182 protein-coding genes, 4 tRNA genes, 2 other RNA genes and 2 pseudogenes are annotated in these 200,377 nt (G+C 67.2%); 105 read left to right on the top strand and 85 right to left on the bottom strand.

Going from position 1 to position 200,377, the window contains the following annotated elements:
- Window positions 1-238 precede the first annotated feature (238 nt).
- Together AC3WT6_RS12955 and AC3WT6_RS12960 are read right to left on the bottom strand one after the other, a co-directional pair.
- Window positions 239-2,746 carry a DUF1302 domain-containing protein gene (locus AC3WT6_RS12955; protein WP_492654023.1) on the bottom strand — a complete coding sequence of 836 codons (2,508 nt, stop codon included), beginning with the start codon at window positions 2,744-2,746 and terminating at the stop codon, window positions 239-241.
- Between the two features lie 131 nt (window positions 2,747-2,877).
- The gene (locus AC3WT6_RS12960; protein ID WP_492654024.1) at window positions 2,878-3,318 is read right to left on the bottom strand and encodes a DUF6918 family protein; all 441 of its coding nucleotides are present in this window, start codon (window positions 3,316-3,318) and stop codon (window positions 2,878-2,880) included.
- Window positions 3,319-3,328: 10 nt separating this feature from the next.
- Between AC3WT6_RS12960 and AC3WT6_RS12965 the strand changes: the two genes are divergently transcribed.
- The 5 genes from AC3WT6_RS12965 (at window position 3,329) to AC3WT6_RS12985 (ending at window position 8,460) form a co-directional block, all read left to right on the top strand.
- The gene (locus AC3WT6_RS12965; RefSeq protein ID WP_492654025.1) at window positions 3,329-4,726 is read left to right on the top strand and encodes an ABC1 kinase family protein; all 1,398 of its coding nucleotides are present in this window, start codon (window positions 3,329-3,331) and stop codon (window positions 4,724-4,726) included.
- Between the two features lie 325 nt (window positions 4,727-5,051).
- Entirely contained in the window at window positions 5,052-6,200 is a 1,149-nt protein-coding gene (locus AC3WT6_RS12970) for a DUF1329 domain-containing protein (RefSeq protein ID WP_492654026.1), read from the top strand.
- A gap of 87 nt (window positions 6,201-6,287) precedes the next feature.
- On the top strand, window positions 6,288-6,782 hold the full coding sequence (locus AC3WT6_RS12975; RefSeq protein ID WP_492654027.1) for a DUF2505 domain-containing protein: 495 nt from the start codon (window positions 6,288-6,290) through the stop codon (window positions 6,780-6,782).
- A 34-nt stretch (window positions 6,783-6,816) separates the two neighbouring features.
- Window positions 6,817-7,074: a DUF2970 domain-containing protein gene (locus tag AC3WT6_RS12980; protein ID WP_492654028.1), complete on the top strand. Its 258-nt coding sequence runs from the start codon at window positions 6,817-6,819 to the stop codon at window positions 7,072-7,074.
- Window positions 7,075-7,212: 138 nt separating this feature from the next.
- On the top strand, window positions 7,213-8,460 hold the full coding sequence (locus AC3WT6_RS12985; protein WP_492654029.1) for a DUF445 domain-containing protein: 1,248 nt from the start codon (window positions 7,213-7,215) through the stop codon (window positions 8,458-8,460).
- A gap of 236 nt (window positions 8,461-8,696) precedes the next feature.
- Here the strand turns inward: AC3WT6_RS12985 and mutS are convergent, their stop codons facing one another.
- Window positions 8,697-11,261: a DNA mismatch repair protein MutS gene (mutS, locus tag AC3WT6_RS12990; protein WP_492654030.1), complete on the bottom strand. Its 2,565-nt coding sequence runs from the start codon at window positions 11,259-11,261 to the stop codon at window positions 8,697-8,699.
- A 115-nt stretch (window positions 11,262-11,376) separates the two neighbouring features.
- On the opposite strand from mutS, the gene AC3WT6_RS12995 reads away from it, so the two are divergent.
- The 24 genes from AC3WT6_RS12995 to pnp all read left to right on the top strand — a co-directional run bounded on the left by AC3WT6_RS12995 (window position 11,377) and on the right by pnp (window position 37,223).
- Window positions 11,377-12,708 (top strand): class II 3-deoxy-7-phosphoheptulonate synthase, encoded by a 1,332-nt coding sequence (locus AC3WT6_RS12995; RefSeq protein ID WP_492654031.1) that lies wholly within the window; start codon window positions 11,377-11,379, stop codon window positions 12,706-12,708.
- A gap of 10 nt (window positions 12,709-12,718) precedes the next feature.
- Window positions 12,719-13,522, top strand: coding sequence for a 4-hydroxy-tetrahydrodipicolinate reductase (dapB, locus tag AC3WT6_RS13000; RefSeq protein ID WP_492654032.1), 804 nt, complete (start codon window positions 12,719-12,721; stop codon window positions 13,520-13,522).
- 37 nt (window positions 13,523-13,559) lie between these two features.
- Window positions 13,560-14,873 carry an amidohydrolase gene (locus tag AC3WT6_RS13005; protein ID WP_492654033.1) on the top strand — a complete coding sequence of 438 codons (1,314 nt, stop codon included), beginning with the start codon at window positions 13,560-13,562 and terminating at the stop codon, window positions 14,871-14,873.
- A 30-nt stretch (window positions 14,874-14,903) separates the two neighbouring features.
- Window positions 14,904-15,314: a DUF1801 domain-containing protein gene (locus AC3WT6_RS13010; RefSeq protein WP_492654034.1), complete on the top strand. Its 411-nt coding sequence runs from the start codon at window positions 14,904-14,906 to the stop codon at window positions 15,312-15,314.
- A complete protein-coding gene (locus tag AC3WT6_RS13015; protein ID WP_492654035.1) occupies window positions 15,311-16,387 on the top strand; it encodes a PA0069 family radical SAM protein in 1,077 nt (358 codons plus the stop codon). The genes AC3WT6_RS13010 and AC3WT6_RS13015 overlap by 4 nt, the downstream gene beginning before the upstream one ends.
- A gap of 129 nt (window positions 16,388-16,516) precedes the next feature.
- The gene (carA, locus tag AC3WT6_RS13020) at window positions 16,517-17,656 is read left to right on the top strand and encodes a glutamine-hydrolyzing carbamoyl-phosphate synthase small subunit (protein WP_492654036.1); all 1,140 of its coding nucleotides are present in this window, start codon (window positions 16,517-16,519) and stop codon (window positions 17,654-17,656) included.
- Window positions 17,657-17,658: 2 nt separating this feature from the next.
- Window positions 17,659-18,312 (top strand): leucine efflux protein LeuE, encoded by a 654-nt coding sequence (leuE, locus tag AC3WT6_RS13025; RefSeq protein WP_492654037.1) that lies wholly within the window; start codon window positions 17,659-17,661, stop codon window positions 18,310-18,312.
- Window positions 18,313-18,328: 16 nt separating this feature from the next.
- Window positions 18,329-21,538: a carbamoyl-phosphate synthase large subunit gene (gene carB, locus AC3WT6_RS13030; RefSeq protein WP_492654038.1), complete on the top strand. Its 3,210-nt coding sequence runs from the start codon at window positions 18,329-18,331 to the stop codon at window positions 21,536-21,538.
- An 88-nt stretch (window positions 21,539-21,626) separates the two neighbouring features.
- Window positions 21,627-22,103 (top strand): transcription elongation factor GreA, encoded by a 477-nt coding sequence (gene greA / locus AC3WT6_RS13035; protein WP_492654039.1) that lies wholly within the window; start codon window positions 21,627-21,629, stop codon window positions 22,101-22,103.
- On the top strand, window positions 22,103-22,732 hold the full coding sequence (gene rlmE / locus AC3WT6_RS13040; RefSeq protein WP_492654040.1) for a 23S rRNA (uridine(2552)-2'-O)-methyltransferase RlmE: 630 nt from the start codon (window positions 22,103-22,105) through the stop codon (window positions 22,730-22,732). Before greA ends, rlmE begins: the two co-directional genes overlap by 1 nt.
- A 48-nt stretch (window positions 22,733-22,780) precedes the next feature.
- Entirely contained in the window at window positions 22,781-24,694 is a 1,914-nt protein-coding gene (gene ftsH, locus AC3WT6_RS13045) for an ATP-dependent zinc metalloprotease FtsH (protein ID WP_492654041.1), read from the top strand.
- Window positions 24,695-24,817: 123 nt separating this feature from the next.
- On the top strand, window positions 24,818-25,609 hold the full coding sequence (gene folP, locus AC3WT6_RS13050; protein ID WP_492654199.1) for a dihydropteroate synthase: 792 nt from the start codon (window positions 24,818-24,820) through the stop codon (window positions 25,607-25,609).
- Entirely contained in the window at window positions 25,610-26,947 is a 1,338-nt protein-coding gene (gene glmM, locus AC3WT6_RS13055) for a phosphoglucosamine mutase (protein WP_492654042.1), read from the top strand.
- Between the two features lie 65 nt (window positions 26,948-27,012).
- Window positions 27,013-27,780 (top strand): triose-phosphate isomerase, encoded by a 768-nt coding sequence (tpiA, locus tag AC3WT6_RS13060; RefSeq protein ID WP_492654043.1) that lies wholly within the window; start codon window positions 27,013-27,015, stop codon window positions 27,778-27,780.
- A gap of 20 nt (window positions 27,781-27,800) precedes the next feature.
- A complete protein-coding gene (gene secG, locus AC3WT6_RS13065) occupies window positions 27,801-28,181 on the top strand; it encodes a preprotein translocase subunit SecG (RefSeq protein ID WP_492654044.1) in 381 nt (126 codons plus the stop codon).
- Window positions 28,182-28,238: 57 nt separating this feature from the next.
- Window positions 28,239-28,323: transfer RNA gene (locus AC3WT6_RS13070), tRNA-Leu, on the top strand.
- Between the two features lie 78 nt (window positions 28,324-28,401).
- Window positions 28,402-28,478, top strand: a tRNA-Met gene (locus AC3WT6_RS13075).
- A gap of 63 nt (window positions 28,479-28,541) precedes the next feature.
- Window positions 28,542-29,054 (top strand): ribosome maturation factor RimP, encoded by a 513-nt coding sequence (rimP, locus tag AC3WT6_RS13080; protein WP_492654045.1) that lies wholly within the window; start codon window positions 28,542-28,544, stop codon window positions 29,052-29,054.
- Complete coding sequence (gene nusA, locus AC3WT6_RS13085) at window positions 29,047-30,537, top strand: transcription termination factor NusA (RefSeq protein ID WP_492654046.1); 1,491 nt, start codon at window positions 29,047-29,049, stop codon at window positions 30,535-30,537. The genes rimP and nusA overlap by 8 nt, the downstream gene beginning before the upstream one ends.
- A 31-nt stretch (window positions 30,538-30,568) precedes the next feature.
- Entirely contained in the window at window positions 30,569-33,286 is a 2,718-nt protein-coding gene (gene infB / locus AC3WT6_RS13090; protein WP_492654047.1) for a translation initiation factor IF-2, read from the top strand.
- Window positions 33,287-33,307: 21 nt separating this feature from the next.
- On the top strand, window positions 33,308-33,721 hold the full coding sequence (gene rbfA / locus AC3WT6_RS13095) for a 30S ribosome-binding factor RbfA (protein ID WP_492654048.1): 414 nt from the start codon (window positions 33,308-33,310) through the stop codon (window positions 33,719-33,721).
- Complete coding sequence (gene truB / locus AC3WT6_RS13100) at window positions 33,718-34,638, top strand: tRNA pseudouridine(55) synthase TruB (protein ID WP_492654049.1); 921 nt, start codon at window positions 33,718-33,720, stop codon at window positions 34,636-34,638. Before rbfA ends, truB begins: the two co-directional genes overlap by 4 nt.
- Window positions 34,639-34,748: 110 nt before the next feature.
- A complete protein-coding gene (rpsO, locus tag AC3WT6_RS13105; RefSeq protein ID WP_492654050.1) occupies window positions 34,749-35,018 on the top strand; it encodes a 30S ribosomal protein S15 in 270 nt (89 codons plus the stop codon).
- A 99-nt stretch (window positions 35,019-35,117) separates the two neighbouring features.
- Window positions 35,118-37,223: a polyribonucleotide nucleotidyltransferase gene (gene pnp, locus AC3WT6_RS13110; protein WP_492654051.1), complete on the top strand. Its 2,106-nt coding sequence runs from the start codon at window positions 35,118-35,120 to the stop codon at window positions 37,221-37,223.
- A gap of 511 nt (window positions 37,224-37,734) precedes the next feature.
- On the opposite strand, the gene phaR is transcribed toward pnp, so the two are convergent.
- A complete protein-coding gene (phaR, locus tag AC3WT6_RS13115; protein ID WP_492654052.1) occupies window positions 37,735-38,238 on the bottom strand; it encodes a polyhydroxyalkanoate synthesis repressor PhaR in 504 nt (167 codons plus the stop codon).
- A 74-nt stretch (window positions 38,239-38,312) separates the two neighbouring features.
- Complete coding sequence (gene gluQRS / locus AC3WT6_RS13120; RefSeq protein WP_492654053.1) at window positions 38,313-39,230, bottom strand: tRNA glutamyl-Q(34) synthetase GluQRS; 918 nt, start codon at window positions 39,228-39,230, stop codon at window positions 38,313-38,315.
- Window positions 39,231-39,334: 104 nt separating this feature from the next.
- Here gluQRS and AC3WT6_RS13125 point away from each other — a divergent pair, with 104 nt between their 5' ends.
- The 7 genes from AC3WT6_RS13125 (at window position 39,335) to AC3WT6_RS13155 (ending at window position 48,700) form a co-directional block, all read left to right on the top strand.
- Window positions 39,335-40,120 (top strand): HAD-IA family hydrolase, encoded by a 786-nt coding sequence (locus AC3WT6_RS13125; RefSeq protein WP_492654054.1) that lies wholly within the window; start codon window positions 39,335-39,337, stop codon window positions 40,118-40,120.
- 57 nt (window positions 40,121-40,177) lie between these two features.
- On the top strand, window positions 40,178-41,767 hold the full coding sequence (locus tag AC3WT6_RS13130) for an FAD-binding oxidoreductase (RefSeq protein ID WP_492654055.1): 1,590 nt from the start codon (window positions 40,178-40,180) through the stop codon (window positions 41,765-41,767).
- Window positions 41,768-41,792: 25 nt separating this feature from the next.
- Window positions 41,793-43,238 (top strand): glycerol-3-phosphate dehydrogenase/oxidase, encoded by a 1,446-nt coding sequence (locus AC3WT6_RS13135; RefSeq protein ID WP_492654056.1) that lies wholly within the window; start codon window positions 41,793-41,795, stop codon window positions 43,236-43,238.
- A 20-nt stretch (window positions 43,239-43,258) separates the two neighbouring features.
- Window positions 43,259-44,821, top strand: coding sequence for an FGGY-family carbohydrate kinase (locus AC3WT6_RS13140; RefSeq protein ID WP_492654057.1), 1,563 nt, complete (start codon window positions 43,259-43,261; stop codon window positions 44,819-44,821).
- A 16-nt stretch (window positions 44,822-44,837) separates the two neighbouring features.
- Complete coding sequence (locus AC3WT6_RS13145) at window positions 44,838-45,233, top strand: hypothetical protein (protein ID WP_492654058.1); 396 nt, start codon at window positions 44,838-44,840, stop codon at window positions 45,231-45,233.
- Window positions 45,234-45,282: 49 nt separating this feature from the next.
- Window positions 45,283-46,536: a serine hydrolase domain-containing protein gene (locus tag AC3WT6_RS13150; protein WP_492654059.1), complete on the top strand. Its 1,254-nt coding sequence runs from the start codon at window positions 45,283-45,285 to the stop codon at window positions 46,534-46,536.
- 97 nt (window positions 46,537-46,633) lie between these two features.
- On the top strand, window positions 46,634-48,700 hold the full coding sequence (locus tag AC3WT6_RS13155; protein ID WP_492654200.1) for a S9 family peptidase: 2,067 nt from the start codon (window positions 46,634-46,636) through the stop codon (window positions 48,698-48,700).
- Window positions 48,701-48,762: 62 nt separating this feature from the next.
- Here the strand turns inward: AC3WT6_RS13155 and AC3WT6_RS13160 are convergent.
- The 9 genes from AC3WT6_RS13160 to AC3WT6_RS13200 form a co-directional block, all read right to left on the bottom strand.
- Window positions 48,763-48,839, bottom strand: a tRNA-Met gene (locus tag AC3WT6_RS13160).
- A gap of 60 nt (window positions 48,840-48,899) precedes the next feature.
- Window positions 48,900-49,997, bottom strand: a complete 1,098-nt coding sequence (gene ychF / locus AC3WT6_RS13165) for a redox-regulated ATPase YchF (protein ID WP_492654060.1) — start codon at window positions 49,995-49,997, stop codon at window positions 48,900-48,902.
- 64 nt (window positions 49,998-50,061) lie between these two features.
- Window positions 50,062-50,643 carry an aminoacyl-tRNA hydrolase gene (pth, locus tag AC3WT6_RS13170; protein ID WP_492654061.1) on the bottom strand — a complete coding sequence of 194 codons (582 nt, stop codon included), beginning with the start codon at window positions 50,641-50,643 and terminating at the stop codon, window positions 50,062-50,064.
- A 130-nt stretch (window positions 50,644-50,773) separates the two neighbouring features.
- Complete coding sequence (locus AC3WT6_RS13175) at window positions 50,774-51,466, bottom strand: 50S ribosomal protein L25/general stress protein Ctc (protein WP_492654062.1); 693 nt, start codon at window positions 51,464-51,466, stop codon at window positions 50,774-50,776.
- A 108-nt stretch (window positions 51,467-51,574) separates the two neighbouring features.
- A complete protein-coding gene (locus AC3WT6_RS13180; RefSeq protein ID WP_492654063.1) occupies window positions 51,575-52,525 on the bottom strand; it encodes a ribose-phosphate diphosphokinase in 951 nt (316 codons plus the stop codon).
- Window positions 52,526-52,619: 94 nt separating this feature from the next.
- Window positions 52,620-52,694, bottom strand: a tRNA-Gln gene (locus AC3WT6_RS13185).
- A 3-nt stretch (window positions 52,695-52,697) separates the two neighbouring features.
- Window positions 52,698-53,543 (bottom strand): 4-(cytidine 5'-diphospho)-2-C-methyl-D-erythritol kinase, encoded by an 846-nt coding sequence (ispE, locus tag AC3WT6_RS13190; protein ID WP_492654064.1) that lies wholly within the window; start codon window positions 53,541-53,543, stop codon window positions 52,698-52,700.
- The gene (gene lolB / locus AC3WT6_RS13195) at window positions 53,540-54,172 is read right to left on the bottom strand and encodes a lipoprotein insertase outer membrane protein LolB (RefSeq protein WP_492654065.1); all 633 of its coding nucleotides are present in this window, start codon (window positions 54,170-54,172) and stop codon (window positions 53,540-53,542) included. Before lolB ends, ispE begins: the two co-directional genes overlap by 4 nt.
- Before the next feature lies 1 nt (window position 54,173).
- Window positions 54,174-55,892: a tetratricopeptide repeat protein gene (locus AC3WT6_RS13200; protein ID WP_492654066.1), complete on the bottom strand. Its 1,719-nt coding sequence runs from the start codon at window positions 55,890-55,892 to the stop codon at window positions 54,174-54,176.
- Between the two features lie 129 nt (window positions 55,893-56,021).
- Here AC3WT6_RS13200 and hemA point away from each other — a divergent pair, with 129 nt between their 5' ends.
- From hemA to AC3WT6_RS13240, 8 genes are all read left to right on the top strand, one after another.
- Window positions 56,022-57,287 (top strand): glutamyl-tRNA reductase, encoded by a 1,266-nt coding sequence (hemA, locus tag AC3WT6_RS13205; protein ID WP_492654067.1) that lies wholly within the window; start codon window positions 56,022-56,024, stop codon window positions 57,285-57,287.
- Between the two features lie 107 nt (window positions 57,288-57,394).
- Complete coding sequence (gene prfA, locus AC3WT6_RS13210; RefSeq protein WP_492654068.1) at window positions 57,395-58,489, top strand: peptide chain release factor 1; 1,095 nt, start codon at window positions 57,395-57,397, stop codon at window positions 58,487-58,489.
- Window positions 58,489-58,890, top strand: a complete 402-nt coding sequence (locus tag AC3WT6_RS13215; RefSeq protein ID WP_492654069.1) for a hypothetical protein — start codon at window positions 58,489-58,491, stop codon at window positions 58,888-58,890. The genes prfA and AC3WT6_RS13215 overlap by 1 nt, the downstream gene beginning before the upstream one ends.
- Window positions 58,887-59,762 carry a peptide chain release factor N(5)-glutamine methyltransferase gene (prmC, locus tag AC3WT6_RS13220; protein ID WP_492654070.1) on the top strand — a complete coding sequence of 292 codons (876 nt, stop codon included), beginning with the start codon at window positions 58,887-58,889 and terminating at the stop codon, window positions 59,760-59,762. Before AC3WT6_RS13215 ends, prmC begins: the two co-directional genes overlap by 4 nt.
- Window positions 59,759-60,505, top strand: a complete 747-nt coding sequence (locus AC3WT6_RS13225; RefSeq protein WP_492654071.1) for a HesA/MoeB/ThiF family protein — start codon at window positions 59,759-59,761, stop codon at window positions 60,503-60,505. The genes prmC and AC3WT6_RS13225 overlap by 4 nt, the downstream gene beginning before the upstream one ends.
- A 6-nt stretch (window positions 60,506-60,511) precedes the next feature.
- Window positions 60,512-60,835, top strand: coding sequence for a hypothetical protein (locus AC3WT6_RS13230; protein ID WP_492654072.1), 324 nt, complete (start codon window positions 60,512-60,514; stop codon window positions 60,833-60,835).
- Between the two features lie 8 nt (window positions 60,836-60,843).
- Window positions 60,844-61,035, top strand: a complete 192-nt coding sequence (locus AC3WT6_RS13235; protein WP_492654073.1) for a hypothetical protein — start codon at window positions 60,844-60,846, stop codon at window positions 61,033-61,035.
- A gap of 29 nt (window positions 61,036-61,064) precedes the next feature.
- A complete protein-coding gene (locus AC3WT6_RS13240) occupies window positions 61,065-61,307 on the top strand; it encodes a hypothetical protein (RefSeq protein WP_492654074.1) in 243 nt (80 codons plus the stop codon).
- Window positions 61,308-61,320: 13 nt separating this feature from the next.
- Here the strand turns inward: AC3WT6_RS13240 and AC3WT6_RS13245 are convergent, their stop codons facing one another.
- Window positions 61,321-62,691: an MBL fold metallo-hydrolase gene (locus AC3WT6_RS13245; RefSeq protein ID WP_492654075.1), complete on the bottom strand. Its 1,371-nt coding sequence runs from the start codon at window positions 62,689-62,691 to the stop codon at window positions 61,321-61,323.
- A 68-nt stretch (window positions 62,692-62,759) separates the two neighbouring features.
- Here AC3WT6_RS13245 and AC3WT6_RS13250 point away from each other — a divergent pair, with 68 nt between their 5' ends.
- The 4 genes from AC3WT6_RS13250 to AC3WT6_RS13265 all read left to right on the top strand — a co-directional run bounded on the left by AC3WT6_RS13250 (window position 62,760) and on the right by AC3WT6_RS13265 (window position 66,975).
- Window positions 62,760-63,920, top strand: a complete 1,161-nt coding sequence (locus AC3WT6_RS13250) for a mechanosensitive ion channel family protein (protein WP_492654076.1) — start codon at window positions 62,760-62,762, stop codon at window positions 63,918-63,920.
- A 93-nt stretch (window positions 63,921-64,013) separates the two neighbouring features.
- Window positions 64,014-64,415, top strand: a complete 402-nt coding sequence (locus tag AC3WT6_RS13255) for a CBS domain-containing protein (protein WP_492654077.1) — start codon at window positions 64,014-64,016, stop codon at window positions 64,413-64,415.
- A gap of 143 nt (window positions 64,416-64,558) precedes the next feature.
- Window positions 64,559-66,064, top strand: a complete 1,506-nt coding sequence (locus AC3WT6_RS13260) for a DEAD/DEAH box helicase (protein WP_492654078.1) — start codon at window positions 64,559-64,561, stop codon at window positions 66,062-66,064.
- A 113-nt stretch (window positions 66,065-66,177) separates the two neighbouring features.
- Window positions 66,178-66,975: an endonuclease/exonuclease/phosphatase family protein gene (locus AC3WT6_RS13265; RefSeq protein ID WP_492654079.1), complete on the top strand. Its 798-nt coding sequence runs from the start codon at window positions 66,178-66,180 to the stop codon at window positions 66,973-66,975.
- A 35-nt stretch (window positions 66,976-67,010) separates the two neighbouring features.
- Here the strand turns inward: AC3WT6_RS13265 and AC3WT6_RS13270 are convergent, their stop codons facing one another.
- From AC3WT6_RS13270 to AC3WT6_RS13280, 3 genes are all read right to left on the bottom strand, one after another.
- Window positions 67,011-67,334: a hypothetical protein gene (locus tag AC3WT6_RS13270; RefSeq protein WP_492654080.1), complete on the bottom strand. Its 324-nt coding sequence runs from the start codon at window positions 67,332-67,334 to the stop codon at window positions 67,011-67,013.
- Window positions 67,335-67,413: 79 nt separating this feature from the next.
- Window positions 67,414-68,115 (bottom strand): YoaK family protein, encoded by a 702-nt coding sequence (locus tag AC3WT6_RS13275; protein ID WP_492654081.1) that lies wholly within the window; start codon window positions 68,113-68,115, stop codon window positions 67,414-67,416.
- A gap of 28 nt (window positions 68,116-68,143) precedes the next feature.
- On the bottom strand, window positions 68,144-68,536 hold the full coding sequence (locus AC3WT6_RS13280) for an RNA-binding S4 domain-containing protein (RefSeq protein ID WP_492654082.1): 393 nt from the start codon (window positions 68,534-68,536) through the stop codon (window positions 68,144-68,146).
- Between the two features lie 173 nt (window positions 68,537-68,709).
- Between AC3WT6_RS13280 and AC3WT6_RS13285 the strand changes: the two genes are divergently transcribed.
- Window positions 68,710-70,023 (top strand): adenylate/guanylate cyclase domain-containing protein, encoded by a 1,314-nt coding sequence (locus tag AC3WT6_RS13285; RefSeq protein WP_492654083.1) that lies wholly within the window; start codon window positions 68,710-68,712, stop codon window positions 70,021-70,023.
- Window positions 70,020-70,430 (top strand): group II truncated hemoglobin, encoded by a 411-nt coding sequence (locus tag AC3WT6_RS13290; RefSeq protein ID WP_492654084.1) that lies wholly within the window; start codon window positions 70,020-70,022, stop codon window positions 70,428-70,430. Before AC3WT6_RS13285 ends, AC3WT6_RS13290 begins: the two co-directional genes overlap by 4 nt.
- Before the next feature lie 76 nt (window positions 70,431-70,506).
- On the opposite strand, the gene dacB is transcribed toward AC3WT6_RS13290, so the two are convergent.
- From dacB to AC3WT6_RS13325, 7 genes and pseudogenes are all read right to left on the bottom strand, one after another.
- Window positions 70,507-71,949 carry a D-alanyl-D-alanine carboxypeptidase/D-alanyl-D-alanine endopeptidase gene (gene dacB / locus AC3WT6_RS13295; RefSeq protein ID WP_492654085.1) on the bottom strand — a complete coding sequence of 481 codons (1,443 nt, stop codon included), beginning with the start codon at window positions 71,947-71,949 and terminating at the stop codon, window positions 70,507-70,509.
- A gap of 106 nt (window positions 71,950-72,055) precedes the next feature.
- Window positions 72,056-72,589: an aminotransferase class I/II-fold pyridoxal phosphate-dependent enzyme gene (locus AC3WT6_RS13300; protein ID WP_492654086.1), complete on the bottom strand. Its 534-nt coding sequence runs from the start codon at window positions 72,587-72,589 to the stop codon at window positions 72,056-72,058.
- 85 nt (window positions 72,590-72,674) lie between these two features.
- Window positions 72,675-73,226, bottom strand: a pseudogene (locus AC3WT6_RS13305) (aminotransferase class I/II-fold pyridoxal phosphate-dependent enzyme); the annotation flags it as partial.
- A 96-nt stretch (window positions 73,227-73,322) separates the two neighbouring features.
- Window positions 73,323-73,859, bottom strand: coding sequence for a flavin reductase family protein (locus AC3WT6_RS13310; RefSeq protein ID WP_492654087.1), 537 nt, complete (start codon window positions 73,857-73,859; stop codon window positions 73,323-73,325).
- 58 nt (window positions 73,860-73,917) lie between these two features.
- Window positions 73,918-74,325: a GFA family protein gene (locus AC3WT6_RS13315; RefSeq protein WP_492654088.1), complete on the bottom strand. Its 408-nt coding sequence runs from the start codon at window positions 74,323-74,325 to the stop codon at window positions 73,918-73,920.
- Window positions 74,326-74,353: 28 nt separating this feature from the next.
- The gene (locus AC3WT6_RS13320) at window positions 74,354-75,292 is read right to left on the bottom strand and encodes a peptidylprolyl isomerase (RefSeq protein ID WP_492654089.1); all 939 of its coding nucleotides are present in this window, start codon (window positions 75,290-75,292) and stop codon (window positions 74,354-74,356) included.
- A gap of 7 nt (window positions 75,293-75,299) precedes the next feature.
- Window positions 75,300-76,118 carry a transglutaminase-like domain-containing protein gene (locus tag AC3WT6_RS13325; RefSeq protein WP_492654090.1) on the bottom strand — a complete coding sequence of 273 codons (819 nt, stop codon included), beginning with the start codon at window positions 76,116-76,118 and terminating at the stop codon, window positions 75,300-75,302.
- Between the two features lie 244 nt (window positions 76,119-76,362).
- Between AC3WT6_RS13325 and serA the strand changes: the two genes are divergently transcribed.
- Complete coding sequence (gene serA / locus AC3WT6_RS13330; protein WP_492654091.1) at window positions 76,363-77,598, top strand: phosphoglycerate dehydrogenase; 1,236 nt, start codon at window positions 76,363-76,365, stop codon at window positions 77,596-77,598.
- Between the two features lie 9 nt (window positions 77,599-77,607).
- On the opposite strand, the gene AC3WT6_RS13335 is transcribed toward serA, so the two are convergent.
- On the bottom strand, window positions 77,608-79,068 hold the full coding sequence (locus AC3WT6_RS13335) for an outer membrane protein assembly factor BamB family protein (protein WP_492654092.1): 1,461 nt from the start codon (window positions 79,066-79,068) through the stop codon (window positions 77,608-77,610).
- Between the two features lie 428 nt (window positions 79,069-79,496).
- Here AC3WT6_RS13335 and AC3WT6_RS13340 point away from each other — a divergent pair, with 428 nt between their 5' ends.
- The 4 genes and pseudogenes from AC3WT6_RS13340 to mtgA all read left to right on the top strand — a co-directional run.
- Window positions 79,497-81,716: a M3 family metallopeptidase gene (locus AC3WT6_RS13340; RefSeq protein WP_492654093.1), complete on the top strand. Its 2,220-nt coding sequence runs from the start codon at window positions 79,497-79,499 to the stop codon at window positions 81,714-81,716.
- 251 nt (window positions 81,717-81,967) lie between these two features.
- A complete protein-coding gene (locus tag AC3WT6_RS13345; protein ID WP_492654094.1) occupies window positions 81,968-82,804 on the top strand; it encodes an SDR family NAD(P)-dependent oxidoreductase in 837 nt (278 codons plus the stop codon).
- A 50-nt stretch (window positions 82,805-82,854) separates the two neighbouring features.
- On the top strand, window positions 82,855-83,760 hold the full coding sequence (gene rssA, locus AC3WT6_RS13350; protein WP_492654201.1) for a patatin-like phospholipase RssA: 906 nt from the start codon (window positions 82,855-82,857) through the stop codon (window positions 83,758-83,760).
- A 101-nt stretch (window positions 83,761-83,861) separates the two neighbouring features.
- Window positions 83,862-84,503 (top strand): annotated as a pseudogene (gene mtgA, locus AC3WT6_RS13355) (monofunctional biosynthetic peptidoglycan transglycosylase); the annotation flags it as partial.
- A 197-nt stretch (window positions 84,504-84,700) separates the two neighbouring features.
- Here mtgA and AC3WT6_RS13360 read toward each other — a convergent pair.
- A complete protein-coding gene (locus tag AC3WT6_RS13360; protein ID WP_492654095.1) occupies window positions 84,701-85,279 on the bottom strand; it encodes a YybH family protein in 579 nt (192 codons plus the stop codon).
- Between the two features lie 19 nt (window positions 85,280-85,298).
- On the bottom strand, window positions 85,299-86,357 hold the full coding sequence (locus AC3WT6_RS13365) for an SDR family oxidoreductase (protein ID WP_492654096.1): 1,059 nt from the start codon (window positions 86,355-86,357) through the stop codon (window positions 85,299-85,301).
- A 205-nt stretch (window positions 86,358-86,562) separates the two neighbouring features.
- On the opposite strand from AC3WT6_RS13365, the gene AC3WT6_RS13370 reads away from it, so the two are divergent.
- The gene (locus tag AC3WT6_RS13370; protein WP_492654097.1) at window positions 86,563-88,497 is read left to right on the top strand and encodes a S8 family serine peptidase; all 1,935 of its coding nucleotides are present in this window, start codon (window positions 86,563-86,565) and stop codon (window positions 88,495-88,497) included.
- Here the strand turns inward: AC3WT6_RS13370 and AC3WT6_RS13375 are convergent.
- The 6 genes from AC3WT6_RS13375 to AC3WT6_RS13400 all read right to left on the bottom strand — a co-directional run bounded on the left by AC3WT6_RS13375 (window position 88,494) and on the right by AC3WT6_RS13400 (window position 96,005).
- On the bottom strand, window positions 88,494-88,988 hold the full coding sequence (locus tag AC3WT6_RS13375; RefSeq protein ID WP_492654098.1) for a tRNA-specific adenosine deaminase: 495 nt from the start codon (window positions 88,986-88,988) through the stop codon (window positions 88,494-88,496). The two genes, AC3WT6_RS13370 and AC3WT6_RS13375, sit on opposite strands and share 4 nt — an antisense overlap.
- Before the next feature lie 218 nt (window positions 88,989-89,206).
- Entirely contained in the window at window positions 89,207-90,904 is a 1,698-nt protein-coding gene (locus AC3WT6_RS13380) for a hypothetical protein (protein ID WP_492654099.1), read from the bottom strand.
- A gap of 79 nt (window positions 90,905-90,983) precedes the next feature.
- Complete coding sequence (locus AC3WT6_RS13385; RefSeq protein ID WP_492654100.1) at window positions 90,984-91,358, bottom strand: cupin domain-containing protein; 375 nt, start codon at window positions 91,356-91,358, stop codon at window positions 90,984-90,986.
- A complete protein-coding gene (locus tag AC3WT6_RS13390; protein ID WP_492654101.1) occupies window positions 91,355-92,053 on the bottom strand; it encodes a peptidoglycan DD-metalloendopeptidase family protein in 699 nt (232 codons plus the stop codon). Before AC3WT6_RS13390 ends, AC3WT6_RS13385 begins: the two co-directional genes overlap by 4 nt.
- Before the next feature lie 46 nt (window positions 92,054-92,099).
- Window positions 92,100-93,929: an alkaline phosphatase D family protein gene (locus AC3WT6_RS13395; RefSeq protein WP_492654102.1), complete on the bottom strand. Its 1,830-nt coding sequence runs from the start codon at window positions 93,927-93,929 to the stop codon at window positions 92,100-92,102.
- A gap of 108 nt (window positions 93,930-94,037) precedes the next feature.
- On the bottom strand, window positions 94,038-96,005 hold the full coding sequence (locus AC3WT6_RS13400) for a sensor histidine kinase (protein WP_492654103.1): 1,968 nt from the start codon (window positions 96,003-96,005) through the stop codon (window positions 94,038-94,040).
- A gap of 234 nt (window positions 96,006-96,239) precedes the next feature.
- Here AC3WT6_RS13400 and AC3WT6_RS13405 point away from each other — a divergent pair, with 234 nt between their 5' ends.
- Window positions 96,240-96,560: a hypothetical protein gene (locus tag AC3WT6_RS13405; RefSeq protein ID WP_492654104.1), complete on the top strand. Its 321-nt coding sequence runs from the start codon at window positions 96,240-96,242 to the stop codon at window positions 96,558-96,560.
- Between the two features lie 12 nt (window positions 96,561-96,572).
- Here the strand turns inward: AC3WT6_RS13405 and AC3WT6_RS13410 are convergent, their stop codons facing one another.
- The 10 genes from AC3WT6_RS13410 to smpB all read right to left on the bottom strand — a co-directional run bounded on the left by AC3WT6_RS13410 (window position 96,573) and on the right by smpB (window position 108,133).
- Window positions 96,573-98,684 (bottom strand): TadG family pilus assembly protein, encoded by a 2,112-nt coding sequence (locus tag AC3WT6_RS13410; protein ID WP_492654105.1) that lies wholly within the window; start codon window positions 98,682-98,684, stop codon window positions 96,573-96,575.
- A gap of 239 nt (window positions 98,685-98,923) precedes the next feature.
- Window positions 98,924-100,819, bottom strand: coding sequence for a protein-disulfide reductase DsbD (gene dsbD, locus AC3WT6_RS13415; RefSeq protein ID WP_492654106.1), 1,896 nt, complete (start codon window positions 100,817-100,819; stop codon window positions 98,924-98,926).
- A gap of 5 nt (window positions 100,820-100,824) precedes the next feature.
- Window positions 100,825-101,745, bottom strand: a complete 921-nt coding sequence (locus AC3WT6_RS13420; protein ID WP_492654107.1) for an FAD:protein FMN transferase — start codon at window positions 101,743-101,745, stop codon at window positions 100,825-100,827.
- A 25-nt stretch (window positions 101,746-101,770) separates the two neighbouring features.
- On the bottom strand, window positions 101,771-102,925 hold the full coding sequence (locus tag AC3WT6_RS13425) for a DUF3570 domain-containing protein (protein ID WP_492654108.1): 1,155 nt from the start codon (window positions 102,923-102,925) through the stop codon (window positions 101,771-101,773).
- A complete protein-coding gene (locus AC3WT6_RS13430; protein ID WP_492654109.1) occupies window positions 102,912-103,133 on the bottom strand; it encodes a DUF4266 domain-containing protein in 222 nt (73 codons plus the stop codon). Before AC3WT6_RS13430 ends, AC3WT6_RS13425 begins: the two co-directional genes overlap by 14 nt.
- Window positions 103,130-103,666 carry a TlpA family protein disulfide reductase gene (locus AC3WT6_RS13435; protein ID WP_492654110.1) on the bottom strand — a complete coding sequence of 179 codons (537 nt, stop codon included), beginning with the start codon at window positions 103,664-103,666 and terminating at the stop codon, window positions 103,130-103,132. Before AC3WT6_RS13435 ends, AC3WT6_RS13430 begins: the two co-directional genes overlap by 4 nt.
- Window positions 103,667-103,699: 33 nt before the next feature.
- A complete protein-coding gene (locus AC3WT6_RS13440) occupies window positions 103,700-106,435 on the bottom strand; it encodes a choice-of-anchor D domain-containing protein (RefSeq protein WP_492654111.1) in 2,736 nt (911 codons plus the stop codon).
- Between the two features lie 201 nt (window positions 106,436-106,636).
- The gene (mrtJ, locus tag AC3WT6_RS13445; protein ID WP_492654112.1) at window positions 106,637-106,996 is read right to left on the bottom strand and encodes a JDVT-CTERM system glutamic-type intramembrane protease MrtJ; all 360 of its coding nucleotides are present in this window, start codon (window positions 106,994-106,996) and stop codon (window positions 106,637-106,639) included.
- Window positions 106,997-107,100: 104 nt separating this feature from the next.
- Window positions 107,101-107,457: a transfer-messenger RNA gene (ssrA, locus tag AC3WT6_RS13450) on the bottom strand.
- A 193-nt stretch (window positions 107,458-107,650) separates the two neighbouring features.
- Window positions 107,651-108,133 (bottom strand): SsrA-binding protein SmpB, encoded by a 483-nt coding sequence (gene smpB / locus AC3WT6_RS13455; RefSeq protein ID WP_492654113.1) that lies wholly within the window; start codon window positions 108,131-108,133, stop codon window positions 107,651-107,653.
- A gap of 46 nt (window positions 108,134-108,179) precedes the next feature.
- Between smpB and AC3WT6_RS13460 the strand changes: the two genes are divergently transcribed.
- Together AC3WT6_RS13460 and AC3WT6_RS13465 are read left to right on the top strand one after the other, a co-directional pair.
- A complete protein-coding gene (locus tag AC3WT6_RS13460; protein WP_492654114.1) occupies window positions 108,180-108,629 on the top strand; it encodes a type II toxin-antitoxin system RatA family toxin in 450 nt (149 codons plus the stop codon).
- Window positions 108,616-108,927 (top strand): RnfH family protein, encoded by a 312-nt coding sequence (locus AC3WT6_RS13465; RefSeq protein ID WP_492654115.1) that lies wholly within the window; start codon window positions 108,616-108,618, stop codon window positions 108,925-108,927. The genes AC3WT6_RS13460 and AC3WT6_RS13465 overlap by 14 nt, the downstream gene beginning before the upstream one ends.
- A gap of 7 nt (window positions 108,928-108,934) precedes the next feature.
- Here the strand turns inward: AC3WT6_RS13465 and AC3WT6_RS13470 are convergent, their stop codons facing one another.
- On the bottom strand, window positions 108,935-109,381 hold the full coding sequence (locus AC3WT6_RS13470) for an outer membrane protein assembly factor BamE (RefSeq protein ID WP_492654116.1): 447 nt from the start codon (window positions 109,379-109,381) through the stop codon (window positions 108,935-108,937).
- Between the two features lie 76 nt (window positions 109,382-109,457).
- Here AC3WT6_RS13470 and fur point away from each other — a divergent pair, with 76 nt between their 5' ends.
- A complete protein-coding gene (fur, locus tag AC3WT6_RS13475; protein ID WP_492654117.1) occupies window positions 109,458-109,880 on the top strand; it encodes a ferric iron uptake transcriptional regulator in 423 nt (140 codons plus the stop codon).
- Between the two features lie 103 nt (window positions 109,881-109,983).
- Here fur and recN read toward each other — a convergent pair whose 3' ends face one another.
- Entirely contained in the window at window positions 109,984-111,666 is a 1,683-nt protein-coding gene (gene recN, locus AC3WT6_RS13480) for a DNA repair protein RecN (protein ID WP_492654118.1), read from the bottom strand.
- A 44-nt stretch (window positions 111,667-111,710) separates the two neighbouring features.
- Window positions 111,711-112,622, bottom strand: a complete 912-nt coding sequence (locus AC3WT6_RS13485) for an NAD(+) kinase (RefSeq protein WP_492654119.1) — start codon at window positions 112,620-112,622, stop codon at window positions 111,711-111,713.
- An 84-nt stretch (window positions 112,623-112,706) separates the two neighbouring features.
- On the opposite strand from AC3WT6_RS13485, the gene hrcA reads away from it, so the two are divergent.
- The 6 genes from hrcA to AC3WT6_RS13515 all read left to right on the top strand — a co-directional run bounded on the left by hrcA (window position 112,707) and on the right by AC3WT6_RS13515 (window position 118,356).
- A complete protein-coding gene (hrcA, locus tag AC3WT6_RS13490; RefSeq protein ID WP_492654120.1) occupies window positions 112,707-113,750 on the top strand; it encodes a heat-inducible transcriptional repressor HrcA in 1,044 nt (347 codons plus the stop codon).
- A gap of 61 nt (window positions 113,751-113,811) precedes the next feature.
- Window positions 113,812-114,360, top strand: coding sequence for a nucleotide exchange factor GrpE (gene grpE / locus AC3WT6_RS13495; protein WP_492654121.1), 549 nt, complete (start codon window positions 113,812-113,814; stop codon window positions 114,358-114,360).
- Window positions 114,361-114,445: 85 nt separating this feature from the next.
- Entirely contained in the window at window positions 114,446-116,368 is a 1,923-nt protein-coding gene (dnaK, locus tag AC3WT6_RS13500; RefSeq protein WP_492654122.1) for a molecular chaperone DnaK, read from the top strand.
- A gap of 109 nt (window positions 116,369-116,477) precedes the next feature.
- Complete coding sequence (locus AC3WT6_RS13505; RefSeq protein WP_492654123.1) at window positions 116,478-116,843, top strand: four helix bundle protein; 366 nt, start codon at window positions 116,478-116,480, stop codon at window positions 116,841-116,843.
- A 103-nt stretch (window positions 116,844-116,946) separates the two neighbouring features.
- Entirely contained in the window at window positions 116,947-118,077 is a 1,131-nt protein-coding gene (gene dnaJ / locus AC3WT6_RS13510; RefSeq protein ID WP_492654124.1) for a molecular chaperone DnaJ, read from the top strand.
- A 6-nt stretch (window positions 118,078-118,083) separates the two neighbouring features.
- Window positions 118,084-118,356: a DUF167 domain-containing protein gene (locus AC3WT6_RS13515; protein ID WP_492654125.1), complete on the top strand. Its 273-nt coding sequence runs from the start codon at window positions 118,084-118,086 to the stop codon at window positions 118,354-118,356.
- A 7-nt stretch (window positions 118,357-118,363) separates the two neighbouring features.
- On the opposite strand, the gene AC3WT6_RS13520 is transcribed toward AC3WT6_RS13515, so the two are convergent.
- The 4 genes from AC3WT6_RS13520 to AC3WT6_RS13535 all read right to left on the bottom strand — a co-directional run bounded on the left by AC3WT6_RS13520 (window position 118,364) and on the right by AC3WT6_RS13535 (window position 123,934).
- Window positions 118,364-120,847 carry a neutral/alkaline non-lysosomal ceramidase N-terminal domain-containing protein gene (locus AC3WT6_RS13520; protein ID WP_492654126.1) on the bottom strand — a complete coding sequence of 828 codons (2,484 nt, stop codon included), beginning with the start codon at window positions 120,845-120,847 and terminating at the stop codon, window positions 118,364-118,366.
- 92 nt (window positions 120,848-120,939) lie between these two features.
- Window positions 120,940-121,632 carry a histidine phosphatase family protein gene (locus tag AC3WT6_RS13525; RefSeq protein ID WP_492654127.1) on the bottom strand — a complete coding sequence of 231 codons (693 nt, stop codon included), beginning with the start codon at window positions 121,630-121,632 and terminating at the stop codon, window positions 120,940-120,942.
- Window positions 121,632-122,705, bottom strand: coding sequence for a phosphotransferase family protein (locus AC3WT6_RS13530; protein ID WP_492654128.1), 1,074 nt, complete (start codon window positions 122,703-122,705; stop codon window positions 121,632-121,634). Before AC3WT6_RS13530 ends, AC3WT6_RS13525 begins: the two co-directional genes overlap by 1 nt.
- Window positions 122,702-123,934, bottom strand: coding sequence for an acyl-CoA dehydrogenase family protein (locus AC3WT6_RS13535; RefSeq protein WP_492654129.1), 1,233 nt, complete (start codon window positions 123,932-123,934; stop codon window positions 122,702-122,704). Before AC3WT6_RS13535 ends, AC3WT6_RS13530 begins: the two co-directional genes overlap by 4 nt.
- Before the next feature lie 87 nt (window positions 123,935-124,021).
- Here AC3WT6_RS13535 and AC3WT6_RS13540 point away from each other — a divergent pair, with 87 nt between their 5' ends.
- The 10 genes from AC3WT6_RS13540 to AC3WT6_RS13585 all read left to right on the top strand — a co-directional run bounded on the left by AC3WT6_RS13540 (window position 124,022) and on the right by AC3WT6_RS13585 (window position 134,845).
- Window positions 124,022-124,924 carry a LysR family transcriptional regulator gene (locus AC3WT6_RS13540; RefSeq protein ID WP_492654130.1) on the top strand — a complete coding sequence of 301 codons (903 nt, stop codon included), beginning with the start codon at window positions 124,022-124,024 and terminating at the stop codon, window positions 124,922-124,924.
- A 43-nt stretch (window positions 124,925-124,967) separates the two neighbouring features.
- Window positions 124,968-125,561 (top strand): TetR/AcrR family transcriptional regulator, encoded by a 594-nt coding sequence (locus AC3WT6_RS13545; protein WP_492654131.1) that lies wholly within the window; start codon window positions 124,968-124,970, stop codon window positions 125,559-125,561.
- 90 nt (window positions 125,562-125,651) lie between these two features.
- Complete coding sequence (locus tag AC3WT6_RS13550; protein WP_492654132.1) at window positions 125,652-126,761, top strand: efflux RND transporter periplasmic adaptor subunit; 1,110 nt, start codon at window positions 125,652-125,654, stop codon at window positions 126,759-126,761.
- Between the two features lie 13 nt (window positions 126,762-126,774).
- Complete coding sequence (locus AC3WT6_RS13555; RefSeq protein ID WP_492654133.1) at window positions 126,775-129,849, top strand: efflux RND transporter permease subunit; 3,075 nt, start codon at window positions 126,775-126,777, stop codon at window positions 129,847-129,849.
- 165 nt (window positions 129,850-130,014) lie between these two features.
- Window positions 130,015-131,031, top strand: a complete 1,017-nt coding sequence (locus tag AC3WT6_RS13560; RefSeq protein ID WP_492654134.1) for a class I fructose-bisphosphate aldolase — start codon at window positions 130,015-130,017, stop codon at window positions 131,029-131,031.
- Between the two features lie 93 nt (window positions 131,032-131,124).
- A complete protein-coding gene (locus tag AC3WT6_RS13565; protein ID WP_492654135.1) occupies window positions 131,125-131,505 on the top strand; it encodes a DUF6713 family protein in 381 nt (126 codons plus the stop codon).
- Window positions 131,506-131,553: 48 nt separating this feature from the next.
- Window positions 131,554-132,498 (top strand): NADP-dependent oxidoreductase, encoded by a 945-nt coding sequence (locus AC3WT6_RS13570; protein ID WP_492654136.1) that lies wholly within the window; start codon window positions 131,554-131,556, stop codon window positions 132,496-132,498.
- Window positions 132,499-132,505: 7 nt separating this feature from the next.
- Window positions 132,506-133,297 carry an SDR family oxidoreductase gene (locus tag AC3WT6_RS13575; RefSeq protein WP_492654137.1) on the top strand — a complete coding sequence of 264 codons (792 nt, stop codon included), beginning with the start codon at window positions 132,506-132,508 and terminating at the stop codon, window positions 133,295-133,297.
- Window positions 133,297-134,214 (top strand): 5'-nucleotidase, encoded by a 918-nt coding sequence (locus AC3WT6_RS13580; protein WP_492654138.1) that lies wholly within the window; start codon window positions 133,297-133,299, stop codon window positions 134,212-134,214. The genes AC3WT6_RS13575 and AC3WT6_RS13580 overlap by 1 nt, the downstream gene beginning before the upstream one ends.
- A 277-nt stretch (window positions 134,215-134,491) precedes the next feature.
- Window positions 134,492-134,845 (top strand): YciI family protein, encoded by a 354-nt coding sequence (locus AC3WT6_RS13585; RefSeq protein ID WP_492654139.1) that lies wholly within the window; start codon window positions 134,492-134,494, stop codon window positions 134,843-134,845.
- A gap of 39 nt (window positions 134,846-134,884) precedes the next feature.
- Here the strand turns inward: AC3WT6_RS13585 and AC3WT6_RS13590 are convergent, their stop codons facing one another.
- Together AC3WT6_RS13590 and AC3WT6_RS13595 are read right to left on the bottom strand one after the other, a co-directional pair.
- Complete coding sequence (locus AC3WT6_RS13590) at window positions 134,885-135,883, bottom strand: YheT family hydrolase (protein WP_492654140.1); 999 nt, start codon at window positions 135,881-135,883, stop codon at window positions 134,885-134,887.
- A 58-nt stretch (window positions 135,884-135,941) separates the two neighbouring features.
- Window positions 135,942-136,781 (bottom strand): metal-dependent hydrolase, encoded by an 840-nt coding sequence (locus tag AC3WT6_RS13595; protein WP_492654141.1) that lies wholly within the window; start codon window positions 136,779-136,781, stop codon window positions 135,942-135,944.
- A gap of 357 nt (window positions 136,782-137,138) precedes the next feature.
- On the opposite strand from AC3WT6_RS13595, the gene AC3WT6_RS13600 reads away from it, so the two are divergent.
- On the top strand, window positions 137,139-137,816 hold the full coding sequence (locus tag AC3WT6_RS13600) for a hypothetical protein (RefSeq protein WP_492654142.1): 678 nt from the start codon (window positions 137,139-137,141) through the stop codon (window positions 137,814-137,816).
- Window positions 137,817-137,892: 76 nt separating this feature from the next.
- On the opposite strand, the gene dapE is transcribed toward AC3WT6_RS13600, so the two are convergent.
- The 6 genes from dapE to map form a co-directional block, all read right to left on the bottom strand.
- Window positions 137,893-139,026, bottom strand: a complete 1,134-nt coding sequence (gene dapE, locus AC3WT6_RS13605) for a succinyl-diaminopimelate desuccinylase (protein WP_492654143.1) — start codon at window positions 139,024-139,026, stop codon at window positions 137,893-137,895.
- Window positions 139,027-139,050: 24 nt separating this feature from the next.
- On the bottom strand, window positions 139,051-140,040 hold the full coding sequence (locus AC3WT6_RS13610) for a hypothetical protein (protein ID WP_492654144.1): 990 nt from the start codon (window positions 140,038-140,040) through the stop codon (window positions 139,051-139,053).
- Window positions 140,041-140,069: 29 nt separating this feature from the next.
- Complete coding sequence (locus AC3WT6_RS13615) at window positions 140,070-140,654, bottom strand: GNAT family N-acetyltransferase (protein ID WP_492654145.1); 585 nt, start codon at window positions 140,652-140,654, stop codon at window positions 140,070-140,072.
- A gap of 2 nt (window positions 140,655-140,656) precedes the next feature.
- Entirely contained in the window at window positions 140,657-141,478 is an 822-nt protein-coding gene (dapD, locus tag AC3WT6_RS13620; protein ID WP_492654146.1) for a 2,3,4,5-tetrahydropyridine-2,6-dicarboxylate N-succinyltransferase, read from the bottom strand.
- A 79-nt stretch (window positions 141,479-141,557) separates the two neighbouring features.
- Window positions 141,558-144,260: a [protein-PII] uridylyltransferase gene (gene glnD / locus AC3WT6_RS13625; RefSeq protein WP_492654147.1), complete on the bottom strand. Its 2,703-nt coding sequence runs from the start codon at window positions 144,258-144,260 to the stop codon at window positions 141,558-141,560.
- 40 nt (window positions 144,261-144,300) lie between these two features.
- Window positions 144,301-145,086: a type I methionyl aminopeptidase gene (gene map / locus AC3WT6_RS13630; RefSeq protein WP_492654148.1), complete on the bottom strand. Its 786-nt coding sequence runs from the start codon at window positions 145,084-145,086 to the stop codon at window positions 144,301-144,303.
- A 204-nt stretch (window positions 145,087-145,290) separates the two neighbouring features.
- Between map and rpsB the strand changes: the two genes are divergently transcribed.
- The 10 genes from rpsB to AC3WT6_RS13680 all read left to right on the top strand — a co-directional run bounded on the left by rpsB (window position 145,291) and on the right by AC3WT6_RS13680 (window position 155,687).
- Window positions 145,291-146,121 carry a 30S ribosomal protein S2 gene (gene rpsB, locus AC3WT6_RS13635; protein ID WP_492654149.1) on the top strand — a complete coding sequence of 277 codons (831 nt, stop codon included), beginning with the start codon at window positions 145,291-145,293 and terminating at the stop codon, window positions 146,119-146,121.
- Window positions 146,122-146,126: 5 nt separating this feature from the next.
- Entirely contained in the window at window positions 146,127-147,065 is a 939-nt protein-coding gene (tsf, locus tag AC3WT6_RS13640) for a translation elongation factor Ts (RefSeq protein ID WP_492654150.1), read from the top strand.
- Between the two features lie 240 nt (window positions 147,066-147,305).
- Complete coding sequence (pyrH, locus tag AC3WT6_RS13645; RefSeq protein WP_492654151.1) at window positions 147,306-148,028, top strand: UMP kinase; 723 nt, start codon at window positions 147,306-147,308, stop codon at window positions 148,026-148,028.
- A gap of 63 nt (window positions 148,029-148,091) precedes the next feature.
- Window positions 148,092-148,649 carry a ribosome recycling factor gene (gene frr, locus AC3WT6_RS13650; RefSeq protein WP_492654152.1) on the top strand — a complete coding sequence of 186 codons (558 nt, stop codon included), beginning with the start codon at window positions 148,092-148,094 and terminating at the stop codon, window positions 148,647-148,649.
- Between the two features lie 12 nt (window positions 148,650-148,661).
- Window positions 148,662-149,381, top strand: a complete 720-nt coding sequence (gene uppS / locus AC3WT6_RS13655) for a polyprenyl diphosphate synthase (protein ID WP_492654153.1) — start codon at window positions 148,662-148,664, stop codon at window positions 149,379-149,381.
- An 11-nt stretch (window positions 149,382-149,392) separates the two neighbouring features.
- Window positions 149,393-150,217 (top strand): phosphatidate cytidylyltransferase, encoded by an 825-nt coding sequence (locus tag AC3WT6_RS13660; protein WP_492654154.1) that lies wholly within the window; start codon window positions 149,393-149,395, stop codon window positions 150,215-150,217.
- Entirely contained in the window at window positions 150,214-151,413 is a 1,200-nt protein-coding gene (gene dxr / locus AC3WT6_RS13665; protein ID WP_492654155.1) for a 1-deoxy-D-xylulose-5-phosphate reductoisomerase, read from the top strand. Before AC3WT6_RS13660 ends, dxr begins: the two co-directional genes overlap by 4 nt.
- A gap of 12 nt (window positions 151,414-151,425) precedes the next feature.
- The gene (gene rseP, locus AC3WT6_RS13670) at window positions 151,426-152,790 is read left to right on the top strand and encodes an RIP metalloprotease RseP (RefSeq protein ID WP_492654156.1); all 1,365 of its coding nucleotides are present in this window, start codon (window positions 151,426-151,428) and stop codon (window positions 152,788-152,790) included.
- 120 nt (window positions 152,791-152,910) lie between these two features.
- Window positions 152,911-155,121, top strand: coding sequence for an outer membrane protein assembly factor BamA (gene bamA, locus AC3WT6_RS13675; RefSeq protein ID WP_492654157.1), 2,211 nt, complete (start codon window positions 152,911-152,913; stop codon window positions 155,119-155,121).
- Window positions 155,122-155,183: 62 nt separating this feature from the next.
- Window positions 155,184-155,687 carry an OmpH/Skp family outer membrane protein gene (locus tag AC3WT6_RS13680; protein ID WP_492654158.1) on the top strand — a complete coding sequence of 168 codons (504 nt, stop codon included), beginning with the start codon at window positions 155,184-155,186 and terminating at the stop codon, window positions 155,685-155,687.
- Window positions 155,688-155,760: 73 nt separating this feature from the next.
- Here AC3WT6_RS13680 and AC3WT6_RS13685 read toward each other — a convergent pair whose 3' ends face one another.
- Window positions 155,761-156,276, bottom strand: a complete 516-nt coding sequence (locus tag AC3WT6_RS13685; RefSeq protein ID WP_492654159.1) for a DUF2937 family protein — start codon at window positions 156,274-156,276, stop codon at window positions 155,761-155,763.
- Window positions 156,277-156,383: 107 nt separating this feature from the next.
- On the opposite strand from AC3WT6_RS13685, the gene AC3WT6_RS13690 reads away from it, so the two are divergent.
- On the top strand, window positions 156,384-156,932 hold the full coding sequence (locus tag AC3WT6_RS13690; protein ID WP_492654160.1) for a gamma carbonic anhydrase family protein: 549 nt from the start codon (window positions 156,384-156,386) through the stop codon (window positions 156,930-156,932).
- Between the two features lie 22 nt (window positions 156,933-156,954).
- Here AC3WT6_RS13690 and AC3WT6_RS13695 read toward each other — a convergent pair whose 3' ends face one another.
- Window positions 156,955-157,452 (bottom strand): SixA phosphatase family protein, encoded by a 498-nt coding sequence (locus AC3WT6_RS13695; protein ID WP_492654161.1) that lies wholly within the window; start codon window positions 157,450-157,452, stop codon window positions 156,955-156,957.
- 113 nt (window positions 157,453-157,565) lie between these two features.
- Between AC3WT6_RS13695 and AC3WT6_RS13700 the strand changes: the two genes are divergently transcribed.
- Window positions 157,566-160,643 carry an ATP-binding protein gene (locus tag AC3WT6_RS13700; RefSeq protein ID WP_492654162.1) on the top strand — a complete coding sequence of 1,026 codons (3,078 nt, stop codon included), beginning with the start codon at window positions 157,566-157,568 and terminating at the stop codon, window positions 160,641-160,643.
- Between the two features lie 15 nt (window positions 160,644-160,658).
- On the opposite strand, the gene AC3WT6_RS13705 is transcribed toward AC3WT6_RS13700, so the two are convergent.
- The 6 genes from AC3WT6_RS13705 to dusA form a co-directional block, all read right to left on the bottom strand.
- Entirely contained in the window at window positions 160,659-161,288 is a 630-nt protein-coding gene (locus tag AC3WT6_RS13705; protein ID WP_492654163.1) for a class I SAM-dependent methyltransferase, read from the bottom strand.
- Between the two features lie 94 nt (window positions 161,289-161,382).
- Window positions 161,383-161,694 carry an SCP2 sterol-binding domain-containing protein gene (locus AC3WT6_RS13710; protein ID WP_492654164.1) on the bottom strand — a complete coding sequence of 104 codons (312 nt, stop codon included), beginning with the start codon at window positions 161,692-161,694 and terminating at the stop codon, window positions 161,383-161,385.
- A gap of 103 nt (window positions 161,695-161,797) precedes the next feature.
- The gene (locus tag AC3WT6_RS13715; protein WP_492654165.1) at window positions 161,798-162,094 is read right to left on the bottom strand and encodes a hypothetical protein; all 297 of its coding nucleotides are present in this window, start codon (window positions 162,092-162,094) and stop codon (window positions 161,798-161,800) included.
- On the bottom strand, window positions 162,091-162,831 hold the full coding sequence (locus AC3WT6_RS13720; protein ID WP_492654166.1) for a UDP-2,3-diacylglucosamine diphosphatase: 741 nt from the start codon (window positions 162,829-162,831) through the stop codon (window positions 162,091-162,093). The genes AC3WT6_RS13715 and AC3WT6_RS13720 overlap by 4 nt, the downstream gene beginning before the upstream one ends.
- Complete coding sequence (locus AC3WT6_RS13725; RefSeq protein ID WP_492654167.1) at window positions 162,821-163,390, bottom strand: peptidylprolyl isomerase; 570 nt, start codon at window positions 163,388-163,390, stop codon at window positions 162,821-162,823. The genes AC3WT6_RS13720 and AC3WT6_RS13725 overlap by 11 nt, the downstream gene beginning before the upstream one ends.
- A gap of 57 nt (window positions 163,391-163,447) precedes the next feature.
- Complete coding sequence (dusA, locus tag AC3WT6_RS13730) at window positions 163,448-164,449, bottom strand: tRNA dihydrouridine(20/20a) synthase DusA (protein WP_492654168.1); 1,002 nt, start codon at window positions 164,447-164,449, stop codon at window positions 163,448-163,450.
- A 118-nt stretch (window positions 164,450-164,567) separates the two neighbouring features.
- Between dusA and AC3WT6_RS13735 the strand changes: the two genes are divergently transcribed.
- Entirely contained in the window at window positions 164,568-165,149 is a 582-nt protein-coding gene (locus AC3WT6_RS13735) for a YceI family protein (RefSeq protein WP_492654169.1), read from the top strand.
- A gap of 111 nt (window positions 165,150-165,260) precedes the next feature.
- Here the strand turns inward: AC3WT6_RS13735 and dksA are convergent, their stop codons facing one another.
- On the bottom strand, window positions 165,261-165,623 hold the full coding sequence (gene dksA / locus AC3WT6_RS13740; RefSeq protein WP_233574949.1) for an RNA polymerase-binding protein DksA: 363 nt from the start codon (window positions 165,621-165,623) through the stop codon (window positions 165,261-165,263).
- 119 nt (window positions 165,624-165,742) lie between these two features.
- Window positions 165,743-166,189, bottom strand: coding sequence for a histone H1-like repetitive region-containing protein (locus tag AC3WT6_RS13745; protein ID WP_492654170.1), 447 nt, complete (start codon window positions 166,187-166,189; stop codon window positions 165,743-165,745).
- A gap of 112 nt (window positions 166,190-166,301) precedes the next feature.
- On the opposite strand from AC3WT6_RS13745, the gene epmA reads away from it, so the two are divergent.
- Window positions 166,302-167,276 (top strand): EF-P lysine aminoacylase EpmA, encoded by a 975-nt coding sequence (gene epmA / locus AC3WT6_RS13750; RefSeq protein ID WP_492654171.1) that lies wholly within the window; start codon window positions 166,302-166,304, stop codon window positions 167,274-167,276.
- Between the two features lie 24 nt (window positions 167,277-167,300).
- On the opposite strand, the gene AC3WT6_RS13755 is transcribed toward epmA, so the two are convergent.
- Window positions 167,301-168,932, bottom strand: coding sequence for an alpha-D-glucose phosphate-specific phosphoglucomutase (locus AC3WT6_RS13755; RefSeq protein WP_492654172.1), 1,632 nt, complete (start codon window positions 168,930-168,932; stop codon window positions 167,301-167,303).
- A 65-nt stretch (window positions 168,933-168,997) separates the two neighbouring features.
- Between AC3WT6_RS13755 and AC3WT6_RS13760 the strand changes: the two genes are divergently transcribed.
- Entirely contained in the window at window positions 168,998-169,483 is a 486-nt protein-coding gene (locus AC3WT6_RS13760) for a DUF1249 domain-containing protein (protein ID WP_492654173.1), read from the top strand.
- 32 nt (window positions 169,484-169,515) lie between these two features.
- Here AC3WT6_RS13760 and AC3WT6_RS13765 read toward each other — a convergent pair whose 3' ends face one another.
- Complete coding sequence (locus AC3WT6_RS13765) at window positions 169,516-171,690, bottom strand: DUF1302 domain-containing protein (RefSeq protein WP_492654174.1); 2,175 nt, start codon at window positions 171,688-171,690, stop codon at window positions 169,516-169,518.
- Window positions 171,691-171,869: 179 nt separating this feature from the next.
- Between AC3WT6_RS13765 and AC3WT6_RS13770 the strand changes: the two genes are divergently transcribed.
- Together AC3WT6_RS13770 and AC3WT6_RS13775 are read left to right on the top strand one after the other, a co-directional pair.
- On the top strand, window positions 171,870-172,886 hold the full coding sequence (locus tag AC3WT6_RS13770; RefSeq protein WP_492654175.1) for an AraC family transcriptional regulator: 1,017 nt from the start codon (window positions 171,870-171,872) through the stop codon (window positions 172,884-172,886).
- 94 nt (window positions 172,887-172,980) lie between these two features.
- Complete coding sequence (locus AC3WT6_RS13775; RefSeq protein WP_492654176.1) at window positions 172,981-174,402, top strand: DUF1329 domain-containing protein; 1,422 nt, start codon at window positions 172,981-172,983, stop codon at window positions 174,400-174,402.
- Window positions 174,403-174,459: 57 nt separating this feature from the next.
- On the opposite strand, the gene AC3WT6_RS13780 is transcribed toward AC3WT6_RS13775, so the two are convergent.
- From AC3WT6_RS13780 to AC3WT6_RS13805, 6 genes are all read right to left on the bottom strand, one after another.
- The gene (locus AC3WT6_RS13780) at window positions 174,460-175,680 is read right to left on the bottom strand and encodes an acyl-CoA dehydrogenase family protein (RefSeq protein WP_492654177.1); all 1,221 of its coding nucleotides are present in this window, start codon (window positions 175,678-175,680) and stop codon (window positions 174,460-174,462) included.
- Between the two features lie 9 nt (window positions 175,681-175,689).
- The gene (locus tag AC3WT6_RS13785; RefSeq protein ID WP_492654202.1) at window positions 175,690-176,988 is read right to left on the bottom strand and encodes an acyl-CoA dehydrogenase family protein; all 1,299 of its coding nucleotides are present in this window, start codon (window positions 176,986-176,988) and stop codon (window positions 175,690-175,692) included.
- 62 nt (window positions 176,989-177,050) lie between these two features.
- The gene (locus AC3WT6_RS13790) at window positions 177,051-177,560 is read right to left on the bottom strand and encodes an SRPBCC family protein (RefSeq protein ID WP_492654178.1); all 510 of its coding nucleotides are present in this window, start codon (window positions 177,558-177,560) and stop codon (window positions 177,051-177,053) included.
- A gap of 107 nt (window positions 177,561-177,667) precedes the next feature.
- Window positions 177,668-179,470 (bottom strand): long-chain-acyl-CoA synthetase, encoded by a 1,803-nt coding sequence (locus tag AC3WT6_RS13795; RefSeq protein ID WP_492654179.1) that lies wholly within the window; start codon window positions 179,468-179,470, stop codon window positions 177,668-177,670.
- Window positions 179,467-179,817 (bottom strand): hypothetical protein, encoded by a 351-nt coding sequence (locus tag AC3WT6_RS13800; RefSeq protein ID WP_492654180.1) that lies wholly within the window; start codon window positions 179,815-179,817, stop codon window positions 179,467-179,469. The genes AC3WT6_RS13795 and AC3WT6_RS13800 overlap by 4 nt, the downstream gene beginning before the upstream one ends.
- 122 nt (window positions 179,818-179,939) lie before the next feature.
- Window positions 179,940-180,770 (bottom strand): metal-dependent hydrolase, encoded by an 831-nt coding sequence (locus tag AC3WT6_RS13805; protein WP_492654203.1) that lies wholly within the window; start codon window positions 180,768-180,770, stop codon window positions 179,940-179,942.
- A 197-nt stretch (window positions 180,771-180,967) separates the two neighbouring features.
- On the opposite strand from AC3WT6_RS13805, the gene AC3WT6_RS13810 reads away from it, so the two are divergent.
- Window positions 180,968-181,792, top strand: a complete 825-nt coding sequence (locus tag AC3WT6_RS13810; RefSeq protein ID WP_492654181.1) for an alpha/beta fold hydrolase — start codon at window positions 180,968-180,970, stop codon at window positions 181,790-181,792.
- A gap of 19 nt (window positions 181,793-181,811) precedes the next feature.
- On the top strand, window positions 181,812-182,624 hold the full coding sequence (locus tag AC3WT6_RS13815; RefSeq protein WP_492654182.1) for a MerR family transcriptional regulator: 813 nt from the start codon (window positions 181,812-181,814) through the stop codon (window positions 182,622-182,624).
- Between the two features lie 26 nt (window positions 182,625-182,650).
- Here the strand turns inward: AC3WT6_RS13815 and AC3WT6_RS13820 are convergent, their stop codons facing one another.
- Window positions 182,651-183,496 (bottom strand): SDR family NAD(P)-dependent oxidoreductase, encoded by an 846-nt coding sequence (locus AC3WT6_RS13820; RefSeq protein ID WP_492654183.1) that lies wholly within the window; start codon window positions 183,494-183,496, stop codon window positions 182,651-182,653.
- A gap of 30 nt (window positions 183,497-183,526) precedes the next feature.
- Complete coding sequence (locus AC3WT6_RS13825) at window positions 183,527-185,026, bottom strand: flavin-containing monooxygenase (RefSeq protein WP_492654184.1); 1,500 nt, start codon at window positions 185,024-185,026, stop codon at window positions 183,527-183,529.
- 174 nt (window positions 185,027-185,200) lie between these two features.
- Between AC3WT6_RS13825 and ffs the strand changes: the two genes are divergently transcribed.
- Window positions 185,201-185,297, top strand: an RNA gene (gene ffs / locus AC3WT6_RS13830) — signal recognition particle sRNA small type.
- A gap of 209 nt (window positions 185,298-185,506) precedes the next feature.
- On the opposite strand, the gene AC3WT6_RS13835 is transcribed toward ffs, so the two are convergent.
- From AC3WT6_RS13835 to AC3WT6_RS13845, 3 genes are read right to left on the bottom strand one after another with little or no spacing between them, the layout of a single operon-like run.
- Window positions 185,507-187,048 carry an ArnT family glycosyltransferase gene (locus AC3WT6_RS13835; protein WP_492654185.1) on the bottom strand — a complete coding sequence of 514 codons (1,542 nt, stop codon included), beginning with the start codon at window positions 187,046-187,048 and terminating at the stop codon, window positions 185,507-185,509.
- A gap of 7 nt (window positions 187,049-187,055) precedes the next feature.
- On the bottom strand, window positions 187,056-188,084 hold the full coding sequence (locus AC3WT6_RS13840; RefSeq protein WP_492654186.1) for a glycosyltransferase family 2 protein: 1,029 nt from the start codon (window positions 188,082-188,084) through the stop codon (window positions 187,056-187,058).
- Window positions 188,085-188,112: 28 nt separating this feature from the next.
- Complete coding sequence (locus tag AC3WT6_RS13845; RefSeq protein WP_492654187.1) at window positions 188,113-189,033, bottom strand: lysylphosphatidylglycerol synthase domain-containing protein; 921 nt, start codon at window positions 189,031-189,033, stop codon at window positions 188,113-188,115.
- Between the two features lie 63 nt (window positions 189,034-189,096).
- On the opposite strand from AC3WT6_RS13845, the gene dnaX reads away from it, so the two are divergent.
- The 3 genes from dnaX to recR all read left to right on the top strand — a co-directional run bounded on the left by dnaX (window position 189,097) and on the right by recR (window position 191,893).
- Window positions 189,097-190,797, top strand: a complete 1,701-nt coding sequence (gene dnaX, locus AC3WT6_RS13850; RefSeq protein ID WP_492654188.1) for a DNA polymerase III subunit gamma/tau — start codon at window positions 189,097-189,099, stop codon at window positions 190,795-190,797.
- Between the two features lie 52 nt (window positions 190,798-190,849).
- Window positions 190,850-191,170: a YbaB/EbfC family nucleoid-associated protein gene (locus AC3WT6_RS13855; protein WP_492654189.1), complete on the top strand. Its 321-nt coding sequence runs from the start codon at window positions 190,850-190,852 to the stop codon at window positions 191,168-191,170.
- Window positions 191,171-191,293: 123 nt separating this feature from the next.
- Window positions 191,294-191,893 carry a recombination mediator RecR gene (recR, locus tag AC3WT6_RS13860; protein ID WP_492654190.1) on the top strand — a complete coding sequence of 200 codons (600 nt, stop codon included), beginning with the start codon at window positions 191,294-191,296 and terminating at the stop codon, window positions 191,891-191,893.
- Window positions 191,894-191,910: 17 nt separating this feature from the next.
- Here recR and AC3WT6_RS13865 read toward each other — a convergent pair whose 3' ends face one another.
- Both AC3WT6_RS13865 and purB read right to left on the bottom strand, forming a co-directional pair.
- Complete coding sequence (locus AC3WT6_RS13865) at window positions 191,911-192,390, bottom strand: DUF7931 domain-containing protein (protein WP_492654191.1); 480 nt, start codon at window positions 192,388-192,390, stop codon at window positions 191,911-191,913.
- Window positions 192,387-193,754 carry an adenylosuccinate lyase gene (gene purB / locus AC3WT6_RS13870; protein ID WP_492654192.1) on the bottom strand — a complete coding sequence of 456 codons (1,368 nt, stop codon included), beginning with the start codon at window positions 193,752-193,754 and terminating at the stop codon, window positions 192,387-192,389. Before purB ends, AC3WT6_RS13865 begins: the two co-directional genes overlap by 4 nt.
- An 80-nt stretch (window positions 193,755-193,834) precedes the next feature.
- Here purB and AC3WT6_RS13875 point away from each other — a divergent pair, with 80 nt between their 5' ends.
- The 4 genes from AC3WT6_RS13875 (at window position 193,835) to AC3WT6_RS13890 (ending at window position 198,972) form a co-directional block, all read left to right on the top strand.
- On the top strand, window positions 193,835-195,238 hold the full coding sequence (locus tag AC3WT6_RS13875; RefSeq protein WP_492654193.1) for a class II fumarate hydratase: 1,404 nt from the start codon (window positions 193,835-193,837) through the stop codon (window positions 195,236-195,238).
- A 106-nt stretch (window positions 195,239-195,344) separates the two neighbouring features.
- A complete protein-coding gene (locus AC3WT6_RS13880) occupies window positions 195,345-196,670 on the top strand; it encodes a sigma 54-interacting transcriptional regulator (RefSeq protein ID WP_492654194.1) in 1,326 nt (441 codons plus the stop codon).
- 235 nt (window positions 196,671-196,905) lie between these two features.
- Complete coding sequence (locus tag AC3WT6_RS13885; RefSeq protein WP_492654195.1) at window positions 196,906-198,438, top strand: fumarate hydratase; 1,533 nt, start codon at window positions 196,906-196,908, stop codon at window positions 198,436-198,438.
- 33 nt (window positions 198,439-198,471) lie between these two features.
- On the top strand, window positions 198,472-198,972 hold the full coding sequence (locus tag AC3WT6_RS13890; RefSeq protein ID WP_492654196.1) for a disulfide bond formation protein B: 501 nt from the start codon (window positions 198,472-198,474) through the stop codon (window positions 198,970-198,972).
- Between the two features lie 3 nt (window positions 198,973-198,975).
- Here AC3WT6_RS13890 and AC3WT6_RS13895 read toward each other — a convergent pair whose 3' ends face one another.
- Window positions 198,976-199,392, bottom strand: a complete 417-nt coding sequence (locus AC3WT6_RS13895; RefSeq protein ID WP_492654197.1) for a hypothetical protein — start codon at window positions 199,390-199,392, stop codon at window positions 198,976-198,978.
- 139 nt (window positions 199,393-199,531) lie between these two features.
- On the opposite strand from AC3WT6_RS13895, the gene rraA reads away from it, so the two are divergent.
- Window positions 199,532-200,017 carry a ribonuclease E activity regulator RraA gene (gene rraA / locus AC3WT6_RS13900; protein ID WP_492654198.1) on the top strand — a complete coding sequence of 162 codons (486 nt, stop codon included), beginning with the start codon at window positions 199,532-199,534 and terminating at the stop codon, window positions 200,015-200,017.
- Window positions 200,018-200,377: the final 360 nt, after the last annotated feature.

Consider the following 200,377-nt stretch of genomic DNA (forward strand, 5'->3'; position numbering starts at 1 on the left):
TCTTTTGCTTACTTTTCTTTGCACAAGCAAAGAAAAGTGAGTCGCCAAGAGGCGAAAAAAAGCTATCAAGCCCTGCACAGCCAGCAGAGCGCGAATGCGCGAACCGCACGCACGCAGACCAAGGCGAAAGCACAGCACTCCGCCATGGCCTTCCCTCTAAACCTGGCCAGCCACCGCACCAACAAAAAGCCCCAAGCCCGGACTTTCGGACTTGGGGCTGGCGACTCACAGGGCGTGCTTAGAACAGATAGCGCGCGTAGATCTGCAGATTGTCGCGGTCGTGGATCAGGTTGCTGGCGCCGCCGCCCCAATACCAGTTGTAGCCGGCGGTGAACGAGAAGTCCGACTTGTAGCGGACCTCGAAGTTGGCGGTCACGCTCTTGCGACCCTGGATGAAGTTCTCGCCCGGCCCCGGTGCGGTGCCGTTGACGTCATGGGCGAAGACGATGAAAGGCTGCAGTGAGATGCCGGGCAGGATGCTCTCGTACTTGATGATGTTGACGAAGCGATAGCCCCAGGAAAAGGGATCGGCAAAGGCTTCGAGGTCGGCCTGGTGCGGATTGAAGCGGCCACCGTCGGCACCGACTACGCAGTTGGGGTTGGTGACGCAGGCCTGGCGCGAGCCGTCGGCGCCAGAGCCATCGGCACCGGCACTGGCGTGGTAGTACACGCCCGGCGCGTCGATCTGCAGCACATCCAGCGAGGGCATGTTGGGTACGTGGGTCGCTCCGATCTCGACCAGCGAGATGATCTGGTCGGCGCCGAAGGGGTTTTCGGTGGCACCGAAGATGCGGGTGATGCCCAGGTTGTACTGCAGCACGTCGAAGCGTTCGTAGCCCTGGATATAGGCGCCCGGCGTGGCTTCACCCAAGGTGTTGCCGCGGTAGGCCCAGAGAAAGCTGGGGAAGGAGCGTGCCGAATTGGGCGCGCTGCCCAGCAGCAGGTTGACGGTGTCGCAATTGCCGTTGGCCACGCAATTGGGGTCGACGTCGCCGCGGCCGTAATCGGTGCGCGTGCCGTCCTCGGCCCAGCCGCGTCCGGCGCTGGAGCCGGCGCAAGTGATGGTGGAGCCATCCGCGGCCTTGCCACCGCAGCGGGTCAGGAAGGGCTGGGCGGCGGCGAAGGCGACGTCGATCACCGACACCTGCAAGGGCAGGTTGGGGCGGTAGGCTACTTCGCCCTGGAAGGAGTAGTCACCGGCGGTGGTGTTGAAGGAGGCGCCGAACAACTGGATGTTCTTCGGGTATTCGAGGAAGAACGGGCCGGAGTCGAGCTTGACCAGATCGTCCGGGTCGCTGGCATCGCCGCCGGTGAGCAAGCTGGTCAGCACGCCCAAGGCGGCGGGGTCGAGTCCCAGGCCCAGGTCGTTGTTCAGCAGAATCTCGGGATTGCGCAGGATGGTATCGACTGCGTCCAGACGGAACTGGCTGAGCGCCGAGGGCTCGATCAACACCGGCAGGTTGGGGCAGGTCTGGAAGATCTGTGCCGAGTTGGTGGCGTCGATGCCCAGGGCATTGCCCTCACGGCGCGCGCAACTAGCCTGGCCGGCGTTGAAGCTCACATAGGGCAGGCGCGAGTGGTAGTTCATGAAATACAGACCGATCTCGGTGCCGCCGTTGAGATCCTCGAAATAGGTCTTGAGCGCGACGCCGAACTGGCCGGCGGAGCCGGGTTCGCGATCCGGCAGGCGGCTGATGTTGGCGGTAGTGCCGGTCACCAGCGACAGCGGGTTGTCGAGGTAGTAGCCGACCTTGTCCTTGTCGTCCACCGAGCCACCGAAGGACAGGTTGACGTAGTCCATGACATTGTCGGTGCCGATGTCGTTGCTGGACATATAACTGCCCGGCGCCGGAATCTCCACCGGCTTCCATTCCAGCTGGTAGAAGGCTTCCAGGGTGCCGTTCTCATAGGGCTCGAAGCTGGCAAAGGCCATGTTCACCGGGGTGAACACCTCTTCCACCATGAAGCCGAAGCGGTTGAGGTTGTTGGCGTTGACCGGCTGCGCCTGGTTCAGCGAGTTGATCACCAGCAGGGTGGATTCACCCCAGTTGACGTTCTGGCGACCGATCTTGAAGCCGAATTCCTTTTCGGTCCAAGGGATCGGCAGCTTGCCGAAGAAGTTGAAGTCCAGGAGCTGCACGTCGGCGACCATCTGCCGGCGCAGGGTGGAGTCGGTGCGTTCCAGTTCGGTGGTTTCGCCCGGGCCGTAGACGCGGGTGAAGTAGCGGTTGGCGACGGGATCGCCGGTGATGCCGACCCGGCCGGCATTGTCGACAGTGATCAGGCTCGGGTAGTAGTCCTTCTTCTGGTCATTGAGCACGTCGTAGAAGGAGATGGCACGGGCGAAGAAGCCGAAATCACCCTTGCTCAGGGTGACGTCCTGGGTCAGGCGGATGCCGCCCTGGGTCATGTCGTACTGGTCGTAGTTGAGGTTGCCGTTGTCGGTGCGCATGGTCGCCGCACCCGGGGAGCGCGCGAGCTGTTCGGAGGGATAGATCTGGTCTTTGAACAGGCCCTGGCAGGACTGGTAGACACCGCGACAGACGCTCTGGTTGAGGTTGGTCTTGCCGACCAGATCCTGCGAGCGGGTCTCCATGCGCCATTGGGCGCCGACGGTGACCGTGTTGTTGAGCGTGCCCTCGATGCCGAGGGACTCGAAATTGAGATTGATCGCCTGTGCCGAGCCTGCGCTCAGGGTGAGAGCCAGGGCGGCCAGCAGGGAACTGGGGCGGCAGTGGGTACGCATGAATCCTCCGAAAGTATTTTTTTGACCGCCGGACACATGCCGCCCGGCGAATTTGCATTGTTTATAACGGCCCGTCAGAACGCTGTCATCCTGCTTTTGTATTCAGGTCGAAAGCCTGCGGCCACAGCACCCTAAAGGTAGGCGCTGACCAGCTTGCCGATGCGCGGCAGCAGCGCGCGGACCTCTTCCACGGCGCCGCCGCGAAACTTCTGGTAGACCGATTTGGCGGCGGCGTTCTGCGCCGCCGCGACCTTGGCATCGGCGACCCCCAGCAGCAGTTCGACGGCGGCCTCGGCGCGGCGGTCGAGGAAGATCGCGAAGTCGCCGCTGCCGGAACGACGGAACTCCTGGTAGAGCGGCTCCAGCGCCTGGACCATGTCCGGCAGCATGCGGCTGCTGGCGCGCACCAGGATGTCGGGCTTGGCCGCCTTGAGCAGGGCCAGGCCGGTCTTCAGGCCCATGCCCTTGAGCCCGCCGCGCTGCTGCACATGCGCCTCGACCAGGCGGGCGGCGTCGGCGATCAATTCGTCGCGGTGATGGGCGGCCAATAGAATGTCGGCAAGAGAACTCATGAGATCAGGGATGTCGGAAGACGAATTCGATGCCGCGAAGCCTACCATCGCGCGCCTGAAAACCCGACCGCTGGAGCGCAATCTGGCGCTTGCCAAGCTGGGCATGGGGGCGGGCGCGAAGATCGCCCTGCACTCGCTTTCCAACATCTTCCGCGGCGAGATCTCCCGCACCGAGGCCGATCGGCGCTTCTACGCCCAGCAGGCGCAGGTGCTGGCCGATGAACTCGGCCAGCTCAAGGGCAGCGTGATGAAGGCGGGGCAGATGCTCTCGCTCTATGCCCAGTACTTCCTGCCGGAGGAAGCGGTGCAGGTGCTCGCCACCTTGCAGGATTCCTCCATGCCGGTGGCCTGGAATGTGGTGGCGCCGCAACTGGAACAGGCTCTGGGCGCGAAAGTCCTTCGCGAGCTGGAGATCGACCACACGCCGATCGCCGCCGCCTCGCTGGGCCAGGCGCATCGGGCACGCCGGCGCAGCGATGGTCTGGAACTGGTGGTGAAGATCCAGTACCCCGGTGTTGCCTCGGCCATCGACAGCGACATCAAGACGCTCTCAAGGCTGATCATCGCCAGCCGGCTGACCCCGAAGAACTTCGATCTGGCGCCGATCTTCGCGGAGGTGCGCGAGATGCTGCTGCGCGAGTGCGATTACGTGCAGGAGCGAGCCTGGACCGAGGAGTTCGCCCGCCGCCTGGCCGGCGATTCCCGCTACGCGGTGCCGCGGGTGCTGCCCGAGTACAGCGCCGCCACCGTGCTCACCACCACCTACGAGTCCGGCTGCTCGGTGCAGGATGCCCAGGTGCGGGAGCTGCCGCAGGCGCGGCGCGATGCCCTGGGCCTCGCCTTTGCCGAGCTGTTTCTGCGCGAGTTCTTCGAGTGGCGGCTGGTGCAGACCGATCCGCACTTCGGCAACTACCGGGTGCGGCTGGATGCCGATGGCCATGACCGACTGGTGCTGCTGGATTTCGGCGCCACCCGGGTCTACGAGCCGGAATTCGTCCGCGATTACGCGCTGATCCTGCGTGGCGCCCTGCTGCGCGACGCGCCGACGGTCGGCGCCGGCGCTACGGCCATCGGCCTGGCCGATGCGAATTTTCCGCCTGCCGCGCTCCAGGCCTTCACCGAAATGTGCGCCGGCATTGTCGAACCGTTTGATCCCGAGCACGCTCCCAAGGAGCTGCTCAATGCCCGTGGCGCCTATCGGTTCGGGGCTTCCAACCTGCCGATGCGGGTCAGCCAGATGGCGGCCAGGAACGCCTTGTCGCTGAGTTTCAGGGTGCCGCCGCGCGAGATCGTGTTCCTGCATCGCCGCTTGGCCGGCGTATTCATCGCCCTGGCGACCCTGGGTGCCGAACTCGATCTACGCAAGCCCCTGGCCAGGGCGCTTTCCGCTATCGCAATGCAGCAATAATTGAGCTTATCCCCGAGCAGGCAGTCAGCTTGGCGCACACGCGGATTATTCGTTAGCATCCAACGCCTCGCAGGGTTCGTAACCTTGCGAACACTGCCACCTCCCGAGGAGAAAACCGGACATGAAAAATTTGTCCTTAGCGTTCAGCGCGATCGCGCTGAGCCTTGCGGCCCAACAGGCCGTTGCAAAAGTCGGTGCTGACGAGGCTGCAAAGCTCGGCACCACACTCACGCCTGTCGGCGCTGAAAAAGCTGGCAACAAGGATGGCAGCGTTCCGGATTGGAAGCCGGCACCCCAGAGCGGTTCGCTCAAGGGCGAGTTCCCGATGGACTCGGCGATCGCGGCCGAAAAGCCGAAGTTCACCATCACCAAGGCCAACATCGACCAGTACAAGGACAAGTTGACCGAAGGCCACAAGTACCTTCTGAAGACTTACGACACCTACAAGATGAACGTCTTCCCGACGCATCGGAACGTGTCCTGGCCGCAGCCGATCTACGACGCCACCAAGGTCAATGCCACCAACTGCGAGTTGATCGGCACCGACGTGCTGGATGGTTGCAAGCTGGGCTTCCCCTTCCCGGTCCCGAAGAACGGTGCCGAGCCGGTCTGGAACCACAAGCTGAAGTGGCGTGGCGAGGCGGTGACCCGCTTCAACAACCAGATGATCGTGCAGCCCAACGGTGACTTCCAGCTCACCAAGGTGATCGAGAACGTGCAGTTCTCCTACGCCTCGATCAAGAACCCGATCCCGATGACCAAGACCGAGGGCGAGTACCTCAAGTACTTGTCGCAGACGGTGGCGCCGCCGCGTCTGGCCGGCACCTTCATCCTGGTGCACGACAAGGCGGGCCTGGGCAACGACGGCCGCGCCGCCTGGCTCTATTCGCCCGGCATCAAGCGCATCCGCCGCGCGCCGACGGTCTGCTGCGACAACCCCTACGAGGGCACCGACGGTCACGAGTTCTATGACCAGGTCGACGTCTTCAACGGCGTGCTCGAGCGCTACAACTGGAAGCTGGTCGGCAAGAAAGAGGTGTACATCCCGTACAACAGCTACAAGCTGGCCGGCCCGATGACCAAGTACAAGGATCTCGCCAAGCCCAAGCACCTCAACGCCGACCTGCCGCGCTACGAGCTGCACCGCGTCTGGGTGGTGGAAGCCACCATCAAGCCGGGCACCAGCCACACCTTCGCCAAGCGCGTGATGTACATCGACGAAGATAGCTGGAACATCGTCGCCGCCGACAACTACGATGCCCGCGGCAACCTGTACCAGTTCCAGGAAGGCCACTTCGTGTTCGGCTCGAACATCCAGGCTGGCTCGACGGTTCCGGAAATCATCTACCACTTCACCTCCGGCCGTTACTTCATCACCGCGGCGTTCAACGAAGACAAGCCCTTCGACCTGACCGCCGACTTCAGCAAGGACTACTTCTCGGCTGCCTCGGTGCAGAAGATGTCCACGAAGTAAGGTTTAGAGCGGTACTCGAAGGCCGCCGCGCATCTGCTCGGCGGCCTTTTTCTTAAGTCAGTAATAAGACTCATAAGGGGAGAAACCATGAGCACCAAGATCGATCTCGAACACAAGTTCAGCAAGGGTGTGGCCAGTGTCTGGAAGATGTATTCCGACCGCGCCTTCTTCGAGCGCAAGTACCGGGACGCCGGCTACAACAACATCCAGGTGCTGGACTACCAGCACTCGGCGAAGGGCTTTTCCATCACCGTGCACTACGAGGCCGGCTCCGACGCGCCCTTGCCGGACTTCGCCAAGAAGTTCATCGGTGAGCGCATCAGCGTTACCCAGACCGATAGCTGGGATGCCGCCAGCAAGACCGGCAAGATCACCACCGAGATCAAGGGCGCGCCGGTGAAGGTCACCGCCGAGATGAAGCTGGAAGGCGACGCCAAGAGCGCGGTCAATCGCATGAAGTGGACGCTGTCCTGCGGCATCCCCCTGGTTGGTGGCAAACTGGAGGCCTTGCTAGGCGAGGACGTCAAGGTCAAATCGGCGCGCGACCAGATCGTGTCGTCCAAGATCCTCGCCGACTACTGAGTCGTTTCCATCTGCGGCAACCTTCTAAAGAGCCATGAATCAGCCCGAGTCCGAACATACCCCGCCCCCAGACAGCGCCGAAAAGAAGGACAGCGGCCTGGCTTCCGCGGCCGCCAGTGCGGCGGCGGCGATGTTCGGCGTGCAGAGCTCCAAGGCGCATCAGCGCGATTTCCAGAAGGCGAGCCCCGGCAAGCTGATCTTCATGGGGGCGGTGATGGTCTGCGTGTTCGTTACCTGCGTGCTGTTTGCGGTGCGCTGCTCGTTGGAGCAGGCGGGCATGACGGGCAACTAGCGAGCTTGCCGCTGCCAGGGCGCCAGTCGCCCGGCTCTTGCGCAAAACCACCAAGCCCGCCGCAAGCGGGCTTTTTTGTGCTCACCGGTCTGCTAGCCTTCCCGACACAAGAATCCTAATCGAGGGGAGAAAGACTGCATGTTGCAGAGCCTGCACGCTGCCTTGCTGACCGCACAGGCCAACTTTCTGGCGCAGTGGTGGCTGTATCTGTCGATGCCGCTGATCGCCGCGGTGATCGGCTATGTCACCAAAATCGTCGCGGTGCGGATGATGTTCCAGCCGCTGGAATTCGTCGGCATCAAGCCCTACCTCGGCTGGCAGGGCGTGATTCCGCGCAAGGCGGAGAAGATGGCCAGCATCGCGGTGGACGTCATCAGCACTCGGCTGATCACCGTCGAGGAAATCTTCTCGCGCCTGGACCCCAAGCAGATCGCCGCCGAAATCGAAAAGCCCATGCTCGGCGCGGTGGAGCAGATCACCCGCGAGGTGCTCTCGCAATACCAGCCGGGACTCTGGGAGCTGCTGCCCAACTTCGCCCGCGAGCGCCTGATCAAGCGGGTGCAGTCCGAAGCGCCGCAGGTGGTCGGTCAGGTGATGGCCGAGCTGCGCAGCAACATCGGCCAGATGTTTGACCTAAAGCACATGGTCATCACCGCGCTGCTGCGCGACAAGCAGCTGCTCAACCGGGTGTTCTCCGAGGTGGGCCGCAAGGAGTTCCGCTTCTTCGGTCACTCCGGCCTGGTGTTCGGCTTCATCATCGGTCTGATCCAGATGGTGGTCTGGCTGTTCTACCAGTCGCCCTGGATCCTGCCGGCATTCGGCCTGTTCATCGGTTTCGCCTCTGACTGGCTGGCCTTGCAGATGCTGTTTCACCCCAAGCAGCCGAAGAAGATTCTCGGGCTGACCTACCAGGGTCTGTTCCTGCGCCGCCAGAAGGAGGTCTCGCGCGATTACGCGCGCCTGGTTTCCGACCAGATCATCACCCCGGCCAACATCTGGGAGGCGGTGCTGGAAGGGCCGGCGTCCGACCGTCTGTTCGCGCTGGTGCAGAAGCACGTCGAAAGGACCGTGGATGAGCAGGCCGGTTTCGCCCGGCCGCTGGTGGCCTTCGCCATCGGCTCGCGCCAGTACCAGCAGATGAAGCAGACCGTCACCGAAAAGCTGGTGAAGACCCTGCCCAAGACCCTGCGCCATGTCGATGGCTACGCCGAGGGCGCGATGGACATCCGCAACACCTTGCAGGAGCGCATGCAGAAGCTCAGCCCCGAGGAGTTCGAGGGCATGCTGCGGCCGGCGTTCAAGGAGGACGAGTGGTCGCTGATCGTGGTCGGCGCCGTGCTCGGCTTCATCGTCGGCGAGCTGCAGACGTTCATGATGCTGCACTGAGCCGGTGAGGGCGGCGGCCGCTGGCCGCCTGTGAGGACGCTGCCCGCTGCGCGGGCTCGCTGTGAGGTCGGGCCGCTGCGCGGCCCTGTGAGGGATGAGCGTCAGCAAGTGCTGCAGGACCAGCGACGCCCACACTCCGTTTCGGCTTTTCCCTCACAGCGATGCGCAGCATCGCGCCCTTACAGCGGGGAGCGCAGCGAACCCGCGCCCTCACAGGCGGCCAGCGGCCGCCGCCCTCACCGCAACTTCTTCAGCTTGTAGAGCGCTTCCAGAGCCTGCTTGGGCGAAAGCTCGTCCGGGTCCAGGGCGTCGAGTGCGGCCAGCGCCTTTGACGGCAGTTCCGCGAACAGCGAGAGCTGCGGCGCCTTGCGGTCGGGTTTCGGCGCCTTCTCCGGCTGCTGCTCCAGCTCGGCGAGGATGCGCCGCGCCTGCTCGATCACCGGCTTGGGTACACCGGCCAGCGCTGCCACATGCAGGCCATAGCTGCGGTTGGCGGGGCCTTCCCGCACGCTGTGCAGGAAGGCGAGCGTCTCGCCGCCGGCATCGGAATACTCTGCAACTTCCAGATGCACATTCGCTACGCCCGGCTTCTCGCTGGCCAGCGCGGTGATCTCGAAGTAGTGGGTGGCGAACAGGGTGTAGGCGCGCACCGCCACGGCGAGGTGTTCGGCGCTGGCGCGCGCCAGCGACAGGCCGTCGTAGGTGGAGGTGCCACGGCCGACCTCGTCCATCAGCACCAGCGACTGCTCGGTGGCGTTGTGCAGGATGTTGGCGGTCTCGCTCATCTCGACCATGAAGGTCGACTGCCCGGCGGCGAGGTCGTCGCCGGCGCCGATGCGGGTGTAGATGCGGTCGATGGGGCCGATGCGCGCCGAGGCGGCCGGCACGAAGCTGCCGGTGTGCGCGAGCAGCACGATCAGCGCCGCCTGACGCATGTAGGTGCTCTTGCCGCCCATGTTGGGGCCGGTGATGACCAGCAGGCGGCGCCCCTCGTCCAGGCGCAGATCATTCGGCGTGAACGGCTCGCTCAGGGTCGATTCCACTACCGGATGCCGGCCCTGGACGATCTCGATGCCGCCGCTCTCGACCAGCTCCGGCCGCACCAGCCGCAACTGCATGGCGCGCTCCGCGAAGGCGGCCAGCACGTCGAGTTCGGCGAGCGCCGCGGCGGTCGCCTGCAGTGCTGGCAGATGGCCGGCCAGCTCCTCCAGCAGGGCTTCGTAGAGCGCCTTTTCGCGGGCCAGCGCGCGGTCGCGGGCCGAGAGCACGGTGTCTTCGAAGCGCTTCAGCTCTTCGGTGATGTAGCGCTCGTAGTTGGTGAGCGTCTGCCGACGCGTGTAGTCGGCGGGAATCTTCGCGGCGTGGCTCTTGCCGACCTCGATGTAGTAGCCGTGCACTCGGTTGTAGGCGACCTTCAGGCTGTCGATACCGCTGCGCTCGCGCTCGCGGCGTTCGAGGTCGAGCAGATAGCCGTCGGCGTTCTCCGACAGGCCGCGCAGCTCGTCGAGTGTGGCGTCGTGACCGGTGCGGAATACGCCGCCGTCGCGTGCCAGGAGCGGCAGCGACTCGGCCAGCGCGCCAGCCAGGCGCTCGGTGAGTGCCTCGTGCTGGCCCAGCCGCTCCAGCAGCTCGGCGAGGCGCGCAGTGGCGGCACTGGCGAGCGCGCCGCGCACCGCCGGCAGGCTGGCGAGGGTGTCGCGCAGACCGGCGAGGTCACGCGGCCGCGCGCTACGCAGCGCGATGCGGCCGGTGATGCGCTCCAGATCGGCTATGTCGCGCAGCGCCAGGCGCAGCGGCTCGTGCAGCGGCTGGGCGCGTGGCGGGATGGCGGTGGAGGCGGCGAGCAGCTCCTGCACCGCGTCCTGGCGCGCGGACAGCAGCTTGCGGTCGCGCAGCGGCCGCAGCAGCCAGGCGCGCAGCAGGCGGCTGCCCATGTGGCTGACCGCACTGTCCATCACGCTGGCGAGGGTGGGCGAGGGTTCGCCGGCCAGGGTGCGGTCGATCTCCAGATTGCGGCGACTGGCGGCATCGAGGATCAGCGCCTCGTCGGGAATCTCCACGGTCAGGCCGGCGACGTGGGCGAGCTGGGCGCGGGCGGTCTCCGCGACATAGGCGAGCAGCGCGCCGGCGGCGCCCAGCGCCGGTTGCAGCTCCTCGGCGCCGAAGCCGCGCAGGTCTCGGGTGCCGAACTGCTCGATCAGCTTGCGGCGGGCAGCGACGGCGTCGAAGTGCCAGGGCGGGCGTCGGCGGGCCGGGCTGCCGGACAGGACCTTGGCGAGCGTGGAGGCGAGATCGTCGGGGATCAGCAGCTCGCTGGGCCTGAGCCGCGCCAGCTCGCCGCTGAAGTCGCTGATCTTGGTCGTCTCCAGCACCCGGAAGCTGCCGGAGCTGAGTTCCAGCCAGGCCAGGCCGTAGCGGCCGTCCTGTACGCAGACGGCGGCCAGACGGTTGCTGCTGCGCGGATCGAGCAGGGCCTCGTCGGTGGCGGTGCCGGGAGTGACGATGCGTGCCACCTCGCGGCGCACCGGCCCCTTGTCGACGCCCACCTCGCCGACCTGTTCGACGATGGCCGCCGACTCGCCGGCCTTGATCAGCCGGGCCAGGTAGTTGTCGAGCTGGTGATAGGGCACGCCGGCCATCACCACCGGCTGGCCGGCCGACTCGCCGCGCTGGGTGAGGGTGATGTTGAGCAGCCGCGCTGCCTTGCGGGCGTCGTCGTAGAACAGCTCGTAGAAGTCGCCCATCCGGAACAGCACCAGGGTCGCCGGGAAGTCGGCCTTGATGCGCAGGTACTGTTGCATCAAAGGGGTGTGCGCGGCGGCCGGAGTCACGGTCATCAGTCGGGTAGGCGGGCGGGTGGGGTCTATACTTCGCCCCCATTATCGCAGCCCCCACCGCCTTGATCGTGCGTCACCGATGACCTGGACCCCCGAAAGCTGGCAGACCAAGACGGTCGCCCAACACCCGACCTATCCAGACCCCGCCGCGCTGCAAGCGGTGCTGGCGCAGCTCAAGCGGCTGCCGCCGTTGGTGACTTCCTGGGAGGTCAACAAGCTCAAGGCCGAGTTCGCCGCCGCCCAGCGTGGCGAGCGCTTCGTGCTGCAGGGCGGCGACTGCGCCGAGAGCTTCGCCGACTGCCGCGCCGAGCTGATCACCAACCGGCTCAAGGTGCTGCTGCAGATGAGCCTGGTGCTCACCCACGGCCTGAAGACCCGCGTCACCCGCGTCGGCCGCTTTGCCGGCCAGTACGCCAAGCCGCGCTCGGCCGACGTCGAGACCAAGGACGGAGTGACGCTGCCCAGCTATCGCGGCGATCTGGTCAATGCCCGGGAGTTCACGCTGGCGGCGCGCACGCCCGATCCGCAGCGTCTGCTCGAAGGCCATGCCCGCTCGGCCATGACCATCAACTTCGTGCGCGGCTTGATCGACGGCGGCTTCGCCGACCTGCACCACCCGGAATACTGGGATCTGGACTGGGTGCAGCACGCGCCGCACGCCGCCGAATACCAGGCGCAGGTCGATGCCATCGGTGACTCGCTGCGCTTCATGGAAACCCTGGCCGGCGCGCCGCTCAGCGACTTCCAGCGTGTGGATTTCTTCACCAGCCACGAGGCCCTGCTGCTCTGGGCTGAGCAGGCGCAGACCCGCCAGGTGCCGCGCCAGCCGGGCTGGTACAACCTGTCTACCCACTTCCCCTGGATCGGCCTGCGTACCGCCGCCCTGGACGGTGCCCACGTCGAGTACTGCCGCGGCATCGCCAATCCCATCGGCGTGAAGGTCGGCCCGAGCATGGGCGCCGACTGGGTGCTGGCCTTGTGCGAGGCGCTCAATCCGCAGCGCGAGGCCGGCAAGCTGGTGCTGATCCACCGCATGGGTGTCGGCAAGATCGAGCAGTACCTGCCCGGTCTGGTGGATGCGGTGAAGCGCTCCGGGCATCCGGTGCTCTGGCTCTGCGACCCCATGCACGGCAACACCCAGAGCACCAGCAACGGCCTCAAGACCCGCGCCTTCGACGACATCGCCGGCGAGCTGACCAGCGCCTTCGCGATCCATCGCGCCGCCGGCTCGCGGCTGGGAGGCGTGCATCTGGAACTGACCGGCGAGGACGTCACCGAATGCGTCGGCGGCGCCCGCAATCTCACCGAAACCGATCTGGAGCGCGCCTATCGCTCGCAGGTCGATCCCCGACTCAACTACGAACAGGCGCTGGAGCTGGCGATGAAGATCGTCGGCGTCCAGAGCCATTGAGGCGTTCGCGATGACACTACGTATCGGTATTCACGGCGCCACTGGCCGCATGGGCCATGCGCTGATCCAGGCGGTCGCCGCCGCCGAAGGCACGCGTCTGGCCGCCGCCATCGCGCCCGAGGGCACGCCCGGCTACGGCCTGGACGCCGGCTCCATGGTCGGTCTGCCGCCGGCCGGCCTGGCGGTGCATCACGACTTAGCGTCTGCCGTTGCCGGCCTGGACGTGCTGATCGACTTCACCCGGCCGGAAGGCACGCTCGCCGCCCTGGCGCTGTGTCAGCAGCAGGGCAAGGCCCTGGTGATCGGCACCACCGGCTTCAGCCCGGAGCAGAAGGCGGCGATTGCCGCGGCCGCGACGCAGATCCCCATCGTGCTGGCGGCCAACTTCAGCATCGGCGTCAACGTCGTGCTGAAACTGCTGGAGCAGGCCGGCAAGCTGCTGAACGAGGGCTATGACGTCGAGATCGTCGAGGCCCATCACCGCCACAAGGTCGATGCGCCCAGTGGCACCGCCCTGCGCATGGGCGAGGCGGTGGCCGCCGGCCTCGGCCGCGATCTCAAGACCTGCGCGGTCTACGAGCGCTATGGCCACACTGGCGCCCGTGAGGCGCAGACCATCGGATTTTCCACCGTGCGCGGCGGCGACGTGGTCGGCGACCACAGCGTGCTGTTTCTCGGCGACGGCGAGCGGGTCGAGATCGCCCACAAGGCCACCAGCCGCATGAACTTCGCGCGTGGCGCGGTGCGCGCGGCGCAGTGGCTGGCCAGGGCCAGGCCGGGCTTGTACGACATGCCGGACGTGCTGGGCCTGTAGTCCGCTAAGCTGGCGCATCCCTGACGGAGCGCCCGACATGAAGTCACTGGTCATTCTTGTTGCCCTCGCCACTTTTCCGGCTCTGGCGGGGGCGGCCGCGCCACCCGACCTGCATGCGGAGATCGACCGCCTGAGCGCGCAGATCGAGCCGCAGCTGATCAAGAACCGCCGCCACCTGCACCAGCATCCGGAGCTGTCGAACCGCGAGTTCGAGACCGCGAAGTTCGTCGCCGCCAAGCTCAAGGCACTCGGCCTGGAAGTGCAGACCGGTGTCGCCCACACCGGCGTGGTCGCGGTGCTCAAGGGCGGCAAGCCGGGGCCGGTGGTGGCGCTGCGCGCCGACATGGACGCGCTGCCAGTGGCCGAGGAGGTCGATCTGCCCTTTGCCTCCAAGGTCCGCGGCAGCTATGACGGCAAGGAGGTCGGCGTGATGCACGCCTGCGGTCATGACGCCCATACCTCGATTCTGCTTGGCACCGCCGAGGTGCTCTCGCAACTCAGGCCGCAGCTGGCCGGCACGGTGAAATTCATCTTCCAGCCCGCCGAAGAAAGCCCGCCGGCTGGCGAGGAGGGCGGCGCCCAGCTGATGCTGAAGGAGGGCGTTTTCGAGAAGAGCCCCAAGCCGGAAGTGGTCTTCGGCCTGCATGTGTTCGCGCAGTGGGACGTTGGCGAAGTGCTGGTGAAGGAGGGCGGGGCGATGGCCAGTGCCGACAGCCTCGACATCCTGGTCAAGGGCAAGCAGACCCACGGTGCCGCCCCCTGGCAGGGCGTCGACCCCATCGTTACCGCCAGCCAGATCGTGATGGGTCTGCAGACCGTGGCCTCGCGGCAGATGAATGTCGGCAAGGAGCCGGTGATCGTCACCATCGGCAAGATCGACGGCGGCGTGCGCAACAACATCATTCCCGACCAGGTGATGATGAAGGGCACGCTGCGCGCGCTCGACGACGGCATGCGCGCCGAGCTGCACCAAAGGGTGAGGCGCACCGCCGAGAAGATTGCCGAGGCGGCCGGCGCCAGCGCCGAAGTCACCATCGGTGCCGAGTCGGCCTACCCGGTGACGGTCAACGACCCGACGCTGGTGGCGCGCATGCGTCCTACCTTAAGCCGCGTCGCCGGCGGGCCGGTGAAGACGCCGGACGCGATGCTCGGCGCCGAGGATTTTTCCTACTTCGCGCAGCAGGTGCCGGGTCTGTACGTGTTCCTGGGCGCGCGGCCCAAGGGCGAGGCACCGGAAAAATTCGCCGCCAATCATTCGCCGCGCTTTCATCTCGACGAGGGCGTGCTGCCGATCGGTGTGCGCACCCTGGCCAATCTGGTGGTGGACTATGCCGGCAGCACTCAGCCCTGAGCGCGGTGCGCCGCGAGCAGGAGCCTGGCAATGATCCTGCCCAAGGCCAGTGCTGGCGGCGTCAGCGTCGATGCCTTGCTGCGTTCGGTGGCCGACAGCCGCCGCCGGCAGGACTGCTATTTCCTGGTCAAGCTGATGCAGAACGTGGTCGGCGAGCCGGCGCGGGTCTGGGGCGATTCGGTGCTGGGTTTCGGCAGCCGCCGTGGGCGTTCCGCCACCGGCCAGGAGGGCGATGGCTTTCGCCTGGGATTCGAGCCGCGCAAGAACGAAATCACGCTCTACCTGGGCGGCAGCCTTGAGGGCCTGGAGATGATCGTGGCGCGTCTGGGCAAGTGTCGGCCGGGCAGGGGTTGTCTGCATCTGAAAGACCTCGACGGCATCAACCCGACGGTGCTGCAGCAGTTGCTGGTGGAAGCCAACGCCAGGGCGCGCGCGGGATGAGCCGGGCGGCGACCGGCCCGCACAAGGGGCGTGGTGCGGTTTCCAACGCCGATAGTCGTTTCAGCGCGCAGTCGCACGCGGTATTCCATGACGAATGGGATATCGAGGAGGAAGCGCCGCCGCCGCTGGAAACCCAGCTGATACCCGAGCGCAGCAAGACCATCCTCACCCGCAACGATTCGCCGGACATCCCCTTCGAATACTCGATCAACCCCTACAAGGGCTGCGAGCACGGCTGCATCTATTGCTACGCGCGTCCGACTCACGCCTATCTGAGCCTTTCGCCCGGCCTCGATTTCGAAACCAAGCTGTTCTACAAGCCGGAGGCGGCGAAGCTGCTGAAACAGGAGCTGGCGGCGCCCGGCTACCGGCCCTCGGCAATCAATCTCGGTAGCAGCACCGACCCCTACCAGCCCTGCGAGCGCGAGCTGAAACTGACCCGGGGCGTGCTGGAGGTGCTGCTCGAAGCGCGTCATCCGGTGGCACTCGTCACCAAGGGGGTGCTGGTGCTGCGCGATCTGGATCTCTTGGCCGAGATGGCCAGGCTCGATCTGGTGGCGGTCTACATCAGCCTGACCACCCTGGACCCGGCCCTGAAGCGCATTCTGGAGCCGCGCGCCGCCAGCCCCGGCGCACGCCTACGGGCGATCCGCGAGCTGCGCGCGGCCGGGGTGCCGGTGGGCATCAATGCCTCGCCGATGATCCCGCGCATCAACGACCACGAGTTGGAGCAGATACTAGAAGCCGCCAGCGAGGCCGGGGCGCAGCGCGCCAGCACCATCCTGGTGCGCCTGCCGCGCGAGGTTTCGCCGCTGTTTCAGGAATGGCTGGCCACGCACTTCCCCGACCGTGCCGCGCATGTGATGAGTCTGATCCGCGATACCCGCGGCGGTGCCGACTACCAGTCGGAGTGGGGCAGTCGCTTCCGCGGCAGCGGGCCGGTGGCGGAGTTGCTGCGTCGGCGCTTCGAGCTGGCCTGCCGGCGGCTGGGGCTGGCTACCGGCGAGCGGCTGAGCCTGAGCAGTGAGCGGTTCCGGCCGCCCTCGCTGGGTGGTCAGTTGGGGCTGTTCTAGCTTTCCGGGAGCGGGTTTTCATGGACGAAATGCCCCTAAACCGCTAAACTATCGCCTTAATCCTGAAGAAGGGGGCCAAAAGCCCCCTTTTTCATGGCCGCACCCCGAAGTTGCCGAGCTACTGCGACCATGAACAAAGCTGCTACCGCCCTGTTGGCCCTTGCTGATGGGTCTGTTTTTAAAGGAATTTCCATTGGCGCCATCGGCGTCACGACGGGTGAGGTGGTGTTCAACACCGCCATGACCGGGTATCAGGAAATTCTCACGGATACCTCCTACACCGATCAGATTGTCACGCTGACCTATCCCCACATCGGCAATGTCGGTGTGAATGCCGAGGACGACGAGTCCGGCAGGGTGCGGCTGGCCGGTCTGGTGCTGCGCGAGGTGCCGCGTGCGCCCTCCAACTTCCGCTCGACCCAGGACTTTCGCGCCTATCTCGCCGAGCAGGGGACGGTGGCCATCGCCGGCATCGACACCCGCCGGCTGACCCGCATCCTGCGCGCTAAGGGCGCCCAGAACGGCGCCATCGTCGCCGGCCCGGAGGTGACCGAGGCGCAGGCGCTGGCCGCCGCCCGCGGCTTCAAGGGTCTCAAAGGCGCCGACCTCGCCAAGGTCGTTTCGGTGAAGGAGTCCTACTCCTGGACCAAGGGCTCCTGGACGCTGGAGACCAATCGCGAGACCGAGCTCAAGGCCGCGCGCTTCCACGTTGTGGTCTATGACTTCGGCGTCAAGCGCAACATCCTGCGCATGCTGGTGGACCGTGGCTGCACGCTCACCGTGGTGCCGGCACAGACGCCGGCCGCCGAGGTGTTCAAGCTCAAGCCGGACGGCGTGCTGCTCAGCAACGGTCCCGGCGATCCGGAGCCCTGCACCTACGCCATCGCCGCCGCCCGCGAGTTCATCGCCGCCAAGCTGCCGACCTTCGGCATCTGCCTGGGTCACCAGATACTCGGCCTCGCCGCCGGTGCCAAGACACTCAAGATGAAGTTCGGCCATCACGGCGCCAACCATCCGGTGCAGGATCTCGCCACCGGCCAGGTGATGATCACCAGCCAGAACCACGGCTTCGCGGTGGACGAGGCGACGCTGCCGGCCAATGTGAAGGTCACCCACCGCTCGCTGTTCGACGGCTCCAACCAGGGCATCGCCTTGAGCGACGCGCCGGCCTTCAGCTTCCAGGGTCACCCGGAAGCCAGCCCGGGGCCGCACGATGTCGGCGTGCTGTTCGACCGCTTCGTCGGCCTGATGACGGCTCCGCGGGGCTGAGCATGTTTGGTATCACCGACCTCACCGCCTACCTGATCGGGACGGTGATCATCGTTCTGCTGCCCGGCCCGAACTCGCTGTTCGTGCTCAGCGTGGCGGCGCGCCAGGGCGTGCGCGACGGCTATCGCGCAACGGCCGGGGTGATGGTCGGCGACTCACTGCTGATGCTGCTCTCGGTGCTGGGAGTCGCCACCCTGACCCAGAACTACCCGCAGGTGTTCCTGGCGCTGAAGCTGGTGGGCGCCGCCTACCTGGCCTGGCTCGGACTGGGCCTGCTGCGCTCGGGCTGGGCGGGCTGGAAGGCAGCCGCGGCCGTCCGGGCCGAAAACCTGGTCGAGATGCCGCCACCGCGGGTGGAGAACCCCTTCGGCCGCACGGTGCTGATCTGCCTGACCAATCCCAAGGCGATCCTGTTCTTCATGTCCTTCTTCATCCAGTTCGTGGACCCCGCCTATCCGCATCCCTGGCTGAGTTTCACCCTGCTGGGGCTGATCTTGCAGACGATCAGCTTTCTGTACCTCACCGCCCTGATCTTCGCCGGCAGCCGCCTGGCGGAGAGTGTCCGCTCCCGTCGCCGCCTGGCGGCGGGCGGGACCGGTCTGGCCGGTGTCCTGTTCATGGCGTTCAGCGCCAAGCTGGCGACCGCCAGCCTTTGATGAGAGTGAGCTTCCCATGCCGAAACGCACCGACCTAAAAAGCATCCTGATCATCGGCGCCGGCCCGATCATCATCGGCCAGGCCTGCGAGTTCGACTACTCGGGTGCCCAGGCCTGCAAGGCGCTGCGCTCCGAGGGTTACCGGGTGATCCTGGTCAACTCCAATCCGGCGACGATCATGACCGACCCGGAGATGGCCGACGCCACCTATATCGAGCCGGTCCGCTGGGAGACCGTGGCCCGCATCATCGAGAAGGAGCGCCCGGACGCGGTGCTGCCGACCATGGGCGGCCAGACCGCGCTCAACTGCGCGCTGGATCTGGTCAAGCACGGCGTGCTCGACAAGTACGGCGTGCAGTTGATCGGCGCCAACGCCCACGCCATCGACCTCGCCGAAGACCGCCTGAAGTTCCGCGACGCGATGACCGAGATCGGTCTGGGCTCGGCCAAGTCCGGCGTCGCCCACTCGATGGACGAGGCGCGCGAGTTGCAGAAGTATGTCGGCTTCCCGGCCATCATCCGCCCCAGCTTCACGCTCGGCGGCTCGGGCGGCGGCATCGCCTACAACATCGAGGAGTTCGAGGAGATCGTCTCCCGCGGTCTCGACCTCTCGCCGACCACCGAGGTGCTGATCGAAGAGAGCCTGCTCGGCTGGAAGGAATTCGAGATGGAGGTCGTTCGCGACAAGAACGACAACTGCATCATCGTCTGCTCGATCGAGAACTTCGATCCGATGGGCGTGCATACCGGCGACTCGATCACCGTGGCACCCGCGCAGACGCTCACCGACAAGGAATACCAGATCATGCGCAACGCCTCGCTGGCGGTGCTGCGCAAGGTCGGTGTTGAGACCGGCGGCTCGAACGTGCAGTTCGCGGTCAATCCCAAGGACGGCCGCCTCATCGTCATCGAGATGAACCCGCGCGTGTCGCGCTCGTCGGCGCTGGCCTCCAAGGCCACCGGCTTCCCGATTGCCAAGGTCGCCGCCAAGCTGGCGGTGGGCTACACGCTCGACGAGTTGAAGAACGAGATCACCGGCGGCGTCACCCCGGCCAGCTTCGAGCCCTCGATCGACTACGTGGTGGTGAAGATTCCGCGCTTCACGTTCGAGAAGTTCCCGGCCGCCGACTCGCGCCTGACCACGCAGATGAAGAGCGTCGGCGAGGTGATGGCCATGGGCCGCAACTTCCAGGAGGCGCTGCACAAGGCCATGCGCGGCCTGGAGACCGGCAGCGACGGCTTCGATCCGCAGGTGCCGGACCACTCGGCGGAGTCGATCTCGCGCATCCGCGAGGAGCTGGCGACGCCGCGCGGCAAGCGCCTCTGGTACGTCGGCGACGCTTTCCGTGCCGGCCTGAGTCTGGACGAGATCTTCCGAGCCTCGAAGATCGATCCCTGGTTCCTGGAGCAGATTGAAGAACTGATCTTCACCGAGAAGGCGATCACCGGCACCCGTATCGACGAGCTGGATGCCGACACCCTGCGTGCCTGGAAGCGCTTGGGCTTCTCGGACCGCCGTATCGCCAAGCTGATCGGGGTGATGGAGCTGGAAGTGCGCGCCCGCCGCCACGCCCTGGGCGTGCGCCCGGTCTACAAGCGGGTGGACACCTGTGCCGCAGAATTCCCCTCCGACACCGCCTACCTCTACTCCAGCTACGACGAGGAGTGCGAGGCGCAACCGACCGGCCGCGACAAGATCATGGTGCTGGGTGGTGGCCCGAACCGGATCGGGCAGGGCATCGAGTTCGACTACTGCTGCGTCCATGCCAGCCTCGCCCTGCGCGAGGACGGCTACGAGACCATCATGGTCAACTGCAATCCCGAGACGGTGTCCACCGACTACGACACCAGCGACCGCCTGTACTTCGAGCCGCTGACCTTCGAGGACGTGATGGAGATCATCGACCTCGAAAAGCCCAAGGGCGTGATCGTGCAGTTCGGTGGCCAGACGCCGCTGAAGCTGGCGCGCGCGCTGGAGGCGGCGGGCGCGCCGATCATCGGCACCACGCCGGATTCCATCGACCTCGCCGAAGACCGCGAGCGCTTCCAGAAGCTGGTTGACGAACTGGGCCTGCTGCAGCCGCCCAATGGCGTCGCCACCTCGCTGGAAACCGCGCTGGCGGCGGCCAAGAAGGTCGGCTATCCCTCGGTGGTCCGCCCCAGCTACGTGCTCGGCGGCCGGGCGATGGAAATCGTCCACGACGACGCCGATCTCACCCGCTACATCCGCGAGGCGGTACAGGTCAGCAACGACTCACCGGTGCTGATCGACCGCTTCCTCGACGACGCCATCGAGGTCGATGTCGACGCCCTGGCCGACGGCAGCGGCGCGGTGGTGATCGGCGGCATCATGGAGCACATCGAGCAGGCCGGCGTGCACAGCGGTGACTCCGCCTGCTCGCTGCCGGCGTACTCGCTGCCGGCCGTGGTGCAGGACGAGATTCGCGTGCAGACCGTGAAGCTGGCGCGCGCGCTGAAGGTCAATGGCCTGATGAACGTGCAGTTCGCGGTGCAGGCCAGCCGCGTCTTCCTGCTGGAAGTGAACCCGCGTGCCTCGCGTACCTCGCCCTTCGTGAGCAAGGCCACCGGCCGGCCGCTGGCGAAGATCGCGGCGCGCTGCATGGCCGGGCAGTCGCTGGCTTCGCAGAAGGTGCTGCAAGAACTGGTGCCGAAGCACTACTCGGTGAAGGAGTCGGTGTTCCCGTTCAACAAGTTCCCGGGTGTCGATCCGCTGCTGGGGCCGGAGATGAAGTCCACCGGCGAGGTGATGGGGGTCGGCGACAGCTTTGGTGAGGCGTTCAACAAGGCCCTGCTGGCGGCCGGCATGGTGGTGCCCGAAACCGGCACCGCTTTCATCAGCGTCCGCGAGCAGGACAAGCCGCGGGCGCTGGATCTGGCGCGCACCCTGGTCGCCAAGGGCTTCAAGGTGGTGGCCACCTCCGGCACGGCGCGCTTCATCGCCGCGGCTGGCGTACCCTGCGAGTCGATCAACAAGGTCAAGGAAGGCCGCCCGCACTGCGTCGATGCGATCAAGAATGGCGAGATTCACTTCGTCTGCAACACCACCGAAGGCAAGCAGTCGATCGAGGAGAGCCGCTCGATCCGTGCCGCCGCGATGCAGCACAAGCTCTGCTACTTCACCACCCTGGCTGGCGCGCTGGCGGCGGCCCTGGCCATGGACCATCTCGACAAGGTGCAGGTCAATCGCCTGCAGGACCTGCACTAATACACTGCCGCCGGCTTGCGATTCATGGCCTCTCCGGGCCTGAATCGCCGGCTGGCAACTGGCAAACGATCACTGGAAACCGCTGCACATGATCAAAACCCCCATGACCCTGCGTGGTGCCGACAAGCTTCGTGAGGAGCTGCGTCAGCGCAAGTCCGAACTGCGCCCGAAGATCATCGCCTCGGTGGAAGAGGCCCGCGCCCACGGCGACCTCAAGGAAAACGCCGAGTACGCCGCCGCGCGCGAGCAGCACGGCTTCAACGAAGGCCGGATCACCGAGATCGAGGCCAAGCTCTCCAATGCCCAGGTCATCGACCCGACCAAGCTGCCGAAGAATGGCAAAGTGGTATTCGGGGTCACGGTGGAGCTGGTCGACAGCGACAGCGGCGAAGAGCTGCGCTACCAGATTGTTGGCGAGGACGAGGCCGACATCAAGCAGAACCTGATCTCCATCAATTCGCCCATCGCCCGCGCCCTGATCGGCAAGCTGGAAGGCGACGCGGTGGGCGTGGCGACCCCGCGCGGCACCCGCGAGCTGGAAATCGTTGCGGTGCACTACGTCTAGTGAGCCAGAAACGCCGCCCCTCCTCCGCCCGCTGGCTGGCCGAGCACAACGCCGACCACTACGTGCAGGAGGCGCGGCGCCTGGGCTACCGCTCGCGGGCGGTGTTCAAGCTGCAGGAAATCCACGAGAAAGACCGGCTGATCAAGCCAGGCATGGCCCTGGTCGACCTGGGCGCGGCGCCGGGCGGCTGGAGCCAGATGGCGCGCCCCATGGTTGGCGCCAAGGGGCGGGTGATCGCCACCGACATCCTCGAGATCGAGCCGATCCCCGGAGTGGATTTTCTCTGCGGCGACTTCCGGGAGGAGGAGGTCCTGAAGGGCGTCGAGGCCCTGGTCGGCGAACAGGCGCTGGACCTTGTGTTGTCGGACATGGCCCCCAATATCTCCGGCATTGATGCCGCCGACCAGGCCGCCAGTCTGCATTTGTGCGAGCTGGCCCTGGAGTTTGCCAAGCAGCATCTCAAGCCCCAGGGGGCCTTCGTGGTGAAGGTGTTCCAGGGCGAGGGGTTTGACGCTTATCTCAAAGCGGTTCGGGAGGTCTTCGGCTCGGTGTCCATTCGTAAGCCCAAAGCCAGCCGTCCGCGCTCCAGCGAGGTTTATCTGGTGGCGAAGAACTTTCGCCGGGTGTAAGGTCAAATTTGCGAATTTTCTGTAGTAGTCGGAAGTGAAGGTGAATCCTTGAACGATCTAGCCAAAAACCTGCTGCTCTGGGTGGTCATCCTGGTGGTGCTGATGACCGTATTCCAGAGTTTTTCGGGGCGCCGCGGGGCCGAGCAGCCTCTGGCCTACTCCGACTTCCTGGAGCAGGTGAAGAAGGGCGATGTCGAGTCGGTGGTGATTGAAGACCAGCAGATCCGTGGCCAGCTCAAGGGCGGCCAGCGGTTCTCGGCCTACAGCCCGGAAACCGACAACCGCTCGATGATCGGTACCCTCTTGGACAACAACGTCCGCTTCGACGGCCAGCCGCCGAAGGAAACGCCGATCCTGCTACAACTGCTGTACAGCTCCTTCCCGATCCTGCTGCTGATCGCGGTCTGGGTGTACTTCATGCGCCAGATGCAGGGCGGTGGTGCCGGTCGCGGCGCCATGAGCTTCGGCAAGTCCAAGGCGCGCATGCTCAATGCCGACCAGGTGAAGGTGACCTTCGCCGATGTCGCCGGTGTCGAGGAAGCCAAGCAGGAAGTGGCCGAGCTGGTCGAGTTCCTGAAAGACCCGGGCAAGTTCCAGAAGCTGGGCGGCAAGATCCCGCGCGGCGTGCTGATGTCAGGCTCGCCGGGTACCGGCAAGACGCTGCTCGCCAAGGCCATCGCCGGTGAGGCGGGGGTGCCGTTCTTCTCGATCTCCGGTTCCGACTTCGTCGAAATGTTCGTCGGCGTTGGCGCCAGTCGCGTGCGCGACATGTTCGAGCAGGCCAAGAAGCACGCGCCCTGCATCATCTTCATCGACGAAATCGACGCTGTCGGCCGCCACCGTGGCGCCGGCCTGGGCGGCGGTCACGACGAGCGCGAACAGACCCTCAACCAGTTGCTGGTGGAAATGGACGGTTTCGAGGGCAGCGAGGGCGTGATCGTCATCGCCGCCACCAACCGTCCCGACGTGCTCGACCCGGCGCTGCTGCGTCCGGGCCGCTTTGACCGCCAGGTGGTGGTGCCGCTGCCCGACGTGCGTGGCCGCGAGCAGATCATCAAGGTGCACATGCGCGCGGTGCCGCTGGCCGACAACGTCAAGGCCGAGATCATTGCTCGTGCTACGCCCGGTTTCTCCGGCGCCGATCTGGCCAATCTGGTTAACGAGGCGGCATTGTTCGCCGCCCGCGCCAACAAGCGCCTGGTCGATCACCAGGACTTCGAGAAGGCCAAGGACAAGATCATGATGGGCGCCGAGCGCCGCAGCATGCTGATGTCCGAGGACGAGAAGAAACTGACCGCCTATCACGAGGCCGGCCATGCCATCGTCGGCCTGACCGTGCCCGACCACGATCCGGTCTACAAGGTCACCATCATCCCGCGTGGCCGCGCGCTGGGTGTGACCATGTTCCTGCCGGAAGGCGACCGCTACAGCTATTCGAAGTCGCGGCTGAATTCGCAGATCAGCTCGCTGTTCGGCGGCCGCCTGGCCGAAGAGCTGATCTTCGGGCCGGATGCGGTGACCACCGGCGCTTCCAATGACATCGAGCGCGCCACCGAGATCGCCCGCAACATGGTGACCAAGTGGGGCTTGTCGGATCGCCTCGGCCCGCTGGCCTATGGAGAGGACAACGGCGAGGTGTTTCTGGGCAAGAGCGTCACCCAGACCAAGAACGTTTCCGACGACACCGCGAATGCCATCGACCGCGAGATACGCGAGGTGATCGACCGCAACTACACGCGGGCGAAGAACATCTTGATCGAGAAGATGGACATCCTGCATGCGATGGCCGACGCGCTCATTAAATATGAGACAGTCGACAGCGAGCAGTTGGCCAAGCTGATGCGTGGCGAGCCGCCGGGGCCGCCGGAAAACTGGACTGACCCCAGCAAGCCCAGCGCGCCCAAGCCCAGCGCGCCGGGTGGCGCGCCTACGCCTACGGCTACGCCCGCCAGCCAGCTGTAAATTTTTGGTTCCGGCAATGGGGTCGGCTCTGCCGGCCCCATTTTCTTTTTCCGTCCTGACTCCTTAATTGCCTTGATCCTGCAGCTGCCAGATCGCCAGCTTGATCTTGCCGTCCCGGCGGTGATGGGCATTCTCAATATCACGCCGGACTCGTTTTCCGACGGTGGCCTCTGGCTGGAGCCCGCGCAGGCTCTGGCGCAGGCGCGGCAGATGCAGGCGGAGGGCGCGCGCCTGATCGACGTCGGTGGCGAGTCCACGCGCCCGGGGGCAGCGCCAGTATCCGAACAGGAAGAGCTGGACCGCGTCGTGCCCATCATCGAGCGGCTGGCGGTCGAAGTGGACTGCGTGATTTCGGTCGATACCATGAAGCCGGCGGTGATGCGCGCTGCGATGGCCGCCGGGGCCAGCCTGATCAATGATGTCAATGCGCTGCGCGCCGGCGGCGCGATCATGGCCGCCGCGGAAACCGGTGCGGCGGTCTGCCTGATGCATATGCAGGGCGAGCCGCGCAGCATGCAGGAGGCGCCGCAGTACCGGGATGTGCTGGCCGAAGTGCATGCCGCGCTCGAAGAGCGGATCGAGGCCTGCTTGGCTGCGGGCATTGCCCGTGCCCGCTTGCTGGTCGATCCGGGCATCGGCTTCGGCAAGAGCCTGGAGCACAACCTGCGCCTGCTGGCGCGGCTGGATGCCTTCGTCGACCTTGGCTGCCCCTTGCTGCTGGGAGTGTCGAGAAAATCCCTGTTCGGCAAGCTGCTGGGCTTGCCGGTGGCCGAACGCCTGATTCCCAGCGTGGTGACCGCCGCGCTTGCCATCCAGCAGGGGGCGGCGATAATCCGCGCCCACGATGTGCGTGCCACGGTGCAGGCGGTGCAAACCGCTCATGCCATCCGCGAGGCGCGCCGGGAGAACCAATAAATGAATCGCCAATACTTCGGCACCGATGGCATTCGCGGCACGGTCGGCCAGGCGCCGATGACGCCCGATTTCGCCTTGAAACTGGGCTGGGCCGCCGGTCGCGTGCTGGGGCGTGTGCCGGGTGCAAGGGTGCTGATCGGCAAGGACACCCGTCGCTCCGGCTATATGTTCGAGTCGGCCCTGGAGGCGGGTTTTGCCGCCGCTGGCGTCGAGACCGATCTGCTGGGTCCGCTGCCGACGCCCGGCGTCGCCTACCTGACCCGCGCGCTGCGTTGCCAGGCCGGAGTGGTGATCTCGGCCTCGCACAATCCGCATTACGACAATGGCGTGAAATTCTTCGGTGCCGATGGCGGCAAGCTGAGCGATGCGGTGGAGCTGGAAATCGAGGCGCTGCTGGATCAACCCATGCAGATCGTCGCCGCCGAACAGCTAGGGCGCGCGCGTCGCATCGATGACGCCGCCGGGCGCTATATCGAGTTCTGCAAGAGCAGCTTCCCTGGCGAGGCGACCCTGGCCGGACTGAAGCTCGTCGTCGACTGTGCCAATGGCGCCGCCTACAAGACGGCGCCGGCGGTATTTGCCGAACTGGGCGCGCAGGTCATCGCCATCGGCGACCGACCGGATGGCTTCAACATCAACCGCGGCTGCGGCTCTACCCACCTAGAGCTGCTCAAGGCGGCTGTGCAGGAGCACCACGCCGACGTCGGTATTGCGTTGGATGGTGACGCCGACCGCTGTCTGATGGTGGCCCCGGATGGTCGCGAGATCGACGGCGATGAGATTCTGTACCTGATCGCCCGCCAGCGGCTGGCCGCAGGCAGCCTGCGCGGTCCGGTGGTCGGCACCCAGATGTCCAACCTCGGGCTGGAGCAAGCCCTGCGGGAACTGGGGCTCGACTTCGAGCGTGCCAAGGTTGGCGACCGCTATGTGATGGAATTGCTCAAGGCCAAGGGCGGAGTTCTGGGGGGCGAGACCTCCGGGCACACGATCTGCCTGGACCGCACTGGCACCGGCGACGGTACCGTGACCGCGCTGCAGGTGCTGGCGGCGGTGGTCGAATCCGGCCGGCCGCTCGGAGAGCTGCTGACCGGTATGCGAAAGTTCCCGCAGGTACTGATCAATGTCCGTGTGGCCGGTGGCGCCAAAGCCCTGGTCGAGCAGGCCTCGGTGGTTGCCGAGGTGGCCGCGGTGGAGGCGGAGCTGGGCGCCCGTGGCAGGGTGTTGCTGCGTGCGTCCGGCACCGAGCCGTTAGTGCGGGTGATGGTCGAAGCAGACGATGCCGCGCTGACTCGAGCCATGGCCGAGCGCATCGCCGACCGGGTGCGGGCCTTGGCCTGAAGCGGCGGCTGAATTGATTGATGAGTGTTTCTAACAACCTGAATCACACGAAGGGGGCTGTAACCGTGAGCCGCAAATATCTCGTCGCCGGTAACTGGAAAATGCACGGTAGTCGTGCCCTGAGCGCGGAATTGATCGCCGGCATTCGCGACGGTCTGGTGGCGGTGCCTGCGGTAGAGGCCTTGGTTTGTCCGCCATTTCCCTATCTAGACGCGGCAGCTGTCGCCATCGGCAAATCTCCGCTCGTTCTCGGCGCGCAGAACCTCAGCGATCAGGACAAGCAGGGCGCCTATACCGGCGAGGTGTTGGGCGCGATGCTGGCTGAGCTGGGCTGCCGCTATGTGATCGTCGGCCATTCCGAGCGCCGCGCCTATTACGGCGAGACAGACGCGATCGTGGCACGCAAGACTCAGGTGGCCCTGCAGCAGGGCTTGCTGCCCATCGTCTGCGTCGGCGAAACCCTGGCCGAGCGCGAGGCTGGCGAAACCGAGGCGGTGATCGGGCGCCAACTGGATGCGGTGCTGGCCGTCGGTGGCGCCGAGACGTTCGCGCGGGCGGTCATCGCTTACGAACCGGTCTGGGCCATCGGCACCGGCAAGACCGCAAGCCCGGAGCAGGCCCAGGAGGTGCACGCCTTCATCCGGGCGCGCATCGCCGCCCGCGATGCTAAAATTGCCGCTTCGCTTCGGATTCTCTACGGCGGCAGCGTCAAGCCGGACAACGCGTTGGCCATTTTTGCCCAGCCCGATGTCGATGGCGGCCTCATCGGCGGCGCGGCCCTCAAGGCGACCGATTTTCTCGCGATCTGCGCTGCGGCGCAGGCGCACTCGTAAACGCAGGGATGGTGGTTGGGATGTATACCTTTTTGGTGGTAATTCAGGTCATTGTCGCAATCGGCTTGATCGCGCTGGTGCTGTTGCAGCATGGCAAGGGTGCCGATGCTGGCGCGGCGTTCGGTTCGGGCGCTTCCGGTACCGTGTTCGGTTCCCGCGGCTCGGCCAACTTCCTCTCTCGCGCGACCGCCTACTTGGCGGTGGTTTTCTTCGGCATCAGCCTGGCGCTGGCCTACTTCGTCAACACCAAGAGCGGTGTCGGTTCCAGCGTGGTGGACAGCCTCCCGGCCGCGACCAGCGAGGCCCCGGCTTCTGTTCCGGTTCCGGCCACGGCAACCGGCGAGGCGGCTCCTGCGGCCGCAGCGCCCGCCGAAGACGCCAAGCCGAAGCTGCCGGAATAAATGCCGCTGCCTGGCTACCTAGTAGCGATGCTTGGGCTATAATCCGCGCCCCCGAATGCCGACGTGGTGGAATTGGTAGACACACTACCTTGAGGTGGTAGCGGCGAAAGCTATGCGAGTTCGAGTCTCGCCGTCGGTACCAAGCTGAAATCGGTTGTTTGTTTTGAGCTTGGTTCATTGATTCGGAAAGTGGTTTACGGTATACTTTTTGTCTGTCTGGTGCGGGGTGGAGCAGTCTGGCAGCTCGTCGGGCTCATAACCCGAAGGTCGTAGGTTCGAATCCTGCCCCCGCTACCAAATATTGAATTGGTGCCAGGCCCCTCGTGGGCCTTTTTTGTTGCTACCGGTCTGGAGTTGCCCTTGCTGCGTGAACGCCTCAACCGTTTGATCGAACCCGCCGTGGAATCGCTGGGTTACGAGCTCGTGTTGCTGGAGTTCAGCCCTGGCCTGCAAACCGGCACGCTGCGGCTGTACATCGACGCGCCCAAGGGCGTGGCGCTGGAAGACTGTGAGAAGGTCAGTCGCGAAATCGCGGCCCTGCTTGATGTCGAGGATCCGATCCAGAAGGCTTATCGGCTGGAGGTTTCTTCGCCTGGGCTGGACCGTCCGCTGGTAAAGCTGAAGCACTTCCGCCGCTTCATCGGCGAGAAGGTTCGCTTGCAATTGCTGGTCCCGGTGCAGAAGCGCAAAAGGCTGGTCGGTGTGCTGCGCGACGCCAACGCAGAGGCGCTGGTCGTCGAGGTGGATGGCGAGAGCTTCCGGGTGCCGATGGCGGACCTCGAACGCGCCCGGTTGGTGCCGGATTACGCCAAGGAATTTTCCAAGAAAGGGTCTTCCGACCAGGAAGACGATGGGGACTCAACGCATGAATAACGCCAAGAACCTGCTGCTGATGGTCGAGGTAATGGCCAACGAGAAGGGTGTCGACCAGGAAATCGTCTTCCAGGCGCTGGAAGCCGCCCTGGCTTCCGCCAGCAAGGAACACTACGGCGCCGAGTGGGACATCGTGGTCACCATCAACCGCGACACCGGCGAGTACGAGACCGCACGGCGCTGGACGGTGGTCGACGACGAGGACGAGAACTTCGAATCCCCGGCCCGCCAGCTGTTGCTGGCCCGCGCCCAGATGGACAACCCCGACGCCCAGGTGGGTGATGTGATCACCCAGCCCCTGCAGTCGATCGAGTTCGGCCGTATCGGCGCCCAAAAGGCCAAGCAGGTCATCTTCCAGCGGGTACGCGACGCGGAGCGCGCGCGCATCGTCGAAGCCTTCAAGGGGCGTATCGGCGAGCTGATCTCGGGCATGGTCAAGCGAATCGAGCGCGGCAATGTGATTATCGATCTGGGCAACAATGCCGAGGCGATCATCCTGCGCGAGCAGCTGATCCCGCGTGAGCCGGTGCGTCCCAACGACCGCATCCGTGGCTACCTCTACGAGGTCAGCCCACAGCAGCGTGGTCCGCAGATTTTCCTCTCGCGCACCAAGCCCGAGTACCTGATGGAGCTGTTCAAGCTCGAGGTGCCGGAAATCGCCCAGGGTCTGATCGAGCTCAAGGGTGCGGCCCGTGATCCGGGCGTGCGCGCCAAGATCGCAGTGCAGGCCAAGGACAAGCGCATTGATCCGGTTGGCGCCTGCGTGGGCATGCGCGGTTCGCGCGTACAGGCGGTTTCCACCGAGCTGGCGGGTGAGCGTGTCGACATCGTGCCCTGGGACAACAACCCGGCGCAGTTCGTCATCAACGCCATGGCGCCGGCGGAAGTCGAGTCCATCGTCATGGACGAAGAGGCCCACTCGATGATGATCGCGGTGGCCGAGGACAAGCTGGCGCAGGCGATTGGCCGTGGCGGCCAGAATGTGCGCCTGGCTTCCGAGCTGACCGGTTGGGTGCTGAACGTGATGACCGCGGCTGACGCCGAGGCCAAGAAGGAGCAGGAGAATCAGAACCTGCTGCAGATGTTCATGGACGGTCTCGATGTCGATGCCGACATCGCCGGCATCCTGGTGCAGGAAGGCTTTGCCTCGCTGGAGGAAATCGCCTATGTGCCGGCCGAGGAGCTGCTGCAGATCGACGAATTCGACGAGGGCATCGTCGAAGAGTTGCGCAACCGCGCCAAGGACATCCTGCTGACCCGTGCTCTGGCCAAGGCCGAGCGCGCGACGGGTGCCAAACCCGACGAGGATCTGCTGGCGGTCGAAGGCATGGATGAAGACACCGCCTATGCGCTGGCGGAGAAGGGTGTGATCAGCCGGGAAAACCTGGGCGATCTCGCTACCGATGAATTGCTGGAAATGCTGCCGGATCTCGATGAGGCTCGCGCCTCGAATCTGATCATGACGGCACGGGGTCTCGGTTAAATCCGAACCCAGACTTAGGACATACGCACGCATGAGTACCCAAACGATCCGCGAGTTGGCGGCGGAGCTGCACAAGCCCGTCACCGAGCTGTTATCTCAGCTCAAGGACGCTGGCGTGGAGGCCAAGGACGAACAGTCCGCGATCGCGCCGTCCGAAAAAATGGCCCTGTTGGCGCACCTGCAGAAGATGGCGCGTGTCGGCGGCACTCTGGCAGCCAGTGGCGCCGGGCGGATCACTCTCAAGCGCACTGAGAAGACTGAGCTGAAACTGGGCGGCGGTCGCGGCCTGCCTTCGAAGACCGTCAACATCGAGGTCAAGAAACGTCGTACCTATGTCGCTCAGGACGAGTTGCCGAGTGTCGCGCGTGCTCCCGAAGATCTGCCGGAAATCGCGCCTGAAGAGGCCCAGGCGGCGGAGGAGGCCGCGTTGCGCCAGCAGGCGGATCGCGAGGCCGCTGCCGCTCGTGCCGCCGCCGAGGCCGAGGCGCGTCGGGTTCAGGACGAAGCCAAGCGCAAGGAACGCGAGGAAGCCGAGGCCAAGCAGCGTGCCGAGGCCGAGGCCGCCGAGCGCGCGCGCGCCGAGCATGCCGATAAGCTGAAAAACGACCCGATCTATCGGGCCAAATGGGAGGCCGAGTCCTCCCGTCGTCGTGCCCAGGAAAACCTGGCGCGTTCCGCCGAGGCGGCGCGTCTGGCGCGTATTGCCCCGGCTGCGCCCGCGGCCCGTCCGGCTCCTGGTGCAGCGCGCCCGGCCCCGGGCGGTGCCCGTCCGGCTCCCGGCGCGGCGCGTCCGGCGCCGGCGGGTGCTCCGGCTCCGGCCAAGAAGGGCAGTGACCGTGACCGCGATCGCGGCCGTCGCGAAGAACTTCATCTTGCCGATGGCAAGGGTGGTCGTCGTGATCGCAAGGGTGGCAAGAAGCCCTCCGGCGCGATGCGTATGGGCGACAACGCCCATGCCTTCGAGCGTCCAGTCGCGCCGATCGTGCGCGAGGTCGAAGTGCCGGAGGCGATCACCGTCGCCGAGCTGGCTTCCCGGATGGCGGTCAAGGCCGGCGACCTGATCAAGGTGATGATGCGCAACGGCGTCATGGCCACCATCAACCAGACCCTCGATCAGGACACCGCGGTGCTGATGGTCGAGGAAATGGGCCACACCGCCAAAGCGATCAAGGACACCGATTTCGAGGACAGCCTCGAGCAGGCCGTCACCGGTGAGGGCTCCGATGTCGAGACCATCACCCGTCCGCCGGTGGTGACCATCATGGGTCACGTCGACCACGGCAAAACCTCGTTGCTCGACTACATCCGCAAGACCCGCGTCGCCGCTGGCGAAGCGGGTGGCATTACCCAGCATATCGGTGCCTATCACGTCGAGACCAAGAAGGGCGTGATCAGCTTCCTCGATACCCCCGGCCACGCGGCGTTTACCCGCATGCGCGCGCGCGGTGCCCAGATCACTGACGTGGTCATTCTGGTGGTGGCCGGTGATGACGGCGTGATGCCGCAGACCAAGGAGGCTATTCAGCATGCGCGTGCCGCGAAGGCGCCGATGGTGGTGGCGGTGACCAAGATCGACAAGCCACAGTCCGATCTGATCCGGGTCAAGAACGAGTTGCTGAAGGAAGAGGTGGTCGCCGAAGATTTTGGTGGCGACACCATGGTGATCGGCGTTTCCAGCCACACCGGGCAGGGTATCGACGAGTTGCTGGACGCCGTGCTGCTGCAGGCTGAGGTTCTGGAGTTGCGTGCCCAGGTTGACGCCCCGGCGCGCGGCGTGATCATCGAGGCCTCGGTGGAGAAGGGGCGCGGCCCGGTTGCCACGGTGCTGGTCCGCTCCGGCACCCTGAAGCAGGGCGACGTGATCCTGACCGGTCCGCACTTCGGCCGTGTGCGTGCGATGTTCGACGAGAACGGCAAGCCGGTGAAGTCGGCGGGTCCCTCGATCCCGGTGCAGGTGCTGGGTCTTTCCGGCGCCCCGGATGCCGGCGATGACGTGGTGGTGGTGGCAGACGAGCGCAAGGCGCGCGAACTGGCCATCGTCCGCGAGAACAAGATGCGCGAGACCAAGCTGGCGCAGAGCTCGGCGGTGCGCATGGAGAACGCCTTCGCCAACATGGGCGATGGCGAGAAGAAGGCGCTGAACCTGATGGTGAAGGCCGACGTGCAGGGTTCTGCCGAAGCCATTACCGAAGCGCTGCGCAAGCTGCCCAGCGAGGAAGTGCGCGTCAACGTGCTGTCCACCGGCATCGGTGGCATCAGCGAATCCGACGTCGAACTGGCGCTGGCCTCGAAGGCGATCATCATCGCCTTCAACGTCCGTGCCGATGCACAGGCCCGCAAGCGCGTGCAGGACACCGGGGTCGATCTCCGTTATTACTCGATCATCTACAACATCCTTGACGACGTGTCGGCCGCGATCCAGGGCCTGTTGGGCACCGAGACGCGCGAGCAGATCGTGGGTATCGCCCAGGTTCGCGATGTGTTCCGCAGTTCCAAGCTGGGCGCCATCGCTGGCTGCCTGGTGATGGACGGCAGCGTGCAGAAGAATCTGCCGATCCGCGTGTTGCGGAACAACACGGTGGTCTACGAAGGTGTGCTGGAGTCGCTGCGTCGCTTCAAGGACGACGTCGCCAAGGTCGAGGCCGGCACCGAGTGCGGTATCGGTGTGAAGGACTACAACGACGTCAAGGTCGGCGACCAGATCGAGTGCTTCCAGCGGGTCGAGGTACAGCGCGTCGTCAAGGCCTAGGCCGGGCACGACACCTCCGCAATGGCCAGCAAGCGTGATTACCCGCGCGCCGCCCGGTTCAAGACCGAGCTGCGCGCGGTGCTGTCCGAGATTCTGCGTGCCGACGTCATTCGTGATCCGCGGGTGGCGGGTGCCGGCCTGACCGTCACCAGTGTCGATGTCACCCCGGACTTGGCGAACGCCCATGTGTGGGTATCGAGCCTGAGCGACGACGACAAGCTGGCGGAGGCGGTCAAAGGCCTCAATCATGCAGCTGGCAAGCTGCGTCACGAAGTCGGCCAACGCATCCAGGTTCGGCATCTGCCGCTGCTGCGGTTCACGGCCGATCAGGCGACGCGCGAAGGGGATCGTCTCACCGCCCTGATCCGGACGGCGGTCGCCGAAGACCATGAGCACGCCCGCGCCCGCGGTGAAGATCCAGATCGCACTGAATGAACAGCCTGCGCCGGCCGCGGCGCGCCGTTCATGGCGTACTGCTGCTCGACAAGCCCCGGGGTTTGAGCTCCAACGAAGCCCTGCTGAAGGTGCGCAAGCTCTACCAGGCTGACAAGGCTGGTCATACTGGTACGCTGGACCCGCTGGCCACTGGGTTGCTGCCGATCTGCCTGGGGCAAGCCACCCGTCTGAGCGCTCAGTTGTTGGACGCCCGCAAGCGCTATCTGGCCGAGGTTCGCTTCGGTGAGCAGCGCAGTACCGGCGATCTGGAAGGCGAGGTGATCGGCCGCAGCGACCCAGCGGGTTTGGATGCCGCAAGTCTGCGCGCCGCGCTACCGGCTCTGATTGGCCGGATACGCCAAGTTCCTCCCATGTACTCCGCCATCAAGCGTGGTGGGCAGCGCCTCTACGAACTGGCGCGCGAGGGCGTGGAAGTGGAGCGCGAGGCCAGGGAAGTGGAAATTCACTCGATGGAGCTTCTGTCGTACCGGGACGGGTTGGCCTTGCTCGATGTCAGCTGCAGCAAGGGAACCTATATCCGCACCCTGGCCGAGGACTGGGCCAAGGCGGTGGGGCAGGTGGCGCATCTGCAGGGGTTGCGGCGGATCGAAGTCGGGCCCTTTCGGCAACAGCGGCCGTCGACTCTGGAGGAGTTGGAGCAGACCGCGGGGCAGGGCTTGCTAGCGCTGGACGCCTTGTTGCTGCCGCCGCGTGCGGCTCTGGAAGGCTGGCGCTTCGTCCAGATTGCGGTCGAGCAGCTGCCGGCTCTTGACCACGGTAGCTCCGTTCCACTGTCCGGGGTTGAGCCGGGGCCGGTGGCTATCGAAGGATTCGACCATCGTTTGCTGGGGCTGGGGGAGGTGAGCCTCGACGGCCGCCTGCAGCCGCGGCGCTGGTTTGGCAGTGTCGGGATTTGATCGCCCCGAACAGATAATTGCTGGCAATTGTCTGAAAATGCGGTCTCCGCTATAATTTTGCGCTCAAAAAAGTGCAAGCATCCGAAACGCATTCCCCTGGAGTTGTTTTTATGTCCGTTACCACCGAACAGAAAGGCGCCGTGATCGAGAAGTTCGCCCGCGCCAAGGGCGACACCGGCTCGCCGGAAGTGCAGGTCGCCCTGCTGACCAATCGCATCAACAGCCTGTCGCCGCATTTCGAACAGCACAAGAAGGACAACCACTCCCGTCGTGGTCTGCTCAAGCTGGTCAACCAGCGTCGCCAGATGCTCGACTACCTCAAGCAGGAAGACGAGAGTCGCTACGCCAAGCTGATCGCCGAACTCGGTCTTCGCCGCTAAGCGATCCACACGAACCGCGCCAAAGGCGCGGTTCGTTTTTGCGCGTCTGGTCTGCACAAGGCGCCGGCGCGACTTCAATTCGAACTAGAGAACGAATCCATGACCTTTCCCGTCCAGCCTGTCCGCAAGTCCTTTCAGTATGGTCAGCACGAAGTAGTGCTCGAAACCGGCCACATGGCCCGCCAGGCCACCGCCGCCGTGGTGGTGAGCATGGGCGAGACCGTGGTGCTGGTTTCTGTGGTTGCCAAGAAGGAGTCGAAGGAAGGCCAGGATTTCTTCCCGCTCACCGTTGACTACATGGAGCGCTTCTACGCCGGCGGACGCATTCCCGGCGGCTTCTTCAAGCGCGAAGGCCGCCCGACCGAGAACGAGACGCTGACCTCGCGTCTGATCGATCGCCCGCTGCGCCCGCTGTTCCCGGACGGCTTCTACAACGAGATCCAGGTGGTCGCCACCGTTATCTCGCTGAACCCGGAAGTGGCCGGTGACATTCCGGCGCTGATCGGCGCTTCCGCCGCCATGAGCCTGGCCGGCGTGCCGTTCGAAGGCCCCATCGGCGCCGCCCGCGTCGGCTACGCCAACGGCCAGTACCTGCTCAACCCCACCACCAAGCAGCTGGAAACCTCGCAGCTCGACCTGGTGGTCGCCGGCACCAAGGACGCGGTGCTGATGGTGGAATCCGAAGCCCAGCAGCTGTCCGAAGACGTGATGCTCGGCGCGGTGCTGTTCGGTCACGAGCAGATGCAGGCGGCGATCAACGCCATCAACGAGCTGACCGCCGTCGCTGGCAAGCCGAAGTGGGACTGGACCGCTCCGGCCGAGCCGGCCGAGCTGACCGCCGCCATCAATGCCGTCGAGGCCCTGGTCAGCGATGCCTACAGCATCACCGACAAGAAGGCGCGTCAGGACGCCGTGGCCGCCATCCGCAAGCAGCTCACTGCCGAGCTGGCCGGTGGCGAAGCTCCGAAGTTCAGCGAAGGCAAGATCAAGGACGCCTTCCATGTGCTGGAGGCCCGCGTGGTGCGCAACCGCATCCTTGATGGCGCGCCGCGTATCGACGGCCGCGACCGCGTCACCGTGCGTCCGCTGACCATGGGCACCGGCCTGCTGCCGCGCGTGCACGGCTCCGCCCTGTTCACCCGCGGCGAAACCCAGGTGATGGCGGCCATCACCCTGGGCACCGGCAAGAGCTCGCAGCTGATCGACGCCGCCTCCGGCGAGAGCAACGACAGCTTCCTGTTCAACTACAACTTCCCTCCCTACTGCGTCGGTGAGACCGGCCGCCTGAACGCGCCCAAGCGTCGCGAAATCGGCCACGGCCGTCTGGCCAAGCGTGGCGTGATGGCGGTGATGCCGGATCTGGTCAAGGAATTCCCCTACGTGGTGCGCGTGGTCACCGAGGTGATGGAGTCCAACGGTTCCTCCTCGATGGCCTCGGTGTGCAGCGCCAGCCTGGCGTTGATGGACGCCGGCGTGCCGCTGAAGGCGCCGGTGGCCGGCGTGGCCATGGGCCTGATCAAGGAAGCCGAGAAGTTCGCGGTGCTCACCGACATCCTCGGCGACGAGGATCACCTCGGCGACATGGACTTCAAGGTGGCCGGTTCGGTCAATGGCATCACTGCGCTGCAGATGGACATCAAGATCACCGGCATCACCGGCGAGATCATGAAGCTGGCTCTGGCCCAGGCCAAGGATGCGCGTCTGCACATCCTCGGTGCCATGAACCAGGCGCTGTCCGGCACCCGTGAGACCATGAGCCCCTGGGCGCCGCGCATCACCACCATCAAGATCCATCCGGACAAGATCCGCGAAGTGATCGGCAAGGGTGGCGTCACCATCCGCTCGATCACCGAGGCCACCGGCACCCAGATCGACATCGACGACGACGGCACCATCAAGATCGCCGCCGTCACCGGCGAAGCGGCGGAAGCCGCCATCGCGCGCATCACCATGCTGACCCGCGAAGTGATGCCGGGCGATGTCTATGAAGGCCGGGTTGCCCGCCTGATGGACTTTGGTGCCTTCGTGACCATCCTGCCGGGCCGTGACGGCCTGGTGCACATCAGCCAGCTCTCGGAGCAGCGCGTCGAGAAGGTGGAGGAAGTGGTCAAGGAGGGCGATATCGTTCGCGTCAAGGTTCTGGAAGTGGGCCGCGACGGCAAGATCCGCCTGTCCATGAAATCTTCGGATGTCGGCCTCGCCTAACCGGCGTAGCTAGGCAAGGACGGCCGCCCAAACCGGGCGGCCGTTTTTGTTTTTGGCTGGGGATATTGGCAGGGCAGCGGCAAAAGCCAGAATAAACCCCTGTTTGGGCCGGTCATCGGCTTGAAACAACCATCTGATTGCTTCAGAATGCAACACATCGGGTCGCCGTCAGGTTGGCTCGACCAAAAAAAACCCCCCTCGTTGCTGAGGGGGGTAAGGTGCTAGAAAGGCGCATGGCCTTTCTGGAGGAGACCAGATAAAAGCCCGGAAACGAGACCCGCTTCCGGGCTTTTTTCGTTTCCTACTTTTGTTGCAGTGCAGTATAGATGTCGCTAACTGCAATGTCAATTCCGTAGACGCGTAAAAAAAATCAATCAAAGCAATAGGTTAATTCGATTCCCTGAAAATTCGTGACGCAAACGTCATTTATATCGAGATTGATCTGAGCTTATCGCGCCACGAACTTGCAGCTTGCTGCTTCTTACAGTCAGCAAGAAGCGGGCCGATTTGCTCAAGGCGTGGGGCCGTCTTCGCCTTTTTCTCGTAAAGGGTTGATCGACTTGGCGCGTTCCAGGCTCTTCAGGAACTCCTTGCGCACCGCGCGCCAGACCGGAACCTGCTTTTCCGCCAGCTCCTTGAGCACCTGTACCGGCTGTTGCGCCTGGCCCAGCAGGTCGCGAAGCTGATCGGTGAAGTGATGCTGCTGCTCGGAGAACAGACGCAAGGACAGCTCCAGATAGCGGCTGATGCTGGACTGCATGGGGTCGCCGTAATAACGGACGATGAACATCAGCAGATCGGCGCTGAAGATCGGATTGCCACCTTCTTCCTGCTCCGAGATCACCTGCAGCAAGATGGAGCGGGTAATGTCCTCGTGACTGCGCTTGTCCTCAACCCGGAAGCTGATGTTCTGCAGCACCAGTTGCCGTACCTCCTCCAGCGTGATGTAGCGGCTGACATGGGTGTCGTACAGCCGGCGGTTGGGGTACTTCTTGATGATGCGAACATCGTTCATGGGCACGGTCTTCAAAAATTGCTGCACTGCGGAAAGAATGCCAGAAGCGGCTCTTTCCCGCTATCGGAAGACTTCTAACCCGGGAAATCAGGAATGTTCTGCTGCCGCGTCAGCGGAACCTGTCCGAGCCGCCAGTGTTGCAGCGCCCAGTCCAGAATCTCCGGCGTTGGCGCTCGGCGCAGATCAGCAGGCGGGTGCTGCCCGAGGGCTCGCAAGCAGAGCAATAGATTTGCGCCGACGGTCTTTTCATCGAGCGCCGTCGCGCCGTTCTGCTTGGAGAGCTTGCGACCACCCGCTGCCGTCAGCACCGGCAGGTGCACGTAGGCCGGCACTGGTGAGCGCAGTGCCCGCAGCAGGAGAACCTGGCGCAGGCTGGAGCCGATCAGATCGGCGCCACGCACCACTTCGGTAATGCCCTGCGCCTGCTCATCGACTACGCAGGCCAGTTGATAGCCATAGACGCCATCGCTGCGGCGCAGCACAAAATCTCCGATTTCGGTTTCGGCATCGCGCCACAGGCGGCCCTGCACCGGGTCTTGCAACTCCAACCGGCCGGCGGGGACCAGCCAACGCAGCGCGCTTGGTGCTGTGGAATCGCATGGCCCCTGGCGGCAGCGACCGCAGTACACCGGCCCATCCGGGCCGGGCCGACTCTCGGCGGCCAGCCGGGCGCGGGTGCAGGTGCAGGGGTAGACCGTGCCCAGGGCGCGTAGCTGCTCCAGCGCGGCCGCGTACTCCTCCACATGCTCGCTCTGGAGGCGCGGCGCCTCGTCCCAGTGCAGGCCATGCGCCTCCAGTTGCCGCAGGATCACGGCACTGGCGCCCTGCGGGCAGCGGGCGCGGTCGAGATCGTCGATGCGCAGCAACCACTGACCCTGGGCCTGGCGCGCGCGCAGCCAGCCGGCGAGCGCGGTCAGCAGCGAGCCTAGGTGCAGCGGGCCCGAGGGCGTGGGGGCGAAGCGACCGCGATAGTCGGGGCCGAAAGAGCTCATCAGGTCGTGAACAAAATCAAGCTGTTCTTACATGTTCTTCACCTAGAATACGGCATGCATCCTGTCCTGCCTCGCGACTGCGGCAGGCCCCTAGAGGGCCGCTGATGGCCTTGCGCGCCCTGTTGTTCGATCTCGATGGCACGTTGGCGGACACCGAGGCGCATGGCCATCGACCCTCCTACAACCGCGCCTTCCGCAAGCTGGGGCTGGGTTTCCGCTGGGGGCCTAAGCTGTACCGCCGTCTGCTCAAGCAGCCCAGCGGGCGCGAGCGCTTGCTGCACTATCTCCGTCGCTACCAGCCGGAACTGGGTGAGCATGCCGAGGCGGTTTCCGAGAGCGAGGATGCCTGGGTCGAGCATGTGCATCGGCTCAAGTCGCGTTACTTCCGGCGCTATCTGCGTCAGGGCAAAGTGCCGCTGCGCCCCGGTGTCGCGCGACTGCTGCGCGAGGCCAGCGAAGCCGGCCTGCGGCTGGCGGTGGTGACCAATGCCAGTCGCTCCAGCGTCAAGCCCTTTCTCAAGTACGGACTGGGCCAGGATCTGGCCCAGCGCATCAGCCTGGTGGTGGGCGGCGATCAGATCGCCGCCCGCAAGCCGGCGCCCGATCTCTACCGCTACGCACTGAGCAAGCTCAAGCTCGCACCCTACGAGTGCATCGCCATCGAAGACTCCGCCATGGGCCTGGAGGCGGCGCGGGCTGCCGGCGTGCCGACGGTCATCACCGTCAATAGCGACACCCTGGAGCAGGATTTCTCCGCCGCCAGCCTGGTGCTCGATGCGCTGGGAGAACCGGAGCAGCCCTCGCGGGTGCTGGCCGGCCGCATGGACGAGGCGCATCTCGGGCTCAAAACCCTGCGCCGCATCGCGCGTAGCGCGGCGCCACGGCTGTAGGTTCACGGTCGGCCGCTATACTCGGCCGCTCGTTGGCAGGGCAGATCGGGGGCGGACATGCGGCGTTGGAACGGCTGGGGCGAGGAAGACCAGGATTACCCGCTGAACGAGGTTGCACGCGGCTTCCTGCGCGAGCGGGTCGGCACCGGCAGCCCCAATCGCGATGCCAGCCGCGAATCGGTCTTGGCCAGCGTCGCACCCTCACGTCTGCCTAACAGCGCTTTTCTGACCGACGCTGCGGTTCGCGCCCAGCACGCCCGTGGCCAGAGCTACCCGGACTGGCTGGCGCTGCGCTACGGCAAGCTCGGGCCAGTGGCGGATGCGGTGGCTCTGCCAACCAGCAGCGAGGAAGCCGAGGCGGCGCTGGCCGCCGCGCTCAAGCTCGGCGCGGTGGTGATCCCCTATGGCGGTGGCACCAGCGTGGTCGGGCATCTCGATGTTCCGGTCAGCGACCGGCCGGTGGTGAACATCGCCCTGGGCCGCTACAACAAGCTGCGCGAGCTGGACGAGCGTCAGTGGATCGCGCGCTTCGACGCCGGCACGCCCGGTCCGCTGGTGGAGGCGCAGCTGCGCGAGCGCGGTTTCATGCTCGGGCATTTTCCGCAGTCCTACGAATACTCGACGGTGGGCGGCTGGGTAGTGACCCGCTCTTCCGGCCAGCAGTCGCTGCGCTACGGTCGCATCGAGCAGCTGTTCCACGGCGGCCGGCTGGCGACGCCGCGCGGCGCCTTCAACGTCGGCGGACTGCCGGCGTCCAGCGCCGGCCCGGACCTGCGCGAGGCGCTGATGGGCTCGGAAGGGCGACTGGGCCTGCTCACCGAGGTCTCGGTGCGGCTGCGGCGCCTGCCCACCCACGAGGATTTCCACGCGGTGTTCTTCCCGACCTGGGATCTCGGCTGCGAGGCGGTGCGCCATCTGGCGCAGGCCGATCTCGGCCTGTCGCTGCTGCGCCTGTCCAACGAGGTCGAAACCGAAACCCAGCTGGCCCTGGCCGGCCACGAGAAGCTCATCACCTGGCTGCGCCGCTATCTCAAGGTGCGCAAGGTCGGCGAGCAGCCGGTGATGCTGCTGGTGGGCACCACCGGCAATCATCGCGAGGTGCTGCGCCTGAAGCGCGAGGCGCTGGCGATCTGCAAGCAGTTCCGCGGCGTCAACACCGGCCGCGCGATCGGCAAGGGCTGGGTCAAGAACCGCTTCCGCGGTCCCTATCTGCGCAACTCGCTATGGGAGTTGGGCTATGGCGCCGACACTGTGGAAACCTGCCTGGGCTGGAACCAGGCCACCGCCGCCATGCGCGCCATTGAGGAGGCGGCGCGCACGCTGTTCGCGGCCGAGAACGAGAAGGTGCACTGCTTCACCCATCTTTCGCATGTCTACCGCCAGGGTTGCAGCGTCTATTCCACTTTCGTGTTCCGCGCCGGCGGTGACTACGAGCGCGACTTGGAACGCTGGACTCGCCTCAAGCGCCGCTTGAGCGAAACCATCGTCGCCCACGGCGGCACCATCAGCCATCAGCACGGTGTCGGCCGCGATCACGCGCCTTATCTGGTGCAGGAAAAAGGCGAGCTGGGCATGGACCTGATCCGCGCCATGGCCCGCGAGTTCGACCCCGAGGGGCAGATGAACCCAGGCAAGTTGTTCGCGTGAGGCCGAGCCCCTGGAGCCAGCGCCAGTGAGCCGGCTAGCGCAGCTGCCGTCTCGCGTCGACCTGCTGGTGATCGGCGGCGGTATCACCGGTGCCGGCATCTTCCGCGAGGCGGCGCGGGCCGGGGTTTCGGTGCTGCTGGTGGAGGCGCGCGACTACGCCTCCGGCACCTCGTCCTGGTCGTCCAAGCTGGTCCACGGCGGGCTGCGCTACCTGAAGACTGGTGAATGGCGGCTCACCGCCGAGTCGGTGCGCGAGCGCGAACGTCTACTGCGCGAGGCACCGGACCTGGTGCAGTCGCTGGACTTCGTGATGCCGCTCTACCGCGGCATCAAGCCCGGCAAGACCACGATGCGCCTGGGTCTCTGGCTCTACGACCGCTTCTCCAGCGGTGGAGCGCACTCGCGCTTCCTGCCGGCGACGGAGGCCAGCGCTGCGCAGCCGGGCCTGCGTACGGAAAACCTGCTCGGCGCGATGCGCTACCAGGACGCCCGCACCGACGACTGCCGGCTGGTCTGGCGGCTGATCGAGCAGGGCCAGCGCGATGGCGGGCTGGCGCTCAACTACTTGGTCGCCGAGCAGCTGTTGCAGGCGCAGGGCCGGGTCTGCGGCGCCGCGCTGCGCGATGCCGAGACCGGCGAGAGCCGCGAGATCGAGGCCGGCCTGGTCATCAATGCCGCCGGCGTCTGGGCCGATGCGCTGCCCGGCCAGCCGGCCGGCGCGCCCCGGCTGCGGCCGCTGCGCGGTTCGCACCTGGTATTTCCGCAAGCACGCCTGCCGCTGCCGCAGGCGGTGGGCTGGCTGCATCCGCGTGACCAGCGGCCGGTGTTTGCCTATCCCTGGCAGGGGGCGACCCTGCTCGGCACCACCGACCTCGATCACCACGAGGAGCTCTGGAATCCGCGCATGCAGCGCGCCGAGGCCGACTACTTGTTGGAAGCCCTGGACTGGCTGCTGCCAGGCGCAGGGCTAGGCCTGGGCGACGCGCTCTCCAGCTATGCCGGCGTGCGACCGGTGGTGGACGACGGCGCCGACAAACCCTCGGCAGCGTCCAGGGAGTCGGCGCAGTGGGCCTCGCCGGGCTACATCGGCGTCACCGGCGGCAAGCTCACCACCTTCCGTGTCACCGCCCGCCAGGCTCTGCGCGCTGCCGCGCAGCAGCTGCCGGCACTGCGGTTGGCGGCGGATGCGGCGCCGCTGTTCGACCGCGCGTTGAGCGAGTCGCCCGCCGAGTTGCCCGACCTGGCGCAGATTCGTGAACGCGCCGGCGAGCAGGTCTTTCACCTCGATGATCTGTTGCTGCGCCGCAGCCGCGCCGGGCTGGTGCTGGCCGAAGGCGCCGAGGCCTTGATCGAGCCCACGCTGCTGGCCTGCCAGGCGCAACTCGGCTGGGACGCCGAGCGCGCCGCTGCCGAAGCAGGCCGCTACCGCGACTACTGGCGCCGCCAGCACGACCCGCGCGGCCTGGTCTAGCGCGGAAGACCGGGGAGCGCATGAACAAGCAGAACAGGATTCTCGCCATCGACGTCGGCACCCAGTCCAGCCGCGCCCTGGTGTTCGACGCCCAGGGGCGGGTGCATGCCCAGGCGCAGGTGTTGCACGAGCCGGCCTACGTCTCGCCGCAGCCCGGCTGGGCCGAGCAGGACCCGGAGCGGTACTGGCAGGCGATCAGCGCCGCCTGCCAGCAGCTCTGGCAGGGCGGGGCGGTGCGGCCGGAGGAGATCGCGGCGGTGACGCTCACCACCCTGCGTGCCAGCGTGGTCTGCGTCGACGCGCAGGGCCGCACGCTGCGGCCGGCGATCATCTGGTTGGATCAGCGCGAGTGCAGCCAGCCGCCCAGGCTTTCGTGGTTCTGGCGCGCCGCTTTCGCGCTGGCCGGTGCCAGCGGCCTGATCGCCCATCTGCAACGCCAGGCCGAGTGCAACTGGCTAGCCCAGCACGAGCCGGCGCTGTGGGCGCGCACTGCCAAGTTTCTGCTGCTGTCCGGCTGGCTCAGCCACCGCCTCACCGGCGAGTACGTGGATTCCACCGGCTGCACGGTCGGCTACCTGCCGTTCGACTACAAGACCCTGGACTGGGCCGCGCCGCGCGACTTCAAGTGGCAGGCGCTGGCGCTGCGGCGCGAGCAGCTGCCGCGGCTGGTGCGCCCCAGCGAGCGCCTGGGTGCGCTTACCGCCACCGCCGCCGAGGCCCTGGGGCTGCCCGCCGGCCTGCCGGTGATCGCCGCCGCCGCCGACAAGGCCTGCGAGGTGCTGGGCTGCGGCGCGCTGGACCCGGAGGTGGCGCAGCTGTCGTTCGGCACCACCGCCACCATCAACACCACCCAGCGCCGCTACGTCGAGGTGCAGCGCCTGCTGCCGGCCTATCCGGGCGCGCTGCCGGGCGCCTGGAACACCGAGATCCAGATCTACCGCGGCTTCTGGATGGTGAGCTGGTTCAAGCGCGAATTCGCGCACCGCGAGCAGAGCCTGGCCCGCGAGCGCGGGGTGTCGGTGGAATCCTTGTTCGACGAGCTGGTGCGCGACATTCCGCCTGGCAGCCTGGGACTCACCCTGCAACCCTATTGGAGTCCCGGCGTGCGCGATCCCGGCCCCGAGGCCAAGGGGGCGATCATCGGCTTTGGCGATGTGCACACCCGCGCGCATTTCTACCGCGCCATCCTCGAAGGCCTGGTCTACGGCCTGCGCGCCGGCCGCGAACAGATCGAGCGCAAGCTGCGCCGGCCGGTGCGCCGCCTGGTGGTGGCCGGCGGCGGCAGCCAGAGCGATGCCGCCATGCAGATCACCGCCGATGTCTTCAACCTGCCGGCTGAGCGCCCGGCCCTGTACGAAACCTCGGCGCTGGGTGCCGCGATCAACGCTGCCGTCGGCCTGGGCTGGCATGCCGACCACGCCAGCGCGGTGTCGGCGATGTGCCGCCCCGGCGCGTTGTTCAAGCCCAATCCCGATGCGGTGCGCATCTATCAGGCGCTCTACCGCGAGGTGTACCAGGAGCTGTACCCGCGCCTGAAGCCGCTGTACCACCGCATCCGCCGCATTACCGGCTATCCCGCCTAGAACCTAGGATCACCGCATGAATCCACAAACCGCCCTACAGTTCGCCGCCGTCTATGCCGAGGCGGCCATCGCCTGGATCGAGACCGGGATACCCCAGGCCGTGCTCTGGTACGACGACGAGGAGCGCTGGGACTTCACCCCCGCCGACGAGGATCTGCCGCCCAGCCTGGTTGCCTTCGTGCTTCAGCAGGGCTGGGACGGCCAGCTGAACCTGGAGCTGAGCACCGACGCGCTCGACGACGCCTACGACTCCCTGGCGCTGCGCGAGGAGATCGAGGAGCAGATGGACCAGGAAGGCGTGGCCCGCGCGCTGATCGAGGCGCTGATCGAGCACCGCGAGCGCCTGGGCGAGGAAGAGGAAGACGGCCGCGGCCTCGACGCTGGCCTGCTGCAGGACGATGAAGAGCGCTGAGCGGCGCAGCGGCACAAGAACGATAACGACCATTTGAGAGGAGAGCGGTATGCCATTGCCCAGTCCGCGCGGGCTAATGCCCGCGCAGGTCGCCGTACCGCGCGCGCTGTCCGGCGTGCAGACCATCGGCGCCGAGGTGGCGCCGGAAACCGTGGGGCTCAGTCCCGCGGCGATCCGGGCGGTGGACCAGGCGCTGGCGGCGGTCTACCGCAGCGGCGCCTATCCGGCCGCCTCGCTGTGCCTGCGCAAGCGCGGGCAGGTGGTGCTGCACCGCGCCTACGGCCATGCGCGCGGCAACGGCCCGCGCGAGCCGGCGGGCAGCCAGCGGCAGCTGCTTGATCTCGACACTCCGGTCTGTCTGTTCTCCGCCTCCAAGGCGGTGACCGCCATCCTGATGCACCAGCTGGCGGAGGAGGGCGGCGTCGACCTCGATGCGCCGGTGGCCCACTACCTCCCGGAGTTCGGCCGCAACGGCAAGGCCGGCGTCACCCTCAGCGACGTGCTCTCGCACCGCGCCGGCGTGCCGGGGCTGAAGATCCCCAAGCCCGAGCGGCGGGTGGAGATGCTCAACGACTGGGACGGCGTGATCGAGCGCATCTGCGCCGCGCCCGGCGGTCGCCTGCGGCCGGTGGCCTATCACGCCATCACCGGCGGCTTCGTGCTCGGCGAGGTGATCCGCCGCGTCACCGGCCAGACCATCCAGCAATACCTCGATGTGAAGCTGCGCCAGCCGCTGGGCATGAAGTACTTCAGCTATGGCCTGCCGGAGTCGCAGCGGGCGCAGGCGGCGCTCAACTATTCGGCCGGCTTGCCGGTGCTGTTTCCGGTGGCGCCGCTGATCGAGCGGGCGCTGATCGTGCCTTTCGACGAGGTGGTGTCGGCCTCGAACACGCCGGCCTTCATGGACGCGGTGATTCCGGCCGGCAATCTGTATTCCACCGCCGAGGAGCTGTCGCGCTTCTTCCAGATGCTGCTCGATGGCGGCGTCTGGCAGGGCCGGCGCATCCTCAAGGAAGAGACCATCGCCCGCGCGGTGCGGCCGCGCGGGCGCACCGTGCCGGATGCCATGCTGCTGCTGCCGATGCGCTACAGCGAGGGCATGATGCTGGGCGCGCCGATGAGTCTGTTCGGCCCCGCCACCAGCGGCGTCTACGGCCATCTGGGCTTCATGAACATCCTCGGCTGGGCCGACCCGGCGCGCGAGCTTTCCGGCGCTCTGCTGGTCACCGGCAAGGCGGTTCTGGGGCCGCATCTGCTGCCCTGGGCGGCGCTGATGGCGGTCATTGGCCGGCAGCTGCGCTAAACCCTCGCGCCACCGCCGGCATCCAAACGCCACCTGGCTCCGCTAAGGTAAGGCGGTGCTCAAGGGAATGAGCCTGAAACGGAGACCGTCCATGCGCCTGCTGCGAATCTGCCTTTTGTCCACCCTGGCCCTGCTCGCCGCCTGCGGCAAGCAGGAAGCGCCGCCGGTCTCCACGGCACCGGCGGTGGCGGCGCCGGTGGCGCAGCCGGCGTTGATTCCGCGCTCGGAGCTGTTCGGCAATCCCGACAAGGCCCTGCCCAAGCTCTCGCCGGACGGCAAGCACCTGAGCTGGCTGGCGCCGGTGGCCGGCGTGCTCAATGTCTGGGTGGCGCCGGCCGGCGAGCCCAAGGCCGCCAAGCCGGTGACCCAGGACAGCGGTCGCGGCATCCGCCAGTACTGGTGGGCCTACGACAACCAGCGCCTGCTGTACTTGCAGGACACCGGCGGCGACGAGAACTTCCACGTCTACGCGGTGGAGCTGGCCACGCTCAAGACCACCGACCTCACGCCCTACAAGAACACCCGCGCCGAGATCAACGGCATCAGCCACAAGCTGCCCGGCGAGATCCTGGTCGGGCTCAATGACCGTGGCGATCACTCCCTGCACGACCTCTACCGCATCGACATCGCCAGCGGCAAACGCAAGCTGGTGGAGAAGAACCCTGGCTTCGCCGGCTATGTCAGCGATGACGACTACGCGGTGAAGCTGGCGGTGCGCAGCGAGCCGGACGGCAGCATGGTCTACCTCCAGCGCGACGCCAAGGGCCAGTGGCAACCGCTGGTGAGCGTCGGCCTGGAGGACGCGATCACCACCAATGTCCTGGGCCTGGACGCCAAGGGCGAGACGATCTACCTGCTCGACTCGCGGGGCCGCGACACCGCCGCCCTGGCCACCCTGGGGCTCAAGGACAGCGCGCCCAAGATCGTCTTCGAGGACGCCCGCGCCGATGTCGACAACGTGCTCATCAATCCGGTCAGCCATGTGCTGGAAGCGGTGGCCTCCAACTACGAGAAACCGAGCTGGACGGTACTCGACGCGGCGGTGAAGGCGGATTTCGCGGCGCTGGGCCAGTTGGCCGGCGACGGTCACTTCGAGGTGCTGGACCGCACCCTGGACGACAGCCGCTGGGTGGTGGGCGTCGACCGCTCCGACGCCTCCTACAAGACCTATGTCTACGACCGTGCCAGCCGCAAGGCGGAATTCCTGTTCGCCAACCGCCCCTGGTTCGAGGGCAAGAGTCTGGCGAAGATGCATCCCCGGGTGCTGAAGGCGCGCGACGGCCTGAAGCTGGTCAGCTACCTCTCGCTGCCGGTCGAGTCCGACCCCGATGGCGACGGCGTGCCGAACCAGCCCCTGGCCCTGGTGCTCAACGTCCACGGCGGCCCCTGGGCGCGTGACGGGTGGGGCCTGGACAACGAGCACCAGTGGCTCGCCAACCGCGGCTACGCGGTGCTGTCGGTGAACTACCGCGGCTCCACCGGCTTCGGCAAGAACTTCGTCAACGCCAGCAATCTGGAATGGGCCGGCAAGATGCACGAAGACCTGCTCGACGCCGTGCAATGGGCGATCGACAGCAAGATCACCAGCGCCGACAAGGTCGCCATCTACGGCGGCAGCTACGGCGGTTACGCCACCCTGGTGGGCCTGACCTTCACCCCCGAGTCCTTCGCCTGCGGCGTCGACATCGTCGGCCCCTCCAACCTCAACACCCTGCTGTCGACCATTCCGCCGTACTGGAAGACCTTCTTCGAGCAGTTCGCCAGGCGGGTCGGCGATCCGCGCACCGAGGAGGGCAAGAAGCTCTTGGCCGAGCGTTCGCCGCTGAGCCGGGTGGAGCAGATCAAGAAGCCGCTACTGATCGCCCAGGGCGCCAACGACCCGCGGGTGAAGCAGGCCGAGGCCGAGCAGATCGTCGCCGCCATGCAGGCCAAGCAGATCCCGGTGACCTATGTGCTCTATCCCGACGAGGGCCACGGCTTCGCCCGTCCGCCCAACCGGCAGTCCTTCTACGCCATTTCCGAAGCCTTCCTGGGCAAATGCCTGGGTGGCCGCGCCGAGGCGGTGGGCAAGGACTTCGAGAATTCGAGCCTGCAGGTGAAGGTCGGCGCCGAGTTCGTGCCGGGCCTGACCGAAGCGCTCAAGCCGGCACCGGCGGCGAACTAGCCTTCTGCCGGACGCGGCGGAAACAAAAAAGCCCCGGCGAAAGCCGGGGCTTGGTTGCTGTCTGGTGGTGATGGGCGGAATCGAACCGCCGACCTAGGGGTTATGAATCCCTCGCTCTAACCGTCTGAGCTACATCACCAATCGATTTACAGGGGCGCGAAGTTTAAGGAATGACCGGGGTGGCGTCGAGTCCCGGCGGTCAGACATTGAAGCGGAAGTGCATCACATCGCCCTCGGCGACGATGTAGTCCTTGCCTTCCAGCCGCCATTTGCCGGCTTCCTTGGCGCCGGCCTCGCCCTTGTACTGGATGAAGTCCTCGTAGGCGATCACTTCGGCGCGGATGAAGCCCTTCTCGAAGTCGGTGTGGATCACCGCCGCCGCCTGCGGGGCGGTGGCGCCCTTCTTGACCTGCCAGGCGCGCACTTCCTGAACGCCGGCAGTGAAGTAGGTCTGCAGGCCGAGCAGGGCGTAGCCGGCGCGGATGACACGGTTCAGGCCCGGCTCCTCCAGCCCCAGATCCTTGAGGAACTCGGCCTTGTCGGCTTCGTCGAGCTGGCCGATCTCGGCCTCGATGGCAGCGCACACGGCGACCACCTGGGCGCCTTCCTTGGCGGCGTAGGCCTGGACCTTGGAAAGGTTTTCGTTGCCGTGCTTGAGCGAAGCCTCGTCGACATTGGCGATGTAGAGCGCCGGCTTGGCGGTGATCAGCATCAGGTCGCGGATCGCCAGCTTCTCCTCGGCGTCGAGGTTCAAGGCCCGCACCGCCTGGCCTTCGTTGAGGTGGGCCTGCACGCGTTCCAGCACCAGCTGCTTGGCGGCCGCCTCCTTGTTGCCGGCGCGCACCAGCTTGGCGTTGCGGTCCACTGCCTTGCCGACGGTGTCGAGGTCGGCCAGCGCCAGCTCGGTGTTGATCACCTCGATGTCGCGGATCGGATCGACGCCGCCGCTGACATGGATGATGTCGTCGTTGACGAAGCAGCGGGTGACGTGGGCGATGGCGTCGGTTTCGCGGATATGGCCGAGAAACTGGTTGCCCAGGCCTTCGCCCTTGGACGCACCCGCAACCAGGCCGGCGATATCGACGAATTCCACGGTGGTGGGCACCGTGCGCTGCGGCTTGACGATCACCGCCAGCGCGTCCAGGCGCGGATCGGGCACCGGCACGATGCCGACATTCGGCTCGATGGTGCAGAACGGATAGTTCTCGGCCGCCGCGTTCTGGGCGTTGGTCAGGGCGTTGAAGAGCGTTGATTTGCCGACGTTGGGGAGCCCGACGATGCCGCACTTGATGCCCATGTTTGTCTCCGTAAGAAGTGAGAACCGAGGTGGGAGAGGCGGCTTGCGCCCCGAGGCCCGTGCCTCAGCTGGTGGTGTGTAGTTGCTGCAAGGCCTTGTCCCAGCTCTGGCCCAGCCAGATCGGCAGCGCATCGACGGCGCGCTCCAGGCCCTGGTGGATGGCGTCCTCGTCGGCCTTGGAAGGCCGGCCGAGCACGTAGTTGAGCACCAGATTCTTGTCGCCGGGATGACCGATGCCGATGCGCAGCCGGCGATAGCCATCGCCCAGCGGCTTATGGATGTCGCGCAGGCCGTTGTGGCCGCCATGGCCGCCGCCCAGCTTCAGGCGCATCTCGCCGGCAGGCAGATCCAGCTCGTCGTGCGCCACCAGCAGTTCGGCGGGGCTCAACTTGTAGAACTGCATCAGCGCCTGCACGGCCTGGCCGGAACGGTTCATGAAGGTGGCGGGCTTGAGCAGCAGCACATCGCTGCCCTCGATCTTCACGCGCGCCAGCTGGCCAAAAAACTTGCTCTCGGTGCGAAAGCTGCCGCGCCAGCGCGCCGCCACCGCGTCGGCAAACCAGAAGCCGGCGTTATGGCGGGTGCGTTCGTAGTCCGGGCCGGGATTGCCCAGGCCGACGATGGCGATGAGAGCGGGGCTGGACATGGAGCTCTAAAGCGAAAACCCCATCCGGGTCTTGCGAACGGATGGGGTCGACTGCGTAGGGAAGGAGCCGCCGAGCGGTGCCAATGCCACCCGGCGGACAAGGCAGGGTGGTGTTGGCGACTGCGTCGGCTTACTTCTTCTTCGGAGCGGCCTTGGCCGGTGCCGCGGCAGCGGCGGCCGGCGCCTTCTGGTTGGCGGCCGGAACTTCGGCGGTGGCCGGGGCTTCGGCAACCACTTCTTCCGCCACCTTCGGCGCGTGGATGGCGCAGACGCCATCGTCCTTGCCGCGCAGCAGGCTGGTCAGCTTCACGCCTTCCGGAACCTGCAGCTGGGAGAGGTGGATGGACTGGTTCAGTTCGAGCTTGGAGACGTCCACCGAGATGTACTCGGGCAGATCCTTGGGCAGGCACTCGACTTCCACTTCATTGTGCAGATGCTCGAGCTTGCCGCCGTTGATCTTCACACCCGGCGCGATGTCGGTACCCACGAAGTGCAGGGGCACAGCGCGGCGCAGCAGCTTGTCGGCAAGGATGCGGTAGAGGTCGAGGTGCAGGATGTCTTCGTGACGCAGCGGGTGACGCTGCAAGTCCTTGAGCACCACCTGCTGCTGCTTGCCGCCAACGTCCAGGGTCAGGATGTGGCTGTAGAAGGCCTCGGTCTTGAGGTGGTTCTTCAGCTCGTTGTGGTTGACGGCGAGCGACTGCGCGCCTTCATGACCGCCATACAGGACGGCCGGGACCTTGCCCTCACGACGCAGGCGGCGGCTCGCACCCTTGCCCTGATCGTTGCGGACTTCGGCGTTGACGACGAAGGATTCTTTCATGGGGGACTACTCCGGAAAATGGTGAATCTTTCGCCTGCGACCGGGCGAAAGGGCGCGGAGTATAGCCGCTCAGGGGCGGCGGGCGGTAGTCGGCGTGACTCGCCGGCCTCAGTCGTCGTACAGCGAGCTGACCGACTCTTCGGCGCTGACGCGGCGGATGGTCTCGGCCAGCAGGCCGCCGATCGACAGCTGGCGGATCTTGCCGCAGGCGGCCGCCTCCGGCGTCAGCGGGATGGTGTCGGTCACCACCAGCGAGTCGAGAGTGGAGTTCATCAGATTGCTGACGGCGTTGCCCGACAGCACCGCGTGGGTGACATAGGCCACCACCTTCACCGCGCCGGCTTCCTTCAGGGCGTCGGCGGCCTTGCCGAGGGTGCCGGCGGTGTCGACCAGGTCGTCGATCATCACGCAGCACTTGCCGCGCACGTCGCCGATGATGTTCATCACCTTCGACTCGTTGGGGCGCGGGCGGCGCTTGTCGATGATCGCCAGGTCGGCGTCGTCGAGGCGCTTGGCCAGTGCGCGGGCGCGCACCACGCCGCCGACGTCGGGGGAGACGACGATCAGGTTGTCGTAGTTCTGGCGCCAGATGTCGCCAAGCAGGATCGGCGAGGCGTAGATGTTGTCGACCGCGACGTCGAAGAAGCCCTGGATCTGCTCGGCGTGCAGATCGACGGTGACCACGCGGTCGGCGCCGGAGTGCACCAGCATGTCGGCCACCACCTTGGCCGAGATCGGCACGCGGGCGGAGCGGATGCGGCGGTCCTGGCGGCTGTAGCCGAAGTAGGGCACCACGGCGGTGATGCGGCGTGCCGAGGAGCGTTCCAGGGCGTCCAGCATCATGCACAGCTCCATGATGTGGTCGTTGGTCGGCGCGCAGGTCGGTTGGACCACGAAGACGTCGCGGCCGCGCACGTTCTCCAGCAGTTCAACCTGCACCTCGCCGTCGGAGAACTTGCCGACCGTGGCCTGCCCCAGCGGCAGCTTCAGATAGTTGGCGATGTCCTGCGCCAGCTTGCGGTTGGCGTTGCCCGAAAAGAGCATCAGGGAGTCGGACATGCGGGCGGTTCCTGCTGGCTGGCGTGGACAGAAGATGAGCGCTGGAGCATTCCGTTTGTCTGGGCCTGCGGCGCAGGCTTGCAGAGAAATGAAATGGTTGGGGCGGATGGATTCGAACCACCGATAGGCAGGATCAAAACCTGCTGCCTTACCACTTGGCGACGCCCCAACATCAAGCGGCGCGAATTATAGCCGCGAGGGGAGAGACATTCAGCCCGCGCGCCGCGAAGCCGCGCCACTCGGCTGGCGCCCTGGCCACCGTGGCCCTGGCCTCGCTTTCGTCGCGACAGGCCGCGAACACCGCGCCGCCGGTGCCGGACATGCGGGCCTGGTAGCCCTGGGTCTGTAGCCAGCGCATGGCCTCGGCGACCAGCGGATAGCGCGTGGTGGTCACCGGTGTGCAGTCGTTGTGGCCGGCACCGGCCAGGTAGTCGGCCAGGGTGATCGGCGCGCTGTCGCGCTTGAGCTCGGGCGCGCCGAAGATCGCGGCGGTGGCGACCTGCACCGGCGGGACCAGCACCACGTACCAGGGCTCCGGGAGCTGCACCGGCGTCAGCTGTTCGCCGACGCCCTCGGCCCAGGCGGCGAGACCACGCACGAACACCGGCACGTCGGCGCCCAGCGTCAGGCCGATGGCGGCCAGGCGGTCGTTGTCCAGCCCGCAGTCCCAGAGCCGGTTGAGCGCGACCAGCACGGTGGCGGCGTCGGAGGAGCCGCCGCCCAGGCCGGCGCCGGCGGGTGTGCGCTTGTCGACTGCGATGTCCACGCCCTGACGGCCGGCACAGGCAGCGCGCAGGGCGCGGGCGGCGCGGATGGCGAGGTCGCTGTCCTCGGGAATCTCTTCCGGGCCGGCGCTGCGCCGGATCTGGCCGTCTTCGCGCAGCTGGAAGCGCAGCTCGTCGCCGTAGTCGAGGAACTGGAACAGGGTCTGCAAGCGGTGATAGCCGTCGGCGCGGCGGCCGAGGACGTGCAGGAACAGGTTGATCTTGGCCGGCGCCGGCCAGAGGGCCGGGTTCATGGCGCGCTCAGCGCCGGCGCGGCGCCCAGGCTCAGGTTCTCGATCAGCAGCAGCGCCTGCCAGGCTTCCTGCTGGGCCTCGATGCGGCCGGGCAGGCTGGGGCTGCCGGGGCGCCAGTCGCTATAGCGCAGCTGCCAGCCGAGCTGGCCGAAGCCCAGCGGCCGGCCTTCGCCATCGAGCTGCACACTGGCCGGGGCGTCCGGCGCGGGCAGGCCCAGCACCCACCAGCGCAGGGCCGTCAGCGGCAGCCGCCAGCCGGTGCGGCTGGCCAGCACCGCCTCGGGTTCGGCGGTCACCAGGTCGAGGTCCTTGCTCTTGATCGCCACCAGGGCGTCGTCTCCTTCCAGACTCAACGCTCCAGCGCCGAAAGGGCCGGCCAGGCGCAGACGGAAGCGGCTGCCGGCCTGCTGCCAGCGCAGCGCACCGGACAGGCCGCCGCCCTTGACCGCCAGCCGCCCCTGCAATTCAAAGCCCTCGTAGGCCTCCAGCTGGCTGCGCCGCTGCTCCCAGGCCTTGGCCGCGTTGGCCTGGCCTTCGGGGGAAGGCGTGGTCTGCAAGGGCGCGCAGGCGCCCAGGGCCAGACTCAAGGCGAGCGCCAGCAGAGCCGGCGCGAGGGCAGGCCGGAACATTTCAGCGCGTGGGCGCCAGCCGCTGAATCGTTTCGCGCAATACGCGGTGCTCGGGGTCGAGCTTGGCGGCGGCGTCCCAGACCGTGCGGGCGCGCTCCTTCTCGCCCAGCGTCCACAGCACTTCGCCGAGATGGGCGGCGACTTCCGCGTCCTGAAAGATTTCGTAGGCGCGCAGCAGCGGTGGCAGCGCCTCGCGGGTCTTGCCCTGCTTGAACAGCACCCAGCCCAGGGAATCCAGCACCGCCGGGTCGTTGGGGCTCAGCTCGGCGGCTCGGCTGATCAGCCTGGTCGCCTCCTCGTAACGGGTGCTGTGCACGGTCAGCAGATAGCCCAGGGCATTGAGTGCACGGGCGTCGTTGCCGTCCTTGGCCAGCACCCGCTTCAGATCGGCCTCGGACAGCTCCATGCGGCCCATGCGCTCGTGCAACAGCGCGCGGGCGTAGAGCAGCTCGGGATCGTCCGGGCTTTCCTTGAGCGCGTTGTCGTAGACGCTCAGCGCCTCCAGGAAAGCGTCCTGCTGGCTCAGCAGCTCGCCCTCGGCCGCATACAGCCGGCTGGACAGTGGCGGGAACTGGGCGCGCAAGCCGGCGAGCAACTCGCGCGCCTGGGGCATGCGCCGCAGCTGCGAGAGCATGCGCGCGCGGCGCAGATAGGCGTCAAACACCTGGGAGCCGGCCTGCACCCGCTCGTACCAACCCAGCGCCACCTCCGGCTGGCGGCGCATTTCGGCGATGCGGCCCAGGTAGTAGGCGGCGTCGTTGCGGCGCTCTGGGTTGTCGAGCAGGAGCTTCAGGTGCGGCTCGGCCTCGTCGGGCTTGCGCTCGTCGAGCAGCAGCAGGGCCAGCGCGAAGTGCGCGTCGACACTGGCGGCGTCGAGCTTGAGCACCTTTTGCAGCTGTTCGCGGGCCGAGATGCGCTGGTTGGCATCGATCAGCAGCTTGCTGTAGCCCAGGCGCAGATCGGCCGGGTTCTTCTGCTCGCGCACCAGGTTCTCGAATACCGTGTCGGCACCGGCGACGTCGCCCTTCTTGACCAAGGCGCCGACCAGCAGCAGGGTCGATTCACGCTCGTTGGGCGCCAGCCGCAGGGCTTCGCGGGCGGCTTTCTCGGTCAACGCGGCGTCGTCGTAGCGAAACGCCAGCAGCGCCAGCGCACGCTGAGCACCGGCCAGCTGCGGCTTTTCGGCGACCAGGGTCTTCATCAGCGCCAGCGCCGGTTCGGCGGTCTCACGGTCCTGCGAGAGCAGCAGGGCAACATGGCGGTAGCCGTCGGACTCGCCGCCGGGGTGCCCCTTGACGATGGCCTGGCACTGCGCCAGCGCCTCGGCCGCATTGCCGGCGCGCAGATTGAGCCGCGCCAGCACCTCGCGCGCCTCCAGGCTGGAGGACTCGGCGGAGAGCCATTTCTTGGCGGCGGCCAGCGCCAGATCCTCGCGCTTGGCGGCCAGGGCCATGGCGGTGGCGCGGGCGGCGAGCGCCGGATCGGGCGAAAACTCCAGAGCGCGCAGGAATTCCTGCGCGGCCATTTCCGGCATCTGCCGGCCGGCGGCCATCTCTCCCGCCAGCACGTGGTACTGGGCCTGGGCCTGCGGTGAGCGCAGCGCCGGCGCCGGCTCGGCCGTGGCCAAGGCCGGCTGTGCGTAGGCGAGGGCGGTGGCCCAGATCAGCAGGAGGGGGAGGGTGAGGTGAGCGGGTACGCGGCTGGCGCTGGCTTCCAACACGGGGCGTCTGTCTCTGGGTGGGCCAGCGATAGGGCGCTGGACGAAAGCAATTTTACGCCCACCGGCGGGCATTCGCTTGTCGGCCTTTCAGAGGATGCGGGACAATGGGGAAATGTTTCAGGTAGCCACATGTCCTTGATCACGCTAGGGCTGAGCCACCACTCCGCGTCGGTCGAGACGCGCGGGCGGCTCGCCTTCACCGATGCCGAGCTGCCGCAGGCGCTGACCCGCCTGCGTGGGCTGCCGGGCGTTTGCGAGGCGGCGATCCTGTCCACCTGCAACCGCACCGAAATCTTCACCGTCGCCGAGCCCGAGCACGAGTCCCGGCTCACCGAATGGTGGCGGCGCGAGCGCCAGGCCGAGGCCGGCGTTTTGGAAAAGCACCTCTATGTGCACCGCGACCTGAGCAGCGTGCTGCACTCGCTGCGGGTGGCTTCGGGCCTGGATTCCATGGTGGTCGGCGAGCCGCAGATCCTCGGCCAGATGAAGCAGGCCTATGCGGTGGCCACCGAGACCCGCACGCTGGGGCCGGTGCTCACCCGCCTGTTCCAGCACAGCTTCGCGGTCGCCAAGCGGGTGCGTACCGACACCGAGATCGGTGCCCATCCGGTGTCGGCCGCCTATGCGGCGGTGCAGATCGCCAAGCGCATCTTCACCGACTTCTCGCGCCAGACCGCCCTGCTGGTGGGCGCCGGCGAGACCATCCGCCTGTTCGCCCGCCACCTGCGCGGGCAGGGCATCGGCCGGATGATCATCGCCAACCGCTCCATCGAGAATGCTCAGAGCCTGGCCCGGGAACTCGGCGCCTTCGCCTGCTCGCTGGATGACATTCCCAGTCATCTCGCCGACGCCGACCTGGTGGTGTCCTCCACCGCCGCGCGCGGCTACCTGATCGGCCGGCCGCAGATGGAGGCGGCGCTCGCCAAGCGCCGCCGCAAGCCGGTGTTCCTGATCGACCTGGCGGTGCCGGCCGACCTCGATCCCAAGATCCGCGAGCTGGAAGACTGCTACCTCTACACCGTCGATGACCTGCGCGCGGTGATCGCCGAGAACCTGAAGGCGCGCGAGACCGCCGCCCAGCAGGCCGAGGCGATGCTGGAAGAACACGCCCGCGAGTTCTCCCGCTGGCTGGAGTCGCGCGACGCGGCACCGACCATCCGCGCGCTGCGCCAGCAGGCGCGCGGCCACCGCGACGAGGTGCTGGAAAAAGCCCGTCGCAAGCTCGCCAGCGGCGAGCCGGCGGAGGCGGTGATGCAGTTCGTCGCCGACACGCTCGCCAACAAGCTGCTGCACGCGCCGAGCGCCGCCTTGAAGCGCGCCGACGCGGTCGAACAGGCGCTGCTGCTCAATGCCGCGCAGACGCTGTTCGATCTGCCCACCGAATCCGACAATTAGCGCTCTTTCCCCGGCTTGGGGAAAGGCTGGGCTGGGGCGCCCGCGCGACGCGGGGATCCCGTCCAAACCTCTTCCGCAGGCGGGGAGGGCCGTAAGGCGATCCCATCATGAAACCTTCCCTGCTGGAAAAACTGTCGCAGATGGCCGAGCGCCGCTCCGAGATCGAGCGCGAACTGGCCGAGCCCTCGGTGGCCGCCAACAACGACCTGTTCCGGCGCCTCTCGCAGGAATACGCGCAGCTGGGCCCGCTGGTCGAGGCTTATGGCGGTCATAGGGCCGCGAGCCAGGAGCGCGAGGATCTGCTGGCGATGCGCAACGACAGCGACCGCGAGCTGCGCGCCATGGCCGAGGCCGAGCTGCCGGCGGTGGAAGCGCGCATCGAGGCGCTGGAAAAAGAATTGCAGAGCTATCTGGTGCCGCGCGATCCGCTCGACGGCAACAATGTGTTTCTGGAGATCCGCGCCGGCACCGGCGGCGACGAGGCGGCGATCTTCGCCGGCGACCTGTTCCGCATGTACAGCCGCTACGCTGAGTCGCGCGGCTGGACGCTGGAGCGCATCTCGCTGAGCGAGGGCGAGCATGGCGGCTACAAGGAAGTCATCAGCCGCATCGTCGGCTACGGCGCCTATTCGCAGCTCAAGTTCGAGTCCGGCGCCCACCGCGTGCAGCGGGTGCCGGAAACCGAGGCCCAGGGCCGCATCCACACCAGCGCTGCGACGGTGGCGGTGCTGCCGGAGGTGGAGGAAACGCAGGTGGAGATCAACCCGGCCGATCTGAAGGTCGATACCTTCAAGGCCAGCGGCGCCGGCGGCCAGCACGTCAACAAGACCGAGTCGGCGATCCGCATCACCCACATCCCGACCGGGGTGATCGTCGAATGCGATGACGAGCGCAGCCAGCACAAGAACCGCGCCAAGGCCATGACCCTGCTCGCCGCGCACCTGATCGATGCGCAGCGGCAGAAGGCGGCTAGCGAGCAGGCCGCCACCCGCAAGAAGCTGGTCGGCTCCGGCGACCGCAGCGAGCGCATTCGCACCTACAATTTCCCCCAAGGCCGGATCACCGACCACCGCATCAACCTCACCCTGTACCAGCTCGATCGGGTGATGCAGGGCGATCTCGATCCGGTGATCCAGCCGCTGCTGGCCGAACACCAGGCCGAGCTGCTCGCCGACCTCACCAGTGGTAACGGAGACTATTGATGCGCATTTTTCTTGCTGCCCTGGCGACGCTCCTGCTGGCCTCCTGCGGGCCGATCTACGAAACCCAGTACCGCTACACGCCGCCTTCCGACGCCCAGGGCCGCGCCTGCATCGCCCAGTGCGATGTGAGCAAGAGCCAGTGCCGCATCAACGCCGACCTGCGCGCCGAAAACCGCCAGCTGCGCTGCGAGCGCGAGGCGCGCGACGACTTCGAGCGCTGCCTCACCGTGCAGGGCGCCGACCCCGAGAAGAGCCACTGCCAGCGCCGCATCTGTAGCGCTTCCAGTTCCAGCAGCGACCAGGATCAGTGCGAGTCCGATCACCGCGTCTGCTTCCAGGGCTGCGGCGGCGTGGTGAGCAGCCAGCAGGTCTGTAGCTTCAACTGCCCGCCCGCGCCTTGAGCGAGACGGCGGTCGCGGTGACCGAAGCCCTGCTGCGCGAGGCCGCGCCGCGGCTGGCGGCGGTCAGCGAGTCGCCGCGCGCCGAGGCCGAGCGCCTGCTCGCCGAGGTGCTGGGCAGCAGCCGCAGCCGGCTCGCCGCCGGTCTGGTCGCCGCGCCCAGCGCCGAACAGTTGCAGCGCTACGAACAACTGCTGGCGCGCCGCGCCGCCGGCGAACCCTATGCCTATCTCAGCGGCCGTCAGCCGTTCCGGCAGATCGAGTTGCAGGTCAGCCCGGACGTGCTGATCCCGCGCGCCGACACCGAGCATCTGGTCGACTGGGCGCTGGAGCGGCTCGCCGCCTGGCAGGCCGCCGGCTGCGCCGAACCCAGGGTCTGGGATGTCTGCACCGGCAGCGGTTGCGTGGCGCTCGCCATCGCCGAGGCCAGTCCCACCGCGCACCTGCTTGCCAGCGATCTCTCGCCGGCCGCATTGGAGGTCGCGCGCGGCAACGCCGCCGCGCTGGGCCTGTCGCGGCTGGAGTTCGTCGAGGCCGACAGCCTGGACTGGCCGACGCCGGCGCCGTTCGAGCTGATCGTCGCAAACCCGCCCTACATCGCCGAGGGCGACCCGCATCTGCCGGCGCTGCGCCACGAGCCGCGCCTGGCCCTGGTCTCCGGACCCGATGGCCTCGACTGCCTGCGCCGCCTGATCGCGCAGGCGCCGGTGCGGCTGGCGCCCGGCGGCTGGTTGTTGCTGGAGCACGGCTACGACCAGGGCGCGGCGGTGCGCGCCCTACTGGCCGCCGCCGGCTTCGACGAGGTGAGCAGCCGCCGCGACTACGGCGGCCAGGAGCGGGTCAGTGGCGGCCGCTGGCCGGGTGCGGCGCGATGAGCGACTTCCGCCGCCACGCGCGCCAGGTGGTGCTGCCCGAGGTCGGCGTCGCCGGCCAGCAGTTGCTGCGCGATTCCAGCGTGCTGATCGTCGGCTGCGGCGGCCTGGGCAGCCCAGCCGCGCTCTATCTCGCCGCCGCCGGCATCGGCCGCCTGGTGCTGGCCGACCGCGACCGGGTCGAGCGCAGCAATCTGCAACGCCAGTTGCTCTTTACCGAGGCCGATGTCGGCCGCCGCAAGCTCGATGCCGCCCGCGAGCGCCTGCTGGCGCTGGACTCGAGCTTGACGGTGGAAACCCTGGACGGCGAGACCGAGCTGGCGCAGTTTCCGGCCCGGGTCGCCGAGGCTGATGTGGTGCTCGACTGCACCGACAATTTTCCGGCCCGCTTCGCCATCAATGCCGCCTGCGTGCGCGCCCGCAAGCCCCTGGTTTCCGGTGCCGCGATCCGGCTGGAAGGACAGGTTGCCGCCTTCGACCTGCGCCGGGGCGGACCCTGCTATGCCTGCCTGTACCCGGATGCCGGCGAGCGCGCCGAGACCTGCGAGGATGCCGGCGTGCTCGGCCCAGTGGTCGGCGTGATCGGTGCCCTGCAAGCCCTGCTGGCGATCCAGTTGCTGCTGGGGCAGACCGACAATGCCGGCCAACTGCATCTCTGGGATGCGCGCCGCTTCGACTGGCGTAAGCTGCGTCTGGTCCCTGATCCCGCCTGCCCGCACTGCGGCGCGGCTGCTTCCCTTGCCTGATTCGCCATGACTCCTACGCCGCTGGTGCTGCCGCGCCGTCTCGCCATCCAGATCCTCCATGCCGCCCAGTTGGCGGCGCCGGACAGCAGCCGCGGCTGGGTGCAGTCGGGTGCGCTGCGCTATCACGAAGGCGAGCCGGAGCCGGGCACCGCGGTGTACGCCCGCTGCTATTCCAAGCCCACCAGCGCCGCCGAGCCCCTGCCGGACGAGCTGAGCGGCGACGGCCTGCATCTGGTGATCTCGCTCAACACCAAGGGCGTGCTGGAGATGCGCGGCTGGCGGCGCCTGGCCGACGGTCTGCAGGAACAGCCCTTGGCGGTCACCGATTAGCCTGGGCGATGAACGCGACCCTGGTCTGGGTGCTGGTCCTGGTGGTGGCCCTGATCGTCGGGCCGTTCGCCACTCTGCGCGCGGTTTCGCACTTCCGCAGCCGCCGCCAGAACGGCGCGCCGCCGGCCACTACACCGCCGCCCGCCGCCGCTCCGGGCCAGGAGCCCGAAGATCCGGACAAGCCCAGCGGCTACTGGTGAGATTTCGCTTACAACCCCGGAGCAAGACCATGAAACCCGTCCTGATTGCCACCCTGCTGTTGCTGCCGCTCGCCGCCTGCCAGCCGACGCCGGAGCCCAAGAAGGTCGACCAGCCCCAGGGCCGCGCCGAGACCCAGGGCATCCGCAACACCGAGGCGATCGGCTATGCCGGCGACGCCATCGCCAACAAGGTCGATGGCGCGCTGGATGCCAACGACCAGCGCAAGGCCGATCTCGATGCGCAGCTCAAGGCGGCGGAAGCGCCGCAGTAACCCAGGGCGGCGCTCAGGCCGCCAGCCGGCCTTCTTCCAGCAGCTTGTCGAGATGGCTCTCGATGTTGGCGCGCGCCAGCGGCAGCAGGCGCGGATCCAGGCCCTGGTAGATCAGCGGCAGCATCTCGTCGATGGCCTTGCCGGCCTGATGCAGTTCCAGCACCGCCTGCTCGCGCAGGCGCCGGTGCTTCAGGGTTTCCTCCAGGCGGTGCACGGTGCCCAGCGCCTGACCGTGCGAGGGGATGATCACCGCCGGGTTGAGGTCGATCACTTTCTGTAGCGTCTGGAAGTAGCGGCCCATGTGGCCTTCCGGCTTGTGGATCACCACCGTGCCGACGCCCTGGATCAGGTCGCCGACGATGCACCACTCGCGGCCGTCGGGCATCAGCGCGATCTGGCCCTCGTCGTGGCCGGGCACCGCCACCACCCGCACTGGCCGCCCGAGCCAACGGGTCACCACGTCGCCCTCGTCGTAGGTGCGCAGCAACAGCTCGCCGAAGAAGCCGGGCGCGGCCATGCCCAGCAGCTTGCGGGTGGTGTCGCTCATCGCCAGCGGAATGTCGTAGCGCTCGGCGATCTCGTTGGCGTACTGCCGGTGGTCGGGGTGGTGGTGGGTGAGCAGCACCTCGTCGACACCGGTGACATCGAGCAGGGCGATCAGCCGCTCCAGTTCCTCGCGGTCGCGCGGGCTGGGGTCGACCAGGACCTTGTACTTGTCGCCGATCAGGAAGGCATTGGTGTGCTGGGCCGGCGGCAGGGTGTGCGAGCGCACGAACACCTGCTTGAGGCCGTGCAGCGGCTCGATGCTGCGCAGGGCATTGACCGCGCCGGTGCGGTCGTTGTCCTCGTCCAGCGCCGGGATGCTGGTGATGGCGGCCTCGGCCTCCAGCGCCAGCAGCACGTCCAGGGTGGGCGGCGCCAGCAGCAGGCGGCCGTCGCGGTAGCGCGACATCCATTCCGCCGGTGTTGCCCAGCTGGCCTCGGCGATCTCGCCCAGGTCAGGCACCGGCTCCGGCGCATGGCCGAGATCTACCCGATAGAAGTGGGTGCGGAAGCGCACCGGCGAAATCGGCGGGGTGGTGGCCTCGCCCAGGCAGTGCAGGCCCTGCACGGCGCCGGCGCGCGCCAGGGCGTCGAGATCGATGCCCAGCTCTTCCTGCACCTCGCGCAGCAGTGCGGTGATCAGCCGTGGGGCATGGTCGGCGCAGCGCAAGACCGGCTCCGGCCCTTCGGCGTCGGCGGCATCGACCTTGCCGCCGGGAAAGGCGTGGAAGCCGGCGAACGAATTCAGGCTCGGCTGGCGGCGCACCATCAGCAGGCGGCCATCGTGGAGGATGACGGCGGTGACGGCGTCGCGGATGTTGCTGTGGGCGGTGGCGTTCATGCCGACATGCTGGCACGAGCGTCCCAATGATGGAAAATGCCAGCCCCTCGCATCCAGATGACCCGCGCATGTTGCCCACCTGGTTCACCGCCAGCCCCACCACCAGCACCTTGCTGCTGATCGCCTTCGGCATCGTCTGTTCGCTGGCGGTGGAGTTTCTCACCCGTACCCTGGATTCCGGCCGCTACGCCTGGCAGCGGCGCCTGCGTAAGCGCATCGGCGTGGCCGAGGGCAAGCACATCTCCGAGCTGAAGTGGCTGACGCTCAGCTACCAGTTCGTGCTCTGGCCCTTCATCGGTTTCCTGTTGCTGCACGTCTGGGGGCAGCACGACCTGGGCGACAGGGTCAGCGAGGTGCTGACCGGCAAGGGTGTGAAGATCGGCAAGTCGCACATCGTGCCGTCCAGCCTGCTGCTGGGGCTGATCTGGTTCTTCCTGCTCATCACCTTCACCCGCTACATCAAGAAGAAGCTGGAGGAGGACTGGCTGCCGCTCTCGCATCTGGATCCCGGCGTGCGGGTGTCGGTGGCGACGCTGTTCGGCTACATCACCTTCATCATCGCCGCGATGGTGGGTCTGTCGGTGGCGGGCCTGGACTTGAGCAAGCTGGCTATCGTCGCCGGCGCGCTGTCGGTGGGTATCGGTTTCGGCCTGCAGAACATCATCAACAACTTCGTCTCCGGGTTGATCCTGCTGTTCGAGCGGCCGGTGCGGGTGGGTGACTACGTGAAGGTGGGCGCCACCGAGGGCTTCATCCGCCACATCCGCATCCGCGCCACCGAGATCGAGACCTGGGACAAGACCATGATCATCGTCCCCAACTCGGAGCTGATCTCCACCCGAGTCGAGAACCTCACCTACGGCAACACCTACGGCCGGGTGGTGATGGCGGTGCCGGTGTCCGACGAGGGGCAGGCGCCCAAGGTCAGCGCCGTGCTGCAGGCGGTGACCCGCGCCAGCCCGCGCTTGATCCAGGCCGGTCAGGTGCCGGGCCTGGGCGGGCCTTATGTGGTGCTCAAGGACTTTGGCAACGGCACGCTCAGCTTCGAGATCGGCGGCTATGTCAGCAATGTCCACGACCGTGGCGGCATCGCCAGCGAGCTGCGCTACGCGATCCTGGCCGCGTTCGCCGCCGAGGGCATCCACCTGACCACCGGCAAGCAGCAGCTGGAGCTGCTCGGCGGCGGCCTGCCGACGGCGCGGCCGGAGCCTACCGAGCGCGCGCCCTGAAGGCGGCTACTCGTCCGTTCGGAGGGCTGCCGACCGACCCCGGCTTCGGCTAGTCTTGGTCCAGCGCTGACATGGCGCGGGAGGATCAAGATCATGGCTGACCTGAGCGCGCACAGCGTGCGCGACCACATGACCCGCAACCTGCTCACCTTCACGCCGGACACCGACGTGATGAGCGCCATCGGCGCCCTGGTGAAGAGTGGCCACTCCGGGGCACCGGTCTGCGAGGAGGGCGGCCGCCTGGTCGGCATGCTGTCCGAGAAGGACTGCCTGAAAGTCGCGGTGGTCGCCAGCTACGAAGGCGTCTCGCCCGGCGCGGTACGCGACTTCATGACCGCCAGCGTGCGCTGCCTGTCGCCGGACGACACTCTGCTCGAAGTCGCCAACCGTTTCCTCGACTCGCCCTACAAGCGCTTCCCGGTGGTGGAAGACGGCCGCCTGGTCGGCCAGATCTCGCGCCGCGACGTGCTCAAAGCGATCCACGACGACGCCTGAGCGGCGCTGTTCAGGCAGTTTTCCCCGCAGCCCGTATAATCCGCCCCCTTCACTGGGTGCGGTTCACCGTCGCGCGCCCTGCCGTCAGACTTCGGTTTCGAGGACTGCACGCCCTTTCGACGGCGCTCCCGGAGTTCCCCTAGATGTCGTTTGCCGAACTGGGCTTGAATCAAGCCCTGCTGAATGCTGTTTCCCGCGAGGGCTACACCACCCCCACTCCTATCCAGCAGCGCGCCATTCCGGTGGTGCTGGAAGGTCATGACCTGCTGGCCGCCGCCCAGACCGGCACCGGCAAGACCGCCGGCTTCACCCTGCCGATGCTGCACAAGCTGGCCAGCGTGCCGCTGCCGGCCAAGCGCTATCCGCGTGCCCTGGTGCTCACCCCCACCCGCGAACTCGCGGCCCAGGTCGCCGAGAGCATCGCCACCTACGGCAAGGATCTGCCGCTCAAGAGCACGGTGATCTTCGGTGGCGTCGGCCACCAGCCGCAGATCGACGCGCTGCGTCGCGGCGTCGACATCATCATCGCCACGCCCGGCCGTCTGCTGGAGCACATCAACGACCGCATCTGTGATCTCTCCAAGCTCGAATTCTTCGTGCTCGACGAAGCCGACCGCATGCTCGACATGGGCTTCATCCACGACATCAAGCGGGTGCTCAAGGTGCTGCCGGCCAAGCGCCAGAACCTGTTGTTCTCGGCGACCTTCTCGGACGAGATCCGCACGCTCGCCAAGACCTTCCTGCATGCGCCGCGCGAGATCGACATTGCGCCGCGCAACTCGACCATCGACACCGTCAGCCAGAAGGTCACCTACGTCGAGCAGCGCCACAAGCGCGAACTGCTCAGCTATCTGATGCGTCAGGGTGACTGGCAGCAGGTGCTGGTGTTCGCGCGCATGAAGCATGGCGCCAACCGCATCTGCGACTACTTGAACGAAGTGGGCCTGCCCGCCGCCGCGCTGCACGGCAACAAGAGCCAGAGCGCGCGCACCAAGGCGCTGGCCGACTTCAAGGCGAAGAAGATCCGCGCCCTGGTCGCCACCGACATCGCCGCCCGCGGCATCGACATCGACCAGCTGCCGCACGTCATCAACTTCGAGCTGCCGAACGTGCCCGAGGACTACGTGCACCGCATCGGCCGCACCGGTCGCGCCGGCAACGACGGCGAGGCGCTGAGCTTCTGCGCCCCGGACGAGCGCGCCTTCCTGCGCGACATCCAGCGCCTGATCAAGCGCGAGATTCCGGTGTTGACCGTGCAGGGCTTCGTGCCCAGCGCCGCCGCCGACAAGCCGGAGCCGCCGCGCCCGCCGCGTCCGCCCCAGGGTGGTCGTGGCCGTCAGGGCGGTGGTCAGGGTCGCTCCGAGTCACGTGGCGGCGGTGGCGCTCGTTCATCTGCCCCGGCGGCTGCCGGGCGTGGTGATTCCTGGAACCGGCCGGCGAGTCCGCAGCCGGCGAGTGCCGCCGCGCGTCCGGCCGAGCGTCGCAATGGCGGCCAGCCGGCGCGCGCGGAATCCTCCGGTGGCGGCTTCGCGCCGGGCACCGGTCGCGGCAATCTGCCGGCGCACCAGGCCAAGCCGAGTGGTGGCGGTCGTCCGGGCGGCTCCGGCCGCCCCGGCCAGCACCGTTCGGGGCCGCGCGGCGGGCGCTGAAATCCGGCAAACCGCTTGCCGCGCCATGCCCGCCGCCCGGCGTGCCTGCCTTGCCAACGGCGGTAAATGCGCCAGCATAGGGTGCATTACCGCTCGCTAGGGGAAGGCAGCGCATGCTCAAGGACGAGACGCAGTTACCTGTCGAGGACGCATTGGCCGGTAGCGGGCCATTGAATCTGCGCCTGCTGACGCTCAATACCCACAAGGGCTTCAACGCCTTCAACCGCCGCTTCGTGCTGCACGAGCTGCGCGAGGCGATACGCGGCATGTCCGCCGACGTGGTGTTTCTGCAGGAAGTGCAGGGCGAGCACGAGGGGCACCGCGCGCGCCACGCCAACTGGCCGACGCAGCCGCAGTACGAATTTCTCGCCGACTCGATCTGGAATCAGTACGCCTACGGCCGCAACGCCGTCTACACCGAAGGCCATCACGGCAACGCGGTGCTGTCGAAGTTTCCCATCGTCCACTACGACAACCACGACATCTCCATCGCCGGTCCGGAGCGGCGCGGGCTGTTGCACTGCGTGCTGCGGCTGCCGGGCGGGCGGCCGGACATGCACCTGTTCTGCGCCCATCTGAGCCTGCTGGAATCGCACCGCCGCGAGCAGGTCGAGCGGCTGATGGCGCTGATCCAGGTGAAGGTGCCGCCGGAGGCGCCGCTGCTGGTGGCCGGCGACTTCAACGACTGGCGCGGCAGTCTGCACCGGCCGCTGCGGCGGGTGGGCCTGGAGGAGCTCTGGGTGGGCAGCCAGGGGCAGGCGGCCCGCAGCTTTCCCGCCGCCTGGCCGCTGATGCGGCTGGACCGCATCTACCTGCGCAATTTTCAGCAGGCCTCGCCGCTGAGCTTGAGCCCGGCGCCCTGGTCCAAGCTCTCCGACCATCTGCCGCTGGCGGCCGAGGTCAGTCTCTAGCTCCGGCCCCGACGCTGGGGCGCCGGCCTCACCGTTTAGCGGCGGGTCGCCGGCTCCGAGCTGGCGTTGTCGCAGCGGCACACCGGCTCGCGCTGGCAGCTGCCGTCACCCAGCGCCGCCTGCACCTTGCCCGGCTTGCACACCGCCGCCTGACCCTGCGGGCAGCTCACCGAGCAGCTGCTGCAATCGCCGACGCCGGGTGCGCTGCAACTGGCCGAGGGCTCGTCGCGCAGGCTGAAGCGGCTGTCGCCGGGCGCGCCGCTGCCGTGCAGCACCACCACCGGTTCGGTCGCCGCCGCGAGGCCGCTGCCGAAGGCAGCCAGGACCAACAGCAGGCGGGCGGTGCGGGAAAAATTCATGGCTGACTCCGTGGCAATCAAAAGGACCGCGGCATTAGTGGCGGCCGAAGCTAAACCCTGCCTGAATCGTGCTGGGAAACTAGCTGCTGGACTTGGCCGCGCCGGCGCCATTCAGGCGCGGGAACAGCAAGAGGTAGCTGGTGCCGCCGATCAGACAGGTCCAGGCGGAAAGATACAGCGCCAGCGCCCGCCAGCGGTCGGCGACCAGCACGCCCATCACCGTGCCCAGCAGATAGCCGGTGAAGATCAGCGCCAGCAGCGCCAGCCGCCACCACTGGATCTGGTGACCGCGGGCGCGCAGGCCCAGCAGCACACCGATGTCGGTGATGATCCCGGTCATGTGGGTGGTGCGCAGGTTGAGGCCGCGGTAGCTGCTGGCCAGCGCGTTCTGCATGCCGCAGCCCAGTGCGGCGGCGGGTACCGCCCAGGTGCTCTCCTGGGCCAGCCAGTGGGCGGCGAGACCAAACATCAGGCCCTGCACCACGAACACCAGGCCATAGCGGCGCCGGTGCTGGAACATCTGGCCCTCGGTCCAGTAGCCGGTGATCGCGGCGCCGATCAGAAAGGCCAGCACCATGCTGGCGGCCAGGCGCAGGTGTTCGGCGTCGTGGTGGGCGCCGTCCAGGCCCAGGTGCGCGATTGAGCCGGTGACGTGGCTGACCGGCACCGAAAAGCTCATCAGCAGAATGACGTTGACGTAGCCGGCGATCAGCGCCAGCAGTGGCCCACCGATGAACAGCCAGCGATCAAGCTGGCGGTGGGAGCTGGTGGAATACGGCATGGATGGGAGGCGGAAATGGGTTGCGCGCTCAGTCGGCACCGCGCTTGACGCCTAGGATAGCGCGCCGCTGCTGCCGCGTCGGCTTGCCCTCCGGATGCAGGACCGCGTTGGCACGCCGCTCCAGCGCCGCCTGGGCCCGGCGCTCGCGGCTGGCGGCGGTCTCCTCATAGAGCGTCTGCGCCTCGGGCGCGCCGCCGCGCTGGTCGGACAGCGCCAGCACCAGCAGCTCGAGCTCCTCCTGGCCGCGCCGCAGCTGCAGGCGCTGACCCGGACGCAGCTCCTTGCTGGTCTTGGCGCGCTCACCGTCGAGCTTCACATGGCCGCTGTCGATGGCCTGCTTGGCGAGATTGCGGGTCTTGTAGAAGCGCGCCGCCCACAGCCATTTGTCCAGCCGCAGGCTGTCGACCCGGCGCGGGGTCACGGGCCTTGCCGGCGGCGCGCGCCGACCACCGTCGGTGACCGCAGGGCGTTGCCGGCGGTGATCGACGCCATAACCGGCGGGAGATAAACCTCGGACATGCGCGGGCTGCTCTAAAGTAGGCGGCCATTTAAACCCAAGCCCCGCCGCGCTGTCGCGGCACCGCTCCCGATCGCATGGACCCAGCCCCCGCTTCCGCCGACGCCTTTCTGGTGGTGGGCCTGTTCACCGCCGGCTGCGGGCTGATCTTCGGCCTCGCCGACCGCCACAGCCGCAGCAGCCGGGCGTTAGCGCTGTGCCTGATCGTGCTTGGCCTGCGCTTGCAGCTGGCGCCGCTGGAGTTGTCGGCCGCCAGCCGCCACCCGGTGCTGCTGGCGGGGTTGGCGCGCGGCATGGAGGTGTTCTGCCTCCTGGCCGGCATCGAATGGGCGCGGCGGGTCGCCGAGACCGCCACCCGGCGTCTGCGCACGGCGATCAACTGGCTGTTCCGCAGCGCGCAGATTCTGATGCTGATCTACGGCGGCCTGGCGCTGGGCTATCTCTGGCTGGCTCCGACCGACGCCACCACCGGCCTGACCGGCTTGATCCGGGTGCGACCGCTGGAATGGGCGATCTTCGCGCCGCTCCTGGGCAGCGCCGCGCTGGTGGCGGCGATCGCCATCTTCATGCTGCTGATCACCCGCACCGATCCCGCCGAGTCGATCCGCCTGCGCGCCCTGCTGCTGGCGGCGCCGTTCTTCTACGCCAGCCTGATGGTGCGCCCCAGCCTGGTGCCGGTGCTGATCGCCCTGGCCCTGCTGATCGTGTTGGCCGGCTCGCTGCGCTACCTCAATGTGCTGAGCCGGCGCGGACAGTTCATGAGCCAGTTCCTGGCGCCGGAAGTGGCCGGCATGGTCCGGCTCAAGGGCCTGGAGCGGGTACTGCGGCACGAGCGGCGGGTGCTCAGCGCGGTGTTCTGCGACTTGCGCGGCTTCACCGCCTACACCCAGGAGCGCCGCAGCGAGGAGGTGATGAACCTGCTGGAGCGCTACTACGCGGCGGTGGGCGCCGCCGCCGCCGCCGAGGGCGGCACGGTGAAGGACCATGCCGGCGACGGCGTGCTGATTCTGCTTGGCGCGCCGGTGGCGCAGGACGATCACGCCGAGCGCGCCGCGCGCCTGGGCATCGCCCTGATCGAACAGCTGCGGCCGCTGCTGCGGCAGCTGGCGCCGGAGATCGGCCTGGGCGTGGGCATCGCCAGCGGCGCGGTGACGGTGGGCGCCATCCACGGCGCCGGCCGCCTGGAATACGTGGCGGTGGGGCCGGCGATCAATCTCGCCGCCCGGCTCTGCCAGCGCGCCGGCGATGGCGAGTTGCTGATCGACCAGGCCAGCCGGCAGTCGCTGGCCGCCGAGCTGGCGGCGCGCTTCGTGGCGCGGCCGCCGGAAGCCATCAAGGGTTACGAGGAGACGGTGATGCTGCACGCCTTGCAGCCGCGGCTGGCGGCATGAGTGAAACCAGCCTTCATCAGGCCCTGGGTGGTGACGAGGGCCTGCGCGCCCTGGTCGACGCCTTCTACGACCGCATGGAGCAACTGCCCGACTACGCCCTGATCCGAGGCCTGCACCCGGCCGATCTCGGCGGTTCGCGCGACAAGCTCTACTGGTTTCTCTGCGGCTGGACCGGCGGGCCGCAGTATTTCCAGGAGCGCTACGGGCATCCGCGCCTGAAGGCGCGGCATTTTCCGTTTTCCATCGGCATCGCCGAGCGCGACCAATGGCTGCACTGCATGGCTGGCGCGCTGCTGCAACGGCGGGTGGAGCCCGAGCTGGCGGCGGTGCTGATGCAGCATCTCGCTGGCACCGCCGACTGGATGCGCAACCGGCCCGAACCGGGCACGCCGGCCGGCGACGCCTAGCTGCCCGCCAGCCTTCGGCGGTGTTCGCGGGCTATTCCACTCTCCCTTTGCGGAAGAGGGGGGGGCAGCTCAGCGCTCAATAGCGCGCCAGAATCGCCTCAATGTCGTCGCGGATGGCGTCAACGGCGGTGCCGAAGGGGATCACCCGCCGTGGCGGCGCGCCGTTGACGATGATCGCGAAGGCCATCCAGCCGCCGTTCTTCTTGCGCAGGTAGCCGGCCATGGCGTTGACCGAGATCGGCTCGCTGAGCGTGCCAGTTTTCAGCGCCACCCGGTCCAGCCAGGCGGCGCTGCCACCACGGCGCAGGAAGGAGTAGGGCCCTTCGCGTGGCACCACCAGGCCGCCGTAGAAGGCGGGGAAGCGACGGGTATCCCGGTACTGGTGCTCCAGCACCGAGACCAGATCCTGTGCCGACAGGCGGTTTTCGGGCGTCAGGCCGGAGCCAGAGAACAGCACCGGCCGGGCGTCGTTCTTCCTGCCGGGCTGGGCGCGCGCCACGTAGTCGCTCAGCGCCTGGCTGGCGTCGGCCAGCGGCCCCGGCTTGCGGCCGATGGCGACCGCGACATTGAGGGTAATGAGATCGGCGACGTAGTTGTTGGAATGCCGCAGCATGCGCGCCAGCTGCTCCTTGAGCGCCGCGCCCTCCACCCGCGCCAGTTCGGTGGCGCCATTGGCGGGCCAGTCGGCGGAGACGCCGACGCTGCCATCCACCCGCACGCCCACCGAGCGTAGGGTCTCGCGCAGCAGCAGGCCGGCGCCGAGGCTGGGTTCGGACATGGCGCGGTAGAGCGTCTGCATGCCGCCCATGGGCAGTTCCCCGCCGACGCGCAGGAAGTCGCCGCCGCCGTTGGTGAAACGGTCCAGGTAGAAGGTCTGGCGGCGGCCCGAGGGCACCACCATCACGCTGCCTTCGACCGCGATCGGCAGCTGCACGCCGCCGCAGGCGGTGATCTGCGCCGGCGTGCCGACGCGCTGCGGACGGACCTCGATGCACCAGTTGCCGTAGTCCACGCCCAGCGCCGCCAGCGGCGCGTTGTAGGCGGTCGCGCTCTTCACCAGGGCGTCACAGCGGTCCTTGGTTTCGCAACCCAGGGGGCCGAACGGCGCGGTGCTGACGGTGATGCCGCCGTTGACGGCGGTGACTCCCGCGGAGCGCAACTGCACCGCCAGCGAGAACAGTGCCTGGTGATCGAGGGTGGAGTCGCCCTCGCCGTGCAGGGTCAGCGCGCCCTCGATGGCGCCCTCGCGTGGGCCGCGCTCGGCCAGCAGGCGGGTGGTGAAGCTGCGGTCGGCGGGCCAGGAGTCCAGCGCGGCGCCGGCGGTCACCAGCTTGGTGACCGAGGCGGGCGACAGCCGGCTGTCGGCGTTGAGGTCGGCGACCGGCTCGTTGCGGTCGAGATCAACCACCAGCGCGCTGACCTTGCCGCCCTGGGATTGCAGCTTGCTCAGGGCGGGGAAGTCGGCGAGGGCGAGTCCCGGCGCGAGGGCCAGAAGAATCAGCGAAAGGGGGCGCGGCAACAGGCGAGGGGACGGCATCGAGAACCAATCTGGGGCCAGTTAGAGACGGCCAGGAAAAATCGGGGGCGACTGTATAGGGCTTAAGAACCCGGGCATCAACCCGGCTTCAGGCCCAGTGTGGGACAAAAGCCGGCTGGCTTGGTTCGATCTGGCTGAGCTGGGTGGCTGTGGTGCTGCCGGCCACCGCCGTGAACACGCTCTTGAAGCGCGCCATTTCCGCCGCCGTGCCGATGGTCAGCCGGGACCACTGGGGCCAGCTCGGCCAGCTGCGGCCGATGACCACGCCCTGCGCCGCCATCGCCGCCGCCAGCTCCTTGCCCGGGCGGCCGGCCTCGAACAGGAAGCAATTGGCCTCCGAAGGCGTCACCCGATGGCCGCGCTCCTGCAGCCAGCCGGCGACGTCGGCCCGCAGCCGCGCAGTCTGCTGTCGGCGGCTGGGCACCAGGCTGGAGTCGCGCAGGCTGGCCAGCGCCGCCGCGACGCTCAGCACCGGCATGGGATTGTTGCCATAGGGCTTGAGCTTGGCCAGCAGGTCCGGCCGGCCCACCGCCAGACCCACCCGCAGGCCGGCCATGCCGTAGAGCTTGGAGAAGGTGCGTAGCACCACCAGCTCGCCATCGGCGGCGACCAGATCGAGCACCGACTTCTGCTCGGAGTAATGGATGTAGGTAGGCCTCGTCCACCAGCAGCAGCGAGCCGGCCGGCTTGTGCGCCAGCGCGTACTCGATGGCGGCGCGCGGGGTGACCGAGCCGGTGGGGTTGTTGGGGTTGCAGATCACGATCAGCCCGGCCCTGGGGTCGGCGGCGAGCATGGCCTCGACATCGTGGGCGCCGTCGGCCAGCACCGGCACCGCGTGTACGGCGGCGCCGTTGGCGCGCGCGACCTCGGCGGCGCTCTCGAAGGTGGGGTCGGCGGTAATCAGGCTGCGTCCCGGCCCGGTGTAGGCGAGGCTCAGGTACTGCAGCGGTTCGCTGGAGCCGGCGTAGGGCAGCACATAGTCGGGCTTCAGGCCGTTCTGCTTGGCGAATTCCGTCACCAGCTCGCCGGTCAGCTCAAACAGGTAGCGGCCGCTGCGCGGGATCGCCTCGATGATCGCCTTGCGCGCGGCGATGCCCGGCCCCAGCGGGTTTTCGTTGTAGTTGAGCAGCACCGCGCCTTTGCCGGCGGCGGGTGCCGCCGCCTGGGCGAGGTCGGCCTCGGTCAACGCCGGCAGAACCAGCGCGGCACCGCTGGCGGCGGCGAGTTGCAGAAAGTGGCGGCGGCTGAGAGCGGTCATCGGTGTAAGGCTCCTACGGCGGGGTGCGTTGCCAGCAACGGTAGCAAGAAGCGCTCCGCCTGCGGGCCGCAGCGACTGCCGTGGTGCTGGCAGGCCCTAGCGCATCTTGGAAGGCAGCTTGATGGTTTCGCCCGCCACCATGAAGCGGCCATAGCCTCGGTGGTGCAGGGTGCGTGGGTCTTTGAGGCTGCTGTCCACCCAGGCTTTCTGCACCTCGACGACGAACAGCGCGTAGCTCTCCACCATGCGGGTATCGACCACCCGTGCCTCCAGGCTGGCGTAGCAGGCCTCGATCAGCGGCGGCGCGACGGTGCGCGCCGGCTTGGTGCTCAGGCCAAACTTCTTGAACTTGTCGGTCTTGGCACCGCTGCAATTGCCGCAGCCCACCACCTGTTTGGCGATCTCCGCCGTGGGGATGTTGATGACGCATTCGCCGCTGGCTTGCAGCAGCTCGAAGGAATGGCTGCGATCACTCACCACGCAGGCGACCAGGGGCGGTTCGAACTCCAGCATGCTGTGCCAAGACAGCGTCATCACATTGGCGCGCTGCCCATCGCCGGTGGTCAGCAGGATCACCGGCCCGGTTTCCAACAGGCCGTAGACCTTGGACAGGGGATAGGCCCTTTTCGCCACGGCAGTCTCCGGTGATGGTTGCGTCTCATCCTCCCACAGCGGGGCGGATGCCGGCGATTCAGGAGGGAAAGCCGGGAAACGAGGGAATCGACTCCAGGCCCTGGTCCCAGCTCGCCCGGCTCGCGGCGAAGAGGTGCGCGTTCGGACGCAGGCGCAGCTCGCTGTCCAGACTGCCGGCGGGGACGGCCAGGAAGGCAACGGCGGTGTCCGCGTAAGGCAGCGCCGAGCCGCAGATCGAGCAGAAGGACCGGGTATGCCGGGTGCCAGGCAGATTGTAGGTGCTGACCTTGTCCTGGCCGGTCAGCCAGTTCAGCTTCGCGGTGGTGCTGAACAGATTGGCCGCGTGCGCCGAGCCGCTGTCCTTGCGGCAGTGCTCGCAATGACACAGGAAGAACTGCTCGAAGTCGCCTTCCACTTCAAAACGGACCTGGCCGCAGAGGCAGGAGCCAGAGTGCTTCGTACTCATCTTTAATTTCCGGTAATGGCGCGCTGGCTCAGCGCGCGGCGGCGCGCACCGGCGCCGGCACATTGCATAGCTCGATACGGCCGGTCGGTTCCAGGAACCAGTCCTCGCGGCGGGTGCGTCTGGCCTCGACGTAGGCCTTCCAGGTGGCGGTGTCGGTGCGCAGCACTTCCAGCGCCGGGCGCTCCTCCGGCGGCAGTTCGCTGACTTTCTGCAGGCTGCGGATCGGCTTCGGTGCTTCGTCGGGCAGATAGAAGCCCAGCGGGCCGTGGCCGCGCGGCAGGCTGGCGAGCTGCTCCATGCCCTGCAACACCCGGCCGACCAGGGTGACATTACGGTCCAGGTGGCGCGGCGAGTGGCCGATGACGGCGTACAGCTCGGCGCCGCTGCCGCTGTCGGCGGTGTCGCCGCGTCCGGCGCCGACCATGCCGTAGCAGTGGGCGAGCCAGGCGCGGCCGAGCTTGCGGCTGCTGGCCACCGGAAAGCCCTGGTAGTGGCCCACGCCCGGCGCGTAGACATCGCCATCCGGCAGCGGGCTCAGGTCGAGGCCGGCGATGGGGCGGCTGAATTCGCCCGGCAGTTGCGGTTTGCCTTCGATCATCGGCCGGCGCTTGGCGGGGTCTTCGGCCTCGGCATTGGGGTCGCCCCATTGGGCGACGTAGTTGTCCTGCACGCGCAGCACCGCCAGGCCGTCAAAGTAGCGCTCGTGCGCCAGCTTCTTGATGTTGGCGACGTGCTGGGGCGCGAAGGCCGGCGCCAGCTCGATCAGCACCGGGCCGCCGGGCAGCCGCATCAGCAGCAGATTGTCCGGGTCCGGCGTGCGCCAGTCGCTGGCGCTGGATTGGGCGAGGATCTCGGCACTGCTCAGCGGCGCGGCCGACGCCTGCGCGGCGGCTAGCGCGAGCAGAGGCAGCGCGAGGGACAGCAGACGGCGGAAGTTCATGGCGGCATCCTTGCTAGGGCCGCTCATTCTGAACTCAGGCCGCGGCGTTGGGCACCTCGTCCATCCACACCTTGAAGCTCTCCAGCACCGAGGGCCCGAAGCTGGTGGTGATGGCGACGTCGGCGGCGTCGCGGCCACGCGCGATCAGCACGCGGCCGATGCGGCGGGCGTTGTTGCGCGGATCGAAGGTGTGCCACTGGCCGCCCAGATAGACCTCGAACCAGCCGGCGAAATCGCCCGGCCCCCAGGGCTGCGGGGTGCCGATGTCGCCGAGATAGCCGGTGCAGTAGCGCGCCGGCATGTTCAGGCAGCGGCAGAAGGTGATGGCGAGATGGGCGTAGTCACGGCAGACGCCGCGCTGTTCCTGCCAGACCTGCCAGGCGGTCTTGGTCGGGTTGGCGTGCTCGTAGCCAAAGGCGATGTGCCGGTGCACGTAGTCGCAGATCGCCTGCACCCGCTGCCAGCCGGCGGGCACCTGGCCAAACAGCTGCCAGGCGGCGTCGTAGAAGCGGTCGGTTTCGCAGTAGCGGCTGCCGAGCAGAAAGACCAGGGTTTCCTCCGGCAGGTCCTGCACCGGATGCTGCTGGGCGCCGAAGTCCACCGGATCGGGCAGGCCGCTGTCGTGGATGCGGGTATCGACGCTGAAAGTGGTGCGGCCGGCGGGGGCGACCACCCGGTGGCACCAGTTGCCGAAGCCATCGCGATAGCCGCGCAGGGGCAGGGCCGGACGGGTGAGCAGGTGATCGGGGTAGACCAGGTCGGACACCCGCGAGTGGTGCACCGCCAGGGTGATGATCATCGGCGTCGGTTGCGGACAGGCGTAGGTCAGCTCGAAGCCAATACGGAATTGCATGATGGAAAGGTCTCAGTGAGAAGGGAACCGCAGGCTGAAGCCATGCTGCCCATCGCTGGCGGCGCCCAGGGAGGCAGGTTTGACTGAGACTGATGCGAATGACGCTAGCACGAGCCGGGCCAGCGCCGGGCGATCGGGGCCAATTGATGGCCTGAAACAGCCGGCAGGCTGTGTTTGGCGGGGCGGGCTGGCATCATGCGCGCCGCGATCAGCCGGATCGCCTCGCCGCCAGGCCCTTGCCGCCATGAAAAAGACTTCCTACCCCAAGCAGGACATCAAGGTTCTGCTGCTCGAAGGCGTATCGCAGACCGCCGTTGAGAGCTTCCGCCGCGCCGGTTACAGCAATATCGAATTTCACGAAAAATCGCTGCCGGAGGCCGATCTGGTTCGCGCCATCAGCGATGCCCACATCGTCGGCATCCGCTCGCGCACCTATCTCACCGCCGAGGTGCTGGAGCAGGCACGGCGGCTGATGACCATCGGCTGCTTCTGCATCGGCACCAACCAGGTCGATCTCGACGCCGCCCAGGCGCGCGGCATTCCGGTGTTCAACGCGCCCTACTCGAACACCCGCAGCGTCGCCGAACTGGTGATCGCCGAAGCGATCCTGCTGATGCGGCGCATCCCCGAGAAGAACATGGAGTGCCACCGCGGCGGCTGGAGCAAGTCCGCCAGCGGCAGCTACGAGGTGCGCGGCAAGACCCTGGGCCTGATCGGCTACGGCCACATTGGCACCCAGGTCGGCGTGCTCGCCGAAGGCCTGGGCATGCGGGTGATCTACCACGACATCGAGACCAAGCTGGCGCTCGGCAATGCCAGCCCGGCGGCCAGCCTGGGCGAACTGCTGGAGAGCAGCGATATCGTCAGCCTGCATGTGCCGGAAACCCCCAGCACCAAGTGGATGATCGGCGCGCCGGAGCTGAAGAAGATGAAGCGCGGCAGCCTGCTCATCAATGCCTCGCGCGGCACCGTGGTGGATATCGATGCGCTGGCCGAGGCGCTGCGCAGCAAGCATCTGGGCGGTGCGGCCATCGATGTGTTCCCGGTGGAGCCCAAGGGCAATGCCGACCCCTTCGTCTCGCCGCTGGTCGGCATGGACAACGTGATCCTCACCCCGCATATCGGCGGCAGCACGCTGGAGGCGCAGGAGAACATCGGCATCGAGGTCGCCGCCAAGCTGGTGCGCTACAGCGACAACGGCTCGACGCTGTCGGCGGTGAACTTCCCCGAGGTGTCGCTGCCCGAGCACCCCAACAGCCGGCGCCTGTTGCACATCCACCGCAACGTGCCGGGCATGCTCTCGCGCATCAACGAGGTGTTTGCCAGCAGCGAGGTCAACATCGACGCCCAGTACCTGCAGACCGCCGGCCAGGTCGGCTATGTGGTGATCGACGTCAATGCCAACGAGGAACAGGCGCAGGTGTTCAAAGACGGCCTGGCGGCTATCCCCGGTACGTTGCGGACCCGGCTGCTTTACTGAGGCGCGCCGCTATCGCAGATTGATGGCGCCCAGTGCGCCGCCGCTGCGGGCGACGTACAGCACGCCGTTGTCGGAGATGGAGATAGAGCCGGAGTAGGGATAGGACCAGACTGTCTGGTGGCTGGTCAGATCAATCGCATAGACGGCCTTGCCGCTGACCGCGAAGACCAAGTTGTCGGTGACCACGATATTGGCGTCCAGCAGCGTCTCGTCGCTGGCGGGCAGAGGCCAGGCCCAGCGTTGCGCGCCGTCGGATTCGTTCAGGGCGCGCAGGCTCTTTGTGGCATTGTCTCCGACGTAGACCACGCCCTTGGCCAGGGCAGGTTGGGCTTTGAAGGTTCCCTCGATGGACCAGTCGATGGATTGCGTCGCGATGTTGAATCGGATCAGGCGATTGCTGCCGTAGGACGCTGCCTGATTGATTGCCAGGACCTCGCCGAGGGAACCGATAACGGGTGCGCTGTCGATACTCCAGCCCTTCCAGTCGAAGCTGTCGTCTGCGATGGAAAACGCGAGGCTGCCATCGCTCCGGTTGACCACCTGCAGACCACCACCCAGGTAGGCGTAGACGTGGTTTTCGTCCACCGCCGGTGTCCACGCATCGTACTGGGCGAGCGGAGCGAACCACTCGGCGGCGCCATTCAACGAGCTGAAGCCATAGGCGCCGCCGTAATAGCCGCCGTTGGTGTACGCCGAATCGCCGTAGATGGTCGGCGAGTAGTAATGCTCCCATTGCGACTGGAAGGCTGTCTGGAACTTCAAGAAGCCGGTGTCGGCATCGAAGAACCACATAAAAGTGTCTTCGTGGCCGCTGGAGGCGGCGTAGACCGTCCCGTTTGCAACCGACGGCGGATTGATTGTGAAGATCGAGTCGAAGCTGTACTGCCACTTGGTGCCACTGTCGCTTTCACGCAGGGCGTAGAGGTTGGCTACCGCGAAATTGCCGGGAATCGTGACATAGACCACACCGTCGGCACTGACGGCGGGACTCACGGCGGGGCTCGATTCATCCGAACCCGGCACGTGCCAGATCCAGCGCGGCGAAAACTTTGCGGCGTCCAGTGTCACCGGCACGTAGCCGGTATGAGCTGCGTTTCCCTGGAACATGCTCCAGTTGCTGGCGCCGTCGAGATGACTGAGCGGAGTGAGGTTGGTGTGCGATTGCACGGTCAGCACGTAGGGCAGGGACATCGGCGAACCGGTGTGCTGGGTCGAGCAGGCGGAGTCGCGGCAAAGCTTGACGACAAACTGTCCGCTGTGCCTGCCGGGCGCTAGGTTCTGCACCGTTTTGAATACGGCACTGTAAGAGCCATCACCGTTGTCGGAAATTGTCGGATCGCTCCGGATCACGCCCGCGCTGTCTTCGATGATTACCGCCAGGTAGCCCGCAAAGTCTTGCTGAGGGAATGCCTTGACCGTGAACTCGCGGGCGTCACCCTCGAAAAGCGTCTCGTTGATGGTGCTGGGCACGAAGCGGAGTCCTGGGTTAGACGAACTAGAGTCCTTCCCCCCCCCTCCGCAGGCTCCCAAAAGCAGCGCCAGCATGAGTAAGGCCGATCTGGCAAACACTTCCGAGCGAGCCGATTCCAGGCCCAGTCGCAGTTGATTTCGCATGGTTGTTTTCCCCAGTTTGTTCTTAACACCCTGCGGTCCCTGATCCGCAAGATGAAATCAGACTAACGGGCCGCGAACTTGGCGTCCACGGGATTCGCTGCGAAAGTGGGTGCGCCGTGTAGTTCTCGGCATTTGGCCGAGTTGGCCGGTTCATAAATTTCTATAGCGAGGCGTATTTGGCGGTGCGCTGAGTCGAATTTAAACCTTTGACGGACTTGGTCACTCCAAGCGCGGTAGCGCTTGGCCGGAAACGGTCGGCGACCCCACCTTCCACCGGACCTCTCATGCGACTCCGTACCCCCCTGACGCTGGTCAGCGCCCTGGCACTGGGCGCCTGCGCGCACACTCCCACCCAGACCGCCGCGCCCGTCCCGGCCGTGGCCGTAACCAGTAACCCGCCTGCCGTGAGCAATCCCTTCTTCAGCCCCAGCACGCTGCCCTATCAGCTGCCGCCGTTTGCCCAGATCACCGACGCCGACTACGCGCCCGCCTTCGAGAAGGGCATGGCCGAGCAGCAGGCCGAGATCGCCGCGATTGCCGGCAACCCGGCGGCGCCGACGGTTGAAAACACCTTGGTGGCGATGGAGAAGTCCGGCCAGCTGCTGGGCCGCGTCTCGGCGGTGTTCTATTACCTGGCCGGCACCGACACCAATCCGAGCATCCAGAAGCTGCAGGCGGAGATGGCGCCCAAGCTGTCGGCGCATCGCGACGGCATCTATCTCAACGCCGCGCTCTACGCCCGCGTCAAGGCGCTCTATGAGAGTCGCGCCAGCCTGGGGCTGGACGCCGAAACCCTGCGGCTTGTCGAGCGCACCCACACCGACTTCGTGCGTGCCGGCGCCAATCTCGCCGAGGCCGACAAGGCCAAGCTGCGCGCCATCAACGAGCAGCTGTCCTCGCTGACCACCCGCTTCCAGCAGAACAATCTCAAGGAGACCAATGCCGGTGCCGTGGTGGTCGACAGCGCGGCCGAGCTGGATGGGCTATCCGGCGAGGCCGTCGCCACCGCAGCCGAGGCGGCCAAAGCCCGCGGCCTGGAGGGCAAGTACCTGCTGACCCTGCTCAACACCAGCGGCCAGCCGCCGCTGGCGAGCCTGAAGAACCGCGCCCTGCGCGAGCGCCTGTACCGGGCCTCGCTGGCGCGTGGCACCCAGGGCGGTGAGTTCGACAACCGCGACACCATCGCCAGCCTGGTCAAGCTGCGCGCCGAGCGTGCGCGCCTGCTCGGCTACGCCACCCACGCCGACTATGTGCTGGAAGACGAGACTGCCGGCAGTTCCAAGGCGGTCAACCAGCGTCTGGCCCAGCTGGCGCCGGCGGCGGTCGCCAACGCCAGGAAGGAAGCCCAGGCCTTGCAGAAGCTGATCGACCGCGAACAGAAAACCGCCGGAAAGAAATCCGCCGGCGGCTTCAAGCTCGCCGCCTGGGACTGGGCCTACTACACCGAGAAGCAGCGCAAGGCGCTCTACGACTTCGACGAGTCGCAGATGAAGCCCTACCTGGAACTCGACCGGGTGCTGGAAGACGGCGTGTTCTACGCCGCCAACCGCCTCTACGGCCTGACGTTCAAGCGCCGCACCGATCTGCCCACCTACGGGCCGGACGTGCGCGTCTACGAGGTGTTCAATGCCGATGGCAAGCCGCTGGCCTTGTTCCTGGGCGACTACTACGCGCGTCCCAGCAAGCGCGGCGGTGCCTGGATGTCGAGCTTTGTCGATCAGTCGAAGCTGATGGGCACCAAGCCGGTGGTCACCAACAACCTCAATATCCCCAAGCCGCCGGCCGGCCAGCCGACGCTGCTCACCTGGGACGAGGTGACCACCATGTTCCACGAGTTTGGCCACGCCCTGCACGGGATGTTCTCCGATGTGCAGTACCCGAGCTTCTCTGGCACCAGTGTGCCGCGCGATTTCGTCGAGTACCCCTCGCAGGTCAACGAGATGTGGGCGGACGATGCGGAGATCCTGCCGCACTACGCTAGGCACTGGCAGACCGGCGAGACCATGCCCAAGGCACTGGTGGAGAAGGTGAAGGCCAGCAGCAAGTTCAACCAGGGCTTTGCCACCACCGAGTACCTCGGCGCGGCGCTGCTGGATCAATCCTGGCACCAGCTCGCGCCGGAGCAGACGCCGAACGCCGAGGGCGTGCTCGGCTTCGAGGCGGCGGCGCTCAAAGAAGCCGGCGTGGACTTTGTCCCAGTGCCGCCGCGCTACCGTAGCGGCTACTTCTCGCACATCTTCGCGGGCGGCTACTCGGCCGGCTACTACGCCTACATCTGGAGCGAGGTGCTGGACGCCGACACCGTCGAGTGGTTCAAGGAGAAAGGCGGCTTGAAGCGCGAGAACGGCGACTGGTTCCGCGCCAAGCTGCTGTCGCGCGGCGGCAGTGCCGACGCCATGCAGCTGTTCCGCGAATTCCGCGGCCGCGATGCCGACATCCAGCCGCTGCTGGTACGGCGCGGCCTGGACGCCGCCGGCGGCAGCAAGAAAAAAGCCAAGCCCTGAGTCCAGCGCTGGCAGTGAACAGCCCCGCGTCCATCTTGGACGCGGGGTTTTTCTTGGCCATTAACCCATGGAAACCACTCTCCCCTGGTGTGAGAGGGGCAGGGGAAAGGGGCGGGTATTCGAGCCGGGCATCGGCCTGCGACCGGCTCGGGTTGAGCAGCGACAACCCGCTTGAAAAGCGCCGCGCCTCCGCCCAGTCTGTGGGTGCCGGCACGCCGCCGGCGTTTGCTCCCTTATTAGAGCCGCCGCGCATGGCCAAGTCCGCTCCCACCGATCCCTACCGCGGCAAGACCGTGCTCATCACCGGCGCCTCCAGCGGCATTGGCGAGGAGGCCGCGAAGCAGCTGGCCGCGCGCGGCGCCCGGCTGCTGCTGGTGGCGCGCCGCGAGGACGAACTGCGGCGGGTGCAGCAGGCCATCGGCGCCGGCGGCGGCTCGGCGCGCATCTACCCCTGCAATCTCGCCGAGCCGGCCGAGGTCGATGCCCTGGTGGCGCGCCTGCGCAAGGAGCTGACTGGCCTGGACGTGCTGGTCAACAACGCCGGCCGCTCGATCCGCCGGCCGCTGCTGGAGAGCCTGGACCGGCCGCACGATTTCGAGCGCACCATCCAGCTCAACTACCTGGCGGTGGTGCGCCTGACGCTCGGCCTGCTGCCGCTGCTGCTGGCGCAGGGCGAGAGCCAGGTCATCAACATCTCCAGCGTCGCGGCGCTGATGACCACGCCGCGCTTTGCCGCCTACCAGGCCAGCAAGGCGGCGCTGGACGCCTTTTCGCGCTCGCTGCGCATCGAACTGGCCGAGAAGGGCCTGCACGTCACCAGCATCAACTATCCGCTGGTGAAGACTGCGATGACCGCGCCCACCGCGGTCTACAAGTACCTGCCGCAGATGGAGGTGGCCGAGGCCGCCGCCTGGATCGTCGAGGCCATCGCCGAGCGCCCGGCGCGGCGCACCACGACGTTGGCGCTGGGCTTCCAGCTGGCGACGGTGGCGATGCCGGCACCGGCGCTGCGGCTGTTGGCCGGCTTCTACCGGCGGCGGCTGGAGAAGCTGCGCGACAAGCTGCAGGCCTCCGGCGAGCAGCCTTGAAGAAGAAATCTGGCAAGACTGGCACCCGGGTCGCCGCGCCCGCTGTCAAGGTGGCGGCACCCCAGCGCGAGGTGCTGGGCCTGGCTCTGGGCAGCGGCTCGGCGCGCGGCTGGGCGCACATCGGCGTGATCCAGGAGCTGGAGGCCATGGGCCTGCGGCCGGAGGTGGTGGCCGGCACCTCGATCGGTGCCCTGGTCGGCGCGGTCTACGTCTCCGGCCAGCTGGAGGAATTCACGGACTGGGTGCGCAAGCTCAATGTCCGCGACGTGGTGGGGCTGATGGACTTCACGCTCTCCGGCGGCGTGATGAAGGGCGAGAAGCTGTTCGGCTATTTCACCGGCCACCATCCCAATCCCGATATCGAGAGCTTGAGCCAGCGCTTCGTCAGCGTCGCTACCGAAATGCGCAGTGGCCGCGAGATCTGGATCGACCACGGCCCGGTGCTCAGCGCCGCGCGGGCGTCCTGCGCGCTGCCGGGGGTGATCTCGCCGGTGAAGCACGAGGGCCGCTGGATGCTCGACGGCGGCCTGGTCAACCCGGTGCCGGTCTCCGCCTGCCGGGCGCTGGGCGCGGACGTGGTGATCGCGGTCAACCTCAATGCCCAGCTGGTCGGCGCGCATCTGTCGCGCGCCGGCCGCGAGGAGGCCGAACGCGAGGCGCAGGACAAGAACGAGACGCCGGAGCGCAGCTTCTGGAGCCGGGTGATGGCGCGCTTCGAAGGCGATGGCCACAACCCCAGCTTCTTCGACGTGATCGCCGCCAGCGTCAACATCATGCAGGACCGCCTCACCCGCAGCCGCATGGCCGGCGACCCGCCGGAAATCACCCTGATCCCGCATCTGGAGGACTTCGCGCTGATGGACTTCCATCGCGCCAACGAGGCCATCGAAGAGGGGCGGCGGCTGGTGCAGCGCCACGAGGCGGAACTGCGCGCCTGGACCCGCAACCGCGTATGAGCGGGCGCGCGCTGGCTGGCGCTCGTGGTGGCGAGCCGGCACTATCGCGCCGCCGCGCTGGCTGAGCGCGGCGCCAGCCCCTATACGTCCACGCGCCCTCCGTGCCCAAACGCCGCTCTTCCTTCCGCCCTCTGCGCTGGTTGTTCCGGCTGGGGCTATTGCTGCTGGCGGTGTTCCTGCTGCCGGTGCTGGTGCTGAAGTGGCTGCCGCCGCCGACCAGCGCCTTCATGCTGCAAAGCCCGGTGCGGCCGGTGCGCTATCAATGGGTGCCGATGGAGCGCATCGCCAAGGTGGCCGGGCAGGCGGTGATCGCCGCCGAGGATCAGAAGTTTCCGGTGCATTCGGGCTTTGATCTGGAGGCGATCCAGAAGGCGCAGGCGCACAACCGCAAGTCCAAGCGCGTCCGTGGCGCCTCCACCATCAGCCAGCAGACCGCCAAGAACCTGTTCCTGTGGCCGGGCGGCGGTTACTTCCGCAAGGGCATCGAGGCGATCTACACCGTGCTGCTGGAAGCGCTCTGGGGCAAGGAGCGCATCCTCGAGGTCTACCTCAACATCGCCGAGTTCGGGCCGGGCATCTACGGCGTCGAGGCGGCCTCGCAGCGCTACTTCGGCAAGCCCGCCGCCAAACTCACGGCCGCCGAGGCGGCGCGGCTGGCGGCAGTACTGCCCAGCCCGCGCCGCTGGAGCGTCAGCAAGCCCGGCCCCTATGTGCAGAGGCGCGCCGCCTGGGTGCAGAGGCAGATGGGCTATGGGCTGCGCGCCCCTGCGCAGGTGGACGCAGAGCCCGACTCGGAGCCGGAGCCGCCGACCGAGCTGGAAGCGGATCGCGACGATGCGCCCTCGATGCCGGTGGCGGTCGAGCCCCAGCCGGTCCCGGCGACTCCGGCGGAACCCCCGCCCGAGGCCGATCCACAGCCGGTTCCGGTGCCGCCGGAGCCCTAGTTGCCGGCCGGCGCGAAGTCCAGGGGCGCGGGCATCGGCAGTGGTTCCGGCTCGATCGGCATCGGCAGCTCGACCGGCGCCTGCGTGGGGGCGGTGGGCACCACGGCCTGGGTGCTGATCCTGGGCTCACAGTTGCAGACCTCGGTGCCCTTGTCGAACGCGACCCGCCACTCGCCCGGCGCGACCAGTCGCCAGATGGTGTTGAAACGGGCGATGGTCTTGCCGTTGGCGTCACGCACCGGGCCGCTGCTGAGCGCCAGATCACCAGTGGCGGCGACCTCGACCACGCTCGGCTCCCAGGAGAACGGCGCCTGCGGCCCCTCGAAATAGGGCTTCCAGGCTTGGGCGACGCGCTGCTTGCCGCGGGTGGAGTTGTCGCCGTCGAAGAAGATTGCGTCTTCGGCCAGAAAGCGGGTGAAGGCGGAGAAGTCGCGATCGGCCATGGTCTGGGCGAAGGCGCGCTCGGTTTCCCGCACCTGGTCGGGCAGGAAGTAGGCGGTGGACTTGGGCGCGCTGGCGCAGGCGCTGAGCAGCGAGGCGGCGAGCAGCGCGCCGCACGAAAGGATTCGGATCATGGAAGAGGCGTTGCAGGTTTTAGCGTGACTGGAGAATGCCGTCGTCCAGCATCTGCTGGAAGTGCTCGCTGAGGGTGGTTTCCACCGGCCGGAACTCCATGCCGAGGTCCTTGCGGGTGTAGCTGTTGTCGAACTTCAGTGGCCAGCCGACGTTGCCGCTGATGAAGCGGCGGCTGTAGCCCTGCAATGGGGCGATCAGCCAGACGATGGCCTTGGGCGCCACCATCAGCGGCCAGCGGTAGCCGCGGCCAAAGCGCGCTTTCAGGATCTGCACGATCTGCCACATGGTCACCGAGGTGGAGACCGCGATGTGGCGGCCGCTGGCGTTGGGGGTGTAGCCGGCCTTGATGTGGGCGAGGGCGACGTCGCGCACGTCCACCAGGCCAAATTCCATGTCCGGCACGCCAGTCATCAGGGTGCCGTCGGCAAGCTCGCGGATGGTGCTCAGGCTGGTGGAATCGCTGGCGCTGGTCAGCGACGGCCCCAGTACCAGGCCGGGGTTGATGGTCAGGAGATCCCAGCGCGACTGCGCCTTGGCGATGTCCCAGGCGGCGCGCTCGGCGGCGACCTTGGAGTAGTTGTAGGGCTGGTGATCGACCGAGCTGCTGGTGTTCCAGTAGGCCTCGGTATAGGTCTTCAGGCCCAGCTGGCTCATGTCCACCGCGTCGCCATAGATCGACACCACGCTGGAAGTGAGCACCACGCGCTTGACGCTGGGCACCCGGTTGGCGGCCTCCAGCACATTGCGGGTGCCTTTCACCGCCGGGTCGACCAGATCTTTCTGCGGATCGCTCAGGCCCTTGATGACGAACGGCGAGGCGGTATGGAACACCAACTCGCAGCCCTGCATGGCGGCGTCGTAGGCGCCCTCGCTGAGCAGGTCGGCCTTGTACAGCGTCAGCTTGCCCTTGGCGCCGGCGGCGGCCTTGAGTAGGTGGCCGACCTTGGCCTGGTTGCCGGGATCGCGCACGGTGGCGTGGACGTCGATGCCGTCTTCCAGCAGGTATTTCACCAGCCAGGAAGCGATGTAGCCGTTGCCGCCGGTGACCAGCACCGGCTTGGTCTTGTCGATTTGCATGGAGTGCCCTGGTCAACCGCGGAAGGGCGCGGTCGTTGCTTCTATGTTGCCGGAAATTGGCCCATTCCGTGCCTGTACGGCCTTTATCCGGCTGGGAAAATTCCCTCTGCCACCTCGCGGCCCTCGCGCCGCGCCCGTCACCGACATGTTGCTAGGAGCGCCGATGAAGTCACAGGCTGCTGTGTTGAAGCTGGTTGTTGTCCTGATGCTGACGGCAGGTTTTGCCTCCGCCCAGGCCGCCGTGAGCCCCAAGATCGAGCCGGCGCTGCTGAGCGCGGTGCAGTCGGCGGGCCAGGCCGATTTCCTGATCTGGTTCGAGGAGCAGGCCGACCTTTCCGCCGCCGACGCCCAGAAAACCCGCGCCGACAAGGGGCGGGTGGTGATGCAGGCGCTGCGTGCGACGGCGGAGCGTAGCCAGGCGCCGGTGCTGGCGCAGTTGCGGGCGCGGGGGCTGGAGCACCGCGCCTACTGGATCGCCAATGCGATCAGCGCGCGCGGCAGCTTGGCCGACTTGCAGGCGCTGGCGGCGCTGGCGCCGGTGAAGCAGCTCTACAAGATCGACAACCAGCTCAGCCAGCAACTGCCGGCGGGCATCGCCCGCTTCGTCGATACGCCGCGCCCGGCGCCGCGCGCGACGGCGGCCGTAGCCAGCTTCGACCTCGCCAAGGCCCTGGGCGGCAGCGTCGAACCGGGGGTGGCGCTGATCCGCGCGCCGGAGGTCTGGGCCCTGGGCTTTAAGGGCCAGGGCGTGGTGGTGGGCGATCACGACATCGGCGTGCAATGGGACCACCCGGCGCTGAAGAACCAGTACCGGGGCTGGGACGGCAGCGCGGCGAATCACGACTACAACTGGCACAACGCCTTCGGCGGGATCGATCTGTTCTGCACCGACACCAGCGTGCCCTGCGACTCCAACGGCCACGGCACCCACACCACCGGCACCATGGTCGGCTGGGACGGTGGCGACAATCAGGTCGGCGTCGCGCCGGCGGCGAAGTGGATCGCCTGCCGCTCGCTGCTCGACCCGGTGGTCGGCGTCGGCACCATCCCCACCTACATGGAATGCATGGAGTGGACGCTGGCGCCGTATCCGGGCACCGATACCGCGGCCGCCGATCCGGCGATGGCGCCGGACGTGGTGAACAATTCCTGGGGCTGCGCCGAAGGCTGCGTGCCGCCGCTGCTGCAGGCCACCAATGACGCCATCAAGGCCGCCGGCATCGTGCAGGTGGTGTCGGCCGGCAACGACGGCAATGGCGGCGTCTGCGGCACGGTGGCCTTTCCGCTGGCGGTGTACGAGTCCTCGTTCTCAGTCGGTGCCAGCGATGTCGGCGACGAGATGGCGGATTTCTCCAGCTTAGGCCCGGTGCTCACCGACCTCTCCTTGCGCACCAAGCCGAATGTCACCGCGCCGGGCGTCGCTACCCGCTCGGCCTGGAACGACGGCGACTACAACACCATCAGCGGCACCAGCATGGCCGGCCCGCATGTCGCCGGCCTGGTGGCGCTGATCATGTCCGCCGAACCGCGCCTGATCGGTCGCGTCGATGACATTCGCGCGCTGATCGAGCGCACCGCCAATCCCGATGTGAAGACCAGCAACACGGCTTCCACCTGCGGCGGCACCGATGCCGCGACCATTCCCAACAATATCTTCGGCTACGGCCGCATCGACGCCGCCGCCGCGGTGCTGGCGCGTCCGCAACTGTCGGTGCAGGCAACGGCGCCCAGCAGTGTTGCCAGCGGCGGCAGCTATACCGCCGTGTTCAAGCTCAGCCAGCCGGCCGGCGGCAAGATCGACGTCAGCAACGCGCTGCTGAAACTGACGCTGCCCAGCGGCTTGAGCCTGAAGTCCTCCTCCGAGGCGCCTAGCGCCAACGAGGGCCAGGCGCTGAGCTTCAGCCACGCCACGCTGGCGCCGGGCGAGGAGTGGAGCCTGAGCCTGGAGCTGAGTCCGACACAGGCCGGCAGCTACAGCCTGACGGGCAGCACCGAGGCCGATCAGGTCAGCCCGGCCGCCGCGCCGACGCTGGTGACCGCGGTGGGCGCCGGTACGGGTGGCAATGAGGAATCCGGCGGTGGTGCTCTGGGCTGGGCCAGCTTGTTGCTGCTTGCGGCGAGCCGTCTGCGGCGGCGCTAGGAGGATTCCTGCCGCGGGTTGTAGATGGCGCCGCCGCGCTGTGCGTAATCGCGCAGTACCTGCCGCGCCGCGTCGCGGTGCAGGTCGCAGACGGTAGTGATGCCGCGCGAAGCCAGCGCGGCGCGCCACTGGCGCGGCTTGGCCCCTTCGTCGAAGCCGATCGCTTCGGCGTCGGCGGCGCGGGCGCCGATCAGCAGCTGCCGCACGCCCGACCAGGGAAGCGCGCCGTAGCACATCGCGCAGGGCTCGCTGCTGGTCACCAGCTGATGCGCCGGCAGGCCGGCGGCGCCGAGATCGTGCGTGCCGCAGCGCCGCTGGGCGAATGCCAAGGCCAGCATCTCGGCGTGCAGTAGCGACAGGCCGCCGCTCAGCACCAGATTGACGCCGGCGGCGACCAGCCGGCCGCTGTCGCATTCGAAGACCGCCGCCGCAAACGGGCCGCCGCTGCCCTCTTCGACATTGCGCCGCGCCGCGTCGACGACCCAGGCCATCCGCGCCGCAGGCTCCGGCAACGCGGCCGATTGTCGGGCGACCTCGTCCTGCAACCAGCGCGGCAGGGTGATCGTCAGTGTGGCTGCGGTGGCGGTTCGGGAGTGGAGCGGTTGCACTGCGGCAGCATGCCGCAGCGGCCGTGGCCACGCCAGCGTAGCGTCGCGGCCGGGGAGGTGATGCGGGCTTGCGCCTTAACGATGAGCCGACGTGGACAGGATTATCCCGCCGAGACCTCGGCTGCGGGTTTGTCCGCGGCCGGCGATGTGGACGTGGCCTCGGCCGCCGGTACTGCCGGGTTGGGGACTGCCGGCTCGGTCGTCGCCGGTGCTGGCGGCGGTTCCGGTGGCCGCAGGCTGGCGCGCAGGCTCTCGGCGCGCTGGCGCAGCAGCGAGGAGCAATCGGTGCAGGCGCTGCGCAGCGCCAGGGCATCGAGACTGGCGATGCGCGCCTCGGCGGGCGTAGTGCCCGCTTCCAGCGTCTGCTGGGCGATGCGCTCATAGGCCGGCAGCAGCATCTGCCTGAGCTGATTGGACAGGCTCAGCAGGCTTTCCAGACTCTGGCGGTCGAGGCCGCGCAGCTCGTCCAGCGCCAGCAGATGGTTGAGTCGGCCGAGTTCGTCCTCGGCCTCGCGCAGCACCGGCGCATCGGCGCCGCGCACTTCCGTGAGCGCGCTGCGCCAGCCCGGGTAGGCCGCGGTGCGGGCGAACACTGCGCCGCTGTCGTCCCAGAGCCCGGCGAGGCTGGACTGGCCCTTGATCGCGGTGCTGCGGATGCAGGCGTCGAGCTGCTTGGCGCGGTCGCGGAAGTGCTCGGCCCAGTAGGCGTCGTCGGGTTTGCCGAGCAGACTGGCTTGCTGGGAGAAATACAGCAGGCGGCCGACATAGGGTGTGGGCGTGCTGTCGGCCTGCGCGCGGCGGATCGCCAGCAGCAGTTCGCCGCGACTGAGCAGATGCCGTTCGTACTGGGTCTGCCGGCGCGCCAGCTGGCCGGAGGCGATCAGTGCCCGGTACTCGCCCCAGACCCGCTCGTCGGCCTCGCAGGAGACGGCGATGCCGAGAAAATCCTTCACCGAACGGTAGTCGCTGACATCCAGCTCGAAGCGCACATAGGCCTGCGCCGGCGCCCAGGGCTTGCCGTCGGCATTGCAGAGGCCGGTAGGGGACTGATCGACCGGGCAGCGGCGCAGATCCGGCGAGGGTGGCTCCAGCGTGGTGGTGCTGGGATTGAGCATCACCACGAACTGGCGGCCATCGAGGGCGGCCAGGCCCTGGTCGGAACGCAGGCCCAGCAGGGTCTTTTCCTCCCAGGGCTTGTTGCTGGACTTGATCTCCTCGCTGAGCAGGCTGCCGAGGCGGGTGCTGAGCAGGTTCACCGCACTGCCGCCGGGGATGAAGCCCAGGCCCAGCTTCATGATCGGCTCGTCGTTGGCGATCGCCAGCAGATTGCTCACCCAATGCGCCTTGTCGGCCGGCACGCCGCGCACGTAGATCTGCAGATGCGGCGACTTCGACAGCGACTCCGGGTCCACCAGCAGGCCTTCGGTGAGCAGGGCGTTGTTGACCACCGAGCTGACGGTCTTGCCGGCCTGCACGTCGTAGAGCAGCACCGGGATTTCCGGGTCGGTATCACTGGCGAAGCTGGCCACCGTGCCCTTGCCGAAGCGCGCCGAGATCAGCAGCATCGCCGGCCGTTGGCCCTCCTTGCCGAAGTCCAGCGCGCGGCCGTTGGTATCGAGGTTGGAGCTGACGAAGATGCGCAGATAGCCGTCGTCGTAGCGGGAACCGGCCCCGACCACGGTGTCGCCGGCCACCGGCGTCGCCACCGGTTTCACGAAGCGGTCGGAATCATGGCTGCAGGCGGCGAGGCTGGTGCTCAGCACGACGGCGCTGCACAGGCGGATCAGGGAAAGGCGCATGGCTCTTGGGGCGCGGCGCTTAAGGCCGGCGGGGAACAGACTCGAAAGGCGGAAAGACGATACGCCCTGGCGTCGCCCCTCACAATGGCGCCGGATCGACATCCTCGTAGGCGTCCCAGCGGAAGCGCGGCGTGCAGAGCGCCAGAAAGACCAGATCGCGAGTGCCGGAGTTCCGTATCCGCTGCCGCTCGCCGGGCGCGATCAGCACCACGTCGCCCGGTCTGACCGCCTGCGCCGCGTGCTCGCCGACCTCCACCAGACCCTCGCCTTCGAGTATCAGGTAGCGCTCGGTGATCCCGGCCAGCCGGTGCCAGCGGGTGCAGACGCCGGGCTCGACGCGGGCACGGGCGATCGACAGCGCCTCGTCGCCGGCGTGATTGGCGAGCTCCAGGATGTGGCAGCGCTCCTCGGTGAGCCGCTCGCTGGCGGGGTCGACGCGGTGGATGTGGCTCATGCCGGCTCCCGCAGCAGGCCCAGGCGCAGCAGCAGATTGGGATCGGGGCTCAGGCCCAGCCAGTGCGCCGCTTCCGAAGGTTTGCAGACGCCGGGATAGTCGCCGACCCGGCCGCCGAGATCGGCGATCACCTGGAAGTGCAGGTGCGGTGGCCAGCCCAGGTTCTCGTCCGGCTCGCCCAGCCAGCCGAGCAGTTCGCCGGCCTCCAGGCGCTGTCCAGGGCGCGTGCGCTCCAGCGTCGCCCGCGCCAAGTGGCCGTAGAGGGTATGGAAGCGCTGCCCCTCATATTCGTGCTCCAGGATCACGGTCGGCCCGTAGTCGCCGAACACGGCGTTGTCGCGAGTGCTGTGCACGCTGCCGGCGAGCACGCAGTGCACGGCGGTGCCGGCGGCCAGCCAGAGGTCGACGCCCAGGTGCAGGGTGCGTGGCTCGCCCAGGTCGCCATTGAAGTGCGGACTCAGGCGATAGAGGCCACGGTTCTCGCCGTAGCCGCCGATGGCGTAGTCGGCGCGGTGAGCGCGCAGTTGCGCGGCAAGCCAGGCCGAGAAGGCGGGCGTGTCGGCCGGATCGAAGCCCTGCAGCTCGGGGTTGCTCTCGCTCAAGTCCAGGTGCAGGCCGGCTCTTGCGTTCAGCGGCCAGGGCAGGGGACTGGCGGTGGGCAGGCGCGCCAGCAGTTCGGTCAAGCGATTCTTCATGGCCCGCAGCCTAGCGGCTGCGTCGCCAGGCCGCGAGCGCTGAGGCTCAGGCCGCCGCGGCTGTCGCGCTCGCCGGCTGGGCCGGTGCCGGTGCTGGCAGCGGCTCACGGGCGGCGGTAGCGCCGTCGGCGCGCACCAGATGATTGCTGCCGCTGGCACCGGCCTCGCCGTGCAGGACCTGCCAGGCGGCGTCGAGGCTGGCGTCGTCGCTGTCGCCGAACGCGGTCAGCACCGAGCCGACGTTCCAGTACTCGCCGACCACGCGCTCGCGGTCGATGTCGAGCAACACGAAGCCGTGGGCGGCGGCGTTGTGGTAGCGGATGTTGGGATTGGCCAACACCACGGCGGCGTTGTACAGCGGTGCCAGTGGCGCGGTCTGGCTGTCGTCGGCGAGGTTGTTGGAGCTGACGCTCATGCAGGTGAATTCCACCGCCACCGCACCCTCGCCGGTGAGGGCGTTGTAGCCGGGTACGCCGGTGAGCGCCGGGGTCAGCGGATTGAACGGTGTGTAGGCGTCCTCCACCACGTCGCAGGCCCAGGCGGTGTGGATGTCGCCGGCCAGCACGATGTTGTTCACCACGCCCTGCTCGCGCCAGGTCTTCATCAGCAGGTCGCGCTCGTAGGCGTAGGCGCCCCAGTTGTCGCCGCCCTCGTTGCCACCGCCCAGACGCAGACCCATGCCTTCGGCGATGTCCGGCGGCAGATAGGGCAGCGGCGAGTAGCGCGGATCGGGATCGTTGCGGTGCGGCGCCATCATGGTCTGCTGGCCCAGCAGCCGCCAGGGCACGCCGGCGGCGCTGGAGGCCTGCATGCCGCTCAGCAGCCACTCGCGTTGCTCGGTGCCGAGCATGGTTCGCTCGGGGTCATAGCTCTCGGTGCCGGTGATCGAGGTGTCGGTCGCCGCCGCGTTGCGCTGCAATCGCGTGTCGAGCATGAACAGGTCGAGTAGGTCGCCATAGGCGAAGCGGCGCCAGATCTTCAGGCGGTCCTGGGCGTCGGGCAGGCGGATCGGCAGCCATTCGTCGTAGGCCTGTGCCGCCCGCTGCTTGCGGCTGGTCCAGTCGCCCTCGCTGTCCGCCTGGTGATTGTCGGCGCCGCCGCTCCAGCTGTCGTTTGCGCTTTCGTGATCGTCCCAGACCGGAATCAGCGGATGCTGGCGCGTCAGCTCCTGTAGATCGGGGTCGCCGCGGTACTGGGCGTGGCGCTGGCGGTAGTCGGCGAGCGTGACGATCTCGTGCGGCGGATCGGCCGGCCGGCCGATGCTGCCGGCATTGCCGCTTTCATAGAGGTAGTCGCCGACGTGCAGCACCGCGTCCACGTCCCGCCGCGCCAGCACCTTGTAGGCATTGAAGTAGCCGGCGGGATAGTTGGAGCAGGACACCAGGCCTAGGCGCACCCGCTCGACGCCTACGGCCGGTGCGGTGCGGGTGCGGCCGACCGGCGAGTACAGCGCGTCGATGCGGAAGCGGTAGTAGTAGCTCTGTCCCGCCTGCAAGCCGCCGACATCCACCTTGATGGTGTAGTCGCGGCTGGCGTCGGTGTGGCGCGGCTGGCTGACGTCCAAGCCGTCGCCGCTGTGACGCACGATCTGCTGAAAGCCAGGGTCCAGCGCCAGTTCCCAGTCGAAGGCTACCTTGCCGTCGAGGCCGGATACCCGGGTCCAGAGCATCACCCGATCCTGCAGCGGATCGCCGGAGGCGACGCCGTGCTTGAAGGCCGCCGTGCCGGTGGCGGGGCCAGGAGTCGGCGCCGTGGTCGAGCTGCCGCAGGCCGGGATCAGCGGCAGGGCGGAGGCGGCCAGCAGACCACGCAACACCGCGCGGCGGTTGTAGCGGGCTGGCGCCAACAGTCGGCTGAGACGGCGGGAACGGCTCATGGCGATGCGCGGGGTTGAAAGGTGGCCGCGCAGCTTAGTCAGCGACTATGGCAGTGCCTTTGCAGAGGCCCAGGGCCTGTCACCAACTAGGACGCCGCTGCGATGTCACTAGTTGGTGACAGACCCTGAAGCCGGCAGGGTGAAATAGAAGATCGAGCCGGGATTGCCGGGCTCCACCCAGATGCGGCCGCCATGCAGGTCGACGATCTTCTTGCAGATGGTGAGACCGATGCCATTGCCCTCGTAGACATCGCGGGTGTGCAGGCGCTGGAACAGCTGGAACACCCGCTCGGCGCTGGCCGGATCGATGCCGATGCCGTTGTCGCGCACGGAGAACCACCAGTCGCCGTCGTGCCGCTCGGCGCGGATGCGTACCTCGGGCGGCGCCTCGCTGCGGAACTTCAAGGCGTTGCCGACCAGATTCTGGAACAGCTGCACCAGCTGCTGGCGGTCGGCGCGCAGGCTGGGCAGCGGGCCGGCGTCGATGCGGGCGCCGCTGCTGCTGATCGCCGCCTGCAAATTGGCCAGCGCCGTCTGCAGCACGGCGTTGAGGTCGACCTGGCTCAGTTCGGTGCGCTCGCGGCTGACCCGCGAGTAGCGCAGCAGATCCTCGATCAGGCTCTTCATCCGCCGGGTGCCGGCGGTGATGAAGCCGATGTACTCGTCGGCCTCCTCGCCCAGCTGGTTCTGATAGCGCTTGGCGAGCAGCTCGGCGAAGCCGGAAACGGTGCGCAGCGGCTCCTGCAGATCGTGGGAGGCGACGTAGGCGAACTGCTCCAGCTCGCGGTTGGAGCGCGCCAACTCCTCGGCGCGGTTGCGCAGCTCGGATTCGGCGCGCTTGCGCTCGGTGATGTCCTCGGCGGCGCCGACCGCGCCGAAGATCTGGCCGTCGCGCTCCATGGCCGCGGTGCTGAACATGATGATCACACTGACCCCGTCGCGGCGGGCCAGCGGCACTTCGTAGTGCAGGATCGGGCCCTCGCCGCGGATCATCGCCGCGTAGCGCTCGGCCAAGTCCTGGCGATAGGGCTCGGGGATCAACAGGGCGTAGTGCTGGCCCTGCAGCTCCTCGCGGCTGTAGCCGCTGATTTCGCAGGTGCGGCGGTTGACCAGGGTGAAGCGGCCCAGGCGATCCAGCGCGTAGATCGCGTTGGTGGCGTTTTCCATCACCTTGTCGCTGAACTCGTGGGCGGTGCTCAGCGAGTGTTCGGACTTGCGCCTGGCCGCGATCATGGCGTTGAACTCGCGGGTGAGTTTGCCGAGCTCGTCGTTGGAGCGCGCCGGGATCTCCACGCTGAGATCGCCATAGCGCACCTGCTGGGCGCCCAGGCGCAGGCCGAGGATGCTGGCGCGCAGCTCGCGGGAAATGCGCCAGCTGATCCACAGCACGAAGCTGGTCAGCAGCGCCGCCATCACCAGAACCAGGGTCAGCAGCAGGCCCTGGGTGGCGCGCGCGCCTTCGGCGAGGGTGGAGGAGAAGCGCTGCTCCAGCGGTGTCACCGCGGTGTTGATGTGGTCGATTCGGCGCCGGAAGGCTTCGGTCTGGGCCGCGCTCGGCGGCCCCTGGCTGATCAGCGCGTGCAATTCCTTGCCGCAGGCTTCGAGATCCAGCACATAGACCTCGGCCTGGCGCCAGATCGAGATGGCGTCGGAGAAGTAGGCGAAGTCGCGGAAGTGGCGGAACAGGAATTCCAGGGCCGGCACATCGGCGGCGTCAATGCCGCCGTCGATGAAGCCCTGCCTGACCAGGGCGGCGTCGTAGCTGGGCTTTTCCATTTCCAGCCGGGCGCGACGATCGCCCAGCGGCATGGCGATGGCCTGCTCGAAGGCGCGGTAGTCGGCGGAGTCGTGGCTGTCGAGATAGCGGTGCAGCGCATAGACCGCGTCCTTCTGGCCCTTGGACCACAGGCCTTCGCCGCCTACGTAGGCGCGCACGCCGGAGAGCACCTGGAAGATCAGCGTCACCGCCGCCAGCAGCACCGTGGTGGCGAGCAGAAAGGCCAGGAAGGAGGTCGCCAGCTTGGCGGCAATCGAGGCATTGCCCAGCCAGCGGGGGAGTGAGAGGTCGAGACGCACAGCGCTCCGCAAATGGGCAATCCGGGTGTCGGCAGCTTAGTCATCCGGCCACGGTGCGGCTATGCCGCGCCGGAAATCCGCCGCCGGAGGGTGGTGCCTGGCCCGGTAACCGGTGGCGGGTTCGTCAGGGCTTGGGGATTTGGTCTAACATGAGATCTGAGTCATTAAATACATAACCTCCGGGCGGCCGCGGTCAGGGCCGTCACGGCGGGGTTCCAGCGTGCAGGAGGCGTCATGGATTTCTCATCGGTGCAGTCGCCGGAGACGGCCGAGCAGCTCTGTCGGCAGGGCGCGCTAGAAAAACTGTGGTTGAGCCCGGCGCCGAGCGGCAGCCGGCCGGCGGCAGTGACGGCGGCCTATCTGCCGACCGCGCTGATCGAGACCTGGCAGCACCTGACCGGCGCGGTGGAGCGCTATCTGCATCGCGATCTGGTGAACCGGATCGAAGTGCGCCCCGAGTACCGCGAGGGCAGCCTGGTGCCCAGGGCCATCCACATCCGGGCCTGGCATTCGGAAAAGACCGGCCGCTTCGAGCCGACGCTGGAAGTCTGGTAGACGCCGCTGGGCTCAGTCGTCGTCCATCGCCACGATGTGGGGCTGGTCGATGGTCACCGAGTCCATATTGACCGTCAGCGAGCCCAGCTCCACCCCCAGCAGTTGCAGCAGGCCCTCCAGCACCGCGTCCAGCAGTTGCAGCAGCGGCGAGAGCAGGAAGTCGAGGATGCCGAGGATGCCAGTCAGCGCCGGCGTCACCACGTAGTTGAGCAGATCAGACAAGCCCTTGAGCAGCAGGGTGAGCAGGTTGGCCGAGTTCTTCTGCCATTCCGGCCCGGTGACGTAGAGATTGGGTGGGCTGTTGAGATTGCAGCTGCCGTTGAGGCTGCCGCAGGCCAGACCCGTCAGCAGACCGCCGGTGAGGCTGTCGAGCAGGCCTGAGCTGCTCAGGCTCTGCGGATTGTTGTCGCTCTCCGGCAGGCCGGGCTGACCATAGGCCAGGTAGCGCGGCGTGTCATGGCTGTTCTGCGGCGTTGCCAGCTGGAAGTCGTCGATGGGATCGAGATCCTGGAACGCCGGCGTGCTCAGCGGCACCTCCAGCGGCGCGTTGAGCGCTACCGAGGTGGTGAGATCGCCCAGCAGCCAGCCCAGCAGCCAGCCGATGCCGCCCAGCAGGCCCTGGTCCGGGAACAATTGCAGCAGATAAGGTCGGGTGGCGCTGGGGCCGCCGGGCAGGTTGTAGAGCGCCGGGGCGTTCTTGGCGTTCTGTGGTTCGCCGACATAGGGGCCGACGCCGAGCACGCCCAGCGAGGGCATGGCGGTGAGGTGCGCGACCGGCGCGGGGCGGTTGAGGCTGGGGCATTCCAGGCTGTCGAGATAGGCGACACCGGCGCCGACGTCGAGATCCACGCCCAGACGCAGCTTCAAGAGGCCCAGCACCAGATCGTTGATGCCGGCGCGCACCTTCAGGCGAATCTGGCTGGATTGCGCGCAGGTGTACTCGCCGCCGTAGGAGCAGTCGCTCATCGCCGCGCTGCCGTTCCAGGCCGGCGGGGTGCCGGTGGCGCGGCCCACAGCAAACTTCGGCGGCTGCAGGATCTGCACGAAAATGTAGACCTGCAGCAGATCGCCCAGCCCGACCTGCACCGGCAGTGCAATCGGCTGCACGGCACCGGTGGGGTCGGCTTTCGCTGCCTGGCCCAGGGCCAGCAACAGCTCCTGGCCGTTGACGATGGGCAAGGCGCCGAGCACGCCCGACACCGCCGGATTGAGCAGGTCGCCGGTGACATTGAGGATGGTGCGCAGGCTGAAGGTGCGTGTCGCGTCGGTGGAGCCGGCGAGGCCGCGGATCAGGCCACCGACGCCGCCGCCGACCTGGCCGACGGTGCCACCCACTGCTTCTTCCAGGCCGTAGCCGAGGATGCCCAGCCATTGCGGCAGGGTGAGGTCGAGATCGAGCAGATCGGAGACATCGCGCACGTCGAGGCCGACCCGCACCGCGCCCAGCAGCAGGTTGTCGAGCGAGACATTGAGGCTGGCCAGGCCCTTGTTGCTGTCGAGCAGCTTGAGGTTGAGCACCTGGCTGCGGCAGGTGTTGCCGACCGGCCCCAGCGGGCAGAGCAGGGCGCCGAGCAGTTCGTTGACCAGACCGCCCTGCAGCGAGGCCAGCGTGGTGCCGAGGTAGAAGCTGCCCAGCGCCTCCTGCACGGCGGTGGCACTGGCGCTCATCTGCCGGTTCTGGTTGCCGAACAGGAAGGGCAGCAGCGGCGTCGGGAACGGCCGGGTCAGCGTCACCCGCACTGCCTGGGCGGCGCCGATCGGAGTCGGCTCCAGCACACGGGTGTTGGAGTCGGCGTTGTTGCGGATCACGCCCGGCGTCACCTCGCTGGTGATGTTGCCTTCGCCGGCCTGGTTGGCCAGCAGGCTGGCCTGCACGGCCTGATTCAGCGCCGCCAGGCCGCCGCCGCTCTGGCCGTTTTCGTCGGCGCAACCGGAAACCACCCGCGCCGCATCGAGCGCCGCCATCACCGCCATCTTCTTCAGCTCGCGGTGGGCCTGGTAGACGCGGGCCACCTCGATGGCCAGGAACACCGCCGAGAGCAGGGCCAGCAGGCTGATCGCCACCATCACCGCCGCCGCGCCACGTTGTCGACGCGGACCTGAGAATGAGTGTTGGTGGTTCATGACCGAGCAGGCGGAAAAGTTGGCCTGCGCAGCCTGCCTGCCGGTGTCGGTTTTCCGTCGCCGCGACCGTCCAACGGTGCGGCTAGCCCGATGAAAAACCAGGTACTTTTCGTCTTGCTGGGCGACTCGGTTGGCAGGCGTTTACCGCCGTCAGGTTCAGTCGGCCGCCACGGTCAGCCGCGCTCCGCGCCGCTAGCGGATCGCCGGCCAAGTGGCTGGTCCGGCGCGCCGCCGATTTTCTAGAGCCCGGCTCGCTCCAGGCTGCCGAGAAAAGTCTCGGCGTCCTGAAAGCCGATCACCCGCGCATGCTGGCGTTCCGGCCCCGCGGGGTCGAAGAACAGCACGCCGGGCGGCCCGAACAAGCCGAAGCGCTTGAGCAGGGCGCGCGCGTCGGCGCCGTTGTCGGTGACGTCCACCCGCAGCAGCACCGCGCGCGCCGCGCGGCTCTGTACCCGCGGGTCGGCGAAGGTGCGGAGTTCCAGCTCCTTGCAGGCCACGCACCAGTCGGCATAGAAGTCCAGCATCACCGGCCGGCCCTGGGCCTCGCGCAGCGCCTGCTCCAGGGCGGAATTGCTGGTGAGCGAGCGGAACCGCAGATCGGCCGAGGCAGTGGCCGCGCCGACACTGCTGACCGCGCGGTTGGCGAAATGGCGCAGCGGCGTCCAGGGCGAGTCGCCACCGGAGAGCGCGCCGGCCAGCTGGGCCACCGCCACGCAGGCCAGCAGCCAGCCCATGGCCTTGGCGCTCAGCCGGCCCAGACCGGCCTGGGCGTCCAGATGCTGGAACGCGCCCAGCAGGGCCGCCACGAAGGCCAGCAGGGCGGCCAGCAGCAGCATCGCCGCCGGTGCCGGCAGCACTGGCGACAGCATCCACCAGGCCACACCCAGCAGCATCACGCCCATCACCCGCTTCACCGCCTCCATCCAGCGACCGGCGCGCGGCAGCAGGGCTCCGGCCGAAAGCCCGACCAGCAGCAGCGGTACGCTCATGCCGGCCGCCAGCGCGAACAGCGCGACGCCGCCGATCACCACGTCGCGGGTCTGGCTGATGTAGACCAGGGCGCCGGCCAGCGGCGCGGCGACGCAGGGACCGACGATCAGCGCCGACAGGCCACCCATGACGAACACGCCCAGATGATTGCCGCCGCGCATGCGGCCGGAGGCGAGGGTCAGGCGGGTCTGGATCGCACTCGGCATCTGCAGCTCGTAGACCCCGAACATCGACAGCGCCAGCACCGCCATCAGCAGGCCGAAGGCGCCCAGAACCCAGGGGTTTTGCAGCGAGGCCGCCAGGCCCTCGCCCAGCAGGCCGGCGACGACGCCGAAGGCGGTATAGACCAGGGCCATGCCCAGCGAATACGCCAGCGCCAGCGAGAAGCCACGGGCGCGGCTGGGCGTCTCCGACTGGCCGACGATGATCGAGGACAGGATCGGCACCATCGGCAGCACGCAGGGGGTGAACGACAGCAGCAGGCCGGCAAGCAGGAAGGCGCCGGCGATGGTCAGCAATTGCCGCGAGGCCAGCACCGACTGGATGCGCGAGTTGTCGTTGCCGGTCGCCGCGCTGGTGTCAGTTGCCGCGCTGGCCGCCGTTGCGGAGTCGGCGACGGTGGTCGCTTCCGACGCAGCACTTGCCACCGTCTCCGGCTCGGCCTGCAGGCTGGCCCTGCTGACGCGGCCATCGGCGCCGAATTGCAGCTTCCAGCTGCGCGACTGCGGCGGATAGCAGAGGCCGGCATCGGCGCAGCCCTGGTAGCCGACTCGCAGTAGCGCGCTGCCTTTGGTCGGCGTCGCGCCGGAAAACTGCAAGGGCAGCCGCACCTGACCGGCGTAGATCTCCATGTCGCGATCGAAGTTGGTGTCGTGCACCACGCGGCCCTCGGGCAGGTCGACCGCCATCGGTTGCAGGGACGCCGGCTCGGCTTCGAACGACAGCCGCTCCCGGTACAGGTGGTAGCCCGCCGGCATCTGGAAGCGCAGGGCCAGGCCCTGCTCCTCGGGCTGCACGCTCAGGACGAAGGCCTGGTCAACGTCGAGAAACTCCTCCGCCCAGGCAGGCCCCGCCAGCCACACCAGCGCAGCGAGCAGCAGCGCCGCGAACCGGCTGGCGCTTGAGAACCGGGAGAGTTTGTTCATGGCGGCTAGAGACCTTCGCGCAGCATTTGGCCGCGCTGATTGATGGCAAGAAACGGGACTTTCTGCTGGCGCAGGAAGGCCGGGCCTTCCTCCTCCAGCAGCATGGCGATGGTGGTCAGCGCGCCGGCGGCCAGGCATAGCGGCGCCAGTACGCTGACCGATTGCCAGCGGCGCACCGGCCAGCCGGTCAGTGGATTGAGGATGTGGCAGTAACGCTGGCCGCCGACTTCCAGATAGCGCTCGTAGTCGCCGCTGGTGGCGAGCGCGCCCTGGGCCAGCGCCAGGCCAGTGACGGTGGCGTCGAGCTGGCGCGGGTGCTGGATGCCCAGCAGCCAGGGGCGGCCATCCGGGCGCGGTCCGAGCAGGCGGATGTCACCGCCGAGATTCACATAGCCGGAGCAGAGGCCAGCCGCTTGCAGCACGGCGGCGGCGCGATCGGCGGCGTATTCCTTGCCGAAGCCGCCGAAGTCGATCTCCATGCCGACGCGCGGCAGCGCGATGTCGCGCGTGGTCGGTCGCCAGGAAATGTCGGCCCAGCCGATCAGCGGCAGCAGGGCGAGCAGATCCTGCTTGCTGGGCAGGCGCGCGCTGCGGAAGTTCCAGGCCCGGCGCAGCACGCCGCTGCTGATGTCGAACAGGCCGCCGCTCAAGCGGTGCAGCTTGCCGGCGAAGTCGAGCAGGCCGGCGGTCTCTTCATCGACGGTGACCGCCGCGCCGCTGCCGGCGGCGGCGTTGATGCGCGACACCACGCTGTCGCTCCGGTAGCGGGAATACTTGGCCTCGATGCGGCGCACCTCGGCGATGGCCGCCTCGATCAGTGGCCGCGCGCCGTCGGCGTTGGCACCGGCGACGCGAATCTCCGCCTGGCAGGCCATCGCCCCAAAGCGGGCGACCTGCTCCTCGCCGCTGTCCACCGCCGCGCTCATGCGCAGCGGCTCCGGGCGGCCGGCCCTAGAAGCGGCGGGTGAGGCCGAATTCGAGAGAGACATAGCGGAACGGCTCCAGGCCCGGCGAGCCGTCGCCGGTGAGGCGCCACTCGGAGCGCTGCTGGTAGTACTCGGCCTTGAAGTCGGTGCTCCACTCGGGACTCATCCTCCATTCCAGCTTGCCGGCCACCGCCAGGGCGCCGAACGCCGAGAGCCGCTGGTCCAGCGAGGAATAGGCGCCTTCCGGAATGTTCGGGAAGGGTGCCGAGGCCGGCGGGTCGATGTAGAAGTCTGCCGAACTTTGCGTGTAATAGCGCAGTGCAGGGGTGAGGCTGAAGTGGCGGCCGAGCGGCTGCACCCATTCCATCCCCAGCGTGTGGGCGGCAATGCCGTAGCTGTCGTTGTAGTAGCGATAGCTCAGCCGCAGCGTGGCGTCGGCGGCGACCACATGGTGGTTCCAGCGCAGCAGGGCGGTGCTCTGCTTGCGCTCGCGCGGCCGGTTGTCGAACAACTTGTAGGGGTCGCTGAAGTAGCCCCGGCCGCTGCTGTAGGCGAGTTGCAGCTGCACTAGGTCGAAGGCGGTGAGCGCGCGGGTGACGCCGACGATGCCCTGCACGCTGTTCTTGGTCTCGTCATCGACCAAGTCATTGGTGGGGTTGATCGAGTCGCGGGCGGCACCGACGCCGAGGTTGAAGGTGGTGTTGTTGTCGTCGCTGGAGAAGCGCGCATCCAGGGCGGCGGCATTGGAGATGTAGTCGTGCTCCTGCGAGCGGCTGAGCGAGACGCTGTAGGCGCTGCGCTCGCGGTAATAGGTCAGCTTGGCATCGCCGGCGGTGCGCAGATCGTCCATGTGCGAGGCGCCGGAGACGGTGCTGTAGTAGCGCGGCGAGGCGCCGGAAACCGAGTCCACCACCGCCGAGCCTTCCAGCGACCAGTGCTCGCCCATTGGCAGCAGGCCGTAGAGCGAGGGTGCGTTCACGGTGATGCGGTCGAGGCCGGGCTGGGAGTCCTGGTAGTAGAGCTGCTTGTAGGCCAGCACCGCCTGCTCCGGCGCGTTTTCCGCCGCCGCTTCCGCGGGCAGCAGGCCGGGCAGGGCGAGCGCGGCGAGCAGCACGCTGCCCAGGCGCTCACCGCCCTGGCGCGCGCGCCGGCGGCGGTGTCGCGACTTAGTTGCAGCCACAGCCGCCTCCTCCCACGCCGGAGCCGCCGGAAGCGGCCTCCTTGCTGGCGCGGATGTGCTCGTCGAAGCGCTGCTCCAGGCTGTCGCCGCCCATGCTCATCTCCGGACGGGCGAGAGTGCCTTTCTCCCAGGGCATCGGCGGGTCCAGCGCGCAGCCGCTCAGCGCCAGCACCGCGAGCAGGGCGGCCAGGCTGTGGCGGCGGCTCACGGCTGTTTGCCCTTGCCGTTGGCGGCCACGGCGGCGGCCAGCTGCGCTTGCAGGTCTTCGCGGTCGCTGTCCTTGAAGCTCTGGTGCACCAGCAGCACCTTGCCGTCAGGGCCGATCAGGAACGAGGTCGGCATGCCCTTGATCTGGTAGGTGCCGGGAGTCGCGCCCTTGCTGTCGAGGGCGATGCTGAAGCCCAGGTTGGGGAACTGCGCGAGGAAGGCTTCGGCATCGCTGCTCTTGCCATCGACGTTCACCGCCAGCACCCGCAGGCCCTGGGCGCCGTAACGCGCCTGCATGTCCTTCATCCAGGGAAAGCTCTGCCGGCAGGGGCCGCACCAGGAGGCCCAGAAGTCGAGATAGACCACCTGGCCCTGGTAGTCGGCGAGGCTGAGCGTGCCGCCGCCGACCTTGGGCAGGGTGAATGCGGGAGCAGTTTCGCCCGGCTTGACCGCCAGGGCCGGCGCGGCGAGACCGAGCGCCAGGCTGGCGATGGCCAGACCGCGCAGCAGGGGGGGGCGAATCGAGAGGGACATGGGTGGCTTCCTGGTCAATCGGGGTTTAGTGGTTCAGGACGGCTGGCGCTGGCGATAAGCCAGCACCGCCAGGGCGAGCAGCAGCATCAGCAGCCAGATCGGGTCGTAGGGCTGGTCGGGCGGGCCGATCGAGCAGCCACCGGCACCGGCGTTGCTCAGCGGCGCGCCCTGCACGCTGGCGCTGCTCTTGGCCGGGCTGGCATTGCTGTAGACGTCGACACTGCCGCTCACCGGCTGGTCGGACAGCGCCGCCACCATCACCGTGCAGGACAGCGCCGGCCCCAGATCGAAGGGCGGCGGCGGGCAGGTGCCGCCGGAGGGCGCGCTGGCGTCCAGCGCCTGCAAGCCGGCGGTCGCGGTGATCGCGGTGATGCGCAGCACCGCGTTGCCGTCGTTGCTGAGCACCAGCGCCTCGGGCTGCATCGGCTGGTTGGGCGCGCTGCTGGTGAGGGTGATGTAGCTGGGGGTGAGACTCAGCTGGGCGTTGCCGCTGCCGACGCCGTTGCCCGACAGCGGCAGGGCCGGCGGGGTACCGGCATCGGCCACCACGTTGAGGCTGGCGCTGCGGGCGCCGGCGCCATTGGGGACAAACACGTAGCCGAGCGTGCAGCTGGCCCCCGGCGCCAGACTCTGGCCGGCGCTGCAACTGGTGCCGGCGGCGTCCGGGCTGAAGTCGGCGCTGTTGGCGCCGGCGAGCTGGATCTGCTGGATCAGCACGCTGGCGCTGCCGCTGTTGCTCAGGCTTGCGGCCTGGCCGGCCGAGGTGCTGCCGACGGCGGTATCCGGATAGCTCAAGCCCGCGGCCGGCTGCCAGCCGAGCTGACCCGCCGCCGCCACGCCGGAGCCGCTGAGCGCCAGCTGGTCGGGCGAGGTGGCGGCATTCGATTGCAGCGTCAACACGCCGCTGATGCTGCCGCTGCGATCCGGGGTGAGAGTGACCGTCAGGCTGCAACTGGCGCCTGCCGCCAGACTGGCCGGGCAGTTGTGGCTGAGCGCATAGGCGGTTGGGCTGACGGCGAGCGCATTGAGGTTGAGCGTGCTGCTGCCGCTGTTGCTCAGGCTGAGGTTGCGACTGGCGCTGCTGCCCAGCGGCAGGCTGCCGAAGTCGAGGCTGGCTGGGCTCAAGCTCACCGCCGGCTGGCCGGCCGGCGCGGCGCTGCCGCTGAGGCTGACGGTGGCGCTGCTGCTGCCGGCGCTGATCTGCAGCGCGGCGCTGCGGCTGCCCGAAGACACCGTCGGCGCAAAGCTCAGGCCCAGGGTGCAGCTGGCGCCCACCGCCATGCTGGATGTGGTGTTGCAGTCGCTGAGCGCGTTGTCGATGGCGAAGTCGCCGGCATTGGCGCCATTGATGGCGATGCTGCTCAACTGCATCGGCGCCGAACCACTATTGCTGACGCTGACGGTCTGGCTGGCGCTGCGGCTGCCATTGGCCTGTGCCGGATAGCTGAGGCTGAGCTTGTTCACCGACACCTGTCCCGACGGCGCCGCCGTGCCATTGCCGTTGAGGCTGGCGCTGGAAGGACTGTGGGCGCTGTCGTTGTGAGTGATGGCCAGGCTGGCGTTGCGGCTACCGGTGCTGTTCGGAGTGAACACCACTCCTAGAGAGCAGGAGCTGCCGGCGGCGACGCTGGCGCCAGCGCTGCAACTGCTGCCGGCGCTGATGCGGTATTCCGAGGCGGCGGCGCCACTGATGGTGATCGCACTGATCGTGAGCGCAGCACTGCCGCTGTTGGACAGCGTCAAGGTCTGGGCGGTGGAGCTGGTGCCCACCGTCTGCGAGTAGGACAGGCTAGCGGGCGAGAGCTGGGCCACTGGCACCGCCGGCGTCGCGCCGGAGCCGGAGAGCGTCACCGTCAAGGGATTGGCCGAAGCGCTGTGGGCGATGTTGAGCGTGCCGCTGGCGGCGCCGGTGCTGCCAGGGGCAAAGCGCACCGACACCGTGCAGGAGCCGCCGCCGGCCGCCAGCGTGCTGCCGGCGGCGCAGGTGCCGCCGCTGAGGCTGAAGGCGTTGTTGGTGATGCTCAGGCTGCTGATCTGCATCGCCGCGGTGCCGGAATTGCTGACCGTCGCGGTCTGCGCCGCGCTCTGGCTGCCGACATTCACCGAGCCGAAGCTCAGCGCGCCGGGGCTGACCGCCGGATTGGCCGCCGCCGGCGTGGTCGCGGTGCCGGAGAGGCTGACGCTGCCGGGGCTGCCGCTGGCGTTGTGGCTGATGCTCAGCGAGCCGGTCTTGCTGCCCGCGGTCTGCGGCTTGAAGGCCAGGCCGATGGTGCAGCTGGAGCCCGCGGCGACGCTGCCGCCTGCCGCGCAGCTGCCGCCGGAGCGGAGAAAGTCGCTGCCATTGACGGTGATGGCACTGATCGACAAGGCGCCCGAGCCGCTGTTCGACAGGCTGACGGTCTGCGTCGCGCTGGTGGTGCCGGTGGCGGTGGAGGCAAAGCCCAGCGAGGTCGGCGACAGCGTCGCCGCCGGGGCGGCGGTGGCATTGGGGTTGGCGATGTAGGCGGCGATGTCGGCAATGTCGGTGGCGGTCAGGACATTGTTGCGGTAGATGCCCATGCCGCCGGTGTCGTTGTTGATCGCGCTCTGGATCAGCGACGGATTGTTGGCACCGCGCTGCACCTTGTTGCGGTTGGCCGAGACATTGGCGCTATGACAGGAGGAGTTGGCGCAGGAGGTGCCTCCCGGCGTGCTGTTGTAGAGCTGCTTGCCTCGCACCGGGTCGGCGGCCTGGGCCGAGTTGGCGAACAGCAGGGCGGCAGCAATCAAGAAAAACCGGCGATTCCGGCCGGATTCATTGTTTTGGTTATGCACTTCGGTCTCCTACGCCTGAAGGTAAGCGCGAGTCGAGTGTGCGAAACCGAAGATGGACGGAAGCTGTCCGCTAGATTAAATCCCTATTCCTGGCGACTGGCGGCGCTGCGTACCGGTTCGGACGGCGGGAGTGCCCCGGCAGCGGCGAGCAGCGCCTCAGCGCAAAAACCCGAAGGGCAGCCAGGGTGAGGCCAGCCACCAGATCGTATTGAGGGCGGCGTGCAACAGCACGCAGAGCCAGACGTTCCGTCGGCGCTCGTAGAGCCAGCCCAGGAGCAGCGCCGGAGCCAGGCTGGCGAGGCCCAGCCAGAGCGAGCGCAGCCAGGCATGGGCCGCCGCAAACAGCAGCGCGGTCAGCAGGTTCGCGGTGGAAAGGCCCAGCCAGCGTGGCGCCGGCGTCGCAGCCTGTGTCCGGCGCAGCAGGGCTTCCTGCAGGCCGGCGCGGAAGATCACCTCTTCCAGCAGCGCCGCCAGCAGCAGGCTCGCCAGCAGCCTGGGGTCTGCGGGTGGATTCATGGCCTGTTCGCCGTGCTTGCTAAGGCCAACCCGTGCACCTAGTCCCCCTTGCGTGTGGTGACCCAACAAAAAGGGGTCAACGAAAAACCGTTGACCCCTTGAATTGGTGGAGGTGGCGGGAATTGAACCCGCGTCCGACGATTCTCCGCCCTTCGATCTACATGCGTAGCCTAGTCATTGGTTTTCGATGCGGGCTGCCGGATAGGCACGGAACGCCAACACTTATCCCCTTAGGGTTTTAGCACTTACGCCAAGGGCGGACGTTTGCGCGAGTTGATGAGAGTCGACGGCTGCGTACGGGGCATCAACACCACCGAGGCAACCGCTCACCGGGATTAAGCGGCGAGGGCGTAGTTAGCGTCGTTCGCAACTAGCTTGTTTGCAGTAGAGATTAACGAGGACCACTGCACCTCGGCATGCACGTCAGGTTTCAACATCGCCGTCGAAGCCATGTCACCCCCGTGTAGCGAAGATGGTAGCACGCGGTCGTGGTTCAAGCCCCCGGGACTTCAATGTTGCAGCCCGGGGGGCTGGCTCCATGCGCAGGAGCCGAACGCCCCCACCCCGGCCCTCCCCCGCAGGCGGGGGAGGGAGAAGCTTGCTCGGTCGAATGGCGCGATGCCGGACTGGCGAGGGAAGCCTGGGTTCGGAGCTCTATGCGTGGTGCCGCATGATCCGGCCTTGTTCGCGCTGCCAGTCCCTCTCCTTGATGGTCTCGCGCTTGTCGTGCTGCTTCTTGCCCTTGGCGAGGCCGACGGCCAGCTTGGCGCGGCCATGGCTCCAGTGCAGGTCCAGCGGCGTCAGGGTGTAGCCGGCGCGCTCGACCTTGCCGACCAGGGCGCTGAGTTCCTTCTTGTTGAGCAGCAGCTTGCGGGTGCGGGTGGCATCAGCCAGCACGTGGGTGCAGGTCTGCTTGAGCGGGGTGATGTGGGCGCCGATCAGCCAGGCCTCGCCATTCTTGATGATGACGTAGGCCTCGGTGATCTGGGCGCGGCCTTCGCGCAGGCTTTTCACCTCCCAGCCTTCCAGCATCAGGCCGGCTTCGTAGCTGTCTTCGATGAAGTATTCGTAGCGCGCGCGCTTGTTCTGGGCGATGGTGCGCTCGGGCTCCTTGCCTTTCTCTTTGGGTTTGCTCATACGAGAATTATAGGTGCACCCTCACCACTCCCAAGATCACGAGCCCATGGCGCGCGTCGAACGCTCCGCTTTACTGGCCTTCGAACCCGCGCAGCTGCTGGCGCTGGTCGAGGATGTCGAGCGCTATCCGGAATTTCTGCCCGGCTGCACTTCCGCGGCCATCGAGCAGCGCCAGGGCGCGCTGGTGCATGCGCGCCTGGGTTTTCGCATCAGCGGCCTGAGCGACAGCTTCGCCACCGAAAACTTCAGCCAGATCGAAGACGGCGGCGCCCACGCGCTGCGCATGCGGCTGCTGCGCGGGCCGTTTCGCCAGCTGAGTGGCGAGTGGCGCTTCCTGCCGCTGGGCGAGGGCGCCAGCAAGGCCAGCCTGCTGGTGGAGTTGGACTTTGGCCCGCGCGCGCTGGAGAGCCTGTTCGGCAGCCAGATGGAGCGTGCGGTGGCCGGCGTGATCGCCGCCTTCAAGACGCGCGCCGAGGCGATCTATGGCCGGCACTGAAGCCCGTCTGCTGGAGGTGGAGGTGGTGTATGCCCGGCCGGAGCGGCAAAACCTGATCGCTCTGCAAGTGCCCGAGGGCTGCACCGCGGTAGAAGCCGTAGCGCGCTCCGGCCTGTTGCAGCAATACCCGGAGCTAGCGCTGGAGCTGCCGCCCTTGGCGATCTTTGGCCGGCTGGCGGCGGCCGATGCGGTGCTGCGGGCCGGCGATCGGGTGGAGCTGCTGCGGCCGTTGCAGGCCGATCCCAAGGAGCGGCGGCGCGCGCAGGTGCGAGCGGTGCGGGCGCGCCGTCGGCGCTGAGGTTCTTTTAAGGAGCCTGCGGAGCGTTTTCCGGAGTCAGCACCACGCCGGACTCGGTCGGCTCGGCGGCGCGCTCGGCGTCGACCTTGTCCTTCTTCTGCTGCTCGATCACCGACTTGGCGTCGGGAGTGTCGAGGCTGCTGGTGCCGGCGACCGGGGCGGCACCTTCGATGCGGGCCAGCTTGTCGGCTTCGAAATACAGGGTGACGGTGCGGGTGCTGACCTGGCCGCGCGGCGACTTGTAGTAGCCGAGGTAGTCCCAGCGGTCGGCGCGGAACGGGCTGGCGGCGATCGGCGTGCCGAGCAGGAACAGGGCCTGATCGTGGCTCATGCCAACCTTGAGCTGGTCGAGCTGCTTCTGTTCGATGACGTTGCCCTGGCGGGTGGGCAGCTTGTAAATCAGGTTACAGGCGGAGAGGGCGAGCCCTAGCACCGCAATCAGCAGCACACGCATGTCGTTGGCCGGAATGAAACGAGCAGCGATAATAGCGGAAAGCCCCCGTCCGGGAGCGCTACACAGACACGACGCCATGGAATCCCAAGACCTCCGCAACGCCGGCCTGAAAGTCACTCTTCCACGCCTGAAGATCCTCGAAATCCTCGAGGGCAACTCCATGCGCCACATGTCGGCGGAAGATGTCTACAAGCTGTTGCTCACCGAAGACGCCGACATCGGCCTGGCCACCATCTACCGGGTGCTGACCCAGTTCGAGCAGGCCGGCCTGGTCAAGCGCCACCACTTCGAGGGCGGCCACGCGGTGTTCGAGCTGGAGCGCGGCGACCATCACGACCATATGGTCGATGTCGATTCCGGCAAGGTGGTGGAGTTTGTCAGCCCGGAGATCGAGCGGCTGCAGCACGAGATCGCCGAGAAGAACGGCTACGAGATCATCGGCCACAGCCTGGTGATGTACGTGAAGGCCAAGGAAGGGCGCGGCGGCAAGACGCGCTGAGCCTGAAGTTTCCTTCCCCGCCTGCGGGGGAAGGATCAAGGCCGGGTGCGTTGTCCCCGGCGTGCCCACCGCAGTCCGCCCCCGCAAGCCGGAGAGGCGGCGACTAGCCGGCGCGCTTGAGCAGATCGCGGGCCAGGGCCTGGGTGGCGGTGGTGAGATCCTGGCCGCCGAGCATGCGTGCCAGCTCCAGCACCCGCGCATCTTTTTCCAGCGGCCGCACCCGGGTGTAGGTCTGGCCCTCGTGGACTTCCTTGCGGATGCCGAAGTGCTGGCGGCCTTGCACCGCGACCTGTGCCAGGTGGGTGACGCAGAGCACCTGGTGCTGGGCGCCCAGCTCGCGCAGCTTCTGGCCCACCACCTCGGCGACACCGCCGCCGATGCCGGCATCGACCTCGTCGAAGATCATGGTCGCCACACCGGCTCCGCGCGCAGTCTGGCTGCAAACCTGGATCGCCAGCGAGACGCGAGACAGCTCGCCGCCGCTGGCGACCTTGGCCAGCGGCCGCGGCGCCTGCCCGGCGTTGGCGGAAAAATCGAAGCGCACCTCGTCGTCGCCGTGGCTGCGCACGCGCTCGCCGCCGGTGGGCTCCACCGCCACCAGAAACTGGGCGTTGGCCATCCCCAACTGGCGCACCACCGCGGTGATCGCCTCAGCGAAGCCGCCCGCCGCCTTGCGCCTCGCCTGGCTGAGCTGGGCGGCGGCGGCGCGGTAGGCGGCGACGCGCTGCGCCTGCGCGGCCAGTAGGGCATCGAGATCGCCGGCGGCGTGCTCCAGACCGTCGAGTTCGGCACGCAGGCCGGCTTGATGCGCCGACAGCTCGGAGAGCCGCACCCGATGCTTGCGGGCCAGATCGTGCAGGGCCGACAGCCGCCGTTCGCTGCGCTCCAGGGCCGCGGGGTCGAGCTCCAGGCGATCCAGCAGGCGCTGAATCTGTTCGGCGGCCTCGCGCAGCTGCGCCTGGGCGCTGGCCGCCAGGGTCTCGGCTTCGGCGAAGCCGGGTTCCAGCTCGGCCAGGCCGGACAGCAGCGCCAGCGCGCCGGACAGCTGGTCGTAGATCGCCGCCTCGCCGCCGTAGAGCAGCTCCTGGGCGCGGCTGCCGTCCTCGATCAGCCGGCCGGCATTGGCCAGGCGCCGGTGCTCGGTTTCCAGCTCCTCTAGCTCGCCGTCGCGCAGGTTCAGCGCCTCCAGTTCCTGCACCTGGTGGCGCAGATAGTCGAGCTGGGCGGGGTCGCGGCTGGCGGCGGCGCGGGCGGCGGCAATCGCCTGCTCGCCCTGCTGGACCGCGCTGGCGGCGGCTTGCACCGCGGCCAGCTCGGTGCCGTGGCCGCCAAAGTCGTCGAGCAGGCCGCGCTGCACTTCGGGCTTAAGCAGGGTCTGCGATTCGTTCTGGCCGAACAGCTCCACCAGCCGCTCGCCCAGCTCGCGCAGCGGGCCGGCGTTGAGCGCCTGGCCGTTGACGTAGGCGCGGGTGCGGCCCTCGGCGTAGACCACACGGCGGATCAGACAGAGGCCGGCGTCGTCGGCATCGAGCAGCTCGTGTTCCGCCAGCCAGGCGCGCGCGGCGGCGGAGTCGGTGAGGTCGAACTCGGCGCTGATCTCGGCCTTGTCGCAACCCTGGCGCACCAGCGCCGGATCGGCGCGGGTGCCCAGCACCAGGCCCAGGGCGTCGAGCAGGATCGACTTGCCGGCGCCGGTTTCGCCGGTGAGCACGGTGAACCCGGCGGCGAAGTCCAGTTGCGCCTCGTCGATGATCGCGAGGTTCTTGATCTGCAACTGTCTGAGCATCGGGCGCGCGCGGCGTCGGCGAGAAGAGGGTTTGGAAAAGGATTTTAACCGCGCGCCGGACCACGTCCCCAGTGCAGCTTGTCGCGCAGCACGTCGAAGTAGTGGTAGCGGTGCGGATGCAGCAGCCGCAAGGGATGCGGTGCGCGGCTGATGATGACGGTATCGCCGGGGGCGAGCGGTTCGCTGACCTGGCCGTCGCAGGTGACCGTCGCCTTGCTGTTGTCGGCGCCGCGCAGCACCAGCTTCACCGGCCGGTCGGCGGGCACGACGATGGGGCGGTCGCTGAGCGTATGTGGGCAGATCGGCACCAGGGCGATGGCCGCCACCGCCGGGTGGATCACCGGGCCGCCGCCGGAAAGCGCATAGGCGGTGGAGCCGGTGGGGCTGGAGACGATCATGCCGTCGGCGCGGTGCTGGCTGATGAATTCCTCGCCCAGCCAGGTCTCGAACTCCAGCATGCGGATGCTGGCCAGGTTGCGTAGCACCACGTCGTTCACCGCCAGCACCGGCGCGGTCTCGGCGCCATCGGCGCGCTGGATATGGGTGAGCAGCAGCAGGCGGTCGTCGGTGATGTACTGGCCGGCCAGCACCGCCTGCAGGGCTTCGCGCAACTCCTCGGGATTGACGTCGACCATGAAGCCCAGGCGTCCCTGGTTGACGCCCAGCACCGGCACCCGCTGGGCGGCCAGGCTGCGGCCGGCGTCGAGCAGGGTGCCGTCGCCGCCGGCCACCACCACCAGCTGGCAGCGGGCGGCCAGCTCGGCGCGGCTCACCGCCGGCACTCCGGCCTTGCGGGCGGTGTCGGCGTGGATGTCGTCGACCAGCACCTCGCGGCCCAGCTCGCGGAGCAGGGCGCAGATCGCCAGCAAGGTACCTTTCACGGAGGGATCGGTGCGCTTGCCGATGACGCCCACGGTCTGGAACACGGGGCTGGCGGGGAGGCTGGTCTGGGACATGGGCCGATTGTAGGGGGAGGCCGCGGCAAAATAAGCTGCGGTGTGAATCTTGACAGCCGTGCCGGCCGTTCCCACATTGCCGTTATGACCGCCCGCCTAGACCCTCGTGCCGCCGACCTGCTCAAGCTCTTGGTCGAGCGCTATATCCAGGACGGTGAGCCGGTCGGGTCGCGCACCCTGTCGAGGGCGGCGGCGCTGGGCATCTCGCCGGCCACCATCCGCAATGTCATGGCCGACCTCGACCAGCTCGGCCTGGTTGCCTCGCCGCACACCTCGGCGGGACGCATCCCCACCACCCGCGGCTACCGCTACTTCATCGACCAGCTGCTCTCGCCCGAGCATCTGGACGAACAGGAACGGGTGCAGATCGCCGAGGAGCTGGCGCCCGGCTACCGCGCCGCCGACGATCTGGTGCAAGCGGCTAGCCAGCTGCTCTCGCAGCTCTCGCGCATGGCCTGCGTGGTCACCGTTCCCAAGCGCAATCTGGCGGTGCTGCGGCGCATCCAGTTTCTGCCGCTGTCCGACAACCGGGTGCTGGTGATCCTGGTGGTCAACCAGCACGAGGTGCAGAACCGCGTCATCCACACCAGCCGGCCCTATGGCACCGACGAGCTGGAGCGCTTCGCCAATGCCGTCAACGAACACTTCGCCGGCCGCGATCTGGTCAGCCTGCGGCGGGCGATGGTGGACGAGGTCTCCGACGCCCAGGGCCGGGTCAATCTGATCCTGCGCGAGGCCGCCGCCATGGCCGAGGCGGCCCTGCGCGGCGATGATCATCCGCAGGGCAGCTATGTGCTCACCGGCGGCTCCAACCTGCTCGGCTTCCAGGAAATGACCGACCTCGGCCGCCTGCGCGGCCTGTTCGACGCGCTCGACCGCAAGCGCGACCTCCTGGGCCTGTTCGACCAGTGTCTGGCCGCCGACGGCGTGCAGATTTTCATCGGCGAGGAGTCCGGCTACCGGGTGCTGGACGAGTGCAGCGTGGTGTCGGCGCCCTATACGGTGAACGGCAAGGTGGCCGGGGTTCTGGGCGTGATCGGCCCCACCCGCATGGCCTACAATCGCATCATCCCGCTGGTTGCCGAGACAGCCAAAGCCCTGTCCCAGGGCTTGAAAGCGGACGTCTGAGCCCCAGTTGAATCCCTGAGAGCGTGCCGCCGGCGCGCCGCCACACTGTTATCCCGAAACCATGACCGACGCCCAACATCCGACGCCGGAGTCGACCGCCGCGCCCGAGCAGGGCCTGAGCCCGGAAGCCGAGCTGGCGCGCTTGCGCGACCAGCTCGCCGAGGCCCAGCTGGCGCTGGCTGCCGCCCGCGAGGCGCAGCTGCGTGCCGCCGCCGAAGCCGAAAACCGCATCCGCCGAGCCGAGAACGAGGCCGCCAAGGCCCGCAAGTTCGCTTCCGAGGAAGTGCTCAAGGACTTTCTCCATATCACTGACTCGCTGGAGCTGGGCCTGAAGGCTGCCGGCACGGTGCCGGACGGCGTCGCCAAGGCGCTGGTCGATGGCGTGCAGATGACCTTGAAGCAGCTGCTGTCGGCGCTGGAAAAGCACGGCGTGCGCCAGATCGACCCCCACGGGCAGCCGTTCAACGCCGAGCATCACCAGGCGATGAGCATGGCGCCCAGCGGCGAGCTGCCGGCCAATCATGTGCTGAGCGTGATGCAGAAGGGCTACAGCCTGCACGACCGCCTGCTGCGCCCGGCGCTGGTGGTGGTGAGCCAGGGTGGTGGTTGAATCGTCGAACCGCGCCACTTGAAAACGGCGACAGTCCACCTACTTACAGAGCAGTCAACGAAATAACGCGGAGCTAGCAAACATCATGGGCAAGATCATCGGCATCGACCTCGGCACCACCAATTCTTGTGTGGCGATCCTCGAAGGCAACACCGTCAAAGTCATCGAAAACAGCGAGGGCGAGCGCACCACGCCGTCCATCGTCGCCTACACCGACGACGGCCAGATCCTGGTCGGCCGCTCGGCCAAGCGCCAGAGCGTAATGAACCCGAAGGCGACGATCTTCGCCGCCAAGCGCCTGATCGGTCGTCGCTTCGACGACAAGGAAGTGCAGAAGGCGATCCAGCACTCGCCCTTCGCCATCGTCAAGAACGAAAACGGCGACGCTTGGGTGGAAGTGCGCGGCAAGAAGATGGCGCCCCCGCAGATCAGCGCCGAAGTGCTGATGAAGATGAAGAAGACCGCCGAGGACTATCTCGGCGAGCCGGTGACCGAAGCGGTGGTGACCGTGCCGGCCTACTTCAACGACAGCCAGCGCCAGGCCACCAAGGACGCCGGCCGCATCGCCGGCCTCGACGTCAAGCGCATCATCAACGAGCCCACCGCCGCGGCGCTGGCCTTTGGTGTCGACAAGGTCAAGGGCGACAAGAAGGTCGCCGTGTACGACCTGGGCGGCGGTACCTTCGACATCTCGATCATCGAGATCGCCGACATGGACGGCGAGAAGCAGTTCGAGGTGCTGGCCACCAATGGCGATACCTTCCTGGGTGGTGAAGACTTCGACCAGCGGGTGATCGACTACATCGCCGCCGAGTTCCAGAAGGAGCACGGCCAGGATCTGCGCAAGGATCCGCTGGCCATGCAGCGCCTGAAGCAGACCGCCGAAAAGGCCAAGATCGAGCTGTCGTCCTCGACCCAGACCGAGATCAACGAGCCCTACATCACCGCCGTCAACGGCGTGCCGCAGCACCTCAACCTGAAGCTGACCCGCGCCAAGCTGGAGTCGCTGGTGGAGGACTACATCAGCAAGTCGCTGGAGCCCTGCCGCATCGCGCTCAAGGACGCCGGCTTGAAGGCCAGCGACATCGACGAGGTGATCCTGGTCGGTGGTCAGACCCGCATGCCCAAGGTGCAGGATGCGGTGAAGGAGTTCTTCGGCAAGGAGCCGCGCAAGGACGTCAACCCCGACGAGGCGGTCGCCGCTGGTGCCGCGATCCAGGGTTCGGTGCTGTCCGGTGACCGTAAGGACGTGCTGCTGCTCGACGTCACCCCGCTGTCCCTGGGCATCGAGACCCTGGGCGGCAAGATGACCAAGCTGATCGAGAAGAACACCACCATCCCGACCAAGAAGTCCGAGACCTTCACCACCGCCGACGACAACCAGACGGCGGTGACCATCCAGGTCTACCAGGGCGAGCGCGAGATCGCCGCGGCCAACAAGAGCCTGGGCCGCTTCGACCTCACCGGCATTGCGCCAGCGCCGCGCGGCATGCCGCAGGTCGAGGTGATCTTCGACATCGACGCCAACGGCATCCTGCACGTCACCGCCAAGGACAAGGCCACCGGCAAGGAGCAGTCGATCCGCATCACCGCCAACTCCGGTCTCTCGGAAGAAGAGATCAAGAAGATGGTGCGCGACGCCGAGCTCAACGCCGAAGAGGACAAGAAGTTCGCCGAGCTGGTGGCCGCCCGCAACCAGGCCGACCAGCTGGCCGGCGCGGTCGAGAAGTCGGTGAAGGATCTCGGCGAGCAGGTGTCCGCCGACGAGAAGTCGGCCATCGAGAAGGCGGTCAACGAGCTGCGCGAAGCCGCCAAGGGCAACGACAAGGCCGACATCGACGCCAAGACCCAGGCGCTGATGGCGGTGTCCAACCCGGTGGTGCAGCGCGCCTACGAGAAGGCCGGCGCCGCTGGCGGCGAGCCGGGTGCTGCTGGCGCGGCCGGTGGCGCCAAGTCCGAAGACGTGGTGGACGCCGAGTTCACCGAGGTCAAGGACGACAAGAAGTAAGGGCGCTCGCTGCGCTCGCTGTGAGGTCGCAGAAGCGGGGCTTTAGCCCCGCTTCTGCTGTGAGGGCGCTCGCCGCTGCGCGGCTTGCTGAGAGGGAGAAGCATCGGTCATGACGGGGCGCAGACACCACGACTTGCGGGTCTGGCAAGACGGGATCGCCCTGGTGAAGGCGATCTACCTGCTCTCGGGCCGCTTGCCGAGGGACGAACAGTTCGGCCTGACCTCGCAGTTGCGTCGCGCCGCCGTCAGTGTGCCCACCAATATCGCCGAGGGCGCGGCCCGCTCCACCCGCAATGAGTTTCTGCAGTTCCTGACCATCGCCCGCGGCTCCCTGTCCGAAATCGATACGCTCTTGATCGTCTGTGCCGAAGTTGGCCATCTGAGCCCGGCGGAACTTGAGCCTGTTCAGAAGCAGGTCCACTCCTTGCTGGGTGGATTGGGTTCCCTCATCAAGCAGCAGCGCGAGCAGTCCTGATGTCTTCACGCTTTTCCCTTACAGCAAGCCGCGCCGCGGCGAGCGACCTCACAGGCGGCGCAGCCGCCGCCCTCACAGGGCGCAAAGCGCCCGTCCTCACGCCATGAGTAAACGCGACTATTACGAAGTTCTCTGCGTCGTCAGAACCGTCAGCGAGGAGGAGCTGAAGAAGTCCTACCGCAAGCTCGCCATGAAGCACCACCCGGACCGCAATCCGGGGGACAAGGCGGCCGAGGAGGCGTTCAAGGAGATCAGCGAGGCCTACGAGGTTCTGAGCGACGCCGAGAAGCGCAAGATCTACGACCAGTACGGCCACGAAGGTCTGCAGCGCGGTGGCGCCGGCGGTGGGGGCTTCGGTGGCGGTGGTGGCTTCTCCGACATCTTCGGCGATGTCTTCGCGGACATCTTTGGCGGCGGCGGTGGCGGTAGCCGTGGCGGGCCGCGGCGCGGCTCTGATCTGCGCTATCTCCTGGAGCTGACGCTGGAACAGGCGGTGTTCGGCGTCACCGAGACCATCAAGATCCCCACCTGGGACGATTGCGAGGCCTGCAACGGCCACGGCACCGCCGACGGCAAGAAGCCGCGCGAATGCCCCACCTGCCAGGGCTCTGGCCAGGTGCAGGTGCGCCAGGGCTTCTTCGTGCTGCAGCAGACCTGCCCGCATTGCCGCGGGCGTGGCGTCAGCGTCACCGATCCCTGCAAGAGCTGCCGCGGCGTCGGCAAGCTCAAGCGCGACAAGACCCTGGAAGTGAAGATTCCACCCGGCGTCGATACTGGCGACCGCATCCGCCTGAGCGGCGAGGGCGAGCCCGGCGACCGTGGCGCGCAGAGCGGGGATCTCTACGTACAGATCAACGTCAAGCCGCACGAGTTCTTCGAGCGCGACGGCAGCGATCTGTACTGCACGGTGCCGGTATCCATCGTCACCGCCAGCTTGGGCGGCGAGCTGGAAGTCCCCACGCTCAAGGGCAAGGCCAGCCTCAAGGTGCCGGAAGGCACCCAGAGCGGCAAGACCTTCAAGCTGCGTGGCATGGGCGTGAAGTCGGTGCGCGGTGGTCCGCAGGGCGATCTGATCTGCAATCTGGTGGTGGAGGTGCCGGTGGCCCTCAACCGCAAGCAGAAAGACCTGCTGCGCGCTTTCGGCGAGGCGGTGGATGGCGACAGCGGCAAGCACACGCCGGAGTCGGCCAGCTGGCTCAGCAAGGCCAAGCAGTTCTTCGACAAGATCGCGTAAGGCGACGTGTCGGCACCGCTGCGGCTGTCGCTCAAGGTCGCGCCCAAGGCCTCGCGCAATGCCGTGAGCGGCTGGATGGGCGAGACGCTCAAGCTGTCGGTGACCGTGGCCCCGGAGAAGGGCAAGGCCAATCAGGCGGTGATCGAACTGCTCGCCGAGGTGCTGCACCTGCCCAAGTCGGCGGTGCGCATCGTCCGCGGCGAAACCTCCACCAGCAAGCTGGCCGAGATCAGCGGCATCGGCGAGGCCGAACTGCGCTCCCGTCTGCCGCCGACTTAGTCGGCGACTAGAACAGCGCCGGGTACTGCGGACAGTCAGCCACTGGGCCATCGACCGCGAAGCTGGCGCTGACGCCCTCGTACTCGATGCGCGTGCCGGCATCCGACTGATCCAGCGATGCCACGGCGGTACCGGTATGGCGGATGCGGTAGCGGCCAGCGGGGCTATTGGCGGGCACATGCCATACCGCCTCGATCTGCGATTGCCGCCAGGGTAACGACTGACCCAGTACCGGTGCCTCGGGCTGCGGATGCCAGTACAGGATCAGTTCGGGGTCGCGGTCGCGCGCGACGATTTCCCAACTTCCATCGCCGCGTTCGCGCTCCGCGTACAAGTAGCTGCCGTTGAGCTTTTCCAGTGTGTCGTTGCGAGGATGAGCACCGGCAAACACCACCCGCACCGTTTCGCCCGCCCGGTACTGGTCGTTGGCGTCGCTGAGCACATCGCCAAACTCGCCGCCCTGCGGCCGAGCGTCTCCAGCCAGGTAGGGCGCGCGATTGGGAGGCGCCGGCTGGCTGCGGGGCGGTTCGGAGCCAACCGGTGGGGGCAGGCCGTCGCGCAGGCTGATCGCCAGCTTCCGCAGTTCCTGTTGCACCGCGGCCAGTGTCCAGGGGCCGAAGTGTGTGGAGGCGCCCTCGTACTGCTGCGAGGCGTATTCCTCGCGGGTGGTTAGGTACTGAACGAAGTCGTTGGAGAGGCTGGCCACCACCGCGTAATCGATGCCGGCGCCGCGCAATTCCGCCATCACCGTGTCGCTGATGCGCCGCGCCGAGGTGGTGGTGACCTCCCAAGGCAGGGCGACGATGGCGAGATTGCCCAGGCTGATGATCTGCAGGGGCAGGGTGGCGTTGCTGATCAGCTCGGTGCTGCCGATCGGGAACAGGATGGGCTTCTCAGCGTGGCAACTGTAGTCCACGTCTGGCAGAGGGGGCAGCGTGCCCAGTGCCTCGGTGTAGCCGCAGCCCAGCAGACCTCCGGCAGTGGAAGCCGGAATTGCCGGATAGCCGCTCGCGGTCGCATTCGCCGCCAGCGTGGCGAGCAGCACCTCCAGGTCGGCGAGCAGGCTGGCGCTGGGGTCCAGGGTCTCGCAACTGATGCCCTCCTGGCTGGGGCCACGATTGTCCTCGGCACCTGCGGCCATGCTGTAACCGAGAGCGGCGGTGCAGGTGCGCTTCTCGGCGCTGTCCAGTTCTGCCGGGTGCCGGAGGCTTGCTAGCACCACCGGGTCGCTGACTTCGATGGCGTCCATCTGGGCGTGGAACAGGCGGCTGTCGATGCCCCCGCGCAGCGGGGCGCCTCCGGTGTCGAACAACTCGATGCTACGCGCCAGTTGCTTGACCGCGTGAGCGGCAGTGCTGTGCAGGGTGTCGTCGCCGCAGCCGATGCGGATGTCCGGGAAAGGGAACTCGCGGTAGCAAAGGTTGGGCGAGCTGTCGCCCTCATCGGCCTGGGCATAGGCGGCGACGAAGCGGTCCTCACCATCTGGCGCCAGATAGTCGGTGCCCATGATCCGTTCGAAGCTGACCGCTGCTAGCCCCTTGTTGTCGCTGCTGACCAAGGGCTCGTGGGTGCCGACCGAGGTGGTGTGCACACCAAACCAGTTGAGCAGTCCCACCGGCTTGCCGTCGGCGCGTTCGAAGCGCAACTGCACCATGCGCTTGTTGACCCGCACTTCCTCGCCCTCGCGGTTCAGCCACTGGCCGCGCTCGGACTCGGGATTGCGTGCGTAGGCTGGCTCCGAGCGGTTGGTGTTGGCGTCGAGCAATTCGCCCATCTCCAGACGGATGTGCCCGGCCTGCGGGTTTGCCTCCAGGTTCAGGTGTGCCTGGCGGATCGCTCGGTACAGCCCCTGGGTATAGACCTGGTGCACCAGCGCGTCGTAACCGAGTCGGAACAGGTTGTAAGCAGCGTGATGGGCCTCGCCACCGGGACCAGAGTGAGTGTGGGTCGCCGACAGCATCAGGTTCTGCGAGCCGTAGTGCGGCGCTAGTAAGGGGTCGGCGGCGATCAGGTCGAGAACGGTCTGGCGGGTACCCTGGGTCATGAAGCCGGTCTCTGCGACCGCGATCAGTACTCGCTGACCATTGCAGGGCGAGCGCAGCGCGAAAGCGCGGGCGAACTGTCGTAGGTGGATGCCGCGCAACACATGCGTGGGGTCCTCGTAGCCGGCCGAGATGCTGTCTCCGGCGGGGCCGGTCATGTCCTGCACGCCGGTGCCGATCTGGAAAGCCTCGTTGTCCGCGCAGGTTCCGCCGTTGAGGCGGGCGCTGTCCGGGCGCGGCTGTGCTGGCGGCGGCAGCAGATCTACCCGACCGGGCGCGTCGCGGCCGGAGCCAAGGCCGCGGAGTGGACTGGCTAGCGCGCAAGCGCCGAGGGGGGTCTTGCTGACCGGTGTCAGCTCGGCGGTGCCGCCTCCTACCGCGCTCGGGGGCGCGCTGCGTCCACAGGCGGCGAGCAGCAGGCAGGCAAGAAGGTGAGCGGTAGCGCGCATGGCGGATTCGGCGTTAAGGGGACTCTCCCCAGGGTAACGACGCGGACGGCGCCCGGCTGACAGGCGCGGCCGCTGTAGCGGCCGGTGACACTTCAGCGATAAGTCAGCAGCTTGCCCTGAGGCCCTTCGAAATGGCCATGCTCATTGAAGCTCGATAGCGTCTGCCCGCGCGCGCTGTAGAGCAGCTTGCTGACGCTGGCGTTGGCGATGTTCCAGTTCAGCGCCAGCAGATTGGAGTCGGGGATCTGCAGCAGGCGCTGGGCCAGCGCGCTGATGACGCCGCCGGAGGTGAACACCAATGCGGTCTTCGAAGAGCCCAGCTGGCTCAGGGTTTCCTCCAGCGTCGCCACACAGCGCTGCTTGAACGCCGGCCAGGACTCGGTGTAGTCGGCATCGGCCTCGCCACCCACCCAGCGGTCGATGGCCTTGGCAAACATGGCCTGGAAGGCGCGCTTGGGATCGCCGGTCTGCGCCAGCTCCACCTGCATCACCCGCTTGTCGGCATAGCGTGGTTCGTGGCGGGTGATGACTTCCTCGTGGTCGTACTCGTTGTAGCCGGGGTGCTCGGCCGGCGTCAGCGTCTGGCCCATGGCGGCGAGGCAGGTTTCGGCGGTCTCGCGATGGCGGCGCATGCTGCCCAGGTAGACCGCGTCGATCTCCGGCAGGCGGCTGCGCAGGTGCTCGCCCAGCACCCGGGCCTGCTCGAAGCCGGTCTTCGACAGCTGGTCGTAATTGCTGTGGCCGAAGCTCGCCTGGCCGTGACGGATGAGGTAGATCGCGCCCATTAGATTTTCGATTCCTTGATGACCCGGCGCGCGCGCCAGCCCAGGTAGTTGGCCATGATCCAGAAGTTCTTGAACGCCGGGTTGCGGGTCTGCTTGTGGTGATAGCGGTAGTAGATCTGCTGGATGATCACCGCCAGTCGGAACAGGCCGTAGGCCTCGTAGAAGGCCCAGTTCTCGCACTTGAAGCCGGTCTTGGCCAGGTAGTACTCGACCACTTCCTTGCGGTTGAACATGCCGGGCAGGTGGGTGGGCTGGCGGCGCATGTACTGGGCAAAGCGGTCGTCGCCGGCCTCCGACCAGTAGGCGATGATGCAGCCCAGTTCCATCAGCGGATCGCCGAGGGTCGCCATCTCCCAGTCGAGCACGCCGATCACGCGGGTCGGGTCCTCGCTGGACAGCACCAGGTTGTCGAAGCGCCAGTCGTTGTGGATCAGCACATTGGCGACGTCCTTCGGGGCATTGGCCTTGAGCCAGGCCTGCACGCCCTTGAAGGCGCTGACGTTCCAGGTCGGCACCTTGTTGTAGCGGTCGCACCAGCCCTCGATCTGCCGCTGCACATAGCCGGAGCCCTTGCCCAGGCTGCTGAGGCCGGCGGCCTGCACGTCGACGCGGTGCAGCTCGATCAGCTTGTCGAGCATGTTGGTGCACAGCTGACGGGTCTGCTGTGGGCTGAGCGTCAGGCCGCGCGGCAGGTTCTTGCGCGGGATGATGCCGGCGATGCGGTCCATCACGTAGAACTCGCTGCCGATCACCGATTCGTCTTTGCACAGCCCGACCATGTTCGGCACATAGGGGTAGATCGGTTTCAAGGCCGACTGCACGGTGTACTCGCGGCCCATGTCGTGCGCGCCCTTGGCCTTGGTGCCGGACGGCGGCCGGCGCAGGATCAGGTCGCGGTTGGCGTACTGCAGTCGGTAGGTCCAGTTGGAGGCGCCGCCGGCGAACTGCGTGACCTGCGGTTCGCCCTGCAAGTCCACGCCCTGGGCGCGCAGCCAGGCGCTGACCTTGGCGGCCGGCAGTTCCTCGCCCTCGCGCACCGCGCCGCCACGGTCTTCGGCACTGGCCTGGGTCATTTGGAAAATCCGCGCTTGGCCATTTCGATGCGGGCGATCACGCCCTTGTGCACCTCGTCCGGGCCGTCGGCGAGGCGCAGCGAGCGCGCCTGCGCGAAGAAGCCGGACAGCGGGGTATCGCGCGAGACACCAGCGCCGCCATGAATCTGCATGGCCATGTCGGTGACCTGCTGCAGCACATTGGGGGCGACCACCTTGATGGCGCTGATCTCGGTCATCGCCTGCAGCGGGCCGACCTTGTCGATCTTCCAGGCCGCGTAGAGCGTCAGCAGCCGCGCCTGGTCGATGGCGATGCGGGCGTCGGCGATGCGCTCGCGGTTGCCGCCCAGATTGAGCAGGGGCTTGCCGAAGGCGGTGCGCGACATGCCGCGGGCGATGGCCAGGTCCAGGCCCTGTTCGGCCGCACCCAGGCAGCGCATGCAGTGGTGGATACGGCCCGGGCCCAGCCGGCCCTGGGCGATCTCGAAGCCGCGGCCGGGGCCGGCGATGACATTGCCCACCGGCAGTCGCACGTTCTTGAAGTGCACCTCGCCGTGACCGTGCGGCTCGTCGTAGTCGCCGAACACCGGCAGCATCCGCTCGATGCTGACGCCGGGGGTGTTCATCGGTACCAGCACCATGCTGTGCTGGCTGTGGCGGCCGAGCTTCTCGTTGGGGGTGAGCGCCATGAAGATGCCGATCTTGCAGCGCGGATCGCCGACGCCTGAGCTCCACCACTTCTTGCCATTGAGCACGATCTCGTCGCCCTCGATGATCGCCGTGGCCTGCATGTTGGTGGCGTCGGAGGAGGCGACATCGGGCTCGGTCATGAAGAACACGCTGCGGATCTCGCCGGCCAAGAGCGGCTTTAGCCACTGCTCCTTCTGCTCGGCGTTGCCGTACTTCCAGAGCACTTCCATGTTGCCGGTGTCGGGGGCGTTGCAGTTGAAGATTTCCGGCGCCATCAGGCTGCGGCCGGTCTCCTCGGCGATCGGCGCGTAGTCGAGCACCGACAGGCCGGCGCCGAGTTCCGGGTCGGGCAGGAACAGATTCCACAGGCCCTGGGCCTTGGCCATGTCCTTGAGCTTCTCGACGTGGTCGGGGATGCGCCAGCTCGTCCAGTCGCCGCCGTGGCGCTGGTTGTGGATCTCGTCCCAGTGCTGCTTCTCGATCGGTGCGATGTGCTCCTTGATGAAGCTGCGCACGCGCTTCGTGTAGTCGCGACTCTTGGCGGTGGGTTCAAAGTCCATGGCGTCTTCTCCTCGGTGGTGCGGCCATCCTAAGGCCGCATCTACAATTCATGAACTGATTTGTTTGAATGAAGAGCCATGCAGAACATGAATGAATCGGGGCGACTGGGGCGGGTCGATCTCAACCTGCTGCGGATCTTCGACACCGTCTACCGCGAGCGTCATCTGACCCGCGCCGCCGCCGCGCTCAACCTCAGCCAGCCGGCGGTCAGCCATGCCCTGGCGCGCTTGCGCAGGCAGCTGGACGATCCCTTGTTTAGGCGCCAGGGCCGGCTGCTGGCGCCAACTCCGCGTGCCGACCGGCTCGCCCCCGGCATCGCCGAGGCGCTGGCCGGTCTGGCGGCGCTGCTGCTGCCGGAGGCGGGCTTCAATCCGGCGGTGCACCTGCGCCGGGCGCGGCTGGCCATGCCCGACGAACTGGAGCCCTCGCTGCTGCCGCCGCTGGTGGCCCGACTCGCCGAGGCGGCGCCGGAGGCGGTGCTGAGCAGCGTGCGCATCGACCGCAGCACGCTGAAGACCGATCTCGCCGCCGGCCGCATCGACCTCGCGGTCGACATCGCCCAGCAGGGCCTGGGCCTGCGTCACGCGCCTCTGTTCGAGGACCGCTACTGCATCGCCAGCGCCAGTCCGGCGCGGATCAGCGCGGCGCAGTACCGAAAGGCCGCGCACGTGGCGGTGTCCTCCCGACGCTCCGGCCCGGCGATGGAGGAATACGAACTGGGCCGCCTGGGCATCGAACGCGAGGTGCGGCTGCGCTGCCAGAGTCACGAGGCGGCCGGCCGGGCGGTGCTGGCCTCCGGCCTGCTGCTGACCCTGCCACGCCGCCAGGGCGAGTGGCTGCGCGAGCGCCTGGACCTGCATCTGCTGCCGCTGCCGCTGCGCATGCCAGCGATGCAGATGCACCTGTACTGGCACCCGGCGCAGGAGCACGAGCCGGCCAATCTCTGGTTGCGCGAGGAGTTGCTGGCGCTGGCGGCGTCAACGACCTAGGGGGTAGTTGCGCGGATGGATGACGAAAAATGATAATCGTCACATGCGCAGCGCCTCCCTGACCCAGCCTGAAGTCCGTGCCCACATCCTGAGCGTGGCGGAGCGGCTGTTCCGCGCCTGGGGTTACGGCAAGACCACGGTCGCCGACATCGCCCGCGAGTGTGGGATGTCGCCGGCCAACATCTACCGCTTCTTCGAGAGCAAGGCGGCGATCAACGAGGCGATCACCGAGGTGCTGCTGACCGAGGTCGAGCAGAAGGCCGAGGCTGTGGTGGCCGAGCAGCGGCCGGCGGCGGATCGCCTGCGCAAGCTGCTCCTGGAGATGCACACCTTCTCCTGTGAACGCTTCCTGAAGGACACCGAGGTGCACGAACTGTGCGCCAAGGCCATGCGCGAGCAGTGGGGGGTGATCGACGCCCATATCCGCAGGATCCGTTCCATCGTCCGCGGCCTGATTGCCGAGGGCATCAAATCGGGCGAGTTCGCCAAGGCCGATCTCGATTTCGTCGAAACCTGCGTCAACAACGCCATGCTGCCGTTCTGCCATCCGCAGATCGTCGCCGAGCAGTTCGCCAAGGATCACAAGCGCCAGGCGGTGGCCATGGGCGAGTTTCTGGTGCGTGCCCTGAAGGGCTGATTTTTTTGTCTGTTCATGACGATTGCCAAAAATCGTCACTGTTAATTGGTGGCCCGGCCTAGCCGGGATCACCATCGCAAGGAGAGGGGCATGCAGATGGGAACGAAGCTGACGCTGGCGGTGATTGGCTTACTGCTGGCCGCCTGCGGCAAGGCACCGGAACCGGTGGAGGACATCCGCCCGGTGCGCACGCTCACCGTCGGCGCCAGCCAGACCTCGGCCGAGCACCGCTATTCCGGCGAGGTGCGTGCCCGCTATGAGTCGACGCTGGGTTTCCGGGTGTCGGGCAAGATCGTCAGCCGCAAGGTGGATGTCGGCATGAGCGTGAAGGCCGGGCAGCTGCTGGCCCAGCTGGACCCCAAGGATCTGGTGCTCAGCGAGTCCGCCGCCCAGGCGCAGGTCGCCGCCGCGCGCGCGCAGGCCGAGGTAGCCGAGCTGGACTACCGCCGGGTCAAGGAGCTGCTGGCCAAGGGCTTCATCAGCAAGTCGGAATACGACCGCCAGGAAACCCAGCTGAAAGCCACCAAGGCCCAGGCCGAGGCGGTGGTGGCGCAGGCGGCGGTACAGACCAACCAGACCGGCTATTCGCGCCTGCTCGCCGATAGCGATGGCGTGGTGACCGCGGTGCTGGCCGAGGCCGGCCAGGTGGTGGCCGCCGGTCAGCCGGTGATCCAGATCGCCCGCCAGGGCGAGATCGAGATCGCAGTGGCGATCCCGGAAGACCGCGTGAGCAGCCTGAGTGTGGGCATGCCGGTGACGGTCTCGCTATGGACGCAGGCGGGCAAGAGCTATGCGGGCCGCATCCGCGAGCTGTCTTCCGCCGCCGACCCTTACGCCCGCACCTACGCGGTGCGGATCAGCGTCGCCGAGCCGCCGCCGGAAATGAAGCTGCGGATGACCGCGACGGTGAGCATTCCACTGCCGGGCCAGCCTGATCTGATCCACCTGCCGGCACCGGCCATGGTTACCCAGGATGGCAAGGCCGGGGTCTGGGTGGTGGATGCCAAGACCTCCAGCGTGCAGTTCAAGCCGGTGCAGTTCGCCGGGGTGGAGGGCAATCAGGTGCTGGTGGGGTCCGGCCTGAACCCCGGCGAGGTGGTGGTCACCGCCGGTGCCGCCTACCTGCATGCCGGCCAGAAGGTGAAGCTGTTGGGCGCACCGCCGGCAGCGGCTGCGGTGCCGAAGCCGGCGGCGGGCTGAGCCGGAGCCGGGCATGGAGACCTCCGACCGCTTCAATCTGTCGCGCTGGGCCATCGAGCACGCCAACTTCACCCGCTTCCTGATCGTGCTGCTGCTGATCGCTGGCGGCGTTTCCTATCTGAAGCTGGGGCAGAAGGAAGATCCCGACTTCACCTTCCGGGTGATGGTGGTGCGCGCCTACTGGCCGGGCGCGACCGCCATCGAGATGGCGCAGCAGGTGGTGGATCCGCTGGAAGCCAAGCTGCAGGAGACCCCCTACCTCGACAAGCTGCAGAGCTATGCCAAGCCCGGCGAGGCGGCGGTGATGGTGTACCTGCGCGAGGAAACGCCGGTCAAGGAGGTCAAGAACATCTGGTACCAGGTGCGCAAGAAGGCCGGCGACGTGCGCAGCGCGCTGCCGAGCAACCTGATCGGGCCGTTCTTCAACGACGAATTCGGCGATACCTACATCGCCATGTATTCCTTCACCACCGACGGCTTCAGCTACGCCGAGCTGCGCGACTACGTGGACCAGGCGCGCAACGGCCTGCTGCGGGTGCCGGGGGTGGAGAAGGTCGAGGTGCTGGGTCAGCAGGAGGAGAAGGTTTATGTGGAATTCTCCTACCGCAAGTTCGCCCAGTTGGGCATCAGCTTCCAGCAGTTGCAGGCGGCGCTGACCGGCTACAACGCGATGACGCCGGCCGGCGTGCTCAATACCGCCGACCAGGCCATCTTCGTGCGTGTCGATGGCCACTACGACAGCATCCAGGAGATCGAGAACAGCCGCTTCCGGGTTGGCGAGAACAGTTTCCGGCTCGGCGACTTCGCCAAGGTCTATCGCGGCTACCAGGATCCGCCTCAGAGCAAGATCCGCCATCGCGGCCGCGAGGCCATCGCGCTGGGTGTGGTGATGCGCAACGACGCCAACGTGTTGCATGTCGGCAAGGGCCTGGAGATCGGCATCGCGCAGTTGCGCAGCGCCTTTCCGGTCGGCGTCGAGATCGAGCAGTACACCGACCAGCCGAAGGTGGTGCAGGAGGCGGTCGGCGGCTTCGTGCGCTCGCTGGTGGAGGCGGTGGTGATCGTGATGGCGGTCAGCTTCCTCTCGCTGGGTTTCCGCACCGGCCTGGTGGTGGCGCTGACCATCCCGCTGGTGCTGGGCGTCACCTTCATGGTGATGGACGCCATCGGCCTGCAGTTGCAGAAGGTTTCCCTCGGCGCTCTGGTGCTGGCGCTGGGCCTGTTGGTGGACGACGCGATGATTGCGGTGGAGATGATGGCCCGTAAGCTGGAGGAGGGCTACGACAAGCTCAAGGCCGCCTCCTTCGCCTACACCTCCACGGCGTTCCCGATGCTCACCGGCACGCTCATCACCGCTGCGGGCTTCCTGCCGGTGGGTCTGGCCAAGTCGGCCTCCGGCGAGTACACGCAGTCCATGTTCCAGGTGATCGGCATCGCGCTGATCGTGTCCTGGTTCGCTTCGGTCTACGTCACCCCCTACATCGGCTACCTGCTGCTCAAGGAGCACCGCGCGCCGGATGGCGAACTGCACGAGCTGTTCAACGGCCCCTGGTTCCAGCGCCTGCGCCGGTTGATCGACTGGTGCGTGGAGCATCGCTGGAAGGTCATCGTCTTCACCATCGTGCTGTTCCTGGCCGGTGTGTTCAGCTTCCGCTTCATCCCCAAGCAGTTCTTCCCGGATTCCACCCGTCTGGAGCTGATGGTGGAACTCTGGCTGCCGGAAGGTTCGAGCTTCGCCGCCAGCGAGGACGTCACCAAGCGCATGGAGGCGAAGTTCGCCAGCGATCCCGACGTGGCCGACTACGTGGCCTATGTCGGCGTCGGTAGCCCGCGTTTCTACCTGCCGCTGGACCAGCAGCTCAACCACAGCAACTTCGCGCAGTTCATGGTGCTGTCGAAGGATCTCGAAGGCCGCGAGCGGCTGCGCAAGAAGGTCCGCGACTGGGTCGACAACGAGTTCCCCGAGGTGCGCACCAAGATCGACCGCCTGCCCAACGGGCCGCCCACCGGTTGGCCGGTGCAGTTCCGCGTCGAAGGGCCGGACCCGCAGCAGGTGCGCGCGTTCACCGAAGAGGTGAAGGCCCTGGTGCGCCAGAACCCGATGACGATCAATGTCCACGACAACTGGCACGAGCCGACTGCGGTGATGCGGATCGACGTTGATCAGGAGAAGCTGCGGGTGCTCGGCATCAGCTCCAACGACGTGCGCGGCGCCAGCAATACCATCCTCTCGGGTACGCCGATCGGCACCTATCGCGAGCGCAATCGCGATGTCGAGATCATTGCCCGCCAGCCCCTGGAGGAGCGCGACCAGCTCGGCAGCCTCAAGGATGCCTACATGCCGACCGCCACCGGCCAGTCGGTGCCGTTCTCGCACTTCGGCAAGGCGGTGCCCAGCTTCGAGCCGGGGGTGCTCTGGCGCCGTGACCGGCTCTGGGCCATCACCATCCAGGCCGCGGTCGTCGACGGCGTCCAGGCCCCGGACGTGGCTTACGCCATCGACGCCAAGCTGGGCGACATCAAGTCGCGGCTGCCGGCCGGCTACAGCATCGGGATCGCCGGACCGCTGGAAGCCAGCAAGGTCGCCAACGACTCGATCAACGCCGAAATGCCGAAGATGCTGGTGGCCATCCTGCTGCTGCTGATGATCCAGTTGCAGCATTTCGGCCGCACCGTGCTGGTGTTGCTGACTGCGCCGCTGGGCATCATCGGCGCCGCCTTCGCGCTGCTCATCACTCAGACCGCCTTCGGTTTCGTGGCGTTGCTCGGCGTGATCGCGCTGGCCGGCATCATCATGCGCAACTCGGTGATTCTGGTGGACCAGATCGAGCAGGACATCAAGGCCGGCCATGATCCCTGGACCGCCATCGTCGAATCGGCCGTGCGCCGTGCCCGGCCGATCATGCTCACCGCCGCGGCGGCGGTGCTGGCGCTGATCCCGCTGGTGCGCAGCGTGTTCTTCGGGCCGGCGGCGGTGGCGTTGATGGGCGGTTTGATCGTCGCGACGCTCCTGACGCTGACCTTCCTGCCGGCGCTCTACGCCGCCTGGTTCAAGGTGCAACCGGCCAATCCCTTCCTCCGGCGCTAAGCCGGCTCCGCCCGCCCGCCGCCCAGGCGGGCGGGGCGGCCAAACCGGGCTGACTCGGTGACTCAGGGCTCGGTTCACCCGGGTGAGCGATGACGTAGGGGGCGGCTGCGGGTAAAATCCCGCCGGTTTTCAGTGCCCTAAAGACAATCCGAACGAGGTTTTTACGTGAACGAACAGATTCTCAACGCCACCGCCAAAGCCATGGTTGCCCCCGGCAAGGGCATTCTTGCCGCCGACGAGTCCACCGGCACCATCAAGAAGCGCTTCGACAAGATCGGCGTGGAGAACATCGAGGCCAACCGTCAGGCCTACCGCGACATGCTGTTCACCACCCCCGGCTTCGAGCAGCACACCTCCGGCGTGATCCTGTTCGAGGAGACCCTGTTCCAGAAGAGCCTGGCCGGCGTGCCGTTCCCGGAACTCCTGGCCTCCAAGGGCGTGATCCCCGGCATTAAGGTCGACAAGGGTGCCCAGCCCCTGGCCGGCGGCGGCCTGGAAGAAACCATCACCGAAGGCCTCGACGGCCTGCGCGAGCGTCTGCAGAAGTACAAGGCCGCCGGCGCCCGCTTCGCCAAGTGGCGCGCGGTCATCACCATCAACGAAGAAGCCCCGAGCGACTACGCCATCCACGTCAACGCCCACGCCCTGGCCCGCTACGCCGCGCTCTGCCAGGAAGCCGACATCGTGCCGATCGTCGAGCCGGAAGTGCTGATGGATGGCGACAACAGCATCGAGGTCTGTGAGGAAGTCACCGACATCGTGCTCGACGCCGTGTTCGCCGAGCTGTCCGCCCAGCAGGTGCTGCTGGAAGGCATCGTGCTCAAGCCCAACATGGTGGTGCCCGGCATCAAGTGCCCCGAGCAGGCCAGCGTGCAGGAAGTCGCCGAAGCCACGCTGCGCGTGCTCAAGCGCCGCGTGCCGATCGCCGTCCCCGGTATCGCCTTCCTCTCCGGCGGCCAGAGCGACGAACTCGCCACTGCCCACCTGGATGCCATGAACAAGATCGGCGGCTTCACCTGGGGCCTGACCTTCAGCTACGGCCGCGCCCTGCAGGCCGCCGCGCTCAAGGCCTGGGGTGGCAGCAACGTGGAAGCCGGCAAGGCCGCCCACCTGCACCGCGCCAAGATGAACGGCCTCGCCGCGCTGGGTAAGTGGGACAAGTCGCTGGAGAAGGCGGCCTAAAGCTGGTCTCCTGCGCCGCACTGCGGCGACCATGACCTCGTAGGTCAAGCCCGCTGGTATCGGAAGATGCCGGCGGGTTTTATCGTTGGGGCGATGAAAAACCTGCTCTTCCTGCTTGGCTTCGGCTTTCTGGCCAGCCACGAACTCGATGCCGTGACCCAGTCGGAGTGGCGTCTGCTCTACGTATTGCGCAGTCTGCCGGACCGGTTTGCAGAGACCTTGTTCGTGGCACTGCATGTGCCGTTGTTCGCGCTGATTGTCTGGCTCTGCCATCACCCGCGAGAGCGCCTTCGCGAGGGTAGTCGTCTGGCGCTGGCGATGTTCCTGATGATCCATGTCGGTCTGCATCTGCGCTTGCAGGCCGACCCGCTTTATAGCTTCCACGATCTGCTGTCGAAGTGCCTGATCTTGGGTGGCGGCATCTGCGGTCTGCTCTACTTGTTGCGGTTCCGTAGCGAACGCCGGTCAGCATGACGGCGGCGTCATCGGGTAGTCAGATCCGCAGGAATCGTTTCTAAGACCATGAAAGTCATCGAATACGACCGCTACGGCGGCCCCGAGGTCATCGAGCTGCGTGACAGGCCGGAGCCGCAGCCGGCGGCTGGCGAGGTGCTGGTGCGCATCCACGCCGCCGCGCTCAACCCCAAGGACGCCTTGGTACGCGCCGGCAAGTTCAAGCTGCTGTCGGGTGCGGACTTTCCCAAGCGCATGGGCTACGACTTTGCCGGTGTCGTGGCGGCACTGGGCGCCGGGGTGACCGGGCTGGAAGTCGGGCAGGGCGTCTACGGCATGATCAATAGCTGGAAGGCCGGCGCCTTTGCCCAGTACGCGGCGGTTCCGCAGGACGAGCTGGCGGTCCTTCCGCAGGGGCTGGACTACGCCCAGGCGGTGGCGATTCCGCTGTCGGCGCAGACGGCCCTGCAGGCGCTGCGTGATCTGGGCGGTGTCGGGCCGGGTGCGGAGGTGCTGATCCACGGCGCTTCCGGTGGCGTCGGCACGCTGGCGGTGCAGATCGCCAAGGCCCTGGGTGCCAGGGTGAGCGCGCTCTGCGGCGCGTATTCGGCGGAGCTGGTGCGCGGCCTGGGGGCCGATCAGGTCTATGACTACCGGCAGACGCCACCGTCCCAGGTGCCGGGGCGCTATGAAGTGTTCTTCGACGTGTTCGGCAACCAGAGCTTCGCGGCGATCAAGCCGCTGTTGACTGCGCGCGGTCGCTACGTCACCACCGTGCCCAACGCGCGCAACTTCCGCGACCATCTGCTCAGCCGGCTGTCGCCGCTGAAGCAGGCGCGGCTGGTGATCGTGCGCTCCAGGCGCGCCGACCTCGAACAACTGTCGGCCTGGGTGGCGCAGGGCCGGCTCCGGCCGCTGATCGCGGCGCGTTTGCCGCTCGCGGAAACCGCGCGGGCGCATGCGATGATTCAGGGCAAGAACACGCACGGCAAGATCGTGCTCGACATCCCCTGAGGAGCCCATGAGGCAATTGCAAGACAAGGTGGTCTGGATCACCGGCGCCAGCAGTGGCATCGGCGAGGCGCTGGCGATCAGCGCCGCCGAGCAGGGCGCCAAGCTGGTGCTGAGCGCCCGCCGCGAGACGGAGTTGCAGCGGGTGCGCGCGGCCTGCGTGAATCCGCAGAACGTCGCGCTGCTGCCGGTGGATCTCACCGCGTTCGATGCCGAGGCGCTGGCCGCCAAGGCCGCCGCCTTCTTCGGCCCGGTGGACGTGCTGGTCAACAACGCCGGCATCAGCCAGCGCAGCACCGTGCTGGAGACCAAGATGGAGGTCTACCGGCGCATCTTCGAGCTGGACTTCTTCGCCTGCGTCGCGCTGACCAAGGCGCTGCTGCCGGGCATGGTGGCGCGCAAGCGCGGCACGCTGGTGGTGATTTCCAGCGTGGTCGGCTACGTCGGAACGCCGCTGCGTTCCGGCTACGCCGCCGCCAAGCACGCGCTGCACGGCTTCTACGACGCGCTGCGTGCCGAGGTCTGGCGCGAAAACGTGCAGGTCACGCTGATCTGCCCCGGCTTCATCAAGACCAATGTCTCGCTCAACGCCATCACCGCCGACGGCGGCCAGCACGGCGTGATGGACGCCGGCCAGTTGCACGGCATGGAGCCGGCCGAATGCGCGCGGCAGATCTGGGCGGCGGTCGCTGCCGGCAGGGAGGAGGCCCTGATCGGCCGCAAGGAGGCGATCTTCGTGCGCCTCAAGCGCCATCTGCCTGCCCTGCTCAGCTACGCGATCAAGCGCGCCAAGGTGACCTGATGGCGGCTTCGCTGGCCGGCAAGCTGGTGGTCGCGCTGTCCTCGCGGGCGCTGTTCGACTTCGAGGAGGAGAACCGCGTCTTCGAGCAGACCGACGACCGCGCCTACATGCGCCTGCAGTTCGACCGCCTCGACACGCCGGCCAAGCCGGGTGTGGCGTTTCCGCTGGTGCAGAAGCTACTGGCCTTCAACAGCGCCGAGCAGCAGCGCGTCGAGGTGGTGATCCTCTCGCGCAACGATCCGGTCTCCGGCCTGCGGGTGCTGCGCTCGACCAAGGCGCATGGCCTGGCCATCGAGCGCTGCGTGTTCACCCGTGGGCGCTCGCCGTTCGGCTACCTGCGCTCGCTGCACGCGCATCTGTTCCTGTCGATGAACGAGGCCGACGTGCGCGATGCGCTCAATGCCGGCTTTCCCGCCGCGCGGGTCTATGCCGAGTCGGCGCGGGCGGCGGTGGCGCATCCGCACGAGATCCGCATCGCCTTCGACGGTGACGCCGTGCTGTTCTCCGACGAGGCCGAGCGGGTATTCCAGGCCAATGGCCTTGACGCCTTCCAGGCCCACGAGGCCGAGCGTTTCGCCACGCCGCTGCCGCCAGGGCCGTTCAAGCCGCTGCTGGAGGCCTTGCACCGTCTGCAAAGGGCGGGCGAGGGCGAGACCGTGGAGCCGGTGCCGCCGATGCGCCTGCGCACCGCCCTGGTCACCGCCCGCAGCGCGCCCGCGCACGAACGCGCCATCCGCACTCTGCTGGACTGGGGTCTGGAGGTGGACGAGGCGATGTTCCTGGGTGGGCTGGAGAAGAGCGCCTTCTTGCAGGAATTCGAGCCGGATTTCTTCTTCGACGACCAGACCCGCCATTGCGACGCCGCTGCCTTGGTGGTGCCTACCGGCCATGTCGCGGCCGGCGTCGTCAACGACTAGGGTGTGTTGGCATTTATTTCGTCGCTGCGGCCGAAGGCTGTTTTGGCGCAGTGCAAGGAAGCCAGAGAGGGGCATAGCGGTTCTATGGTCCTCTCTGGCTGACGCCGCAATGCGCCAAAACAGTCCGGCCCCGAAGGGTTGCGGCCAAAACCACGTCATGCTGCGTTGCCGGCCTAGCCAAGGCTTCAGCCTTGGCGTCGTTCGGCGCCTTACCTGACGCGGTTTTGACTCGCAACGCAGCGACGAAATAAATGCCAACACACCCTAGGAGCAGCGCATGCCCTTCGTATTGCTGATCAACGAGCCGCGCGGCCAGCGCGCCAGCCGCAGCGAGGCCGAGGGCCGCGCCGCCTACCAGCGCATGGTGGATTTCGGCGCCGGCCTGAAGGCGCGTGGCCTGCTGCTGGCGGTGGAGTCGCTGAAGTCGGACGAGGAGGGCGTGCGCCTGCAAAGGCGCGAGGGCCGCGACCACCTGCTCGATGGCCCGTTCTCCGAGGCCAGGGAGATGGTCGGCGGCTTCTTCCTGCTCAGTTGTAAGAGCCGCGAGGAAGCGCTGGCGATCGCCGCCGAATGCCCGGCGGCGGAATGGGCGACCGTCGAAGTGCGCGAAACCGGGCCTTGCTTTCTGTAGCGAGGCCGCGCCCGACGCCAGCGCGTTGGGAAAGCGCGGCTAGGCCGCGAGCTGTTGCGCCAGCAATTCCAGCACCCGCTGCTCGGCCCAGCTATCCAGCTTCCAGTTTTCGATGAAGCCGCAGTGGCCGCCGCGTTCGGTGGCGGCGTAGGCGACGACCTTGCCGCCGGCCTTGAGCCCCTCGAAGTCGGCCGGCGGGCACACCGAATCGTCTCTGGCGGTGAGGATCGCCAGCGGCTGCGGGCTGGCCATCAGCATCACCGGCGTCAGGGTGTACTGCTCCAGATAGTGATCGAGCGTCTCGAACTCGGTGTGGTCCTCGACGAAGGCGCGGGTGATCTCGGTGAAGTCGTCGATGGCGCGGTGGCGGCTGAAGTCGTAACGGCCCGGGAAGGCGGCGGCCTTGGCGTCCATGGTCTTGCGCCACTTGTCGAGGAAGTAGCGGTTGACCAGCTTGGGCCCCTGGTTGATGCCGATCAGCGTCGAGCGCGGATTGATCGCCGGCGAGATGCCGATGCTGAGTCGCGGCCGCACGCCGTAGTCGCCACCGCGCAGCGCCATGCGCAGGGCGAAGTTGCCGCCCAGCGAGAAGCCGACCACGAACAGCGGCAGGCCGGGTTCCAGCGCCTGCGCCGCCAGCACGCCTTCGGCGACCTCGCGCAGGCGGGCGGAGTGGAACATCTGCTCGTTGAGGCCGTGGTGGGTGCTGCCGTGGTCGCGCATGCACAGCCGCACCAGGGCGTAGCCGGCGCGGTGCAGCGTGCAGGCGAGCCCGTAGAGGTAGCTGGAATCCTGACCACCTTCCCAGCCGTGGATCAGTACCACCAGCGCCTTCGCGCCGGGGCTGGGTGTGTGCCAGCCGGTGAGGGTGACGGGCGAGCCTTGCTCGTCCTGAACCTGGAAGTGGTGCAGGCTCGACAGCGCATTGAGATCCAGGCCGCGCCTACGCCACAGCCAGCGCACCGGGCGCTTGCTGGCCAGTACCGATTGCAGGAAGGCGGAACGCAGGCCCGGGGCGGGCGAGAACGAAGGGACCACGGGCTGGCTTGAGTGCAGGACGATGGCCGATGGTAGAGCGGCGCGGGCGCCGCGGCTATCAGGCGCCGGCGCGGACCTCACTGACCAACTGCGGCAGTTCCGCGAGCGCCTCGCGGTTGTCGTGCTGCCAGGGATGGAAGCCGGGCTTGAAGTAGGCGAACCAGGCCGGCGCCAGCGCCAGCCAGGCGGCGGGCTTCACGAACAGGAAACAGAACAGGCGCAGATAGCCGCGCAGATGGCCTTCCTTCGGGTGAGCGGCGCGGGCCATGCGGGCGTGGAAGATGGCGGTGAACAGCCAGAAGAACCAACTCGTCTGGATCAGACCCCAGCAGCGCTTCAGGTAGCTGCCGAGGGTGTTGGGCATCACCGCCTTCCAGACATCGAAAGCCACCGCCTTGTGCTCGGTTTCCTCCAGCGCGTGCCAGCGCCAGAGGCGGACGTAGTCGGGCGCCGAGGCCGAGCCGCCCAGCACCTCCGGCGTGCGCAGCAGGTGCGCGGCCATGATCGCGGTGAGGTGCTCCAGGGCGATAGTCATCGACAACTGCATCGACGGCGGAAAGATCTTGTGCGCCATCTTCAGGCGGTTGAGCGAGAAGGTCTCGATGCTCTCCGCGGGCAGGCCGGCCTCCTGCATGAGCTGGTTGTAGACCCGGTGCTCGCGGCCGTGCATGGCCTCCTGGCCGATGAAGCCGGCAACCGCCTCCTGCAAGACAGGATCGCGGACGCGGTCACGGTAGTGGCGCACGGCCTGGATGAAGAACTTCTCGCCCTCGGGGAAGTACAGCGACATGGTGTTGAAGAACTGGCTGACATGCACGCCCCGGCTGTGCCAGTCGTTGATGCGGCTGGCGTCGAGCGGAAAATGCAGGTCACGGCGCTGCGGCTGGGGGTTGCTCATGGCGGGCTCCTCGTCATGCACGGCGATGATGGCACGCTACGCCCGCGCTGGCTGCCGACCTATGGCCTTGGTGACATTCGCCGATGGCGATGTGGCCCTGCGTAATCTGGCTGACCGGGCCGTTGCCGCCGGGTGTCGTTGGGGAGGCGGTGAGCCAAGGCCCGGAGATGGAGCGCCTTGGAAAGCCCCCGGAAACGCAGTACCGTCACTTGCAGAGCATCGCGAGTCGGGAAATCGCCACCATGAAACAGCGAACGGCTCACTGCCGAAACGAATCTCGAAAAGTCACCTGCCAAGTTCACTGGCTTCGGCAGAGGCAGTTTTCTAAAGCAACGTTAGGCGACTAATGAGGCGCCAATGGAAGGCCTAAATAATCGACGCAATTGGAACATCGCTGATCCGAATGAAGGCATTTCGCTAGAGTCAATTCAGCCGCTGTCGTCCCGAGCTGAATCGCTTATTGCTCGGTCGACATCGTCGCTCCTGCGCGAGCACTTCATCCAGATCCATGGCGTCGCCTCGATCCTGTCGGGCCTTACATATCACCATGACCGCTTCGCATTGCTACGCGCGGCGTTGAAGCCACGGTTCGGAAATGACTACGGCCCAATTCGGCATGAGGCGGTAGCCTGGGTAAATCGAGTTGGCCAGCTCTATTACTTCGTCAATTCGCAATTGGTGCGATCAAGGCTTGGTGGCGTCTCCATTCCTACCGTGGAAAACATGATGCCATTCCGCCACAAGCACACAGCGCACAGGTCCTTTGATGCACCGCGAGATGAGGACAGCGCCGGCACAAAGGTACTGCACGCGATGTCCATGTCCGACACCGGCGGAATTCTTTGGACACCAAAGAGTATGGGGACCAAGCCGGGCGACATCTCAACCCCTCCCGTCGACACACACTACCTGTCCTTCCAGATTCGCGGCAAGGACAATCGGGTTCACAATTTCGCACTGGAACGGGATCATCCACTCGTGCTGGGGGAAGGCTATGACGTCCTCTCAAGACTGCTTGCAAGCGATACCGCCTAACCACACGCGGCACCGGGCGCGTTGAGCCTGAAAAGGCAGATGCGACCAAGAGCGGCCCACCAGCTGGCGGACCGAGCTACCGCATCAGCCGCAGCAACGTTCCCTCATAAATCGCCGACAGCCGGTCGAGGTCGGCGACGATCACGTGCTCGTTGATCTTGTGGATGGAGTCGTTCACCGGCCCGATCTCCAGCGTCTGCGCGCCCCAGGGGCTGATGAAGCGGGCGTCGCTGGTGCCGCCGCCGGTGAACAGCTCGGGGCTCAGGCCGGTGACTTCGGCGATCGCGGCCTGGGCGGCGGCGATGGCCGCGCCCTGCGCGGTCAGGAAGGGTTCGCCCGAGAGCTGCCACTGCAACTCGTAGCGCAGGCAGTGCTTATCGAGAATGGCGTGCACGCGTTCGCGCAGGCTGGCCTCGGTCGACTCGGTGCAGTAGCGGAAGTTGAATACCGCCACGCACTCGCCCGGCACCACGTTGTTGGCGCCGGTGCCGGCGTTGAGGTTGGAGACCTGGAACGAGGTCGGCGGGAAGTGGGCATTGCCGGCATCCCAGACCGTTGCCGCGAGTTCGGCCAGCGCCGGGGCGAAGCGGTGGATGGGGTTCTCGACCTTGTGCGGATAGGCAACATGCCCCTGCTTGCCGAACACCTTCAGCACGCCGTTCAGCGAGCCACGGCGGCCGATCATGATGCGGTCGCCCAACTGCTGGTTGCTGCTGGCCTCGCCGACGAGGGCGTAGTCCGGCTTGATCCCTCGCGCCGCCAGCACTTTCACCACATGGCGGGTGCCGTACTGCGCCAGGCCTTCCTCGTCGCTGGTGATGAGAAAGGCGAGCGTCCCTTGCACCGGTCCGGCGGCGAGCAGGCGCTCCACCGCGCAGATCATCGCCGCCAGGCCCGACTTCATGTCGGCGGCGCCACGGCCGTAGAGCACGCCCTCGCGGATTTCCGGCTGGAAGGGGTCGCTCTGCCACTGCTCCAGCGGGCCGGTGGGCACCACGTCGGTATGGCCGGCGAGGATGCTCAAGGGCGCGCCGCTGCCGTAGGTGGCCCAGAGATTGGTGACGCCGCCCTCGTCGATCCACTCGATGGCGAAGCCCAGCCGGCGCAGGCGCTCGGCAATCAAGGCGCAGCAGCCAGCGTCGTCGGGCGTCAGCGAGCGGCGGGCGATGAGCTGGGTGGTGAGTTCGAGGACGGGTGAGTCGTAGGGCATTGCGGTGGCAGCAGGGAGAATGATTTAGAGACCGATCAGGCGGCGCAGGCCGCCCGCGGTTTTGTCGCGCAGGGCGGCGCCCTGCTCGGTGAGTCGTATCGCCAGCGGGTCGCCCAGGCGCAGTTCGATCAGCCCGGCCTTCCAGAGCAGATCGAGGCTGTGCAGCAGGCTGTCGCGGCTATGCCGCCAGTCGGTCTCCAGACCGGTGAACGAATGCCATTCGACCGCCGTGCCGCGGAACAGGGCCAGACCCTTGCGGCGCAGGTCCTCATCGTTGTGGCCGTGGTCTTCCAGCTCGGTGAGCGGCTCGGCGAGTTCCAGCAGGGCGGCCGGCGTCAGCGGCGCGCTGGCATAGGCGTAGCCGGCTTCGGTCAGCCGCCAGTGCGGCTCGAAGCGCAGGCTGCTGTAGATCAGATAGCCGTCGCGCACCAGCACGTCGATGGCGGTGCGCAGATCGCCGGCGCGCAGGCCCATCTCCTGCCAGTAGCGCGACAGGGTCATGGCGATGATCTGGCTGCCCGGCTTGAGCTTGAGGTCGCGGTAGATGTCCAGCAGCTGGTTGCGCAGGCCGATCTCGGTGGGCGGCTGGCCGTGGGTGACGAAGCGCAGTGGCGGCGGCAGCTCGGCCGGCGGCGTGTGGGCCTGGCTGGCCGGCTCGGGCGCTGGTGCTGTTGCTGGTGCCGCCCGCGCGGCTGCACTGGACTGAGCCGGTGGTGCGGGTGTTGTCGCGCCTGCAGCCTGTTGCGGCACCCGCGCCGCGTCGAAGCAGCTCAACAGCTGGCTGTAGCCGCTGGCGGTGAAGCGCACATGCGGCGGCTCCAGATTGGGCGTGAGCGCGATCCGCTGGTGCTGGAACAGCCATTCCAGGCCATCGCGCAGGCCTGCCGGATCGCGGCCGCTGGTCTGCCACTTCTGCTGCAGCAGACTGGCGGGAACGCCATCGGAAACCCGCACGCTGTGCGCGTTCAGCCAGAGCAGGATGTCTTCGACGTCGTCGCTGGGTCGGTCGGCCATGGCGGAGGAACCGGGGGCAGGTGCCGCGACTATGGCGAGCCTCCGGGTGGCGGGCAAGCCGGGCGCGGATCGCTGGCGAGCAGGGCGTAGATGTGGCTGTCCAGATAGCGGTCGTGGAAGCGGTAGTTTTCGCGAAAGCGCGCCTCCAGCTGAAAGCCCAGGCGCTCCAGCACCGCGCGCGAGCGCTGGTTCTCGGGGTTGATGTTGGCCTCGACGCGGTGCAGGCCCAGGCCCTGGAAGGCGTGGTCCAGCATCGGCGCCAGCGCCCGGCTCAGATAGCCGCGCCCCCAGAACTCCGGCAGCAGGGTGTAGCCCAGCTCGGCAAGATTGTTGGCGCGATCAAAGCGCCAGAAGCCGGCGCTGCCCGCCGGCAAGCCGCTGGCGGCGTCGCGGATCAGCCAGATCGCCGCCGCGCCGCTGCGGTTGTCGTCGACCAGGCGTTGGGCAAAGGCCTGCGCCTCCTCGCGGCTCGTCAGCGGCTCGCGGTCGAGGTAGCGCAAAATCTCGGGGTCGCTGCGGCTGCGCAGCACGAAGTCGATCTCGGTCAGCCCCATCGGTTCGATGGCGACCCTGCCGTCACTCCAGCTGGGTAGGCGCGGCGCTGTGTCGCTCACGCTCAGTCGTCGCGCAGCAGGGCGTTGATGCCGGTCTTGGCGCGGGTCTGGGCGTCGACGCGCTTGACGATCACCGCGCAGGTGAGGCTGTAGCGGCCGCCGTCACGGGGCAGCGAACCCGGCACTACCACGCTGTAGGCCGGCACCCGGCCATAGCTGATCTCGCCGCTGGCGCGGTCGTAGATCGGGGTGGACTGGCCGATGAACACGCCCATCGACAGCACCGAACCCTTCTCCACCACCACGCCTTCCACCACCTCGGAGCGCGCGCCAATGAAGCAGTCGTCCTCGATGATGGTGGGGCTGGCCTGCAAGGGCTCCAGCACGCCGCCGATGCCGACGCCGCCGGAGAGATGCACGTTGGCGCCGATCTGGGCGCAGGAGCCGACGGTCGCCCAGGTGTCGACCATGGTGCCCTTGCCGACATAGGCGCCGATGTTGACGAAGCTGGGTGTCAGCACCACGCCGGGCGCGATGTAGGCGCCCTTGCGCACCATGGCCGGCGGCACCACGCGCGCGCCCTGGGCCCTGAACTGCTCCTCGGTCCAGTTGGCGAACTTCAGCGGCACCTTGTCGTAGCCCATCAAGGCGCCCATGGCCACCGGCGCGTTGTCGTGCAGGCGGAAGTACAGCAGCACCGCCTTCTTCAGCCACTCGTTCACCTTCCAGCCGTCGGCGCTGGGCTCGGCGACCCGGCCCCGGCCGCTGTCGAGCAGCTCGATGGCGGCGGCGACGGCGTCGCGGACACCGGTGTTGCTCTTGTCCAGGGTGTCGCGGCTGTCCCAGGCGGCTTCGATGGTGGTCTGCAGTGTGCTGTCGGTCATGAGTTCTGGAAGTTTTGGTATCGGGAAAATGCGTCACTCACCCCCCGGCCCCGCTCGCGCGGGTGGGAGCTGGTGCCGGTTAAGCCTCGGCGGGCCGGTCGAGCGTGCGGATCAGCACCTCGCGCAAGGCCTCCAGCGCGGTCTCGTCGGTGATCGCCTGGTGCTCACGGTCGGTGATGTAGAAGACGTCTTCGGCGCGCTCGCCGATGGTGGCGATCTTGGCGGCGTCGAGCAGGATGCCGCGCTTGTGGAACACCCGGCCGATCAAGGACAGCAGACCCGGCTGGTCGGCCGCCACCAGCTCCAGCACGGTGCGGTTGCGGGCGCTGTCCTGGCTGATGTGGACGCTGGTCGGGGTATTGAAGTGCTTGAGCTTGGCCGGCAGCCGGCGGTTGACGTCGACCACGGTCATGCTCGGGTCGGCGATCACCTTCACCAGCCGCTCGGCGATCTCGGCGAAGCGGTGCGGATTGTTGATCTGCGAACCGTCGGCCTCCAGCACCACGTAGCTGTCGAGCACATGGCCGTCGGCGGTGGTGTGCAGGCGGGCGTCCAGAATGTTGAGACCCAGGCGCGCCAGCACGCCGGTGGTCAGGCCGAACAGATGGTCACGGTCGCGGCAGTAGAGAAACACCGTGGTGCCGCGGTCCTCGAAGTTCTTCGCCACCACCACCGGCGCCTCGCCGGCACGCAGGATCTCCGGCAGATGCCAGGCCAGCTCATCCGGCGTGTGGCGCAGGAAGTAGTCGGTGTCGAAGCGCGCCCAGACCGCCTTCGCGACCTCGCTTTCGATGCCCTGCTGCGCCAGCCGCGCCAGCGCCTGGGCGCGATGGATGCCGGCGCGCTCTTCTAGGGTGTAGACGCTGCCGATGCCTTTTTCCAGCGCCCGCGCGGTGGCCTTGTAGAGCTCCTTGAGCAGCGAGTCGCGCCAGCTGTTCCAGAGCTTGGGATTGGTGCCGCGGATGTCGGAGACGGTGAGTAGGTAGAGGTAGTCCAGGCGCTCGCGGGTCTGCACGCGCTCGCTGAAGTGCGCGACCACCTGCGGATCCTGCACGTCCTGCTTCTGCGCGGTGAGCGACATGAGGAGGTGGTTCTGCACCAGCCAGCCAACCAGTTCGGCGTTGGCGTGGGAGAGGCCGTGCTCGATACAGAACTTCTCGGCATCGACCGCGCCCAGCTCGGAGTGGTCGCCACCGCGGCCCTTGGCGAGGTCGTGATGGAAGGCGGCGAGGTAGAGCAGCTCGGGCTTGGACAGGCGCTCCAGCACCTCAGAGGCGAACGGCAGCTCGTGGCGGAACATCGGCATCGCCAGCCGGCGGGCGTTGCGCACCACGTAGAGGATGTGTTCGTCCACCGTCAGGGTGTGGAACAGGTCGTACTGCATGTGGCCGACGATCTTGCCGAAGGCCGGCAGGTAGCGGCCCAGGACGCCGTAGCGGTTCATCCGCCGCAGGCCGTGTGTGAGGCCGTCGCCGACCCGGAACAGGTCGATGAACAGGCCGCGCGCGCGCCGGTCCTGGCGCACGTTGTCATCGAGCAGGCGCAGGTCGCGGCGGATCATCCGCAGGGTTTCGGCGCGCACGCTCTCGACCTCGGGATGCGTCTGCATCAGATGAAAGATCTCGATCAGCGCCCAGGGCTGGCTCTTGAACACCTGGTCGTCGCGCGCCTCGATGACACCATTGCGTAGCTGGAAGCGGGCGTTGAGCAGGTTCACTTCCGCCGGGTCGTCGTGCTTGCCGAGGATGGCCTCCTCGAACAGCTGCAGCAGCATGTCGTTGAGGCAGCTCAGCGACTTGATGGTGCGGTAGTAGAGCTGCATGAACTGCTCGACCGCGCGATTGTCCTGGCGCTGTCCTTCCTCGGGCGGCAGGTCGACGTAGCCGAACAGGCTGGCGATGCGGATCTGGTGGTCGAACAGCAGCCGGTCTTCATGGCGGCCGGTGACCATGTGCAGGGCGAAGCGCACCCGCCAGAGAAAGTCCTGGCCGGCAAACAGCTCGTCGCATTCCTGCTTGGTGAGAAAGCCGACGTCGCGCAGCTCGGCGAGCGAGGTGGCGCCGAAATGGCGCTTGGCCACCCAGGCGATGGTGTGGATGTCGCGCAGGCCGCCAGGCGATTCCTTGACGTTGGGCTCCAGCTTGTAGCCGCTGTCGTCGTACTTGGCGTGGCGGCGCCGCTGCTCGTCGAGCTTGGCGTGGAAGAACTTCGCCACCGGCCACATGTGCTCAGGCCCGATCTGCTCGGCCAGCTCCTGGGCCAGCCGCGGGTCGCCGGTGAGCAGGCGCGACTCCAGCAGGTTGGTGATGACGGTGAGGTCTTCGGCGGCGATCCGCGCGCAGTCGGCGACGGTGCGCACGCTGGAGCCGACTTCCAGGCCGATGTCCCAGAGAAAGGCGAAGAAGGGTTCCAGCTTGCTCTTGTAGGTGTCGAGCGCGTCGGCGTCGTGCAGCAGCAGGAGGTCGATGTCGGAATGCGGCAGCAGCTCGCCGCGGCCGTAGCCGCCGACTGCCAGCAAAGCCAGACCGGGGGCGGACTTGCCGACGTGGCGCTCCCAGGCCTCGCGCAGCAGCTCGTCGATCAGCAGCGCGCGGGCGCGCACCAGTACATCAGCCGGCGCGCCGTCGTGGAACAGCCCGTAGAGCCGCTCCTTGCCCCAGGCCAGGGTGTCCTTGAACACCGCGACCGGCGACTTGCCGGGCGCGCGCAGGCGGCCGCGCACCTTGCGCGTCGAAAACACCTCGGCGGCGGTGTCTTCGGCGAGGTCGAGTTCGGCGCTCATGCGGAGGCGCCGGCGGGGCAGGGCGCGCGGCGCGCTGGGGTCACAGGGTCTCCCCCTCGCGCAGCGTCAGCACTTCCACCCCGGTGTTGGTGACCAGCACGGTGTGCTCCCACTGGGCGGACAGCGAGTGGTCCTTGGTGACTACGGTCCAGCCGTCCGGCAGCAGCCGGGTTTCGTGGCGGCCGGCGTTGACCATGGGCTCGATGGTGAAGGTCATACCCGCCTGCAATTCAATTCCCGTGCCGGGACGGCCGTGGTGCAGCACCTGCGGGTCTTCGTGGAAGACCCGGCCGATGCCGTGGCCGCAGTAGTCGCGCACCACCGAAAAGCCATTGGCCTCGATCACCCGCTGCACCGCGTAGCCGATGTCGCCCAGCCGGGCGCCCGGCTTGACCACCCGGATGCCGGCCAGCATCGATTCGCGGGCGACCTGCACCAGGCGTTTGGCCAGCACCGGCGGCTCGCCGACGCAGAACATATAGCTGGTGTCGCCGTGGAAGCCGTCCTTGATGACGGTGACGTCGATGTTGACGATGTCGCCGCGCTTGAGCGGCTTTTCGCCCGGGATGCCATGGCAGACCACATGGTTGATCGAGGTGCAGACCGACTTCGGGAACGGCGGTCGGCTGCCCGAGCCGCCATAACCCAGGGGCGCCGGGATGCTGCCCAGCTCGCCGGTGATGAACTCGTTGCAGAGCCGGTCGAGCTCCCCGGTGGTGACCCCGGACTTGACGTGGGGGGCGATGAATTCCAGCACGCGGGCGGCGGCGCGACCGGCGACGCGCATGGCGTCCTGTTCGGCGGGGGTTTTGATAGTTATGGTCATAGAACCCTGGTCTTGCGCTGCAACTCGTTGTTCCAAAAGGCCGCGCATGGTATAAAGCGCGCCCTCTGGAGGCAATCCCGCCGCTGGAGGCCCTAAAAATTGTTTCGGCAATCGAAGGGATCTCAAACCATTCGCGCGGCCTTTGGGTGCATCGATTTTTCGGTGTGCACCGCGCGATTAGCCATAACCCATAGGAGCTTGAAAATGTCGAATCTCACTATGCGCCAGTTGCTCGAGGCCGGTGCCCACTTCGGTCACCGCACGCGCTACTGGTCCCCGAAGATGGAAGCCTACATCTTCGGTGCCCGCAACCGTATCCACATCATCAACCTCGAGCAGACGCTGCCGCTGCTCAAGGACGCCTGCAATTTTGCCGGCAAGCTGGCCGCCAACGGTGGCCGCGTCCTGTTCGTCGGCACCAAGCGCGCCGCCCGCGACGTGGTGCAGGAAGAAGCCACCCGCGCCGGTATGCCCTACGTCAGCCAGCGCTGGCTGGGCGGCATGCTCACCAACTTCAAGACCGTCAAGCTTTCGATCAAGCGTCTGAAGGAAATGGAGAAGCAGGTCGAGGACGGCACCATCGGCCGCCTCAACAAGAAGGAACAGCTCAACTTCACCCGCGAGATCGAGAAGCTGCGCAAGTCCCTGGGCGGTATCAAGGACATGCCGAGTCTCCCCGACTGCCTGTTCATCATCGACACCGGCTACGAGAAGAACGCCGTCGCTGAGGCCAAGAAGCTGGGCATCCCGGTGATCGCGGTGGTCGACTCCAACAACGACCCGTCCGGCATCGAGTGCGTGATCCCCGGCAACGACGACGCCACCCGCGCGATCAAGGTGTACACCACCGCCATCGCCGAAGCGATCATCGAAGGCAAGGGCACCATCACCACCGCCCCGCGTCCGGAGCCCGTCGAGGGCGCCGACGAGGACAAGGCTGCCCGCAAGCCGCCGCGCCGTGACGACCGTGGCGCGCCGCGCCGTGGCGCCGCCCCCGGCCGTGGTGGCAAGCCCGCCGCTCGCACGGAGGCCTAAGCAACATGGCTGACATTACTGCCAAGCTGGTGGCTGAACTGCGCGAGCGCACTGGCGCCGGCATGATGGACTGCAAGAAGGCGCTGGTCGCGACCGAGGGCAACATTGATGCCGCGGCCGAGAAGATGCGCATGGAAGGCATGGTCAAGGCCGACAAGAAGGCCAGCCGCGTCGCCGCCGAGGGCCGTATCGCGGTTGCCGTCGGCGCCGATGCCATCGCGCTGGTCGAGGTCAACTGCGAAACCGACTTCGTCGCCAAGGGCGAGGATTTCGTGGCGCTCGCCGATGCCGCCGCCGCGCTGGCGCTGGCGCAGCGTCCGGCCAGCGTCGAAGAGCTGGTGGCGCTGAAGAACGGCGCCGAAACCCTCGACGAGCAGCGCCGCACGCTGATCGCCAAGCTCGGCGAGAACCTGACCATCCGCCGTTTCGAGGTGGTGGCCAAGGCCGCCGGTCCGATCGTGCATTACCTGCACGGCAGCAAGATCGGCGTGGTGGTGGCGATGGCCGCCGGCGACGAGACCCTGGCGAAGGATCTGGCGCTGCATGCGGCGGCGATGGCGCCCAAGGTGCTGTCGGCCGCCGATGTTCCGGCCGAAGTCGTGGCCGCCGAGCGCAAGGTGATCGAGGCCCAGGTGGCGACCGAGCAGGCGGAGGCCAAGGCCGACGCCGAGGCTGCCGGCAAGACCTACAAGGAAAAGCCGGCCGAGATCGTTGCCAAGATGATCGACGGCAAGATCAACAAGTTCACCTCGGAAATCTCGCTGCTCGGCCAGCCGTTCGTGAAGAACGACGCCTACGGCGCCAAGGCGGATGAGCCGGTCGAAAAGACTCTCAAGGCCAAGGGTGCCGTGGTGGCCCGTTTCGTCCGCCTGGCGGTGGGCGAGGGCATCGAGAAGAAGGTCACCGACTACGCCGCCGAGGTTGCCGAGGCAGCCAAGGGTTAAGGTCGAAGCGGTACAATTGCTGCATCCTGCAAGGCCCCGGTAACGGGGCCTTGTTTTAACCGCCATTCGGACCCTCCCTCATGCCGTCTGACTCCGCTCCCGCCCCGGTATACCAACGCATCCTCCTCAAACTGTCCGGCGAGGCGCAGCCACGACACGGTGTTTCACTGCCTGGCGCCAGCCGGGCAGTGAATGGGTGCGGGAGTGGCTGCCGTAGCGTCTCGCGGGGAGGAGTCTGAGATGGAGAATACGGCCCCGGTCTACAGGCGCATCCTGCTCAAGCTGTCGGGCGAGGCGCTGATGGGTTCGCTGAACTTCGGGATCTCTCCCGACGTGATGAATTTCGTCGCCGGTGAGATCAAGACGGTGGTCGAGGCGGGTGTGCAGGTGGCGGTGGTGGTGGGCGGCGGCAACATTTTTCGCGGCGAAGGCCTGGCCCGCGGCGGCATGGACCGCGTAACCGGCGACCAGATGGGCATGCTGGCGACGGTCATCAACGCCCTGGCGATCCAGGATTCGGTCGAGCGCCTGGGCCTGGAAGTGCGGGTGCAGTCGGCGATCCGCATCAACGAGGTCTGCGAGGACTTCATCCGCCGCCGGGCAGTCAGCCATCTGGAAAACGGCCGGGTGGTGGTGTTCGCCGCCGGTACCGGCAATCCCTTCTTCACCACCGATTCCGCCGCCGCCCTGCGCGCGGTCGAGATCGGCGCCGACCTGATGCTGAAGGCGACCAAGGTGGATGGCGTTTACACCGCCGATCCGTTCAAGGACAAGACCGCCACCAAGTACGAGCATCTGAGCTATGACGAGGCGCTGCACAAGCGCCTGGGCGTCATGGACCAGACTGCCATGGTCATGTGCCGCGACCAGAAGATGAAACTGCGGGTTTACGATATGGATCGCCCGGGGGCGCTGATGCGCATCGTCAACGGCGAGCCGATCGGCACCCTGGTCACGGTCTAGCCCGCAGCAGACCCAAACCCATACTCCGCCGGCCCCAGGGCTGGCCGCTCCGAGGACTCCGCCATGATCGACCCCATCAAGAAAGACGCCACCCAGCGCATGCTCAAGTGCCTGGACGCGCTCAAGACCGCCTTCAGCAAACTGCGTACCGGCCGCGCCAACGCCGGCCTGCTCGACCATGTGCTGGTCGACTACTACGGCTCCGACGTGCCGCTCTCGCAGGTCGCCAGCGTGGTGGTGGAAGACGCCCGCACCATCGCCATCACTCCCTGGGAGAAGCAGATGACCGGGCCGATCGAGAAGGCGATCCTGAAGTCCGACCTGGGGCTGACGCCGAACACCGCCGGCCAGAGCATCCGCATCATCCTGCCGCCGCTCACCGAGGAGCGCCGCAAGGATCTGGTGAAAGTGGTGAAGAACGAGACCGAGGGCGCCCGCGTCGCCATCCGTGGCGCCCGTCGCGACGCCATGCAGGCGGTCAAGGATCTGCTCAAGAGCAAGCAGATCTCCGAGAACGACGAGAAGCGCGCCGAAGCCGACATCCAGAAGCTCACCGATCTGCACATCGCCAAGGCCGAAGAGCTGATGGCGGTCAAGGAAAAAGAACTGATGTCGATGTAAAAGCCGTAAGCCATGACCGCCGCCGTTCCCCAACTACCTGCCGACCGCGTCCCACGCCACGTTGCCATCATCATGGACGGCAACGGCCGCTGGGCGAAGCAACAGATGCGTCCGCGCGCCTTCGGCCATCACGCCGGCGTGCGCTCGGCGCGGCGGGTGGTGCGTGCTGCCTCCGCCGCCGGCGTCGAGGTGCTGACCATGTTCGCCTTCTCGCAGGAGAACTGGCACCGCCCGGAGGAGGAAGTCAGCCTGCTGATGCGGCTGTTCGTGCAGACGCTCAAGCGCGAGATCCGCTCGCTGATGAAGAATCAGGTGCGCTGGCGCTTCATCGGTGAACACAGCGCCTTCCCGCCCGAGTTGCAGCAATTGATGCGCGAGACCGAGGCGATGTCCAAGGACAACAAGGGCCTGACCCTGCTGATCGCGGTCGGCTACGGCGGCCAATGGGACATCGCCCAGGCTGCCGCCCGCGCCGCCGCCGAGGGTGTGGCGATCACGCCGGCGGCCATCGAGCAGCGGCTGGCCACCGCCGGCCTGCCGGCGGTGGATCTGATGATCCGCACCGGCGGCGAGATCCGCATCAGCAATTTCCTGCTCTGGCAGCTCTCCTACGCCGAGCTGTATTTCTGCGACACCCTGTGGCCGGATTTCGGCGCCGACGAGCTGCTCCAGTCCTTCAGCTGGTTCGCTGGCCGCCAGCGCCGCTTCGGCCGCGTGCCCGAGGCCGTCTGAGGAGCCTACCCATGCTGATCCAGCGTGTACTCACCGCCCTGGTGCTGCTGCCGCTGCTGCTGGCGGCGATCTTTCTGTTGCCCACGCCCAAGCTCTACGCGCTGTTCTGCCTGGTGGGCCTGGCCGCCGCCTGGGAATGGACCGCGCTGATGGGGCTGAACGCCCTGGGCCAGCGCCTGGCCTATCTGCTGGCCATCGCGCTGGCACTGGCCGCCGCCTGGCGGCTCAATGCCCTGAGCTGGGGCGTGCCGGCCTTGTGCGGCCTGGCCCTGGTCTGGTGGCTGTACGCCTTCCGGCTGGTGCGCGGCTTCCCGGCCAATTTTCCGGACGGCCCCTGGCCGCCGGCGCGGATGGCGCCGCTGGGCTTGCTGCTGATTCCCTCCACCCTGCTGGCTCTCTCCGCCCTGCATGCGCAGGACCAGGGCGCCTGGCGGCTGATGTTCATGCTGTTCATCGTCTTTGCCGCCGACATCGGCGCCTTTCTGGTTGGCCGCAACTACGGCAAGCGCAAGCTGGCGCCGGCGGTGTCGCCGGGCAAGAGCATCGAAGGCGCGGTGGGTGGTCTGGTGCTGGTCGCGCTCTGGGCCCTGGCCGCCGGCCCCTATGTGTTCCGCTTCGAGCAGCCGACCCAGCTGGGCCTGCTGGCGCTGATCGCGGTGCTGACCGCTGCGATCTCCATCGTTGGTGACCTGTTCGAGAGCCTGCTCAAGCGCCTGCGCGGGGTGAAGGACAGCGGCAAGCTGCTGCCCGGCCACGGTGGCGTGCTCGACCGCATCGACAGCATCCTCGCCGCCGCTCCGGTGTTCTATCTCGGCCTGCGCCTGTCCGGCCTATGAGTGGCCGCCAGCGTCTGGTGGTTCTGGGCGCCACCGGTTCGGTGGGACGCAGCACCCTGGATGTCGCCAGCCGGCATCCCGACAAGCTGCAAGTCTGGGCGCTGAGCGCCCACCGCGACGCCGAGGGCCTGCTGGCCCTGTGCCGGCAGTTCCGCCCGGCGCGGGCGGTGCTGGTGGATGCCGCCGCCGCCGCGCGGCTGAGCCAGGCGTTGCGCGCCGAAGGAATCCCTACCGAGGTGGAGGCCGGCAGCGCCGCGCTCGACGCCATCGCCTCCGCGCCGGAAGCCGACCAGGTGATGGCCGCCATCGCCGGCAGCCCTGGTCTCGCTTCCACCCTGGCGGCGCTCAAGGCCGGCAAGCGGGTGCTGATCGCCAACAAGGAGCCCTTGGTGATGGCCGGCGCGCTGATGATGCGCGCCGCTGCCGCCAGCGGCGCCACCGTGCTGCCGATCGACAGCGAGCACAACGCCATCTTCCAGTGCCTGCCGGCCAGCGCCCGCTGTGGCGAGACGGTTCCGCCGGGCATTCGTCGCATCCTGCTGACGGCCTCCGGAGGCCCGTTCCGGGAAACACCGCTGACGGAGCTGGCGGCGGTTACGCCCGAGCAGGCGGTGCGGCATCCCAACTGGAGCATGGGCCGGAAGATCTCGGTGGACTCCGCGACCATGATGAACAAGGGTCTGGAGCTGATCGAGGCGGCGGTGCTCTACGGCGTCGACGAGGCCCGGATCGAGGTGCTGATCCACCCCGAGAGCATCATCCACTCGATGGTCGAGTACGACGACGGTTCGACCCTGGCCCAGCTGGGACGGCCGGACATGCGTACCCCCATCGCCCACGCCCTGGCCTGGCCGGGCCGTTGGGAGTCCGGAGTGGAGGGCCTGGACTGGCGGCAGCTGGCGCAGCTGCGCTTCCAGACGGCTGATCTGGCGCGCTTCCCGGCGCTGCGTCTGGCGCGCGCGGCCTTGCGCGCCGCCGGCCCGGCCCCCAATGTGTTCAATGCCAGCAACGAGGTGGCGGTGGCGCGCTTCCTGGATGGCAAGCTGCGCTTCACCGCCATCGCCGAACTGGTCGAGCGGGTGCTGGAGGCCGCGCCGTCGGCCGGCCTGCCCGCCGGTGACGAACTTGAGGCCGTGCTTGCGGTCGATGCCTGGGCGCGCGGCGAAGCGGAACGCTTGCTAGCGCAGGACGCTTAAGAGGGATACCCGATGAACGATGTGCTGAGCAGTGCCCTGTGGTTCGTGGTCGCCATCGGCGTGCTCGTGGCCTTCCACGAGTTCGGCCATTTCTGGGTGGCGCGCCGCCTGGGCGTGAAGGTGCTGCGTTTCTCGATCGGCTTTGGCCGCCCGCTGTGGATGCGCCGCGGCGCCGACGGCTGCGAATACGTGCTGGCCGCCATTCCGCTCGGTGGCTACGTGAAGATGCTCGACGAGCGCGAAGGCGAGGTGGCGGCCGACGAGGCACCGCAGGCCTTCAATCGCCAGCCGCCCTGGAAGCGCTTCCTGATCGTCGCCGCCGGCCCGGTGGCCAATCTGCTGCTGGCGGTGGCCTTCTTCTGGCTGGTGCTGGTACTCGGCCAGCCGGGCCTGAAGCCGGTGCTGCAGACGCCGCCGTCCGCCTCGGTCGCCGCCCGCGCCGGGGTACAGGGCGGTGAAGTCATTTTGAGCGTCAATGGCGAGACGGTCGCCACCTGGACCCAGCTGCGCACCCTGCTGCTGGAGCAGGTGGTGGAGCGGCAGGCGCTGCGGCTGGAGTTGCAGCGTTCGGTCGACGCGCCGGAGCAGGTGCGCAGCCTCAGCCTGGGCCTCGAAGGCGTGCGCATCGACCCCGAACTGCTGTTCGACGATCTTGGCTTGGCGCCGTTCCAGCCGGTGGTGGAACCGGTGCTGTCGGCGGTGGAGTCGGGCGGAGCGGCGGAGCAGGCCGGCTTCAAGGCCGGGGATCGCCTGCTGAGCCACGACGGCGAGCCGATCAGCGACTGGCAGGCCTGGGCGACCTGGGTGCGGGCGCATCCCGGGCTGGTGACCGAGATCGTCTTCCAGCGCGGTGACCAGACCCTGAGCAAGGCGGTGCTGCTGGGCCAGGTGGAAGAAGGCGGCAAGCGCCTGGGCCGCTTCGGCGCGCGGATCAATATCGACAGTGCCCGCTGGGACGCGCTGCGTGCCGAGGACCGTCTGCCGCCGCTGGCGGCGATCCCGGCGGCCATCGACCAGACCTGGCGGATGTCGGTGCTGACCCTGAAGATGTTCGGCCGCATGTTCACCGGCGAAGTGTCGGTGAAGAATGTCAGCGGGCCCCTGCAGATCGCCGAGGCGGCGGGCTTCTCGGCCAGCATCGGCCCGGCGGCCTTCTTCGGCTTTCTGGCCCTGGTCAGCGTCAGTCTGGCGGTGCTCAACCTGCTGCCGGTGCCGGTGCTGGACGGCGGGCACCTGCTGTTCACCCTGATCGAGATGGTCCGTGGCGCGCCGCTGTCGGACCGCACCCAGCTGCTGGGCCAAAAGTTTGGTCTGACCTTCCTCGCGCTTTTGATGGGCCTTGCCTTCTATAATGACCTTTCACGCTTGATTGGCTGAACCCTTTCTCAAGCCAAGACTTCAGGGCCCACTTTGACCATCTCGCTCCGAAAGCGCGCGCTCGCCGCGTGCGCCTCACTGCTCTTCATCCCGGCCAGCTGGGCACTAGAACCATTCACGGTGCGCGAGATTCGCGCCGAGGGTCTGCAGCGTCTGGATGAGGGCACGATCCTCACCTACCTGCCGCTGACCACCGGCGACGAGATCAACGACATCACCTCGCGGCAGGCGATCCGGGCGCTGTACGCCTCCGGCCTGTTCCAGGACGTGCAGCTGCTGCGCGACGGCAATGCCTTGGTGATCCGGGTCGAGGAGCGGCCCCAGATCGTCAAGTTCGAGATCGAGGGCAACGAGAAGATCGGTGGCGACGAGCTGAAGAAATCGCTGGCCGACCTGGGCCTCGCCAATGGCGAAACCTACAAGCGCGCGCTGCTCGACCAGGTGGAGCAGGAGCTGCGTCGCCAGTACTACGCCAACGGCTATTACGACGTCGGCATCGACACCACGGTCACCGACCTCGCCAACAACCGCGTCGACATCAAGATCAAGGTCACCGAGGGCAAGGTCACCAAGATCAAGGACATCAACATCCTCGGCGCCACCGCCTTCCCGGTGCAGGAGCTCAAGGACCAGTTGCAGCTCAAGCCGACCAACTGGGTGCCGTTCCAGAAGTCCGACCGCTATTCCAAGCAATCACTGGGCGGCGATCTGGAAACCTTGCAGTCCTACTACCAGGACCGCGGTTACCTGAAGTTCAATGTCTCCTCCGTGCAGGTGGCGCTGTCGCCGGAGAAGAAGGACATCTTCATCACCGTCAACATCGAAGAGGGTGAGAAGTACTCGGTGAAGGACCGCCGCTTCAGCGGCGAGACCATCCTCAACGAAGAGTTCCTGTTCCGCCTGCTGTCGACCAAGCCGGGCGACACCTTCTCGCGCAAGGAGGCCACCGAGTCGGCCAACCGCATCGAGGCGGCGCTGTCCGACGTCGGCTACGCCTTCGCCAAGGTCACGCCGCTGCCGGAGGTGGACGAAGAGAAGAAGCAGGTCAGCCTCAATTACCTGATCGAGCCGGGCAAGCGCGCCTACGTACGCCGCATCAACTTCAGCGGTCACGGCGACACCAACGACGAGACCCTGCGCCGCGAAATGCGCCAGCTGGAAGCCTCGCCGTTCTCCAAGTCCTCGGTGGAACGCTCGCGTGTGCGCCTGACCCGTCTGCCGTTCATCGAGGAGGCCGAGGTCGATACCAAACCGGTGCCGGGCTCAGACGACCTGGTGGACGTCAATTTCAAGATCAAGGAGCGCGCGCCGGGTTCGGTGCAGTTCGGTGTCGGTTACTCCGGCGCCCAGGGCTTCCTGGTCAATGCCAGTCTCACCCACACCAACTTCCTGGGTACCGGCAACCGCGTCGAGGTGTCGATCGACAACTCGCAGTACTCGCGGCAGCTCAATTTCAGCTGGACCAACCCCTACTTCACCGAAGACGGCGTCAGCCAGACCATCTCCACCTACTACCGCAAGGCGGAGTCGGTGATCCGTTACAGCTCCGGCTTCAACTCCAACACCCTGGGCGCCGATCTCACCTATGGCATCCCGCTGTCGGAGTTCGTCGCCCTGCGCGTCGGCGGCGGCGTGGCGCAGACCGCCATCGAGACTTTCCCGGCCTATTCCGCCGACGAGGTGCTGCGCTTCGTGCGCGAGAACGGCTCGGACTTCACCGACTACTCCCTGCGTACCGGCATCACCCGCGACACCCGCAACCGCACCTTCTTCGCCAGTCGCGGTGCCCTCAACCGCTTCAACATCGACGTGACCGTGCCGGGCAGCGGGGTCGAGTTCTTCAACCTGTTCTACCAGCACCAGCAGTACATCCCGCTGTTCTACAAGTTCTTCGTCGAGTTCGACGGCACGGTCGGCTACGTCGATACCTATGGCGACAGCAGCACGGTGCCGCCGTACGAGAACTACTTCGCCGGCGGCCCGCGCACCGTGCGCGGTTACAAGGACGGCACCCTGGGGCCGCGCGACACGCCGTTCAACAACCCCTACGGTGGCAAGCTGCGCACCACCGCTCAGACCGAGCTGATCATCCCGACGCCGCTGGATTCCGACGGCAAGAGCAGCCGCGTGTCCTTGTTCTACGATGTCGGTAACATCTTCGCCGAGCCGGGTCAGTTCGAGATCAACGAACTGCGTCAGTCGGTGGGTCTGGCGGTGTCCTACTTCACGCCCTTTCTGGGCCTGTTGCAGCTGTCCTACTCGTTCCCGCTCAACGCCAAACCGCAGGACGAAGTGGATCGCTTCCAGATCACCTTCGGCTCCGGCTTCTAAGGCTCAGTTCACGGCCGGCCCCTGTCGTCTCAACCACCGCAATCGATCACAGAGAATCTCTTATGCGTACCCGTACCGCCCTCGTTGCCCTCGCCCTGTTTGCCGCCGCCACCGCCGCCCAGGCGGAAACCAAGATCCTGGTCGTGCGTTCCGCCGACGTGGTGCGCGACTCCGTGCAGTTCAAGGCCGCCGAATCGAAGATGAAGGCGGAGTTCGAGAAGCGCCGCGCCGACATCGAATCCCAGGGCAAGGCCTTTGGCGAGGACGTCAAGAACTATCAGCGCGATGCCGACACCATGTCGGCCGACCAGCGCGCCAAGAAGGAGAAAGACCTCAATGCCCGCCAGGTCGACCTTAACTTCGCCCAGCGCAAGTTCCAGGAAGACCTGCAGAACCGCGATCGCGAACTGACCCAGGACATGATGGCCAAGATCAAGGACGTGATCGCCCAGGTCGCCAAGGAAAAGGGCGCCGATCTGATCATCCAGGACCCGGTGTTCGCCAGCCCGGCGGTTGATGTCACCGCCGACGTGCTGAAGCGCCTGAACGCCAGCGCCGGCAAGTAAGCCAGGCCTGCAGAAAAAGCCCGGCGCGCAGGCGGCCGGGCTTTTTTATGGCCGCAAGGCCGTGCGTCTGGGGCTAGCTCAGCGCGCGCCTGCTGGTCCGCTGCGGCAGCAGCAGCCAGCGCGCCAGCGCCGCCAGCAGCCAGGCCAGTAGCAGACCGATACCGCCCCAGACCAGACCCTCGGTGTTCAAGGGCAGGCCGGGCTGGAACTGCACCGCCTGGTGTATGCGGTGGTCGTAGTGGCGCCAGAGGCGCTCGGGTTTCTGCGCAGGGCTGGCGGAACTCAGATCCCGCCAGGCGGTATCGAACTGGCGGTAGCGGTTCAGGGTGTTGCGATGGATGCGGCCCGAGGCCTGGAAGGCCGGATCGCGGCTCGCCTCGTGGCGGGTGACGAAGGCCTCGACGCTCATGTGCAGCTGCTGCGCTTCCTTTTGCAGCTCCAGATAGCGCGCCTCGGCTTCCAGCCGCACGCCGGCCAGCACCTGGGTGTACTGGGCGTAGTAGAGCGGCGCCTGCGCGACGGTGATGGCCAGTACCACCGCGAGCATGCGATCCAACAGTCCGGCAATCAGCTGGGTGAGGCCGTGCATGGAGTCTTCCTGGTCTGGACGCTGGCCAGTGTAGCCGGCGGGGCGGCGGCGGAAAGATCGATCCCCACTTCCTTGTCGGGCGCGGATGTGGTTTTCTGCGCACCCCCTTGCCTCCGACCACCCCCATGCTCTACGCCCTCGACGACCACCGCCCGCAGCTCCTGGGCGAGGGCCATTACATCGCCGACAACGCCGCCGTGATCGGGCGGGTGGTGCTGCACGCCGGCAGCAGCGTTTGGTTTGGTGCCACCCTGCGTGGCGACTCCGAGCCGATCACCATCGGCGAAAACAGCAATGTTCAGGATGGCTCGGTGCTGCATACCGACCTCGGCGTGCCGCTGAGCATCGGCCGCGACTGCACCATCGGCCATCAGGTGATGCTGCATGGCTGCAGCATCGGCGATAACTGCGTGATCGGCATCCAGAGTGTGGTGCTCAACCGCGCGGTGATCGGCCGCAACAGCATAGTCGGCGCCGGCACGGTCATCACCGAGGGCAAGCGCTTTCCCGACGGCGTGCTGATACTCGGTAGCCCTGGCAAGGTGGTACGCGAGCTTCAGCCTCAGGAGATTGCCTACATCACCCTCTCCGCCCAGCACTATGTGCAGAACGGACGACGTTTCGCGCGGGGTTTGCGGGCGCTGCCGGCGGGTTGAGGTTCCAGCGTGCGCGCTGCTGCTAGTCCATCCCGTCTTTCGGGAACCAGTAGTGCAGGAGTTTGCCGCTGCCCGGGCCGACCTTGGCCCAGTGGCTGATGTCGAGCTGCAACTGCACCACTCCGCAGGTCGGCATATCGTCAAACGGACAATCGGCCAGGGTGTGCGCCAGCTCGCTCAGACCGGGGTTGTGCCCGAACAGCAGCACCTGGTGGTGGCGGTCGGGCAGGTCGGCGATCACTTCCAGCAAGGCCTTGCGGCTGGCTTCGTAGATGCGCGGCTCGATCTGCAGTGAGGCAAAGTCCACCGCCAGGGTCTCGGCGAACAGGCGCGCGGTGGTCACCGCCCGGGTGGCGGGGCTGCTCAGCAGCAACAACGGCGGCTTGCAGCTGCGCCCCAGCCGTTGGGCCATGCGCGGCGCGTCGCGGCGTCCGCGGTCGTTGAGCGGGCGCTCGAAGTCGGTCAGGCCGGGGTAGTCCCAGGACGATTTGGCGTGGCGGATCAGGGTCAACAGTCGCATGGCTTCAACGCTAGGCGAGTTATGTAACGATTTGATGGCGAATATGGCATCTTGCCGCGAGGCCAGCGACTCTGGTGCTGGCAGTGAATGACGTGGCGAAGACCGCCCGGGACATGCGACTCAACCTACACCAGAAAATCGTCCTTGGTGCCATCCTGCCCACCGCGCTGGTATTGGGGCTGCTGGGCCTGGTGACCCTGCTCAACCTGCTCGAGAGCGAGCGCCGGGTCGAGCGTGGCGAGGTGCGTCTGGAAGCCGGGCGCCGGGCCGGCGAACTGTCACTGGCGCTGCGCCTGGCGGCGGCCGATGCCGAGCACAGCGCGCAACTCGCCGGCCTGGGCCATGCCTTGCCCGAGGCGGAGTTGGCGCACTGGCTTGATGGCCTGCTGACGCCCGCCAGTGCCTTGCAGGGGCTAGGGTTGCGTTACGCCGATGGTCACGGTCTGTATCGCCGACGCCAGGGCAAGGCCACGGCCGGGGCGCCGGAGCCCGCCAGTGCGGAATGGTTCGAGCTGGTCGCCGCCGCCGGCAAGCCGCTGTGGACGCCACCCTACCTGGCTGCCCCGCTGGGGACTCCGGTCTGGATGCTGGCCTACGCGGTGCCGTTCTATCAGGACGGCAGGTTTGCCGGTGCGGTGCGCGCCGAGTTGCGGCTGGATGATTTGCCGCAGCTGCTGAGCGACCCGGAGTCGGCCCTCGGTGGCGACTGGCTGCTGCTGGATGCCGCCGGACGCATCCTGTATGCCCGCCAGCCAAGCCGGCTGGGGCGCCCTTACACCGATTTCGCGCCGGCCGGCAGCGCTGGCGCCAGACTGATCGCCGAGCAGCTGCGCCTGGGCAGCGCCGCGGAAGCCGACGCCGACTGGCCCGGACTGGGCGCCGCTTTCGTCGGCGCGGCCTCGGTAGCGCCCACCGGCTGGTACTTGTTTCATGCCCGCAGCCAGCGCGAGGTCGCCAACCGTACCCGCGCGCGCCAGGCCCTGCTGGCTGGCCTGGTACTGCTCGCGGTGCTGGCCGCCAGCGCCGCGCTCTACCGCATTGCCCGCCGCTACACGCGACCCTTGCAGGAGCTCTCGCTGGCGGTGCACAGGGTCGGGCAGGGCGGGGCGCCGCCGGCGGTGAACTACCGGGGTGACGACGAACTGGGCAGCCTGGTGCTCAGCATCGGTCGCCTGATCGAAGACCTGCGTGCCCGCGACAGCAGCGTCGCCGCCCGCCAGCGCGACCTTGCCGACCGCATACGCGAACAGCACGTGCTGTACCGGGTCGCCGACCTCCTGGGCTGGGTCGATGTCGACTTCGCCGAGATGCTGCGGCGGGTGACCTTGCTGCTGCCGGAAGCCTGGGCACAGGTGGAGCAGGTTTGCGCGCGGGTCGACCTCGACAACCACCGCTGTGTTTCCGAGCCGTTCCGCGAAACCGAGCGCGGGCTGTTCGCGCCGATTCATTCCGACGGCGTCACTGTCGGCGGCGTCTGGATGTTCGCGCTCGACGCCGAGGCGCCGCTGGAAGCCAGTCACCAGCAATTGCTGGAGGGTGTGGCGCAGCAGCTGGGCCTGGCTTTCCGCCGCGAGCGTGCGCAAAGCCAGCTGGAGACGCTCAACCACCAGCTGGAGCAGCGGGTGGAGGCGCGCACCGAGGCGCTGCGCCAGGCCGAGCGCCTGCTGCGCGACATCACCAATTCCATGCCCGGCGCGGTCTACCAGATCTTCCGACCGCAGCGGAAGCCGATGTCGCTGCGCTTCGTCAGCGCCGGTGTCGAGAAAGTGTTCGGGGTGCCGCGCGAGCAGGCGCTGGCCAATTTCGAGACCGTGCTGGACCGCGTCTACCCCGAGGACTATTCGGCGCTGATGGCCTCGATCAGCGACGCCGTGCTCAACGGTACCGAGCACACCCATGTGTTCCGGGTCGGCTTTGGCGATCAACTGCGTTGGCTGCGCTCCTCCGCCAACATTTTTCAGGAGGAGGGCGGTGCGCTGCTCAATGGCTACTGGATCGATGTCACCGACCAGAAGCAGCTGGAACTGGCGCTGGAGCAGGCGCGCCGCGAGGCCGACGCCGCCAACGAGGCCAAGAGCCGCTTCCTGGCCAACATGAGTCACGAGATCCGCACCCCGATGAACGCCATCATCGGCCTCACCCATCTCGCTCACGGCCAGACCGCCGAGCCCCGGGTGCGCGAGCAACTGAGCAAGGTGGAAGACGCCGCCCAGAGCCTGCTTGGTCTGCTCAACGACATTCTCGACTTCTCCAAGATCGAGGCCGGGAGGATGAGCCTGGAGCACATCCCCTTCGACCTCTGGAACGTGCTGGAGAGGGTCGAGGGCCTGATGGCCGAGCGAGCCTCCAGCAAGGGCCTGCGCCTGACCATGGAGCGACCGGCCGATCTGCCGCGCGATCTGGTCGGCGATCCCCTGCGTCTGGGCCAGGTGCTGCTCAACCTGATCAGCAATGCCATCAAGTTCACCGAGACCGGCGAGGTGCGGATCGTGGTGGAACTGCTGAGCCAGGACGCCGGCGGTGTCCGCCTGAGCTTCGCGGTGCACGACACCGGCATCGGCATCCAGCCGGCGCAGATGGCGCGCTTGTTCAAGGCCTTCACTCAGGCGGATAGCTCGACCACCCGCCGTTTTGGTGGCACCGGGCTGGGGCTGACCATCAGCAAGGAGCTGGTCAACCTGATGGGCGGCGAACTCGGGGCCGAGAGCGTGCCGGGCAAGGGCAGCTGCTTCTCCTTTGCCCTGCAGTTGCAGCGCGCCGACCCGGACTGGCGCAGCCCGCCGCAGGAGCCGGTGGACAGCAAGACCGCCCTGAAGGGCGCGCGGCTGCTGGTGGTGGACGACAACGTCATCAATCTCGAAGTGGCCAGCGAGATGCTGCGCCAGGCGGGAGCGCTGGTGGGCACCGCCGGCAACGGCCGCGAGGCGCTGGCGCAACTGGCGCTGGGGCAGTTCGACGCGGTGCTGATGGATTTGCAGATGCCGGTGATGGACGGCTACACCGCTACCCGGCGCATCCGCGAGCAGCCGCAGTTCCACGATCTGCCGGTGCTGGCGATGACCGCCAACGCCATGAGCGGCGACCGCGAGAGCTGCCTGGCGGCGGGCATGAACGATCACATTCCCAAGCCCATCGATCCCGAGGTGCTGCTGCGCACCGTCGCGCGCTGGCTGCGGGTGAAGCGTGCTTAGCCGAGCGTCCCGCCTTCAGGGTTTGGGGGCTGGCGGCAGGTAGATGTCGAAGCGCGCCTGGGTGCCCTTCAATTCCAGGCTGGGCTTGCGGCCGGCGAGCCAGGGCGCCTTGGCCGGGCGCTTGATCACCACCCGCTGACGGGCGCAGGCGAGGGCGAGATCGAGCAGGCTGTCGGCGTCGGCGTCGCCGCCGGTGAGGTCGCGCAGTACCTGCATCTCCTTCGAGGGCAGCGCGCTCTTGCCGTCTTCCGGATACATCGGGTCCAGATACACCACATCCCAGGCCACGCCCTCGTGGGCGGAGCTGGCGAGCAGTGCGTGGGTGCTGGCCTCGATCACGGTGATCCGGTCGGCGGCAGCGCGCAGCGCCTCGTCGGCCAGGGCGCGCGTCTGCGCATCGCGCAGTAGGCGCACCAGCGCGTGGCTGCGCTCGACCAGGGTCACGGTCGCGCCCAGCGCGGCCAACGTATAGCCGTCGCGGCCCAGGCCGGCGGTGCCGTCGAGTACATGCGGATTGGGGTGCTTGTGCAGGCCCACGGCCTTTGCCAGCAGCTGCTTCTTGCCGCCCTTGATACGACGGCGGACATCCTCGCTGCCCCAGTCAGCGCTGATTGCCCCGTAGCCGGCCAGATGCGGTGCCCGCAAGCACAGGCGTCCGTCGATGTCCCTAAGCTCAAACAAAAAGCCCCGAACTTTGAAGTTCAGGGCTTTCGCTTCCGCCACCGCAGTGGCGGCAGGATCAACCGAGCTTGGCGGGGTCAAAGAACGAACCCAGGCGCTGGGCCAGCATCAGGTCGCCGTCGATCTGCAGCTTGCCGGTCATGAACGCGGTCATGCCGTTGAGCTCGCCCTTCATCAGCGCGACCAGATCGTCGTCTTCCATCGTGATGCCGAGGTCGGCGTTTGCAGCGGTGCCTTCGGAGGCGGTGCAGGCGCCGCCGGCGATGGTCACGTACATCGGCTTGGAGATGTTGAACTGGATGATGCAATCCTGGCCGTCGCCAGTGAAGGCAGCAGGCATTTTGTTGATGAGTTCGACGGCGGCGGACATTGTGTCTCTCCAGAAAGGATGGTTTGGAGCGGGGATGGTAAGTCGCTGTGACAACGGGTGGCAACCATTCGGCGGATGAATAGTTGAGTGCCGGAAATGGCTCTTACTGCTGCGCCTGCGCGCCGGCGCCGCCATCTGTATTTGTTGCACTTCGTAGTATCGCGAGCAGTTCCGCAGCCCGCGTTGGTGCCAGCAGCACGACATTGGCGCTGCTGCGATAAACACGGCCGGAACGTTTCAATTCCGCGATCTCGGCGGCATCCACGTCCGCTTGCAGCAGCCGGTAGTCCTGACCCTGCCGCCACTGCCGCTCCAGGCGGCGGAAGGCGCGGAAGGCCTCACCCTTGGGCCGTGCCGCGGCCTCGTCGAGCTGCTTGAAACCGGGCCAGGCTTCGCTCATGGCGTGGCGAAGGTTTCGCGATGCAAGCCACTGGCATCGGCGCGCAGCCACTCCATGCGCTCCGGTCGCCAGTCGGCGAGCACGATGCGCTCGCAGTGCCGATCCTCGATCTGGTAGTGGTGATCGGCAGGGCGGTGGGTGTGGCCGTGGATCAAGCGCGGTACGCGGTGCTGGATGAAGGCCTCGCGGATCGCGGTCTCATTGACGTCCATGATCGCCTCCGGCTTGCGCTGCTTGTGGCTGTCGTCACGCAGGCCGCCGGCGATGCGCTGGCGCCGGGACAGCGGCAGCCGGTTGTATAGCCATTGCGCCATGGGGTTGCGCGAGAAGCGCCGCCAGCGCTGATAGGCGGCATCGTCGGTGCAGAACAGATCGCCATGCGCCAACAGGCAGGGTTGGCCAGCAATCTCGAACACCGCCAGATCGGGCAGCAGGCGCAGTCCGGTGGCACGCGCGAACGCCGGGCCGACGATGAAGTCGCGGTTGCCGTGCTGGAAGTAAACCTCGACGCCCGAGTCGACCAGACGCCGGAGTGCGGCAATGTCCTCGGCATGCTCGACCAGACCGGCGTCATCGCCGACCCAGACCTCGAACAGGTCGCCGAGGATGAACACCCGCTGGGCGCTACGCGCCGGGCCCTCGCAAAAGTGGCGGAACGCGGCGCTGAGTGGCTCCTGCGTACCGCCGCCGTTGCGCGGCGGCAGGTGCAGGTCGGCCAGCAGCAGATCAGTCGACAACGCTGGCTTTTTCAATGGTGACGGTGGTGGTCGGCACGTCCTGACCGAACGGCGGCGTGCGGCCGGTGGGGATGTTGGCGATCTTGTCGACCACGTCCATGCCATTCACCACCTTGCCGAACACTGCGTAGCCCCATTCGCCACGGGCGCCGGCATTCAGGAAGTCGTTGTCGCCGTGGTTGATGAAGAACTGCGCGCTGGCCGAGTGCGGCGCGCTGGTGCGCGCCATGGCGATGGTGCCACGCAGGTTGGAGAGGCCGTTCTTGGACTCGTTGGCGATCGACTCGCGGGTGTCCTTCTCGGCGAAGTTGGGGCCGGTGTAGCCGCCGCCCTGGATCATGAAGCCCTTGATGACGCGGTGGAACACGGTGCCGTCGTAGTGGCCGGCCTTCACGTAGGCGACGAAGTTGGCGACGGTCTTCGGGGCCTTTTCGGCGTTCAGTTCGAGGGTGATGTCGCCCTGGCTGGTCTTGAGCAGAACGGTGGTGGGCTTGGCTTCAGCAGTGGCGGTCATGGACAGTCCGAGCAGGGTGGAAAGCAGCAATGTCTTGAGGCGCATGGCGATCTCGACGGTGGGGACAACGTTGCAAGGTGCGGAATTCTAGCGGCAAGGCATCTAGGCGGCGTCGGACAGGCGCTGTTGCTCGCCACGGACTGCCGTCAGGGCCGCTTCCACCACTTCCCAGCCGGCGCCAGCGCGGTGGCCGCGCTCCGACAACACCCGGCGGAAGGCGCGACCACCCGGCTGGCCGCGGTACAGGCCCAGCACATGGCGGGTGATGGCAGCCAGCGGCGTGCCCTGTTCGGTGCGTTCGCGCTCGATGTAGGGCTGCAGGCGCCGCAGCGCTTGCTCGCGGCTGTCTACCGGTGCCGGGCTGCCGAATAGCGTCGGGTCCACCGCCGCCAGCATCCAGGGGTTCTCGTAGGGCTCGCGGCCCAGCATCACGCCATCCAGTTGCGTGAGCTGCTGCTGGCAGTCGTCTAGCGTCTTCAGGCCGCCATTGATGACGATGCGTAGCTGCGGAAATTCCTGCTTGAGCCGGTGCACGTGCTCGTAGGTGAGCGGCGGAATCTCGCGGTTCTCCTTCGGCGACAAGCCCTTCAGCCAGGCCTTGCGGGCGTGGACGATGAAGGTCTCGCAGCCGGCGGCGGCGACCGTGCTCACGAAGTGACGCAGAAAGGGGTAGTCCTCGCAGTCGTCGACGCCGATCCGGTGCTTGACCGTCACCGGCAGGCGCGTTGCGCGGCGCATGGCGGCGACTGCCGCGGCGACGGTATCCGGCTCCTTCATCAGGCAGGCGCCGAAGCGGCCCTCCTGCACCCGGTCGGAGGGGCAGCCGCAGTTGAGGTTGATCTCGTCATAGCCCCATTGCTCGCCCAGTGTCGCGCAGCGGGCGAGGGCATCGGCCTCGCTGCCGCCCAGTTGCAGGGCCAGCGGATGCTCACTGGCTTCGTAGCGCAGGTGGCGGGCGACATCGCCGTAGAGCAGCGCGCCGGTGGTGACCATTTCGGTGTAGAGCCGCGCATGGCGGCTCAGGCCGCGCCAGAAATAGCGGCAATGGCGGTCGCTCCAGTCCATCAGCGGGGCGGTGCAGAACAAGTGTGGCGACGAACTCATGCGGCATTTTCGCATGGTCGATCCTGGCTCCGGGCCTGCCGCTGCCCTGAGGTGGGCATCTGCAGCGGGCGGGCCGGCGTAAGCTGAGGCCGTTTTCCTGCCTGGCGAGACTGCAACGATGAAACGAGCTTTTGTCCTGGTCGGATTGTGCTTGCTGGCCGGCGTGGCGCAGGCGGTATCGCAGACCTACAGCATCGATCCCAGCCACACCTATCCCAGTTTCGAGACCTCGCACATGGACATCTCGGTCTGGCGTGGAAAGTTCAACCACAGCCAGGGGCGCATCGAGCTGGATCGCGAACGCCAGGAGGGCTCGGTGGACGTAAGGATCGACGCCAGCAGCATCGACTTCGGCCACGAGAAGATGAATGAGGTGGCGCGCGGCGAGCACTACTTCCAGGCCGAGCGCTTTCCGGAGATTCGCTACCGCGGTCCTCTGCGCTTTGAAGGCGGTCAGCCGGTGGCGGTGGACGGCGAGCTGCAGCTGCTGGGGGTCACCCGCCCGGTCCAGCTCCGCATCCAGCGTTTCCGCTGCCTGATCCACCCGCTGCTCAGGCGCGAGGTCTGCGGCGCCGACGCCACCGCGGAGTTTGATCGCCGGGATTTCGGCATGGACTACGCCGCACAGTACGGCAGCACCCAGGTGCGGTTGGCGATTCAGGTCGAAGCGGTGCTCGACCTCAAGCCGGGGCCACGCTGACCGGGGAGCGAGGGCAGCGCGGCAGACAAAAAAACCGCCGCTGAATCAGCGGCGGTTGTTGCGGCGTCCGAGGCGACGAGCCTGTGGTGGCGCAGATGGCGCCTAAAGGCTTCAGCGGTCGCGGAAGTGCGTCTCGACCTTCTCGTGCAGACCCTTCACATCGACGATCACCGTCGCGGTGGGGCGGGCCAGCAGGCGCGGAATGCCGATCGGTTCGCCGGTCTTCTCGCAGTAGCCGTATTCCTTCTCCTTGATGCGGCGCAGGGCGTCATCGACCTTGCGCAGCAGCATGGATTCGCGCTCGCGCAGACGCAGGTCGAGCCAGTGCTCTTCCTCGGCGGTGGCGCGGTCGGCGGGATCGGCGAAGACTTCACGTTCGTGGAGACGCTCCTTGGCGTCTACTTCACGGCGAAGCACCTCTTCTTTCATTTGAATCAGACGCTGGCGGAAGAATTCCAGCTGGGCGTCGTTCATGTACTCAGAGTCCGGCATATCCCGGACCTGCTGCTCCGTCAACACTGCGCCTCTCGGAAGTTGAACCGGTTTGGGTTTGGGTTTCGCGCTCGGCGCAATGATGACGGACTTTGGTGGCGTCAGGCTACGTCCAGCTTTTTTTTTTCCTCTTCTTCTTTCTTGTCGCTGGCCGGCGGCGGCAGCGGAGCGGCGGCAACCACCGGAGCGGCCTTCGGCGCGGCTGGCTTCTTGGCCGGAGCCTTCTTCACCACCGGCGCTTTCTTGGCGACCGGCTTGGCCGGTGCCGCCTTCTTGGCGACGGGCTTCTTAACCGGAGCCGCTTTCTTGGCAGGCGCCTTCTTCATCGGCGCTTTCTTGGCCACCGCCTTCTTGGCGACAGGCTTCTTTGCGGCCGGCTTCTTGGCAACGGGCTTCTTAGCCGCGGCCTTCTTCACGGGAGCTTTCTTGGCGACCGGCTTCTTAGCGGCAACTTTCTTTGCTGGCGCCTTCTTCGCTACGGGCTTCTTGGCAGCGACTTTCTTCGCCGGAGCTTTTTTCGCGGCGGGTTTGGCTTTCTTCTTTGTCACCAGGGTCTCCCTCGTAAGTCAAAATGGCCTCGGATGCCTCGCATCGTTCGAAAACACTAGGTGTTTTTTTAGCGATAGCGAGCCTTATATCACTCGTTTTTGCGCAACGTCAATGAAATCTTCCGGCAATGAATCGCTTCCGCTTTGGCCGCCTTCCGCGAGCCTGAAAAGCCTGCGCGCGCGGGCCGATCTGCTGCAGCGAATCCGTCAATTTTTTGCGGAGCGCGAGGTGCTGGAAGTGGAGACACCGCTGCTGTCGCGGCATGCCACCGTGGATCGTCACATCGAAAGTTTCCGCTGCAACGACGGCCGCTGGCTGCAGACCTCGCCGGAGTTCGCGATGAAGCGGCTGCTGTGCGCCGGCAGCGGTCCGATCTGGCAGCTGTGCAAGGTGTTCCGCCACGAGGAATCCGGACGCTGGCACAACCCGGAGTTCAGCCTGCTGGAATGGTATCGACCAGGCTATGACCACCATCGCCTGATGGACGAGATGGAGGCGCTGCTTGCCGCCTGCGGTGTGCGGCTGTCGCGGCCTTGCGACCGCCTGGCTTATCGCGAAGCCTTCCTGCGGCATGCCGGACTTGATCCCTGGACCGCCGAACTGGCTCTGTTGCAGACCGGCCTGGAGCAACGCGGACACAGTCTGCCGCGCAATCTCGAACCGAATGAGCTGGCGGATCGGGACTTCTGGTTGGACCTGTGGATGTCGCTGGTGGTCGGCCCGCAGCTGGGTGGTGACCAGCCCTGCTTTCTCTACGATTTTCCGGCCAGTCAGGCGGCGCTGGCGCGGGTGCGCGGCGAGGTGGCCGAGCGCTTCGAAGTGTTCTGGCGCGGTGTGGAACTGGCCAACGGCTTTCACGAGCTGGCCGATGCCGACGAGCAACAGCGGCGCTTCGAGGGCGACCAGGCCTGGCGCCGAGCACAGGCGCGCGCGGTGCCCGACTACGACCAGCATCTGATCGCCGCCCTGCGGCAGGGTCTGCCCGATTGCGCCGGGGTGGCGCTGGGCGTGGACCGTCTGCTGATGCTGTTGCTGGAGGCGCCGGAGCTGGCCGCGGTACTGGCCTTCGACGACGCCCGCGCCTGAGCGAGACGCCAGACGCGCTGCGCTTTAGGTCACCACGTCCGGCCCCTTGCGGCCGGTCAGTTCCTGCAGGCGCAGCAGCTGCTCGGCAATCGCCACCAGCGGCGCCAGCGCGGTGCTGTTGTCCTGCCCCAGCTCGCTCTCGGCGGTTTCGTAGCGTTCGAAGTACACGCGCAGGGTTGCGCCCTTGGTGCCGGTGCCGGAGAGCCGCACGATCAGTCGCGCCGCGTCGCCGAACACTACCCGCAGGCCCTGGGCGCTGGCATGGCTGCCGTCGATGGGATCGTCATAGCTGAATTCGTCGGCGAGGCTCACCTGCCAGTCGCCGAAACGACGGCCGAGCAATTCCGGGAACTGCCCCTTCAGACTGGCCATCACCGCCTGCGCGTCGGCGCTGGGCAGTTCGTCGTAGTCGTGGCGGCAGTAATAGTGGCGGCCGTGGCGGCGCCAGTGGGCCTGCGCCAGTTCGCGCACCGACAAGCCAGTGGTGGCGAGCAGGTTCATCCAGGCCAGCACCGCCCAGAGGCCGTCCTTTTCGCGGACATGGCTGGAGCCGGTGCCGAAGCTCTCCTCGCCGCAGATGGTGATGCGGCCGGCGTCGAGCAGATTGCAGAAGAACTTCCAGCCGGTCGGCGTCTCGTAGCAGGGAATGCCCAGGCTGGCGGCGACCACGTCGGCGGCGCGGCAGGTGGGCATCGAGCGGGCGATGCCGCGCAGGCCCTCGCGGTAGCCGGGCAGGAGGTGCAGGTGCGCGGCCAGCATCGCCAGCGAATCGCCGGGCGAGATGAACTGCCCCCGGCCGAGAATCATGTTGCGGTCGCCGTCGCCATCGCTGGCGGCCAAGAGGTCGGGTGCATTGTCGCCATTGGCGAGCTCGACCAGATGGCGGGCGTAGATCAGGTTGGGATCGGGATGGCCGCCGCCGAAGTCGGCCAAGGGGGTGGCATTGAGCAGGCTGGACTGCGGCGCGCCTAACAGGTCAACGAAGATCCGCTGGGCGTAGGGGCCGGTGACCGCGTGCATGGCGTCGAACACCAGGCGGCCACCGCGCTTGAGCCAGTCGCGCATCTTCGGAAAGTCGAACAGCTCCTGCATCAGCGCCGCGTAGTCGGCGACGCCGTCAATCACCTCCACCTGCATGCCGTCGAGCTGGCTGCTACCGCGACGGTCGAGATCGACGCGGCCGCCGTCGGCGATGCGGTAGTGGCTCACTGCCCTGGTGCGGGCGTAGATGGCGTCGGTGACGGTCTCGCCGGCCTGGCCGCCGTTGGCGATGTTGAACTTCACTCCGAAGTCGCCATCCGGCCCCGCCGGGTTGTGGCTGGCGCTGAACACGAAGCCACCGGACGCGCCCTTGAGCCGGATCAGATGCGAGGTGGCAGGCGTGGAGACAATGCCGCCCTGGCCGACGATGACTTTGGCGACGCCATTGGCGGCGGCCATGGCGATCGCGGTCTGGATCGCCTCGCGGTTGTGGTAGCGGCCGTCGCCGCCGATCACCAGGGTCTGGCCCTTGAGTTCCGGCACGCAGTCGAATACCGACTGCAACAGGTTTTCCAGGTAGTGCGGCTGCTGGAAGACCGCGACCTTCTTGCGCAGGCCGGCGGTGCCGAATTTCTGGTCGAGGTAGGGCTTGGTGGCGATTTCGCGGATGGGCATGGGCTTGGCTCGGTGCTTGCAGAGCCTGGTTGTCGCTGACGGGAGCGCAATCTTATAGTCCGGCCATGCAAACCACGAAGCTCACCAGCAGCCTGCTCGGGCGCCGCCGTCTGGCGCATCTCATCGACCTCTACGAGCGCAACTTCCTGTTGCTGGAGCGCCTGTTGCCTGAACTGGAGCTGCCTTTCGATCACGCAGTCTCGCATTCCGCCAGCGATCTGCCGCTGCACCTGATCACCGTCGAGCGATCGCCCTACACCGTGGAGCTGCGCCTGACCTACGAATTCCGCAGTGCCGAAGGCCTACGCCTGGCGCCGGACTTCTGGATCAAGGTTTATCGCGACGCGCGGGTCGCCGAGGCCCTGCATTGCACGCAGCGCCCGCCTTGGTTGGCCCAGGAGGGTGGGGCGCCGGAGGCCGAGCTGTATCTCAACGACCAGTGGAGTCGCAATCTGATGCTGGCGCGCTGGCTGGACTACCTGCTGCATCACGGTCACGGTTTCGCCCATGTCGAGCGGCCGCGGCACAGCGTGGCGCTCAGCTTGGTCTAAGGCGCCGAAGTCCGCTTTCCGCCAGCGGATTTTCAGAAGGTGTAGTTGAAGCTGAGCGCCAGATTGTCGCGGTCGGCGCGGGTGTTCTCGCCGGGGCGGCCGCCGAAGAAGCTCTGGTAGACGACGCGCCCGCTCAGCGCTGGCGTGAGGTTGACCTCGGTGCCGGCGAGGGCCTCCATGCGGCCTTCGACGAAGTTCTGGATCGGGTAGGGCGCCACACCTTCGATATCCCAGAAGAACCCGAAGGTGGGTTTGAAGCTCCAGCCGAACATCACGTCGTTGTATTCCATGCGGGTCAGCAGGCGGATTCCCCAGGCGATCTCGTCGGCGAAGTTGCTGGTCTGCTGGGTCGGATTCAGATGCTTGGTGCAATCCGCGACCGGCGTACCGGGGGCCTCGCCCGTGCAGTCGGCGCCAGGGCTGGCGTGGGTGCGGTTGGCGCCGCCACCCTCGATCTGCAGCACCTGGTGCGAGGGCAGGTTGAAGATCTGGGTCATGCCGGCCTCGGCGATCAGCAGCACCTGATCGGCGTTGAAGGGGTTCTTCGACCAGGCCTTGATCGCGGTCAGGTCGAGCTGCCCCACCGGAAAGCGCTCATAACCATTGATCAACTGGTTGCCGGCGATGCGGTCGATGCCACGGTAGTGCTTGAGGAAGCTAGGCACGCCGTGATCGGCGCTGGGCAGGGTGGCACGCAACAGGTCCACCACATCGCCGGTGAGGCCGGGCAGCAAGCTGGTGATCGCATTGGGGTCGATGTTGAGCGAGTTGGCGATCTGGGTGATCAGCGCATTGGCGCCGGTGGGGTCGGCGACGATGTCGTTGTCGGGGAAGGCCGGTTGCAGGCCGGTGAAGATCACGTCGGTGATGTGCACCTGCAAGGGCACGTTCGGGCGGAACGAGTATTCGCCGGCCAGTGACCAGCTACCGATGGTGGTGTTGAAGCTCAGCCCGTACATCTGGATGTCTTCGGGGTAGACCAGCTTGGCCTGCATGGTGTCGATCGGCAGCGGCTCCTTTTGCAGGCCGGGAATGCCGGGCAGGCTGCCGTTGAAGCCGCCGCAGGCGACGTAGGCGTCGATGGCATTGGTGGAACTGCGCGCGCAGGACTCGTCGGTGGCGATGATCGAGGCGTAGGGATAGCGGCTGTGGTAGTTGAGGAAGTAGAGGCCCAGCTCGGTGCCGTTGTTGAGCCAGTCGGCCAGGTAGTTGACGCGCAGGCCGTACTGGCCGTTGTCCCGGGCCTCAGTTTCTTGCAGATCAATGGTCAGCGAGGTGCTGGAGATCAGGCCCAGCACGCCGGCGGGCTTGGCCAGCTTGTTCGGGTCTTCGCCGAACTGACCCAGCGAGATATAGCCGTAACGGCCTCCGCCGGCGAGGTCGGTGTCGGCGAAGAAGCTGCCGCGCGGATCGGCCTGCACGGCCTTCCAGCCGAACTGGTAGATGAAGTCGGCCGACAGGCCCTCGCTGATGTCGGTGGAAACCAGCAGCAGAGGCACTGGCTGGAACACCTCGCTGATCTCGCTGCCCGGCATACGCAGCAGCGCGGCATTGGGCGGGTTGATCTCCGAGAGGCTGTTGATCGCGACCAGATTGGCCTCGCCCCAGCGCACGTACTGCTGGCCAATGGAAACAAGGCCGTTGCGCTCGCCGAAGCTGAAGTTGTATTGCAGGTAGGCGTCGTAAAGATTCACGCCCTTGGCGAAGTCGCGCGAGATATCGCTGGGGCGCTCGCTGCGCGCGGGCTGGTAACGGAGGTCGTAATGGTGCTCGTCGAAGCCGGCATTGACCGGGTCGTAGTAGCCGATGGCGCGCAGCTTGGCGACAAATTCGCCGTACTCGGCGGTGAACACCGAGTTGAGCTTGTTGGTGGCGGCGACGAGGTCGTACTTGTCGTAGTTGAGAGTGCCGTCGTCCTGGTTGACCCCGGAAAAGGCACCGCCGGCGCGCACCAGCCTGGCATTGGGCTCGGGATCGCCAGTGAAGGAGATGCAGTTGTCCGTCGCGCAGAGGTCTTGCTGGCCCGGCGTGTTGAGCTTGCCGACCAGCATGCCGTTGCGGTCCTGCATGCGGATCGCCGCGCCCACCGAATAGCTGTTCTTCAGCGAGAAGCGCGCCTCGTCCCATTCCCAGTCCAGGGCCAGCGCGGGGGTGCTGTTCCAGGCCAAGGCAATGAGCAGCAGTCTGCGTGCCGACTCCATCTTCATGCGGTCTCCTCCGTGCGGCTCCAAACCGAGTCCTGCACTGATTTATTGTTCGCCTCTATGCTGTGCCCCGGCCGTTGAATCGGCGGCCGGAGTCGCCCGGGCTATGCTCGGGAAAATATACATGGGTTTGGTGTTACGTTGTCCTTCGTCGATGGCAACGAGGACTTTGGCGAGGGACGATGCGAGATTCCGGACAGATGCTGCAGGTGGTGCATACGGGCATGGTGAACGCCGGTCTGGACGTGCAGCGCATCTACGCCCGTCTGGGCTATGACGCCGAGAAGCTGCCGCTGCGGGAGCTGCGCACTGCCCACCAGTTGCAGAGCTTTTTCTGGGAGACCGTCGAGGCGGTGACCGGCGACCCCGAGATCGGCCTGCATCTCTGCCCCCATCTGCCGCTCTACCGTGGCGAGGTGCTGGAGTACCTGCTGTTTTCCAGCCGCACCTTCGGCGAGGGCGTGAACCGCGCACTCAAATACCTGCGCCTGATCAGCGACGCCCTGAACGTGCGCCTGGTCAAGGACGGCAACAGTGTCTGCATCAATCTCACCAGCGCCGCGCTGTCCACTCCGGTGCAGAGGCATACCGAGATCTGCATGCTCTACGAATTGGTGCGTCTGGTCGGCGAGGTGACCGAGGGGCGTTTCCGTCCTCTGGCGGTGGCTTTGAGCTGCCAGCCGCGGGCGGCGCTGGCGGAATATGAGCAGGTCTTCGGTTGCCCCGTGAGCTTCGGCGCCAGCAGCGCCCAGGCGCGGTTCGATGCGGCGGTGCTCGACTACCGCTCCCCGCACTGGGACCCGGACCTGCTGCAACTGCACGAGGAGTTTGCCGCCAAGCGGCTGTCGAAGATCGAGCGCCAGGACTTGATCGAGCGCATCCGCGCGGTGTTCTCGCGGCGCCTGGAGATCGAGCAGTGCGAACTGGAGGACGTCGCCCGCGAGCTGCAACTGGCGCCGCGGCGACTGCGCTTCGAGCTGACTCGTGCCGGCACCAGCTTCAGCCAGTTGCGTACCGACTTCCGCTATGCGCTGGCGCGCCGGCTGCTGGCACATTCCGAGGAGCCGATCGAAAACATCGTCTACCTCACCGGCTTCTCCGAGCCCAGCACCTTCTACCGTGCCTTCCGCCGCTGGGCGGGCATGACGCCGTTGCAGTACCGCGAGCAGCGGCGCAAGCCGGCGAGCGCCGACGCCTAGTTCGGGTAGGCGCCAGACGGTCGTCGCGGATGGACGGCGATCTGCCTAAACTCGCCATTGCTTGCTGAAACAATACCGATCGTTGGAGGAGACCATGAGATCGCAGCTATGGCGCGTACGCGCGCTTGCAGGGGCCCTGCTGTTCACCGCGACCACCACGTCCGCGCTCGCCGCGGTCAGCGCCGAAGAAGCCGCCAAGCTTGGCAAGGAGCTGACGCCGGTGGGCGCCATCCGCGCTGGCAACAAGGATGGCTCGATTCCCGAGTTCACCGGCGAGAAGAACTTCCCCGAGGAGACCAAGCACTACACCCGGGCTCGGCTGGAGGAACTGCGCAAGAAGGACCCGGACAAGCTGGAGAACGACTTCAAGCAGAACGTTGATCCGGCGGCGGTCAATCCACTGTTCGAGATCAACAAGGCCAATATGGCCAAGTACGCCGACAAGCTCACCGAAGGGCAGAAGGCGATGCTGAGCAAGTACCCGACCTACAAGCTCAGGGTCTACAAGCCGGTGCGCGCCGCCTATTACCCGAAGGAGATCGAGGCCGCGACCATCGCCAACGCGACCACGGCGGTGCTCACCGGCACCGACGATCTCAAGGGCGCGAAGCTGGGTTTTCCCTTCCCGATCCCGAAGAACGGCGCCGAGGTGATCTGGAACCACAAGCTCAAGTTCCGTGGTTCCGCGGCCAAGCGCTACAACAACCAGGCCATCGTCAAGCCCGACGGCAGCTTCGTGCTGACCAAGCTGGTGGAAGACGTGAAGTTCAAGTACGCCAACCTCAAGGATCCGCCTGCGGCCGACAACAAGCTGTTTGCTTTCTATCTCAGCGAGGTGGTGTCGCCGCCGCGTGTCGCCGGCCAGATCACCCTGGTGCACGAGTTCGCCGGTACCGAGGGCGGCGGCCGCGCCGCCTGGCTGTATTCGCCGGGTCTGGCGCGGGTCACCCGCGCACCCGATGTCGGTTACGACAACCCGGCGCTGGGCACCGACAACGAGCAGTACAACGACCAGATCGACGTCTTCAATGGCGCGCTCGACCGTTACAACTGGAAGCTGGTGGGCAAGAAGGAGGTCTACATCCCCTACAACTCCTACCAGATCAACAGTCCCAAGCTGAAGTACAAGGATCTGCTCAAGCCCTTCCACCTCAATCCGGAATATCCCCGTTACGAGCTGCACCGCGTCTGGGTGGTGGAGGCGACGCTGAAACCCGGCACCCGCCACAACTTCGCCCGGCGCACGTTCTACGTCGACGAAGATTCCTGGTGCATTTCCAGCATCGACAACTACGATGCGCGTGGTTCGCTGTGGAAGGTGCAGGAGGCGCATCTGTTGACCGCGCCCTTCATCCCCACCACCACCGGCATTCCGGAGCTGATCTACGACTTGCAGTCCAACCGCTACTTCGCGACCACCATGGTCAACGAGGACGCGGTGACCGACTTCGAGGTGACTTACTCCGACAGCTACTTTGACCCCAGCAACTTGAAGCGCCGCGCACGCGGCAAATAGGACGGGGCGGCAGCAAACCGGCGGCGCCTTCGGGCGCCGCTTTTGTTTGCCGGCGGCCTATTTCAGCTCGGCCGAAGTCTTGCCAAGCAGACGCCTCGCCACGATCAGCAACTGTATCTGCTGGGTGCCCTCGAAGATGTCGAGGATCTTGGCGTCGCGCGCCCACTTCTCCAGTAGGCCGGGGCCTTCCTCGCCTTCGGCGTAACCCAGGCTGCCGGCCAGCTCCACGCACTTGAGCGCGACCGTTACGCAGCTGCGCCCGGCCTTGGCTTTCGCCATCGAAGCCTGCAGCGAATTGGGCTGGCGGTTGTCGGCCATCCAGGCGGCCTGCAGGGTCAGCAGCCGCGCCGCCTCGTAGTCGGCTTCCATGCGCAGGTAGTCGGCCACCGCTGAGGACTGGCTGTGCGCCGGCAGCGCGTAGTCGATCACCAGGCCGGCATTCTCGATCAGCTTGCGGGTCTCCTCCAGGCAGGCGCGGGTCAGGCCCACCGCCATGCCGGCGACCAGCGGCCGGGTGTTGTCGAAGGTCTGCATCACGCCGGCAAAGCCCTTCTGCACGTCCACGTCCGGCGAGCCGAGCAGATTTTCCTTCGGCACTCGCACGTCCTTCAGCAGAAAGGCGGCGGTGTCGCTAGCGCGGATGCCGAGCTTGTGTTCCAGGCGTACCAGCTCGAAGCCCGGCGTGCCCTTTTCGACCACGAAGGACTTGATCGCCGCGCGCCCCAGCTTGCGGTCGAGCGTTGCCCAGACCACTACCAGATCGGCGCGCTCGCCGCTGGTGACGTAGATCTTCTCGCCGTTGAGCACATAGTGGTCGCCGTCGAGCACGGCGGTAGTGCGGATGTTGGCGGAGTCGGAGCCGCAGCCCGGCTCGGTGATCGCCATCGCCGCCCAGCGGCCCTCGAAGCGCTTGAGCTGTTCTTCGTTGGCCACCGAGGCGATGGCGGAATTGCCCAGGCCCTGGCGCGGCATCGACAGCAGCAGGCCGACGTCGCCCCAGCACAGTTCCATGACCCCGAGCACGGTGGCGAGGTTGCTGCCGTTGCGGTTGCCGCTGTCCTGCACCGCGTCGCGGCGCACGCCGGCGGCTCCGGCGCCATCGGCACCGCCGGCGGCATTCAGGCCGTCGAGCAGCGAGGCGAGCATGTCCAGCTCCTTCGGGTAACTGTGCTCGGCGCGGTCGTACTTGCGGGAATTCGTGCGGAAGATGTTGGCCGCCACCTGATGCGCCTGGCTGACCAGCGCGCCGTACTTGCGGGGGACTTCGAGATTGATCATCAGAGGCTCCTAGACCAGCACGACGCCTTCCATGAATCCGGCCGCGCGCAGGTCGCGGTACCAGCGCTCCACCGGGTACTCCTTGGTGAAGCCGTGACCGCCGAGCAACTGCACGCCGTCGCTGGCGATGCGCGCGCCCTGCTCGGCGGTGAGCCGACGGGCGAGGGCGGTTTCGCGGGCGAAGTCGAGCCCGCGTTCGGCGCGCGAGGCGGCGCGCAGGGTGGTCAGTCGCAAACCTTCCAGCTCGATCGCGGTGTCGGCGACGCTGAAGGCCACTGCCTGGCGGTGGCTGATGGGTTCGCCGAAAGCGACGCGGCCGTTCACGTAAGGGATCAGATAATCGAGCACCGCCTGCCCGCAGCCGACCGTCAGCGCGCTCCAGGCCAGACGCGAGAGCTGGATGCAGTCCCGATAGATGGCGGCGTCGCCGCCGGCCAGCAAGGCCTCGGCGCCGACGCGCACCCGGTGCAGCTGCAGTTGCGCGGTGGCGGCGGCGCGCAGGCCCATCGCCGGCTCGGCGCGCACGCTCAAGCCGCGCGTGGAGCCTTCGACCAGAAACAGCGCCGGGCCGTGGTCTTCGAGCTGGGCAGCAACCAGGAACAGCTCGCAATCGGCGGCACGCGGCACCAGCGACTTCAGGCCTTCCAGCAGGTAGCTGCCGTCGCGCTCGCGGCGGGCGCTGGTCTTGAGTGCGAAGGGGTTGAACAGCGCGCGCGGCTCCTGCACCGCCAGCGCGGCGGCCGGCGCGTGGCTGGCGGCGAAGGCCGGCAGGTACTTGGCCTGCTGTGCTTCATCGCCCCAGAGCACCAGGGCATTGGCGACCGCACCGGGGGCGAGGATCGCCACCGCCAGGCCCAGGTCACCATGCGCCAGGGCCTCGGCGACCAGCACATTGCTGACCACCGAGCGTTCGCTGCCGGCGCCGCCGACTTCCTCGGGCAGGCCGATCAGGCCAATGCCGAGTTCGCCGGCGGCCTGCAGCAGTTCCTTGGGCGCTGCGCAGACGCTGTCGGCGGCCTGCGCCGCGCCGCGCAGCTCGCCATCGGCAAAGGCCGAAACGGCCTCGCGCAGCATCTGCTGCTCTTCGCTGGGCGTGAGGTCGAACAGCTCGCGCTCCCGGCCGGGTGTGAGTCGCGCCGGCCGCACCAGCTTGTTCACGGCCGCGAAGCTGCGGGCGGCGGCGCCGATGCCGACGAAGCCGGCCCGGGTGGCCTGGTAAAGCAGTTGCTCGGAGGGCTTGCGCAGCTTGAGCTTGTCGACCAGAGACAGGCCGGCGAAGCGATTCAGCACCTTGAGCCCGAAGCCCATGGTCTTCTCGGGGACGCTCATTGCTTCTTCTCCTCAGCCGGCGCGTAGGCCGGGGCTGCCGCTCAGCGGGCGGCTTTCTTTCGCGCCGGCTTCTTCGCGGCCGGGGCTTCCTGCAAGGCGCTGCGGGTGTGTTCCAGAAAGCGATCGACCAGGGCGGTGAACTTGCCCTGGATGAAGGCCGGCGCCACCAGGCGATACACCAGTGGCACCGGCACATCGTGCAACTCGCCACGCACCTGGAAGCTCAGCGTTGCGCCCTCGGCGGATTCACGTACCCGGAAGGCGCCCTCGATGCGGGCATTGCCGACATCCGGCAGCGCGGTCCAGCGCAGTTCGCCGGCCTCGCCATTGATGTGGTACTCGGCGCCGTAGCTGACGCTGTGCGCTATGTTGGCGATGCGCGAACCGATGATGTCCATGTCCCAGCGGTAGCGCTTGCCGCCGAGGTGGCTCAGCTTCTTGAGCTTGGGGAAGCGGCCGATGGTGGTTTCCAGGTCGTCGAACAGCGCCAGGACCTCGTCGGCGCTGGCCGGGACCGGCAGGCTGCGTTCGATGGAGAGTTGGACCTTCATACGGGATTCGCGGTGGTGGATCGGATTGCCGCGCAGACTCGCAGAGCCTCCGGTCGACGTGTATGGCCCGAGGACCGCGGCATCGGGCGCTGAGGTCAACGCCCGCCCTAGAGACGCAGTTGGCCGTCGAGGATGCGCTGGTAGAGCGCCGCGCTCAGCGGCTCGTAGCCGCGCGCCGGGTCGGCGAGCACGTAGAGGGGTTCGCGGATGTGTGCCGGGTCGCAGCCCTCGCGTTTCAGGTCCACCTTGCGGAACTTGAAGGTGCTGGTGGTCTCCTGCGTATCGCGCAGGCGCAGGAACAAGGGCACGGCATAGGCCGGCAGCCGCTCCAGCAGGTGTCGCGCGAGAGCAGCGCCGTCGATCTCGCGGAGTCCGGTCAAGGCCGCCATGCCGGCGCGGCCGTCGGCATTGGGCAGCTGCACGCCGTAGACCACGGTCTCCTCGATGCCGGGAAAGCCCTCGAAGGCGGCTTCGACTTCAGTGGTGGCGACGTTCTCGCCTTTCCAGCGGAAGGTGTCGCCGACCCGGTCGACAAATTGGATGTGACGCCAGCCCTGGTCGCGTACGAGATCGCCGCTGTTCACCCAGCAGTCTCCGGCGGCGAACACCTCGCGCAGCAGCTTGGCCTCGCTGGCCTTGCGGTCGGTGTAGCCATCGAAGGGAGTTTTGTTGCCGACCTCGGTGATCAGCAGGCCGACGCCGCCGCGCGCCACCCGCCGCATGCGGCCGTCGGCGTCGCGAACCGGGGTTTCGGTCTCGCCGTCGAACTCGACGACGGCGAAGGACAGCGGGCAGAAGCCGGCGGTCTTGGCCAGGCCAAAGGCGTTGATGAAGGCGGCGTTGGATTCGCTGGCGCCGTAGAACTCGCTGATCTGGTGGATGTTGAAGCGCTGCTCGAAGGCATCCCACAACTCGGCGCGCAGGCCGTTGCCGACGATCAGACGCACTCGGTGCTCACGGTCGCTGGCCGTTTCTGGCCGCAGCAGCAGGTAGCGCAACAGCTCGCCGATGTAGCAGAACGCGGTGATGTCGTAGCGGCGGATGTCGTCCCAGAAGCGCGAGGCGCTGAAGCGGCGCGCTAGCACCAGGCAGGAACCGCTGACCAGCACCGAACCCCAGCTCACCGTCAGCGCGTTGTTGTGATAGAGCGGCAGGCAGCAATAGAAGACGTCATCGGCTTTCAGGCGTAGTGCCATCTGGCCCAGACCGGCGGCGCCGCGCAGCCAACGGTAGTGGGTCATGCGGCTGGCCTTGGGCAGGCCGGTGGTGCCGGAGGTGAAGATGTAGAAGGCGGTCTGCTTTTGCAGCACCTTCTCGGTCTCGGGCGGATTGCTTTCGTCGCTGTCCCGGCTGAGGGTGCGCAGGTCCAGCCAGGGCGCGGGCGCGTGACGGTCGCCGTCCCAGAGCCAGGGCCGGTCACCGTCTTCGCCGGGCGTAAGGCCGGTGCTGAGGATCGCCTCCTCGCATTCCTCGCCAACGATCAACAGTCGCGCCTGGGTCAGCTTGAGGCTGTGCGCCAGCACCTCGCCGCGTTGCTGCGGGTTGAGCATGCCGGCGATGGCGCCCAGCTTCACCGTCGCAGCCACGCAGGCCAGGGTTTCCGGGCGGTTCTCCATCAGGATCGCCACTGCCTCTCCGGCCTGCACGCCCCTTGCCTTGAGCACTTGCGCGATGCGATTGACCCAGGCGTTGAAGCTGGCATAGGTCCAGGCACGATCCTCGAAGCGCAGCGCCAGGTTCTCGGGCTTGCGCTCGGCCTGCTCTTGCAGCAGCAGGCCGATGGAGCCGGGCTTTTCCGGGTTTGCGAGCGCCAGTCGCAGCAGTCCGCGATTGACGGTAAGGGCATCGCCCAGACCGGAGAGCGCGCCGCGCGCGATGTCGCGAAGGCGGACGCTGTTGTCGTTGCTCACTGCGGCCGACCGTTCACTTCGACCAGCGACTGGTCGAGGAAGTCGGCGACCATGATCCACTGCCGTTGATCGAGCTTGTGCAGGATCTTGCCCAGCCCGAAATGCACCGCGCGGACACTGCCGCTGACCCCCATCTCGGCCAGTCCGCGCATGGTGATGCCACCGCCGAAGTCCTTCACCGGCTTGACGAAGAAATGGGTCATGGCCGCCTCGGTCATCTCGCAGACCACCTTCACCACCTCGTCGGCCTGATGCGGCTTGATGGCGCCGCTACGGATCCGGTTGGCGATGGCCACGGCCTTCTCGGCCAGCTTGGCGTCAATGGGTGCGCCGACGTGATCGCGCATGCAATCTCCTCCAGATCTTTATTGGGATTCTTTGGTGCGGCAGTCTGCCCGCTGCACTGGCTCGCTGCCAATACAAAGCCGCCCCCGGGGTTTCCGGGGGCGGCGGGCTGGAGCTTGAAGGCTCAGGCTGCGGCGGCAAGCCGGTCGTGTTCTCGGACAAAGCCCTCGATCTCGGCCAGAAAGTGACGATTGTCGTGCTGCCAGGGATGGAAGCCGGGCTTGAAGTAGTCCAGCCAGGGACGGAAGGAGCGACGCAGGAAGCCCTCGCGGCCAAGCAGGAAGCTGGCCAGTTCGCGCCACTGCCTGAACCCGCGCGCCTTCGGGTTGGCCCGCGCCATGCGCACCGTGTAGATCGCCACCAGCAGCATGAACAGCGAGGTGGCGACCAGTTGCACCGCCGCGCGCTCGGCATAGGCGCGCGGTTTGTCCTTCATCACCGCCTGCCAGACATCGTAGGCGACGGCCTTGTGCTCGGTTTCCTCTAGGGCGTGCCAGCGCCAAAGCGAAATGTAATGGGGTTCGCCATCACGGGTCACCGAGTCCACCGACAGCACCCAGTCGGCCAGCAGCGCGGTGTAATGCTCCAGCGCGATGGTGATTGCGAGCTGGGTCGAGGGCGGCGCCGCCGCTTTGATCCGCTCCAACAGCCGGCGCACCTCTTCTTCCATAGCGGACGCAGGCATGCCGGCGGCCTGCATCAGGTTGTCGTACCCCTCGTGTTCACGGGTGTGCATGGCTTCCTGCCCGATGAAGGCGGTCACCGCTTTCTGCAGCTCGGGGTCGCGAATTTGGTCGCGGTAGTGGCGTACCGACTGGATGAAGAAGCGCTCGCCTGCCGGGAAGAACAGCGACAGGGTATTAATGAATTGCGTGACCAGCGGGCCACGGCCATGCCAGTCGCCGATGCGCTCGGCAGGTAACGTGAAGCGCAGATCGCGGCGGATGGGAAGCACGGACATGTTTGACTCCTTTGATGTCGGTGATACTGTTACATCAAACGATGTCATAACGAATGCCGCAGATCAACACAACAATGCCATTAGATGATGTAAACGAAGGATTGGGCTCGGATTTCCCCCGCGATTCCTGGGTGGTCTCCGGAGCCTTGCGTCTCGCGGTCCGGCAGCGCGGCCGGGCGGGGAGTCCGCCGGTGCTGCTGCTACACGGCTATCCCGACCAGCAGGCGATCTGGGACGAGGTGGCGGTCCGGCTGGCGAGCGAGTTCCACGTCATTACCTACGACGTGCGCGGCGCCGGTCGTTCGGATCGCCCGACCCGGGTCGCCGACTACCGGCTGGAACTGCTGGCCGAGGATATGCGCGCGGTCATCGAAGCCGTCTCCCCCGGGCGTCCGGTGCATCTGGTCGCGCACGACTGGGGTTCGATCCAGAGCTGGGAGGCCCTGGGAGTCGACAGCGCGCCGGGCTACTTCGCCAGCTTCACCTCGATCTCCGGCCCCTGCATCGACCATGTCGGCGAGTGGCTGCAGGCGCTGCGGCGCGGGCAGGCGAGGCTGAATGAGGCCGGCCCGCTGCTCAGGCAGTTGCTGCATTCCTGGTACATCGGCCTGTTCCAGTTGCCCGGGCTGGCGCCGCTGGTCTGGCGCGCGGGTCTGGGACGGGTCTGGCACCGGCTACTCAGCCGTCAGGAGCGGGTGACGGTGCCGGTCTCCGCGACGCAGACCGCGGACGGCGTTGCCGGCATCCGGATGTATCGCGCCAATTTTCCCGCGCGCCTGAGCCGGCCGCAGCCGCGCACGGTGAACCTGCCGGTGCAACTGCTGATCGCGCGTGACGACCCCTATGTCTCGGCGGAGTTCCTGCGCGCGCTGCTCGTGCGCGGCGCGGCGCGACTGCCGCAAGTGCAGATCCGGGAGCTGAGCGGTGGCCACTGGCAGCCACTGGCGCAGCCGGAAAAACTGGCCGACCTGGTGCGCGACTTTGTGCGAGCGCAGGAGGCTCGGCGTACCGGCTAGAGGCCGTTATGATGCGAACATGAAGCCGCTGAACAAGAAGAACAAAGCCGCCGCGGAAGCGGAAGAGCCGCGCAAGCCCGCGGAGTATTCCATCGACGATCTGGCGCGCGCTGCCAAGACCACGGTGCGCAATGTCCGTGCGTATCAGGACCGCGGTCTGATCCCGCCGCCGGAGCGGCGCGGCCGCACTGGGGTTTACGACGAAGCGCATCTGTCGCGCCTGCGCATCATCGGTCACCTGCTGCACCGGGGTTACACCCTGGCCAGCATCGGCGAGCTGATCGAGGCCTGGGAGCGCGGCCAGGACATCGCTGGCCTGATCGGCCTGGAGTCGGCGGTGTCTAGCCCCTGGACCGACGAGACGCCGGCCTATTACTCGTTGATCGACCTGGTGAAGCTGTTTGGTGGCCGCTTTGAGTTGTCCTGGATCGTCAAGGCCAATGAGTTGGGCATCATCAAGCAGCAGGGCGCCCGCTTCGTCGCGCCCTCGCCGCGCACCCTGCAGGCTGGAGCCGAGCTGGTCAGCGTCGGCATTCCGCTCGACGAGATGCTGGACGTGGTGGCGGGCCTGCGTGCCAACGTCGAGCGCGCCGCCGACGAGATGGTGCGTCTGGTCGAGCACTACATCTTCGACAAGTACGGCAGCGGCCTGCCGCCCAAGGAAGACGTGCCCAAGCTGGGCGAGATCATCTGGCGCCTGCGGCCGCTGGTGGAGATGGCGGTGCACGCGGAGGTCGCGCGGGCGATGGAGATCGCCGCCAACAAGCATCTCGGCGACCGCCTGGCGACGGTGCTGGAGCAGATGTCGAATAAGCAGCGTGGCGCTGGCTAGCCAGCGCCACGCGTTGCCAGCCGGCCTTACTTCTTCTTGCTCATCTGCAGCTTGGTGCCGAGGCTGATCAGCTTCTGGTAGCCGGTCGGCAGTAGGCGCTGCGTGAGGTCCACCACCACCGCGTCCGGCCCGATCAGTACCCGCCGGGAGTTGCGGCGCACGCCTCTGAGTATGGTCGCCGCCGCGGTTTCCGGCGTGGTGATGAACATCTTCTCGAACTGCGCCTTGCCCTGCTCGGCTTCCTGGCCGATCAGCGCCTTCATGTTGTCGTCGAAGCGCGCCGCGCGGGCGATGTTGGTCTTGATGCCGCCGGGATGCACGCAGGTGGTGGAGACCGGGCTCTTGGCCAGGTCCAGTTCCATGCGCAGCGCCTCGGTGAAGCCGCGCACCGCGAACTTGCTGGCGTTGTAGGCCGACTGGCTGGGCACGCCGATGATCCCGAAGATGCTGGAGATGTTGACGATGTGGCCATCGCCGGAGGCCTTCAGATGGGGCAGGAAGGCCTGGGTGCCGTGCACCACGCCCCAGAAGTTGATGTCCATGATCCAGCGGAAGTCCTCGAACTTCATGCCGTCCACCGCCGCGCCTAGGGCGACGCCGGCGTTGTTGAAGATCAGGTTGATCTGGCCGTGCGCCTTGGCGCTGGCCTCGGCCCAGGCGTAGATGGCATCGCGGTTGGCGACATCCACCTTGGTCTGCGTCACCTTCACGCCCTTGGCCTCGCAGGCCTTGGCGGTTTCGGCGAGGCCGGCGCTGTTGACGTCGGACAGCGCCAGCGCGCAGCCTTGGTCAGCGAGATTGATCGCCAGCGCGCGACCGATGCCGGATCCGGCGCCGGTGATCGCGGCGACCTTGTTCTGGAATGACTTCATGGACTCCTCAGGTTTCTATGGGGTTTGTAATCAGGCCGTTTCAGTAACGCGGCTCACGCGGTAGTCGCCCAGTTTGAAGTGCCTGGTCGCCTGACGGAAGCGGAAGGTGAAACCCGGCCAGAGTGTGGTGTTCTTGCCATTGGCATTCACGTACCAGCTCTTGCAGCCGCTGGCCCAGATGGCCTTGCCCAACTGCTTTTGCAGTCCTTGGTTGTAGCGGGCTTGCACGTGGTCCCTCACTTCGATTTCACGCAGGTTTTCGCGTTGCATCGTTTTGAGCGCGTCCAGGACGTAGGCGATCTGCGACTCGATCATGTAGACCATCGAGCTGTGGCCGAGGCCGGTGTTGGGGCCCACCAGCATGAACAGGTTGGGGAAGCCGTGGATGCTGGTGCCGAGGTAGGCCTCCGGCCCGTCCTTCCAGGCATCGAGCAGATCCAGTCCCTGGCGGCCGAAGATGGCGCCGCGCGGCAGTGGGTCCTGGGCCTTGAAGCCGGTGCCGTAGACGATGCAGTCCACCGGCCGCTCGGCCCCATCGCTGGTGACGATGCTGTGGGCCTTGACCTCGCGGATGCCGGTGCTGATGACCTCGACATTGGCCTGTGAGAGCGCCGGGTAGTAGTCGTCGGAGATCAGCACCCGCTTGCAGCCGAAGGCGAAGTCGGGGGTGACTTTCGCGCGCAGCGCCGGGTCCTTGATCTGCTTGCGGATATGCCGGCGGGCCAAGAGCTCCGGCAGCTTCATCGCCTTGGGGTTGAGTACGAAGCCCAGTACCCTGCCTTCCAGCGACCAGTAGATCGCCTCGCGGATCGCCCGCTGCGCCTGCGGCAGGCGCTTGAACAGCCGCTGCTCCAGGGCGCTGATGCGGCGGTCGGGCTTGGGCATGATCCAGGGTGGCGTCCGCTGGTAGAGGTCGACCTGGCCGGCGAGTTTCTGCAGCTGCGGCACGAACTGGATCGCCGAGGCGCCAGTGCCGATCACCGCCACCCGCTTGCCTCGGAAGTCGTAGTCGTGGTCCCACTCGGCGGAGTGGAAGGCCTTGCCCTTGAACGTGGCGATGCCCTTCAACTCGGGATAGGCGGGCGTGGACAGACCACCCAGGCCGGCGACCAGGGCGCGGGCCTGGAAGCGGCGGCCGTCGCGGGTCTTCACCTGCCAGAGCTGCGCGGCCTCGTCGTAGCGCGCTTCGACCACGTCGGCGCCGAAACGCAGATGCGGCGCCAGGCCGTACTTGTCGGCGCAGTGCTCCAGATAGCTCTTGATCTCCGGCTGCGGCGCGAACATCCGCGACCAGGCCGGGTTGGGCTCGAAGGAGAAGGAGTAGAGGTGCGACTGCACGTCACAGGCGCAGCCGGGGTAGGTGTTGTCGCGCCAGGTGCCGCCGACGCTCTGGGCGCGCTCCAGCACCAGGAAGTCGCTCCGGCCCTCCTGCTTGAGGCGGATCGCCATGCCGAGGCCGGCAAAGCCGGTGCCGATGATCAGGGTGGACAGCGGCGCGCCGTCGTCCGGGATCTGTGCGTCGAATGCCATTGGGGTCTCCGGGGGGTTGCTCGCGCCGTGCCGGTCTATGTCGGCGACGATTACAGCGAGTGATGGCAAGATACCATAATGTTGCGCTGCGGTACTGGCTGCCGCGAGCGCTGGACTGTCGGAACTGCCAAGCCGGTCAAACCCGGTGCCTTCGTGCGACAATAACCGCGATTCGCGCCGGCCCCCCGCAACGGTGAGCCGTGAACCCCGCCAGGCCCGGAAGGGAGCAACGGCAGCGGTGCAACTGGGTGCCGGGGCAAGTCGGCGCGAATCCCTCTTTTCGGCTTGCCTTGGCTACTGCGCTTGCGGATTCCGCACCGCGCCGTGCTCACGGCCACTAGGCCGCTCGGCGCGCCGCAGCGCGGACTCCGCAATGCTCGCTACGCCAATCCAGGCCGAAAAGGTCTCGCCTCTACTTTTGCGTGCTTCGGCGTTTGGCTTCCTCCCCTTGCGAGTGAGGAACGGAGTAGGGCGTTGGCGCTATTCCACTCGCACCAGCACGATGCCGCCGGCCTGGTATTCGATCGCCAGCGGGCGGGCGACTTCGTTTTGCAGGTCTGCCAGGCGGTCGGCGCGGGTGAAGGCGAGCTCGCCGCTGACCGGGGTGCGGTGCGGGGTCTCGGCTTCGCGGTAGACACTGAAGCTGGGCATGTGGATACGGTAGGCGACGGCGGGCAGGCCGAGTTCCTTGGCCTTGAGGCCGGCCAACTTCACCGGCCACTGCTGGCCGTTGGCGAGCAGGGGCAGCACGCCGCCCCAGGCGGCGATGGCGACCGCCAGGCCGGCGCGCAGGGTGGCCTGCCAGGCCGGCAGTTGCGGGCGGAAGGCGGTGACCAGCAGGAGCAGCAGCGCGCCGCCGCAGGCTAGGTAATAACTGGGAGTCACCGTGGCCTGGATCAGCGCCACCAGACCGCGCTCGTAGAGCCGGTGCTCGGGCGGCGGGAACAGCGGCAACAGGCTGGGCAGGGCCAGCAACAGGATCAGGAAGATCGCCGCCGGCAGCAGCGCCAACCAGCGCCGGCTGATGGCCTCGTGGTGCAGGCCGAACAGCACGAACAGCGGTGTGCAGCCGTACAGCAGGTAGTGCGGCAACTGGGTGGCGGAGGTGGAGAACAGCAGGAACACGCCGCCGAACCAGACCAGCAGATAGCTGGTGAGCGGTTCGCTCTTCCAGCGCCTGGCGCTGGCCAGCGCCGGCACCAGCCAGGCACTGAACGGCAGCACGATCAGCGGCAAAAAGGCGGCGTAGTACCAGAGGTTACCGCCGTGGCTCTCCATGGTGTCGGAGTAGCGGCTGACGTTATGGTCGAGCAGGAAGTGGCGGAAGAACTCGCCGCCGTCGCGCAGCGTCAGCAGCACCGCCCAGGGCAGGAACACCGCCAGCGCCAGCAGCCAGCCGGGCAGGTAGAAGGCGGCCTTCAGGCCCTCGCGCCAGCGGCCATGCAAGGCAGCGAACGGGACCATCACCATGATTGGCAGCGCCACCGCCACCGGCCCCTTGGTCAGCAGGCCCAGGCCGATCCAGAGGTAAACGCGCAGCAGCACGAGCCGACGCGGCTGATCGAGCCAGCGCCAGAGATCGAGCAGCGACAGCGCCAGCAACAGGTTGAGCAGGGCGTCGGCGGTGGCGGCATGGCCGATCAGTCCGGGGATCAGCGACAGCGCCAGGCTGCCGGCGGCGAACAGGCCTTTCTCGTGTGAACCGCCGCCGACCTCGCGGGTGAAGCGGTAGACCGCCCAGGCCCAGAGGCTGGCAGCGATCATCGAGGGCAGGCGCAGGGCGAACTCGCTCCAGCCGAGCAGGGCGACGCTGGCGGCCTGCAGCCAGTAGATCAGGATCGGCTTGTCGTAGCGCGGCTCGCCGTCCAGATGGGTCATCAGGAAGTCGCCGCGCGCGAACATCTCGCGGGTGGCCTCACTGAAGGCGCCCTCGTCGAGATCGAACAGCGGCACCGCCCAACTGTTGAGCCAGTAACCGCAGAACAGTGCGAGTGCGAACAGCAGCCAGTGCTGGCGCGACATCGCGACCTCAGACCGGCTGGCTGCTGGGGATCGTGCTGATCGCCGGAGCCGCCGAAGGCGAGTGCCAACTGGCCGGCTGGGCCTCGCCGGTTTCGCGCAGGAAGGCCACCCGTGGTTCGTTCTGGTAGAAGATGCGGGACAGCATTTCCGCCACCACGCCGGTGGTGATGAACTGGATCGAGAACACCAGCAGCAGGATCGAGACCAGGAGCAGCGGACGGCCACCGATGTTCTCGCCGAGCGCGAACTTCACGAACAGCAGCCAGCTCATCAGCAGGCTGCCGACCAGGCCGAAGCTCAGGCCGATGACGCCGAAGAAGTGGCCAGGCCGGGCCTGAAAGCGCATGAAGAAGAACACCGTCAACAAGTCGAGGATGACCCGGAAGGTGCGCGAGATGCCGTACTTGCTGGCGCCGAACTGGCGCGCGTAGTGGCGCACCGGCACTTCGTCGATGCGGTTGGGCGAGGTGACCATCGCCGCCCACACCGGGATGAAGCGGTGCATCTCGCCGTACAGGCGCACCTTCTTGATCACCTCGGAGCGGTAGATCTTCAGCGAGCAGCCGTAGTCGGTGAGGTTGACGCCGGTGACCTTGGCGATCAGCCGGTTGGCGATCTTGCTGGGCAGCTTGCGGCTGACCAGGGCGTCCTGGCGGTTGGCGCGCTTGCCAGCCAACAGGTCGAGATCGCGGGCCAGGAGCTCCTCGACCATCATCGGGATGTCGCCCGGGTCGTTCTGCAGATCGCCATCCAGGGTGGCGATGATCTCGCCACGGGCGGCGTCGATGCCGGCCTGCATGGCGGCGGTCTGGCCGTGGTTGCGGGCGAAGCGGATGACCCGGACATGCGGGCCGTATTCCTCGGCCGCCTTCATCAGGCGCGGGCCGGTCTGGTCGCTGGAGCCGTCGTCGACGACGATCAGCTCCCACTCGCCGGGATAGCTGGCCAGGCCGTCGTGGACGCCTTTCAGCATCGGGGCGACGTTGTCCTGTTCCTTGTACATCGGAATCACGACGGACAGGCGCGGTGCGGTCATTGCGGTCAGGAGGGCAGTTGGGAACGGCCTATTGTCTCACAGGGTCGCGGCGGCCCAGCCAGGCCAGGGCGCCGGCGGCGAGTGCGACGCCCAGCACCAGCAGATGCAGGTTCACCGCCGCCGCCAGCAGCGCCGGGCTGGGCGCGGCGAAGGGCGACACCATGGCGATCACGCCGGCCTCGTAGGTGCCGAAGCCGCCCGGTGTGTGGATCGGCAGCACGGTGGAGAGGTCACCGCCGATGGCGCCCAGCAGCGCCTGCGCGGCCGGCAGGCCGGCGAGCAGGGCGAACACCGCCGCCAGCGCCGCCAGCTTGAGGCCCCAGGCACTCCAGCTCAGCAGGAGATCCAGCGCGACCTGGCCGGTGCGCTGCGGCACGCCGCCCAGCAGCCGGCGCAGCAGCCGCGCGCCGCCGTTCTCGCGACCGGCCAACAGCCGCGCCAGGACGCGCTGCACCGCCGGAGCCAGCAGGGGCAGGCTGGCGATCAACAGCGCCAGTGCGTACCAGCCGTCCGGGCCGGGCGCCGCCCAGAGTCGCGGACCCAGGGTCGCGGCGGCGAGGGCCGCCAGCACATTGAGGTCGAGCAGGCGCAACCACAGCAGGGTGCCGGCGCCGTGGGCCAGATCGACCCCGAACCAGCGCTGCAGCAGCAGCGGAAAGCTGGCCTCGCCGGTGCGCGCCGGCAATATCAGGTTCAGCGCATTGTTGAGCAGGATCAGCCGCAAACAGTCCAGCCAGCGACCGCGCGGGATAGCCGGCTCGGCCAGGTAGACCCGCAGGGCGCGCAGCGAGTAGCTGGCGCACTGCGCCACTACCACCAGCAGCACCAGCGCCAGCGGCACTGCCGACCAGGGCGCCAGCAGACGGGCGAAACCCCACCAGTGCTCGATGGCCCAGGCGAATAGCAGCAGCACGGCGAGCTGCGCGAGATAGAGCAGGGGACGTTTCAAAAGTACGGGGCGGCGGCGGGCGAGCGCGCATCTTAGCCGCGCCTCCCGCGATAAACTGTGCAAATGAGCTACCTCGCCCTCGCCCGCAAATACCGTCCCCGCCGCTTCGAAGACGTGATGGGCCAGGGGCATGTCGTCAAGGCCCTGAGTCACGCGCTGGACCACGACCGCCTGCACCCGGCGATTCTGCTCACCGGCACCCGCGGCGTCGGCAAGACTACGCTGGCGCGCATCATCGCCAAGGGTCTCAATTGCGAGACCGGCGTCACCAGCCAGCCCTGCGGGCTGTGCGGTAGTTGCAAGGAGGTCGACCAGGGCCGTTTCGTCGATCTGCTGGAAATCGACGCCGCCTCCAACACCGGTGTCGATGACGTGCGCCAGGTGATCGAGAACGCCCAGTACGCGCCGGCACGCGGCCGCTACAAGGTCTATCTGATCGACGAAGTCCACATGCTCAGCAAGGCCGCCTTCAACGCCCTGCTGAAGACGCTGGAAGAGCCGCCGAAGCATGTGAAGTTCATCCTCGCCACCACCGACCCGCAGAAGCTCTTGGTTACGGTGCTGTCGCGCTGCCTGCAGTTCAATCTCAAGCGCCTGCCGCAATCGCTGATCCGCGAGCAGATCGCCAAGGTGCTGACCGAGGAAGGGCAGGGCTTCGAGCCCGGCGCCCTGGCCGAGCTGGCCCGCTCCGCCGACGGCTCCATGCGCGACGCGCTCTCGCTCACCGACCAGGCTATCGCCTTCGCCGGTGGCGGCACCCTGCAACGCGAGCCGGTGGAGGCCATGCTCGGCACCAGCGGCCGGCGCAGCCTGTTCGAGCTGCTGGCGGCGATTGCCGGCGATGACCGCGAGGCCCTGCTGAGCGGCATCCAGCGGCTGGAAGAACAGGCGCCGGACTACGCCGCCCTGCTCAGCGAGCTGGCCGCGCAGTTGCAGCGGCTGGCGGTGTTGCAGCTCCTGCCCAAGGCGCAGAACGAGGACGACGACCCGGCCCTGATCGAGCTGAAGAGCCGGTTCGCGGCGGAAGACCTGCAACTGCATTACCAGATCGCCGTGCTCGGCCGCCGCGACCTCGGCTGGGCTCCGGACCCGCGCATCGGCTTCGAGATGACGCTGCTGCGCATGCTCGCCTTCAGGCCCGAGGCGCCCGGCCCCGAAGGCCAGGGTCCACGCCGTGGTGAGACTTCGGTGGCTGGCGGCCCTGCCGCGCGCCCGGCCAGCACGCCCGCCGCCGCCGCGCCGCGCGCCCCGGTCGCCAGCCAGGCGCAGCCCGCGCCCCAGGCCCGCGCGCCGGAACCGGCGGCACCGGCCAAGCCCAAACTCAGCGTGCCGGCGGTGGTGGCTCCGGTGGCAGAGCCGCCGGTGGCCGTGCCGGAGCCGCTCGCCGCCGACTCCAGCTGGAGCGCGCGCATCGCCGCCCTGAGCCTGGACGCCATGGTCAAGCAGCTGGCCCTGAACTGCGCCTGGACCGCCCACGAGGGCGAGTCGCTGCGGCTGACGCTGGACTCCAAGGTGAAGCACCTGCTCACCGAGGAGCGGCGCCTGGCCCTGCAGAAGGCGCTGGCGGCGCAATTTGGTCAGAATCTCCAGCTCGCCATCGACCTCGGCATCGGCAGCCTCGACACCCCGGTGGCGCAGGCTCTGGCGCAGATCGACGCCCGCCAGAAGGCGGCCGAGGCCAGCATCGAGCAGGACCCGGCGATACGCGCCTTCCGCGAGCAGTTCGGCGCCCTGCTGCGTCCGGGTAGCATTCGCCCCCTTTGAACCCCTGCGGACCCGCTAAAGCGGTCCGCCAATTAGCCCCAGGAGTAACGACATGAAAGGCCCCATGGCCCAGATTCTGGCCCAAGCCCAGAAGATGCAGGAAAACGTCAAGCGTGCGCAGGACGAGATCGCCCGGCTGGAGATCACCGGCGAAGCCGGCGCCGGCATGGTCAAGGTCACGCTCACCGGCAAGCACCAGGCGAAGAAGGTCGAGATCAATGCCGAGGCCCTGACCGAGGACAAGGAATTCCTCGAAGACCTGATCGCCGCCGCCATCAACGACGCAGCCCAAAAGCTGGAAGCGGCGACCCAGGCGAAGATGTCGGCGGTCACTGCCGGCATGCCCATGCCGCCTGGGTTCGCCGGGTTTTAGGCGATTGCCTGGCATGGCAATCGACTCCGGCGAACGCCGCGACAGGGATGTCGCGGCCGGGGGTGAATCTGGGCGCGCAGTCGCGGCAGGGATGCCAGGGCTGGGATTGCTGGAGGCTGTCGCATGACCTCCTACTCGCCGCGCCTGGGCCGGCTGATCGAGGCGCTGCGCCGCTTGCCGGGCGTCGGCCCGAAGTCGGCTCAGCGCATGGCCCTGCATCTCTTGCAGCGCGACCGCGAGGGCGCGGAGTTTCTGGCGCGGGCGATCGGCGAGGCGCTGAGCGGCATCGAGCGCTGCCCGCGCACGCGGATGTTCTGCGAGCCGGCGCACTGTGGTTTCTGCAGCGCCTCGCGCGCCAAGGCCGGCCAGCTCTGCGTGGTGGAGAACCCGGCCGATCTCATCGCCATCGAGAACAGCACGCCCTACCGCGGCCGCTACTTCGTGTTGATGGGGCGGCTCTCGCCCTTGGACGGCGTCGGCCCTGAGGCCCTGGGCCTGGATCTGTTGGCCGAGCAACTGGGCGACGGGACGGTGCAGGAGCTGATCATCGCCACCAATCCCACCGTCGAGGGCGAGGCCACTGCCCACTACATCGCCGAACTGGCGCGCGCGCGCAACGTGAAGGTGACGCGCATCGCCCACGGCGTGCCCATGGGCGGCGAGCTGGAGTATGTGGACGGCGGCACGCTCAGCCACGCTTTCGCGGGCCGGCAACTGCTGTAGCTCGCCCGCCGTGGCGCTTAGATCGAAAGCTCGCGCAGATCGGCGGCCGGTTCGGATTCTTCCCAGAGCTGGATGAAATCCTCGCGCTCGCGCTTGGCCAGAGCCGGGGCGTCGGCCTGCCAGCGCGATACCAGTTCGCGCGCGTCCTGGCGCTGCAGCAGGTGACGGGCATCGACGATCAGCAACTCGTCCAGGCGGTCGCGGCGGCGCTCGTGGCTGAGCTGGCGGGTTTCGATGCGGCTGGGCACCCGGCGGGCGAGGGCGACCAGCGGGTGGCCGCGTCGGGCCAGCTCGGTGCGGTTCAGCAACAGCCGCACTTGCGCCCGCTCGCTGGACAGCACGAAGCGCTTCACCGCCTCGACGAACTCGGCGCTGCCGTAGAGACGCTGGTCCAGCTCCAGGCTCAGCAGCAACAGCTCGCGCTGCGCGCCGCCGACCGCGGCCAGGGCGGTGGCGGCAAAGCCCTCCAGGCCTTCAACCGCAACCGCCTCGCTCACGGCTTGCGCGCCTGGCTGGCGGCGTTGCCGATGTAGCTCGCCGGAGTCATCGCCAGCAGCCGCTCCTTGGCGTCGGCCGGTAGCTCCAGGCCCTTGACGAATTCGCGGATCGCCTCGCGGCCGATCTTCTGGCCACGGGTCAGGCGCTTGAGCTGCTCATAGGGTTCCGGCAGGCCGTAGCGGCGCATCACGGTCTGGATCGCCTCGCCCAGTACCTCCCAGTTTTCGTCGAGATCCTTGCCCAACTTCCAGGCATCGCCTTCCAGCTTGGAGATGCCCTTCTGCAGCGACTGATAGGCGATCAGCGAGTGCGCGGCGCCGACGCCGAGATTACGCAGCACGGTGGAGTCGGTGAGGTCACGCTGCCAGCGCGAGATCGGCAGCTTCTCGGCGAGGTGCTGCAACAGGGCGTTGGCGATGCCGAGATTGCCTTCGGCATTCTCGAAGTCGATGGGATTGACCTTGTGCGGCATGGTCGAGCTGCCGACTTCGCCGGCCACCGCGCGCTGCTTGAAATAGCCCACCGAGATATAGCTCCAGACATCGCGCGCGAAGTCGATCAGGATGGTGTTGTAGCGCGACAGTGCGTGGAAGTATTCGGCGATGTAGTCGTGCGGCTCGATCTGGGTGGTGGCCGGGCTCATTTCCAGGCCCAGGCTGGCGATGAAATCGGCAGCCATCGCCGGCCAATCGAGTTCCGGATAGGCGGCCAGATGCGCGTTCCAGTTACCGACCGCGCCATTGATCTTGCCCAGGCAAGGCACCGCCGCCAGCTGCTGGCGCTGGCGCTTGAGACGCGCCACGAACACCGCCATCTCCTTGCCCAGCGTGGTCGGCGAGGCCGGCTGGCCGTGGGTACGGCTGAGCATGGGCTGCTCGGCGTACTGCTGCGAGAGCGAGGAGATCGCGCCGATGGTCTTGTCGATGGCGGGCAGCAAGACCTTTTCGCGGGCGTCGCGCAGCATCAGCGCGTGGGCGAGGTTGTTCATGTCCTCGCTGGTGCAGGCGAAGTGGATGAACTCGGTGACCGCCGCCAGCTCCGGATGGCCCTGGGCCTTGTCCTTGAGGTAGTACTCGACCGCCTTCACATCGTGGTTGGTGGTCTGTTCCTTGACCTTGATCCACTGCGCCTCGTCGACGTTGAAGTTGGCGATGATCGCCTCCAGCCGGGCGTGGGCGGCATCCGACAGCGGCGGCACCTCCGGGATGCCCTGGTGGCGGCTCAGGGTCTGCAGCCAGCGGATCTCGGCGATCACGCGGTAGCGCATCAGCCCATACTCGGAGAAGAATTCGCGCAGGGCGACGGTCTTTTCGGCGTAGCGGCCGTCGATGGGGGAGATGGCGGAGAGCGAGGTCAGGTTCATCGGGCGGGCTTGGGTCGGTCCGCCGGGCTGCGGCGGTGGCTGCGAAGGACGCGCATTTTACGCGACGAGGTGCAATTGCCATGAACAAGTTCAGGATCGAGCGCGACAGCCTGGGGCCCATGCAGGTGCCGGCGCAGGCCTTGTGGGGTGCCCAAACCCAGCGGGCGGTGGAGAATTTTCCGGTTTCCGGCCTGCGCATGCCGCGTCCGTTCATCCGCGCCCTGGGGCTGATCAAGGCCACCGCCGCCGAGGCCAATGCCGGCCTGGGCCTGCTCGATGCCGCCCGCGCCGAGGCGATCGCCGCCGCCGCCAGCGAGGTGGCCGAAGGTGCCCACTACGAGCAGTTCCCGGTGGACGTGTTCCAGACCGGCTCCGGCACCTCCAGCAACATGAACGCCAACGAGGTGATCGCCCGCCTCGCCAGCCGCGCCGCCGGCTTGGTGGTGCATCCCAACGACCACGTCAACTACGGGCAGTCGTCCAACGACGTGATCCCCACCGCCCTGCACGTGGCGGCGGCGCTGCTGGTGCACGAGCAGCTGAAGCCGGCACTGGCGCACTTGCAGAAGGTGATCGAGGCCAAGGCGCGCAGCCTGCGCAGTCAGGTCAAGACCGGCCGCACCCATCTGATGGACGCCATGCCGCTGCGCTTCGACCAGGAACTGTCGGGCTGGGCGCAGCAGATCAAGAACGGCCAGGCGCGGCTGGACGCCGCTCTGCCGCGCCTGCTGGCCCTGGCCCAGGGCGGCACCGCAGTCGGCACCGGCATCAATGCCCATCCGCGCTTCGCGCGCAGCTTCGCGCGGCTCCTGGTGCGGCGCACCGGGCTCAAGTTTCTGCCCAGCCCCAATGCCTTTGAGAGCCTGGCGACGGTGGACGCGGCGGCCGAGCTGTCTGGCCAGCTGAAGGTGATCGCGGTCTCGCTGATGAAGATCGCCAACGACCTGCGCTGGATGAACTCCGGGCCGCTGGCCGGCCTGGGCGAGATCGCCCTGCCGACCCTGCAGCCGGGGAGTTCGATCATGCCGGGCAAGGTCAATCCGGTGATTCCGGAGGCGACCTGCATGGTCGCCGCCCAGGTGATCGGCAACGACGCGGCGATCACCATCGCCGCCCAGTCCGGCAACTTCCAGCTCAACGTCATGCTGCCGCTGGTGGCGCACAACCTCTTGCAGTCGCTGGAGCTGCTGGCCAATGTCAGCCGCCTGTTGGCCGACCGCGCCATCGCCGGCTTCGTGGTCAACCAGAGCCACATCGACGAGGCGCTGGCGAAGAACCCCATCCTGATCACCGCGCTCAACGAGAAGATCGGCTACGAGCGTGGCGCCGCCATCGCCAAACGCGCCTACGTCGAGCGGCGGCCGGTGCTGGAGGTGGCGCTGGAAGAAACCGGTCTGTCCGAGCGCAGCCTGCGGCGTCTGCTTGATCCGGCGGCTCTGACCGAGGGCGGTATCAAAGGTGGTTCCGGCGGCGCCGGCGGCTGAGCCACGACCATTGGTCGGAATGGCGGCTGATTCCATCGGCAGGCCGTCGGCGGCACCCCGTTTGCGAATAGGCTTGAATACAGAAGAACACGCCAGGAGGCTCTCCATGTTTCGCAGCTCCGCTCGCAAGTCCGAACCCGTTGCCGTTTCCCTGCCGCCTGCCTATCTGACCGTCTATGCCGCCGAGGCCGGCCGCCACGATCCGCACTTGGCGCCGGGCCTGGAATCGCTGCTGCCGCCGGGCACCCGCTACGAGCTGGCCGCGCCGCCGGAGCCGCAGCGCGAGGGCACGCCGCTGATCCCGGCCTCTTCCGAGTTCGTGGTCAGCCTGTTCCTCGACCCCGAGCAGCTCGATGGCATCGCCGACAAGGTGCTGGCAGCGCGGTCCGGCGGTCGCCACAGCAGCCTGGTGATCGTCATCCACGGCCGGCAGTTCGCGGCGCTGGGGCGTTGGCTGGAGCGGCGCAGCGCGGCAGGTCGGCTGGCCGGCGTGCACCTGATGCTGGCGCGGGATGTCTCCGACGCCCTGGCGCAGTTGCCGCGACGCCTGAGCCCGGTGGTCGAGGACAACCTGATCCGCATGCCGATCTCCACCGAGATCGATAACCCCGGCTACAAGAGCTTCTACATCTTCAGTCCGGAGCTGCACGCGGTGGTGGCGCGCATCCGCGCCTTCGCCAAGAACGGCGTCAGCCGCGCCTACCTGCTCGGCGGCCCCGGCAGCGGCAAGACCTCGCTGGCCTTCTACTACTTCCTGGTGCGCAACAAGGGCCGTTTCGTCTCGGTGAACCTGGCGGCGGAGAACACCGGTGACAAGGCGGCGATCAAGTCCCTGCTCTGCGGCCATGTGTCCGGCGCCTTCCCCGGTGCCGGCGGCCGTACCGGCGCCTTCTCGCATGCCCGCGACGGCGTCTGCTTCCTCGACGAGGCGCACGGTGTCACCGGTGCGGTGATGGAAACCCTGATGGAGGCCCTGGACAACGGTCAGTACCTGCCGTTCGGCGCCTCCGCCAAGCAGTCGCTGGATTGCGCCCTGCTGTTCGCCACCAACCGCAGTTGGGAGCACCTGCGCAACTCGGTGAACATCGACGAGTTCACCCGCCTGGGTGCTGCCACCATCTCGGTGCCGGAGCTGCACCGGCGCGAGGAGGACATGATCGCCGTGGTTGCCGCCAATCTCGCCAAGCTGGGTTCGCGCTGCACTAGCTGGCGGGCGCCGGAGGGTTTGTCGGAACCGGCCTGGCAGGCGATCCGCGATTGCCGCTGGCATGGCAACGTCCGCGCCCTGACCCGCGTGCTGGAGGCGGCCTTCGTCGATTCCGCCATGCGCGAGGACTCGCGCGGCCTGCTGGAGCTGGACGACATCCGCAACGGCATCGCGCTCTGGGAGCCGGCGGATCACCACAGCCACGCGGTGTACGCCTCCAACTGAGGTGAGGGCGGGCCTGGATAAACCGCCGCCTTGGCTTTTCCCTCACAGCGAGCGCGCAGCGCGAGTGCCCTCACAGCCGACCAGCGCAGCGAGGTCGGCGCCCTCACAGGGCCGCGCCGCGGCCCGCCCTCACGGCAGTGGAGTGCAGTGGGCCTGCGCGCGTAAGAGGCCCAGCCGCCGCCCGCACGCTGGTAGGATGCGCGCCTGCCGAAAACCAACCGCCAGACTCCCAGCCATGAGCACTATCCGCCAGGACGATTTCATCCAGTCCATCGCCGACGCCTTCCAGTACATCAGCTACTACCACCCGCTGGACTACATCCAGGCGCTGGGCGAGGCCTACGAGAAGGAAGAATCCCCGGCGGCGAAGGATGCGATCGCGCAGATCCTGACCAATTCACGCATGTGCGCCGAGGGCCATCGGCCGATCTGTCAGGACACCGGCATCTGCGTGGTCTTTCTCAAGGTCGGCATGAACGTGCGCTGGGACGCGACGATGTCGGTGCAGGAAATGGTCAACGAGGGGGTCCGCCGCGCCTACCTCAACCCCGAGAACAAGCTGCGCGCTTCGGTGCTGGCCGACCCGGCCGGCAAGCGCACCAATACCAAGGACAACACCCCGGCGGTGATCCATTACGAGATCGTCCCCGGCGATCACGTCGAGGTGACCTGCGCCGCCAAGGGCGGCGGCAGCGAGAACAAGTCCAAGCTGGTCTGCCTCAACCCCAGCGACTCCATCGTCGATTGGGTGCTGAAGACGGTGCCGACCATGGGCGCCGGCTGGTGCCCGCCGGGCATCCTCGGCCTCGGCATCGGCGGCACGCCGGAAAAGGCGGCGGTGATGGCCAAGGAAGCGATCATGGCGCCGGTGGACATCCATCTGGTCAAGGCCAAGAAGGCGCGCGGTGAGACCCTCACCAAGGTCGAGGAACTGCGCCTGGAGCTGCTGGAGAAGGTCAACGCGCTGGGCATCGGCGCGCAGGGTCTGGGCGGCCTCACCACCGTGCTCGACGTGAAGATCATCGACTACCCGACCCACGCCGCCAGCCTGCCGGTGGCGATGATCCCCAACTGCGCCGCCACCCGCCATGTGCACTTCGAGCTGGATGGCAGCGGCCCGGCCAAGCTGGAAGCGCCCAAGCTGGAAGACTGGCCGCAGGTGACCTGGGCGGCCGACACCAAGACCTCCACCCGCGTGAATCTCGACACCCTGACGCCGGCAGAAGTGGCGAGTTGGAAGCCGGGCCAGACTCTGCTGCTGAACGGCAAGATGCTCACCGGCCGCGATGCCGCCCACAAGCGCATCCAGGACATGCTGGCGAAGGGCGAGAAGCTGCCGGTGGACTTCACCAACCGCGTCATCTACTACGTCGGCCCGGTCGATCCGGTGCGCGACGAGGCGGTGGGCCCGGCCGGCCCGACCACGGCGACGCGCATGGACAAGTTCACCGAGATGATGCTGGCGAAGACCGGCCTGATCGCCATGATTGGCAAGGCCGAGCGCGGCCCGGTGGCCATCGAGGCGATCAAGAAGCACAAGAGCGCCTACCTGATGGCGGTGGGTGGCGCCGCCTATCTGGTGTCGAAGGCGATCAAGTCGGCCAAGGTGCTGGGCTTCGAGGACATCGGCATGGAGGCCATCTACGAGTTCGAGGTGGTCGATATGCCGGTGACGGTGGCGGTCGACGCGCAGGGAACTTCCGTGCACGAGACCGGGCCCAAGCTCTGGCAGGGCAAGCTCGCGGGCATCCCCGTGGTTTCGGCCTGATCCTCCCTTCGCTAGACCCCAGACCAGAACGCCATGAAGGCTTTGCTCAGCTACCGCGGTCTCAGTTTCCTCGGCTTTGCCGGCTGCGCCAGCGGCTTGCTGATGGCGATCTTCTTCTTCCAGAAGATTCTGGGGCTGGAACCCTGCCCGATGTGCATCTTCCAGCGCATCGCCATGCTCTCGGCCGGACTGGTGTTCCTGGTTGCCGCGCTGCACGGCCCCAAGGCCTGGGGGCGCTGGGTCTACAGCGGTCTGGCGACGCTGGCGAGCGCCATCGGTGCCGGCATCGCCTGGCGGCATGTCTGGCTGCAGGGCCTGCCGGAGGACCAGCGCCCAGCCTGCGGGCCGACGCTGAGCTATCTGATGGACATGATGCCGCTGCAGGAGGTGGTCACCACCATCCTCAAGGGCGACGGCAACTGCGCCAAGATCGACTGGACCTTCCTGGGCCAGAGCCTGCCGTTCTGGACCCTGATGGTGTTCGTCGCCCTGATCGCCTGGGCGCTGCTGACGCCCTGGCTGGCCCGCCGCTAGGGCCTATTTGCGCTGGGTGGTTTCGATCGAGGCCACCTTGCCGGCCTCGAACACCACGCGCAGTTTCTCCAGGGCGTCGCCGCCCGTGCCGATACCGACTCCAGCGCTGGTGCCGCCGCCGCTGTAGCCGCCCAAGCCGAAGCTGAGCGCTGGGCTGCGATCCTGGTAGGACCAGATTTCCGCTTCGCCCTGAACGGTCTGCCGCGTGTAGACCCGGCTGGGCTCGCCCAGGGCCATGCGCACCTGTTCCGGCGTAAAGCCGACCGCGATTTCGCCGGCGCGGATCTTTTCCCGCACCTCGGCGGGGTAGCTGTCGAACAGGCCCTGCTGCTCGCCAATGCGGGAGGCGGTGGTGCTGCAGGCGCTGAGCGCAGCGGCCAGGGCCAGGGTGAATGCGGTGACGATGCGGGTGGTCTTCATAGCAGGGTCCGGGGTGGCGGCGGAGCGGGCACAGCATGCCGCTTCAGACCCGGTGGCCGCCACCAAGTTGCCGGCGGCGATTCTCAGAGCGGCGGCGAAGGGATACCCTTGCAGCCCCTCGTAATCGCCGAAAGCCGCCATGAGCACCGCCACCACTGATCTTTCCGACGCCCACCCCGAAGCCCAGGTCGCCGAACCGCTGTTCGCCGACTACGGCGGTCGTCTGGCTTTTCATGGCCCGATCAAGACCCTGAAGGTTTTCGAGGACAACGCTCTGGTCCGCGCCACCCTGGAGACGCCCGGCGAGGGTCGCGTGTTGGTGGTGGACGGTGGTGGCTCCACCCGTTGCGCGCTGGTGGGTGGCTTGCTGGGCGAGTTGGCGGTGAAGAACAAGTGGGCCGGCATTGTGGTGTATGGCTACATCCGCGACGCCGCCGAGATCGCCGAGCAGGATTTCGGCCTCAAGGCGCTGGGCACCCATCCGCGCAAGAGCGAGAAGGGTTTGCACTCCGGGCATGTCGACAAGGTGGTGACGTTCGCCGGGGTTACCTTCAAGCCTGGGGCTTGGCTGTATGCGGACCTGGATGGGATCGTGGTTTCGGATTCTGCGATTCACAAGAAGTAGGCTTGTAGCTCCGGTACGGTTCGATGAGGCCCGCTTCGGCGGGCCTTTTGTTTGGGCGGCTTGGGTTTGGTGCTGCTGGGTTGTGGTTCGCGCGTTCGCGCTCTTTTTGCGGTGCAGGGCTTGATAGCTTTCTTTCGCCCCCTGGCGACTCACTTTTCTTTGCTCCTGCAAAGAAAAGTAAGCAAAAGAAAGCAGGCCCCTGCGTAGCGCCCCCTACGGGGTGCCCTGCGATGCTCGTGGCCGGGGGGACGCGCCCGAACTCGGCGCCCTATAGGCGCCTCAGACAGGCGGGCGCTTCCATACCCCCCGTCCACTGCGCTTCTCGGCGCTTACGAAGGGGAGGGCAAGTCAAAAGCCACA

The sequence above is a fragment of the Stagnimonas sp. FW305-C-60 genome (assembly GCF_058782965.1).

What these genes read in the sequence shown, in the direction of transcription:
- AC3WT6_RS13555 (WP_492654133.1), top strand. Translation starts at nt 126,775, where the DNA reads ATGGAGACCTCCGACCGCTTCAATCTGTCGCGCTGGGCCATCGAGCAC.
- rbfA (WP_492654048.1), top strand. Translation starts at nt 33,308, where the DNA reads ATGGCCAGCAAGCGTGATTACCCGCGCGCCGCCCGGTTCAAGACCGAG.
- AC3WT6_RS13600 (WP_492654142.1), top strand. Translation starts at nt 137,139, where the DNA reads ATGGAAGGCCTAAATAATCGACGCAATTGGAACATCGCTGATCCGAAT.
- AC3WT6_RS13820 (WP_492654183.1), bottom strand. Translation starts at nt 183,496, where the DNA reads ATGAAGTCATTCCAGAACAAGGTCGCCGCGATCACCGGCGCCGGATCC.
- purB (WP_492654192.1), bottom strand. Translation starts at nt 193,754, where the DNA reads ATGAACCTGACCTCGCTCTCCGCCATCTCCCCCATCGACGGCCGCTAC.
- frr (WP_492654152.1), top strand. Translation starts at nt 148,092, where the DNA reads ATGATCGACCCCATCAAGAAAGACGCCACCCAGCGCATGCTCAAGTGC.
- AC3WT6_RS13760 (WP_492654173.1), top strand. Translation starts at nt 168,998, where the DNA reads ATGCAAACCACGAAGCTCACCAGCAGCCTGCTCGGGCGCCGCCGTCTG.
- pyrH (WP_492654151.1), top strand. Translation starts at nt 147,306, where the DNA reads ATGGAGAATACGGCCCCGGTCTACAGGCGCATCCTGCTCAAGCTGTCG.
- ychF (WP_492654060.1), bottom strand. Translation starts at nt 49,997, where the DNA reads ATGGGCATCAAGTGCGGCATCGTCGGGCTCCCCAACGTCGGCAAATCA.
- AC3WT6_RS12975 (WP_492654027.1), top strand. Translation starts at nt 6,288, where the DNA reads ATGAGCACCAAGATCGATCTCGAACACAAGTTCAGCAAGGGTGTGGCC.
- AC3WT6_RS13535 (WP_492654129.1), bottom strand. Translation starts at nt 123,934, where the DNA reads ATGGACTTTGAACCCACCGCCAAGAGTCGCGACTACACGAAGCGCGTG.
- truB (WP_492654049.1), top strand. Translation starts at nt 33,718, where the DNA reads ATGAACAGCCTGCGCCGGCCGCGGCGCGCCGTTCATGGCGTACTGCTG.
- AC3WT6_RS13885 (WP_492654195.1), top strand. Translation starts at nt 196,906, where the DNA reads ATGAGCACTATCCGCCAGGACGATTTCATCCAGTCCATCGCCGACGCC.
- AC3WT6_RS13755 (WP_492654172.1), bottom strand. Translation starts at nt 168,932, where the DNA reads ATGCCCATCCGCGAAATCGCCACCAAGCCCTACCTCGACCAGAAATTC.
- AC3WT6_RS13265 (WP_492654079.1), top strand. Translation starts at nt 66,178, where the DNA reads ATGCTCAAGGACGAGACGCAGTTACCTGTCGAGGACGCATTGGCCGGT.
- carA (WP_492654036.1), top strand. Translation starts at nt 16,517, where the DNA reads ATGAACAAAGCTGCTACCGCCCTGTTGGCCCTTGCTGATGGGTCTGTT.
- AC3WT6_RS13260 (WP_492654078.1), top strand. Translation starts at nt 64,559, where the DNA reads ATGTCGTTTGCCGAACTGGGCTTGAATCAAGCCCTGCTGAATGCTGTT.
- AC3WT6_RS13420 (WP_492654107.1), bottom strand. Translation starts at nt 101,745, where the DNA reads ATGAGCGCGGCGGTGGACAGCGGCGAGGAGCAGGTCGCCCGCTTTGGG.
- AC3WT6_RS13010 (WP_492654034.1), top strand. Translation starts at nt 14,904, where the DNA reads ATGATCCTGCCCAAGGCCAGTGCTGGCGGCGTCAGCGTCGATGCCTTG.
- tsf (WP_492654150.1), top strand. Translation starts at nt 146,127, where the DNA reads ATGGCTGACATTACTGCCAAGCTGGTGGCTGAACTGCGCGAGCGCACT.
- AC3WT6_RS13375 (WP_492654098.1), bottom strand. Translation starts at nt 88,988, where the DNA reads ATGGCCTGGGTCGTCGACGCGGCGCGGCGCAATGTCGAAGAGGGCAGC.
- pth (WP_492654061.1), bottom strand. Translation starts at nt 50,643, where the DNA reads ATGTCCAGCCCCGCTCTCATCGCCATCGTCGGCCTGGGCAATCCCGGC.
- AC3WT6_RS13380 (WP_492654099.1), bottom strand. Translation starts at nt 90,904, where the DNA reads ATGCGCCTTTCCCTGATCCGCCTGTGCAGCGCCGTCGTGCTGAGCACC.
- AC3WT6_RS13145 (WP_492654058.1), top strand. Translation starts at nt 44,838, where the DNA reads ATGAATCCACAAACCGCCCTACAGTTCGCCGCCGTCTATGCCGAGGCG.
- recN (WP_492654118.1), bottom strand. Translation starts at nt 111,666, where the DNA reads ATGCTCAGACAGTTGCAGATCAAGAACCTCGCGATCATCGACGAGGCG.
- AC3WT6_RS13470 (WP_492654116.1), bottom strand. Translation starts at nt 109,381, where the DNA reads ATGCGTGTGCTGCTGATTGCGGTGCTAGGGCTCGCCCTCTCCGCCTGT.
- glmM (WP_492654042.1), top strand. Translation starts at nt 25,610, where the DNA reads ATGAATCGCCAATACTTCGGCACCGATGGCATTCGCGGCACGGTCGGC.
- dksA (WP_233574949.1), bottom strand. Translation starts at nt 165,623, where the DNA reads ATGAACGACGCCCAGCTGGAATTCTTCCGCCAGCGTCTGATTCAAATG.
- greA (WP_492654039.1), top strand. Translation starts at nt 21,627, where the DNA reads ATGATCAAAACCCCCATGACCCTGCGTGGTGCCGACAAGCTTCGTGAG.
- map (WP_492654148.1), bottom strand. Translation starts at nt 145,086, where the DNA reads ATGACCATAACTATCAAAACCCCCGCCGAACAGGACGCCATGCGCGTC.
- dnaK (WP_492654122.1), top strand. Translation starts at nt 114,446, where the DNA reads ATGGGCAAGATCATCGGCATCGACCTCGGCACCACCAATTCTTGTGTG.
- AC3WT6_RS13385 (WP_492654100.1), bottom strand. Translation starts at nt 91,358, where the DNA reads ATGAGCCACATCCACCGCGTCGACCCCGCCAGCGAGCGGCTCACCGAG.
- AC3WT6_RS13815 (WP_492654182.1), top strand. Translation starts at nt 181,812, where the DNA reads ATGAAGCCGCTGAACAAGAAGAACAAAGCCGCCGCGGAAGCGGAAGAG.
- AC3WT6_RS13360 (WP_492654095.1), bottom strand. Translation starts at nt 85,279, where the DNA reads ATGATCCGAATCCTTTCGTGCGGCGCGCTGCTCGCCGCCTCGCTGCTC.
- AC3WT6_RS13565 (WP_492654135.1), top strand. Translation starts at nt 131,125, where the DNA reads ATGAAAAACCTGCTCTTCCTGCTTGGCTTCGGCTTTCTGGCCAGCCAC.
- AC3WT6_RS12960 (WP_492654024.1), bottom strand. Translation starts at nt 3,318, where the DNA reads ATGAGTTCTCTTGCCGACATTCTATTGGCCGCCCATCACCGCGACGAA.
- AC3WT6_RS13550 (WP_492654132.1), top strand. Translation starts at nt 125,652, where the DNA reads ATGCAGATGGGAACGAAGCTGACGCTGGCGGTGATTGGCTTACTGCTG.
- AC3WT6_RS13255 (WP_492654077.1), top strand. Translation starts at nt 64,014, where the DNA reads ATGGCTGACCTGAGCGCGCACAGCGTGCGCGACCACATGACCCGCAAC.
- gluQRS (WP_492654053.1), bottom strand. Translation starts at nt 39,230, where the DNA reads ATGAGCTCTTTCGGCCCCGACTATCGCGGTCGCTTCGCCCCCACGCCC.
- dnaX (WP_492654188.1), top strand. Translation starts at nt 189,097, where the DNA reads ATGAGCTACCTCGCCCTCGCCCGCAAATACCGTCCCCGCCGCTTCGAA.
- AC3WT6_RS13485 (WP_492654119.1), bottom strand. Translation starts at nt 112,622, where the DNA reads ATGTCCCAGACCAGCCTCCCCGCCAGCCCCGTGTTCCAGACCGTGGGC.
- rraA (WP_492654198.1), top strand. Translation starts at nt 199,532, where the DNA reads ATGAGCACCGCCACCACTGATCTTTCCGACGCCCACCCCGAAGCCCAG.
- AC3WT6_RS13710 (WP_492654164.1), bottom strand. Translation starts at nt 161,694, where the DNA reads ATGTCCGCCGCCGTCGAACTCATCAACAAAATGCCTGCTGCCTTCACT.
- infB (WP_492654047.1), top strand. Translation starts at nt 30,569, where the DNA reads ATGAGTACCCAAACGATCCGCGAGTTGGCGGCGGAGCTGCACAAGCCC.
- smpB (WP_492654113.1), bottom strand. Translation starts at nt 108,133, where the DNA reads ATGAGCAAACCCAAAGAGAAAGGCAAGGAGCCCGAGCGCACCATCGCC.
- AC3WT6_RS12995 (WP_492654031.1), top strand. Translation starts at nt 11,377, where the DNA reads ATGACCTGGACCCCCGAAAGCTGGCAGACCAAGACGGTCGCCCAACAC.
- AC3WT6_RS13765 (WP_492654174.1), bottom strand. Translation starts at nt 171,690, where the DNA reads ATGAAGATGGAGTCGGCACGCAGACTGCTGCTCATTGCCTTGGCCTGG.
- AC3WT6_RS13370 (WP_492654097.1), top strand. Translation starts at nt 86,563, where the DNA reads ATGCTGACGGCAGGTTTTGCCTCCGCCCAGGCCGCCGTGAGCCCCAAG.
- AC3WT6_RS13660 (WP_492654154.1), top strand. Translation starts at nt 149,393, where the DNA reads ATGCTGATCCAGCGTGTACTCACCGCCCTGGTGCTGCTGCCGCTGCTG.
- AC3WT6_RS13235 (WP_492654073.1), top strand. Translation starts at nt 60,844, where the DNA reads ATGAACGCGACCCTGGTCTGGGTGCTGGTCCTGGTGGTGGCCCTGATC.
- rseP (WP_492654156.1), top strand. Translation starts at nt 151,426, where the DNA reads ATGAACGATGTGCTGAGCAGTGCCCTGTGGTTCGTGGTCGCCATCGGC.
- AC3WT6_RS13230 (WP_492654072.1), top strand. Translation starts at nt 60,512, where the DNA reads ATGACTCCTACGCCGCTGGTGCTGCCGCGCCGTCTCGCCATCCAGATC.
- phaR (WP_492654052.1), bottom strand. Translation starts at nt 38,238, where the DNA reads ATGAACGATGTTCGCATCATCAAGAAGTACCCCAACCGCCGGCTGTAC.
- AC3WT6_RS13150 (WP_492654059.1), top strand. Translation starts at nt 45,283, where the DNA reads ATGCCATTGCCCAGTCCGCGCGGGCTAATGCCCGCGCAGGTCGCCGTA.
- AC3WT6_RS13365 (WP_492654096.1), bottom strand. Translation starts at nt 86,357, where the DNA reads ATGCAAATCGACAAGACCAAGCCGGTGCTGGTCACCGGCGGCAACGGC.
- pnp (WP_492654051.1), top strand. Translation starts at nt 35,118, where the DNA reads ATGACCTTTCCCGTCCAGCCTGTCCGCAAGTCCTTTCAGTATGGTCAG.
- AC3WT6_RS13610 (WP_492654144.1), bottom strand. Translation starts at nt 140,040, where the DNA reads ATGGCCGACCGACCCAGCGACGACGTCGAAGACATCCTGCTCTGGCTG.
- AC3WT6_RS12970 (WP_492654026.1), top strand. Translation starts at nt 5,052, where the DNA reads ATGGACTCGGCGATCGCGGCCGAAAAGCCGAAGTTCACCATCACCAAG.
- AC3WT6_RS13780 (WP_492654177.1), bottom strand. Translation starts at nt 175,680, where the DNA reads ATGATCAATCTCGAAGTCCCCCGCAAGTACGGCGCGCTGGTCAGCCAG.
- AC3WT6_RS13775 (WP_492654176.1), top strand. Translation starts at nt 172,981, where the DNA reads ATGAGATCGCAGCTATGGCGCGTACGCGCGCTTGCAGGGGCCCTGCTG.
- dapD (WP_492654146.1), bottom strand. Translation starts at nt 141,478, where the DNA reads ATGACCGACAGCACACTGCAGACCACCATCGAAGCCGCCTGGGACAGC.
- AC3WT6_RS13315 (WP_492654088.1), bottom strand. Translation starts at nt 74,325, where the DNA reads ATGAGTACGAAGCACTCTGGCTCCTGCCTCTGCGGCCAGGTCCGTTTT.
- grpE (WP_492654121.1), top strand. Translation starts at nt 113,812, where the DNA reads ATGACCGACGCCCAACATCCGACGCCGGAGTCGACCGCCGCGCCCGAG.
- dapE (WP_492654143.1), bottom strand. Translation starts at nt 139,026, where the DNA reads ATGCCCTACGACTCACCCGTCCTCGAACTCACCACCCAGCTCATCGCC.
- AC3WT6_RS13340 (WP_492654093.1), top strand. Translation starts at nt 79,497, where the DNA reads ATGCGACTCCGTACCCCCCTGACGCTGGTCAGCGCCCTGGCACTGGGC.
- AC3WT6_RS13175 (WP_492654062.1), bottom strand. Translation starts at nt 51,466, where the DNA reads ATGAAAGAATCCTTCGTCGTCAACGCCGAAGTCCGCAACGATCAGGGC.
- AC3WT6_RS13785 (WP_492654202.1), bottom strand. Translation starts at nt 176,988, where the DNA reads ATGGGCTTCGGGCTCAAGGTGCTGAATCGCTTCGCCGGCCTGTCTCTG.
- folP (WP_492654199.1), top strand. Translation starts at nt 24,818, where the DNA reads ATGGGCATTCTCAATATCACGCCGGACTCGTTTTCCGACGGTGGCCTC.
- nusA (WP_492654046.1), top strand. Translation starts at nt 29,047, where the DNA reads ATGAATAACGCCAAGAACCTGCTGCTGATGGTCGAGGTAATGGCCAAC.
- AC3WT6_RS13125 (WP_492654054.1), top strand. Translation starts at nt 39,335, where the DNA reads ATGGCCTTGCGCGCCCTGTTGTTCGATCTCGATGGCACGTTGGCGGAC.
- dusA (WP_492654168.1), bottom strand. Translation starts at nt 164,449, where the DNA reads ATGAGTTCGTCGCCACACTTGTTCTGCACCGCCCCGCTGATGGACTGG.
- AC3WT6_RS13285 (WP_492654083.1), top strand. Translation starts at nt 68,710, where the DNA reads ATGGACCCAGCCCCCGCTTCCGCCGACGCCTTTCTGGTGGTGGGCCTG.
- prfA (WP_492654068.1), top strand. Translation starts at nt 57,395, where the DNA reads ATGAAACCTTCCCTGCTGGAAAAACTGTCGCAGATGGCCGAGCGCCGC.
- hemA (WP_492654067.1), top strand. Translation starts at nt 56,022, where the DNA reads ATGTCCTTGATCACGCTAGGGCTGAGCCACCACTCCGCGTCGGTCGAG.
- hrcA (WP_492654120.1), top strand. Translation starts at nt 112,707, where the DNA reads ATGACCGCCCGCCTAGACCCTCGTGCCGCCGACCTGCTCAAGCTCTTG.
- AC3WT6_RS13540 (WP_492654130.1), top strand. Translation starts at nt 124,022, where the DNA reads ATGAATGAATCGGGGCGACTGGGGCGGGTCGATCTCAACCTGCTGCGG.
- AC3WT6_RS13835 (WP_492654185.1), bottom strand. Translation starts at nt 187,048, where the DNA reads ATGTCGCGCCAGCACTGGCTGCTGTTCGCACTCGCACTGTTCTGCGGT.
- AC3WT6_RS13580 (WP_492654138.1), top strand. Translation starts at nt 133,297, where the DNA reads ATGGCGGCTTCGCTGGCCGGCAAGCTGGTGGTCGCGCTGTCCTCGCGG.
- AC3WT6_RS13275 (WP_492654081.1), bottom strand. Translation starts at nt 68,115, where the DNA reads ATGCCGTATTCCACCAGCTCCCACCGCCAGCTTGATCGCTGGCTGTTC.
- AC3WT6_RS13695 (WP_492654161.1), bottom strand. Translation starts at nt 157,452, where the DNA reads ATGCGACTGTTGACCCTGATCCGCCACGCCAAATCGTCCTGGGACTAC.
- AC3WT6_RS13345 (WP_492654094.1), top strand. Translation starts at nt 81,968, where the DNA reads ATGGCCAAGTCCGCTCCCACCGATCCCTACCGCGGCAAGACCGTGCTC.
- AC3WT6_RS13240 (WP_492654074.1), top strand. Translation starts at nt 61,065, where the DNA reads ATGAAACCCGTCCTGATTGCCACCCTGCTGTTGCTGCCGCTCGCCGCC.
- AC3WT6_RS13585 (WP_492654139.1), top strand. Translation starts at nt 134,492, where the DNA reads ATGCCCTTCGTATTGCTGATCAACGAGCCGCGCGGCCAGCGCGCCAGC.
- AC3WT6_RS13215 (WP_492654069.1), top strand. Translation starts at nt 58,489, where the DNA reads ATGCGCATTTTTCTTGCTGCCCTGGCGACGCTCCTGCTGGCCTCCTGC.
- AC3WT6_RS13250 (WP_492654076.1), top strand. Translation starts at nt 62,760, where the DNA reads ATGTTGCCCACCTGGTTCACCGCCAGCCCCACCACCAGCACCTTGCTG.
- AC3WT6_RS13680 (WP_492654158.1), top strand. Translation starts at nt 155,184, where the DNA reads ATGCGTACCCGTACCGCCCTCGTTGCCCTCGCCCTGTTTGCCGCCGCC.
- AC3WT6_RS13715 (WP_492654165.1), bottom strand. Translation starts at nt 162,094, where the DNA reads ATGAGCGAAGCCTGGCCCGGTTTCAAGCAGCTCGACGAGGCCGCGGCA.
- AC3WT6_RS13395 (WP_492654102.1), bottom strand. Translation starts at nt 93,929, where the DNA reads ATGAGCCGTTCCCGCCGTCTCAGCCGACTGTTGGCGCCAGCCCGCTAC.
- rpsB (WP_492654149.1), top strand. Translation starts at nt 145,291, where the DNA reads ATGTCGAATCTCACTATGCGCCAGTTGCTCGAGGCCGGTGCCCACTTC.
- AC3WT6_RS13405 (WP_492654104.1), top strand. Translation starts at nt 96,240, where the DNA reads ATGGATTTCTCATCGGTGCAGTCGCCGGAGACGGCCGAGCAGCTCTGT.
- AC3WT6_RS13325 (WP_492654090.1), bottom strand. Translation starts at nt 76,118, where the DNA reads ATGCAATTCCGTATTGGCTTCGAGCTGACCTACGCCTGTCCGCAACCG.
- AC3WT6_RS13525 (WP_492654127.1), bottom strand. Translation starts at nt 121,632, where the DNA reads ATGGGCGCGATCTACCTCATCCGTCACGGCCAGGCGAGCTTCGGCCAC.
- mutS (WP_492654030.1), bottom strand. Translation starts at nt 11,261, where the DNA reads ATGCAACAGTACCTGCGCATCAAGGCCGACTTCCCGGCGACCCTGGTG.
- AC3WT6_RS12955 (WP_492654023.1), bottom strand. Translation starts at nt 2,746, where the DNA reads ATGCGTACCCACTGCCGCCCCAGTTCCCTGCTGGCCGCCCTGGCTCTC.
- AC3WT6_RS13575 (WP_492654137.1), top strand. Translation starts at nt 132,506, where the DNA reads ATGAGGCAATTGCAAGACAAGGTGGTCTGGATCACCGGCGCCAGCAGT.
- AC3WT6_RS12980 (WP_492654028.1), top strand. Translation starts at nt 6,817, where the DNA reads ATGAATCAGCCCGAGTCCGAACATACCCCGCCCCCAGACAGCGCCGAA.
- dxr (WP_492654155.1), top strand. Translation starts at nt 150,214, where the DNA reads ATGAGTGGCCGCCAGCGTCTGGTGGTTCTGGGCGCCACCGGTTCGGTG.
- AC3WT6_RS13130 (WP_492654055.1), top strand. Translation starts at nt 40,178, where the DNA reads ATGCGGCGTTGGAACGGCTGGGGCGAGGAAGACCAGGATTACCCGCTG.
- AC3WT6_RS13460 (WP_492654114.1), top strand. Translation starts at nt 108,180, where the DNA reads ATGGCGCGCGTCGAACGCTCCGCTTTACTGGCCTTCGAACCCGCGCAG.
- AC3WT6_RS13895 (WP_492654197.1), bottom strand. Translation starts at nt 199,392, where the DNA reads ATGAAGACCACCCGCATCGTCACCGCATTCACCCTGGCCCTGGCCGCT.
- AC3WT6_RS13840 (WP_492654186.1), bottom strand. Translation starts at nt 188,084, where the DNA reads ATGACCGCACCGCGCCTGTCCGTCGTGATTCCGATGTACAAGGAACAG.
- rpsO (WP_492654050.1), top strand. Translation starts at nt 34,749, where the DNA reads ATGTCCGTTACCACCGAACAGAAAGGCGCCGTGATCGAGAAGTTCGCC.
- epmA (WP_492654171.1), top strand. Translation starts at nt 166,302, where the DNA reads ATGAAATCTTCCGGCAATGAATCGCTTCCGCTTTGGCCGCCTTCCGCG.
- AC3WT6_RS13290 (WP_492654084.1), top strand. Translation starts at nt 70,020, where the DNA reads ATGAGTGAAACCAGCCTTCATCAGGCCCTGGGTGGTGACGAGGGCCTG.
- AC3WT6_RS13855 (WP_492654189.1), top strand. Translation starts at nt 190,850, where the DNA reads ATGAAAGGCCCCATGGCCCAGATTCTGGCCCAAGCCCAGAAGATGCAG.
- AC3WT6_RS13735 (WP_492654169.1), top strand. Translation starts at nt 164,568, where the DNA reads ATGAAACGAGCTTTTGTCCTGGTCGGATTGTGCTTGCTGGCCGGCGTG.
- AC3WT6_RS13015 (WP_492654035.1), top strand. Translation starts at nt 15,311, where the DNA reads ATGAGCCGGGCGGCGACCGGCCCGCACAAGGGGCGTGGTGCGGTTTCC.
- fur (WP_492654117.1), top strand. Translation starts at nt 109,458, where the DNA reads ATGGAATCCCAAGACCTCCGCAACGCCGGCCTGAAAGTCACTCTTCCA.
- serA (WP_492654091.1), top strand. Translation starts at nt 76,363, where the DNA reads ATGAAAAAGACTTCCTACCCCAAGCAGGACATCAAGGTTCTGCTGCTC.
- dsbD (WP_492654106.1), bottom strand. Translation starts at nt 100,819, where the DNA reads ATGAACAAACTCTCCCGGTTCTCAAGCGCCAGCCGGTTCGCGGCGCTG.
- leuE (WP_492654037.1), top strand. Translation starts at nt 17,659, where the DNA reads ATGTTTGGTATCACCGACCTCACCGCCTACCTGATCGGGACGGTGATC.
- AC3WT6_RS13890 (WP_492654196.1), top strand. Translation starts at nt 198,472, where the DNA reads ATGAAGGCTTTGCTCAGCTACCGCGGTCTCAGTTTCCTCGGCTTTGCC.
- AC3WT6_RS12985 (WP_492654029.1), top strand. Translation starts at nt 7,213, where the DNA reads ATGTTGCAGAGCCTGCACGCTGCCTTGCTGACCGCACAGGCCAACTTT.
- AC3WT6_RS13595 (WP_492654141.1), bottom strand. Translation starts at nt 136,781, where the DNA reads ATGAGCAACCCCCAGCCGCAGCGCCGTGACCTGCATTTTCCGCTCGAC.
- AC3WT6_RS13270 (WP_492654080.1), bottom strand. Translation starts at nt 67,334, where the DNA reads ATGAATTTTTCCCGCACCGCCCGCCTGCTGTTGGTCCTGGCTGCCTTC.
- AC3WT6_RS13180 (WP_492654063.1), bottom strand. Translation starts at nt 52,525, where the DNA reads ATGTCCGACTCCCTGATGCTCTTTTCGGGCAACGCCAACCGCAAGCTG.
- uppS (WP_492654153.1), top strand. Translation starts at nt 148,662, where the DNA reads ATGACCGCCGCCGTTCCCCAACTACCTGCCGACCGCGTCCCACGCCAC.
- lolB (WP_492654065.1), bottom strand. Translation starts at nt 54,172, where the DNA reads ATGTTCCGGCCTGCCCTCGCGCCGGCTCTGCTGGCGCTCGCCTTGAGT.
- AC3WT6_RS12965 (WP_492654025.1), top strand. Translation starts at nt 3,329, where the DNA reads ATGTCGGAAGACGAATTCGATGCCGCGAAGCCTACCATCGCGCGCCTG.
- AC3WT6_RS13880 (WP_492654194.1), top strand. Translation starts at nt 195,345, where the DNA reads ATGTTTCGCAGCTCCGCTCGCAAGTCCGAACCCGTTGCCGTTTCCCTG.
- mrtJ (WP_492654112.1), bottom strand. Translation starts at nt 106,996, where the DNA reads ATGAATCCACCCGCAGACCCCAGGCTGCTGGCGAGCCTGCTGCTGGCG.
- ispE (WP_492654064.1), bottom strand. Translation starts at nt 53,543, where the DNA reads ATGAACCCGGCCCTCTGGCCGGCGCCGGCCAAGATCAACCTGTTCCTG.
- AC3WT6_RS13505 (WP_492654123.1), top strand. Translation starts at nt 116,478, where the DNA reads ATGACGGGGCGCAGACACCACGACTTGCGGGTCTGGCAAGACGGGATC.
- AC3WT6_RS13570 (WP_492654136.1), top strand. Translation starts at nt 131,554, where the DNA reads ATGAAAGTCATCGAATACGACCGCTACGGCGGCCCCGAGGTCATCGAG.
- AC3WT6_RS13530 (WP_492654128.1), bottom strand. Translation starts at nt 122,705, where the DNA reads ATGACCCAGGCCAGTGCCGAAGACCGTGGCGGCGCGGTGCGCGAGGGC.
- glnD (WP_492654147.1), bottom strand. Translation starts at nt 144,260, where the DNA reads ATGAGCGCCGAACTCGACCTCGCCGAAGACACCGCCGCCGAGGTGTTT.
- AC3WT6_RS13770 (WP_492654175.1), top strand. Translation starts at nt 171,870, where the DNA reads ATGCGAGATTCCGGACAGATGCTGCAGGTGGTGCATACGGGCATGGTG.
- dnaJ (WP_492654124.1), top strand. Translation starts at nt 116,947, where the DNA reads ATGAGTAAACGCGACTATTACGAAGTTCTCTGCGTCGTCAGAACCGTC.
- AC3WT6_RS13225 (WP_492654071.1), top strand. Translation starts at nt 59,759, where the DNA reads ATGAGCGACTTCCGCCGCCACGCGCGCCAGGTGGTGCTGCCCGAGGTC.
- AC3WT6_RS13140 (WP_492654057.1), top strand. Translation starts at nt 43,259, where the DNA reads ATGAACAAGCAGAACAGGATTCTCGCCATCGACGTCGGCACCCAGTCC.
- AC3WT6_RS13005 (WP_492654033.1), top strand. Translation starts at nt 13,560, where the DNA reads ATGAAGTCACTGGTCATTCTTGTTGCCCTCGCCACTTTTCCGGCTCTG.
- AC3WT6_RS13545 (WP_492654131.1), top strand. Translation starts at nt 124,968, where the DNA reads ATGCGCAGCGCCTCCCTGACCCAGCCTGAAGTCCGTGCCCACATCCTG.
- AC3WT6_RS13245 (WP_492654075.1), bottom strand. Translation starts at nt 62,691, where the DNA reads ATGAACGCCACCGCCCACAGCAACATCCGCGACGCCGTCACCGCCGTC.
- AC3WT6_RS13790 (WP_492654178.1), bottom strand. Translation starts at nt 177,560, where the DNA reads ATGAAGGTCCAACTCTCCATCGAACGCAGCCTGCCGGTCCCGGCCAGC.
- AC3WT6_RS13685 (WP_492654159.1), bottom strand. Translation starts at nt 156,276, where the DNA reads ATGCACGGCCTCACCCAGCTGATTGCCGGACTGTTGGATCGCATGCTC.
- dapB (WP_492654032.1), top strand. Translation starts at nt 12,719, where the DNA reads ATGACACTACGTATCGGTATTCACGGCGCCACTGGCCGCATGGGCCAT.
- AC3WT6_RS13520 (WP_492654126.1), bottom strand. Translation starts at nt 120,847, where the DNA reads ATGCGCGCTACCGCTCACCTTCTTGCCTGCCTGCTGCTCGCCGCCTGT.
- AC3WT6_RS13320 (WP_492654089.1), bottom strand. Translation starts at nt 75,292, where the DNA reads ATGAGCGGCCCTAGCAAGGATGCCGCCATGAACTTCCGCCGTCTGCTG.
- AC3WT6_RS13825 (WP_492654184.1), bottom strand. Translation starts at nt 185,026, where the DNA reads ATGGCATTCGACGCACAGATCCCGGACGACGGCGCGCCGCTGTCCACC.
- recR (WP_492654190.1), top strand. Translation starts at nt 191,294, where the DNA reads ATGACCTCCTACTCGCCGCGCCTGGGCCGGCTGATCGAGGCGCTGCGC.
- AC3WT6_RS13700 (WP_492654162.1), top strand. Translation starts at nt 157,566, where the DNA reads ATGCGACTCAACCTACACCAGAAAATCGTCCTTGGTGCCATCCTGCCC.
- AC3WT6_RS13410 (WP_492654105.1), bottom strand. Translation starts at nt 98,684, where the DNA reads ATGAACCACCAACACTCATTCTCAGGTCCGCGTCGACAACGTGGCGCG.
- AC3WT6_RS13435 (WP_492654110.1), bottom strand. Translation starts at nt 103,666, where the DNA reads ATGTCCCTCTCGATTCGCCCCCCCCTGCTGCGCGGTCTGGCCATCGCC.
- AC3WT6_RS13800 (WP_492654180.1), bottom strand. Translation starts at nt 179,817, where the DNA reads ATGCGCGATCACGTCGGCGCACCCATTGACGCCAAGCTGGCCGAGAAG.
- AC3WT6_RS13875 (WP_492654193.1), top strand. Translation starts at nt 193,835, where the DNA reads ATGAACAAGTTCAGGATCGAGCGCGACAGCCTGGGGCCCATGCAGGTG.
- AC3WT6_RS13725 (WP_492654167.1), bottom strand. Translation starts at nt 163,390, where the DNA reads ATGCGCCTCAAGACATTGCTGCTTTCCACCCTGCTCGGACTGTCCATG.
- AC3WT6_RS13465 (WP_492654115.1), top strand. Translation starts at nt 108,616, where the DNA reads ATGGCCGGCACTGAAGCCCGTCTGCTGGAGGTGGAGGTGGTGTATGCC.
- carB (WP_492654038.1), top strand. Translation starts at nt 18,329, where the DNA reads ATGCCGAAACGCACCGACCTAAAAAGCATCCTGATCATCGGCGCCGGC.
- AC3WT6_RS13390 (WP_492654101.1), bottom strand. Translation starts at nt 92,053, where the DNA reads ATGAAGAATCGCTTGACCGAACTGCTGGCGCGCCTGCCCACCGCCAGT.
- secG (WP_492654044.1), top strand. Translation starts at nt 27,801, where the DNA reads ATGTATACCTTTTTGGTGGTAATTCAGGTCATTGTCGCAATCGGCTTG.